This is a genomic window from Pedobacter cryophilus (assembly GCF_005116455.1).
Taxonomy (GTDB): Bacteria; Bacteroidota; Bacteroidia; order Sphingobacteriales; family Sphingobacteriaceae; genus Pseudopedobacter; species Pseudopedobacter cryophilum.
Map to the genome: position 1 here is coordinate 519,045 of NZ_SWBP01000002.1, position 230,686 is coordinate 749,730.

The 230,686-nt window shown below is 33.8% G+C and carries 183 protein-coding genes, 1 tRNA gene, 1 other RNA gene and 1 pseudogene (2 of these 186 only partly in view); 105 read left to right on the plus strand and 81 right to left on the minus strand.

Features of this window, described 5'->3' with window-relative positions:
* Together FA046_RS07525 and FA046_RS07530 are read right to left on the minus strand one after the other, a co-directional pair.
* Window positions 1-105: the 5' portion of a type II toxin-antitoxin system RelE/ParE family toxin gene (locus tag FA046_RS07525; protein ID WP_136825771.1), read on the minus strand. Its footprint begins 135 nt before the window's first position; only the first 105 of its 240 coding nucleotides appear in the window; it begins with the start codon at window positions 103-105; the stop codon falls past the left edge of the window.
* The gene (locus FA046_RS07530; RefSeq protein ID WP_136825772.1) at window positions 81-329 is read right to left on the minus strand and encodes a hypothetical protein; all 249 of its coding nucleotides are present in this window, start codon (window positions 327-329) and stop codon (window positions 81-83) included. Before FA046_RS07530 ends, FA046_RS07525 begins: the two co-directional genes overlap by 25 nt.
* Before the next feature lie 363 nt (window positions 330-692).
* On the opposite strand from FA046_RS07530, the gene FA046_RS07535 reads away from it, so the two are divergent.
* Window positions 693-2,597 carry an amidophosphoribosyltransferase gene (locus FA046_RS07535; protein ID WP_136825773.1) on the plus strand — a complete coding sequence of 635 codons (1,905 nt, stop codon included), beginning with the start codon at window positions 693-695 and terminating at the stop codon, window positions 2,595-2,597.
* 51 nt (window positions 2,598-2,648) lie between these two features.
* On the opposite strand, the gene FA046_RS07540 is transcribed toward FA046_RS07535, so the two are convergent.
* Window positions 2,649-3,278, minus strand: a complete 630-nt coding sequence (locus FA046_RS07540; RefSeq protein WP_136825774.1) for a LysE family translocator — start codon at window positions 3,276-3,278, stop codon at window positions 2,649-2,651.
* A gap of 171 nt (window positions 3,279-3,449) precedes the next feature.
* Between FA046_RS07540 and FA046_RS07545 the strand changes: the two genes are divergently transcribed.
* From FA046_RS07545 to FA046_RS07565, 5 genes are all read left to right on the plus strand, one after another.
* Entirely contained in the window at window positions 3,450-4,877 is a 1,428-nt protein-coding gene (locus FA046_RS07545; protein ID WP_136825775.1) for an MFS transporter, read from the plus strand.
* A gap of 57 nt (window positions 4,878-4,934) precedes the next feature.
* The gene (locus FA046_RS07550) at window positions 4,935-5,387 is read left to right on the plus strand and encodes a deoxycytidylate deaminase (protein ID WP_169303323.1); all 453 of its coding nucleotides are present in this window, start codon (window positions 4,935-4,937) and stop codon (window positions 5,385-5,387) included.
* 168 nt (window positions 5,388-5,555) lie between these two features.
* Entirely contained in the window at window positions 5,556-6,389 is an 834-nt protein-coding gene (locus FA046_RS07555; RefSeq protein ID WP_136825776.1) for a hypothetical protein, read from the plus strand.
* Window positions 6,390-6,421: 32 nt separating this feature from the next.
* Window positions 6,422-7,627 (plus strand): helix-turn-helix domain-containing protein, encoded by a 1,206-nt coding sequence (locus FA046_RS07560; RefSeq protein WP_136825777.1) that lies wholly within the window; start codon window positions 6,422-6,424, stop codon window positions 7,625-7,627.
* 272 nt (window positions 7,628-7,899) lie between these two features.
* A complete protein-coding gene (locus FA046_RS07565; RefSeq protein ID WP_136825778.1) occupies window positions 7,900-10,077 on the plus strand; it encodes a TonB-dependent receptor domain-containing protein in 2,178 nt (725 codons plus the stop codon).
* 39 nt (window positions 10,078-10,116) lie between these two features.
* Here the strand turns inward: FA046_RS07565 and FA046_RS07570 are convergent, their stop codons facing one another.
* From FA046_RS07570 to FA046_RS07580, 3 genes are read right to left on the minus strand one after another with little or no spacing between them, the layout of a single operon-like run.
* Window positions 10,117-10,311: a hypothetical protein gene (locus FA046_RS07570; protein ID WP_136825779.1), complete on the minus strand. Its 195-nt coding sequence runs from the start codon at window positions 10,309-10,311 to the stop codon at window positions 10,117-10,119.
* A gap of 40 nt (window positions 10,312-10,351) precedes the next feature.
* Complete coding sequence (locus tag FA046_RS07575) at window positions 10,352-11,800, minus strand: M20 family peptidase (protein ID WP_136825780.1); 1,449 nt, start codon at window positions 11,798-11,800, stop codon at window positions 10,352-10,354.
* Window positions 11,801-11,844: 44 nt separating this feature from the next.
* On the minus strand, window positions 11,845-12,474 hold the full coding sequence (locus FA046_RS07580) for a C40 family peptidase (protein WP_136825781.1): 630 nt from the start codon (window positions 12,472-12,474) through the stop codon (window positions 11,845-11,847).
* Window positions 12,475-12,600: 126 nt separating this feature from the next.
* Here FA046_RS07580 and guaA point away from each other — a divergent pair, with 126 nt between their 5' ends.
* The 3 genes from guaA to FA046_RS07595 are packed head-to-tail and all read left to right on the plus strand — an operon-like array spanning window position 12,601 to window position 16,523.
* Window positions 12,601-14,133 carry a glutamine-hydrolyzing GMP synthase gene (gene guaA / locus FA046_RS07585; protein WP_136825782.1) on the plus strand — a complete coding sequence of 511 codons (1,533 nt, stop codon included), beginning with the start codon at window positions 12,601-12,603 and terminating at the stop codon, window positions 14,131-14,133.
* A complete protein-coding gene (locus FA046_RS07590) occupies window positions 14,090-15,358 on the plus strand; it encodes an ABC transporter substrate-binding protein (protein ID WP_136825783.1) in 1,269 nt (422 codons plus the stop codon). Before guaA ends, FA046_RS07590 begins: the two co-directional genes overlap by 44 nt.
* A gap of 1 nt (window position 15,359) precedes the next feature.
* Window positions 15,360-16,523, plus strand: a complete 1,164-nt coding sequence (locus FA046_RS07595; RefSeq protein ID WP_136825784.1) for an RsmB/NOP family class I SAM-dependent RNA methyltransferase — start codon at window positions 15,360-15,362, stop codon at window positions 16,521-16,523.
* A gap of 40 nt (window positions 16,524-16,563) precedes the next feature.
* Here FA046_RS07595 and FA046_RS17235 read toward each other — a convergent pair whose 3' ends face one another.
* The 6 genes from FA046_RS17235 to FA046_RS07620 all read right to left on the minus strand — a co-directional run bounded on the left by FA046_RS17235 (window position 16,564) and on the right by FA046_RS07620 (window position 21,653).
* On the minus strand, window positions 16,564-16,710 hold the full coding sequence (locus FA046_RS17235; protein ID WP_169303324.1) for a hypothetical protein: 147 nt from the start codon (window positions 16,708-16,710) through the stop codon (window positions 16,564-16,566).
* 50 nt (window positions 16,711-16,760) lie between these two features.
* Complete coding sequence (locus FA046_RS07600) at window positions 16,761-17,213, minus strand: zeta toxin family protein (protein WP_225870896.1); 453 nt, start codon at window positions 17,211-17,213, stop codon at window positions 16,761-16,763.
* Between the two features lie 119 nt (window positions 17,214-17,332).
* Window positions 17,333-17,908, minus strand: coding sequence for a MarC family protein (locus FA046_RS07605; protein ID WP_136825785.1), 576 nt, complete (start codon window positions 17,906-17,908; stop codon window positions 17,333-17,335).
* A 109-nt stretch (window positions 17,909-18,017) separates the two neighbouring features.
* A complete protein-coding gene (locus FA046_RS07610) occupies window positions 18,018-19,478 on the minus strand; it encodes an amino acid permease (protein WP_136825786.1) in 1,461 nt (486 codons plus the stop codon).
* A 246-nt stretch (window positions 19,479-19,724) separates the two neighbouring features.
* On the minus strand, window positions 19,725-20,411 hold the full coding sequence (locus FA046_RS07615; protein WP_136825787.1) for a pseudouridine synthase: 687 nt from the start codon (window positions 20,409-20,411) through the stop codon (window positions 19,725-19,727).
* Between the two features lie 60 nt (window positions 20,412-20,471).
* Window positions 20,472-21,653, minus strand: a complete 1,182-nt coding sequence (locus FA046_RS07620; RefSeq protein WP_136826078.1) for an asparagine synthetase B — start codon at window positions 21,651-21,653, stop codon at window positions 20,472-20,474.
* Between the two features lie 160 nt (window positions 21,654-21,813).
* Here FA046_RS07620 and FA046_RS07625 point away from each other — a divergent pair, with 160 nt between their 5' ends.
* Both FA046_RS07625 and FA046_RS07630 read left to right on the plus strand, forming a co-directional pair.
* Entirely contained in the window at window positions 21,814-22,275 is a 462-nt protein-coding gene (locus FA046_RS07625; RefSeq protein ID WP_136825788.1) for a peptidylprolyl isomerase, read from the plus strand.
* Window positions 22,276-22,332: 57 nt separating this feature from the next.
* Window positions 22,333-22,881, plus strand: a complete 549-nt coding sequence (locus FA046_RS07630; RefSeq protein ID WP_136825789.1) for a DUF5606 family protein — start codon at window positions 22,333-22,335, stop codon at window positions 22,879-22,881.
* 221 nt (window positions 22,882-23,102) lie between these two features.
* Here the strand turns inward: FA046_RS07630 and rlmH are convergent, their stop codons facing one another.
* Window positions 23,103-23,576, minus strand: coding sequence for a 23S rRNA (pseudouridine(1915)-N(3))-methyltransferase RlmH (rlmH, locus tag FA046_RS07635; protein WP_136825790.1), 474 nt, complete (start codon window positions 23,574-23,576; stop codon window positions 23,103-23,105).
* Window positions 23,577-23,684: 108 nt separating this feature from the next.
* Window positions 23,685-24,071, minus strand: coding sequence for a response regulator (locus FA046_RS07640; RefSeq protein ID WP_136825791.1), 387 nt, complete (start codon window positions 24,069-24,071; stop codon window positions 23,685-23,687).
* A 156-nt stretch (window positions 24,072-24,227) separates the two neighbouring features.
* On the opposite strand from FA046_RS07640, the gene FA046_RS07645 reads away from it, so the two are divergent.
* Together FA046_RS07645 and FA046_RS07650 are read left to right on the plus strand one after the other, a co-directional pair.
* Window positions 24,228-24,827, plus strand: coding sequence for an OmpA family protein (locus FA046_RS07645; RefSeq protein WP_136825792.1), 600 nt, complete (start codon window positions 24,228-24,230; stop codon window positions 24,825-24,827).
* 107 nt (window positions 24,828-24,934) lie between these two features.
* Complete coding sequence (locus FA046_RS07650) at window positions 24,935-25,852, plus strand: hypothetical protein (protein WP_136825793.1); 918 nt, start codon at window positions 24,935-24,937, stop codon at window positions 25,850-25,852.
* 119 nt (window positions 25,853-25,971) lie between these two features.
* Here FA046_RS07650 and FA046_RS07655 read toward each other — a convergent pair whose 3' ends face one another.
* The 3 genes from FA046_RS07655 to FA046_RS07665 form a co-directional block, all read right to left on the minus strand.
* Window positions 25,972-27,267 carry a TIGR00341 family protein gene (locus tag FA046_RS07655; protein ID WP_136825794.1) on the minus strand — a complete coding sequence of 432 codons (1,296 nt, stop codon included), beginning with the start codon at window positions 27,265-27,267 and terminating at the stop codon, window positions 25,972-25,974.
* A gap of 184 nt (window positions 27,268-27,451) precedes the next feature.
* Entirely contained in the window at window positions 27,452-29,719 is a 2,268-nt protein-coding gene (locus FA046_RS07660; RefSeq protein WP_136825795.1) for an aconitate hydratase, read from the minus strand.
* A 200-nt stretch (window positions 29,720-29,919) separates the two neighbouring features.
* Window positions 29,920-30,579 carry a polysaccharide deacetylase family protein gene (locus FA046_RS07665; RefSeq protein WP_136825796.1) on the minus strand — a complete coding sequence of 220 codons (660 nt, stop codon included), beginning with the start codon at window positions 30,577-30,579 and terminating at the stop codon, window positions 29,920-29,922.
* 64 nt (window positions 30,580-30,643) lie between these two features.
* On the opposite strand from FA046_RS07665, the gene FA046_RS07670 reads away from it, so the two are divergent.
* The 6 genes from FA046_RS07670 (at window position 30,644) to FA046_RS07695 (ending at window position 35,968) form a co-directional block, all read left to right on the plus strand.
* Complete coding sequence (locus FA046_RS07670; RefSeq protein WP_136826079.1) at window positions 30,644-31,996, plus strand: TolC family protein; 1,353 nt, start codon at window positions 30,644-30,646, stop codon at window positions 31,994-31,996.
* A 24-nt stretch (window positions 31,997-32,020) separates the two neighbouring features.
* A complete protein-coding gene (locus tag FA046_RS07675) occupies window positions 32,021-33,364 on the plus strand; it encodes an efflux RND transporter periplasmic adaptor subunit (protein ID WP_136825797.1) in 1,344 nt (447 codons plus the stop codon).
* Between the two features lie 113 nt (window positions 33,365-33,477).
* Window positions 33,478-34,485, plus strand: coding sequence for an NAD(P)H-dependent glycerol-3-phosphate dehydrogenase (locus FA046_RS07680; protein ID WP_136825798.1), 1,008 nt, complete (start codon window positions 33,478-33,480; stop codon window positions 34,483-34,485).
* A 5-nt stretch (window positions 34,486-34,490) separates the two neighbouring features.
* Window positions 34,491-34,835, plus strand: a complete 345-nt coding sequence (locus tag FA046_RS07685) for an alpha/beta fold hydrolase (protein WP_136825799.1) — start codon at window positions 34,491-34,493, stop codon at window positions 34,833-34,835.
* A gap of 69 nt (window positions 34,836-34,904) precedes the next feature.
* Window positions 34,905-35,315: a hypothetical protein gene (locus FA046_RS07690; RefSeq protein WP_136825800.1), complete on the plus strand. Its 411-nt coding sequence runs from the start codon at window positions 34,905-34,907 to the stop codon at window positions 35,313-35,315.
* An 8-nt stretch (window positions 35,316-35,323) separates the two neighbouring features.
* Window positions 35,324-35,968, plus strand: a complete 645-nt coding sequence (locus FA046_RS07695; RefSeq protein ID WP_136825801.1) for a 1-acyl-sn-glycerol-3-phosphate acyltransferase — start codon at window positions 35,324-35,326, stop codon at window positions 35,966-35,968.
* Between the two features lies 1 nt (window position 35,969).
* Here FA046_RS07695 and FA046_RS07700 read toward each other — a convergent pair whose 3' ends face one another.
* Window positions 35,970-36,824: an MORN repeat-containing protein gene (locus FA046_RS07700; RefSeq protein ID WP_136825802.1), complete on the minus strand. Its 855-nt coding sequence runs from the start codon at window positions 36,822-36,824 to the stop codon at window positions 35,970-35,972.
* A gap of 113 nt (window positions 36,825-36,937) precedes the next feature.
* Window positions 36,938-38,866, minus strand: a complete 1,929-nt coding sequence (locus FA046_RS07705) for a DEAD/DEAH box helicase (protein WP_136825803.1) — start codon at window positions 38,864-38,866, stop codon at window positions 36,938-36,940.
* Between the two features lie 277 nt (window positions 38,867-39,143).
* Here FA046_RS07705 and FA046_RS07710 point away from each other — a divergent pair, with 277 nt between their 5' ends.
* The 4 genes from FA046_RS07710 (at window position 39,144) to FA046_RS07725 (ending at window position 42,665) form a co-directional block, all read left to right on the plus strand.
* Entirely contained in the window at window positions 39,144-40,376 is a 1,233-nt protein-coding gene (locus FA046_RS07710) for a DEAD/DEAH box helicase (protein ID WP_136825804.1), read from the plus strand.
* A gap of 81 nt (window positions 40,377-40,457) precedes the next feature.
* An RNA gene (gene ffs / locus FA046_RS07715) (signal recognition particle sRNA small type) lies at window positions 40,458-40,556 on the plus strand.
* Window positions 40,557-40,808: 252 nt separating this feature from the next.
* A complete protein-coding gene (gene fsa / locus FA046_RS07720) occupies window positions 40,809-41,468 on the plus strand; it encodes a fructose-6-phosphate aldolase (protein ID WP_136825805.1) in 660 nt (219 codons plus the stop codon).
* Window positions 41,469-41,705: 237 nt separating this feature from the next.
* A complete protein-coding gene (locus FA046_RS07725) occupies window positions 41,706-42,665 on the plus strand; it encodes a YpdA family putative bacillithiol disulfide reductase (RefSeq protein WP_136825806.1) in 960 nt (319 codons plus the stop codon).
* A 24-nt stretch (window positions 42,666-42,689) separates the two neighbouring features.
* Here FA046_RS07725 and FA046_RS07730 read toward each other — a convergent pair whose 3' ends face one another.
* Genes FA046_RS07730 through FA046_RS07740 form a run of 3 tightly spaced genes read right to left on the minus strand, consistent with a single transcriptional unit; the run spans window position 42,690 to window position 44,143 of the window.
* Entirely contained in the window at window positions 42,690-43,028 is a 339-nt protein-coding gene (locus FA046_RS07730) for a HepT-like ribonuclease domain-containing protein (protein ID WP_136825807.1), read from the minus strand.
* On the minus strand, window positions 43,021-43,608 hold the full coding sequence (locus FA046_RS07735) for a nucleotidyltransferase domain-containing protein (protein ID WP_205943616.1): 588 nt from the start codon (window positions 43,606-43,608) through the stop codon (window positions 43,021-43,023). The genes FA046_RS07730 and FA046_RS07735 overlap by 8 nt, the downstream gene beginning before the upstream one ends.
* A 43-nt stretch (window positions 43,609-43,651) precedes the next feature.
* Window positions 43,652-44,143, minus strand: a complete 492-nt coding sequence (locus FA046_RS07740; protein ID WP_136825809.1) for a D-glycero-alpha-D-manno-heptose-1,7-bisphosphate 7-phosphatase — start codon at window positions 44,141-44,143, stop codon at window positions 43,652-43,654.
* A gap of 363 nt (window positions 44,144-44,506) precedes the next feature.
* On the opposite strand from FA046_RS07740, the gene gltB reads away from it, so the two are divergent.
* The gene (gene gltB / locus FA046_RS07745; protein ID WP_136825810.1) at window positions 44,507-49,027 is read left to right on the plus strand and encodes a glutamate synthase large subunit; all 4,521 of its coding nucleotides are present in this window, start codon (window positions 44,507-44,509) and stop codon (window positions 49,025-49,027) included.
* Between the two features lies 1 nt (window position 49,028).
* Window positions 49,029-50,507, plus strand: coding sequence for a glutamate synthase subunit beta (locus tag FA046_RS07750; RefSeq protein WP_136825811.1), 1,479 nt, complete (start codon window positions 49,029-49,031; stop codon window positions 50,505-50,507).
* Between the two features lie 75 nt (window positions 50,508-50,582).
* On the opposite strand, the gene FA046_RS07755 is transcribed toward FA046_RS07750, so the two are convergent.
* The 4 genes from FA046_RS07755 to FA046_RS07770 all read right to left on the minus strand — a co-directional run bounded on the left by FA046_RS07755 (window position 50,583) and on the right by FA046_RS07770 (window position 55,197).
* The gene (locus tag FA046_RS07755; protein ID WP_136825812.1) at window positions 50,583-51,293 is read right to left on the minus strand and encodes a hypothetical protein; all 711 of its coding nucleotides are present in this window, start codon (window positions 51,291-51,293) and stop codon (window positions 50,583-50,585) included.
* Window positions 51,294-51,515: 222 nt separating this feature from the next.
* Window positions 51,516-52,175, minus strand: a complete 660-nt coding sequence (locus FA046_RS07760; RefSeq protein WP_136825813.1) for a YdeI/OmpD-associated family protein — start codon at window positions 52,173-52,175, stop codon at window positions 51,516-51,518.
* A 133-nt stretch (window positions 52,176-52,308) separates the two neighbouring features.
* Window positions 52,309-54,348: an LruC domain-containing protein gene (locus tag FA046_RS07765; RefSeq protein WP_136825814.1), complete on the minus strand. Its 2,040-nt coding sequence runs from the start codon at window positions 54,346-54,348 to the stop codon at window positions 52,309-52,311.
* A 318-nt stretch (window positions 54,349-54,666) separates the two neighbouring features.
* On the minus strand, window positions 54,667-55,197 hold the full coding sequence (locus tag FA046_RS07770; protein WP_136825815.1) for an RNA methyltransferase: 531 nt from the start codon (window positions 55,195-55,197) through the stop codon (window positions 54,667-54,669).
* Window positions 55,198-55,269: 72 nt separating this feature from the next.
* Between FA046_RS07770 and FA046_RS07775 the strand changes: the two genes are divergently transcribed.
* From FA046_RS07775 to FA046_RS07805, 7 genes are all read left to right on the plus strand, one after another.
* Window positions 55,270-56,592, plus strand: a complete 1,323-nt coding sequence (locus FA046_RS07775) for a DEAD/DEAH box helicase (protein ID WP_136825816.1) — start codon at window positions 55,270-55,272, stop codon at window positions 56,590-56,592.
* Window positions 56,593-56,675: 83 nt separating this feature from the next.
* The gene (locus tag FA046_RS07780) at window positions 56,676-57,134 is read left to right on the plus strand and encodes a YHS domain-containing (seleno)protein (RefSeq protein WP_136825817.1); all 459 of its coding nucleotides are present in this window, start codon (window positions 56,676-56,678) and stop codon (window positions 57,132-57,134) included.
* 166 nt (window positions 57,135-57,300) lie between these two features.
* Window positions 57,301-62,196, plus strand: a complete 4,896-nt coding sequence (locus FA046_RS07785; protein WP_136825818.1) for a PKD domain-containing protein — start codon at window positions 57,301-57,303, stop codon at window positions 62,194-62,196.
* A 107-nt stretch (window positions 62,197-62,303) separates the two neighbouring features.
* Window positions 62,304-65,825, plus strand: coding sequence for a PKD domain-containing protein (locus FA046_RS17580; protein WP_136825819.1), 3,522 nt, complete (start codon window positions 62,304-62,306; stop codon window positions 65,823-65,825).
* Window positions 65,822-66,838 carry a PorP/SprF family type IX secretion system membrane protein gene (locus FA046_RS07795; RefSeq protein ID WP_136825820.1) on the plus strand — a complete coding sequence of 339 codons (1,017 nt, stop codon included), beginning with the start codon at window positions 65,822-65,824 and terminating at the stop codon, window positions 66,836-66,838. Before FA046_RS17580 ends, FA046_RS07795 begins: the two co-directional genes overlap by 4 nt.
* Before the next feature lie 169 nt (window positions 66,839-67,007).
* On the plus strand, window positions 67,008-70,517 hold the full coding sequence (locus FA046_RS07800) for a PKD domain-containing protein (RefSeq protein ID WP_136825821.1): 3,510 nt from the start codon (window positions 67,008-67,010) through the stop codon (window positions 70,515-70,517).
* The gene (locus FA046_RS07805; RefSeq protein WP_136825822.1) at window positions 70,517-71,482 is read left to right on the plus strand and encodes a PorP/SprF family type IX secretion system membrane protein; all 966 of its coding nucleotides are present in this window, start codon (window positions 70,517-70,519) and stop codon (window positions 71,480-71,482) included. Before FA046_RS07800 ends, FA046_RS07805 begins: the two co-directional genes overlap by 1 nt.
* Here the strand turns inward: FA046_RS07805 and rpoN are convergent.
* Entirely contained in the window at window positions 71,477-72,946 is a 1,470-nt protein-coding gene (rpoN, locus tag FA046_RS07810) for an RNA polymerase factor sigma-54 (protein ID WP_136825823.1), read from the minus strand. The genes FA046_RS07805 and rpoN overlap by 6 nt on opposite strands.
* Window positions 72,947-73,092: 146 nt before the next feature.
* Between rpoN and mscL the strand changes: the two genes are divergently transcribed.
* The 5 genes from mscL (at window position 73,093) to tsaB (ending at window position 75,313) form a co-directional block, all read left to right on the plus strand.
* Window positions 73,093-73,476 carry a large conductance mechanosensitive channel protein MscL gene (mscL, locus tag FA046_RS07815; protein WP_136825824.1) on the plus strand — a complete coding sequence of 128 codons (384 nt, stop codon included), beginning with the start codon at window positions 73,093-73,095 and terminating at the stop codon, window positions 73,474-73,476.
* Between the two features lie 271 nt (window positions 73,477-73,747).
* On the plus strand, window positions 73,748-73,906 hold the full coding sequence (gene rpmH, locus FA046_RS07820) for a 50S ribosomal protein L34 (protein WP_017258626.1): 159 nt from the start codon (window positions 73,748-73,750) through the stop codon (window positions 73,904-73,906).
* Window positions 73,907-73,976: 70 nt separating this feature from the next.
* On the plus strand, window positions 73,977-74,375 hold the full coding sequence (locus tag FA046_RS07825) for a ribonuclease P protein component (protein WP_136825825.1): 399 nt from the start codon (window positions 73,977-73,979) through the stop codon (window positions 74,373-74,375).
* Window positions 74,372-74,605: a membrane protein insertion efficiency factor YidD gene (gene yidD / locus FA046_RS07830; protein ID WP_136825826.1), complete on the plus strand. Its 234-nt coding sequence runs from the start codon at window positions 74,372-74,374 to the stop codon at window positions 74,603-74,605. Before FA046_RS07825 ends, yidD begins: the two co-directional genes overlap by 4 nt.
* 15 nt (window positions 74,606-74,620) lie before the next feature.
* Entirely contained in the window at window positions 74,621-75,313 is a 693-nt protein-coding gene (gene tsaB, locus FA046_RS07835; protein WP_136825827.1) for a tRNA (adenosine(37)-N6)-threonylcarbamoyltransferase complex dimerization subunit type 1 TsaB, read from the plus strand.
* Here the strand turns inward: tsaB and FA046_RS07840 are convergent.
* Both FA046_RS07840 and FA046_RS07845 read right to left on the minus strand, forming a co-directional pair.
* Window positions 75,310-76,773 carry a DUF5723 family protein gene (locus FA046_RS07840; protein WP_136825828.1) on the minus strand — a complete coding sequence of 488 codons (1,464 nt, stop codon included), beginning with the start codon at window positions 76,771-76,773 and terminating at the stop codon, window positions 75,310-75,312. The genes tsaB and FA046_RS07840 overlap by 4 nt on opposite strands.
* Window positions 76,774-76,824: 51 nt before the next feature.
* Window positions 76,825-78,441 (minus strand): hypothetical protein, encoded by a 1,617-nt coding sequence (locus FA046_RS07845; RefSeq protein ID WP_136825829.1) that lies wholly within the window; start codon window positions 78,439-78,441, stop codon window positions 76,825-76,827.
* A gap of 97 nt (window positions 78,442-78,538) precedes the next feature.
* On the opposite strand from FA046_RS07845, the gene FA046_RS07850 reads away from it, so the two are divergent.
* Window positions 78,539-78,925, plus strand: coding sequence for a DUF423 domain-containing protein (locus tag FA046_RS07850; protein ID WP_136825830.1), 387 nt, complete (start codon window positions 78,539-78,541; stop codon window positions 78,923-78,925).
* Complete coding sequence (priA, locus tag FA046_RS07855) at window positions 78,926-81,406, plus strand: replication restart helicase PriA (protein ID WP_136825831.1); 2,481 nt, start codon at window positions 78,926-78,928, stop codon at window positions 81,404-81,406.
* 2 nt (window positions 81,407-81,408) lie between these two features.
* Here the strand turns inward: priA and FA046_RS07860 are convergent, their stop codons facing one another.
* Window positions 81,409-82,086, minus strand: a complete 678-nt coding sequence (locus FA046_RS07860; RefSeq protein ID WP_136825832.1) for a hypothetical protein — start codon at window positions 82,084-82,086, stop codon at window positions 81,409-81,411.
* Between the two features lie 31 nt (window positions 82,087-82,117).
* A complete protein-coding gene (locus FA046_RS07865; protein ID WP_136825833.1) occupies window positions 82,118-83,488 on the minus strand; it encodes a sugar transferase in 1,371 nt (456 codons plus the stop codon).
* Between the two features lie 101 nt (window positions 83,489-83,589).
* Here FA046_RS07865 and FA046_RS07870 point away from each other — a divergent pair, with 101 nt between their 5' ends.
* Window positions 83,590-84,246, plus strand: coding sequence for a protein-L-isoaspartate(D-aspartate) O-methyltransferase (locus FA046_RS07870; protein ID WP_136825834.1), 657 nt, complete (start codon window positions 83,590-83,592; stop codon window positions 84,244-84,246).
* Window positions 84,247-84,287: 41 nt separating this feature from the next.
* Here FA046_RS07870 and smpB read toward each other — a convergent pair whose 3' ends face one another.
* Both smpB and FA046_RS07880 read right to left on the minus strand, forming a co-directional pair.
* Window positions 84,288-84,737 (minus strand): SsrA-binding protein SmpB, encoded by a 450-nt coding sequence (smpB, locus tag FA046_RS07875; RefSeq protein ID WP_205943617.1) that lies wholly within the window; start codon window positions 84,735-84,737, stop codon window positions 84,288-84,290.
* A gap of 60 nt (window positions 84,738-84,797) precedes the next feature.
* On the minus strand, window positions 84,798-85,457 hold the full coding sequence (locus FA046_RS07880; RefSeq protein WP_136825836.1) for a metal-dependent transcriptional regulator: 660 nt from the start codon (window positions 85,455-85,457) through the stop codon (window positions 84,798-84,800).
* An 88-nt stretch (window positions 85,458-85,545) separates the two neighbouring features.
* Here FA046_RS07880 and FA046_RS07885 point away from each other — a divergent pair, with 88 nt between their 5' ends.
* Complete coding sequence (locus tag FA046_RS07885; RefSeq protein ID WP_136825837.1) at window positions 85,546-87,843, plus strand: TonB-dependent receptor; 2,298 nt, start codon at window positions 85,546-85,548, stop codon at window positions 87,841-87,843.
* 5 nt (window positions 87,844-87,848) lie between these two features.
* Window positions 87,849-88,334 carry a thioredoxin family protein gene (locus tag FA046_RS07890; RefSeq protein ID WP_136825838.1) on the plus strand — a complete coding sequence of 162 codons (486 nt, stop codon included), beginning with the start codon at window positions 87,849-87,851 and terminating at the stop codon, window positions 88,332-88,334.
* 7 nt (window positions 88,335-88,341) lie between these two features.
* Here FA046_RS07890 and FA046_RS07895 read toward each other — a convergent pair whose 3' ends face one another.
* Together FA046_RS07895 and FA046_RS07900 are read right to left on the minus strand one after the other, a co-directional pair.
* Window positions 88,342-90,222 carry an Nramp family divalent metal transporter gene (locus FA046_RS07895; protein ID WP_136825839.1) on the minus strand — a complete coding sequence of 627 codons (1,881 nt, stop codon included), beginning with the start codon at window positions 90,220-90,222 and terminating at the stop codon, window positions 88,342-88,344.
* Window positions 90,219-90,875 (minus strand): metal-dependent transcriptional regulator, encoded by a 657-nt coding sequence (locus tag FA046_RS07900; RefSeq protein WP_136825840.1) that lies wholly within the window; start codon window positions 90,873-90,875, stop codon window positions 90,219-90,221. The genes FA046_RS07895 and FA046_RS07900 overlap by 4 nt, the downstream gene beginning before the upstream one ends.
* Before the next feature lie 151 nt (window positions 90,876-91,026).
* On the opposite strand from FA046_RS07900, the gene FA046_RS07905 reads away from it, so the two are divergent.
* Window positions 91,027-91,491, plus strand: a complete 465-nt coding sequence (locus FA046_RS07905; RefSeq protein ID WP_136825841.1) for an Lrp/AsnC family transcriptional regulator — start codon at window positions 91,027-91,029, stop codon at window positions 91,489-91,491.
* Between the two features lie 168 nt (window positions 91,492-91,659).
* On the opposite strand, the gene ung is transcribed toward FA046_RS07905, so the two are convergent.
* Window positions 91,660-92,334, minus strand: coding sequence for a uracil-DNA glycosylase (ung, locus tag FA046_RS07910; protein ID WP_136825842.1), 675 nt, complete (start codon window positions 92,332-92,334; stop codon window positions 91,660-91,662).
* A gap of 79 nt (window positions 92,335-92,413) precedes the next feature.
* On the opposite strand from ung, the gene FA046_RS07915 reads away from it, so the two are divergent.
* Window positions 92,414-92,974 carry a DUF2892 domain-containing protein gene (locus FA046_RS07915; RefSeq protein WP_136825843.1) on the plus strand — a complete coding sequence of 187 codons (561 nt, stop codon included), beginning with the start codon at window positions 92,414-92,416 and terminating at the stop codon, window positions 92,972-92,974.
* A gap of 55 nt (window positions 92,975-93,029) precedes the next feature.
* Here the strand turns inward: FA046_RS07915 and FA046_RS07920 are convergent, their stop codons facing one another.
* Window positions 93,030-93,239, minus strand: a complete 210-nt coding sequence (locus FA046_RS07920; RefSeq protein WP_136825844.1) for a hypothetical protein — start codon at window positions 93,237-93,239, stop codon at window positions 93,030-93,032.
* 238 nt (window positions 93,240-93,477) lie between these two features.
* Between FA046_RS07920 and FA046_RS07925 the strand changes: the two genes are divergently transcribed.
* Window positions 93,478-94,149 (plus strand): DUF3575 domain-containing protein, encoded by a 672-nt coding sequence (locus tag FA046_RS07925; RefSeq protein ID WP_136825845.1) that lies wholly within the window; start codon window positions 93,478-93,480, stop codon window positions 94,147-94,149.
* Between the two features lie 117 nt (window positions 94,150-94,266).
* Here the strand turns inward: FA046_RS07925 and FA046_RS07930 are convergent, their stop codons facing one another.
* Together FA046_RS07930 and FA046_RS07935 are read right to left on the minus strand one after the other, a co-directional pair.
* Entirely contained in the window at window positions 94,267-94,920 is a 654-nt protein-coding gene (locus FA046_RS07930) for a nucleotidyl transferase AbiEii/AbiGii toxin family protein (RefSeq protein ID WP_136825846.1), read from the minus strand.
* A gap of 1 nt (window position 94,921) precedes the next feature.
* On the minus strand, window positions 94,922-95,410 hold the full coding sequence (locus FA046_RS07935) for a helix-turn-helix transcriptional regulator (protein WP_136825847.1): 489 nt from the start codon (window positions 95,408-95,410) through the stop codon (window positions 94,922-94,924).
* A 717-nt stretch (window positions 95,411-96,127) separates the two neighbouring features.
* Here FA046_RS07935 and FA046_RS07940 point away from each other — a divergent pair.
* Window positions 96,128-97,012 carry a hypothetical protein gene (locus FA046_RS07940; protein WP_136825848.1) on the plus strand — a complete coding sequence of 295 codons (885 nt, stop codon included), beginning with the start codon at window positions 96,128-96,130 and terminating at the stop codon, window positions 97,010-97,012.
* 858 nt (window positions 97,013-97,870) lie between these two features.
* Here FA046_RS07940 and lysS read toward each other — a convergent pair.
* From lysS to FA046_RS07980, 8 genes are all read right to left on the minus strand, one after another.
* Window positions 97,871-99,589: a lysine--tRNA ligase gene (gene lysS / locus FA046_RS07945; protein WP_136825849.1), complete on the minus strand. Its 1,719-nt coding sequence runs from the start codon at window positions 99,587-99,589 to the stop codon at window positions 97,871-97,873.
* A gap of 588 nt (window positions 99,590-100,177) precedes the next feature.
* Window positions 100,178-100,933: a hypothetical protein gene (locus FA046_RS07950; RefSeq protein ID WP_225870897.1), complete on the minus strand. Its 756-nt coding sequence runs from the start codon at window positions 100,931-100,933 to the stop codon at window positions 100,178-100,180.
* 80 nt (window positions 100,934-101,013) lie between these two features.
* Entirely contained in the window at window positions 101,014-101,667 is a 654-nt protein-coding gene (locus FA046_RS07955; RefSeq protein WP_136825850.1) for a YceH family protein, read from the minus strand.
* 52 nt (window positions 101,668-101,719) lie between these two features.
* Window positions 101,720-102,859, minus strand: coding sequence for an MFS transporter (locus tag FA046_RS07960; RefSeq protein WP_136825851.1), 1,140 nt, complete (start codon window positions 102,857-102,859; stop codon window positions 101,720-101,722).
* Window positions 102,860-102,919: 60 nt separating this feature from the next.
* Window positions 102,920-104,833 (minus strand): AMP-dependent synthetase/ligase, encoded by a 1,914-nt coding sequence (locus FA046_RS07965; RefSeq protein ID WP_136825852.1) that lies wholly within the window; start codon window positions 104,831-104,833, stop codon window positions 102,920-102,922.
* Between the two features lie 117 nt (window positions 104,834-104,950).
* On the minus strand, window positions 104,951-105,277 hold the full coding sequence (locus FA046_RS07970) for a HesB/IscA family protein (protein WP_136825853.1): 327 nt from the start codon (window positions 105,275-105,277) through the stop codon (window positions 104,951-104,953).
* A gap of 93 nt (window positions 105,278-105,370) precedes the next feature.
* A complete protein-coding gene (iscU, locus tag FA046_RS07975) occupies window positions 105,371-105,784 on the minus strand; it encodes a Fe-S cluster assembly scaffold IscU (RefSeq protein ID WP_136825854.1) in 414 nt (137 codons plus the stop codon).
* Window positions 105,785-105,876: 92 nt separating this feature from the next.
* Window positions 105,877-107,091 carry an IscS subfamily cysteine desulfurase gene (locus tag FA046_RS07980; protein ID WP_136825855.1) on the minus strand — a complete coding sequence of 405 codons (1,215 nt, stop codon included), beginning with the start codon at window positions 107,089-107,091 and terminating at the stop codon, window positions 105,877-105,879.
* A gap of 115 nt (window positions 107,092-107,206) precedes the next feature.
* Here FA046_RS07980 and mce point away from each other — a divergent pair, with 115 nt between their 5' ends.
* From mce to FA046_RS08020, 8 genes are all read left to right on the plus strand, one after another.
* Complete coding sequence (mce, locus tag FA046_RS07985) at window positions 107,207-107,611, plus strand: methylmalonyl-CoA epimerase (protein WP_136825856.1); 405 nt, start codon at window positions 107,207-107,209, stop codon at window positions 107,609-107,611.
* Window position 107,612: 1 nt separating this feature from the next.
* Window positions 107,613-108,305 carry a GAF domain-containing protein gene (locus FA046_RS07990; protein WP_136825857.1) on the plus strand — a complete coding sequence of 231 codons (693 nt, stop codon included), beginning with the start codon at window positions 107,613-107,615 and terminating at the stop codon, window positions 108,303-108,305.
* 81 nt (window positions 108,306-108,386) lie between these two features.
* Window positions 108,387-108,635 (plus strand): type B 50S ribosomal protein L31, encoded by a 249-nt coding sequence (locus tag FA046_RS07995; protein ID WP_136825858.1) that lies wholly within the window; start codon window positions 108,387-108,389, stop codon window positions 108,633-108,635.
* A gap of 69 nt (window positions 108,636-108,704) precedes the next feature.
* Window positions 108,705-109,880, plus strand: a complete 1,176-nt coding sequence (locus FA046_RS08000; protein WP_136825859.1) for a GlmU family protein — start codon at window positions 108,705-108,707, stop codon at window positions 109,878-109,880.
* Between the two features lie 8 nt (window positions 109,881-109,888).
* Window positions 109,889-110,656 (plus strand): triose-phosphate isomerase, encoded by a 768-nt coding sequence (gene tpiA, locus FA046_RS08005; RefSeq protein ID WP_136825860.1) that lies wholly within the window; start codon window positions 109,889-109,891, stop codon window positions 110,654-110,656.
* Window positions 110,657-110,800: 144 nt separating this feature from the next.
* Window positions 110,801-111,637, plus strand: a complete 837-nt coding sequence (gene prmA / locus FA046_RS08010; protein ID WP_136826081.1) for a 50S ribosomal protein L11 methyltransferase — start codon at window positions 110,801-110,803, stop codon at window positions 111,635-111,637.
* An 11-nt stretch (window positions 111,638-111,648) separates the two neighbouring features.
* Complete coding sequence (locus FA046_RS08015) at window positions 111,649-113,013, plus strand: UDP-N-acetylmuramate--L-alanine ligase (RefSeq protein ID WP_136825861.1); 1,365 nt, start codon at window positions 111,649-111,651, stop codon at window positions 113,011-113,013.
* A 74-nt stretch (window positions 113,014-113,087) separates the two neighbouring features.
* On the plus strand, window positions 113,088-113,429 hold the full coding sequence (locus FA046_RS08020; RefSeq protein WP_136825862.1) for a helix-turn-helix domain-containing protein: 342 nt from the start codon (window positions 113,088-113,090) through the stop codon (window positions 113,427-113,429).
* Between the two features lie 116 nt (window positions 113,430-113,545).
* Here the strand turns inward: FA046_RS08020 and FA046_RS08025 are convergent, their stop codons facing one another.
* From FA046_RS08025 to purB, 4 genes are all read right to left on the minus strand, one after another.
* The gene (locus FA046_RS08025) at window positions 113,546-114,535 is read right to left on the minus strand and encodes a T9SS type A sorting domain-containing protein (protein ID WP_136825863.1); all 990 of its coding nucleotides are present in this window, start codon (window positions 114,533-114,535) and stop codon (window positions 113,546-113,548) included.
* A 6-nt stretch (window positions 114,536-114,541) separates the two neighbouring features.
* A complete protein-coding gene (locus tag FA046_RS08030; protein WP_136825864.1) occupies window positions 114,542-115,693 on the minus strand; it encodes a tail fiber domain-containing protein in 1,152 nt (383 codons plus the stop codon).
* A 190-nt stretch (window positions 115,694-115,883) separates the two neighbouring features.
* The gene (locus FA046_RS08035; RefSeq protein ID WP_136825865.1) at window positions 115,884-116,435 is read right to left on the minus strand and encodes a NifU family protein; all 552 of its coding nucleotides are present in this window, start codon (window positions 116,433-116,435) and stop codon (window positions 115,884-115,886) included.
* Between the two features lie 83 nt (window positions 116,436-116,518).
* Entirely contained in the window at window positions 116,519-117,862 is a 1,344-nt protein-coding gene (gene purB, locus FA046_RS08040; RefSeq protein ID WP_136825866.1) for an adenylosuccinate lyase, read from the minus strand.
* 177 nt (window positions 117,863-118,039) lie between these two features.
* Between purB and FA046_RS08045 the strand changes: the two genes are divergently transcribed.
* From FA046_RS08045 to FA046_RS08060, 4 genes are all read left to right on the plus strand, one after another.
* Window positions 118,040-118,654 carry a TetR/AcrR family transcriptional regulator gene (locus tag FA046_RS08045; RefSeq protein ID WP_136825867.1) on the plus strand — a complete coding sequence of 205 codons (615 nt, stop codon included), beginning with the start codon at window positions 118,040-118,042 and terminating at the stop codon, window positions 118,652-118,654.
* Between the two features lie 8 nt (window positions 118,655-118,662).
* The gene (locus FA046_RS08050; RefSeq protein WP_136825868.1) at window positions 118,663-120,072 is read left to right on the plus strand and encodes a TolC family protein; all 1,410 of its coding nucleotides are present in this window, start codon (window positions 118,663-118,665) and stop codon (window positions 120,070-120,072) included.
* Between the two features lie 26 nt (window positions 120,073-120,098).
* Entirely contained in the window at window positions 120,099-121,187 is a 1,089-nt protein-coding gene (locus tag FA046_RS08055) for an efflux RND transporter periplasmic adaptor subunit (RefSeq protein WP_136825869.1), read from the plus strand.
* Between the two features lie 71 nt (window positions 121,188-121,258).
* Window positions 121,259-124,636 carry an efflux RND transporter permease subunit gene (locus FA046_RS08060; protein WP_136825870.1) on the plus strand — a complete coding sequence of 1,126 codons (3,378 nt, stop codon included), beginning with the start codon at window positions 121,259-121,261 and terminating at the stop codon, window positions 124,634-124,636.
* Between the two features lie 73 nt (window positions 124,637-124,709).
* Here FA046_RS08060 and FA046_RS08065 read toward each other — a convergent pair whose 3' ends face one another.
* The 6 genes from FA046_RS08065 to FA046_RS08090 form a co-directional block, all read right to left on the minus strand.
* The gene (locus FA046_RS08065; RefSeq protein WP_136825871.1) at window positions 124,710-126,053 is read right to left on the minus strand and encodes a thioredoxin domain-containing protein; all 1,344 of its coding nucleotides are present in this window, start codon (window positions 126,051-126,053) and stop codon (window positions 124,710-124,712) included.
* Window positions 126,054-126,222: 169 nt separating this feature from the next.
* Window positions 126,223-126,963 (minus strand): polyprenol monophosphomannose synthase, encoded by a 741-nt coding sequence (locus FA046_RS08070; protein ID WP_136825872.1) that lies wholly within the window; start codon window positions 126,961-126,963, stop codon window positions 126,223-126,225.
* A gap of 35 nt (window positions 126,964-126,998) precedes the next feature.
* Entirely contained in the window at window positions 126,999-128,360 is a 1,362-nt protein-coding gene (locus FA046_RS08075) for a peptide MFS transporter (RefSeq protein WP_136825873.1), read from the minus strand.
* Window positions 128,361-128,501: 141 nt separating this feature from the next.
* Window positions 128,502-129,410, minus strand: coding sequence for a hypothetical protein (locus FA046_RS08080; protein WP_136825874.1), 909 nt, complete (start codon window positions 129,408-129,410; stop codon window positions 128,502-128,504).
* Between the two features lie 8 nt (window positions 129,411-129,418).
* Entirely contained in the window at window positions 129,419-130,597 is a 1,179-nt protein-coding gene (locus tag FA046_RS08085; RefSeq protein WP_136825875.1) for an acetyl-CoA C-acyltransferase, read from the minus strand.
* A 132-nt stretch (window positions 130,598-130,729) separates the two neighbouring features.
* Window positions 130,730-131,581, minus strand: a complete 852-nt coding sequence (locus FA046_RS08090) for an SPFH domain-containing protein (RefSeq protein ID WP_136825876.1) — start codon at window positions 131,579-131,581, stop codon at window positions 130,730-130,732.
* A gap of 458 nt (window positions 131,582-132,039) precedes the next feature.
* Between FA046_RS08090 and FA046_RS08095 the strand changes: the two genes are divergently transcribed.
* The 4 genes from FA046_RS08095 to FA046_RS08110 all read left to right on the plus strand — a co-directional run bounded on the left by FA046_RS08095 (window position 132,040) and on the right by FA046_RS08110 (window position 138,415).
* A complete protein-coding gene (locus FA046_RS08095; protein ID WP_394347365.1) occupies window positions 132,040-134,115 on the plus strand; it encodes an HD family phosphohydrolase in 2,076 nt (691 codons plus the stop codon).
* Window positions 134,116-134,232: 117 nt separating this feature from the next.
* Window positions 134,233-134,319: transfer RNA gene (locus FA046_RS08100), tRNA-Ser, on the plus strand.
* 143 nt (window positions 134,320-134,462) lie between these two features.
* Window positions 134,463-135,698 (plus strand): hypothetical protein, encoded by a 1,236-nt coding sequence (locus FA046_RS08105; protein ID WP_136825877.1) that lies wholly within the window; start codon window positions 134,463-134,465, stop codon window positions 135,696-135,698.
* Window positions 135,699-135,985: 287 nt separating this feature from the next.
* Complete coding sequence (locus FA046_RS08110; RefSeq protein WP_205943618.1) at window positions 135,986-138,415, plus strand: glycoside hydrolase family 2 TIM barrel-domain containing protein; 2,430 nt, start codon at window positions 135,986-135,988, stop codon at window positions 138,413-138,415.
* A gap of 38 nt (window positions 138,416-138,453) precedes the next feature.
* On the opposite strand, the gene FA046_RS08115 is transcribed toward FA046_RS08110, so the two are convergent.
* On the minus strand, window positions 138,454-138,699 hold the full coding sequence (locus tag FA046_RS08115) for a hypothetical protein (RefSeq protein WP_136825878.1): 246 nt from the start codon (window positions 138,697-138,699) through the stop codon (window positions 138,454-138,456).
* 521 nt (window positions 138,700-139,220) lie between these two features.
* Here FA046_RS08115 and FA046_RS08120 point away from each other — a divergent pair.
* From FA046_RS08120 to FA046_RS08135, 4 genes are all read left to right on the plus strand, one after another.
* Entirely contained in the window at window positions 139,221-142,295 is a 3,075-nt protein-coding gene (locus FA046_RS08120) for a SusC/RagA family TonB-linked outer membrane protein (RefSeq protein ID WP_136825879.1), read from the plus strand.
* Window positions 142,296-142,309: 14 nt separating this feature from the next.
* Window positions 142,310-143,893 carry a RagB/SusD family nutrient uptake outer membrane protein gene (locus tag FA046_RS08125; RefSeq protein ID WP_136825880.1) on the plus strand — a complete coding sequence of 528 codons (1,584 nt, stop codon included), beginning with the start codon at window positions 142,310-142,312 and terminating at the stop codon, window positions 143,891-143,893.
* Between the two features lie 93 nt (window positions 143,894-143,986).
* A complete protein-coding gene (locus FA046_RS08130) occupies window positions 143,987-145,036 on the plus strand; it encodes an alpha-L-fucosidase (RefSeq protein WP_136825881.1) in 1,050 nt (349 codons plus the stop codon).
* 10 nt (window positions 145,037-145,046) lie between these two features.
* Window positions 145,047-146,498 carry a sulfatase gene (locus FA046_RS08135; RefSeq protein ID WP_136825882.1) on the plus strand — a complete coding sequence of 484 codons (1,452 nt, stop codon included), beginning with the start codon at window positions 145,047-145,049 and terminating at the stop codon, window positions 146,496-146,498.
* A 203-nt stretch (window positions 146,499-146,701) separates the two neighbouring features.
* Here FA046_RS08135 and FA046_RS08140 read toward each other — a convergent pair whose 3' ends face one another.
* The 6 genes from FA046_RS08140 to FA046_RS08165 all read right to left on the minus strand — a co-directional run bounded on the left by FA046_RS08140 (window position 146,702) and on the right by FA046_RS08165 (window position 155,806).
* Window positions 146,702-148,837 (minus strand): glycosyl hydrolase, encoded by a 2,136-nt coding sequence (locus FA046_RS08140; RefSeq protein ID WP_136825883.1) that lies wholly within the window; start codon window positions 148,835-148,837, stop codon window positions 146,702-146,704.
* Window positions 148,838-148,842: 5 nt separating this feature from the next.
* Window positions 148,843-149,727 (minus strand): glycoside hydrolase family 16 protein, encoded by an 885-nt coding sequence (locus FA046_RS08145; protein WP_136825884.1) that lies wholly within the window; start codon window positions 149,725-149,727, stop codon window positions 148,843-148,845.
* 97 nt (window positions 149,728-149,824) lie between these two features.
* Window positions 149,825-151,903, minus strand: a complete 2,079-nt coding sequence (locus FA046_RS08150; RefSeq protein WP_136825885.1) for a glycosyl hydrolase — start codon at window positions 151,901-151,903, stop codon at window positions 149,825-149,827.
* Window positions 151,904-151,997: 94 nt separating this feature from the next.
* Window positions 151,998-153,545 carry a hypothetical protein gene (locus FA046_RS08155; RefSeq protein WP_136825886.1) on the minus strand — a complete coding sequence of 516 codons (1,548 nt, stop codon included), beginning with the start codon at window positions 153,543-153,545 and terminating at the stop codon, window positions 151,998-152,000.
* 123 nt (window positions 153,546-153,668) lie between these two features.
* On the minus strand, window positions 153,669-154,214 hold the full coding sequence (locus tag FA046_RS08160) for a carbohydrate binding domain-containing protein (protein WP_136825887.1): 546 nt from the start codon (window positions 154,212-154,214) through the stop codon (window positions 153,669-153,671).
* Window positions 154,215-154,276: 62 nt separating this feature from the next.
* Window positions 154,277-155,806, minus strand: a complete 1,530-nt coding sequence (locus FA046_RS08165; protein WP_225870898.1) for a sulfatase family protein — start codon at window positions 155,804-155,806, stop codon at window positions 154,277-154,279.
* A gap of 1,449 nt (window positions 155,807-157,255) precedes the next feature.
* Between FA046_RS08165 and FA046_RS08170 the strand changes: the two genes are divergently transcribed.
* A complete protein-coding gene (locus FA046_RS08170) occupies window positions 157,256-158,890 on the plus strand; it encodes a right-handed parallel beta-helix repeat-containing protein (protein ID WP_136825888.1) in 1,635 nt (544 codons plus the stop codon).
* 14 nt (window positions 158,891-158,904) lie between these two features.
* Window positions 158,905-160,314, plus strand: a complete 1,410-nt coding sequence (locus tag FA046_RS08175; RefSeq protein WP_136825889.1) for a sulfatase-like hydrolase/transferase — start codon at window positions 158,905-158,907, stop codon at window positions 160,312-160,314.
* A 132-nt stretch (window positions 160,315-160,446) separates the two neighbouring features.
* Here the strand turns inward: FA046_RS08175 and FA046_RS08180 are convergent, their stop codons facing one another.
* On the minus strand, window positions 160,447-164,529 hold the full coding sequence (locus FA046_RS08180) for a hybrid sensor histidine kinase/response regulator transcription factor (protein WP_136825890.1): 4,083 nt from the start codon (window positions 164,527-164,529) through the stop codon (window positions 160,447-160,449).
* A 514-nt stretch (window positions 164,530-165,043) separates the two neighbouring features.
* On the opposite strand from FA046_RS08180, the gene FA046_RS08185 reads away from it, so the two are divergent.
* From FA046_RS08185 to FA046_RS17605, 7 genes and pseudogenes are all read left to right on the plus strand, one after another.
* Window positions 165,044-166,387 carry an alpha-L-fucosidase gene (locus FA046_RS08185; RefSeq protein ID WP_136825891.1) on the plus strand — a complete coding sequence of 448 codons (1,344 nt, stop codon included), beginning with the start codon at window positions 165,044-165,046 and terminating at the stop codon, window positions 166,385-166,387.
* Window positions 166,384-167,868 carry a sialate O-acetylesterase gene (locus tag FA046_RS08190; RefSeq protein ID WP_136825892.1) on the plus strand — a complete coding sequence of 495 codons (1,485 nt, stop codon included), beginning with the start codon at window positions 166,384-166,386 and terminating at the stop codon, window positions 167,866-167,868. Before FA046_RS08185 ends, FA046_RS08190 begins: the two co-directional genes overlap by 4 nt.
* 60 nt (window positions 167,869-167,928) lie before the next feature.
* A complete protein-coding gene (locus FA046_RS08195) occupies window positions 167,929-169,320 on the plus strand; it encodes a sulfatase (protein ID WP_169303327.1) in 1,392 nt (463 codons plus the stop codon).
* Window positions 169,321-169,378: 58 nt separating this feature from the next.
* Window positions 169,379-169,738: a hypothetical protein gene (locus FA046_RS08200; protein ID WP_136825894.1), complete on the plus strand. Its 360-nt coding sequence runs from the start codon at window positions 169,379-169,381 to the stop codon at window positions 169,736-169,738.
* 338 nt (window positions 169,739-170,076) lie between these two features.
* On the plus strand, window positions 170,077-170,292 hold the full coding sequence (locus FA046_RS08205) for a hypothetical protein (protein ID WP_136825895.1): 216 nt from the start codon (window positions 170,077-170,079) through the stop codon (window positions 170,290-170,292).
* Complete coding sequence (locus tag FA046_RS17530) at window positions 170,292-170,417, plus strand: hypothetical protein (protein WP_262709949.1); 126 nt, start codon at window positions 170,292-170,294, stop codon at window positions 170,415-170,417. Before FA046_RS08205 ends, FA046_RS17530 begins: the two co-directional genes overlap by 1 nt.
* A gap of 20 nt (window positions 170,418-170,437) precedes the next feature.
* A pseudogene (locus tag FA046_RS17605) lies at window positions 170,438-170,545 on the plus strand (type II toxin-antitoxin system RelE family toxin); the annotation flags it as partial.
* A 280-nt stretch (window positions 170,546-170,825) separates the two neighbouring features.
* Here the strand turns inward: FA046_RS17605 and FA046_RS08215 are convergent.
* Window positions 170,826-171,440: a hypothetical protein gene (locus FA046_RS08215; protein WP_136825896.1), complete on the minus strand. Its 615-nt coding sequence runs from the start codon at window positions 171,438-171,440 to the stop codon at window positions 170,826-170,828.
* Between the two features lie 243 nt (window positions 171,441-171,683).
* Window positions 171,684-174,824: a glycoside hydrolase family 2 TIM barrel-domain containing protein gene (locus FA046_RS08220; protein WP_136825897.1), complete on the minus strand. Its 3,141-nt coding sequence runs from the start codon at window positions 174,822-174,824 to the stop codon at window positions 171,684-171,686.
* Window positions 174,825-175,026: 202 nt separating this feature from the next.
* Here FA046_RS08220 and FA046_RS08225 point away from each other — a divergent pair, with 202 nt between their 5' ends.
* The 5 genes from FA046_RS08225 (at window position 175,027) to FA046_RS08240 (ending at window position 180,141) form a co-directional block, all read left to right on the plus strand.
* Window positions 175,027-177,483: a TonB-dependent receptor domain-containing protein gene (locus tag FA046_RS08225; protein WP_136825898.1), complete on the plus strand. Its 2,457-nt coding sequence runs from the start codon at window positions 175,027-175,029 to the stop codon at window positions 177,481-177,483.
* Between the two features lie 10 nt (window positions 177,484-177,493).
* On the plus strand, window positions 177,494-178,567 hold the full coding sequence (locus FA046_RS08230; protein WP_136825899.1) for a formylglycine-generating enzyme family protein: 1,074 nt from the start codon (window positions 177,494-177,496) through the stop codon (window positions 178,565-178,567).
* Between the two features lie 60 nt (window positions 178,568-178,627).
* Window positions 178,628-178,789 carry a hypothetical protein gene (locus FA046_RS17240; protein WP_169303328.1) on the plus strand — a complete coding sequence of 54 codons (162 nt, stop codon included), beginning with the start codon at window positions 178,628-178,630 and terminating at the stop codon, window positions 178,787-178,789.
* Window positions 178,790-178,970: 181 nt separating this feature from the next.
* Window positions 178,971-179,525 (plus strand): REP-associated tyrosine transposase, encoded by a 555-nt coding sequence (locus FA046_RS08235; RefSeq protein WP_136825900.1) that lies wholly within the window; start codon window positions 178,971-178,973, stop codon window positions 179,523-179,525.
* 43 nt (window positions 179,526-179,568) lie between these two features.
* Window positions 179,569-180,141 (plus strand): tetratricopeptide repeat protein, encoded by a 573-nt coding sequence (locus FA046_RS08240; protein ID WP_136825901.1) that lies wholly within the window; start codon window positions 179,569-179,571, stop codon window positions 180,139-180,141.
* A 1-nt stretch (window position 180,142) separates the two neighbouring features.
* Here the strand turns inward: FA046_RS08240 and FA046_RS08245 are convergent, their stop codons facing one another.
* Window positions 180,143-180,649, minus strand: a complete 507-nt coding sequence (locus tag FA046_RS08245) for a hypothetical protein (RefSeq protein ID WP_136825902.1) — start codon at window positions 180,647-180,649, stop codon at window positions 180,143-180,145.
* Between the two features lie 2 nt (window positions 180,650-180,651).
* A complete protein-coding gene (locus FA046_RS08250) occupies window positions 180,652-180,975 on the minus strand; it encodes a helix-turn-helix domain-containing protein (RefSeq protein ID WP_136825903.1) in 324 nt (107 codons plus the stop codon).
* A gap of 754 nt (window positions 180,976-181,729) precedes the next feature.
* Between FA046_RS08250 and FA046_RS08255 the strand changes: the two genes are divergently transcribed.
* From FA046_RS08255 to FA046_RS08345, 19 genes are all read left to right on the plus strand, one after another.
* The gene (locus tag FA046_RS08255) at window positions 181,730-182,398 is read left to right on the plus strand and encodes an IS1 family transposase (protein WP_136825904.1); all 669 of its coding nucleotides are present in this window, start codon (window positions 181,730-181,732) and stop codon (window positions 182,396-182,398) included.
* A gap of 101 nt (window positions 182,399-182,499) precedes the next feature.
* Window positions 182,500-183,759, plus strand: a complete 1,260-nt coding sequence (locus FA046_RS08260; RefSeq protein WP_136825905.1) for a glycoside hydrolase family 88 protein — start codon at window positions 182,500-182,502, stop codon at window positions 183,757-183,759.
* A 104-nt stretch (window positions 183,760-183,863) separates the two neighbouring features.
* The gene (locus FA046_RS08265) at window positions 183,864-184,565 is read left to right on the plus strand and encodes an endonuclease/exonuclease/phosphatase family protein (protein WP_169303329.1); all 702 of its coding nucleotides are present in this window, start codon (window positions 183,864-183,866) and stop codon (window positions 184,563-184,565) included.
* A gap of 131 nt (window positions 184,566-184,696) precedes the next feature.
* Complete coding sequence (locus tag FA046_RS08270; RefSeq protein ID WP_136825907.1) at window positions 184,697-185,278, plus strand: RNA polymerase sigma factor; 582 nt, start codon at window positions 184,697-184,699, stop codon at window positions 185,276-185,278.
* 78 nt (window positions 185,279-185,356) lie between these two features.
* A complete protein-coding gene (locus FA046_RS08275; RefSeq protein WP_136825908.1) occupies window positions 185,357-186,535 on the plus strand; it encodes a FecR family protein in 1,179 nt (392 codons plus the stop codon).
* 266 nt (window positions 186,536-186,801) lie between these two features.
* On the plus strand, window positions 186,802-190,212 hold the full coding sequence (locus FA046_RS08280; RefSeq protein WP_205943620.1) for a TonB-dependent receptor: 3,411 nt from the start codon (window positions 186,802-186,804) through the stop codon (window positions 190,210-190,212).
* Window positions 190,213-190,225: 13 nt separating this feature from the next.
* On the plus strand, window positions 190,226-191,692 hold the full coding sequence (locus tag FA046_RS08285) for a RagB/SusD family nutrient uptake outer membrane protein (protein ID WP_205943621.1): 1,467 nt from the start codon (window positions 190,226-190,228) through the stop codon (window positions 191,690-191,692).
* 160 nt (window positions 191,693-191,852) lie between these two features.
* Complete coding sequence (locus FA046_RS08290) at window positions 191,853-193,316, plus strand: BNR-4 repeat-containing protein (protein WP_136825910.1); 1,464 nt, start codon at window positions 191,853-191,855, stop codon at window positions 193,314-193,316.
* A 4-nt stretch (window positions 193,317-193,320) separates the two neighbouring features.
* Window positions 193,321-194,805: a PQQ-dependent sugar dehydrogenase gene (locus FA046_RS08295; protein WP_136825911.1), complete on the plus strand. Its 1,485-nt coding sequence runs from the start codon at window positions 193,321-193,323 to the stop codon at window positions 194,803-194,805.
* A 2-nt stretch (window positions 194,806-194,807) separates the two neighbouring features.
* Entirely contained in the window at window positions 194,808-196,025 is a 1,218-nt protein-coding gene (locus FA046_RS08300; RefSeq protein ID WP_136825912.1) for an Nramp family divalent metal transporter, read from the plus strand.
* A 36-nt stretch (window positions 196,026-196,061) separates the two neighbouring features.
* The gene (locus FA046_RS08305; protein ID WP_136825913.1) at window positions 196,062-197,078 is read left to right on the plus strand and encodes an NAD-dependent epimerase/dehydratase family protein; all 1,017 of its coding nucleotides are present in this window, start codon (window positions 196,062-196,064) and stop codon (window positions 197,076-197,078) included.
* The gene (locus FA046_RS08310; RefSeq protein ID WP_136825914.1) at window positions 197,078-198,145 is read left to right on the plus strand and encodes a dihydrodipicolinate synthase family protein; all 1,068 of its coding nucleotides are present in this window, start codon (window positions 197,078-197,080) and stop codon (window positions 198,143-198,145) included. Before FA046_RS08305 ends, FA046_RS08310 begins: the two co-directional genes overlap by 1 nt.
* Window positions 198,146-198,152: 7 nt before the next feature.
* Window positions 198,153-200,105, plus strand: a complete 1,953-nt coding sequence (locus tag FA046_RS08315; RefSeq protein WP_136825915.1) for a ligand-binding sensor domain-containing protein — start codon at window positions 198,153-198,155, stop codon at window positions 200,103-200,105.
* Window positions 200,106-200,117: 12 nt separating this feature from the next.
* Window positions 200,118-202,649, plus strand: a complete 2,532-nt coding sequence (locus FA046_RS08320; RefSeq protein WP_136825916.1) for a family 20 glycosylhydrolase — start codon at window positions 200,118-200,120, stop codon at window positions 202,647-202,649.
* Between the two features lie 8 nt (window positions 202,650-202,657).
* Window positions 202,658-203,659 carry a Gfo/Idh/MocA family protein gene (locus FA046_RS08325; RefSeq protein WP_136825917.1) on the plus strand — a complete coding sequence of 334 codons (1,002 nt, stop codon included), beginning with the start codon at window positions 202,658-202,660 and terminating at the stop codon, window positions 203,657-203,659.
* Between the two features lie 34 nt (window positions 203,660-203,693).
* On the plus strand, window positions 203,694-205,613 hold the full coding sequence (nagB, locus tag FA046_RS08330; RefSeq protein ID WP_136825918.1) for a glucosamine-6-phosphate deaminase: 1,920 nt from the start codon (window positions 203,694-203,696) through the stop codon (window positions 205,611-205,613).
* Between the two features lie 67 nt (window positions 205,614-205,680).
* Entirely contained in the window at window positions 205,681-206,961 is a 1,281-nt protein-coding gene (locus tag FA046_RS08335; protein ID WP_136825919.1) for a sugar MFS transporter, read from the plus strand.
* 42 nt (window positions 206,962-207,003) lie between these two features.
* Window positions 207,004-208,269, plus strand: coding sequence for an MFS transporter (locus FA046_RS08340; RefSeq protein ID WP_136825920.1), 1,266 nt, complete (start codon window positions 207,004-207,006; stop codon window positions 208,267-208,269).
* Between the two features lie 23 nt (window positions 208,270-208,292).
* Window positions 208,293-209,720: an L-serine ammonia-lyase gene (locus FA046_RS08345; protein ID WP_136825921.1), complete on the plus strand. Its 1,428-nt coding sequence runs from the start codon at window positions 208,293-208,295 to the stop codon at window positions 209,718-209,720.
* A gap of 82 nt (window positions 209,721-209,802) precedes the next feature.
* Here FA046_RS08345 and FA046_RS08350 read toward each other — a convergent pair whose 3' ends face one another.
* The 3 genes from FA046_RS08350 to FA046_RS08360 form a co-directional block, all read right to left on the minus strand.
* On the minus strand, window positions 209,803-211,125 hold the full coding sequence (locus FA046_RS08350) for a PepSY-associated TM helix domain-containing protein (RefSeq protein ID WP_136825922.1): 1,323 nt from the start codon (window positions 211,123-211,125) through the stop codon (window positions 209,803-209,805).
* 84 nt (window positions 211,126-211,209) lie between these two features.
* Window positions 211,210-212,562, minus strand: a complete 1,353-nt coding sequence (locus tag FA046_RS08355) for a hypothetical protein (protein ID WP_169303330.1) — start codon at window positions 212,560-212,562, stop codon at window positions 211,210-211,212.
* 17 nt (window positions 212,563-212,579) lie between these two features.
* Entirely contained in the window at window positions 212,580-214,973 is a 2,394-nt protein-coding gene (locus FA046_RS08360; RefSeq protein WP_136825924.1) for a TonB-dependent receptor, read from the minus strand.
* Between the two features lie 88 nt (window positions 214,974-215,061).
* On the opposite strand from FA046_RS08360, the gene FA046_RS08365 reads away from it, so the two are divergent.
* Window positions 215,062-216,057, plus strand: a complete 996-nt coding sequence (locus FA046_RS08365) for a helix-turn-helix domain-containing protein (RefSeq protein WP_136825925.1) — start codon at window positions 215,062-215,064, stop codon at window positions 216,055-216,057.
* Between the two features lie 115 nt (window positions 216,058-216,172).
* On the opposite strand, the gene FA046_RS08370 is transcribed toward FA046_RS08365, so the two are convergent.
* Window positions 216,173-217,969: a hypothetical protein gene (locus FA046_RS08370; protein ID WP_136825926.1), complete on the minus strand. Its 1,797-nt coding sequence runs from the start codon at window positions 217,967-217,969 to the stop codon at window positions 216,173-216,175.
* Between the two features lie 276 nt (window positions 217,970-218,245).
* Between FA046_RS08370 and FA046_RS08375 the strand changes: the two genes are divergently transcribed.
* A complete protein-coding gene (locus tag FA046_RS08375; protein WP_136825927.1) occupies window positions 218,246-218,653 on the plus strand; it encodes a hypothetical protein in 408 nt (135 codons plus the stop codon).
* A 503-nt stretch (window positions 218,654-219,156) separates the two neighbouring features.
* Here the strand turns inward: FA046_RS08375 and FA046_RS08380 are convergent.
* From FA046_RS08380 to FA046_RS08390, 3 genes are all read right to left on the minus strand, one after another.
* Window positions 219,157-219,777 (minus strand): YceI family protein, encoded by a 621-nt coding sequence (locus FA046_RS08380; protein ID WP_169303331.1) that lies wholly within the window; start codon window positions 219,775-219,777, stop codon window positions 219,157-219,159.
* A 67-nt stretch (window positions 219,778-219,844) separates the two neighbouring features.
* Window positions 219,845-221,161 (minus strand): hypothetical protein, encoded by a 1,317-nt coding sequence (locus tag FA046_RS08385; protein ID WP_136825929.1) that lies wholly within the window; start codon window positions 221,159-221,161, stop codon window positions 219,845-219,847.
* Between the two features lie 33 nt (window positions 221,162-221,194).
* Window positions 221,195-221,821, minus strand: a complete 627-nt coding sequence (locus FA046_RS08390) for a YceI family protein (RefSeq protein WP_136825930.1) — start codon at window positions 221,819-221,821, stop codon at window positions 221,195-221,197.
* 260 nt (window positions 221,822-222,081) lie between these two features.
* Here FA046_RS08390 and FA046_RS08395 point away from each other — a divergent pair, with 260 nt between their 5' ends.
* The 4 genes from FA046_RS08395 (at window position 222,082) to hemN (ending at window position 226,769) form a co-directional block, all read left to right on the plus strand.
* Window positions 222,082-223,266 carry a PAS domain-containing sensor histidine kinase gene (locus FA046_RS08395; RefSeq protein ID WP_136825931.1) on the plus strand — a complete coding sequence of 395 codons (1,185 nt, stop codon included), beginning with the start codon at window positions 222,082-222,084 and terminating at the stop codon, window positions 223,264-223,266.
* Window positions 223,267-223,268: 2 nt separating this feature from the next.
* Complete coding sequence (locus FA046_RS08400; RefSeq protein ID WP_136825932.1) at window positions 223,269-224,315, plus strand: response regulator; 1,047 nt, start codon at window positions 223,269-223,271, stop codon at window positions 224,313-224,315.
* 85 nt (window positions 224,316-224,400) lie between these two features.
* Entirely contained in the window at window positions 224,401-225,411 is a 1,011-nt protein-coding gene (locus FA046_RS08405) for an NAD(P)-dependent oxidoreductase (protein WP_136825933.1), read from the plus strand.
* The gene (gene hemN, locus FA046_RS08410; RefSeq protein WP_136825934.1) at window positions 225,408-226,769 is read left to right on the plus strand and encodes an oxygen-independent coproporphyrinogen III oxidase; all 1,362 of its coding nucleotides are present in this window, start codon (window positions 225,408-225,410) and stop codon (window positions 226,767-226,769) included. The genes FA046_RS08405 and hemN overlap by 4 nt, the downstream gene beginning before the upstream one ends.
* A gap of 375 nt (window positions 226,770-227,144) precedes the next feature.
* Here the strand turns inward: hemN and FA046_RS08415 are convergent, their stop codons facing one another.
* From FA046_RS08415 to FA046_RS17245, 5 genes are all read right to left on the minus strand, one after another.
* Complete coding sequence (locus FA046_RS08415) at window positions 227,145-227,831, minus strand: sulfite exporter TauE/SafE family protein (RefSeq protein WP_136825935.1); 687 nt, start codon at window positions 227,829-227,831, stop codon at window positions 227,145-227,147.
* On the minus strand, window positions 227,828-228,241 hold the full coding sequence (locus FA046_RS08420; protein WP_136825936.1) for a FixH family protein: 414 nt from the start codon (window positions 228,239-228,241) through the stop codon (window positions 227,828-227,830). The genes FA046_RS08415 and FA046_RS08420 overlap by 4 nt, the downstream gene beginning before the upstream one ends.
* A gap of 4 nt (window positions 228,242-228,245) precedes the next feature.
* Window positions 228,246-229,619, minus strand: a complete 1,374-nt coding sequence (gene ccoG / locus FA046_RS08425) for a cytochrome c oxidase accessory protein CcoG (protein WP_136825937.1) — start codon at window positions 229,617-229,619, stop codon at window positions 228,246-228,248.
* A 192-nt stretch (window positions 229,620-229,811) separates the two neighbouring features.
* On the minus strand, window positions 229,812-230,663 hold the full coding sequence (locus tag FA046_RS08430; RefSeq protein ID WP_136825938.1) for a cbb3-type cytochrome c oxidase N-terminal domain-containing protein: 852 nt from the start codon (window positions 230,661-230,663) through the stop codon (window positions 229,812-229,814).
* 9 nt (window positions 230,664-230,672) lie between these two features.
* Window positions 230,673-230,686: the final stretch of a hypothetical protein gene (locus FA046_RS17245; protein WP_169303332.1), read on the minus strand. 163 nt of this gene lie beyond the right edge of the window; 14 of the gene's 177 nt are visible here — the last part of the coding sequence; the start codon falls outside the window, past its right edge; its stop codon occupies window positions 230,673-230,675.

Consider the following 230,686-nt stretch of genomic DNA (forward strand, 5'->3'; position numbering starts at 1 on the left):
AGATGTGGATTTATTCCTATTTATCCAATAGGTGAGAATTTCATAAAATTGAATTTCTGCTGTTTTGGTCCATTCAACTATTAGCCTTTTTTCTGTTTTAGCCATTCAGTTGTGTTTTCCATAAATTGGTTGTGATTAGTGGTTCTTCCGTTTATAATATCTTCTTCACTCATCTTAATCATTAATTCTTGCTCTTTTGTAAATTCAATAACTTCCTTTTTCATTTCTCCCGATGAGATAAGATGATCTAAAGCAATCAAGAATTCAGTATTTCTGATAGATAGAATTTTATTAATCAATTGATTTCTAATTTGATCTACTTGTGCCATACTCAAATTTAAAAAAGTTTAAGGAGATTTTTAATAGTTAATTTCATAGTGTTTTTCAGCCTAGTTTTTCATTCCCTTAAATTTAAAAACATTTGAGGTAAAACCAAGTTTCTTGCAAGAACCTAAGTTAAATAAACCTGATTGGACGAAAAGCCCGGATTGGCTTTTAGCGGGATAGTGTGATGACAAGCCAAACGGACTTGTAGGGAAAGCAGGGCTGCTGCAACCTATAAAATACTGCTTTTGCTTTTCTAAAATAAAATCACAATAAATTTTGTGTAAAGAAATGTGACGCTAATGACGTTTTAGATTTCGCTTTCCCTGATAAAGTACTAATTTTGTGAGCTTCATTAAAACTCAATAATGAGCGACTCAATCAAACACGAATGCGGTATTGCATTCATCAGATTACTCAAGCCTTTATCTTTTTATCAGGAAAAATACGGTACGTCACTTTATGGCTTAAACAAGCTGTATTTGTTGATGGAAAAACAGCATAATCGTGGGCAGGATGGTGCCGGAATTGCGACTATAAAACTGGATATTAAGCCAGGCAACCGTTATATCAGCCGTTATCGTTCTATGGAGAAAAATGCCGTTCAGGATATTTTTTCTTACGTGATGAAGAAGTTTGCTGATGTAGAAAAGCAAGATCCAGCTTTGTTAAACGACCCTACTTGGCTAAAAGAAAATGTAAGTTTTACCGGCGAGGTTTTGTTGGGGCATTTACGTTACGGAACTCACGGAAAAAACAGCATAGAGGCTTGTCACCCATTTTTACGTCAGAATAATTGGATGACTCGTAACTTGGTGATTGCCGGAAATTTTAACATGACCAATGTTGATGAATTGTTGCAACAATTGTATGATTTAGGTCAGCATCCAAAAGAAAGAGCCGATACGGTTACGGTTTTAGAAAAAATTGGTCACTTTTTAGATGATGAGAACCAATTGCTTTTTGATAAATTTAAAAGAGAAGGTTATGATAATGCGGAGATTTCTCAGCTCATAGGCAATCATTTAAATGTAGGTAAGATTTTAAAAAAATCTGCTAAAAGCTGGGATGGTGGTTATACCATTGCGGGTATTTTGGGTCATGGAGATGCTTTTATATTAAGAGATCCAGCAGGAATTCGTCCGGCTTATTATTATCAGGATGATGAAATTGTGGTAGCAGCGTCAGAAAGACCGGCTTTGCAAACAGCATTCAATATTAAAATTGGGGATGTAAAAGAAATTCAACCTGGGCATGCTTTAATTATTAAAAAAGACGGTACTGTAACCGAGGAGATTTTTAGAGAGCCGGTAGAGAAAAAAGCTTGTTCATTTGAGCGTATTTATTTTTCTAGAGGTAGCGATGCTGATATTTATCGTGAGCGTAAAAAATTAGGTGATTTACTGACTTCAAAAATTTTAGATCGAGTAGATCATGATTTAGAGCATACCGTTTTTTCTTATATACCCAACACGGCCGAAGTTGCTTTTTACGGTTTAGTAGAAGGTTTGCACTCTTATAACAGAAAAAAGCAAAGAGATGCACTGGTGCATAGCCGAAATAATTTAACAGATGAGGAATTAGATAGGATTCTTAAAATTACGCCAAGGGTAGAAAAACTGGCCATTAAGGATGTGAAAATGAGGACTTTTATTACGCAAGATGCAGATAGAAGTGATATGGTTGCTCATGTTTATGATACTACTTACGGTTTGGTAAAGCGAGGTGTGGATACCATTGTGGCCTTAGATGATTCTATTGTGAGAGGAACTACCTTAAAGCAAAGTATTTTAAGGATTTTTGATAGATTGGGACCTGTAAAAATCATTATTGTATCATCAGCACCTCAAATCCGTTACCCAGATTGTTATGGTATTGATATGAGCCGTATGGGCGAATTTGTTGCCTTTGATGCTGCCATTCAGTTATTAAAAGAACGTGGTATGCAACAACTGATAGATGATGTTTATACAAAATGTTTAGCTCAGGCTGATGCACCAAAAGAAGAGGTGATTAATCATGTTAAAGAGTTATATGCTCCTTTTAGTCCCGAAGAAATATCGGCCAAAATTGCCGAGATTATCACCCCAAAAGAAATCTCAGCTAAAGTAGAAGTGATTTATCAATCTTTAGAAAATTTACATGAGGCTTGTCCAAATCATTTAGGTGATTGGTATTTCTCAGGAAATTATCCAACCCCAGGTGGAAATAAAGTGGTAAACAGGGCTTTTATGAACTGGAAAGAAGGGAAGAATAATAGAGCTTATTTATAGGCTGTAGTCCATGGTTTATGGTCGATGGTCCATGGACTATCGACCATAATATCAAATAAGCGTATCCGAAAAAATTAAATTATAGATCAGCTTTAGCGCAAAAACAATAATTAAAACTCCAGCAATTTTATTGAGGTTTTGAATGGTTTTCTCCTTGATTTTATAACGCATTCTGTGTGATAAATAGGCTTTTAAAGTATCCATGCCAAATAAGGTAATTAAAATAGCACCAAAAAAAGGTATCACTTCTCTCGACGTTAAATTGCCGTAAACAGAATATACACCGCTGGTTACACTTACCCAATACAACAAAAGAAAAGGATTGAAAATACACATGAAAAACCCTTTTAGAAAGTAGCCTGCATGTTTTGTTTTAGAAGGAATCTCGTCGTAATTAATTTTTACTTTCTTTAGCAGGTAATATAAACCAATACTCATTAGTACCACACTGCCCATAATGCCAATTGGAATACGATAAGTACTTTCGAAACTGAGCAGAGTGGTGCCAAATAAGGTAATCACTACATAAACTAAATCGCTAATTACAACACCAGAGGCTAATGCTACGCCAGCGTAAAAGCCTTTTTCTATACTTGTTTTAATTAATGCGAAAAAAACGGGTCCGGTTAAAAACGACAATACAATACCTAAGCCAATTCCGTAAACGATAAGTTCTAACATGAATGTTTTTAAATGGTTTATCCTTTAATGCGAATATGCAATTTTCAAAAGTAAAACCATAGTTTAATTTTAATTGAAAAAATTTAAATATATAACGATTCTAAAAAAAATGAATTATGTTAGGCCTTAATTATAAATTTATTTTCAAAATTTTAAAGGTTTAATCTTCATATGGAGCAAAATTTAAAAACTAAATGGGCGCAGTTTATTCCTTTAGTTACAGTATTCTTTTTTTGGGGCTTTGTTGCGGCCAGTAATGATATTTTAATTCCAGTATTTAAGAAAGCATTTGACTTAACCCAAAGCCAAAGCCAGTGGGTATCCTTAGCATTTTATATTGCTTACACGGTTGGGTCTTTAATTTACATGGGGATATCCATGTTATTGAAAAAAGATTTAATCAATATCATTGGATATAAAAATGGACTTGCTTTAGGCTTAGTTATTTCGGCTGTGGGTACTTTGTTATTTTACCCAGCAGCAAATTTAGGTTCGTTTCCTTTAATGTTAAGTGGTTTGTTTATTGTAGCCTTAGGGTTCTCTTTACAACAAACGGTAGCTAATCCCTTAGCCATTGCTTTGGGGCCTATTACAACAGGTTCTCAACGATTAACTTTGGCAGGCGGAATTAATAATTTTGGGACTACCATTGGGCCTTTAATTGTAAGTTTTGCAATTTTTGGTTCAAGTGCCAATGCAAATACTGATATCAGCATTGAAAGTGTTAAAATCCCTTATCTAATTTTGGGTGCAGCTTTTTTGCTTGTTGCCGTGTTTTTGAAATTTTCTTCTTTGCCAGATAGGCCACCTCTAATTGAGGCTTCTGATGATACTGGCTTAAAAGGTTCGGCTTTAAAATACCCTCAATTGGTAATGGGAATGATCGCCATTTTTGTATACGTAGGCGTTGAAGTATCTACTGCCAGTAATTTACCAGCTTACATGGAAAAAGATTTGGGTTTTGCAATAAAAGATATCGCACCTTATATTTCTTTGTATTGGGCAAGTTTAATGATTGGTAGATGGACTGGAGCGGTAGAAGCTTTTACAGATAATATTTCGACTCAAAAAGTACTCCGTTTTATTGCACCTTATCTTGCTTTTGGTATTTTTTTATTAGTGAATGCTATAGCAAAGCATGATTTAGCCCCGTTTTATGTTTACGGCTTAATTATTTTAGTTTTAATTCTTGCTGATTTCATGAGTAAAGGTAATCCTGCAAGAATGTTATTGATATTTTCTCTAATTGGGATAATTGCATTATTAACAGGAATGTTTACCAGCGGGATGATCAGCGTTTATGCATTTACAAGTGTAGGTTTGTTTTGCAGTACTTTATGGCCATGTATTTTTACATTGGCAGTAAGTGGCTTAGGTAAAAACACAAGTCAGGGAAGTAGCTTCTTAATTATGATGATTATGGGTGGTGGTATTGTAAGTTGGCTGCAAGGCTATGTTTCAGAATATACCGGTATTCAATACAGTTATGTAATTGGAATTCTTTGCTTTGCTTATTTGGCTTATTATGCTTGGAAGGTGAGTGGAATTTTAAGAAAACAAGGAATTAGCTTTGATAAGCAAGTTGCAAGTGGCCACTAATTGAATGAATAAAAATAAAGTTCTTTGTTAAAATAATAAGAACTGTAATGATTTAAAATGGTAAAGAAACCAAGTTTTAATGAGATTTATATGAATTTAGCTTCCGACTTGGCTAAGCGTTCGCATTGCGTAAAAAACCAGGTTGGGGCGGTTCTAACAAAAGATACCCGTATCATTTCCATTGGATACAATGGTCCGCCAGCCGAAACTCACAATTGTGATGAAGAATGGCCTTTAGAGGGTTGCCCTAGAGATTCTAGAAATAGTTGTTCTTTGGCTTTACATGCCGAAGAAAATGCCATTCTTTATGCTGTAAAAAATGGAACGCAAATTCAGGGAGCTACTCTTTACACCACTTTATCTCCTTGTATTGCTTGTGCAAGGCTAATCTTGTCTTCGGGTATTATTGGAGTTTATTTTAAAGATTCTTATGCCGCTTATAAAGGTTTAGCTACTGATGAAGGGGTAGATTTTCTAAATAAATTTGGAGTAGCATGTACTAAATTGTAAAATGATTTCAATAATTGTTATATTGACAATTGAAAGCCTCGTTTTTTTATAGAAATGGGGCTTTCTTGTTTAAAAGGAGTTTTTGTTATCAAATCTTTAAATCAATAATTTTATGCTAAAACAAGAATGGATATTTTTAAGTTTGATAATTAAAACTCAAAAAAAAATATGCGTTACCTATTCCTTTTTTTTATTCAGTTAATTGCAGGTGCTTTAACAGCTCAAAACTTAAAAGATAATCGCATAAATGAACTTTCTGGTTTGGTGGTGTCTTCTAAAAGTGATGATTTGTTATGGGTACACAATGACAGCGGCGATGAAAGCAGGATATTCTTGATCAATAAAAAAGGAGAGACTTTAAGTACATTTAATTTTAATAAAAAAGTAATAGATTGTGAAGATATTGCCATAAATACGAGTAAAACAGGCGTTCAATTATATGTTGGAGATATTGGCGATAATGCTGCAAAAAGACCATTCGTTAGCGTTTATAAGTTTCAAGAACCCAACCTTTCTTTAAGAGGAGAAAAAGAATTTCCTATTCAAAGAGTAGAGGAGTTAAGATTTAAATATCCTGATGGCGCCAGAGACGCCGAATGTTTAATGATTGATCCAATAGACCAAAAAATTTACATCGTTTCTAAAAGAGAAGATAGTGTTGGGCTTTATTCTGCACCTTTAAGCAGTAAAGCAGGAAGTATCATCACCCTAAAAAAAGAAACAACACTTTTCTTTAAAGCTCCAAAAGGAGCTAAATGGATAACAGCAGGAGATATTTCTTTAGATGGAAAGGTGGTGCTTATTAAATCTTACATACACATCTATTATTGGGACCGTCGCAAAGGCGAAACATTAACACAATGCCTTAAACGACCTTATGTAGGTTTGCCTTACAAGCCTGAGCAACAAGGTGAAGCTGTTGGTCTTACGCATAGTGGTACACAATATTATAGCATTGGCGAGGGGAAAAACACAGAGGTTAATTTTAAAACAATCAAATAATTGACTTGATAAAATAAATAAAAAAAAATCAAATGTTATTTGAGTTCAACCTTTACACCAGTTTTCTACTCATTTTCTTCTTCCACATTTTGGTTTACGCTTTTTTGTTTTTTAGAAGAAGCCAAAAACAAGATAATTATGCCGACTTAATAATGGGTTTCTTTCTAATAATTGGAGCCCTGTTAATTGTTCCATTTATGGTTGGTTTTGCAGGTTGGTATGATCATCAGCCTTATAGAGATATTCTCTTTTTTGTACCTTTTGTACATTCCTTAGCTATTGGGCCACTATTATATTTTTACACTAGAGCAATTTCTAATTATAATTTTAGAATTAAAGGGCAATTATTTTTGCATCTTTTACCCGCGTTAATTTATTTAGTAATAACATTAATCAATAGTTTGTTAGATGTTTTTGTGTATGAAAATTACAATTTAACCAATGAATATGAAGATCCTGATTTTGCACCCTGGTACACCATTCTCTCCAGTTTTAGCATTCTAATTTATCTTTTTTTATCCTTTAAGCATTACCGTCATTACAAAAAGTTCACTCAAATTACCACCTCTTTTGCAGATTTAGCCAGTTTAAAATGGCTTCGTAATTTTCTTTACGCTTTTTCAATCCTTACTATTTTACCTTTTATTAAAGAGATACTTTCTACCTTTTATTTTTTTGAAAAGCTGAGGTATTTTGGTCCTTGGTATTATTATTTAGCTTTTGCTATTGTGGTTTATTATATCGCAATTAATGCTTATCAGGCTGTTCTTTTACCTTTAAGGCGGATACAATTTAATCCACATTCTTTAGCTCCTTATCAATTATTAGAAAATAATAATGATGATGATGAGCAGGAAGATATTCTGGTTTTAGAGCCTCAAATCTTTCCGGTTAATGAAAAACTAATTCAGCTTAAAGCTAAACTCATTACCCTAATGGAAGAACAATATTTATTTGAACGTTCTGATTTAACCTTAACAGATGTTGCTATTAAATTAGATACCAATGCTGTTATTTTAAGTAAAGTGGTGAATCAACAATTTGGCCTCAATTTTAACGATTACGTAAACCAGTATCGCGTAAACGCAGTAATTAAAAGAATAGCTGATCCTAAATTTAAAAATCAAACTTTATTGGCTATAGCTTTTGATGCAGGTTTTAATTCTAAAGCTACTTTTAACAGAGCTTTTAAGAAATTCACAGGTAAAAACCCTAAAGATTATTTATCTGTAGCGTAAATTATTTTTAACATCTGTGATTATTTTCTTCTTATTAAGTCTGCTAAGATTTTATCTCCATTTTAATTCGTGTTAATTGGTGCATGATTGGTTTAACTTTACAATCTATTCTTTGTGCGCTCTGTGAATTTCTCTGTTTATTCCGTGGTTTAAACTGTTAAATAAGTCTCAAATTATAATCTGCTACCTTTTAATAAGCCTCAAATTATGATATGAGGCGATGCGCTTGCTTTTTACCGGCACATTTGGATTCAACAAAACGGTAAGTAAGCATGAAAAAAATAATACTCTTCATCATATTTTCATTAGCAATCAACATCGCGGTAGCACAACAAAAAGATTCTCTATTAATGATAAAAGACACCCTAGAATCTCAATTTTTAAATGAAGTAGTCGTAAAATCAATTACGCCTATTTTACAGGTTAAAACAGACCGAGTTTTGTTAAATGTTGATGCAATGGCAAATAGTGCGGGACTTAACGGATTAGATTTATTGAGACAAGCGCCAGGAGTAAGTGTTGATGGACAAGAGAACATTAAAATGAACGGTAAAAGCGGAGTTCAAATTTTATTGGATGGGAGATTACAAACACTAAGTTCACAGCAAATTACCTCCCTTTTAAAAGGGTTAGATGCTGCTAATATCAAAACTATAGAGATTATTGCGAATCCGTCTGCCAAGTATGATGCGGCAGGTAATGCGGGTATCATCAATATCATTTTTAAAAAATCTAACCAAAACGGTACAAATGGAAGCTATAGTTTAGGCTATCAACAAATGGATCATTATCGCCAAAACGCAGCTTTTAACATTAATACCAAAAGCAATAAATTAAATGCGTTTGCAAATGGAAATTATGCTAATAGTTTGCAATTCACCAAAGTAAATTCAGAGCGATTTATTGCCGATCAATCTTTTATCCAAAGCGGAGTTGAAAGACAAGGCTATCAAAATCCAAGTATTAGAATCGGACTTGACTATAAAATTAATACCAAGCATAGAGTTGGAGCGGTGTTTAATTATAACCGTTTATGGGATGATTTTCCTTCTGATGCGGCAACTGTAATTTTTGGTGCTAACCAAAATGATTTATTAACTACAGCCACCATTGCTAATTTAACCGAAAATAAATTTGCCTCTAACCTTAACTATCAATTTGCTGATACCAGCGGAAGAACATTAATTTTTGATGCCGATTGGTTAAATTTTAATTCTAATTTATATAACAGCGTGGTAAATTTATTAGCCAACAGCACTTCTAAAAGTTTATTTGATAACGATACCAAAACAGGAATTAATTTATTTGCCTTAAAGGCTGATGCTGGAATTAAAATCAACAAGAAAGCAAATTTTGAAGTAGGATTGAAATTCTCTGCCAGTAAAACAGCCAATATCTTAAATGCCAAACAAGAAATTGATAGTCAAAATCCAACGGTACAGTTTAATGATTTTGATTATCAAGAACGTATTTATGCTGCTTATCAAAACTTCAATACCTCATTTAAGGATAAGTGGAGTTTTCAGTTTGGTTTAAGAACCGAGTTTACCAAAATGAAAGGTTTATCGGTTGACCAAAATCAAAACCGTACCGCTTTGCCCGATACTTCCTATCTAAATATTTTCCCAACTGTTTATTTAAGATACCAAGCTAATGAGAATCATGCGTTTGGTTTTACATATAATAAAAGAGTGGATAGACCTTCTTTTCAAGATCAAAATCCTTATATCTACCGAGTAGATTATTTTGTGAGCAACCAAGGAAATCCGTTATTGTTACCTCAGTTTACACAATCTGTTGAGTTAAATTACACCTATAAAAATCAAACACAATTCAAATTAAGTTTCAGCCAAAGTAAAGATTTAATAGAATTTGTGAGTACTCAAACTGGTAACCAAATTGTAGGTGTACCAATTAATGCAGGGTTAAGAAGTTTTGTGAATATGAGTGTAAGCTCTCCTTTTACAGTGAATAAAATATGGACAGGATATGTAAATGCCGAACCTTATTATCAATTCTACAAAGCAGATTTAAGCCGTTACAATGGTTTAGCAAAGGTGAGCAATGGAGGTTTAGGTTTTAATAGCTACATCAGTAATAATTTTGAATTGGGTAAAAAATGGCAAGCCAGTCAAAGTACTTGGTTTAACTACGCAAGTCGTTCGTCTATCTATAAAACAAAAGCCATTTACAGTATCGATTTATCAGTAAAAAAGAAAATTATGAATGATAAAGCAACACTTACTTTCACTTTCAGAGATTTGTTAAATACGCAACGTTGGGCGCAATCATCACAAGTAGGAGAGGTAAACCAAAGCAGTGTGCGTAAGTGGGAAAGTCAAGGACTTTATGTTGGTTTTAGTTATAGATTTGGGAATCAAAAGCTAAAAACCAACCAACAAAACGAAAAAAATGTTGCGGAACAAAGCAGAATAAAATCAAGAAATTAATGAATACTTGAGAAGAGTTTGTTTTAAATTATACGTTCGCTAGAAAAACTCATCATCATCATCTTCGGGTAAAATAGGTTCGTCTTTAAGCTCATCCTCATTGCTGTTTTCAGAATTTTTAAATTCATCATCATTGATGGGTTCATCTTCAGGTTGATTGTTTATAATTTCTTCATCCGTATTGGTGATTTTTTCTTCATCAACAAGGTTCTTTTTATTTTTTGGATCATTCATAACCTAAATTTTTATAAGCCAAGCAAGAAGCTTACCATTATTATTTAGCCTCATAGTTTTTAATTAACTCATAATAAAAGCCTATTCCTTTTTTAAAGTCCTCAATTTTTATTCGCTCGTTTACGCCATGAAAACCTTCTGGATCTGGAAAAGGAATAAATCTAAAAACCTGTGAAGTCAATTCTCCAAAATACCTTCCATCGCTAGCGCCCAAGGCTAAATATGGTGCCACAATCATTCCTTTTTTAATGGTGCTAATTGTTTTTTGCAGATATTGAAAGGAATCATCATCTACATTGGCCACTTGTTTTGGCTCATTTCCTTCGCCTTTAGGTGTAATTTGAATACGGTCATCAGCAATTACTTTTTTCACATAAGCAATCACCTCTTTTTGTGTGGTGCCGGGTTGGGTTCTAAAGTTAACAGTCGCTTGCGCCTCACCCGGAATGATGTTTTCTTTTACTCCAGCATTAAATAGAGTAGTTGCCATTGAGGTTCTAATGGTTGCATTGCCAGCAGCAGTTTTACTGTAGGTATTGGCAATAATAGGATTAAACAGCCATCTGTTGGCCATGGCCATTTTAGTGACAAAAGGCATTTCTGGGCCAACATAGTCTAAAAAGTTTTGTACAGTTGTACCAAATTCTACCGGAAACGGATTTTCTTTCAATTTTACCACCGCTTTTGCCATTTCATCTATGGCGGTTTCCTTTTCGGGCATAGAAGAATGGCTTCCCGGAATATTGATTTTCAAGTTAAGCGTTTGATAGCCTTTCTCTGCAATTCCAACTACCGAAGCTGTTTTTGTTAATCCAGGGACTTTATATTCGGTAATAATTCCCCCTTCATCCAAAACAAAAGCGGGGCTAATCTTTCGGTCTTTAAATAGTTGCGCCATTTGTTTGGCTCCTTTTAATCCAGATGCTTCTTCATCATGTCCAAAAACTAAATAAATATCGGTTTCGGGTATAAAACCTTGTTTTAATAAAAGTTCTACGCTCTCTAAAATGGCAATTAAACTACCTTTATCATCAATAGCACCTCGGCCATAAATCATATTGTTTTTAATAGCACCAGAAAAAGGAGCAACATCCCATTTGTTTAAAGTAGCTTCTTCGGCAGGTACCACATCTTGGTGAGCCATTAAAATTATAGGTTTGGCTTTCGCCGATTTGCCTTTCCAATGCAAAATCAAACCTAATTTATTCACTCGCTCTAAGCTTAATTGAGCAAATGTTAGCGGATAAGTTTGAACCAGAAATTGTTGAAACCCAATAAAAGCACTGCTATCCATTAGCGCAGCATCATCATAAGAAATGGTTTTAAACCGAATGGCTTTTTGTAAATGAAGCACACAAGAATTATTCAAGTTTAAATTTTTTGCTTCAGAGGTAGCAATTTGCTTACTTCTAAAAGTAAAAGTTCTGAAAAGAACAATCCCAATAAGGAGTAAAAGAATAATACCTAAATATTTAAAAAACTTCTTCATTTTGATTTTTAATAAGGTTGTATGGGTAATTTAAATTGACAAAATTATTTAAACAAACTTCTTACAGCTATCAATCTTTTCTGATAATAAGAGTTTAACGGAGAAATGGTTACACCTTTAACTTTGCCAGAGGTAGCATAAATAAATTCTATCGGCATGCCTTTTTCTGTGGTGGTGATACCTATATATCCAATTACTTTTTTGGTACTGTCTGATCTGGAGAATAAAATTAAATCTCCGGCTGATGCTTCGGTTAAAGGAATGGGTCTTCCCACATTACTAAAACTAGCAGTAGAAGTAGGAACCACTACTCCAAAATGGTTAAAAACATAACTGATAAAACCTGCATTATCAAAACCTGTTTGTGGATCTTTTCCTCCATAAACATAAGGTGTTTTAAGTAGCGTTTTAGCAAAAGCAACTAAAGCCAAAGCATCAGTTTTTGGTGCAAAAACTGGGGTTTTTAAAGGAATTGAATCTGCTTTTTTAATAATAGTATCAATTACAACAGTATTTACAACGGTGTCTTCAATAATGATTGCAGTTTGTGCTGTATCTAAAATGGTTTGTTTAGCGGCAATCACATTAGATTTTTTTCGATTTTCATCGCAAGAAAGTAATAAAGAAAGGAATAATCCCGCAAAGGCAATTTTTTTGATTACGCTAAATATCATAGGTGTACTCGGTATTGATTTTAACTAATAAAAGCTTTAAATATAAATTTACAATTCATAATGCATTTCAATGCATCTAATTTCTAATTTTATGATGTAGGGCTTATTAAATTTTTATATTTGCCCATGCAAGAGAAAATCCTGATCCTCGATTTTGGCTCACAGTACACCCAACTTATTGCCAGAAGGGTGCGAGAACTAAATGTTTATTGTGAAATTCATCCATTCAATAAAATTCCTGAAATAGATAGTTTCACTAAAGGAGTAATTTTATCTGGTAGTCCGGCTTCTGTTCGTCAGGCCGATGCACCACAAGTAGATTTTAATCAGTTTCACGGTAAATTACCTTTATTAGGTGTTTGCTATGGGGCACAATATATTGCTCAACACTCTGGCGGTAACGTTGCTCCATCAGAAATTAGAGAATACGGAAGAGCAAACCTAGAATATATTCATGTCAGTAATCCATTAATGAATGAATTGCCTGTACGTTCACAAGTTTGGATGTCTCATGGTGATACCATTAAAGAAATTCCAGATCATTTTGAAATTATAGCCAGTACCGACACCGTAAAAGTGGCAGCCTATCAAATTAAAGGCACACAAACTTACGGCATTCAATTTCATCCAGAAGTTACCCATTCAACAGACGGAAAGCAGCTTTTACAAAACTTTTTAATTGATATTTGCGGTTGTTCACAAGATTGGACTCCTTTCGCTTTCGCTGATACCTCTATTCAGGAATTAAAAGACCAGTTAAAAGACGATAAAGTTGTTTTAGGCCTATCAGGTGGCGTAGATTCTTCTGTTGCTGCCCTACTTTTACACCAGGCGGTAGGTAAAAACCTGCATTGTATTTTTGTAGATAATGGTTTGTTAAGAAAAAACGAATTTGAATCTGTTTTACATTCTTACCAAGATTTAGGTTTAAATGTTAAAGGTGTAGATGCCAAGCAAAGATTTTACGATGCTTTACAGGGATTATCAGATCCAGAACTTAAAAGAAAAGCAATTGGCAGGGTTTTTATAGAAGTATTTGATGATGAAGCTCATCAGATTTCTGATGTAAAATGGCTGGCTCAAGGCACTATTTATCCAGATGTAATTGAATCAGTTTCGGTAAACGGAGGTCCTTCGGCAACTATTAAATCGCATCATAATGTGGGTGGTTTGCCCGATTTTATGAAGCTTAAAATTGTAGAACCGCTTAAATCTTTATTTAAAGATGAAGTGAGGCGAGTAGGGAAGGCTTTAGGTTTGCCTGATGATATTTTAGGCCGACATCCTTTTCCTGGTCCGGGTTTAGCTATTAGAATTTTAGGCGATATCACCCCAGAGAAGGTGGCTATTTTGCAAGAAGCAGATTATATCTACATCAAGAATTTAAAAGATGCTGGCTGGTATGATAAAGTTTGGCAAGCCGGAGCAATCTATTTGCCTATACAATCTGTAGGTGTAATGGGTGATGAGCGTACGTATGAAAATGTAGTAGCATTAAGGGCAGTAAGTTCTGTAGACGGCATGACTGCTGATTGGAGTCATTTACCTTATGATTTACTGGCTAAAATATCTAATGACATCATCAATAATATCAAAGGAATTAACAGAGTAGTGTATGATATCAGTTCTAAACCGCCAGCAACTATTGAGTGGGAATAATTTTTTTTATATAACATTGGTATTTTTGGTTTTAGGGGCATGTTCTTCTAAAACCAATCCTACCATTCAAAAACCTGCTCCAACTACGCCACAAGTTGCGGCTAAACCTAAAGTAGAAGATCCTAAAAAGCCAATTCCTGCAAAGCCTGTAGAGCAACCAGAAATAGTGATTTCGTTAATTTTGCCTTTTGAGCTAAATACCATAAACTATAAAACGGCTACTTTAAAGGAGATTAATAAAGCAGAAATAGCGATAGATTTTTATCAGGGATTTAAAATGGGATTAGATTCTGTTGCTAAAACCGGGAATACCAAGTTTAAGCTTCAAGTTTTTGATTCTAAAGACGATCCTACTCAATTAGTGAATTTGGCGGCAAAAGCCGAAATTAAAAATTCAGATTTAATTGTTGGTCCTGTTTATCCTAATGGGATTAAATCTTTTTCGGTTTATAGCAAAGCCATGAAAAAACCAATGGTTTCTCCTTTGGCAGCATCAGACCAAGATTTGTTTAATAATCCTTACCTCATTTCTATCAATAATTCGGTAGATCAACATGCTTACAAAGCAGTTTCATTTATGAAATCTCAATTGAAGCCCAAAAAAGTAATTTTAATTAGAAGCGGACAAGCAGATGAATATAAATATGCAGTTCCGTTTAAAAAAGGAATCGACAGTTTAGCAAAAGGATTACCTTTTTCTGAAATAGGGATTAAAGCTGTTGGATATGAAAATGTGTATAAATCGCTAAACCCAACAGGTTTAAACGTGATTATTGTACCCGGTACAGAGCGTATTTTTTTATTAACCTTATTTAAAGAACTAGAGAAATTGAGCAACAATTTCCAAATTGCTGTTATTGGTCACCCAGGTTGGGAAAAAGCCCAATATTTAGATTTTAACTTGCTAGAAAAGCTAAATACGTATACTACATCATCTTATAAAATTGATTATAAATCATCTAAAAGCTTAGATTTTATTAGAAATTACCGTTCAGCTTTTTCTTTAGAACCTAGTGAGTATGCATTTAAAGCATTTGATATGGGTTATTATTTTGGAAAGTTAATGAACGATAAGGGAAAAGGTTTTTTGACAGAAATTACCAAACAACCATTTGATGGTATTCATAATGATTTCAACTTTGTAAAGGATGCCAAATTTGGTTATTACAATGCCAGCTTAATGGTTTTAAAATATGAACAAGGGCAATTAAAAAAAGTTAATTAGTATGAAAGCCATTCATCAACTTGCTACTTTCCAAAATATTATAGCGCAATATCCTTCAGATCAGCCTTTAAGTCGTTTTTTAGCGGCTTTCTACCGCCAGAATAAGCAAATGGGCTCAAAAGATAGAAGGATAGCCAGCAGGTTGTTGTACAATTATTTTAGGTTGGGGAATATTCTTAAAGAAGAAAGCCCCCAACAAAGGTTAATTGTAGCAGAATTTTTAGTGAACAACCAACCCAATTCGTTTTTAAATCATTTTAAACCCGAGTGGGATGAGTTGGTTCATCTTCCCTTAACCGAAAAAATTAAAATAGTAGAAGAGCAATTTCCAGCTTTCCATTTAGCAGATGTTTTTCCGTTTAGTGATCATCTTACTTCTGTTTTAGATCCTCCAGCTTTTTATTTATCCTTCTTTATTCAGCCCGATCTTTACATAAGAATAAAAAGAGGACAAGAAAAAGGCATCATCAATTTGGTGACGGATGCTGGCATCAATTTTAAAATTATCAATCAACAAACCTTAGCATTCCCAAATGGCACCAAACTAGATCAGCTAATTGCAGACAAAGGAATTTATGAAGTGCAGGATATTTCTTCACAAAAAGTAGGGACTTATTTTAAACCCAATAAATGGGATAAATGGTGGGATTGTTGTGCCGCATCTGGCGGAAAATCTTTGCTTTTACATGATGAACAGCCTGATATTAAATTGTTGGTTACCGATAACAGAGAATCAATATTAGAAAATTTAAAAGAGCGTTTTGCCCTTGCGGGGATTAGAAATTACCAATTAAAAATTCTGGATCTTACTTTAAATCAAGACCAATATTTACACGATTACGTTTTTGACGGAATTATTTATGATGCGCCTTGCAGCGGAAGCGGAACTTGGGGACGTACACCAGAAATGATTGCTCAATTTGCAGATCATAAAATCAAATTCTTTACTGAACTGCAAAGAAAAATTGCCATTAACGTAGTCAAACATCTTAAACCCGGTAAACCGATAATCTATATTACCTGTTCCGTTTTTAAAGAAGAAAATGAAGAACAAGTAGCTTGGTTGGTAAAAACCTTCGATTTAGAAGTTGAAAGCCAAGAGTTAATCAAAGGTTACCAAGCTAAAGCTGATACCATGTTTGTAGCAAGGTTGCTAAAGAGATAAGTTGTAATTTATTTAAAAGAAAATTTGTTAAGAAATAATGTTAGGGTTTTATTCTAATAATCTTATCATCTTTTAGAATCACAAGTTCGCTATTCATTTTCTTTTTGAACTCTATTAATCTATCGTAAACTTTATCCATTCCTTTCAAGATTTTGGTTTGGTTGGGTGTCATTTTATGTGTTTTCATAATAATAGTTTTTAAGTTTATTGTACTTGGCTTCGCTAAAAACATCTATTTCAGTGTTTATAGTTTTTTTTAGCAATTAAATCATGTTTTCCTTCTGAGTTATCAAAAATCATAAGTTCGTCGGCAATTGGAAGATAGATTTCAAATAAATTTCTAATTCCGTTTATGTATCTACGTTTTATAACTTCAGTTTCAATATAATGTCCACCTTCTTTAACTCTTGTTTTAACTCGTTCAATAGCCAAATCTACATTTTGTAACCAAAAGAATAGGAGTGTAACATGATAATTTTTACTTTTAGCTTCTGCAATTTTTGATTTGTAGCTTTTTGTAGCAAGAGTAGTTTCAAAAGCGAAGTCATTATTGGATTCTAAAAGTTCATTTATTCTTTTAAGCATTATTCTTCCAGCCTCTAATGAAACTTTTTCTGGTTGAAATGGAGATAAACCTTTTGCTATTTCATCTGCATTAACAAATTCTTTACAATTTAAAATTTCAGGCAATATTGTGAAAGAAGCTGTTGTTTTTCCTGCTCCGTTACAGCTGCAACTATGTAAAGATTCTTTTTCACTGATAAAGTTAATTAATTCCTACTTTTTTAAGGTGTACTTTTGAATCTTCATTACAGCCCCGTATTATTTCTAAAAAGTTTAATTGCTATAGCTAATAAAATAATTCCAAAAGCTTTTCTAAGAATATGTAAACCTGTAGGGCCAAACATTTTTTCTATGCGTTGAGAGTTTTTTAATACCGCATATACAAAAATCATATTAATAAATATCCCCACTAAAATATTGACGGTTGCATATTCTGCTTTTAGAGATAGGAGAGTGGTCATGGTTCCGGCTCCGGCTATTAAAGGAAAAGCAAGAGGAACAATTGAAACTGCATCTGGCATTTCTTCCTTAAAAAAGTTAATTCCCAACACCATTTCCATGGCGATGATAAAGATTACAATAGAACCTGCAATGGCAAATGAAGAGATATCTAAACCTATGATATTTAATAAGCCTTCTCCAAGGAAAAGAAAAATAATCATAAGGATTAAGGATACCATAGTAGCTTTTTCTGACTGAATATGACCGCCAGCTTTTTTTCTTAATTCTATAATTACGGGTATGGCTCCTAAAATATCAATGATTGCAAAAAGAATCATGGTAACAGATAGGATTTCTTTAAAATTGAAAGGATTGTTCATAGCGGGCTATTTATGAATAAGCTGTAAAAGTAATTTATTCAAAGTATATAAAAAACAAAAACCCCTGATGATTCATCAGAGGTTTTGTTAAAGTTATTTAAAACCTGATTTATTTTTTTAATGAATCAGCATAGTTTTTTCTAACAACCGAATGTTTTTTACCATAAGCATAATAAATAACTACACCTAAAAGCATCCAAATACCTAAACGCATCCAAGTATCTAATGGTAAAAATACCATCATGGTAAAACATACCACTACACCTGCTATAGGTACAAATGGAACCCATGGCGTACGGAACGGACGAGGAGTATCTGGATTTGTTTTACGCATCCAAATAATACCAATACAAACCAATATAAAGGCAAATAAAGTACCAATACTCACCATTTCTCCTACAATTGCTACGGGTACAAATGCAGCAAATAAACTCACAAATACAGCAAATAATAAGTTTGATTTATGCGGAGTACCAAATTTTGGGTGAACTTCTGAAAACACTTTTGGTACTAAACCATCTTTAGACATGGTAAAGAACACTCTTGATTGTCCCATTAACATCACTAAAATAACTGAGGTATAACCTGCTAAAATGGCAACAATAATTGCTTGTTGTAACCAAACATAAGGTGTTTTAGCGATAGCTACGGCTACTGGTGCTGCACTACCTTTAAATTCGGTATAATTAGCAACCCCTGTCATTACGTGAGAAAATAACACATATAATATGGTGCAAATAATTAAAGACCCTATAATACCAATTGGCATTCCTCTTTTAGGATCTTTTGCTTCTTGTGCTGCGGTAGAAACTGCATCAAAACCAATAAAAGCAAAAAACACTACACCAGCTCCTCTTATAATACCAGACCAACCAAACTCGCCAAATTTTCCTGTATTTTCTGGAATATATGGGGTGTGGTTAGATGGGTTAATAAATTGCCAGCCCACAGCTATAAATACTAAAACTACGGCAACTTTTAAAATTACCAACATGTTATTAATAAAGGCTGATTCTTGCGTTCCTCTAATTAATAATAAGGATAAACAAACTACAATAACAACTGCAGGAAGGTTAAGATAACCACTTATCATTACACCATCTACTAAAACTGGTGCATCCCATGGAGACATGGTGAGTTGCGGGGGAATAGTGATGTCAAAATAATGCAGAAACTTGGTGAGGTATTGAGACCAGCTGATAGAAACTGTTGCCGCACCAAGTGCATATTCTAAGACTAAATCCCAACCAATAATCCATGCCATAAATTCGCCCATTGTTGCGTAAGAATAGGTATAGGCTGATCCTGCAATAGGAATCATACTTGCAAATTCTGCATAGCACAAACCAGCAAAAGCACAACCAACAGCACCAATGATAAAAGAAATGGTTACAGCTGGACCGGCATTATTAGCAGCGGCTAATCCAGTTAATGAAAATAAGCCAGCACCAATAATGGCTCCAATACCCAGAGCAACAAGATTAAAGCTAGACAACGTTCTTTTTAAACTTCCTTCCCCGGTCTCGGCTGCCTCAGCTAGAAGAATATCTAACGGTTTTTTAAAATTCATAAATCTTTGTTTAGTTAAGTTTTAAATCCAAATTTGTGTTAATAAAGTTCTAAATATATCAAAAATTGCTATATCGATGAGGCTTTTTAAAAAAGCCTTGTCTAAAGTCATTAAAAAAAAACTAACAAGTGCTTTACAGCATCACTTTTTAATGTAAAAAATTTGATAAACAGTATTTGAAAAATGAAAGAAACCTAATTGACAGCAACTTATTTTATAATGAGAAAAAAATTGCCACACTAAAATTTATTTAAGTAGAAGATTTAAGGTATTCAACATTCTTATAAACTCTAATTGAAAGGAGGCTTCAATCTTAATAGCTTTTTTGGAATAAGGATGTTTAAACTCAAGCGATAACGCATGTAGCATCATGGTATCCATTTCTAATTCATTCTTAAAATAGCGATTTTGTTTATTACAACCATGTGGTCTATCGCCTATAATAGGATGCATTACATGAGCCAAGTGCTTTCTAATTTGATGCATTCTACCCGTTTGGGGATTCGCCTTTATTAAGGAGTATCTTGATGTAGGATGTGTCCCGATTTGAAAATCAACCTCAGCTTTGTTTATGCACTTCACATAGGTTAAAGCTTCTTGAATTACGCCGTTATCTTTTTTTAAAGGGTAATCAATTTTTAACTCATCCGGAAAATAACCTCGCACAATAGCTAAATACTTTTTATCCATCTCATTATCTCTAAACATTCCTTGCAATATTTTATTAGTTTCTTGATCTAAAGAAAATAGCAAAACACCACCAGTTTTACGGTCTAAACGATGTGCAGGCCAAACATTTTGCCCTATTTGGTCTCTAAGTAATTGTAAAGCAAATTCTTCGGCATCACGGGCAATAGAAGATTGATGAACCAGTAAACCATGGGGTTTATTGATAGCCACAATATTTTCATCCTGATAAAGTATTTCCAGCATATTGCTGCAATGATAGGGAATTAATAGAATTATTAATTCGTCATTTTTGTATTTTGAAACCTAAGTCTTTTGCTTTTTCTTTTTTGCAGCCGGAAATAGAATATTATTTAATATTAAACGATACCCTGCAGAATTTGGGTAAAGATTTAAATCTGTTGGTGGGTCGCCAACTAAATGTTGATAATCTTCTGGATCATGGCCACCATAAAAAGTCCATTGCCCTTTACCAAATTGCCCATGAATGTATCTGGCTTCATTGTTAGATTTTAACTCGCCCATTACCAATACATCAGGCTTTAATAAAGATTTTTTGAATGCAGTAGTTTGGCCCATAAAACCTTTTACCACTTTATCATGATTTTGGGTGAGCATAGTAGGAACTACATCCCATTTTGCCGAAAAATCAAAAAGCGTGAAAAAATCTCGGGTTCTTTCTATGGCTCTGCCATTGGTTACATCAATATCAGAAAACTCGTAATTTAAAGGGTTAAGATCTAATTTAAAATTTTGGAAGGCAAAAGTGTTTCCAAAATTTAGCTTAGATTGGGCATTAGGATCAACCCCATCACCGTCAAACATGTTTTCGCAAATATCAATTCCTGCGGCTGCCAAGGCAATGTCATAACTATCAGTGCCAGAGCACATGGCAAAAAGAAAACCTCCGCCACCACAAAAATCTCTTATTTTTTGTGCCACACCCAGTTTCATTTGTGAAACTTTATTAAAGCCTAGTTTTTTTGCCGTGGCTTCTTGCAATCGCACATCATCCTGATACCAGCCATTTGCTCTATAGTTTGCCCAAAACCTTCCATACTGGCCTGTAAAATCCTCGTGGTGTAAATGCAGCCAATCATACAATGGTAGCTTACCTCCAATTACATCTTCATCATAAATAATATCATAAGGAATTTCGGCATAGGTGAGCACCATAGTTACTGCATCATCCCAAGGGAGTTTGTTTTTTGGCGAATAAACTGCAATTTTTGGAACTTTCTCTAACTTTACAATATCCATATTCACTTCTGGATTGCTAATCTCGGTGAGAATGGCTGTTACTTTGGCATCGGGGATAACCCCATAACTTACCCCACGTATTTTTAGTTCATTTTCTATTTCCTGATTATAGTTGATTAAAAAGCTGCCGCCGTAGTAATTTAGCAACCAATCTACTTCTAATCCTTTTTTTAAAGTCCAAAAAGCAATCCCATAAGCTTTTAAATGATTTTTTTGTTGCTCGTCCATTTTAATAAGAATAGACGCAGAAAAGCCTTTAAAAGCAATAAAAAGCAAAAGTGTGCAAAGTATTATTTTCTTCATTTCTCTAAAAATAAGGATAAACCTTTAAAACGTTTACATAGGCTGAAAATTTTGTTAATTTTGACGTTCGAAAAAAACACAATTTATGAGTAAAGCAATTATAAAAACTGAAAAAGGTGATATGACTGTTCAATTTTATGATCAGGATGCCCCAAAAACAGTAGAAAATTTTAAGAAATTGGTAAGTGAAGGATTTTACAATGGATTAACTTTCCATAGAGTACTTCCTGATTTTGTGATTCAAGGTGGATGTCCTTTTTCAAGAGACGAAGCTACAGCTTATAAAGCTGGTTCTGGTGGCCCTGGTTATCACATTGATTGTGAGCTAAATGGAGAAAACCAATACCATGATAGAGGGGTGTTATCTATGGCTCATGCAGGTAGAAATACAGGTGGTTCTCAGTTTTTTGTTTGCCACAGCAGAAACAATACAGCTCATTTAGATCGTAACCATACTTGTTTTGGAAAGGTAATTGAGAATGTTGATGTAGTTGACGCTATTAAACAAGGCGATAGAATATTGTCAATTGAACTTATTGAAGGCTAAAATGAGCCTTAAAGAATTTATTTTCTTTAATTCAAACAAAACATTAAAACAACAAATATGAATTTAGCAGGTTTAGTAGCCGTATCCGGTAAACCAGGATTGCACAAACTGATTGGCCAAAACAAATCTGGCTTTATCTTAGAGAGTTTAGATGAACAAAAATCTAAAACGATAGTAAATATTTCTACAGCAAAATTAGCTTCATTAGAAGATATTACGGTTTACGGTGAAGACGAAGATCTTAAGCTGAAAGATATTTTAGAAAAAATGAAATCGGTAGCTAAAGTTCCTGATGCTAAAGCTGATGGAAAAGAATTAAGAACATTCTTTTTTGAGGTTGCACCAAAACATGATGAGCAAAGAGTTTACTCTTCAGACATTAAAAAAATTGTGAGTTGGTTTCATATTTTAAAAGATATGCCTCTGTTTTCTGAAGCAGAAGTTGTAGTAGCTGAAGAAGGTGCTGCTGATGATAAAGCTGAAGGGAAAGAAAAAGCAAAATCTATAAAAGCTATTCAGCCTAAAGCTGCAAAGCCAAAAAATGAAAAAGCGCCAAATGCAAAAAGTGTTGGTGTAAAGAAAGCAGGATCTAAGAAAAATCCATAGTTTTTTAGAGCATAAACAAAAAAAAGCGATGATAAACTCATCGCTTTTTTTTTTGTTTTAATTTTAAAATTTTAGGAATTGAAATGATAAATCAACATAAAAATTAGGCTCAATACAATTGCAATTATCCAGAACATTCTTTGTTCATTTACTTGTCTGCCACTTTTAAATCTGTAATTCCTTTTTCCTCCAAAAAAATCCATAGTTTAAATATTTATATCTTATTCGTGATGATAGGGTTCCCCTTTTAAAATGGTGAATGCTCTGTAAATTTGCTCAACAAAAAACAACCTAATCATTTGATGAGAAAACGTCAATTTAGATAGTGATATTTTATAGTTAGCTCGTTGATAAATGCTTTGATCAAAACCATAAGGCCCTCCAATTAAAAAAACAAGATGAGAAACACTGGCAATCATTTTTTTATTCAAAAAATCTGCAAATTGTAGTGAACTTAATTCGGTACCGCGTTCATCTAAGATAACTACAAAATCTGTTGGCTGAATGTTTTTTAAAAATTGTTCTGATTCTTTGTTTTTTTGCTCTTCTTCACTCAAATTTTTTACTTTTTTAATATCAGGGATAATCTGAATTTCAAACTTGATATAATGCTTTAAGCGTTTTAAATATTTATCTAAGCCTTCTAAAACATAAGAATCATCAGTTTTTCCAATAGCTAAAAGCGTTATTTTCATTAAGGAGACAAATTAGCTGTAATGTAAATTTACAAAACAAAGGTTGTTTATAAATTGATTGTAATCAAGAAAATGAATTTGATTTGGAAAGTTTAGGTTTGTTATTAGCTAATTAAACAGCGGAAAAGATTTTTGTTGATCTTCTAACGCATTTTTAACAGCTTCTAAAATAATATTTGGGTATATAGGTTTGTTGATAAAATCATAAGCCCCCATTTTTATAAGTTCGGCAGCTAAATTAGGATCACCAAATCCACTTACAATAATAACGGAGGTTGCAGGGTATTCTATTTTTATTTTACGGAGAATTTCTCTGCCGTCAGTGTCTTCTAACCTGAAATCACTTAAAACTAAGTCAAATTTTTTCTTTTGCATTTGTTCAAATGCAGTAGCGCCACTCTCTGCAATAGTGGTTTCGTATCCGTTTTTTGTTAAAAATTTAGACATGATTAAGCAAATACCTATCTCGTCATCAATGATTAAAATTTTATTCATGTTTAAATTACCTAAATGGATAAATTATTATAGATAAATACAAGGTTAAATAATGTTTAAATGTAGATAAAATATTTTGATTGATTAAAATTGAATTGTTAACATTGAGCTCATCCAGTAATTAAGTTAATTTTTAAATTTTTAAAATCATTAAACATGAATAAGCTTAAATCCAATATTTTACTTATTGTCTCGGTTTTATCTTTTGTAACTATTTTTTATAGCTCCTGCAAATCAAAAAAACTGGCTTTGCCAAAAGAAGAGGTAGTTGCAGAAGTTGTGCCAGAAACGCCAAAATTAGTTGAACCCGAGAAAAAAGAAATAGATTCTGACGGAGACGGAATAGTAGATGCTTTAGATAATTGTCCGAATGAAAAAGGAAGTGCAGATAACAGCGGTTGCCCAATTGTTGTAGAAAAGCCTTTTAACTATAAAAATATACAGTTCGAATTTAATTCATCAGTGTTGAAAACTTCATCTTATGCAGTTTTAGATGAAATTGGCCGTCAAATAAAAAAGAATCCTTCTGCTGTTTTTCAACTGAATGGGCATTCTTCTATAGAAGGTACTGAAAAAAGAAATATGATGCTATCTGTAGATAGAGCAGTAGCCGTAAAAGCTTATTTGGTAAACAACGGAGTAAGAAATGTTAATTTATTGGTTAAGGGATTTGGAGAAACATTGCCAATGGTACCTAATACCACGGAAACCAATAAAGCATTAAATAGAAGAGTAGAGGTGAAGCCAATAAACTAATATTTTTTAAAGGATTGGAGAATTATTTTCGATAAACAAAAAAGCAAGCTTAATTTAAGTTTGCTTTTTTGTTTAATGCGGTTACCTTTAACGATATGTTAAAAAACATGCTAAAAAAACCGTTTCTTATCCTGTCAAATTTAATTGGGCATGAAATGGCTATCAGGACTAAAGAAATTGAAGAAAATAGATTAATTGCATTAGGCTCTTTGTTGTCTAATCAACAATGGGCTTTAAATTCTACAAATATCAACGACTATGAGTTTAAAATTTTTAGTCAGTTTGGCGATGATGGGATCATACAATATTTAATTAAGCATTTACAAATCACCAACAAAACATTTATTGAATTTGGAGTAGAAGATTTTTTAGAATCTAACACCCGATTTTTGATGATGAATAATAATTGGTCTGGCTTTGTAATGGATGGATCATCAAAGCACATGAATAATCTAAAAAAACAGCATTGGTATTGGAAATTTAACTTAAAACATAAAGCTGCTTTTATAGATAAAGAAAATATAAATTCGTTATTGGCGGATACAGGTTTTAATAATTTAGGTTTGCTGCACATAGATTTAGATGGAAACGACTTTTACATATTAAAAACACTTGATTTTTCAAAATTAAACCCTGCAATTTTGATTTTAGAATACAACAGTGTTTTTGGAAATGAAAGAGCAATTTCAGTTCCTTATGATAAAAGTTTTGTGCGTACCAGTGCTCACTACAGTAATTTGTTTTTTGGAGCTTCACTACCAGCCCTTCACTCTGCTGCAACCGAAAAAGGATATGCTTTAATTGGTTGTGCATTAAATGGTCATAATGCTTTTTACGTAAGAAGAGATTTGTTAAATGATAAAGTAAAGGAGCAATCAATAAAAGATGCTTATATAGAGAGCAATTTTAGAGAAAGTAGAGATAAAGATTACAACTTGTCTTATTTAAGCGATACTGATAGGTTGAATGCCATAAAAGGATTAACTGTTTTTAATGTATTAAATAAGCAATTAGAAAAATTGTAGTTAGCGATAACTTTTGGGTTTAAAAATAAACAATGTCAATTTATATTAATGGTACTCAAAGGCTTTTAGTTCAAAAAAAAGTATTCAGTATTTATGGGTAAGCCGGCTCACCTTTAAGTTTAATTTTGCTTCAAAATAATTAACTCTTCTTTTTTTAATTTCTGCTTAAGCCATAGCGTGAGTTTTGTTTTGGTGGTTTCTGATAAATCAGTTTTGCTTTTATAGAGCATTACTGCCACAACCCGCATACTATCTGTGCTTTCATCAAAAAGATGGTTAGAAAGTGATAAATTCTTAATTTCTGGAAATAGAATTTTCACTTCACCCAAAATAGATTTATTATCATAACGATACAGATCAATACTTTTATTAAGTTCAACAATCTTTAGATCCTTTTCATCGACCAGATTTTTACTGCCATTTATTTCTCTTAAAATGATATTTCTAATATCTGTAGTATCTTGAACAATTTTTAGCTGTGTGTTTAAAATTTTATAGCTTGTTAATTTTGAGGTTAGCTTCTTTATTTCTTTTTCATCAAATCTTTTATTCAAAAAAGCCAATTCTAAATTCTTAGGGTTGGTATTAAAGTTTAATTTTTTATAAATAATTGTATAACCCATGCTAGAAAACTCATTGGCTACAAACTCATTAACTTTTTGATTATATCTTTTCTCATTTAGAAGGTTATAGGCTAAATAGATACTTGGCAATATCATTAATATTATTAACGCTGTAATGCCATATCTCACCTGTTTTTGATGTTTGGAATGCACTTGTTCTGCGGCAGGATATTTTAAATATTTTACGATAAAAAATGTAGCAATACATATAAAAACACAGTTTATGGTGTATAAAAATAAGGCACCTAAAAAGAATTTAAAATTACCAATAGCCAAACCATAACCAGCAGTACAAAGCGGGGGCATTAAAGCTGTAGCAATAGCCACACCCGGAATGGGATTGCCTTTTTCAACTCTTGTAATTGCAATTACCCCTACTAAACCGCCAAAAAAAGCAATTAATACATCATAAATATTAGGAGAAGTACGGGCTAAAAGTTCTGATTGTGTTTCTTTAAAAGGACTTAAAAAAAAGTATATGGTAGCAACTAACAAGCTTACTATTGTAGCAATAAACAGGTTTTTTAAAGATTTTCGTAACAAAGCAAAATCAAAAATACCTAAACTAAAACCAGCTCCAATAATTGGTCCCATTAAAGGGGATATCAACATCGCACCAATAATTACTGCTGTAGAATTCACATTCAACCCTATGGAAGCAATGACAATAGCACAAGCCAAAATCCATAAATTAGAACCTCTAAAAGAAATATTTGCTTTTACATTATTTAAAACCTTTTCTTTGTCTTCTTCTCCGGTATTTAAGTCTATAAAACCCAATAATTTATTCATATCTTAATTTTCTTTATGCTTATTTAATCAATTCGAAAATCAATTTTAAAACTCTTTTTCTTTGGGGATAAGATAATAAATAGTTGATTAAAAAAAATCAATAAATGGGCTATAAAAAAAGATCCCTCCACTTAATCAGTCGAGGGATCTTTTTTATGCTTTGAGTATCGGCGTAAGCCTAAACTTAATTAGCCATGTTTTTACGGATAATATTTAAAGCTGCACCTTCTTGGAACCACTTAATTTGTTGTTCGTTATAGGTATGGTTCACTTCAAAAGAATCTGTAGAACCATCTTTATGGTTTAGTATAACTGTTAACGGTTTACCCGGAGTAAAGCTGTTTAAACCTAAAATGTCAAAAGTATCGTCTTCTTGAATTTTATCATAATCTGCTGGGTTTGCAAACGTTAAACCTAACATTCCCTGTTTTTTAAGATTAGTTTCGTGAATACGAGCAAAAGATTTTACAATAATAGCTCTAACCCCTAAGAAACGAGGTTCCATAGCTGCATGCTCTCTAGAAGAACCTTCGCCATAGTTTTCATCTCCAACCACAACAGAACCAATGCCAGCAGCTTTATAAGCTCTTTGTGTAGCAGGTACGGGTCCGTATTCTCCAGTTAATTGATTTTTAACGGTATCAGCAGTATCATTAGCAAAATTGATAGCGCCAATTAACATGTTATTTGAGATATTATCTAGGTGACCACGGAATTTTAACCAAGGTCCGGCCATGGAGATATGATCAGTAGTACATTTTCCTTTAGCTTTAATTAATAATTTTAAGCCTTTTAAATCTGTACCTTCCCAAGCTGCAAATGGCTCTAATAATTGTAAACGAGCTGATTTTGGATCAACAATTACATTTACTTTGCTTCCATCTTCTGCTGGAGCTTGGTAGCCCGCATCTTTTACATCAAACCCTTTTACTGGCATTTCCCAACCTGTTGGTTCGTCTAATTTTACTTGCTCTCCTTTTGAGTTGGTTATGGTATCTACCAAAGGATTAAAAGTTAAATCTCCGGCAATTGCCATTGCAGTTACAATTTCAGGAGAGGCTACAAATGAATGGGTATTTGGGTTTCCATCTGCTCTTTTAGCAAAGTTTCTGTTAAAAGAAGTGATGATAGAATTTTTCTCTTGTTTTTCTGCACCATGACGAGCCCATTGTCCAATACATGGTCCGCAGGCGTTAGCTAAAACTACACCGCCCATTTGTCCAAAAGTAGCTAAGAAACCGTCACGTTCTACAGTGTAACGTACCATTTCTGATCCTGGAGTAATGGTAAATTCTGATTGAGCAATTAAGTTTTTATCAACCGCTTGTTGTGCTAAAGAAGCGGCTCTAGAAATATCTTCATAAGAAGAGTTGGTGCAAGAACCAATTAAACCTACGTCTAATTTTGCAGGCCATCCGTTTTCTTTAACAGCAGCAGCAAATTTAGAGATTGGCCAAGCCAAATCTGGAGTGAATGGTCCGTTAATATGTGGTTCTAATTCAGATAAGTTTATCTCAATTACCTGATCAAAATATAATTCTGGGTTGGCATAAACTTCATCATCACCGGTAAGGTGTGCTTTAATTTCATTCGCCATATCAGCAATATCGCCTCTTTTTGTTCCTCTTAAATAGATTTCAGATTTTTCATCATAACCAAAAATTGAGGTAGTAGCACCAATTTCGGCACCCATATTACAAATGGTTCCTTTACCTGTTGCAGATAAAGAACGAGCGCCTTCACCAAAATATTCTACAATAGCGCCAGTTCCACCTTTTACAGTTAAAACGCCGGCTACTTTTAAAATTACGTCTTTAGCTGATGCCCAACCAGAAAGTTTTCCGGTTAATTTAACACCAATTAATTTAGGAAATTTTAATTCCCAAGCTAAGCCTGCCATTACATCACAAGCATCAGCACCACCAACACCTATAGCAATCATTCCTAAACCACCAGCATTTGGGGTGTGAGAATCTGTTCCAATCATCATTCCACCAGGGAAAGAATAATTTTCTAAAACTACTTGGTGAATAATTCCAGCACCTGGTTTCCAAAAACCAATACCATATTTATCAGAAACAGAAGCTAAAAAGTCGTAAACTTCTTTGTTAACATCTTTTGCCGTATTTAAATCTGCTTCGGCACCTACTTTAGCTTGTATTAAGTGATCACAATGTACTGTAGAAGGAACTGCAACTTGAGGTCTGCCGGCTTGCATAAATTGCAATAAAGCCATTTGGGCAGTTGCATCTTGCATAGCTACGCGGTCCGGTGCAAAATCTACGTAATCTACACCTCTTTGATAAGCTTGTGTAGCAGAGGTGTCCCAAAGATGGGCGTAAAGAATTTTTTCTGTTAAAGTAAGAGGTTTACCTACTGATTTACGGGCAGCATCAATGCGAGTGCCAAAATTTCCGTAAACTTTTTTGATCATATCTAAATCAAAGGCCATTATTGAGTTGATTTTATTTTGTGGACAAATTTATTTCGAGTTGCTAATTTATAAAAAAATGCTTTCACGAGACTCGTTTTTATGTAAACAAATTTCATTTAAATGATTTTTATTGAATTTTAAGAAGAACATAGCATTAGTTTGATTTAGATCATAATCCTTAAAATTATTTTTAAAATAGTTAAAAGTTTAAAAAAAGTTTAAAGCGTTTTAAATTCATAACCCTTCTGTTTCCAGTATTGCAGTGCTTTAGGCAAAGTATATTCTAAACGCTTCCATGCTTTTAAGCTATCGTGAAAAACAACAATAGATCCATTTTCTGTGTGTTTAAGTACGTTTTTTAAACATTTTTCAGGCGATAGTTGCACATCAAAATCTCCACTAAGCACATCCCACATTACAATTGAGAATTGAGATGAAGAGACGTCAGACTGCGGACTGCCGACCTCGGACTGCCGACTATTAACCAACTTCTGTATCTGCGAAAACTTTATTCTCCCATAAGGTGGTCTAAATAAATTGGTTTGAGTAAGTTGTTGACATTTGTTAAAATTTTCTAAATAAGTTTCATCATCGGTAATCCATCCTTTTAAATGATTAAAAGTGTGATTTCCAATGGTATGTCCATCCGCTTTAAGCTGAGCAAATATTTCTGGATATTTAGTGATATTTTCGCCAATGCAGAAAAAAGTAGCCTTTGCGTTAAAGTTTTTTAAAGTTTTTAAAACCCATGGTGTAACAATAGGTATAGGTCCGTCGTCAAAAGTGAGATAAATAACCTTATGGGATCTCGCTTTATTCCAGATGAGCGATGAAGGATAAAGTTTTTTTAAGAGAAAAGGAGTTTTTATCAGATACATATTTCTAAAACGAAAGTATAGATAAATTTAGAACACAAAGAAATTATAGATGATTAATCATACAATGAATAAGTTAAAATCAAGAAAATTATTAAGCATTACTTTGGTGGCTGTGCAAATATTTGTGTTTTCTATCTCTAGCGCTTTTGCGCAGGGAGGGGAGAGAATTACTTTACAGCAGGCAGTTGATAATGCCTTGGCTAACAATTTGCAGATTAAACAGGCTCAATTTCAAAGCTCTATTACAGAAGAAAATTTGAAGCAAAGTAAGTTTGAAATGTATCCAAATGTAACTTCATCAGGGTCGGCAAATAGACAGTACGGTTTGTTTTTCGATAATCAAACCGGAAGCTTAATTAATACTAGCGTAGATCAAGTAAATGGGAGATTGAATTCTAATGTCTTACTTTTTAATGGAGGCAGTTTAATTAATCAGATTAAACAAAATAAGTCTCTTTTAATGTCTGATAAAAGCAATATAGAAAAAGTAAAAAACGATTTATCTTTAAACGTAGTCACTACATTTTTATCAATTGTAAATAATAGAGATCTATTAAAAGCTAGTCAACAACAATTAGATTTATCTAAACAACAATTAGAAGTTGCTCAAAGGAATTTTGATGTAGGGAACAATACTCAGGCTGATTTATCACAAGCTAAAGCACAAGTTGCAACTAATGAATTGAACATCACAAATGCAGATAATGCTTATCAACTTTCTATGTTAAATCTTAAGCAACTAATGGAAATGGATTCTGAAAAGCAAATTGATGTAATATTGCCAGCTATTGAGGACGTTTCTTTGATTGAGAATAAATACTCCAGTTTTGATGTGTATAGCAAGGCAATAACAAACTATCCGGATATAAAAGCAGTTTCTTATAACACGGAGGCATTTAAGTATGGGGTTAAAGTAGCTAAAGGTAATTTGTATCCAACTTTAGGTTTTGGTGGAGGCTTAAGTAGTGGTTACTCTAGTGCAAATCCATTGAGTTTTTCAAGCCAATTTACAGATAATAACTTCGGACAGTTTTTAGGATTTAACTTATCAATACCTATTTTTAATAATTACAGGTCTAGATCACAATATAATATTGCTAAAATTAGATATGAAAATGCAAAGGCATCAGAACAGCTGACTAAAAATAATTTAAATAAAGTAATAAGTCAGGCAGTGTTGGATTTGAAATCTGCAATTAAGAGTTATTCAGCCACGCAAAGTGCTTTTAATTCTTCAAAAGAGGCTTTTAATGTGATTAAACAACGTTATGAAGTAGGCTTAGTTAGTGTGATCGAATTAAATACCTCTCAAACAAATTACAACAAGGCTGAATTTGATTTCATTCAAGCTAAATACAATGTTATTTTTAGAAGCAAGGTGATTGATTTTTACCTTGGAAACCCATTAACTCTTTAATCAAACCTTAATAATCAAAATAAAATGAATAAGACGCTTAGAAATGTACTCATTGGTGTTGGCGCTTTGGTGATATTGGCCATTGTAGCAAATAAAATGGGCTGGATAGGAAAAAGTAAAGCTGTACAAGTTGCTGTAACTAAGGCCGAAAATAAAAACATCATTGAAACTGTATCTGCTAGTGGTAAAATACAGCCCGAAATAGAAGTAAAATTGAGTCCAGAGGTTTCTGGAGAGATAGTAGAGCTAAATGTTAAAGAAGGTGATATAGTTAAAAAAGGACAATTACTTTGCCGCATCAAACCAGATATTTTAGCTTCTGGTTATGAAAGAACTGTGGCTTCTTATAATGCACAAAAAGCAACAGTAGCCAGTAGTCAACAACAATTGATACAATCTGAAGCTAACTTTAAAAATATAGAAGCTCGTTTTAAAAGAAATGAAAAGCTTTTTAAAGATAAGGTAATATCTGCAGCAGAGTTTGATGCTGCCAAAGCAGAGTATTTATCGGCGAAAGCCAGCTTAGAAAGTGCTCGCCAAAGTGTGGTAGGTGCTAAATTTGGTTTGCAACAATCAGGTGCAGTAGTAAAAGAAGCTGGTGATAACTTAGCCAGAACAAATATTTATGCTCCGGTTGATGGCGTGGTATCTAAATTATCTATTGAGAAAGGTGAAAGAGTAGTGGGAACGGCTCAAATGAGTGGAACAGAGATTATGACCATTGCTAATTTAAACAGCATGGAAGTAAATGTAGATGTGAATGAAAATGACATCAATCGTTTAACTTTAGGTGATACCGCAGTAATTGAGGTAGATGCTTTTTTAGATCAAAAGTTTAAAGGTATAGTGACTGAGATTGCTAGTTCTGCTAATGTAGTTGGAACCAGTGCAGATCAGGTGACTAATTTTGCAGTAAAAGTGAGGATTTTAACCGATTCAGATGTAGATAGTAAGGGCGCTAAACTGCCTCCACTTCGTCCGGGTTTGTCTGCAACGGTTGATATTCAAACCGAAAAAACTTATGGTTTGGTAGTGCCAATTCAGTCGGTAACCATCAGAGAAGAAGAAAAAGCAAAAGATGATAAAGTAGACGGACCTAAAAAAGACGAAGCTGATGATGCCAAAAAAGATAAGAACAAGCCTAAAGCTAAAGAATATGTTTTTGTAGTAGAAGCAGGTAAAGTAAAGCAAGTAGAAGTAAAAACAGGTATTCAGGATGATCTTAATATCACTATTTTATCAGGCATAAAAGCTGGTCAGCAAGTAGTTAGCGCTCCTTATGCGGCCATATCTAAAACCTTAAAAGATAAAATGGAAGTAGAAGTGGTAGAAAAATCAAAGCTTTTTACTACAGATAAGAAAGAATAAATCCCATATTATTCATAATTTGTCCCGGTCTGCACTACAGGTCGGGACTTTTTTATTTAAAAATGTTCAAATTTGAATCAGACACCTAAATTTGACACACATTAAATTTGTTTATGCAGTATAACCTAAATAAGATAGCAATTATTGGAGGCGGAAGTTGGGCAACGGCTATCGTGAAAATGTTATGTGATAACATAGAAGAGAAAGAAGTTTTTTGGTGGATGAGAAATAAAGCTGCTGCAGATCATATTTGTCAATACAGGCATAACCCAAATTACCTTTCATCAGTAGAAATTAAGGTAAAGCCCGAAAACGTTTTTACCGATGTTAAAAAAGCCATAGAAAATGCTGATATGGTTTTATTAAATGTACCCGCAGCATTTTTAAAAGAAGCCTTTGAATATATTACAGCAGATGATTTAAGAGGAAAAAAAATTATTTCGGCCATTAAGGGGATAGTTCCTGATGAAAATCTAATCATCGGCGAGTTTATGCATTATAAATATGAAATTCCTTTTTCTGATATCATTGTAATTAGTGGGCCATGCCATGCAGAGGAAGTTGCGCTAGAGAAATTAAGCTATTTAACTATCGCTTCACAAGACCAAGCACTTTCCTGCTATTTTGCTAAAATGATTTGTACCAGATACATTAAAACAAATATATCTGATGATATCTACGGGACAGAATACGCCGCAGTACTCAAAAATATTTATGCTGTAGCTAGTGGCATTTGTCATGGGGTTGGCTTTGGTGATAATTTCCAGGCAGTACTTATTTCTAATGCTATAAGAGAGATAAAAAGATTTGTAGATGCCATACATCCAATTTGCAGAGACATCAAAGAATCAGCTTATTTAGGAGATTTATTGGTAACCGCTTATTCACAATTTAGTAGAAACCGTACTTTTGGCAACATGATAGGGAAGGGCTATACCGTAAAATCGGCTCAGTTAGAAATGAATATGGTTGCCGAGGGTTACTATGCCGTAAATTGTATTCACCAAATTAATAAGCAGTACAAGGTAAATATGCCAATTGCCAGGGCAGTTTATGCTATTTTGTATGAAAAGCACTCTCCAAATATAGAAATGAAATTATTAGCCGATTTAATGTCTTAATTGTAATGCCTTTTTTTAGATCTGAAATAGCTAACTTTCATTACCATCAATATGGTAATGGGAATAAGATAATGTTGGCCTTTCATGGATTTGGAATGCGGGGCAACCAGTTTAAAGTTTTGGAAGAATCTTTAGGACAGCACTATAAGATTTACAGTTTTGATTTGTTTTTTCATGGAGAAACCGAATTATTTGATACCTCAAGAAAAGCGGTAAAGCAAAGTATTAATAAAGCTTTATTTGCAAAAGAAATCATAAAATTTTTGAGACATTTAGGTATAATGGATCAAAAATTTGAGCTGCTTTCTTATAGTATTGGTTCCAAATTGGCATTAAGTTTAATTAGTTAAATTCCTGAAAACATCAACGAAGCCTATTTTATTGCTCCAGATGGTATTGAACCTAATAAATTATTAGAAATGGGTTCTAAAAATAAAATAGTTAATCATTTATTTTGGAGATTAGTGTACAGTCCAAAAACGGTGAAGTTTCTTCTAAATAATCTTTACCGCTATAAGTATATTGATAAATCATTACATGCTATTTTAGAAAAAGAGTTTGTAAGTACGGATACGAGATTAACTTGTTATAATACCATCACTTATTTTGCTGCTTTAAGTTTAAATCCTCAAAATTTGGCCCAAAATATTAATCATAATCAAATAAAAACGCATTTTTACTTTGGCAAAAAAGACGGTTTATTTCCACCTGGTATTGGTGAAAGATTTATTTCTAAATTGGGAAATGCAAATCTTTATATCATTGATGATGGGCATGATTTGGTAAATTTAAACCTAAATGAATTAATGAAATCACATCTGCAAAATTAAATTACATCATGATTAAAGATCAACCTTATCGTTTTTTAAAATGGTTTTTTATTTTAGTTGAAAAATATATTTGCAGTCATTTTTCTAAAGTTTCTTTTATTGGCGAGGTTAATTCATCAAAAGATAAAGCCACATTAATTTTGATGAATCATTTTAGTTTTAACGACGGGGGAATTATTCATCGATTTTGCAGAAAAATATTGAAGAAACAGTTTAAAGTAATGGTGGTTGAAGAGCAAATGAAAGCCTTCTCATTATTAAAATATGGCGGATGTTTTTCAGTAAATAAAAAATCTCGTACACTGGTTAATTCTCTAAATTATGCTGCTTCTTTATTAAATGATGAACGTAACATGTTGGCTATTTTCCCTCAAGGAGAAGTGTTTTCTTCTCATTTAAATAGGGTTCATTTTGAGGGTGGCTTAACTAAAATATTGCGCAAAAAAGAGAAAGAAACTCAGATTATTTTTGTGGTTACCTTGCTTGATTATTTGGATAGTTTTAAGCCTCAGGCTAGAGTTTATTATGAAGAATATATTGGAATTGAAGATTTTAAAATGATAGAAGAGGCTTATAATTTGTTCTATAAATCTTGTAAAATAAAACAACAGCAATTACATCATCCACCCCAAGAAGTAATAGACGTAGCCTAATTTAGTTTATTCTCCTAGTAAGCTTATCATCCTTAAAAAAACCTTTTTCTTTTCTTCCATCAGGATAAACAATAAGCCCTTCCCCGTTTTTTAAACCTTTAGAGAAATTTCCTTCATAAACAATTCCGCTACTGCTCATCCATTTTCCTTTACCTGCTTTTTGCCCTTTAATGTAACTACCAATATATTTATTTCCATTTTTATAAATCATGATTCCTTGCCCATGGCATAAGCCTTCTACCCAATCGCCGGTGTAAATATCTCCGTTAGCATATTTGTAAATTCCTTTTCCCTGATATTTATCTTTAAACCATTGGCCACTATAAATCCCTAAAGAACTTTTAAAAATACCTTCTCCTTGGGCTTTCCCATCAATAAACTTTCCGGTGTAATTATTCCCGCTAGGGTAAAACATTATGCCATTGCCATTTAAGGTGTTAAATAAAAAATCACCTTCATACCTGCCTCCGTTTTTATAAAACAGTTTACCTTTTCCACTACATTTTCCATAGGCAAATTCTCCTTCGTAAATATTACCGTTTACAAATAAATATTTCCCTTTCCCATGGGCATTAAAATCAGCTATTCCTCCTACATATTTATCTCCGTTAACAAATATCATATTTCCTTGATAGGGTAGGCCTTTTTTCCAATCGCCTTCAATAATTCCCTTATCTTTCATGATCACTTTTCCACGGCCTTCAAATAATCCATCCTTAAATTTTCCTTCATATAAATCGCCTCCGCTGGTTAAGTATTTCCCAGTTCCATTTTCGCAATCTCCGCTTAAGCATGGGTTTTGCGAATAAACATTTACGGAGAGAAATAAGATCAAAAAGGTGAAAAGTTTTTGCATGGTTTAATAACTTAAAATTGATAAACTTATTTCAGGTCAATTATAAAAATGATGGGCATAAAAAAAGCCTGTTTTGAAATCTCAAAACAGGCTTTTCTATCAATAATTATAATTTAAGATCTTCTTCTTCTGTTTCCACTATCAGAAGATGATCCACCACCATCATCTTTGCGTTTTCCAGAAAAATCTCTGAAACCACCGCCACTGCTGCTTCCACCACCACTACTTCTTCTATCTCCACCGCCGCTGCTTCTTCTTTCTCCGCCACCGCCGTATCCACCGCCGCTACTTCTTCTATCACCACCGCCGCTTCTTCTTTCTCCACCACCGTAGCCACCGCCACTGCTTCTTCTTTCTCCACCACCGCTGCTTCTTCTTTCTCCGCCTTCAGATCCGCCAGTAGCATCTCCAGAAACTTCAATTCTTACATCTCTTCCGTGGAAATCAATTGGCTTAAATGCTTCGGTTACTTTTTCAACAAATTCTGTTTCCACTTCAAAGAAGGAGAAAACACCTTTCATATCAATTTTACCAACAGATCTGCCGCTAATACCTGTATTGTTACAAATATAACCTAATAAATCTCCTCTGGTAAAATCATCAACAGCACCTAAATTGATAAATAAACGGGTAAATCCAGCGCTAGTTCCTCTCGGACCTCTTTCGCCTCTTTCTCCACGTTCGCCTCTATCACTATCTCTGCCTCTGTCATCTGCGCTAGCATTTAAATCAGGAGCATTTTTGTAATCATCTAAAAAGCGGTTAAACTCTAAAGAAGCAAAACGTTTGATAATGTCTTCTTTGCTTAAATCAGCAAATTCATCCATTATTCTAGGAATATACTGGTCTATTTGCTTCTCATTCACCTCTACATTATGTACTTTATGTACCAATGCAAACAATTGCTTTTCTACCACATCAAAACCAGTTGGAATCTCGGCCTTGGTAAATTGCTTACCAATAGTTTTTTCAATCTGACGGATTTTGTGTGTTTCTTTTTGATTGATAATGGCAATTGAAATACCTGTTTTACCAGCTCTTCCGGTTCTACCACTACGGTGAGTATAGTTTTCTATCTCATCAGGTAAAGAATAGTTAATTACGTGAGTTACATCATTAACATCAATACCTCTAGCAGCTACATCTGTTGCAATTAACAATTGTAAGCTTCTTTCGCGGTAACGCTTCATTACCTTATCTCTTTGTTGTTGAGATAAATCTCCATGTAAAGAATCAGCATTATAACCGTCTTTTACCAAATGTTCGGCAATTTCTTGCGTTTCAATTTTGGTACGACAGAAAACAATTCCAAAAATCTCTGGATTATAATCTACAATACGTTTAAAGGCTGCATATTTATCACGAGCCTTAACAATATAGTACTCATGTTCAATATTTACATTACCAGTGTTTTTAGTACCCATGGTCAGTTCCTTAGGATCTGTCATGTACTTTTGAGCAATTGCTCTTACTTCACGTGGCATGGTTGCAGAAAACAACCAAGTTTTCTTTTCTTTTGGAGTAGTAGAAAGGATATCATCAATATCTTCTTGAAAACCCATGTTTAACATCTCATCAGCCTCGTCTAATACAACGTACTTCACTTGTGAGAAATCAATGGCTTTTCTGTTCAAAATATCTTTCATACGGCCTGGTGTGGCCACTACAATTTGAACACCTCTTTTAATGTCTCTTAACTGGTTTACAATATTGGCACCGCCATATACTGCTACTACGTTAACATTAGAAAGGTTTTTAGCATAATTTTTAACGTCGTTGCTAATCTGTAAACAAAGTTCACGAGTTGGGCAAAGAATTAAAGCTTGGGGGAAGTTTTTGTCAGAATCAATAAGTTCTAATAAAGGAAGACCAAATGCTGCGGTCTTTCCGGTTCCTGTCTGGGCTAATCCGACAAAATCGTTGCTGCCTGATAACAAAACGGGAATGGCACTTTCCTGAATTGGAGTTGGTTTTTCGAAACCTAACTCAATTATCGCATTAACAATATCACTGCGGATCCCCAATTCATTGAATGGGTTCATGATAATCTATAATATTTAGCAACATTGCTAAACTTGCCGCAAAGGTAATGTTTAAATACGTAATAAACAAACATTCCGACTTTTTGAAAGCTAAAATATTCTGATTAATAAGGAGTTAGCATATTGGATATTTTTTTTGATTTGACTTTTTGAAAATCAGATTAGGCAGATATGCATTCAAGACATTAATTAGCACTTACTTTGTAAATTGTTTCAAATGTGCATCATATAAAATTCAATCTTAAACCTTTTTTCTTATGCTTATCTTTGCCGCCGTATGAAATTTAATAAGTACCATATTGTTCCCGAATTAAAGAAGAGTTTAGAAGAATTAGGGTTTAAAAAACCAACTGATATTCAGTTTAAATCTATCCCGCAAATTTTATCGGGACAAGATATTTTAGCTATTGCACAAACCGGGACTGGTAAAACAGCAGCTTTTGCTATTCCTTTAATTAGTATGTTACAGCAAAATAAGCATAGAGAACCAGAACAAAATGTAAAAGCAATAGTAATGGTACCTACCAGAGAGTTGGCTTTGCAAATTGAAAATGTTTTTAAAGAATTAGGAAAATATACAGATATAGAAACCATTTCTTTAATTGGTGGAGTAGAAATTGAGCCGCAATTAAAGAAATTAGAACAAGGTGTTGATGTGCTGATTGCCACACCCGGAAGAATTACCGATTTAGTACATAAAGGCCATTTAAACCTTAAAAAGATAGATTTTTTAGTTTTGGATGAAGCCGATCACATGCTGAATAAAGGCTTTTATCAGGATATAAAACATTTGCTTCAATTTTTACCGAGAAGAAGACAGACTTTGTTTTTTTCGGCCACGATTGATGAAAACATTAAGGATTTGGCTTACGCTTTGGTGAGTAAGCCGGTAAGGATTCAAATTTCTCCTAAAGATCCGGTTTCTAAAAATGTAGATCATTCGGTTGCTTACGTGGCAATGGATGATAAGCGTTTCTTCTTAGAACGAGTTCTTAAAGAGCATCCCGACCAAAAAATATTAGTTTTTGTACGTACAAAAGTAAGAGCCGAACGTGTTTTTAAAGCAATGGAAAGGGTAGATATTAAAACCACAACATTGCATGGAGATAAAGAACAAGAAGATCGTTTTGCGGTTTTGGAAGATTTTAGAGAAGGCAAAATTAAGGTATTAATTGCAACAGATATTAGCGCCAGAGGTTTAGATGTGAAGGGCGTAGAGTATGTAATTAATTATGATTTACCAGATGTTGCCGAAAACTATGTTCACCGAATTGGTAGAACGGGTAGGGGAAATAACAGGGGTAATGCTATTTCCTTTTGCAGCGAAGAAGAAAAACCAATTTTGCAGGAAATTGAAACATACTTAACGCAGCCAATTAGAATAATGTCTATTCTTAAAACAGAATACGAGGAAACTTTAGCCATTTCTGAAGCACATGGTAACGATTGGAGATCTTTAATTAAGGAAGCTGAGGAAGCTCCAAAGCTTAAAAAGAAGAAAAGAAAATAATTTTTATTTTGATTATCAGCCTATTAAATAGGATTTAGCATTCTTATTTAAGAAATAGGTAAAAAATCATACCTTTGTGACGGGTTAGTCTTCTACGACCAGCTCCTTCTGAACTCCCCCAGGGTGGGAACGCAGCAAGGGTAAGAAGTTGTAGCGGTGCGATAGAAGTTGCTAACCCATTTTTTTCCTTTCAAACTCTCCATTTTTATAATATTCAATATTTAACATTTATTTATATCATTTAGGTGAAATTATTTGCTTAAATTTTTAAAAATAAACAGTGATATTAGGAGAATAACCAAATTTATAGCGCTAAATATTAAAGATTCTGATATATTTGAAGCATAGAGATTTAACAATTAATTAGGAAATCTTCTATTTAATTGTCAAATTTACACTTGATAATCAATCAACAAACCAAATTTAAATAACATGAAATTTTTTATCGATACAGCAAACTTAGCTCAAATTAAAGAAGCTCAGGATTTAGGCGTATTAGACGGCGTAACAACCAACCCAAGTTTGATGGCTAAAGAAGGCATCAGCGGAGACGAAAAAGTATTACAACATTACAGAGACATTTGCGCAATTGTAGATGATAACGTAAGTGCAGAAGTAATCTCAACAGATTTTGACGGAATGATTAAAGAAGGTTTAGCTTTAGCGGCCTTAGATGATAAAATTGTAGTGAAGATTCCGATGATTAAAGACGGAATTAAAGCATTAAAATATTTTAGCGATAGAGGAATTAGAACCAATTGTACCCTTATTTTCTCTGCCGGACAAGCATTATTGGCAGCAAAAGCTGGTGCAACTTACGTTTCTCCTTTCCTTGGTCGTTTAGATGATATAGGAGCAGATAGCTTTGGTTTAATAGAGGATATCCGTTTAATTTTTGATAATTACGGTTACGAAACTCAAATTTTAGCCGCATCTATAAGAAATTCCGTTCACATTGTAGAATGTGCCAAAATTGGTGCTGACGTAATGACTGGTCCACTTTCGTCAATTTTAGGGTTGTTAAAACACCCTTTAACAGATAGCGGATTGGCTCAGTTTTTAGCAGATCATGCTAAAGCAGCAGGTAAATAGGCTCAACAAAATCAAATCATATTTAAAAGCTTTCTCATTTTGGGGAAGCTTTTTTGTTTTTAGAAAAGCAATGCCTGTACTCCTAATTTTCGCTAGTCCGGCTATTTGTTACAAGTACGCTCGCTCTTATCCTGCGGTCTTTCCACTGCTATCCGGTTTATTTAACAAAAGTCATTTCTTCTTAAGTTGGTTTCCTCAAAAATTAAAAAACATTAAATTTAGATCATATAATTAGGGATGAAAAATTACGATATAATGATCATAGGGGCTGGTCCAATAGGTTTAGCTTGCGGTATAAAAGCAAAAGAAGCAGGCTTATCTTATTTAATTTTGGATAAAGGATGTTTGGTGAATTCTTTATACAATTATCCTCAAAACATGACTTTCTTTTCCACTTCAGAAAAACTGGAGATTGGAGGAGTTCCCTTTGTATCTAACAACCCAAAACCAACCCGAGCAGAAGCATTAGAATATTACAGAAGAATAGCTTTGAAATTTGAATTGAACATTCATTTATTTGAAGAAGTTATTAGTGTAAAACAAGATGAATGTTTCGAGATAAAAACTTCAAAAGGAAAATATCAATCAAAAAATGTAATTCTTTCTACGGGTTTTTATGATTTGCCAGCTTTAATGAATATCCCCGGAGAAGAGCTTCCAAAAGTTTCTCATTACTATAAAGATCCTCATTATTACGCTATGCAAAAAGTGGTGGTAATAGGCGCCAGTAATTCTTCTGTTGATGCTGCTTTAGAATGTTACCGCAAAGGAGCAGAGGTCACTATGATTATAAGAGGAGATCAAATTGGAGAAAGAGTAAAATATTGGGTGCGGCCTGATATTATAAACAGAATAAAAGAAGGAAGCATTAAAGCTTTTTTTAACTCAGAATTGAAAGAAATCCAACCAGATGTTGTGGTAATTGATACTCCAAAAGGGGAAATAGTATTAGAAAATGATTTTGTTTTAGCGCTTACAGGCTATCAACCTAATTTTGAATTCTTAAAGAAAATGGGAGTGGATTTAAGTGAGGATGAAAAGAAATATCCTCAGCACAATCCAGAAACCATGGAAACCAACCAAAAAGGAATGTATTTAGCAGGTGTGGTTTGTGGCGGTATGGATACACATTTGTGGTTTATAGAAAACTCAAGAGAACATGCAGATAAAATTATTGGGAATATTGCTAAGAATTAAATAGGCATCAATTAAAGAAGAAAACTAAAATTCATTTTCTAATATCAAATTAATTTGTTCTTTCAAGTTATTCAAATCCTTAGAAGCATAATAGATACGCTCCATTCTTACTCCATGATATTCATGGATGATAAAATTTCTAAACGAACGAGGAATATGCCAAGGATAATTATATTTTTCTAGTACCGAAATATCAAGATGTTTTACAGCTTCCCCAATAATTAAAAATTGATACTGAACTGCGCTTTGTAACTTAATATCAACTAAAAAATCAACCTCTGATGTTTTTTCAACAAAGCCTTCAATTAAATTAATAGCATTAGATATATGGATAATTCTCTCTTTAAGTGAAACCTTATCCATATATTTTTATAAAATCAGGCTCTGCTGTTTTTAAAGAAAAATCTTTTAGGTAACCTTTCTCCACTACATCAACTTTCCTTTTAATGGGTTTGCTCAGTAAATATTCTAAATCTAATAAATCAAACATCGAATATTTTTTATCGTCTTTAAGCTCAACCATTAAATCAATATCGCTTTTAAAGTTATCCTCACCTCGGGCAACAGAACCAAATAACCAAGCTTTATTTACTCGTCCATCAAGTGAGAGTGTTTTTTTTAGCGAATCAATAATGTTTATAGGAGTTGATTTTTTTGAATGATACATCACCTTTTCTTCTGCCAAGTGTAAAACCTGCAATGCAATATCCTCATCTTCCAATTCTAATACTAGTTTGTCAGATAACCACGCTATCAATAATTCATCTTTATCTGCTTCAAAATAAGTGGCTAATTTGAGTACTAGGTCTCTATTTGGTTTTCTTAAACCTCGTTCTATTTTACTTAAAATAGCTTGGTCAATATCTAAATAAGCCGAAACCACCCTAAGGGGGAGATTTTTTTGCTCTCTTAAATTCTTAATGATATCACCAAAGCTTTTCATTTTGATAAATTTTATTTTGACAAAAATAGTCAAAATTTTAAATCTATTTTATCAAATGTAAAATTTCACCCAAAGGTTGGTCAATTTCAATTTTAATACCGTTTACACCGGCAGCTTCAGCAGCTTCCACATCAGTAAATTTATCCCCAATAAAATAGCTTAAAGAAGCATCTAGATTATGATCTTCAATTCCACGTAATAACATTCCGGGTTTTGGCTTTCTGCAATCACATTCGCCAGTAAAATTTGGGTGATGTGGGCAATAATAAAAATCTAAAATTTTTATGCCATGCGATAAATAATCTGCTCTTAAATAATCATGCATTTTAGTTAAAGTCTCTTCAGTATACCAACCTTTGGCCAAACCGCCCTGATTAGTAGCTACTAAAATAATATAACCTCTATTTTGTAATTCATTTAGAGCGTCATAATTATGAGTTAAAATTTCAAAATCTTCAAACTTGCAAACATAATCGCCCAACTCTTTATTTATTACGCCATCTCTATCTAAAAAAATTGCTTTTTGCTTAGTCATTTCCATTAAATTTTTTGCGAAGATAAATAATTAATAATATGTAAATTTCAATCTAAGGACAGAAAATATACTGTATTCAAAAACGGTATATTTTCATAAATTTTTTCCTTATCTGGTAAAAACCTGATGGTTTAGTCTAAAAAGTAATCAAAAAGTATTGGGAATAATAAATAATAATATATTAAAAACCCCCGCTTTTATTGCGATATTTTAAATTTAATACTTTAAATTTTATGTTATTTTTAATCAATTGAAGATTTTAAGGGAGTGTTCTTGTGTATTTAATAAAAAAAATACAGATATGTTACATTAGAAATTAAATTCATATTTTGTTTTTCTAAACCAAAACTAAAATACAATTTAATGAATCAACCAGATCAACCTCAACAAGGATTATACGATGCCAAGTTTGAACATGATGCTTGTGGTACCGGCTTTATCACAAATATCAATGGGAAAAAGTCTCATCAAATCATTGTTGATGCTCTTACCATGCTCGAAAATATGGAGCATAGAGGCGCTTGTGGGTGCGACCCGGATAGTGGAGATGGAGCAGGAATTATGCTTCAAATACCACATGAATTTTTCTTAGATGAATGCATGTCTCATGCCATAGACCTTAAAGAACCAGGTAATTATGGTGTGGGTATGATGTTTTTACCAAAAGACTCCATCACCAGAGAAGCTGTCAGAAAAATTATTGAAACCTGTGCAACACAACTTAAATTCCCGGTTTTAGGCTACCGCGAAGTTCCGGTTAATTCTGATGTAGTTGGAGAAACAGCAAGAGCTGTAGAGCCTTTGGTAAAACAAATTTTTGTAGGAAAACCAAGTCATATAGTAGATAATGATGATTTTGAGCGTAAACTTTATGTGCTCAGAAGATTAATTACCAGAACCGTAAATGAAGATATAAAAGAAGGAGGAGGAGAATTTTATTTTACCTCACTTTCTTCAAGAGTAATTGTATATAAAGGTCAGTTAACAACCTATCAGGTTCGTCAATATTATTCTGACTTACAAGACAAGCGTTGTGTTTCTGCTTTTGGGATGATACACTCTCGTTTTTCTACCAACACTTTCCCATCTTGGAAATTAGCGCAGCCTTTTAGATATATTTCTCACAACGGAGAAATTAATACACTTACAGGAAATTTAAACTGGTTTTATGCTGGTGTAAGATCTTACGTTTCACCATTCTTCACCAAAGAAGAAATGGATATGATTTTACCTGTAATTGATGATAATCAGTCAGATTCTGCATGTTTAGATAATATTGTAGAAGTGTTAATGCATTCTGGTCGTTCATTACCTCATGTGATGATGATGTTGGTACCAGAGGCTTGGGATGGAAACGAAGCAATGGACCCAATAAAGAAAGCATTTTACGAATTTCATGCCACTTTAATGGAGCCTTGGGATGGTCCAGCAGCTTTAACTTTTACAAACGGAAAATTAATAGGATCTATCTTAGATAGAAATGGTCTTCGTCCGTTAAGATATGCCATCACCAATGAAGATACTGTAATTGTAGCTTCAGAAGCCGGTGTTTTGGCTTTAGATGAAAAAACTATCTTAAGAAAAGGTAGGCTTCAACCTGGTAAAATGTTCCTTATTGATATGGAACACGGTAAAATTATTACCGATGATGAAATTAAACATCAAATAGCAGATCGTCAGCCTTACGGCAGATGGTTAGAGAACTACAAAATCAGGATGGAAGAATTGCCTGAGCCACGAGTTTCTTTTACCAGCATGTCTAAAGAATCTGTTTATCGTTACCAAAAAGTTTTTGGCTATAGCCGAGAGGATATAGAAACCATTATTAAGCCTATGGCTTTAGATGGAAAAGAGCCAATAGGTTCTATGGGAACTGATGTTCCATTGGCAGTTTTGTCAGATCGTCCACAACATATTTCAAGTTATTTTAAGCAATTTTTTGCTCAGGTAACTAACCCACCAATAGATCCTATAAGGGAAAGATTGGTAATGAGTCTGGCTACTTTTATAGGAAACAATGGCAATATCTTAGATGAAGATAAAATGCATTGCCATTGTGTTACGCTTAAGCAACCTATTCTTGTAGATAACGAGTTAGAAAAATTAAGAAGTATTGATACCGGTTTATTCCACGCTAAAACTTTACAAACTTACTTTAAGGCTGATGGTCTTTCAGGATCTTTACAAAACGGAATTGATAGATTATGCCGTTATGCAGAAGATGCCGTTAATGATGGTTTTGAGGTATTAATATTATCAGACAGAGCATTAGATTCAGAACATGCTCCAATTCCTTCTTTATTAGCGGTTTCTGCAGTGCATCATTACTTAATCAAAAAAGGTTTAAGAGGTGCTGTAGGTTTAGTTGTTGAAGCCGGCGATGTTTGGGAAGTTCATCATTTTGCGTGTTTACTAGCATTTGGTGCAACGGCAATTAATCCTTATTTAGCTTTGGCTTCTATTCATGCACTTAAAGTGGATGATAAATTAGAAACCGATTTAGAAGAAAAAGTTTTAATAAAAAATTACGTAAAATCTGTTTGTGATGGCTTGTTAAAGATATTCTCTAAAATGGGAATCTCTACCTTACAATCATACCACGGTTCTCAAGTATTTGAAATTTTAGGAATTAATAAGCAAGTAGTTGATCAATATTTTGTTGGTGGAGTAAGTAGAATTGGTGGCTTAGGGTTAGACGAGTTAGCTCGTGAGGCATTGTCTAAACACATCAGCGGATTCAAAGGTGATGCAGAACATTTACTTTCTGAAGGTGGAATTTATCAGTGGAAACGAAGAGGAGAAGCTCACTTATTTAATCCTACAACCGTTCATTTATTGCAACATGCCACAAAAACTGGTGATTACGAAACCTATAAAAAGTATGCTTTTGCAGTAAATGATCAAAAAGATAAGATGTACACCTTACGTGGCTTATTAGATTTTGCAAAACATAGAGAATCTATTTCTATTGATGAAGTAGAACCTGCAGAAAACATCATGAAGCGTTTTGCAACCGGTGCCATGTCTTTTGGTTCTATTTCTCATGAGGCACACAGTACTTTAGCTATCGCGATGAATCGTATTGGTGGTAAAAGCAATACTGGTGAGGGCGGAGAAGATGAAATGAGATTTGAGACCATGCCTAATGGCGATTCTATGCGCTCAGCTATCAAACAAATTGCTTCAGCAAGATTTGGAGTAACCATTAATTATTTAACCAATGCTGATGAGCTTCAAATAAAAATGGCTCAGGGTGCTAAACCAGGCGAAGGTGGGCAGTTACCCGGTCATAAAGTTGATGATTGGATTGCAAAAACTCGTCACTCCACACCAGGAGTAGGATTAATTTCGCCTCCTCCACACCATGATATTTATTCTATTGAAGATTTAGCTCAGCTTATTTTCGATTTAAAGAATGCCAACAGAGCAGCAAGAATTAACGTAAAATTAGTTTCTAAAGCGGGTGTTGGTACTATTGCAGCCGGAGTAGCCAAGGCACATGCCGATGTGATTTTAATTGCAGGTTATGATGGTGGAACAGGAGCTTCTCCGTTAAGTTCTGTAAAACATGCAGGCTTACCATGGGAATTAGGTTTAGCCGAGGCACATCAAACTTTGGTGAAAAATAAATTGAGAAGTCGTGTGGTTTTACAAGCCGATGGACAATTAAAAACAGGAAGAGATTTAGCCATTGCAGCTTTATTAGGTGCAGAAGAATGGGGTGTTGCAACAGCAGCATTAGTAGCGGGTGGTTGTATTATGATGAGGAAATGTCATTTAAATACTTGCCCGGTTGGCGTAGCCACTCAGGATACTGAATTAAGAAAATTATTTACAGGAAAGCCAGAGCATGTAGTAAATCTGTTCCAATTTATGGCTCATGAGCTTCGCGAAATTATGGCGGAATTAGGTTTTAGAACCATTAATGATATGGTGGGTAGGGTGCAGTTCTTAAAAATGAAAGAAGGCATTACCCATTGGAAAGCTAAAAAGTTAGATTTCTCAGCAATGCTTCATCCAATGACTTATCAAAAAGGAATGACATTGTACAACAGCGAATCTCAGGATCATGGAATGGCTGATATTATAGATTGGAAATTATTAGAGGTTTCAAAAGGAGCTTTAGATAGCAAAATTCCGGTTTTTGGTTCTTTTGATATTAAGAATACAGACAGAACGGTAGGAACTCTTTTATCTAATGAAATAGCTAAAATTTACGGATCGGCTGGTTTGCCAGATAATACCATCAACTTTAAATTTAGTGGCTCTGCTGGTCAAAGCTTTGGTGCATTTGCCTCAAAAGGAATTTCTTTTGAACTAGAAGGAGAAGCTAATGATTACGTTGGAAAAGGTTTATCAGGGGCACAAATAGCTATTTATCCTTCCAAAGAGAGCACATTTGTACCAGAAGATAACATTATTGTAGGTAACGTAGTATTATACGGCGCTACTTCTGGAGAATTATTTATAAGAGGACAAGCAGGAGAGCGTTTTGCGGTTAGAAACTCTGGAGCTACAGCGGTAGTAGAAGGTGTTGGAGATCACGGTTGCGAATATATGACTGGTGGTAAAGCTTTAATTATCGGTAAAACCGGAAGAAACTTTGCAGCAGGGATGAGCGGTGGAATTGCTTTAATTTATGATTTAGATGGTGATTTTAAAGAGAACTGTAACCTTGAAATGGTTGATTTAGATCCGTTAAATCCAAAGGATGAAGAGTTAATCATTAAGTTGTTGAAAAAACATCATCAATTAACACAAAGTTCAGTAGCTAAATTCTTGATTGAACACTGGAAACAGGAATCGGCCAAGTTTATTAAGGTATTTCCTAAAGAGTTTAAGAGAGTTTTAGCAGAAAAAAAGCAATTAGAATCAATTTATTAAGATGGGAAAAGTAACGGGTTTTAAAGAATACGGAAGAGAACTTCCGGGAAAAGTACCTTCTACTGAGAGGGTGAAAAACTATAAAGAATTTGTAGGCATGTATACTGATGAAAAGCTCAATGAGCAATCTGCCAGATGCATGAATTGCGGAATACCATTTTGTCATAACGGCTGTCCGCTTGGGAATGTAATTCCTGAGTTTAATGATGCGGTTTATAAAAAGAATTGGGAAGAAGCGTATAAGATTTTAAGCTCTACAAATAATTTCCCTGAGTTTACAGGAAGAATTTGTCCGGCGCCATGTGAAGCAGCATGTGTTTTAGGTATTAATAAACCAGCTATCGCGATAGAAGAGATCGAAAAACACATTATAGAAATTGCTTTTGAAAAAGGATATGTAAAAGCTTATGAGCCTTTAATTCGTTCAGAAAAAAGTATTGCTATTGTAGGTTCTGGTCCGGCTGGATTGGCCGCAGCAGCTCAATTGAATAAAGTAGGACACTTAGTTACTGTTTTTGAAAGAGATGACCATCCAGGTGGATTGTTAAGATATGGTATTCCTGATTTTAAGCTTGCTAAAGAAGTGGTTGAAAGAAGAGTAAAGCTGATGAAAGAAAGTGGCGTAATTTTTAAATGCAATACAGAAGTAGGTAAAGATGTTTCTGCAAAAGATTTAGTTAAAGATTTTGATGCTGTATTATTAGCAGGAGGTTCTACCATTCCAAGAGATTTACCCATCCCCGGAAGGGAATTAAAAGGTGTTTATTATGCCATGCAATTTTTAAAGCAGCAAAATAAGCGGGTAAGCAGTATTGCTGTAACCGAAGAAGAAATTTTGGCAACAGGTAAAGATGTAGTGGTTATTGGTGGTGGAGATACAGGATCTGATTGTGTGGGTACGTCTAATAGACAAGGAGCAAAATCAATCACTCAGTTTGAGTTGATGTTTCAACCTCCAAAAGAAAGAACAGAACACATGCCTTGGCCAAACTATCCAATGGTATTAAAAACCACAAGTTCTCATGAAGAAGGTTGCCAAAGATTTTGGGGAATCAATACCAAAGAATTTATTGGAGATGGTGCTGGTAATTTAAAAGAACTAAGAATTGTTGATGTAGAGTGGGAAGTAGATTTCTTAGGAAGGCCAGTAAAGTTTAAAGAAGTAGAAGGAACAGAAAGAATAATTCCTTGCCAAAGAGTTTTCTTAGCCATGGGTTTTATGAATCCTCAATATGAAGGAATGATTGAGCAATTAGGCGTTGAGCTTGATAACCGTAAAAATGTAAACGCTGTAGAAGGAAAGTTTAAAACTACAGTTGATAAAGTTTTTGCCGCAGGAGACATGAGAAGAGGTCAATCATTAGTGGTTTGGGCTATATCAGAAGGTAGAGAAGCAGCCCGAAAAATTGATCAATATTTAATGGGACATTCTGTTTTAGAAAGTAAAGATGCCATCAATCTTTTTGAAGATGCTTTTTAAATTCTAGTTTATTAATACTTAAAACAAAAAAGGAGATGATATCATCTCCTTTTTTGTTTTATTAAAGATGTTTATCTAGTCCTCAAAATCGCAATCTCCAAAAGCATTAAGATTAGCTTTGAATTTATTGTAAAGGTTAACATTAGAAGTGCTAGAAATAATAATAGTATTATTAGTCTTTGTTGCCAAGCTTAAATCATTGGCTGCTACGTTTAGCAAAAGTTTATTCAATTGTAAATTTATTAATCCTAAATAATCTGAATTTGAATTAATAACAACATCTTCGGCTTCTACTTCAATTTCGTAATCTTCATTAAAATAAAATTCTACAGGGGTGGTAATTCCAGCCTCATTCTTATAAATGCCTTTTAATGTAAGAGGAATAGTGTTGTCAGTTGATTTTTTTAGAACTAATTTAAGTTCAACTTCATCATATGTGCCTTCAGGAATTTGTACGCTACCTAAAATTGGACTCAGATTAAATAAATCAACATTTGAGATTCCCTTTAATTCGTATTCAATTTCAACTGTTTTGTTTTCAGCCTCAAAGTCAACTTCGTTTACATTTAAAAATCCGGAAGTAAAATTTAAGCTATTGGAAGAACCTACCACAGCGACTAACCCACTACCAGAACTTGATGAAGCTACCGTTGCAGAATATCCAGTTGGTTTTACTTGATATTTTACTTCACCACCACCACCAACAGAATCATTTTTGTTGCATGCCGCTAAAATTGAACCCAATCCAAATAGAATTAAGCTGGTTTTTAAAAAGTTACTTTTCATAATTTCAAAAATTTAATTGTTTTAGTGTTGAATTTGAATGAAGAAGTTGACTTAGAAGTTTAAAGTCAATTAAAATAATATAATCGGATATTTCACATTTTTACAATTTTTATGCCACTAAATATTTGGTTCTTAAATAGCGTTTTTTGAAAATTTATGGGTACTTATTCTCAATAGCAAGATCATTAAACCTATTATAAAGTTGAAAATTAAAGCACTAATTTATTTTTGATCTAGATTTTTCTTTCCTAAAATCAATTTATCTTTAGCTTTTTTAACTCTTTCTTCTCTGGTTTTTAGTTGCTTAGCACTAAGTATATAAACCGCATATTCTTTTTTATTGGTGAAACTCAAAGACTCAAAAAAGGAAATAGCATGAGGCTCATTTTTTAATGCTTCTAAAAGATCTTCAGGGATTTTAACTGTCCTTTTTTCTTGATCAATATAATCTGCGAAAGCTGTTTTGTTAATTTCTGCTTTGCTAGCGTTAGATTTTCTGACTTGATCTTCTGGTTTAATTTGTAAGGCAGTCCAATTTTCATTTACCGAAATAGAAGCGACTGGTCTGAGGTTAAACTTTTTTAATTCATCCCAATGGTGCATCATTCCTAAATCTGTAGCTATTCCCGATGATTTTTTAGGATAAGAAATCCAAAGAATGGTTTCTGGTTTTAAAACGTTTTTGATTTTTTCCATTTCCAAAACCAGCTCAACTCCATTTTTTATGAAAATTTGTATTACATCGGCGGAAGCCAAAACAGAAGAAAAAACTTTGTTGAGAGAAGGTATTGGTTCTAAAGACTCTAAATAATTATTTGGAGCGTTTAAGATTAATAAGCTTTGATTAGGTTTAACCTTTAATTTTTTAAATAAAGCGTTCATCTGTTGTAGATTGGTTACAAAAAATGAAATTACAATATTAATTAAAGTATGAGCAGAGTCTTAATGAAGAGAACAAAAAAAACTCCAGATATTTCATTTTAATATCTGGAGTTTGATTTTTTTTATAAAATATTTAATTGCCGTAAATCATAGCGTCATTTCTGTATCCACTTGTTAAGTTAGAGTACCAATCGGTAAAATTTAAACCTCCAGAAATTGCCCAATCTCCAAAATGTAAATATGCATTTTCAATAGAAACGCCTTCTTTAGGGAATTTGAACTCTTGATTAAAGTGCATAGCCCACGGTCTGTTATTTGAATTTACATAATAAATAGATCCCGGCGTTAAGCTACGATCATCAAAGGTGCCAAACAATGAAGTATTAGCTAAATTAGTTGGTGTTTTACCAGGAAGGTGAATTTCATATCCTCTTCTTCCATTGCTAATTAAGAAGGGATCAAAGGGTGCTGTAGAGAAAAATGAAGAGTGGTTACTTGTTTCAGAGAATTTAATAGTCATATCTAGTATAGAACCAGAATTTGGCGCACCATCAATTAATAATTTATGATTATCAAAAGGAATAATAACGGCAGAACTATTTTGGTTTGCTTCGGTACCGTTTGCGTTAAATGATAGGTATCCTTCAGAATATTTACCACCACTAACACTTGTAATGTCTGATGGATTTACTCCTAATTTTACTCCAAAACCGTTTTTATATTGTGCAAAAGCTGTTTTTGCAGTAAACTTTGCAAGCATTTCTACTGAATTGTTATTCGCATTGCTTACTAAAGTATATCTGTAATTAAGTACAAGATCATTCATGTCATAATCTCCACTTAATGGCCAATTATCTTCAAAAGCTAATGTTCCCCATCCATACTTAGAGGGTGAATAGGTATTGTAAGCTCTTCTTGGATCTTTTGGATATTCGTCAAATTCATCAAAAACACCATCTCCATCTTCATCTACAGGAGGGTCTAGTGGTTTAACTCTAACTTTAGAAAGGGCCGATACAGGATTAGCGCTGGCATATAAAACTAAATCGTTAAAATCCTGATCACAGGCTGGGTTATCTCTTTGTAAATCTTCAAAACCAAGAACAAACACATTTTCGGTAGCATAATTTAAAAGTACCGAGTGCACCTTTAAATTTACGTCTGGTTCTGGATTATACTGTTTATCTGTATAAAATTTGGTAGAACTACTAATTACTGCTTTTGCTGGTCCACTTTCCCAAGCATCAGATAATAAAACAATAGAAATAGTGGTACCTGCATTAAATGAACCTAAACTCACTCTATCACCTGAAACCAATCCACCTCCAGATATTCCATCAGATGCATTAGGAAAAATGTATCTGATAGTTGATATATCATCTTTAGTGGTAGGAGGGTAACCAGTTGGATAAGTATAATAACCAACAGAATTTAGGTTCCCTGCACCTTCGGCAACAAATGTGATAAACACTTCTCCTGTTTCTACAACTTCTAAAGTATGTTGAGCGGTAGCAGCAAGATATTCTGGATGGTGAATACGAACATCCTGTGCATCAGGTAATGAGGCATTAATGTATGATAACAAACCAGCACTTACGTTTCCGGGTTGAGCCATTAGATAATCTGGTCTTCCGTTGCTGCTGTAAGTGCCCATGTACTCGTAATTTGTGCTTAAAGTTGATGGCGGTTGATTGTTTTTACCGAAAACTACCATTGGGCTATTTTGTGGAGGCTGACTTAAGATAATATTACCACTTAATCCTTTTGGTCCTCCTAAAGTAAGCTCTAAATCGTTTGACGAAATAGAAACTGGCACTTTATTCATTAAACCTATATAAGGAGTTTTAACCAGTAATTCTTTAATATAAGTAGATACGTTTAAACTGGTAATGATAAAACCGTTTTTATCTGAAATCATCTTTAGCAATTCCTGAGTATCGTCTAAAGTGTTTAACGTTACCGGAACACCTGATATAGGTTCTCCTAAATTGGTTAAAAGTCTGATTTTGATTTTAACTTCCCTTACGGTAGAAAATTTGAAGCCATCAGGAGCAATTTTGTTACTGCTGATGTTGCTTTCTACAACTTCATTTTTTTTGCAGGCAAATAAGAAAGTGATCAGAAATAACCCAATAATCCAGAGTTTAGGAGGTGTTAATTTTTGAGAGTCCATTTAATTTTGAGAGATATTAATTTTTGTACTTTGTGGTTCGCTATTTTTATACCAAAAATATGCATTTAACTGTAGTGAAAAGAAAGTTTATTAACTAAATAATTGAGATTATTGAGTTTATTACCTTAATGTATATTTAAAAGCGGTTTTTAGGAAAATTATTTTCTCAGTTATTTTTAAGATAATATTTCATTTGTAGGAGTTGTTAATTTGTTAAATATTGTGAGAAAAATTATTGTGGATTATTGAGGAAAAATAACTTCAAAAGTTGCCATTGGGACTATTTAAAACAAGAAAAATTAATATCCATTTTAAAATTTACGAGCTGGTTTTGCTATAAAAATCCCAAAGTACAATACCAGTACTAATTACAATATTAAAAGAGTGTTTGGTGCCAAATTGTGGAATTTCTAAACAAGTATCAATCTGTTTCATCACCTCTTCGCTTACCCCATTTACTTCGTTTCCAAAGAATAAAGCATATTTTTTATCAAGCGAAGGTTTAAAATCTAATAAACTCACACTATTTTCTGCTTGTTCAATGGCTACAATTTGAAAGTTGTTTTGCTTTAGTTGAGTAACAGCATCTTCTACGTTTTCAAAATACTCCCAATGGATAGATTGTGTAGCACCCAAAGCAGTTTTTTCTATTTCACGATGAGGAGGTTGAGCCGTTATTCCGCATAAATAAATAGCTTCAACCGCAAAACCATCAGCAGTTCTAAACGCCGAACCAACATTGTGTAAGCTTCTTACGTTATCTAATACCACTATTATAGGTAGTTTTTCTTGGGTTTTAAACTCTTCTATACTAGGTCTATTTAACTCCTCCAGTTTCAGCTTTCTCATTTGGTAAATATACAAGAGCTTTATTAATTTGAAATTGCCAGCATGCTAAAAAATTTAAAGATATTTGCAATAATGATAAACACAGAAGAAAAAGCGCAATTGCTAAAGCGTTTAAACATTGCCCAATTAAATGAAATGCAAATTGCTGCAGAAAAAGCAATACAATCTAATAAAGATGTAATGGTGCTTTCTGCAACTGGCTCAGGTAAAACGTTGGCATTTCTAATTCCGCTTTTATACCGCTTAAAAAAGGATGCCAAGCAAGCACAGGTTTTGGTAATAGTACCATCAAGAGAGCTTGCGCTGCAAATTGAGCAAGTTTTTAGAGCTTTTCAATCGGGTTTTAAAGTAAGTTGTATTTATGGCGGCCATTCTACCAAAACAGAAGAACAAAGTTTAAGTGTAACTCCAGAAGTAATTATTGGTACGCCAGGTAAAATTAGCTACCATATTAGAAAAGAAAACATCAATCCTCAAGAGTTAGAATATTTGGTTTTAGATGAGTTTGATAAATCACTAGAAATGGGTTTCCAAGTAGAAATGGAATTCATTATTGAGAATTTAACCAATGTAAAACAAAAAATATTAACCTCGGCTACCAAAATGGACGAGATTCCGCTGTTTGCAAGAGTAAATAATTTAGCCACAGTTAATTTTTTAAATGATGATGCTCACGCACCAGAACTAGCTTTAAGGGTTTTACATACGCCATCAAAAGATAAATTAAAGCTGTTGATGCAGGTGGTAGCAGAGCACCCAGATGGACCAACTTTAATTTTTTGTAACCACCGCGAAGCTGTTGACAGAGTGAGTGAAATACTTTGGGATAAGGGAATGTCTAACGGAATTTATCATGGCGGGATGGATCAACCGGAAAGAGAAAAGGCTTTAGTGAAATTTAGAAATGGAACACATGCAGTTTTGGTCACCACAGATTTAGCTTCCAGAGGTTTAGATATTCCTGATGTTCAACAAGTTATTCACTACCAAATTCCTTTCACAGAAGAATCTTTTACGCACCGTAACGGCAGAACAGCCCGAATGAAAGCTACCGGAAAAGCTTATTTACTGTTAGCAGATGATGAATATTGCCCAGGTTATATCAACCAAAAGGTAGAAGAAATAGCAAATATTCCTGATTTTAAATTATTTGACGCCAGTAAATGGGCTACACTTTACATTGCGGCAGGTAAAAAAGATAAAATTAATAAGATAGATATTGTGGGTTTGCTTCATAAGAAAGCAAATCTAGAGAAAGAAGATATAGGTTTAATAGAAGTTTTTGATCACATGTCTTACGTAGCGGTGCTAAGAAAAAAAATAAACCAAGCTTTAGGATTAATCAGACCCGAGAAAATTAAAGGAAAGAAATATAAAATTGGGATTGATGAATAACTTGCGTTTTTGTTTTGTAAGCATTTAGTTTTTACAGTAAGGAATTGATTTTTAGTAAGACTAAACTGTTGAAAATAATTATCATGAAAAAATCAATATTAATTTTAACCATCATTTTTAGCTTTCTAGGCCATTTATCAGCACAAGAAAAAGCGGTATTTCAAACTAAGGAAGGAGCCATAAAGGGTTATGATGCTGTTGCTTATTTTAAAGAGAATAAAGCAGTAAAGGGTAATGAAAAATATTCTTATCTCTGGAAAGATGCTCTTTGGTTGTTTAGTAACAAAGAAAATTTAAAGGCTTTTAAATCCCATCCTGAAAAATTTGAACCCCAATTTGGTGGTTATTGCGCTTATGGTTATGCTAAAGGTCATGCTGCTCCGGTAGATCCAAATGCATTTAAAATTGTGGATGGCAAGTTGTATCTAAACTACAATTCTGATGTTCAACAATTATGGAATAAAGATATTCAGGGTTTTATTAACGATGCATTAAAAAATTACAAAGCAGATTTAATAAAATCAGGAGAAAAAGGGAACTAATTTTACTTCGATAAAGTTCACAAAAAAAACCTTCTAATTTTTGAGGGTTTTTTTGTTTTAAAGCGGATTGTAAAAGGAATTTATTATAAATTAATTACATTTAAAAATTGACCAATATTAAACCTTTTTTAATCTTTACAGTCGAGTTAAAATATTGATTTTCTTAATGAGCAAACTAAAACGTATTGTTTTTTACATTCTTTTCTTGTTTTCACTATTCTCAGTAGAAAAAACGTTTGCACAAGGAACATCAAATAAAGGAACTGATTTTTGGGTTGGATATGGAACTCATATAGCAACAGGAAATATGGTTTTATATCTTACTTCTGATGTAAATACTACAGCAACGGTTTCAATAAATGCCTTAGGATCTACTCAAATAGTAAATATTACAGCAAATATTGTAAGTACAGTAACTATTCCATCAACAGCTCATTTAAGTGTAGAAGGTAAATCGGCATTAGGTATTCATATTACATCTTTAAAACCCATAATAGTTTATTCTCACATTTATGCAAGTTCTGTTTCAGGTGCAACTTTAGTTTTACCTACCAATACTTTGGGTAAAGATTACTTTTCTATCAATTATAAACAGGTATCTAACCAAAATAATTCTGCTTCTTGGTTTTTTGTGGTTGCAGTTGAGGATAATACACAGGTAGAAATTACCCCTTCGCAAGCTACTCAAGGCGGTTGGGTTGCAAATACAAAATATACAGTAAATTTAAATAAAGGGGAAATTTACCATGTCTTAGGTGCCTATACAAACGCAAACGGAACTTTAGGGGTTGATTTAACGGGTTCTAAAATTAAATCAGTTTCCACAACCGGAGTTTGTAAAAAAGTTGCTGTTTTTTCTGGAAGTAGTAAAATATCAATTAGTTGCTTAAATAATAACACAGCAGGTTCTGCTGATAACCTGTTTCAACAAGTTTATCCTACGGCAACTTGGGGTAAAAAATTTATAACTGTACCACAAAAAGAGAGAAATTTTGATGTGTATAGAATTCTTAAAAGCGACCCAACAGCAGTTGTTACCTTAAATGGTTTAGTAATCCCTAATGCTAGTTTTACAAATGGTTTATATTACGATTTTGAATCACAGGCTGTTAATAATATAAGTTCTGATAAAGCTATACAAGTAGTTCAATATGCAGTAACACAAGGTAGAGGAATTAATTGTACGCCTATTACTGGTGACGTGGGTGATCCTGAAATGATTTTTTTAAATCCTTTAGAACAAACATTGACTCAAATTACGATGTATTCTTCTCCAAATTTTAATATCCTTAAGCATTTTATAAATGTGGTGGTAAAGAATGAGGGAGTTGCGAGTTTTAAAGTTGATGGTGTGAGTAAATCTACAAGTTTTATCCCTGTTGTAGGAAATGCAGCATATTATTCTGCTCAAATTTCAGTTGCCGCGGGTACCCATAATTTATCTTGCGATGAAGGTTTTAATGCCATTGCTTATGGTTTTGGTGGGGCAGAATCTTACGGCTATGCCGCCGGCGCAAATCTTACTGCTTTTGGTGTAGAAACAATTGATGATGTAACAAAGCAGGTTTTACAATCTGCTTGTGCAGCTACGCCATTCTCTCTGTCATTAAAATTGCCTTATCAACCTGTTGAAATTTATTTAGATAAAGGAGATGGTACAGGGTCAATATCTATTCCTATTGAGTTGTTGTCACAAACTACAAAAGATGGAGAAACAACTTACGTTTACTCTTTAGCAAAAAGTTTAATTTTTACTTTGCCTAATACCTATCCTTTTAAAGTAAGAGTAATTAAGCCAACCATTGATGATTGTGGTACAGGAGATGAGTTTAATTTTGATTTAATTATTAACCCTAAGCCAGTCGCTAATTTTAATACGATAGCAAAGTCTTGTTTAAGAGAAGCTGTAAATTTCACCTCACAAGCAGACCCTAATGAACCTAATATTAGTAATTACTTATGGGATTTTAACGGAGAGGGAAGTGCTACCACAAAAGATGCATCATTTATTTTTTTAACATCTGGTTTAAAAAAGGTGAGGTTTTCTGTAAAGTCTGTTTCTGGATGTTGGTCTGATGTGGTTGAAAAAGAGGTTAATGTAGTTGAATTGCCAGTTCCTCAATTCTCAGCTCCTTTAGCAAATTGCGTAAATAAAGATATTAGTTTTACTGATCTATCTACAACCGCCGATGGAACTATTGTTAAATGGGATTGGAATTTTAACGATCCTTTGTCTACAACAAACACATCAAATCTTCAAAATCCAACTCATAATTACAAAACCTATGCTATTTATTCGGTTAGGCTTACCGTTACTACAAGTACTGGTTGTATTAATACTATTATTAAAGAAGTAATTGTTTATCCAGAACCGGTAGCAGATTTTGAAGCTTCAGAAGTTTGTGTACAAGCAGCACCAACAGCATTTACAAATAAATCAACTGTTTTAAATAACGGTAACCTTAGCTATTTATGGGATTTTAATGAACCATCATCAGGCATTAATAATACATCAACATTAAAAAATCCTACTCATTCTTACAGCGTTGCCGGTAATTATATTGTGAAGTTAACCGTTACAAGTGATGCAGGTTGCCAAATAGAAACAACTAAAACAGTAAGGGTAAATCCTAAACCTCTGGCAAATTTTACAGCTCCTGCGCAATCTTGTTTTAATGATGCCATTACTTTTACGGATGTTCCAGAAATAAACGGACCAATAGTAACCGATTATTTATGGGATTTTAACGGCGTAGGGACCTCAACATTAAAAAATCCTCAATTTACTTTTCCAACTACAGGTATTAAAACAATAAGATATTCTGTAAAGTCTGATAAAGGTTGCTGGTCTGATATTACTTCAAAAAATATTGAAGTGATGGCTTTGCCCATTTCTGATTTTTCTTTCAGTACCATAACTTGTGTTAACAGAGATATTTCTTTTACAGATCAATCAACTACTATAGGGCAAACCATTGTAAAATGGGAATGGGATTTTGGAGATCCAACGTCAACATCTAACCTATCAAACCTCCAAAACCCAAATCATATTTTTAGTGCTGTTAAAATTTATGATATAAAATTAACGGTGACTACCAATTTAGGTTGTACCAAAACTATCATCAAGCAAATAAATATTTATCCTTTGCCCGTTGTTAATTTTGATACTCCAGATATTTGCTTAGATGATGCATCGGCTCAATTCACCAACAAAACTACTGTTGCAGATGGTTCTGCTTTAACTTATATATGGGATTTTGGAGACCCAAGTTCGGGTATTCTTAATTCATCAACATTGGTAAACCCAAGCCATAAATATAGTAGTGCGGCAAATTATCAGGTTAAACTGATGGTAAAAAGTGCTAAAGGTTGCGAATCACAAATAATTAAAACGTTTACTGTAAACGGAAGTACGCCCAAAGCAGATTTTGTGGTTCAAAATGGTAGTAATTTATGCAATGATGTACCGGTGGTTTTTGAAGATCGCTCTCTAGTTGATTTTGGCGAAATCACAAAAATTGAATGGTATTATGATAGTGCTACGCCAACTGTTGTAGAAGTTGATAACAACCCAAACTTAAGATCGGCAACAGCCAAAAAATATACTCATCAATACCCAGTATTTTTTAGTCCGGCGCAAAAAATAGTAAATGTAAAGATGTTAGCTTATTCTGGAAATAGTGCAACATGTGTAAGTACGGTTATCAAATCCATCACTTTAAAAGCAGTTCCTATTGCTAGTTTTTTAATGCCTGATGGTTGTTTACCTAATGGCGAAGCACAGTTTTTCAGTCAATCTACATTTGATGGGTTTTCAACAGGTTTAACTTATGTTTGGGATTTTGGAGATACAAATACGGGATTAAATAATACATCAACACTTGTAAATCCAACACACTTATATAAAGCAGCAGGCGATTATTTAATTACACTTATTGTTACCGCTCCAAATGGTTGTGTAGCAACTTTAAGCAAAACATTTACAGTTAAAGGCGCCATTCCTCAGCCTTTATTTAATGTTTTAAATGAAAATGCACTTTGTAGTGATTATAGCGTAGTTTTTAATGAAGTGTCTACATTAAGTTTTGGGGAGCTAAACAAGGTAGAATGGTATTTTGATATCGATAATCAATTAAATAACCCAGCTTATCAATTGGTAGATAATTCTCCTACTTTAAGAGCTGATGTCGCAAAGTCTTATTCTTTTACGTATCCAACTTTTAATGCGCCATTAAATAAAATTGTGAATGTAAAAATGAAGGTGTTTTCTGGCATAGGATGTGTGAGTGAAATTATTAAATCTATATCGCTTAAAGCTGTTCCTAATGTGGTTTTTACTAGTTTACCGTCTGTTTGTGAAGAAGTAGTTCCTTATCAAATTATTCAAGCTGCTGAAAATACTGGATTTGCAGGAAGTGGCGTTTATTCTGGTAAAGGAGTAAATTCAACGGGTATTTTTTCTCCTTTTATTGCTGGTGTGGGTACGCATAGTATTACTTATACCTTTACAGGGAATAATGGGTGTTTAACCGAGAAAAAACAAGATATTATTGTTTATCCTACGCCTACAGCTGATGCAGGATTAGATCAAACTATTTTAATTGGCGGAGAAATAAAAATTAACGCCACAGCTTCAGGAAATACTTTAACTTATAAATGGTTGCCAGCAACAGGTTTAGATGGTGATGATATTTTAACACCAATTGCAAAGCCAATAGTAGATACAAAATACACCTTGTTGGTGACCAGTGCGGATGGATGTGTTTATGCTGACGAGGTCTTTATAAAAGTGTTACAATATCCAGAAATACCAAACACTTTTACACCCAATAATGATGGTGTAAATGATATTTGGGCAATAAAATATTTAGAAAGCTATCCTAGTTCGTCAATTAAAATATTTAACAGATACGGACAAGAAGTTTTTAAAGCAGATAATTATTTGAATCCTTGGGATGGTAGAGCAGCAGGAGTAGATTTACCACCAGGAATGTATTATTATATTATTACCGCAAACGCAGGTCAATTAAAATATTCTGGTTCGGTAATGTTAGTGAGGTAAAATAAAACTAAAAGGGCTTTTAAATGGTATATCATTAAAAATAACACTAGATTAAAAATTATAGTTAATCTATTGACTTTGAACAAAACAAACTACAAAATTAGTAAATGAAATGTATTGCTACTTTTCTGTTATTCTTTTTAATATCATTTATTAGGGTAAATGCGCAAAACATCTCTAATGAAGGTACTGAGTTTTGGCTGTGTTTCCCATCGCATGTGCCAGCTCAAGGGCAGGGGAATAGTATTGCATCGTTATCTGTTTTTGTAACTTCAAAAGATAATACAAGCGGGGTAGTTACTTGTGGTACTTTCTCGCAAAGTTTTACCGTATTGGCCAACACGGTAACAGAAGTGGTAGTTTCCAGGGCTGCTTCTTATATCAATGATGGTACAGGCATTTCTACAAATAAAGGAATTAAAGTAACAATAGATAATGGAAAACCTAAAGCGGTGGTTTATGCCCATGTGTTTGCAGGAGCCAGATCTGCGGCTACTTTAGTTTTGCCAGTATTGGCGTTAGGCCAAAAATATTACGGAATGTCTTTTGATCAGAATGATACCCGTAATATTGGTAATTCACAATTAAATATTGTTTGTGTAGAACCAAATACAGTTTTAAATATTACACCAAGAATTAGCGGAGTACCACAGCCAACTATTAGGGTTACTTTGGTAAATGTGGGTGATGTATATCAATACCAAAATGAAAACGATATTACTGGTACTTATGTTGAAGTAGACGCCAGCAGTTCGAGTTGTAAAAGATTTGCTGCTTTTTCTGGGAGCTCGGCAGTGGCAATATTAGCACCGGGTTGTACGCCTCCGGGAAGCGCTACAAATACAGGTCAAAATGCATCTTATGATCCTCTTTTTCAACAATTATATCCGTTAGAAAGCTGGGGAACTTCATTTCCCTTAATTCCTTTTTCAGAGCGTAATACTGGTTCTATTTTTAGAGTAATGGCTTCAGAGAACAATACCATTATAAACATAGCGGGTGTAACCAGAACTATAAACGCCGGAGAATTTTACCAAAGCCCACCCATTACCAGCGTATCTTTAATTACTGCTAATAAACCTGTAACCGTTGCTCAATTTGCGTTAACACAATATTGTGCCGATTCTCGTAATCGTACAAACGGAAGTATTCCTAGTGACCCAGATATGGTGATTGTGAATCCTTTAGAGTATAGCATCAAAAATGTAACCATGTATTCGTCAGATAAATTAGTGATCCGAGATCAATTTTTGAACGTGATGATTCCAAACGCTGGTGTTGCCTCTTTTAAAATAAATGGACAGGTTTCATCGAATATCTTTAGTGCCGTACCAGGCAATACTAATTATTCTTATGCACAAATTGATTTAAATAGAATTGGAGGCACTAATTTTAATCTCACCTCTGATGTAGGTTTTAATGCCATGGCTTATGGTTTTGGAGATTTTGAATCTTATGCTTATTCTGCAGGTACAAATTTAGCTTCTTCTGTATTTATTAATGCAGTAAGACCAGAAACTAATGAGATTATCACAAATGCTTGCCGAGATGAAGTTTTTGATTTTAGATTAGTGTTGCCCTACATCTCTAATAAGTTAGTTTGGACTTTAGATGTTGGAGAAACCCCTATTGTCCAAAACAATCTTACGCCAGTACAGATCACCATAAACGGTAAAGTGCTGTTTGAATATAGGCTTCCAGTAAATAAAATTTACAGCGTAACAGGTATAAAAAAAATAAAAGTTATTTCCACCATTCCTCCTGGTGCTAGTGGCTGTCCATCAGGAGATGAAACCCTTAATTTTGATTTTGAGGTTTATGATCCACCGCCAAATACAAGTTTTTTAGCTAAAAATAGTGCTTGTATTAATAATCCTGTCCAATATAATTTAAATGAAAGTAGTGGAGGAAGGCCTATTATAAGTTATTTCTGGGATTTTGGAGACGGAAGTACTTCTACAGAGAAAAATCCAATACATACATTTACCACTACAGGCATAAAATCAGTTTCTCTTTTTGTGAAAAATGATGTGGCTTGTGTTTCTAATGTGTTTACTTTACCTATAGAAATCTTAAATCAGCCTCAAGCAAATTTTTTGATCGAAGATTTGTCTTGTTCGCAACAGCCTATAAAATTTACTGATCAAAGTGATTTAGCCCAAAGTACAGCAATGAGCTATTTGTGGGATTTTGGTGATGGAACAACTTCTGCTGAACAAAATCCGGTTCATGCTTATAGTACTAGCGGAAATTACGTGGTTTCTTTAACAGTTAAAACGAGTGCAGATTGTGAAGTAACCATCACAAAAAGTAAAATTATTAATGGTGCCCCAACTATAGATTTTGATGATCCCGCATCATGCGTAACTGATTTAGTGACTTTTACGGTCAAAAATAAATCGGCAGATGTGGCGTCTTTTGATTGGGATTTTGGAGATGCGGTTAATGATGTATCACAAAGAAATAAAGAAAATCCTTCTCATAAGTATAACAATGCAGGTTTTTATAATGTGAAACTTACAGTAACCTCTGTTAATGGTTGTACAACAGAAGTAATCAAAAGCATTACTATTAGCGCAGCAAATCCTAAAGCGCAATTTGCAGTTTTAGATAACAATAATTTATGTAGTAATGTGCCTGTAAAGTTTAAAGATTTATCATCTATTTCTTTTGGAAACATCACTAAATTAGAATGGATTTTTAATTATTCCGCAACAGCTATAAATCAAAAACTAGTAGTTAATAACCCTGTTCCGCAAGATACCTACGAATTTAAATACCCGGCTTCAAAAGATAATCTTAATTATCAAGTAACGCTTAGAGCCTATTCCGGGAATTTATGTTTTCAAGATTTTGGTCCTGTTACGGTTACGGTAAAAGGTAGTCCTGATGTGAATTTTGCACCGTTACCTAACGTTTGTCTAAACATCAATAAGTTTAAATTTACAGAAGCTTCAGAATTAACAGGTATAGCAGGGAGTGGTTTTTATACAGGAACAGGAATAACAGACGATGGTTTTTTTGATCCTTTATTGTCGGGTGCAGGTACTTTTGAAATCAGCTACATTTTTAATGCAAATAATGGTTGCACAGATATCAAAAAGCAAAATATTACAGTTTATGAGTTGCCTGTAATTGTAACCGGGACAGAAGAATTGGTGATTCTTACAGGCGGGCAAATAACTTTAAATGCGGAAGCCACCGGAAACGGTTTAACTTATAAATGGCTGCCAGCTGATGGATTAAGTAGAGATGATATCCTAAATCCGATAGCATCACCCCAAGAAACTACTTTATATACTTTAACTGTCACATCTGCTGATGGTTGCATAGTTATTGCTAGGGTAAACGTTAATGTTGCTGATTTTCCAGATATACCTAATACATTTACACCAAATAATGATGCGGTTAACGATACCTGGAATATTAAATATTTAGATACCTATGTGAATGCAAAAGTGTCAATTTTTAATCGTTTTGGTAACGAGGTTTTTAGTTCTAACGGCTATCCAATACCATGGGACGGTAAATTAAAAGGAAAGGATGTGCCGGTTGGAGTGTATTATTATGTTATAGACCCAAGAAATGGAAATGATAAATTTTCAGGGTCAGTTACTGTTATTAGATGATTAAGTTTTATAAAATTCTCCTTTTTTTTATTTGTGTTTGTGCTAGTGTAAAAGCACAGCAAAAGCCTCAGTATACCCAATATATTCTAAATAATTATATCATAAATCCTGCAATTACAGGCATAGAAAATTATATTGATATAAAAGCAGCCACCCGGCAACAGTGGACTGGTTTGCAAAATGCACCTCAAACTTCTTATCTAACAGCACACATGCCATTAGGTAAAACAAATGATTGGCAAAGTTCTACATCTTTTGGTATGGTTGGAGAAAACCCTTTAGGGAGAAATTATAAATATGATTATGCTGCCGCAGAACCTCACCATGGAATTGGCGTAGTGGCAGTAGTAGATGAAACAGGCCCATTAAGTAATACCTCTTTTAATCTAACTTATGCTTATCACATTGGCTTAGCTCCAAAATTAAATTTATCAGTTGGTGTTGGCGCCGGGGTTTCTAAAATAAGCTTAAATACCAACGACATTACATTAGAGAATCCAAACGATGAAGCAATAACCAGAGGAGGCACCATTAATAAACTAAAGCCTGATATTAATGCTGGGGTTTGGTTATATTCTGTAGATTTTTTTGCCGGTGCTTCTGTTCAGCAATTATTACCACAAACTTTATCTTTCTCAGAGAATTCCACTTATAATACTGGCAAAACAGTGCCTCATTTTTTTGTAACCGGTGGTTATAGATTTTGGCTAAATGATGATATTACAGTAGTTCCATCAGTGATGTTAAAAGTGGTAAACCCAGCTCCTTTAGGGGTTGATGTTAACCTAAAAGTTTCTTTTAGAGACAAACTGTGGATTGGTGGAGCCTACAGGAAAGATGATTCTTTTTCTGGCTTAGTAGGTTTTAACGTGGGTTCTTTATTTAATTTGGGTTATTCTTATGACTTTACCACATCGGCATTGAATACCGTATCTAGAGGTTCTCATGAAATTGTTTTGGGTTTCTTATTAAACAACCGCTACAAAGTAACTTGCCCACAAAAACTTTGGTAATTAATTAAAACTCCTCTCAGGAGAATTTCATATAATAAAAACTGTAAATAAATTTCATAAAAGTTTTGCTTGGTGATTAATTTGTTTTTATGTTAGCTTATTAAGAAATTTATTTATAAGCCTTGATACATTCTGCCTTTAGCAACAATTTAACCTTGTGTAATTTTATATGAGGCTATTTCTTAAGATTACGCTAATCACTATTGGTCTCTTTTTTAGTTTTGATCATTTAAAAGCTCAAAGTATTTCTAATGAGGGAACAGAGTTTTGGGTTTGTTTTCCAGATCATGTTCCATCTGGAGGCTCTTTAGCATCTATGTCTATATTTATTACTTCTAAAAGTAATACAAGTGGTATTGTTTCTTGTGGCACCTTTTCTCAGCCTTATCAAGTCCAAGCTAATGCAGTAATAGAGGTTTTAGTACCGAGAACTATTTCTTTTTTAGGAAGTGGTTCTAAAATATCTAAAAATAAAGGGATTAAAGTAACTGTGGATGCAGGTAAACCTAAAGTGGTGGTTTATGCGCATGTTTTTGCCGGGTTTAGGTCTGCTGCTACGCTTGTTTTACCTTATCAGGCTTTAGGAAGTAAGCATTTTGCAATGTCTTATGATCAGAAACAACCTACCAATGCCGGCACTGGTTATTTTTCTCAGCTTAATGTTGTAGCTGCAGATGCTAATGTTAAGGTAAACATTAAGCCAATGGCTAAAGGAATACCGGGAACTCCTTTTTCTATTACTTTAGTTGATAAAGGCGATGTTTATCAATATCAAGATACGGTAGATATTACTGGTACCGTAATTGAAGTAGATTCTTTAACTTCTGGATGTAAAAAAATTGCAGCTTTTTCTGGGAGCACTGCGCTAGTTTTGGGTACAAATACCTGTAACGCTACTACAGGACAGATTTCTTTAGATCCATTATTACAACAACTCTATCCAATAGATAGTTGGGGAACCACTTTTCCATTAGTTCCGTTTTTTAATAGAAATACAGGAAGTATTTATAGAATTTTGGCATCAGAAGATAATACCACAGTATCAATTGATGGCGTATCTGTAAAATTGAATACCGGGCAATTTTATTCTTCTCAAGGAATAACTAATGTATCTATCATTAAATCTGATAAACCCATATCCGTCGCTCAGTTTGCATTATCACAATCCTGCAATGATAGTAGAAATATTACTAATCCAGGGAGTATAGTTGGAGATCCTGATATGGTGATTTTAAATCCCTTAGAATATAGTATTGATAAGATCACCCTTTATTCCTCAAACAAATTAGCAATTACAGAGCAATATTTAAACATCACTATACCTACCAAAAAGGTGAGTTCATTTAAAATTAACGGGATTAATTTTTCCGCCAGTTTTTTATCTGTTCCAAATTCAGCAGAATATTCTTACGCTCAAATCACTTTAAACACTATTGGAGGATCTAATTTTAGCTTATCAGCTGATACTGGTTTTAATGCAATAGCTTATGGCTTTGGTCCGGTAGAGTCATATGCTTATTCTGCAGGAACAAGTTTAGCATCAACTACTTTGGTTAATGCTATTAAAAGAGAAACCAACGAAATTATTAAGATTGCTTGTATTAATGAATCATACGATTTTAGAATAGTATTACCCTATGCGGCTACTAAACTTGTTTGGACATTAGATGCTAACAGTGCTCCAATTACCCAAAATAATCCTTCTTACACTATGATAAAAATAGGTAACAAGGATTTGTATGAATTTAAACTAATTGTTCAAAAGTCTTTTGCCAGTAGCGGGATTAAACCTATTCAAATACTCGCTTCATTACCTGTCAACTCGGGACTTTGCTCCACTTTAGATGAAGAAATCATAAATTTTGATTTTGAAGTAAGTGACCTGCCAGTTGCAGAATTTTCTTCTAATAATGAGGTTTGTGTTGGAGGAACGTTGCCTTTTACTTATGTAGAAAAAAATATTGGGGAACCTGTAAATAGTTGGCTTTGGGATTTTGGAGATGGTACAATTTCTACCCTAAAGAATCCGACTCATGTTTTCCCACTTTCTGGCGTTTACAAAGTGAAATTGACTATTAAAAGTAATATTGGTTGTGTTTCTGGGGTATTTGAAAAAAGTATCTCGGTGAAAAAATTGCCTGTAGCCTCTTTAGAAACTCAATCACCATTATGCGTAAATACAAATATTCAATTTGCTGATAAAAGCACATCTGCTGACGGAAACCTAACCTCTTGGTTATGGAGTTTTGGTGATGGCACAACCAGTACACAACAAAATCCCACTCATTTATTTACAAAAAGTGGTACTTATGTAGTAAGTATTACTTCTAGCACTCAGTTTGGTTGTTCAAACACTTTCTCTAAATCTGTTATCATTAATGATCCTGCCGAAATAGATTTTTTAGATCCCGGAGCTTGTATTAACGATGTTGTGAATTTTCAGCCTGTTATAAATAAAGGCAATGTAAGTTCTTGGTTATGGAATTTTGGAGACGGATCTAATGATGTTGTAGAAAAAGTTAAGCAACTTCCTAAACATAAATATTTAGCAACAGGCTCTTACAATGTAACTTTACAAACTACTTCTGCCGAAGGTTGTATTTCTTCAATTACAAAAACAATAACTATTAGTGGAGCCAACCCTCAAGTGAGTTTTGAGCTATTGGATAAAGATAATTTGTGTAGCAATAAAGCCGTCAATTTTAAAAACAACTCCACCATACTTTTTGGAAATATCACCAAAGTTGAAATTATTTATGAATACAGTGTTACCGGCAACAATGTAATTGAAACTGATATTACACCCACTAATGGCGAAATTTACGCACATAAATATCCAGCTTCTGCTATCAATAAAAATTATCAGGTAGTTTTTAGAGCCTACTCTGGTCAAGTTTGTTTTCAGCAATCTGCACCAACCACCATTACTGTTAATGGAAGTCCTAATGTGGTTTTTGGTGCCGTAAGCCCAGTTTGTTTAAATACGTCAAAATTCCTATTGTCATCAGCTAAAGAAACAACCGGTATTTTAGGCACAGCTACTTTGGTAGGTAAGGGAATAGTCGGAAACTTTTTTGATCCCGTAATAGCCGGTTTAGGATCTCATCTTATTACCTACACTTTTACGTCAAATAAAGGCTGTACAGAGCAGGTCTCTCAAACAATTTTAGTAAATCCCATACCAACTGTAGATGCAGGCGAAGATTTAGATATTTTATTGGCTGGAGAAAAACAAATAAAGGCAGCAGTAACAGGAAGTAATTTGAAATACAAGTGGACTCCATCATTAGGTTTAAGTGCTGATAGTATCTTAAATCCAATTGCAAGTCCAGCTGAAACAACAAAATACACTTTAACGGTTACCTCAAAAGATGGTTGTATAGTGGCAGATGAAGTAACAGTCACCGTACATATAGACCCATTTATTCCAAATGTTTTTAGTCCAAATAGTGATGGAATTAACGATACCTGGTCTATTAAATATTTAGAAACGTTTGTAAACGCAACCATTAGAATTTTTAATAGATACGGACAAGAGGTGTTTTACGCAAAACAGTACAATACACCTTGGGATGGGCGATTAAACAATGTAGATATGCCAGTTGGTGTTTACTATTTTATGATAGAACCCAACAATGGTAGAAATAGGTACACAGGCTCTGTAACTCTTCTACGATAATGAGAAAGGCCTTCCTATTCATCCTTATTAACTTATGTTGTTTTATGGGTTTTGCTCAGCAAAGACCACACTATACCCAGTATTTGCAAAATATGGAAATTATTAATCCAGCGTTTACAGGTATTTATAAGGCATTTACCATAAAGTCTGGTTTTAGAAATCAATGGGTTGGGATTCAGGATGCACCAAAAACAAGTTACTTTACCATTCATGCACCTGTTAATTTAGACAAAAGTATTTTGACAGCCGGCTCTGCAGATTACGGAATTGAAGATCCTGCTACTCGTTCAGATAAGGATGGTTACTATTCTTCTGATAATCATCACGGATTAGGTTTTACGGTTTTAAATGATAAAACTGGTCCAATTAATAGAAGCACTCTTAATCTTACTTACGCTTACCATATTATGATGGGAGATATAGCCAACTTATCATTTGGGGTGGGAGGCGGTGTTAGCCGGATAGGTTTAAATACAGATGTTTTGGTATTTGAAGATCCTAATGACCCATCTGTTGTTGGTGGGCAAAATATTACTTGGACACCAGATATTAATGCGGGTTTCTATTTTTATTCTTCTCAGTTTTATTTAGGAGGCTCTATTCAACAGGTGGTAAAAGAAAAGCTTTCTTTTAGTGAAAACTATGATAAAGGAGCCGAAGTGCCACATTATTTTTTAACCACAGGTTACAGGTTTTGGTTGGGTGAAGATATTTCTTTTACCCCATCAGTGATGCTAAAATTTGTTAAGCCAGCACCCAAAGCTTTTGATTTAAACTTGAAAATTAATTTCAGAAATAACTTTTGGGTAGGTGGTTCTTATAGAAAAAAGGATGCTTTTTCTGTGCTAGCTGGGTTTACAATTAGTAAAACATTAGATGCCGGCTATGCTTTTGATAACACCATTTCGCCATTAAAAACCATAAATACCGGCACACATGAGTTTGTCTTAGGAATAAAATTATAACTCTTTTCTTAACCTTGCTACCGGAATCCCCATTTGTTCTCTGTATTTAGCTACCGTTCTTCTGGCAATATTATATCCTTTTTCTTTAAGAATTTCGGTTAGTTTTTCATCGGCTAAAGGCCTAATTTTATCTTCTTTACCAATACATTCTTCTAAAATCTTTTTCACCTCTTTGTTAGAAACTTCCTCGCCACTTTCAGTCTGAATGGCTTCAGAGAAAAACGATTTTAATAAATAAGTTCCAAACTCTGTTTGCACATATTTAGAATTTGCAACCCTAGATACTGTAGATATGTCCATTCCAATTCTGTCGGCAATATCTTTCAAAATCATTGGTTTCAAATAGCGTTCATCACCATCAAATAAGAAATAATCATATTGATAATTCATAATCGCATTCATGGTTTTAAGCAAAGTTTGTTGTCTTTGCTTTATCGCATCTATAAACCATTTAGCCGAATCTAGCTTTTGCTTAACAAATTGAACGGCCTCTTTTAGCTTTTTGTCTTTGTCAGAAGTTTTTTCATAATGCTGAAACATTTCCTGATAAGATTTACTCACCCTTAGCTCCGGAGCATTTTTAGAGTTTAAAGTAAGAATTAAAATATCGTCATTTTTTGCGATATGAAAATCAGGAATAACCTGCATTTGCTTTACCGTAGATGCGCCAGAATCTCCAGGTTTTGGATTTAATTTTAAAATTTCGGCAACAATATCTTTCAATTCTTCAGAATTGATATTTAAAGATTTTTCTAATTTATCGTAATGTTTCTTGGTGAATTCATCTAAATGATGCTCTACTATTAGAATTGCTTTTTGAATGTTGATGTTATTTTGATCTTTTTTTCTTAGTTGAATCAATAAACATTCTTGCAAATCTCTGGCACCCATACCAGCGGGGTCAAAAGTTTGAATAACTTTTAACATTTCCTCCACTTCTTCTTCTTCGGCAAAAACATTTTGCGAGAAAGCAAGGTCGTCAATTAAAGAGGGTACATGCCTACGTAAATAGCCATCATCATCTAAACTCCCAATTAATTGTTGTGCAATTAAATACTCCTTATCACTTAAAGGAACTAAATCTAACTGCGCTTGCAGGTTTTCAAAAAAAGTACTGCTTACCGCTATAGGGAACTCTTTTTTATCTTCATCCTCTTCATTGCTATCATATTTACTCCCGTAATCATTTACATTATCGTCTTGTAAATATTCATCAACATTAAACTCATCAAAACTCTCTTCGCTATCTTCAGACTTATAATCATCAGGGTCTTTATCTGGATATTCTTCTACAGGATCATTCATATCTGCAAGACTAATATCTTCTAATGCCGGATTATCTTCTAACTCTTCTTTTATCCTGGTATCTAAAGAAACAGTAGGTACCTGCAACAATTTTATAAACTGTATTTGTTGTGGCGAGAGTTTTTGTAAAAGTTTTTGTTGAAGATTTTGTTTAAGCATAAACTAATTTTGAATCTCAAAGTTAAACAAAGTGATTTAATTACGTATCAATTTTTAATCTAAGTATACAATTTTAGTTTTAAGGTTTGAACATAACTTTTAATTAATTAATTTAGTTTAAATCAAACTTTAAAATATATTAAGATATGGGATTTGTTAAAGAATTTAAAGAATTTGCGCTAAAAGGAAACGTAATGGATTTAGCAATTGCAGTAATTATTGGTGCTGCCTTTGGTAAAATCATCAATTCATTTATTGAAGATATTATTACCCCTTTATTGCTTAAACCTGCGTTAGATGCGGCTAATCTTACTGATATTGGTCAATTAACGTTTTTAGAAACTGTAAAATACGGTAATTTTCTATCAGCAGTTATTAGTTTTTTAATTGTTGCTTTGGTTTTATTTATAATAATTAAAGCTATTAATGCCACTAAGAAGAAAAAAGAAGAACCAATTATTGCACCTGTAGGGCCATCTAAAGAAGAAGTTTTATTGGCAGAAATCAGAGATATTTTAAAAGCAAAATAGAGATTAATTGCACTATTTGTAACATTGGGTTCAATAAATAGATTATTTATTTGGGCGTTTTAACACGCTTTCCGCTGTATCTTTATCCCCGAAAAGGGGATAAAGGATGCCGCTTCAATCGTTAACGCAAAAAAAAGTAAGCCTAAACAATAATATACCACAAATATAAATTGCTTCAGTATTAAAATTTTGTGTTTTAACTTTGAATTTTAAAAAAACAAGCCTATATTTGCACTCCTTGTTTTAAAAGAGAGATTTATAATATAGCATCATGAAAAGAACATTCCAGCCTTCTCAAAGAAAAAGAAGAAATAAACACGGTTTCAGAGAAAGAATGTCTACCGCTAATGGTAGAAGAGTTTTAGCTTCTAGAAGAGCAAAAGGCAGAAAAAGATTAACAGTATCAGACGAACGTCGTCATAAAGCATAATTTTGTTTGTTCTAATTATCATTAATCGTGATAATTACCGATGTTTTAAATATGTTTAAGCCCTCGGTTAATGGCATCCAAAATAAATAGTTTCAAAAAAGAAGAACGGTTGTGTAGTAAAAAGTCTCTTACGGGGCTTTTTCAGAGCGGTTCTTCTTTTTTATTATACCCTTTTAGGGTAACTTGGTTGATTTCTCCAAACATCAATCAGCAATTTCCTGTACAAGTTGTAATTGCAGTTCCTAAAAAAAGATTTAAATCTGCTGTAGATAGAAATCTAATCAAAAGACGAATCAGAGAATCCTATCGTTTATCCAAAGAATTGCAACTCTATCCATCATTAAATTCTCAGAATATAAAAATATTGCTGGCATTAAGTTATGTTGGCAAAGAAATTCATGAGTTTGATTTTATTGATCAAAAGCTTTTAGCAATGGTTAAAATGCTTTTAAAGAATGTAGATAAATGATAAAATTTGTAAAAAGCATTTTAGGTTTTATTTTTCTGATCATCATTAAAATTTATCAATACATGATTTCGCCATTATTAGGGGCGTCATGCAGATATACGCCTACTTGTTCACAATATGGGGCAGAAGCTATTAAAAAGCATGGTCCATTTAAAGGTGGATGGCTTACTTTAAAAAGAATGGGTAGTTGTCATCCTTGGGGAAAGCATGGTTATGATCCAGTACCTTAATTAAATTATATTTTAATGGCTCTAATTTTACAAATTGAAACCGCTACCCAAACCTGTTCAGTTGCTTTAGCTGAAGATGGAAAACTTTTGCAACTGGTTGAGAAAACAGAAAGAAACATTCATGCAGCCGTAATTACTCTTTTTATTGAAGAGTTGATGTTAAAGGCGGGTAAAAAGTTTTCTGATTTGGATGCTGTAGCGGTAAGTATGGGGCCTGGTTCTTATACTGGTTTGCGAATAGGTGTTTCTACCGCCAAAGGTATTTGCTACGCTTTAGATATCCCTTTAATAGCTGTAAACACTTTAGAAGCCATGTCATCGGGGTTCTTAAATCATTGTTTTTCGGTAAATCAGCAAACGTTATTTTGCCCAATGATAGACGCCAAAAGAATGGAGGTTTACTGCGCTGTGTTTAATCATCAAAATTTAAGTGTTTCTGCAACCGAGGCAAAAATTATAGAAGATCAGGCTTTCGCTGATTTGTTTGATCAACACCTTATTTATTTTTTTGGAGATGGCGCTGCAAAATGTGCGGATATTTTGGGTGCAAATTTAAATGCGAGAGTTATGGATGATTTTGAAAATTCTGCAGCTCATTTAACTCAACTGGCTTATGATAAATATCTAGAAAATTCTTTTGAAGATGTTGCCTATTTTGAACCTTATTATTTAAAAGATTTTATAGTCGGTAAAAAGAAAGAAGCTTAATTGTTCCTTTTATTTGTTTTACTTCTTCTTTTTCCTATTTCTTTATTTTTCTTTTGAAGTTGTTTTCTTTCTTTAGGACTCAACCTTACTACAAAGCCAGTTTCTTGATCATTTAAGCCAGGTATTTCATCGGCGTTGCCCATACTTTGCATTTTCCTACCAAAATTTACATTTAGTCCCATATAAAAAGTGCCCTTTGTATTGTTTTTGCCAATATTTTCGTCCTTTTTTAAATATCCTTTAGCTAAATAATAAGATGGAAATAATGATTCGGAACCGATATAAAATTCGGAATTGGGAGATTTAATCAATAACTGCGATCCTAAATTTAATCCCGAATTGAAATCATAAATGGTGTTTAAACCAAAATTAAAGGCATTTTTTTGAAAATTGTTTAACAATCCAATTTGTCCGTCGCTTCTAAAAGTGCTTTTAGAAAACACAAAAACAGATTTGTAATTATTAAACGTTTTTGAGGCTGCTAAAACTATCTTGGTGTCTATTGTAGTATTAAATTTTTTATTGGTGAGGTTGTTATTAATGATACTTCCAAAAGCATTAGAGAATCTGTTAGCGGCATTTGCGCTATTGGCATTTGTGACGGTAATTTCATCATCAAATGTATAATTTGGGGTTGATTTATTCCAGTGGATAAAGCCTAAATCATTAATATTTAACGTTAAATACAATCCTTTTTTTGAGGTGTAAGAAACACCTCCGCTTATGGCGAGTCCAAGATTCTTTAAATTGGGTAATAATTTTTTATAAGTAAGACTATCGGTTCCAAAACTTGAAATGTAATTACCTTTAAAACTAGAAATAAAAGAATTTGAACTATTTATTTGTAGGCTAGAGTTACTGATATTCATTTTAGAATAAGTAGCGCCATTTAATAAGCTAAATTTACCACCAAAGCCCCATTTTTCGTCGTAATTTTCTCTATAGTTTACACTTAATTGCCAATAAGATTGATTATAAGCTTTATTATTAAATATGTTTAGATAAGAGGTTTTGTTAAAGTTTTTATAGCTATCAAATATGGCAAAGCTTTCATTAGAAATATTGGCTTTTCCATCTTGTTTAAATTGAAGAGCGAAACCTAATTCTCTATTATAGTTTACAGTTTTATAAATTCTATAAGTAAATAAATAGAAGCTGTTTTTTAAATAAAGTTGATTGCTGTTTCCTAAACCAATATCATTAAATGTAGAACCAGAAACCGTTCGGTTGAAAATAAGATTTTTAAATGCAGTTTCTGAGCCGCCTTTAAAGTTTAATAAAGCATTTAATGCAGGAAAAATAGTGATGGCATATTTTCTGCTGAGCTCTTTAGTAAAGCCAGTTTGCACAGGATTCTCAAAAGAATCATATTGAGTGCCGCTATGCGTAAGTGCAATATGCTGACTAAAAACACTAGTAGGGAAGAAGATGATTAAAGCTAAATACCAAATTTTCTTCATCCCTAAATTTATCAGTAAAAACTTAAAGAAAAGATTATTTTAAATTAAGTTTTATTGAACCAAAGAATCTACTAAAAGTGAGTCTACAGATGGTAAAAGATTCTGAGGTTCTGGTATTTTACTTAAGTATAAATTAGTAAAAAACTTGTCTTTATCTGCACTAAATTGAACAGATAAAGCATAAATATTTTTCCAATCAAAATCATCGCTCTTAAAATTTTCATGCGCTTTACCACTTAAAAAAGATTTTACAATAGCTTTAGCATTACTGTTGTGAATAAAATAAAAGATGTTCCCTTGATTAGATAAATATTGTTGAAAATCTATGTTTTTATCAGATCTGCTTAATAAATTTTGATTGGTGTAGTTTTTTTGAAAGTTACGCAGTGCTGTAGTATTGTTTGCTACAATTAAGTGGTTCTCAATAATGATGTAATAAGGGCGCTGAAAAGATTTAAAAGGATCACCTAAGTAAGAATATAGTAAATAAGAGTCATCAAAACGGCGTATGTTTTCTACAGCTTCTGAACTGATGGTTGATAACAGAAACGATAATCTATTGGTGTTTATAGTTTTTACAACACCTATTTTATCTCCAGAAGCTAACTGCATTACTCCAAATTCATTTCCCATTACCGGCATTAACTCTTTATCTATATTAATAGAATGAATTTGGGTAATGTTATCTAATTGTTTTTTTAGTTTTTCTGATTCTTTTCTGACCGCAAATAACTTGTTTAAACCTTGTTTAAATTTTTTGTAATCAGACACATAAAAGAAAGAATAAGAAGCAGCATCAAAAGGTAAAATGTTTTTAAGCGTGTTATTACCCGGTTCTTGATCTAAAAATAAGTTAAAATAATTATTAGCCTTTTCATTTACTTGAGTTACTCCACTAAACATAAATGCTCTACTTTGATAATTAATGTTGAGCGATGCAAAAGCATCCACATATTTTAAAGCAAATGTTTCTGAAGGATTTTTTCTGTCTGAAAAATTGTTTAGAAAATCGGGAATTTTAGAAAAATTGAGGTAAAGGTTGGCAATAGAGTTTTTATTTCTGGGGCTTTTAAAATCTATTTTAAAACTATTGCTTTCCTTACCAGATAATATGATTTCTTTAGCATTTTTCACCAATGTTTTCTCAAAACTACCAATCATTAAAGATTGATGAATAATGAAGTAAAAATTAGATTTATTATTAAACGATAGTTGATAAATAGGCTGATTTGCATCGGCATCACTTATTAATTTAAACTTAGTTTTTAAGCTGGCAATTATTTCATCAGTATCACCAGCTTCTTTAGAAAATGGAGCAATAATTAAAATATCAGCATTATTTCTTTGGTTTTGATGTAAGGAGAAAAATAAATTACTTTTTGCAAATGAAGGAGAAATGATGGCATCGTCTACAAAAACTTGTTTTAAAGCATTTAAATGTTCTAAATTATTTCGGCCTAAAAGATCGCCAAACAGGCTAAAATCTTTAAATATATCATAAAAAGAGTCTTCGTTTTTATATTCGAAAACCATAGCAGCATCTTTTGGGATAACTTTAAAAACGTTTTCATTAGAATATGCTGTGGCAGACAAGTTTTTAAAATAAAGCCAGGTTACGGCCGCTATTCCTAAAACAAGTATGCTTATGATGATGATAATTTTCTTCATTTTAAATAATCCTTAAGCACAAAAATAGATTTTTGTAACGAAGCCCGAAAATTGAATGCATCTTTATTAAATTAGCAGAACCTTCACAACAATTTAAATGAACAAAAGAATAATTATTACAGCCGCTATTTTTGGAACTTTAGCGGTAATGCTTGGTGCTTTTGGAGCGCATAGTTTAAAGAAAATGATTTCTGTAGAGCAATTAGATACTTGGCACACAGCCGTTCAATATCATTTTTACCACACTTTTGCACTTTTGTTTTTATCTACTTTTGGAAGGTTCAAAAATAAAATCGTTAATTTTTCTGCTTACTGTTTTACCATCGGAATTTTTCTTTTTAGTGGTTCATTATATTTTTTAGCCTTAAAAAATGTTTTAGGCTTTACCGCATTAAGTATTTTGGGTCCAATTACGCCTATTGGAGGGTTATTTTTTATTTTGGGTTGGTTAAGTTTGTTATTAGCCGCAGTTAGAGATAAATAAATGAAAGATTTTGAAGCCGCCGATCCAAACCACCAAACACTTTTTGTGGAGGTAATTTTGCCATTGGCAATTCCTAGAACTTACACTTACCGAGTGCCGGCAACATTAAATGATTTTGCCGAAAAAGGAAGAAGAGCAGTGGTGCAATTTGGTAAAAGCAAAATTTATACAGCCATTATTCATTCTGTTTCTAAGCAAGCGCCAGAAAAATATGAGGCAAAATATTTATTAGATATTATTGATCCTCAGCCAATAGTGCATTTGGTACAATTAGAATTTTGGCAATGGATAGCCGATTACTATTTATGTACACTAGGAGAGGTGATGGCCGCCGCTTTGCCTTCTGCGTTGAAGTTGGCTAGTGAAACTCGAATTGTTTTAAACCTAGAACACACCTTTGATAGGAATTTATTAAACGATAAAGAATTTCTGATTTTGGATGCTTTAGAACTACGACATGAATTAAGCATCAGCGAAATCACTAAAATATTAGCTCAAAAGTCCATTTTTCCCTTACTTAAAAGCCTTTTAGATAAGAAAATCATTTTCATTTCTGAGGAGATTAGCGAGAAATATCAGCCTAAAAAACTATCAATTATTACCCTGAATGATTTTTATGAGGATAGAGAAAATTTAAAGCAACTATTTTCTGTTTTAGAAAGAGCACCCAAACAGTTAGATGCTTTATTGGCTTACATGAAGCTAAAGAAAGAGTTTGGAGAAGTAAAAAAAGCCGCAATTATAGAAGAGGGCGGTGTAAATTCAGCAGCTATTAAAGCATTAATTGATAAAGATATTTTTATTCAAGTAGATAAAGTTGTCAGTCGGTTTTCTTCATTTGATAATTCTGTAGCATCTGATTTTATTTTAAGCGAAGATCAAAACCTAGCTTTTCAGCAGATTAAAGAATCTTTTATTGAAAAATCAACGGTACTGTTACACGGCATTACTTCATCGGGTAAAACCCAAATTTATATTCGCCTTATTGAAGAATATTTAGCCAAAGGAAATCAGGTTTTATATTTATTGCCAGAAATAGCCCTTACCGGGCAAATGATAGATCGCTTAAAAATCTATTTCGGCAATCAAATTATTGTTTATCACAGTAGGTTTAACGATAATGAACGAGCAGAAATTTGGCAAAAAGTTTTAACCAACGAGGTGAAAATTGTGTTAGGAGCGAGGTCATCAGTTTTCCTTCCTTTTTGTGATTTAGGTTTAATTATAGTTGATGAAGAGCATGAAGCCAGCTTTAAGCAATACGATCCTGCTCCGCGATATAATGCCAGAGATATTGCCATTATTTTAGGAAATATGGTAAAAGCTAAAGTGTTGTTGGGATCTGCTACGCCGGCTTTGGAAACTTATTTTAATGCTTTATCTAATAAATATGGTTTAGTAAAACTTTTAACAAGATATGGCGGTGTAAAATTGCCCGAGATTGAAGTGGTAAGTATTACAGAAGAAAAGGCTAGAAAACTCAATAAAGAAAATTTTAGTAGCGTTTTGCTCAATCAAATAGATCAAACTCTGGCTCAAAAAGAACAAGTTATTCTTTTTCAAAACAGACGAGGTTATGTGCCGGTATTAATTTGTAAAACTTGTGGTAACACGCCAAAGTGTATTAACTGTGATGTAAGTTTAACGTATCATAAAGCATCCGGAAAATTACATTGCCACTATTGCGGATATAAGGAAGAAAATATCACAGAGTGCCCTGCATGTGGCTCTAGGCATATAGAGTATAAAGGTTTAGGGACAGAGAAGGTAGAAGACGATTTAAAAGTGCTGTTGCCTGATGTGAAAATTGCCCGAATGGATTATGATACTACAAGAAATAAAAATGCGCATCAAATTATTTTAAATGATTTTGAAGATCGAAAAATTGATATTCTGGTGGGCACTCAAATGGTTGCTAAGGGTTTAGATTTTGATAATATCACGCTAATTGGAATTATAAATGCCGATAGCATGATTCAATTCCCTGATTTTAGAGCGTATGAAAGAAGTTTTCAGATGCTGTCTCAAGTAGCAGGAAGGGCAGGCAGAAGAAACAAACAGGGAAAAGTAATTATCCAAACTTATGATGTAAAGCACCGGGTAATTAAACAAATTGTGGCGAATGATTACGAGGGAATGTACCGGGAGGAGATGATTGAACGAAAGCAATTTAGGTATCCTCCTTTTTATAAAATCATTCAAATAGATATTAAACACAAAGATTTAGGCAAGCTTTTAATGATTGCAGAGCAATTTGCCAAAGAATTAAAACTCCATTTAGGCGATTTGGTTTTGGGGCCTCAATCTCCTTTAATAGGGCGGGTAAGGAATTATTATATCCAATGCATTATCATTAAAATAGATTGGAAAAATCAATCGGTAGTTAAAATAAAAAATCTGCTTAAAGAGAAAGTGATACTCTTTGAAGCAGATAAATTAAATAAAGGTGCTTTTGTTGTTGTTGATGTAGATCCGTATTAAAACTAGTTCTCTCCAAAATTAAATTGCAAACTCAACAAACCCAAAGGCTTAGTTATATATTGCCATCTTTTAAAATTATTAACAGATTGTACGGTGTTGCTAGTATTAGATTTTACTTCCTTATCATAAGAATATAAAAAATCTAATCCTGCTTCGGCACTTATTGTGATTACTTTCAGTGCGGTATATTTTAATCCAAAAAATGGGTAAATTAATGCTCCATTTTTTTCTAAATCGGCATTGTATAATGGTGCAGAAGTGCTTTTATCTTTTGATTGGCCAATAAAAGTGGTAGATCTGTAGCCCAAATCTATTCCGTAAAAAGGTTGTAATGCACTATAAGTCATACTTCTTTCAAAACCTAATTTTACATTAAGATCTGTGTATTTTCCGGTTACGGTTTCGCAAGTGCTACATTCATTGGTGAAAGAGTAATCATCATTTTTATAATTACTAATTTGAAAACGGTAGCTAATTTGGTTATCATTTACTTTTAAAACCAGCCCATTAAATTTTGGGTAATAAAAGTTACTACTGCTTTTTACCTCGTTTAACATTCTAGGTAATTCTTCTACAGACAATAACTTAAAACCAAAAGAATAATTAGAGTCGCTTTGAGATTGAGCATTTGCAAATAACACAGCAAACTGCAAGGATAAAATAGTAAGTATTCTTTTCATTTAATTTTTTTTTCGGGTCAAAAGTAGCCATTTATTTTCCTCTTCCTTGAAGAATAATCACAAATGTATAAATCATAATTTTAAAGTCTAAAGCTAAAGAACGGTTCTCTACATAAATAATATCAAAGGTTAATCTTTTAATCATTTGGTCTATATTTTCTGCATAACCAAATTTCACCTGACCCCAAGAAGTAATACCGGGTAAAACTTTTTGTAAGTAATGATAATGCGGAGCTTTTTTAATAATTTGATCAATGTAGAACTGTCTTTCGGGGCGTGGCCCAACAATTGCCATTTCTCCTTTTAATACATTAAAAAATTGAGGCAATTCATCTAGTCGTAATTTTCTAAGTAATAAACCAAATTTCGTAATCCTTTTATCGTCTTTTTTAGAAAGCTGAGGACCTGTTTTTTCAGAATCCAAGTACATGGTTCTAAACTTATAAATATGAAAAGGTTTGCCTCTTTTGCCTATTCTTTCTTGCGAGTAAATAATTGGACCTTTTGAGCTCAGCTTAATCACAGCAGAAATGATTAAAAAAACAGGGCTTAAAATGATTAAGACAAAAACACTTACCAAGTAGTCAATCAAAACTTTCAATATACGTTGCCAAATAGGCATTTTATCGCTGTGTAAAGTAATAAGTGGAATAGAAAATAAGTAGTTGATTTTAACAAATCCCGATACAATATCATACATATCCGGCACCATGTTAATAATCACTTCTGTTTGCTCTAACTCATCTAAAATTGCCTTCAATTTATGATGCTCAGAGGTTTCAATCGCTAAAATGACTTCCTCAATAGCGTTTTCTTTAATAATTTGAAGCAGATGATCAATATCTCCTAAATTTTTTAATGGAGGTTGAAAGTGTTTATTTTCTTTTTCCTCCAGAGCGATATATCCTTCAAACTTAAACCCTAAAGATTTTTTTAGGGAACTAATTTCTTCGTAAATCTGAATTGCTTTGGTGTTATTTCCTATCAATAATGTTTTAAAACCAATTCTGCGTTCCTGCAATAACCTTTTAATTCCGGTTAGATAAAAGAGTCTAAAAAAGTAAAGAATAAGGAAATGGTAAAACCCAATGTAAATTGTGCTAATAAAAGGCTCATCATTTAAATTGCTATTCTTAAATGAGTAGGTGTAAATAAAGTAAACTAAAATAATGATAATAGACTGATTGATAGTTCTAATAAGTTCTTTAAAACGAGATTTTCTGATAATTTGATTGTAAGAGCCAGTAAATCCGTAAAGAAAAGAAAGTAGGAGTCCTAATTTTATAATCGTTATCAAATTTAAAGCCTCATTAAAGTAATTTAAATAAGATAAAGTGTTTAAAAACAACAATCCCGCAAGAAAATTATAAAGAATATAAAAGATGGTTCGTTTTTTAATCATAAACAGGCAAAACCCTTAGGCACAGCAAATAGAAAAATAATAAGGCATAAAGCTAATAAAATAGCTAATAATTCCTTTTGAGATTCTATTTTTGCTAGCACATGGCGTATAAGTTTATTGATAATTATAGAGAAAAGGGTGCAAGAAAAAAATTAGTCATAGAGTTAGCTGATAAAGGTATTTCTGATAAAAATGTGCTTGCAGCTATTGGGAAAGTTAAACGTCATTATTTTTTTGATGAAACCTTTTGGGCGCAAGCTTATTCAGATAAGGCTTTCCCTATTGGCGAAGGTCAAACTATTTCTAACCCCTATACCGTTGCCTACCAAAGTGAGTTGTTGCATATCCAACCGGGAGATAAAGTTTTAGAGATAGGGACAGGTTGTGGTTACCAAACTTGTGTGCTTTTAGAACTTGGGGCCAAAGTTTATACCATAGAAAGACAAGAAAAACTTTACCACAGAACCATTCAAGTTTTACCACATATTGGTTATAAAGCTGATTTTTTCTTAGGAGATGGTTCTAAAGGAATTGCAGAACATGCTCCGTATGATAAAATAATTGTAACTGCAGGCGCACCTTTGGTTCCTCAAATATTATTAAAGCAATTAAAAATTGGAGGCATTTTAGTCATCCCGGTAGGGAATGAAAAAGAGCAAAAAATGGTAACAGTGATTAGAGTAGGAGAGAATGATTTTGATAAAATTGTTTTAGATACTTTTAGGTTTGTGCCGCTTTTAGGAGATCAAGCTTGGTAGCCCCTAAAGGGGAATGTGTGCCCCTTTAGGGGTTAGGGGTGTTATCTTTTCATTGCCATATCCATTTCTCTTTTTACATCACGTTCTTTTAAAGATTCTCGCTTATCAAAAGCTTTTTTACCTTGTGCTAATGCGATATCCATTTTTGCAAAACCTCTATCACTAATAAAAATCTTTAATGGAATAATGGTTAAACCTTTATCTTCTCCTTTTACCACTAACTTTTTTAATTCTTTTTTGGTAAGCAGGAGTTTTCGGTCTCGTTTAGCTTCATGATTATAGAAAGAACCATGTGAATATTCAGAAATATGGAGGTTTCTTACATACAATTCTTCATTAATAAAAGTACAAAAAGAGTCGCTAATGTTTGCTTTGCCCTCTCTTATAGATTTTATTTCTGTTCCAAGTAATTTAATTCCGGCAGTAAAAGTCTCCAGAATGTGGTATTCAAAACTTGCTTTTTTATTTCTAATATTAATATCCGATCCCATAAACACACAATTTCTCTGTAAATATCTGAAAGATAATTTTAATTATCTTCAAACCTACCATTAGTTTACCAATAAGCTCTTCGCAAATTTTAATGAAATATTGGTTTTAAATTCTTCATTTACCTCAATAACAAAGGAATCATCAAATGATATTTTTTCAATAACCTTAATTTTAGTGCCAATGTTAATATTCAACTTTTCAAGGTACTTCAAAAAAACGCTCGAAGTATCTTTAACTGCGGTAACTTTGTACAATGTACCAACGTCAGCAGCGGCTAATAAGGTGTTTTTAATTACAGGTATTTCTCCATTTGCCTTAGGTATAGGGTCTCCATGTGGATCAAATTCCGGAAAATTTAAAAATTCTTCCAGCTTATCAACCAGCTTTTCAGATTTAATATGCTCTAGTTGTTCGGCCACTTCATGTACTTCATCCCATGAAAAATCTAATTTTTTACTTAAAAAAGTCTCCCATAAACGGTGTTTTCTTAAAATAGCAAGAGCATTTTTTTTCCCTTCAGCGCTAAGCGTAATTTTACCGTATTTTTCATAATCTACTAAGCCTTTTTCTTTTAGTTTCTTTAGCATATCAGTGGCTGTAGCAGGTTTAACGCCTAAATTAGCCGCCATTTCATTGGTTCCAGCTTCATCTTTCCCCTCATTTTGAGTGCTAATTTTTAGCAGCGCCTTTAGATAATTTTCTTCGGTATGAGATAACATGTTGCAAATATAGAATAAATAAAAAAATACATTTGTTAGACTAGTCTAACTTTATTAGTTTTGTATATAATTAATAGCGTAGTTAGGCATGAAGAATTTTATATACATAGTCACATTTATTTTTATCAGCCTTTCTGCATCTGCGCAAACTGCAAAACTGTCGGGAATGGTAATTGCCGAAGGAAAATCTATAGAAAATGTGAGTATTAATTTAATAGAAACTAATTATGTGACTTTTACAGATAGTTTGGGTTATTACACAATAGATATCCCATACGGAACTTATAAATTGCAAGCGTTAGCTATTGGATTTAAAGCGGTAGTAAAAAACATCATTTTGAAAGATAATGAACCATTAGTGGTGAATTTTGATCTCACTAATTTTCAAAATGCTTTAAATGAAGTGGTCGTAACAGGGACTTTAAAAGAAGTTAATCGTTTAGAAAGTCCTGTCCCGGTGGAGGTTTACACCCCTGCATTTTTTCGAAAAAACCCGACTCCAAACATTTATGAAGCTTTACAAAATGTGAATGGCGTTAGGCCGCAGCTCAACTGTAATATTTGTAACACCGGCGATATCCATATTAATGGCTTAGAAGGGCCATACACTATGGTTTTAATTGATGGAATGCCAATTGTGAGTAGCTTATCAACGGTATATGGCCTATCAGGAATTCCAAATTCTTTGGTAGAACGTATTGAGGTGGTTAAAGGGCCAGCTTCTTCTTTATATGGGAGTGAGGCTGTTGGAGGATTAATAAATATCATCACAAAAAAACCACAAAATGCCGCTTTATTTTCTGCAGATATATTTGCAACAGGTTATGGCGAGTATAATACCGATATAGGTTTTAAGCTAAATGCAGGTAAAAAAGCTACTTTTTTAACAGGGATCAACTATTTTAAATTCGGAAACATTGTTGACAATAACAATGATAATTTTACGGATGTTACCTTACAGGATAGAATTTCCGTTTTCCAAAAATGGAATTTTGACAGAAAAGAAAATCGATTATTTAGTATTGCCGGCAGGTATAATTATGAAGATCGCTGGGGCGGAGAAAAACAGTGGACAAAGCAATATAGAGGCGGTGATGAAGTTTATGGCGAAAGTATTTATACCAGTCGATGGGAATTAATAGGAAATTATCAGCTTCCGGTAAAAGAGAAATTTTTCCTTTCCTTTTCTTTTAACAACCATCAACAAGATAGTAGGTATGGAACAACATCTTATATTGCTGATCAAAAAGTGGGTTTTTCACAGCTCACCTGGGATAAAAAAACAGCAAATCACGATTTACTTTTTGGAGCCGCCATCAGGTATACCTATTATGATGATAACACCCCTGCAACAGCATCAAACGGGAATGGAAGTTTATTAAATCAACCTCAAAAAACTTGGTTGCCGGGCATCTTTATTCAGGATGAAATTAAATTAGCCGAAAAACATACCTTTTTGGCTGGTTTTAGGTATGATTATAATTCCATACATGGCAGCATATACACACCAAGAGTAGCTTACAAATGGAGTTTAAACGATAAAAATATCATCAGGCTAAACGCTGGAACAGGTTTTAGAGTGGTTAATTTGTTTACCGAAGACCATGCAGCACTTACCGGAGCAAGAAATGTGGTGATTTCAAATGAGCTCAAACCCGAAAAAACGTATAACGTAAATCTTAACTACCTAAAAAAAATCTATGCCGAAGATGGAACTTTATTTAGTTTGGATTTATCGGCATTCTACACCTATTTCAACAACCGTATTATTGGTGATTTTGATACCAATCCTAACGAAATTATTTACGATAACCTTGATGGATATGCTGTAAGCCAAGGATTAACAGCAAATCTGGATATTTCATTTAATAGTGGTTTAAAAATAATTGGTGGCGCTACTTATCAAGATGTAGCTACTTTTACTAATGGTTTAAAGGCACAACAAATATTAACCGAAAAATTATCGGGCAATTGGGCTATCTCCTATAAAATAAGAAAAATGAATTTGGGGATAGATTATACAGGAAACATCTACAGTCCTATGCGCTTGCCTTTGGTGAGTGATACAGATCCTAGAAGTGCGTTTTCACCAGTTTGGAGCATTCAAAATATACAATTGACGTTTAGTGGGGCTAAAAATTTAGAGATTTACGCCGGTGTTAAAAACCTGTTGAATTTTACGCCTAATAAGAGCACCTCTTTTATTATCGCCAGAGCCAATGATCCCTTTGATAAAAATGTTCAATATGATGCGAATGGTCAGGTGGTGGCTACTGTCGATAATCCTTACAAACTCACCTTTGATCCTAATTATGTTTATGCCCCAAACCAAAATATCCGCGGATTTTTAGGGGTGAGATTAAATATACAAGGGCATAAAAACTAAATTATATGAAGCAGATTTTTAACTACAAATATGCCTTTTTACTAGGTTTAGGGATTTTGCAATCAGTAATCTGCGAGGCTCAAATAAAGACTATTAAGTTTGAACAAAATGATAGTTTACAAAGCATAAAAAACAAACCATTAGTGATATTTATACATACAGATTGGTGCCAATATTGCCAATCAATGGAAAATACCACCTTTAAGAATAAAGAAATTATAAAACTATTGAATGAAAAGTTTTACTTTATTAGTTTGAATGCCGAAGAGGAAAAAAATATTTGGTTTAATCAGCGTAATTTTAACTATCAACCTACGGGTTATAAAACCGGGATAAATGAGCTGGCAAAAGAATTGGCAACTCATAACGGACAGCTTTCTTATCCGGCTATATGTTTTCTAAATTCTAAAAATGAAATCATCTATCAGCATCATGGCTTTCTTTCTGCACCTCAATTTTTAAAGCTGCTTCATGCAATTTCAGGTTCTTAGTTTAGCGTTAATTAATAATCAATACCGGGATTTTAATTTTATGTCTAACAGCATCAACGGTAGTGCCAAATAATAGATCTTTAAAGCCTTTATGACCATGGGCGCCCATTACTAAAAAATCAATATGGGTTTCTTCTACTATTTTGGCTATAGCCGATGCTGTATTTCCGAAACCAATTTTATAATCAGCTTTATAGCCTAAATCTTCAAGATCTAACTGATATTTAATTAAATTCTTCTCATCTAAAAGGGTTTCTTGGTCCATCACATTTTTACCATGATACCTGGCCGCCGCAGTTTCCACCACATGAATAAAAGTATATTTCGCAGTCTTACCGCCTTGCATCATTGCATTTCTAATGATTTTTTGATCGTTGCCAGAGAAATCTATGGTGATACCCACATGCTTAAAATTAGCTAAATGTCCTTCTTTAAAATCTATAGCTTCGCCATGTGGCAGTTGTTTTTTAGTTTCATCTCCAGCGCTAAAAAATGGTTTAAAGAAAACATATAAAAGAAGACTAAAACAGGCCAGCGCTAGCGGAATTACCACACCGTAAATCACAATTTTATATTCACCAGAGGTTTGTGTCCAGGTAAAAATTTCATCTATCACCAAATGTAAATTAAGATAAACAATGATGGCAGCACTTAACCATGCTAAAATTTTCACCCATAATTTAATGGTAAATTCTTTCATAGTTTTTTTATCCGAATTAAAATGGATCAAGGGAATAATGGCAAAACCTAATTGTAAACTTAGTACCACTTGGCTGAGCACCAACAAACTACCCAATGCTTCGTCACCAAAGTATAGAATGGTAAAAAAAGCAGGTACAATGGCTAGTAATCTGGTAATTAATCTTCTTAACCAAGGCTGTATTCTTAAGTTTAAATGACCTTCCATTACAATTTGCCCTGCTAAAGTACCAGTAATGGTAGAGCTTTGGCCTGACGCAATTAATGCGATTGCAAACAAGGTTGGCGCCGATTTTCCAAAAATATTTTCTAGCAAAATATAAGCATCTTGTATTTCGGCAACCTCATGGTATCCATATACATAAAAGGCAGCTGCGGCTAATATTAAAATAGCAGAATTTACAAAAAAAGCTAAGTTTAAAGCAATGGCAGTATCTATAAAATTGAATTTGATGGCTTCTGTAATTCCTTTAATTGAGCGGTCAAATTTTCTGGTTTGCACCAACGAGGAGTGTAAATACAGGTTGTGAGGCATAACTGTTGCTCCAATAATTCCAATAGCAATATAAAGTGCATTTCCATTTAATGACGATGGCATAAAACCTTTCATTACATCGCTATAAACCGGAGTGACGATAAGCATCTCTACAAAAAAAGCAAGTCCAATAATAAATACCATAGAAACAATAAAGGTTTCCATGCTACGCATTCCTCTTTTTAAGAGAAATAAGAGCAAAAAAGTATCAAAAACGGTAATGCTAATTCCCCAAATTAAAGGCAAACCAAATAATAAGTTTAAACCGATGGCCATTCCTACAATTTCTGCCAAATCACAGGCTACAATGGCTACCTGAGCCAGTCCAAATAATGGAATATTAGCCCATTTTGGATAAGCGTTTTTAGAAGCCTGAGCTAAATCTAAACCTCTAACAATTCCTAATCTTGCACTTAATGATTGTAATAATAAAGCGATAAGGTTTGACATTAATAAAACCCAAATGAGCTTATAGCCAAACTGAGAACCACCGGCAATATCAGTAGCCCAATTTCCGGGGTCCATATAACCAACACTTACTAAATAAGCGGGACCTAAAAAAGCAAAAATTCTTTTCCAACCTGTTCGTTTATTGGTTTGAACAGAAGAATGTACCTCACTTAAAGAGTTTGGACTTGAATTTTCATTTTTCATAACGATATCAATATGTTTTTTGCTACTTCTCTGCTAATGGTTTGTTCTATTTGGTTAATTCCAACAACAACTGCTCCATCAAATGTAATTTTATCTATAATGTGAATCTCGCAGCCTAAAGTGAGCCCGGTTTTTTCTAGATATTGAAGAAAATCTTTAGAATGCTCTCTAACGCCACTAATTTTTCCGTGTTCGCCAATGTTCATTTTGGCAACAGTTATTAATTCCTGAGATTTTAAAATGCCGTTTTTATCAGGTATGGGGTCTCCGTGTGGATCTTTTTCTGGGAAATTCAAAAACTCATCTAACCTGTTAATCAAAATTTCTGAGTTAATGTGTTCTAATTCTTCGGCTAAATCATGCACTTCATCCCATTTAAAACTTAATTTATCAACTAAAAAAACTTCCCATAACCTATGTTTTCTAATAATGGTGATGGCTTTTTGTTTGCCAATTTCTGTTAAGGTTACGCCTTGATATTTGGCGTAATTAATTAATTCTTTATCCGCTAGCTTTTTAAGCATATCTGTAACCGATGCCGCTTTTGTATGCAATGATTCTGAAATGGCATTGGTACTTACGGTTCCATTTTCATCTGTATTTAAATGATAAATGGTTTTTAAATAATTCTCTTCTGTAAAAGATGTGGTCATGCTAAAAATTAATTAATACAAATCTAATATAATTTTTAGGCTTGTCTAAAAATAGGGAGTAAAAAAAATATTCAAAAATAAATGAAGCTTTTTGTAAAATATAATTTGGTATTAGAGGATTAAATATAAATTTGTACTATAAATCTGAAAAATGGAACTAGATAAAATAGACTTTAATATTCTTAAAATTTTACAAGAAAACGGTAGAATTACCAATTTACAGCTTTCTCAACATATTGGATTATCACCTGCACCAACATTAGAGCGAGTGAGGAAATTAGAAAATTCGGGCTATATTAAAAGTTACCATGCATTAGTAGATGAAGAAAAATTAGGCTTAGGGATTAAAACATTTATTCAGGTTTCTTTAGACTTTCATCAGCAAGATACCATTCAAACCTTTTTGAAAGAAATTAAGGAAATTAAAGAGATTACAGAATGTCACCATGTTACTGGGCAGTGTGATTTTTTGCTAAAAGCGTATGTAAAAGACATTAAAACTTACGAGCAGTTGATTATGCAAAAAATAAGCAGAATAACGGTGGTTAAAACTTTTCATACCATGATGATTATGAGCACCAGTAAAAAAGAACCTATTATTCCGTTGGAGTATTAATTTTATTTGAGTTTATTGCATTGAAAGAATTTTAATAAGCTGGATAGCAGTGTAAAGCCCACAACCCAATTTTTCATTGGGTGAGGACTTGCAACGAATAGCCAGGCTAGCTTAACCTATAGAAAACAGGAATTGCCCTTTCGAAAAAAAGATAATTTTTTAAAAATCTTAAATCTGCCAATTGATTTCTTCTTTTTCCAAGCTTTTTAAAATTTCGTTGGTTTTACTGAATGGTTTTGAACCAAAAAAACCTGTATAAGCAGAAAACGGCGATGGATGTGGTGATTTGATGATATGATGTTTGCTCGCATCAATAAGTCCTTCTTTTAACTGTGCAAACTTGCCCCAAAGAATAAAAATGATGTTTTCTTTTCTGTCGGATATGGTTTTAATCACTTCGTTAGTGAAATGTTCCCAACCTCTATCTTGATGTGAACCTGGCTGACCTGCATTTACTGTTAATGATGCATTTAATAATAAAACGCCTTGCTTTGCCCAAGTGCTTAAATCGCCATGACTGGGAGTAATAAAGCCGTTAATATCGGTAACTAATTCTTTAAAAATATTTTGTAAAGATGGTGGGTTTTTAACTCCTTTTTGAACCGAAAATGATAAGCCATGTGCCTGATTTTGGCCATGATAAGGATCTTGACCTATGATTACTACTTTAACTTGATTAAAAGGCGTGAGGGTAAAGGCGTTAAATATATCGTCACTTTTTGGATAAACTTGGTTTCCTTTTTTTTTCTCGTCTATCAAAAATTGCTTCAATTCTTTCATGTAATCTTTCTCAAACTCGTCTTTTAAAACTGCTAACCAAGAAGATTCTAATTTAACCGACATATTTTTTTTATTTTATTGATTAAAAGCACAAATAAGTGGATATTTGCAGCCACTAAAATAATACAATAATTACGCTGATATGCCAAATTTTATAAGAATCATCATTGCCGCTTTATTTTTAGGTGCCGCTGTAACCTTAATGGTTTTCTCTTTTTGGGGATGGGGTATTCTACTTATTTTCTTAGCTATTTTGGTGTTTGTTACTTTTATTTTTAACGAGAAAATGTTGCTGGCTCAATGGTATTTAAGAAAAGAGAACATGGAAAAAGCCGAAAGCACTTTAATGGGAATTAAAGATTATGAGAAGGAATTATACAAAGGGCAATGGGGTTATTACAACCTTTTAATTGGATTAATTGAGTCGAGAAAAGCACCTATGAAATCTGAAAAATACTTTAAAAAAGCTTTAGCGCTGGGTTTAACTATGGATCATAATATTGCTTTAGCTAATTTAAGTTTGGCAGGAGTAGAGATGGGTAAAAGAAATAAAATTCAAGCGCAACGTTTATTAAAGGAAGCCGAAAAGGCAGACAAAAACAAACTATTGGCCGAGCAAATTAAGATGATGAAAGGCCAAATGTCTATGTTAGATAAAACGCAACAGGTACGTGGCGGAAAAGGAAGTTACAGACAATACTAAAGCTTAACAGCTTCAAGATAATAAAAGGGAAAGTTTTGAAAAAGACTTTCCCTTTTTATTTTTCGCTTAAATGGTCAACATCTAAATCGTCATTATAACTTCTTCTGGCAATCATATCTTCTTCATCGTCAAAAATGCGTTTAAAAAAGGTTTGCTCACTTTGAATTCTTTTGAGCAAAGAATGGATAAACGATAAATCAAATTCGCTTTTGTCTAATTTGATCAGGTACTCTTGTTCTGTGATTTCTAATACCGAATTTCTCATGGTTGCTTATTTAATAATTATTGGATGTAGAAAATTTTATATTCATTAACCGTACCAATAGCTGTGGATTATAAAATTAAAAAAGGCCGGTCAACTTTATGTTAACCAGCCTTTAAGCTTTTATTAAGTTAAGGTCTTATTCTGGTTTATTTTTTTTTAATTGAAGATTAACATTTTTTAACATAAAAAATTTAAAATTAACTAATCTTGATTTATATCTTTAATAAAATACCTAATTATGAAAAACACTTACCTGAAATTTTTATTTTTTTGTGCATTTTTTATTTTTTCTAACCCAGTTAAAGCTCAAAATTACAACGTAAGTATTTTACCAGTTAGGTTAACTTATAATTTTGATAAACATGAATTTAGTGATGTTAGACCCCGTATAGAATTGTCACTATTATACAAATACGCCGAGATTGAACGCAAAATAAGTTCTAAATATTCTGTAAATCTTGGTATTGCCTTTTCGAAATTTAGATATGATTTTGGTCCATACGGTGAATTTAAAAGTAGGTCTATACTTATTGATCCTAGTATTAGATATTATATCAATAAAAAGGAAAGTATGAGTGGATTCTATTTAGGTTCTGGGTTTAATTTTATTAATTATTCATCATCAACGAAAGACTATATAAATGATAATACGAAAGCAATTGCAAATAATTATGACAGTAACGTACTAAATGCTAGTTTTTTTGGGGGCTATAAATTGGTTGTTATTCATAATCGGTTTTCAATCGATTTAAAACTTAATCAACAACTAAATTTACTCTGGCAAAGGAATACAAGAGTTTATTATGATGATGGCACTCAAACTAATGAGAGGAATACCTCTTTTTTCAAAACTCCAGAATTTTCCAATTTAGATTTAAAACTAGGGTATAGATTTGGTTTTAGAAAGTAAACTATCTTTTGGTTTAAGCTTTCTGCTAAAATCACATCACTAGTTTAAGTGTGCTGATAAGATTACTTAAATGTCTGTTGAAAACCGAAAACTCTTTCTGATAATGCCAGTGAAATTTTAATTGGCCTTAGATTTTTCAATTGCATCTTCAAAATCTTCCTTAATAAATACCCATTCTTTACCTCTTAAACATATTGGAGTTAAATCGTCATCGGCATCTGCAAAATTCAAAAAGTTCTCCATTATTAATTTCTCATCATGAGTCCATTCAAATCTTTGACGATGAAGATCAACCATTTTATTAATGTCATATTCATTTAATACTTCGTGTAAATCCCAAAAATCTTTCTTTCTTCCAACTCTCTGAATAATATCTACTTTCATGGCTATAATTTCTTCTAGGCTTGCCATTCTTATGCCATCTTCCTCCACAATATTTTGAAAAAACGGATCCATAGAATAGTAAACATCTAGTTTAACTACTTCTTCAGGAGATTTTCCGACAAGGTAGGACTTACCCATTCCCGGATTCCCACCGAAATCTCCAGTTACATATTCGAAATTATTTTTAATGAATTTATCAATTTCATCAAATTTGATGGAGCCATAGTAAGCATCAGTAAAAAGGTCAATATCAACAGAAATTCTATGACCAAGATGCAAACTCATTGCAGTACCTCCAACAAGCCTAAATTCTTTTAATTCTTCTGCTTGCGTTATAGTCAACAATGTTTCTTTTAGCAGTTTTTCAACAGTATTCCAGTAGAGCATTTTAATCTATTTTATTGTGCTGGAGGACTTTTATAGAGGCTAAAGAGCCTATAGCTTCTCTTATTTTCTTTTCACCATAAAATCTGATGAGCTCATTTTTTTCTATTTCATTTCCTCTTTCAAATACTCTTTTTATGATTGCTTTAGCTTGCCTACTCCAATTTATTGTCTCAATATTGGTATCCCAAAAAAGCGCTTTTCTCAATAAAGAAAGGTTTGGTAGCTGATCTGTTTTTAATTTTTCTTTTTCAATCTCATAATAAGCCTGCAAAACAAGCATCGTTCCCTCTTCAAGCTCCAAAGCCTCATCTATTTTTAGAGACAAAGCTGGTGTAATACCACGTCTGCCTTTAGTAATTTCATTTAAAGTTTGGGGATATTCTTTTAATGAGAGTGCAAAAGCCGCTTTTTTAAGCCTTCTTTTCTTTAATTCCCTTTCTAAAATAATTCCTGGATGTATGCCTTTATATTTTTCTATAGAGATTTGCATATTCAAATATAAACAAATTTGTTTATATTTTTGATGATTCTAAGATTTACAAAGTCAACTGATAGGTTACTTTAAATATTCTATGTGTTGTTGTCCTAGGAATTGTATTTGAACCAATTCAGTATCAATTTTTTAAATTATTAAAAAGCCTAAGTCTCCTGTGGCTTTTGCTAAAGCTCGGAAGTCTTTGGTTAGATGGGTTAACCAGTCTTTAAAGTTTTATTAAGTTGTAGGTTTTAAACTAGCTTGCAAACCAGCCCAGCCCATCACTTCATCTTTAACAATTTATAAGTGCAGTTTTTATTAATTCTTATAAATCCTTAATTTTCTTGAGTAAGAATTTAATGTTTTTTAAAGAAATAATGTTAATAAGTATTAATTTTTTGGCAAATTGATATTAATATATAGAAAATTAAATTAACATAGTTAATTATTGTAACATAAAATGATAATTAATTTTTAATAAAGAAATATTATAACTAATAATTTCTTTTAAAGGGTCTTATTTTCTTTGATGTGTTTGTTTTTGAAAAGTCAGTAACTTGTAAGAAAATAATTTTATTTATTGGGGGGGGGGGTAATTAAATTTATCACAGATTTGTTACCTCTGATCAGAACATCTAAATCTAGTGAAAAATATTGTTATGGCACTTGTAAAAGCATAACACGGGTTTGCGAAAAACGTAAAGAGTAGCGAAAAATTAAAAATTATCTAAAATGAAATTTGAACAAATTAAAAATCCAACAAAAAAGCTAGCAAAAGGGTTTGCAGGAATTTTTGTAATTAAATTGGTAATCCTTGCAATTATTTTAGTAGTTCAGTCTTGTCAAAAAGAAAGTTTACCTCAATCAAAAAATCAATTAATAGCAAAGCAGAATTTTCTTAATTCTATTAATGGTAGTTTAAAATCATTTGATAAATTAACCATTACAAGTAAGTCATCTTCTAGTGGAATTAAAGTAAATTCCGATGATTATTTTTATCAAAATGATTATGCTACAGTTTCTTTATATTCTGAGTCTGGTTATTCATCTAATAACTCTGAAATATTTTTTGGGAGCTTATTTGATATTCCTAATACTGATGTTGGGGTTATTTATAACGATGCTACCCAAAGTGGTAATATAACACCAGACCAAACATTAATAATTAGTTATGATATGCCTATTCAGGCCGCGGAACAATTAATGCAGCCAACTTTGATTGAAGCTAAAAACTATTTATATGCACAGGGTTATACTGAATCTGATATACAGGAAGTTTTAGCTGCCGATGAGGAAGGACCAGTTATGGAAGAATCAGCTTTAATACCTGCTGTCATGATTTTAGTTGCAGAACAAGAAAACTTATCAGGGTCTACAAATTTTAATATGATTACTATGTTTGGTTCAGAAGCAAGAGCCTCACAAATTGGTGATTGTGCTGGTGACGCTCTAGGTGTTTCTGCAGTTGCAATAGCTCTACAAAGTGGTTTAAATACTAGTACAGGAAAAGCGTTACTGAGTAAAGCTATTAGAAAAGTTGCCTCTAGATCTCTTGGTTGGATAGGTGCAGCAATTTTTGCTTATGAGTTTGGCGATTGCATGGGATGGTGGAATTAAAATAAATCTTATGTGGAATACTATAAAAATAATGTTGTGTGTTATTACGATTTGTTTTAACTCATATCTTTGGATTAAATATTACAAAAGCACAGAAAGAGTTAGCCGAGACAAAGAGGGCTGGAGTTCTTACTTTTTTGTTGTTACCATTCTAATATTAATGGTTCTATTCAACCTATTATAATAAATAAGGTGAGTTTTAGATTAAATTTTAAAACTCACCTTTTATTTGTAATTAATTTTAAATAAAACAAAAAAATGGATTTTTCAACACCTATGTTAGCTGTTTAATTTTTTAGTTATCAGTTCAATTATTACTTTTTTAATTGCCTCGGCAGTAATTTTATCTAAAAAGGGGGTTTCCTCATTAAAAAGATTTTTATTATTAGTATTAACTTGGTTTTTACCAATTATTGGAGGTTTATCTGCAATTTTATTCTTAGTGTTGCCAACTATAAAGCAATAAAAATTTAATTTTAAATATCTCAACGCTATTTTGCATAAAACAAAATTATAAAATATCTTCACCCACTATAAATCATATAGTGCCGTAAATCTTTATGTATTCCTATAACAGTTGCTACTAAAGATTCAGTAGTTGTGATATTTAGTGATTTAAAAAAAATAACTTATTAGAGCACATTAACAAAAGGAACAAATCCATTTGCTATAACTTAAACGATCCTATAAACCTTTTGAATTTTACTAATTGGGAAAAAACAATAATTGAAGACTCTAAAAAGCGATATGAAACTGAATACAATTTTGTGATTACTAGAGAAGATTATTTAAGAGCAAAGTAAAAAATCAAAAACCACGAAGCACTTAAACTTCGTGGTTTTTGTGATATTTCAATTCCTAGTTAAACCAGCCCATCACTTCATCTTTAGTAGGCATAGCAATTTCTAATTTTAACTTTTTACGCATCCCGCCTAAATCATTAAATACTTTATTTGGGTTGCCTGCTTTTAACTCATCTGGAGTATTAAAACCCATTTTATTCAATACCGGAACCCATTCTGCCGGTATCCCTAAAGCAACAAAATCATCAGTAGTCACCACTTTAGCTTTCTTTTCGGCTCTCATTTGAGGGAAAAACAATACCTCCTGAATGCTTTGTTGGTTGGTCATCATCATCACCAATCTATCAATACCAATACCTAAGCCTGATGTTGGCGGCATTCCGTATTCTAATGCTCTAATAAAGTCATCATCCATTGCCATGGCTTCATCATCACCACGGGCAGCTAATTTTAATTGATCTTCAAAACGTTCTTTTTGGTCAATGGCATCATTTAACTCAGTATAAGCATTGGCAATTTCTTTTCCGTTAACAAATAACTCAAAACGCTCTACCAAGCCTTCTTTGCTACGGTGTTTTTTAGCTAGCGGAGTCATTTCAATAGGGTAATCTGTAATATAAGTGGGCTGTATTAAATGCGCTTCTACTTTTGCTCCAAAAATTTCATCCACCAATTTCCCTTTTCCCATAGATGCATCAGTAGCAATACCCATTTCTTTACAAACGGCACTCAACGCTACTTCATCCATTTCAGAAACGTCAATTCCCGTATATTTCAAAATAGAATCATACATAGAAAGTTTCTCGTAAGGGCCTGCAAAATCTATGGTATGTTCGCCAACCGTTACCGTAGATTTACCATGTACAGCAATAGTCACTTTTTCTAAACATTCTTCTACCATCGCCATCATCCAGATGTAATCTTTATAGGCCACGTAAATTTCCATAGAAGTAAACTCAGGGTTATGGGTTCTATCCATTCCCTCGTTTCTAAACATTTTTCCAAACTCGTAAACACCATCAAAACCGGCAACAATCAATCTTTTTAGATACAATTCATTCGCAATACGCAAAAATAAAGGCATATCTAAGGTATTGTGATGCGTATTAAACGGACGAGCAGCAGCGCCACCATGTACGGCTTGCAAAATTGGCGTTTCCACTTCCATCCATCCGCAATCATCAAAGTAATTGCGCATGGTGCTAATCACTTTAGATCTAATTTTGAAAATTTCTTTAAACTCCGGGTTCACCGTTAAATCCACATAACGCATTCTATAACGCATTTCTGGGTCGGTAAAACCATCATAAGTATTTCCATCATCATCTCGCTTTACAATTGGTAGCGGTTTTAATGATTTAGAAAGTACTATGAATTCGCTAACATGAATAGAGATTTCGCCAGTTTGAGTGGTAAAAACATAACCCTTTACGCCAATAAAATCACCAATATCCAATAGTTTTTTAAAAACAATATTGTACATGGTTTTATCCTCATCAGGGCAAATATCATCTCTGCGAATGTAAGCTTGGATTCGACCAGTAGAGTCTTGTAACTCCACAAAAGAAGCATTTCCCATAATTCTACGGGTCATAATTCTTCCGGCTAAACTAATGGTTTTATAGGCGGTTTTATCCTTATCGTAATTGGCTAAAATATCTACCGCATTGGCATTAATATCAAACGCTTCGGCAGGGTAAGGATTAATTCCTAATTTTCTTAACTCATTTAAAGACTCGCGTCTTTGTATTTCCTGTTCTGAAAGTGCACTCATTAAATTTTCGAAATTTGGGCAAAAATAAGCTTTTAAATCTTTATGTTAAAGAATTAAAGCCAAGCATTGTTTTCGTTTTTAATTTAACTACTTAAATAAATCAGATTTTTTTTGAATTAAATATTTTTTGGGCGTTTCCACCTGCCGGAGGACAGGCGGGCAGGCTTTGCGTTCATACTGCTCAAGGCCTTATTCACAGGCGGGTATCCACTTCAATCCTTAACGCAAAACCTAGCAAATGCATAATTTTAATGTTTTTATTGCATTAAACGATTGTCCCAAAGGGATGGCTTTGGCAAAGCGGCATCCTTTTTTTGCTCCTTACTTAAATAAATCAGATTTTTTTTAATTGTAGGCATAATCCTCGGATTATACTTTTTAATAAATGAATTATCAGTAGAAATTTTTTGCGGATAACCCGAGGGTTATCCCTACAATATGTGGATGTTATTTTTCTTGTTCCAGCAGGGTCTCGCTTCAGCTAATCCTGCGATAATTATCTAGAAATTTGGACATTGTCTAAAACGTGAGTAGTTGTGGAGCTGAAGGACAATAAACAAATAATACAGCGATTGATAAATTGTAAAACTATTTAAAAGTGTTTCCACCCACATTCACTACCACACCAACGGTAAAAACAGAATTTCCGGCTTTTAAAAAATCACGATTTTTTAACCCAAAATTACTTCCGCTAGTGTATTGTAACTGTACTGCGTTGTTCAGTTTTAAACGGGTAAAAAACACAGGTTCTAAAAATGTATTGTCTTCTAAAGGTTGTGCAACATTATTTCTAACAAAATCTATCATGTTTACATGGCTTACTCTTAAAATGGTTCCATAATTTAATGGATAGCTTTTGCCAAACAGTTTTAATGATTTCTTTTCTTTAGAACTATAATTTACCTGAATAAAGGATTTCCTAAACCTCACATTTTGAACATCATCTGTGATGGTTCCATCGTTTTCAAAAGTTCTAAAAACACGGTCGGTATTGCCTTTTCCTAAACCGGCATAAATTTCTAAAATTCGGCTTTTGTCTGCTCCAAAAGTGGTGAAATAACCAGCGCCACCTTCTACCAAATCTTGTCTGAAATCTTTCTTGTTCTTTGTTTGGTTCATAAAAGAACCATTAAATAATACGCCCATGTGGTTTGATACGGCAAAAGCGGTATTCAAATTTACGTTTCCTCTTAAAGAAACATGACCAGATGCATGAACTTCTCCTTTAGCGCTTAACATGGGGCTATTGGGCACATTGGGCATATAAACGGAAGAACAAGAAGAGAATAGAAGCGTAAAAACAGTAGAGAAAATGAGAATTCTTTTGAAAATAAAAATTTGCATAGCCATTTTAACGCTAAAAAGAGCTGGTAATTTTATCTCCTTTTTAAAAATTATAAATTTAAAATACAGCAATGGTTAATTTATCCCATTAATTCTTGGTACAATTTATCAAAGGCAGCTTTTAACTCGCTATAATCTTGCTCTAATTTTGCTACTCTACTTTCTAATTCGTTTACAGATTTTCGGGCAGGTTCTTCTCTAATTTCATCTTCTTCAATTAAGGGTTCTCCGGCTAATAAATGTGCAAATCTTACTTCTTTTTGTCCTGATCGTTTTGGTAATTGTACAACGTAAGCAGGTGCTGATGTTGCCAATTTTTCAAGCGTTTGCAATACATCATCTAAAGATTCAAATTCATATAATCTACCAGAATTGGTGTTTAATTCACCTGGGGTTTGTGGGCCTCTTAATAATAACAAACAAATTAAAGCAACCTCTGAGGGGATTAAAGGAAAGACAATAGCAAAGTTATGTTTGTATTTTACTGCTCGGCTGCCACCTCCTGTTGCGGTAGATATTAAACCCTTCTTTTTTAAACTATCTAAAGTTAAAACCACCGTTTCTTCATCATATTCTACCACCGGTTTTCTTGATGATTTTTGATTACATGCCAAGGTTAATGCATTCAATGTCATGGGGTAATAATCAGGAGTGGTTTTGCTTTTCTCCATTAAAGAGCCCAAAACTCTTATCTCTTGTGCATTTAGAAGCGGTAAATTTTTAGCTGAATCCATGGGTTAAATATAATAATATCTCATTTCCATTATATATTTTAGGAGAATGATTTTATTTGTTTGATTGAATTTTAAACAGAATCTGTGAAATTGGAATGAGCATAAATCCCGAAAAGGCAAATAAAATAAAGGAAACCCTTAAGTTAAAGGCGTGTGAAAGATAGCCAATTAGCGGTGGGCCAACCAGCATTCCAAATATAGTGTAAGTGGCCACAATAGAAATAGCCATTCCAGGTGAATATTTGGTTGATTTTCCGGCTAAACCTAAAGTCATTGGGAAAATTGAGGCAGTACCCATCCCCACCATAGCAAAGCCAATTAAACCGGTATAAATATTAGGGAAAATGATGGCTAAAAGAATGCCTGTAATAATTAAACAAGCACTTAAAATATAGTTAGCGGCCATTCCAATTTTGTGAACAATAAAATCTGAAATAAACCTGAATGCGGCCATAAATACCACAAAAATTAAATATCCGTAAGTAAAAATTGGCGTTTTTAATACTTCTTTAAAATATATTCCGCTCCAATCAAACATGCCTCCTTCGCAAATTGCGGCAAAAAATGTTAAAAGACCGAGACAAACAATATAAGGATCGGGTTTACCTAAAATAAATTTATTTCCAGAAGCAGATCTGTCATCGGTTAAAAGATGCTCATAAGAAAAGTAGGCCATAATTAAGCCAAGAATGCCAACTATTAATAAATGGGTACCTATAGATATGTTAAAAGCAAGTAGCAAAGAAGTTAATCCGGCACCGGCTATGCCGCCCACACTCCATAAACCATGGAAACTTCCAATAATGGGTTTCTCATATAACTTTTGGAGATTTACAGATTGCGTATTAACTCCAATATTTAAAATCCTCATAGAGAAAGCAAACATAAATAGAGAAAAACCTAGTAAGATGATATTATTAGCATAACCAATTCCAATTAATGCTATTGCTTGAAAAATACAAGCCACAAGAATTGGAACTTTGGTGTTAAAACGAGAGATTAATACAGATGAAAATGGCAGCCCCAACAATGAGCTGATAGGAAGAATGAACAATAAGGTTCCTAATTGCGCATCATTAAGGTCTAATGATGTTTTAATTGTTGGTATTCTTGAAGCCCATGAAGCAAATAAAAAACCTGAAAGAAAGAAGAAAACTTTTAAAAAAATACGTTTTTTACCTAAAGAGCTCATGTTGAATATAAAGCTCAAATATCCCCTTTTTTGTAGGTATTTAGCAGATTAATTTTAAAATTAATCTGCTTCAGTTCCAACTAAATACATTTCTTCAATTGCTTCGGCGTATTTTTTCTCAATTACTTTTCTTTTTGGTTTCATAGTAGGAGTGATGTCTCCTTCTTCAATTGTAAATGGATTTCTTTTCACCTTAAAGTGTTTAATGCGTTCAAACTTTGCCAATTCATTGGAGTATTTCTTCACGTCTTCGGCAATCCAGTTAATGATTTGATCATCGTCAATAAAAGTATCGGGTAAATCAAAAAAAGCATCTTTTAAATGAAAAGTTTCTTGAAGTGTTTCTCTTCCTGGGGTGATAATAGCGGTGATATATTCTTTCTTATCACCAATTAAGAACACACTCTCAATTTTAGGACTTTTTAGATAGGTGTTTTCTACAGGGGTAGGATAAACGTTTTTGCCAAAAGCATTCACCAACATATTTTTAATACGATCTGTGATTTGCAAATTCCCTTTGAAAAATCGACCTATATCGCCGGTATGAAACCATCCATCAGCATCAATAACTTCTGCTGTTTCGGCAGGTTTGTTCCAATAGCCTTTCATTACGCAATGCCCTCTCACACAAATTTCACCTTCTTCGCATTCAAAATCTTCGTTAAAAGTATCGTGAGTTTGAATAGAAATGAATTTTTTAGTATCAACATCCTGAATGCCCACCTCTATTCCTGGTATCACACGCCCAACAGTTCCATAAACCTGACGATGATATTCTGTAACAGACATTACCGGCGAAGTTTCGGTTAAACCAAAACCTTCTAAAATTTTTATCCCAAGATTTCCAAAAAACTCACCCACATTTTTAGGTAATGCTGCCCCACCAGAAATCATAAATTTTAATCTTCCACCAGTTTTCTCTTTTATTTTGCTGAACACTAATTTTTCGGCAATGGCGTGTTTCATGGATAGAAAAACATTGGGTGTTTTTCCTGCTTCTTGTACTTCTCTATATTTTTGGCCTATTTCTAAAGCCCAAAGGAATATTTTTGCTTTTACACCGCCTGCGGCAGTCCCGCTTTTGATGGCTTTATCATGAATTTTCTCTAACAATCTGGGTACGCAAGACATCACGGTAGGTCTAACTTCGCCCATGTTTTTTGCTAGTAATTCTAAGCTTTGTGCAAAAGCTATTTTACAACCTTTTGCACAGCAAACATGGTAAGTTGCAGTCCGTTCAAAAACGTGACTTAAAGGTAAAAAAGATAGAAAAGTTTCATTTTTATCAATCACAGGTATTTGCTGTAAGCAAACTTTAACATTCTCTACAAAATTAGAATGGGTAAGCATTACTCCTTTTGGGATTCCGGTAGTGCCTGAGGTGTAAATCAATGCCGAAATATCACTTGGTAACACCTCTGCTCTTCTTTGGTTGATAAGGTTTTTGTAACGCTCTAAGTTTTGTTTACCTTCTGTGATCACTTGAGAAAGACTAATCACTCCTGCATTAAGTATTGTTTTTTCGGTGATTTTTTCATAATCAGAAAATACCGGAATAATTCTAATCAACTCGGGGCAATTATTAGCTATTTTAATGATCTTTTTTAATAAAAAATGAGTGCCAACCAAAATGGTTTTAGCTCCAGAATCATTTAATATATATTCAATTTCATGTTCAGAAAGCGTAGGGTAAATGGAGGTATTGATGGCTCCAATTTGTTGTAAAGCTTGGTCATAGTAAACATATTCTGGACAGTTTTCTATAATAAAACCACATCTATCACCTTTATTAATTCCTATTTCTAAGAAATAAGCAGAAATGGCATCGGCATTAGCCAAAGTTTCTTTATAAGAAATCTCTTCCCAATTATTCCCGACTTTTCTGAGTAAGAAAGTGTTTTCTTCGCTGTGAATGTTTTTCACAACGTTTCTCAATAAATTAGGTACAGTAGTTAATGCTGTGATCGAATTCATTTTAATAAATTAGGTTATAAATTGGTTTGGTTTAAAAAACAATATTAGGCTATTTCACCTTAAATACAAAAAGGGTACCTAATTAAAGATACCCTTTTAAAATATGATTAAATGAACTTAAACAGAGAAACTTTCTCCGCATCCACAAGTACGAGAAGCATTAGGATTAACAAAGTTAAATCCTTTGCCATTTAAGCCATCAGAAAAATCTAATTCGGTTCCTGCTAAGTAAAGGAAAGATTTCATGTCTAAAACAATTTTCAAACCTTTATCTTCAAAATCTTGATCTCCTTTTTGGGTTTCATTATCGAAATCCATATTGTAAGACAAGCCAGAGCAGCCACCACCTTTTACAGAAACACGCAGGAAATAAGAAGCATCTAACCCCGCATCTTTCATCAACTCTTCTATCTTGTATTTTGCTTTATCTGTTATTGTTACCATTATTTCTAGAATCAAGTAAATAGTATCAAGTATCAAGACTTATGAAATCGTACTTTACAGTCTCGATTCTTGATACTTAAATCTTGCTACTTTTTAGTGATGTGATTTCTCTAACTCAATTGCTGGCATACCGTTTTTAACACGATAGTCATTAATTGCAGATTTTATTGCGTCTTCTGCTAAAACAGAACAATGTATTTTAACTGGAGGTAAAGCCAATTCTTCCACAATATCCATGTTATCAATAGTTAAAGCATCATCAATAGATTTTCCTTTTAACCATTCTGTTGCTAAAGAAGAAGAAGCAATAGCAGAACCACAACCAAATGTTTTGAATTTGGCATCGGTAATAATGTTATTCTCGTCAACTTCTATTTGTAAACGCATTACATCACCACACTCTGGTGCGCCAACTAATCCTGTTCCAACACTTTTCTTTGATTTGTCTAGTGTTCCAACGTTTCTTGGATTGCTGTAATGATCAATTACTTTATCTGAATATGCCATGTCTTTTATCCTCCTGCCTCCCTAAAGGGAGATTAATTTATATTTTAATTTATTTATTTTTATTTGATATTCTCCCCTTTAAGGGTTGGGTGCTAATGTGCCGCCCACTCAATAGAATCAAGATCTATACCTTCTTTAAACATTTCCCAAAGTGGAGATAAATCTCTTAAATGGTTAACAGCTTTTTTAGTACTCTCTATGGTGAAATCAATTTCTTCTTCGGTTGTAAATCTTCCTAATCCAAAACGGATAGAAGAATGTGCTAAATCATCAGACAAACCTAAACTCTTTAATACATAAGATGGCTCTAAAGATGCTGATGTACATGCCGAACCAGATGATACCGCCATGTCTTTCATCGCCATCATTAATCCTTCTCCTTCAACATATTTAAAAGAGATATTTGCTGTATGAGGCAATCTATGTGCTGGGTTTCCATTCACATAAGATTCTTCTAATTCCGTTAAGCTTTTTTCTAATTTATCTCTTAAAGCAGAAAGTCTGATAGCTTCTTCTTCCATTTCGTTGAAGCAAAGTTCGCAGGCTTTACCTAAACCAACAATACCAGGAACGTTTAAAGTACCAGAACGCATTCCACGTTCATGTCCACCGCCATCCATTTGTGAAGTCACCTTAACTCTTGGGTTTTTTCTTCTTACATATAATGCGCCAACACCTTTTGGACCGTACATTTTATGTCCAGATAGTGCTAAAAGATCAATTCCATCTTCAATAACATTCACCTTTATTTTACCAACCGCTTGTACCGCATCTGTAAAAAATAAAGCGCCATGTTTATGAGCTATCGCAGATATTTCTTTCACTGGTTGAATTACTCCAATTTCATTATTAGCATACATGATAGCAACCAGAATGGTTTGATCTGTCATTGCAGCTTCTAATTTGTTTAAATCAACTAATCCATCAGATTCAACATCTAAGTAGGTAATGTTTGCACCTAATTTTTCTAAATGCTTGCAAGCATCTAATACTGCTTTATGTTCTGTAGTTAAGGTAATGATGTGATTACCTTTTTCTTTATACATTTCATAAACGCCTTTAATTGCTAAATTATCAGATTCTGTTGCACCAGAAGTAAAAATAATTTCCTTCTCTGTAGCGCCAATTAATTTGGCAACTTGCTCACGAGCATAATCTACGCCCTCTTCTGCAGCCCATCCAAAAGGATGATTTCTACTTGCTGCATTTCCAAATTTTTCTGTGAAATAAGGTAACATCGCTTCAAGAACCCTGGGATCCATTGGTGTTGTAGCGTTATTATCTAAGTATATAGGAGTTTTTAACATCTTATTTAGAATTGTTATAATTACAGACACAAATGTAATAAAAAAGTTTTGGAGCAGTCATAGTTTATCTTTATACAGCTATAGGTAAATTGGTCATTAAAATGCAATTTTGAACATGTTGAATAAGTTAGAACACGTAGGAATAGCGGTAAAAGATTTAGCGGTTGCCTCGCAGCTTTATCAATCTTTACTAGGAGTAGAAAGCTATAAACAAGAGGAGGTAGCTAGTGAAAACGTGATGACCGAGTTTTTTAAAGTCGGCGATACAAAAATAGAATTGTTGGCTGCTAGCAATGAAAAAAGCACAATTTTAAAGTTTATTGAAAAAAAAGGAGAAGGAATTCATCATTTAGCATTTGAAGTTGATGATATTTATGTAGAAATGGAACGCTTAAAAAAAGAAGGTTTTATTTTGTTAAATGATGAGCCAAAAAAAGGAGCTGATAATAAGCTCATTTGTTTTGTTCATCCAAGATCTTCAAACGGAGTTTTAATAGAACTTTGTCAAGAAATTACATAAAATGGATAAAAACGACAAAGAAGTAGAGCGATTAAAAGCGGTACACAAGTATCTTTTGTTTGATTTAAAAAAGGAAATACAATTAATAGCAAAGCTAGCTTCTTTTATTACCGGTACTCCAATTGCCTTAATTACTTTGTTAGACAGGGAAGAGCAAATTGTTTTAGCCAGTGAGGGAATTAAGCTGGATAAACTACCCAGAGATACTTCTTTTTGTAATCACGCTATAGAATCTGATGAGGTAATGGTGGTAGAAGATGCTAGTAAAGATGAAAGATTTCAAAATTTCCCATCAGTTACCGGCGAATTAAATATAAGATTTTACGCCAGTGCAAATCTTTCTTCTGATGATGGTTTTAAAATAGGAACCTTATGCATTTATGATGTTAAACCAAAGAAAATCACAGATTTTGAGAAAGAAAATTTGCAAATTTTAGCCATTCAAGTGAATCACATTTTAGAACTCGATAAACAATTTAGGTTATCGGTAGAGAAAAATAAGCTTTTAGCAAAAGTAGCTTTAATTCACTCTCATAAACTTAGTGGGCCATTATCTTCTATTTTAGAAATCACTAATTTAATTAAATTCGATAATTATAAATTTAATCCTCAATATTTATCGATACTAGAAAAATCAGCAAATCAACTAAATGATGAAATAAAAAAAATCACAGAGATAATAATTGATAATTAAAAGCTTAAACTCTTTTGTATATAATAATTTTTATTTAGTTTTGCAATTCTAAAATATTGGCGAAGAAAGGCACATAATAACATGAAAAAAGATTTGCACCCATCAAATTATAGATTAGTAGTTTTTAAAGACATGTCAAATGAATATGCTTTTATGACTAAATCTTGTATCAATACCAACGAAACTGTAAAGTGGGAAGATGGTAATGAATACCCATTAGTGAAATTAGAAATTTCTCACACTTCACACCCATTTTATACTGGTAAAATGAAGTTAGTAGATACAGCAGGACGTATTGACAAGTTCAAAACGCGTTACGCTAAAAAATAATTTTAATATTATTTACATTATTTGAAAGTCCCGACTTGTTAGTCGGGACTTTTTTTGTTTTTTTGTAGTATGACAATCATTTTTTTTGATGATCAATCAAGGGAAACGCTTTTTCCTTTAACCTTTACTCGTCCAGTTGCCGATTTACGAATTGGTATTTTAAAAATTTCTGAAAAGTGGTTACATCATTTTAAATCAGAATCATCTTACCTCACTGCAAAATACTTACAAGCTAAGTTTCCTTTTAATTTATCAACCCATAATATTTTTATTAATGGATCTATTTGTCCTGATCAAAATGTTTTAGCCGCAGTAGAAAAATTAAAAGAAGGAGAAGCATTGGTAAAGGGAGCAATTTGTGTAGCTGTTAAATCAAACGAAGTAAATTTTGATTTTAAAGAGCTTCATAAATTTGAAAAGGTAAATTTTGATACTGATTTACTAAAAATAAGTTTCCCCGAAGATATTTTTAAGCATAATGATAGTCAAATCAGATCGGATTTTGATTTACTTACCAATGGGAGAACTTCACAACCATTAAGTAGCACTAATACCATCATTGGGGATGATATTTTTGCTGAAGAAGGAGCTGAAGCTGAATGTTGCTCTTTCAACACCAAAAACGGTCCTATTTATTTAGGTAAAAACTCTCAGGTTTGGGAAGGTACACATGTAAGAGGTGCCTTAGCTTTGTGTAATGATAGCCAAATAAAAATGGGCGCAAAAATTTATGGAGCAACTACTATAGGACCTAATTCTAGAGTGGGTGGCGAGATAAATAACGCTGTAATTTGGGGTAACTCTTCTAAAGGGCATGATGGCTATTTAGGAAATGCAGTTTTAGGAGAATGGTGTAATATTGGCGCCGATTCTAATAACTCCAACCTCAAAAATAATTATGCCGAAGTGAGGTTGTGGGATTATAATACCGAAAGATTTAGAAAAACAGGCTTACAGTTTTGTGGCTTAATTATGGCCGATCATGCAAAATGCGGAATAAATACGATGTTTAATACGGGTACAGTAGTAGGAGTGGGGGCTAATGTTTTTGGTGCAGGTTTCCCCAGAAATTTTATTGCAGACTTTGCCTGGGGTGGAGCCCATGGTTTTGAAACTTACGCTCTAAACAAAATGTTTGAAACCGTAGAAAAAGTTTTTGAAAGAAGAAATAGGGTTTTTGACCAAACAGAGCAAGATATTTTAACACATCTATTTAATTATACAGAACAATACAGAAGATTTTAAAATAAGTTATGAGAAAGAAAATTGTAGCAGGAAACTGGAAAATGAATAAAAATTATACCGAAGGATTATCTTTATTCTCTGAGGTAATTAATATGGCAAAGGATGAATTGCATGGAGAGCAACAAGTGATAGTTTGTGCGCCATATATTCATCTACACAGTTTATCAGCTTTGGCTAAAGGATATGTACAAGTAAGTGTTGGCGCTCAAAATGCTCATCAAGAAGAAGCAGGAGCTTACACAGGAGAAATTTCTACAAGTATGTTAAAATCTGTAGGAGTAGAATATGTGATTTTAGGCCATTCAGAAAGAAGACAATATTTTGCTGAAGACAATGCGCTTTTAGCTAAAAAAACAGATATCGCTTTAAAAAATGATTTAAAACCAATTTTTTGCATCGGCGAAACCCTAACAGAAAGAGAAAGTGGAGAGCATTTTAATGTCATTAAATCTCAATTATCAGAAGGAACATTCCATTTATCAGCAGATGATTTTGCCAAACTAGTTATTGCTTATGAGCCAGTTTGGGCCATTGGTACAGGAGTTACGGCTTCTTCAGATCAAGCACAAGAAATACATGCATACATTAGAAAAGAAATTGCCTTAAAGTACGGGCAGGCTGTTGCCGATGAAACCTCTATTTTATATGGTGGAAGTTGTAATCCTAAAAATGCATCAGAATTGTTTGCTCAGGCAGATATTGACGGTGGTTTAATAGGCGGAGCATCTTTAAAGTCGAGAGATTTTATAGATATCGCAAAAGCGTTTAATAAATAGTTAGTTAGTTAGTTAGTTAGTTAGTTAGTTAGTTAGTGCAAGATGCTTCGACTCCGCTCAGCATGACAAAAAACCTGAGCTAAGTAGGATGTCACCCTGAGCGGAGTCGAAGGGTAAAAAATCAATAAGTATTAAAAAATCATGATGAATTATAAAGAGCTGGTATTTACTTTAATTTCTGATGAAGACTATCAGCAAGATTTATTGATAAATGAATTGGGAGAAATTGGGTTTGATACTTTTGAAGAAACCGACTTTGGGTTTAAAGCATACATTATTGGTTCAAAATACAATAAAGAAGAAATTGATTCGAGATTAAAACCTTTTCATGAATTGTTTACCTTTTCTTATGAAGTGAACATCATTCCGCATAAAAACTGGAACGAGGTTTGGGAAAGCAATTTTGAACCTATTCAAATTAGTGATCAGGTTTATGTGAGAGCAACTTTTCATCAGCCGCAGCCTAATTTTAAATATGAAATTGTGATTGATCCTAAAATGGCTTTTGGAACCGGGCATCACCAAACAACAGCCATGATTTTGGAATATCTATTAGAAACAGATGTAAAAGATAAAACCATTTTAGATATGGGCTGCGGGACCGGTATTTTAGCCATTTTAGCTAGCAAGCTTGGCGCTAAAACACTTACAGCAATAGATTATGATCAGCTTTGCTTTGATAGCACTTTAGAAAACACAGCCCTCAATAATATTAAAAATGTAGAAGTACTGTGTGGTTCAAAAGAAGCTATTCCTAATCAGCAATATGATATTATTTTAGCCAACATTAACAGGAATATTTTATTAGACCAAATGGAGCGCTACGCCGAAGTATTAAAACCAAACGGGATGATATTTTTTAGTGGATTTTATGAATCTCCAGATTTAGAGGTAATTACTGAAGAAGCTAGAAAATATGATTTAAAATACATTCAGCATAAGAAAAAAGACCTTTGGGTTGCTGCAAAATTTATTAAATAAACATACATAATTTGAGAGTTCACTTTATTGCTGTAGGTGGTGCCGCTATGCACAACCTGGCTATTGCATTGCATTTAAAAGGATTTAATGTTACCGGATCGGATGATGTGATTTACGAACCTTCTAAAACACGTTTAGGTAAGCATCAGTTATTACCAAAAGAAGAAGGCTGGCATCCAGAAAATATCACCACAGCTATTGATGCCATTATTTTAGGGATGCATGCAAGAATAGACAATCCCGAATTATTAAAAGCTCAAGAACTAGGAATACCTGTATATTCTTATCCCGAATATATTTACCAACAATCTAAAGATAAGAAGCGAATTGTAATTGGAGGTAGCCATGGTAAAACAACCATCACTTCCATGATTTTGCATGTGCTTAACTTTTATCAAAAAGATTTTGATTATTTGGTAGGCGCACAAATAGAAGGTTTTGAAAATATGGTGAAGCTTTCTGATGCACCATTAATTGTTATTGAGGGCGATGAATATTTAGCATCACCAATTGATCTTCGTCCAAAATTTCATCTTTATAAAGCACATGTTGGCATTATTAGCGGTGTAGCTTGGGATCACATCAATGTGTTTCCAACTTTTGATAACTATAAATTACAGTTCAGTTTGTTTATAGATACCATACAAGAAGGCGGTAAACTTATTTATTGCGAAGAAGATGAAGTTTTAAAAGAATTGGTAGCACAACATTTGTTTAAAAATAAGCTGAGTGTATTGCCATATCAAACACCAGATTATTCCATTATTAATGGGCAAACTTTTCTAGAAACAAGCACTCAAAATGTGCCTCTAAGTATTTTTGGTAGGCATAATTTAATGAATTTGAAAGCTGCACAGTTGGCTTGTGAAGAAGCTGGAATTTTGGAGGAAGAATTTTACCAAGCTATTGCTGATTTTAAAGGCGCCGCCAGGCGATTAGAAAAATTAGGTGAAACGGCAAATACAGTAGTTTATAAAGATTTTGCACATTCGCCATCAAAATTGAAAGCAACTATTGAAGCAGTTAAAGAACAGTTCCCCGACAGAAAATTAATTGCCTGTATGGAATTGCATACTTTTAGTAGCTTAAACGAAGATTTTTTAAACGAATACGCAAATACAATGAATGGCGCAGATTTTGCTATAGTGTTTATAGATGAAAAAACTTTTCTTCAAAAAAAAATGAAACCTTTTTCTCAGGAAAAAGTATTAACAGCATTTAATAATAAGAATTTAAAGTTTTTTAATCACCCCGAAAAAATAAAAAGTTATTTGCAAACGTTTCAATTTAGTAACACAAATCTTTTAATGATGAGTTCTGGTAATTTTGGAGGTATTGATTTAGTTACTTTAACAAAATTATTAATTAGTAATTGATAATTTCTCTAACTTTGTCATTAGTTAACTTTAGGTTAAGTGTTATTGGTTTGAAAATTTAGAATAGGTCGAAAATGAAGTTATTAGGAAAAAAAATTAGACTACTGAGACATCAAAAAGGATGGAGTCAGGAAGATGTTGCTAAGCAACTAGACATCTCAATCCCTGCTTTTTCTAAAATAGAAACAGGTATTACAGATATCAATTTGTCGAGATTAGAGCAGATATCTGCTTTATTTGAAATGACAGTTGTTCAATTACTCACTTACAATGATCCGGAGCAGGAAATTAAATATGCTTCAGATTTGGAAATAGTTACTAAAAAACTACAAGAGAGAGAAGTAGAAGTGATTGACCTGCAGAAAAAAGTGATTGAGCTTTACGAAGAAATCAGAAACGTAAAAACTTTCGTTTAAAAATAAAAAAAGCCCTTTAAAAGGGCTTTTTTTATTTTAAATTAGAATATATTCAATATTTCGAAAACTGCTTTCTTCAGTTTTGTGAACCTTAATTTTAATTTTTAAGCTTAAAATCAATTACTTATAATTAATTTTTTACTAATTATAGGTCCATTTAAAATCTGGATATTAATATTATAACTACCGGTAGGCAGTAAATTTATATTATATTTATCTTGCGATTTCCATATTGTTACTAAAGACCCCGAATTATTAAAAAGTTTAACATTTTCAATTTTTAACTTGCTAATTCCAGAGATTGAAAATGATTCTTTGGTAGGATTAGGAAAGATTAATAAATCCTCTATCACTTTAGTTGGTGAAGCTGATGCAATATTTGAAAAAGAAAAATGGCCATCAACATCTATCTGTTTAACACGATAATACACTGTCCCTAAAAAATCGGGTTCATCATAATAGATATACTGTTGCTTATTTGATTGATTTTTAGCTGGGATGTTAATTTTTGCATTTATCCAAGTAATTCCATCGATGCTTCTTTGTAGGTCAAAGTTCTTAACGTTAATTTCTTGCTCTGTTTGCCATTCAACTTTTACAGAAGTCTGAATCCTTGTAGCTTCTATCATTCTCCATTTTAAAGGTAAAGTACTCTCGTTTGCAAGAATTATTTCAGATAAATTCTGATTCATAATATTGCTGGAGGTGACAATATTACCAACTGTATTATTACTACTAGTTCCGGCTATCTCCCAAGAAGTGCCATTGTAAGCAAAAAGTTTTAACATGGATTCATTTAAGCCGTTAAGCTCAGCCTCATCATATTTGAATTTAATCTCACCGCTGAACAAAAAAGGCGTAGTAGTTAAATTATAAACCCTTCGTACATAGTTATCTGCAAAGCTATTACTTACGGTAGCACTTTTAAGTACATTAATGCCACTTAATGTTAAAGCGGTGGTTGGTTTAAATGTTAGGTTACCTGCAATTAATGAAGTTCCAGCAGCTATTCTTAATCTTGCGTTGGAAGCTATTTTTATTTGTTGAGCAGCTACTACGCTAATCATTAGTATTTTCACTATAAAAAGTGCAAATAGATTTTTCATAGTGAGCTATTTTTTTGTTGATGAAGGAATAAAATTGTAGCGTTTGTAAACTATGCCTCCGATAATTAGAGAAAGCAACACTAATACTAAGGGCCATGATATACTGGCTGTGTCTAAAAATGTGTGTTTTTCTAATATGTCTAATCTTTTTCTAAGTTCTAGGTTTTCTGTTATTAATTTATCGATATCATCTGATTGTTTTTTGGTACGCATTTCTAAAGCTTTTGTTGCTGCCATTAAGATTCCATCAGCATCTATGGTACCAATTGATTTTGTATCGGTTCCTAAATTAAAAGCTGCATGAAAATCCTGTGCAGTTGGTCCAATGTGACGTATGCTTTCATCCTCAAATTTATAACTCCACTCTTTAATATCTAAAGCTCTTAATTTTTGTAAAATTTCCTCATTAGATATTTTTTTAAATAGATGTTTCTTATTTACATCTGATGTATTTGTCCATACGCCACCAGTTGAAAGATATGCACCTGTGGATGTTGAAATCACTGCGTTTGATTGTCCCCAATTACTCACAGAGGCTCCTGATTGTATGGTTACACCAGTTGAAAGGTTAGAAGATGAAAATATGCGAAATCCTCCTGATACACGCCAATTTGCAGTATGATTAGCACTCGCTCTTATTGTATCAACTGTTGAGCGATCTGCAAAAACAAAAGATCCTTGTCTAGCATTAGTATGGGCATGGTAACCCATGGCTACTGATGCAGCTCCAGTGGCTGTGTTATCTTCTCCAACTGCAAAACTAGATTGTTGCGCTGCAACACATCTAAGCCCAAAAGCTGTAGCATGAGCTGCTGATGCTCTACAACCTTCACCTGCGGCAAATGAATAGTCGCCTATATTTGCGCTGTCCCATTGAGTTCCTGAAACTCCACCAACTCTAAAAGCAGCTTTCTGTGGATACCACATCAAACGTGTTCCTGCTCCATTTGCAACTATACCTGTTCCAAAAGCGTCACCGTCGTAAGTGCCGCCTAGTAGAAATCCACCATTAGTATGAACGCTCATTCGACTATTTAAGAGGTTATCTCTTACTGCTAAAAGAGTGTCGGGTGTTTGTGCGTTAGCGATGTTAGATACTAACAAAATCAAGCAAAGAATCTTGTTAAAAATTAAAATAGATAGTAAATTTTTTTTCATGACAATAAGTTTAGTTTATATAATTATAAGAATTTTTCAAATTTATAAAACTATATTAATCGCTCGGTACTAATTTTTAATTATTTACTTAATATTCTGAAAATATTATAAAATAAAATCACACCAAACTTAACCAATAAAAAAGCCCTTTTGAACATCAAAAGGGCTTTTATAAAATACAGGAATTTATTTACAAAGCTTCAGATACCACTTCTTTTACTTCGGGCACCATTCTTTGTAATAAGCTTTGAATACCAGATTTTAAGGTGATGGTTGATGATGGGCAGCCACTGCAAGAACCTCTTAGTTCTACCGTTACTATGCCTTCTTCAAAAGATTTATAACTTATGGCGCCACCATCTTGTTCAACAGCTGGTCTTACGTAATCATTTAGAATTTGTTGGATTTTTATTTCCGTTTCTGTTCCTTCAAAAACTAATTCTTCATCGCTTTTGTTTTCTTGAACAGCATACTCAGACTCTACCGCTCCTTTAACAAATTCTTTTAAGATAGGCTCAATATCTGCCCAAACGGCATCTTCTGTTTTGGTTACTGTTACAAAATTACTGGCGAAAAAAACACCGTTTACAAAGTTGAATTTGTAAAGCTCAGTAGCAAATTTAGAAGGCTCGGCACTTGCCTTGGTTGGAAAATCAACACTCCCGTTAATTAATAACTTATTTACAATGAATTTCATTGTAGCTGGGTTGGGTGTAGATTCTGTATATATTGAAATATTCATGATCTTTAAATTAGATTTCAAAAGTAGTCATCACAATAAGGAATGAAAGCATGTTTAAATAGTTTTTACCTCTTTATGACTTATTAAATCCCTGTGTAACTAGAAGGAGTGATGGCTAATAATTCTTGTTTTACTTCTTCGCTAATATTTAAACCTGCAATAAATTGCGCAATTACCTGGGCATTTATTTGTTGGTTGGTACGTGTTAAGTCTTTTAGTGCCTCGTAAGGATTAGGATAATTTTCTCTTCGTAAAATAGTTTGAAGTGCTTCGGCAACTACCGCCCAATTGTTGTCTAAATCTTTTTGAATTTCATCTTGATTTAATAAAAGCTTGTTCAATCCTTTTAAAGTAGATTGTAAAGCAATCATGGTGTGGGCAATAGGCACTCCAATGTTTCTGAGCACTGTAGAATCTGTTAAATCTCTTTGCAGCCTGCTTACGGGTAATTTAGCAGATAAATGCTCAAAAATGGCGTTGGCAATTCCAATATTTCCTTCCGAATTTTCAAAATCTATTGGGTTTACTTTATGAGGCATTGCAGATGAACCTATTTCTCCTTCTTTAATCTTCTGCTTAAAATAATTCATGGAAATGTAGGTCCAAAAATCTCTGTTTAAGTCTAAAATAATGGTGTTGATTCTTTTTAAACCATCAAACTGAGCGGCTAAATAATCATAATGTTCTATTTGTGTGGTGTGTTGAGATCTTTTTAATTTTAGGGTGTTTTCTACAAAAGTATTCCCAAAATTTTTCCAGTTAATCATAGGGTAAGCCACATGGTGTGCATTAAAGTTACCGGTTGCGCCACCAAATTTTGCCGCATAAGGAATGTCTTTTAATAATGCCAATTGGTTTTCTAAACGCTCTACAAAAACCATTAATTCTTTACCTAAACGGGTTGGCGAAGCTGGCTGACCATGCGTATGAGCTAACATAGGGACATGTTTCCAATCATTCACTAGGGTTTTTAAAGTGTTAATTAACTCCTGAAGTTTAGGATAGTAAACCAATAGCATTCCTGATTTAAAGGAATAAGGAATAGAAGTATTGTTAATATCCTGAGAGGTTAAGCCAAAATGAATAAACTCTTTGTATGCTGATAAACCTAAATCGTCAAATTTTTTCTTGATAAAATATTCTACCGCTTTAACATCATGATTGGTGGTTTTCTCAATCTCTTTTACTTCTAAAATATCAGTCTCTTTAAGTTCTTTTACCATGTTTCTTAAAGTTTCAAAATTGTCTTTATTGAAATTTTTAAGGCCAGGTAGGGGTATTTCACACAATGCGATAAAATATTCAACCTCTACAAAAATTCGGTAGGTAATTAAGGCAGCTTCAGAGAAGTATGAACTTAAGTTTTTGGTTTGCGAGTGATAACGCCCATCAATAGGAGAAACAGCGTAAATAGAAGAATTATTCATAGCATTTAAATTTTGTGCAAAAATACAAAAATGAGTGGCTTTATAATGAGGTTAGCCAATTTAAGAAATTTTACTTGTCCACACTTTATTTTATTAAGGGTAAAGAAATAATAATTTTACTGGAAACTTTGGATAATAAAAAAGTTTCCATAGTTTTGCCGCGGATTAAAAATTAAAATGGAAAACGTAGAAGAATATATTTTATCAGAAGCGAAAAAGCTTTTTATGAAATTTGGGATGAGGAGTGTAACCATGGACGACATTGCTAAGCATTTAGGAATGTCAAAAAAAACAATTTACGCTAATTTTAAGGATAAGAATGAGTTGGTGAATCAATTGTTTTCTAAAATATTACAACATGATAAATGTAACATGGAGCAGTGTTCCTATAAATCTGAAAATGCAATAGAAGAAGTTTTTTTAATGATGAATTTTTTCAAAGAAATGCTTGCCGGAATAAACCCCATTGTATTTTATGATTTAGAAAAGTACCATAATGAAGCTTATAAAGCCATGATGAATTTTCATCAAACTCATGTTTACAATTCTATTAAAACTGGATTAGAAAGGGGAATTAAAGAGAAAGTGTTTAGAGAAAATATCAATACAGATATTTTAGCTACCGCCAGAGTAGGGCAAATTAATTGGGTTTTTGAATCGGATTTAATAAGAAGCGGAAAATATAGCATTTATGATGTGATGAATGAATTGACCATGCATTACCTTTTTGGGATTTGCACCCTCAGCGGTCATATATTAATTAACAATTATCAAATTAAAAAGAACAATTAAATTATATAATGAAAACTAAGACCATGCTAATTACAGCAATGTTAAGTTTAACAATAGGAAGCGTGATGGCTCAACAAGAGACAGCCAAAAACAACTATTTTAACCTTAATGATTGTATAAACTATGCTTACGAGCATCAAACAAATATTTTAAATGCTGATTTAGATCGCAAAATTGCCGATGCTAAGGTGAAACAAACCATTGGAATTGGATTGCCGCAGGTAAATGCAAGTGCTGATTTTCAGGATTACTTAAAAAGACCCATCGTTTTATTTCCTGATTTTGTTGGTCCGGCAATTTATAATATCATCCAAGATGAAGACATTAGAGATGCTAACGGAAATACCATTGTACAACCTAATGGTGTAGGAGGGTTACAACCTGTTAATTTTCAACAAAAATACAACTCTAATGTAGGCTTATCTGTAAGTCAACTTCTTTTTGATGGTAGTTATATTGTGGGTTTACAAGCTTCTAAAACTTATAAGGAGTTGTCTCAAAGACTTTATACCAGATCAAGAATTGAAACCAACGTAGCGGTAACTAAAGCCTTTTACATGGTTTTGGTAAATAATGAACAAGTAGAATTGCTTAACACAAATATAGAGCAGCTTAAAAAGCAACTCGACCAAACCAAAGCATTGTACGATAATGGTTTTGCCGAAAAAATTGATGCCGATAGATTGACTGTTTTGTACAATAATTTGAATACCGAAAAGCAAAATATCCTACGTTCTTTAGAGCTAGGAGTTGGTTTATTAAAGTTTCAGATGGGAATGCCTGTTGAAGAACAGTTAGCCTTAAACGGTAAGATTAGCGAAATCAAATTTGACAAAATTGAAATTTTAAATGATACTGCGGCATACAACAACAGAATAGAATATTCTTTAGCACAAACGCAGTTGAAATTAAATGCCTTAGATCTAAAAAGGTATAAATCTCAATATTTACCAAGTTTAGCTGCATTTGGTAATGGTTCTTACCAATTTCAAAGCAATTCTTTTGGAGAGTTGTATAACAAAAGTTATCCAACAGTATTGATAGGTTTAAAATTAAATGTTCCAATTTTTAGTGGTGGACAAAGAATGCACCAAGTTAGGCAAGCCGAGTATACGGTCCAAAAATCTACCAATGATTTAAAAAACGCTAAAAATTCTATCAATCTTGATATTAGAAATAGCATTACCAACTATACAAATAGCATCACTTCGTTAGAAAATCAACAAAGAAATTTGGATTTGGCTAATGAGATATTAAGAGTTTCTAAAATTAAGTACGAACAAGGTGTGGGTTCTTCCATTGAAGTTACGCAGGCTCAAACTTCATTAAAAGAGGCCGAGAATAATTATATCAATGCTTTATATCAAGCATTAACCAGTAAAGTAGATACAGAAAAAGCAACAGGAGTTATTAAATAAAAGCAAACCGTAAATAAAGAAAAATCATGAAAAAAATAATTATAGCATCTGTTGTTTTGTTTTTGGCAGCATGTGGGAATGACCCAAAAGATAAAAAAGCAGAACTAGCGAAGCTAAAAAAAGAGCAAACAGATTTATCTGCTAAAATAACTAAGCTAGAGGAAGAGATTGGTACTAAGCAAGAAGAAATTGTAAAACAAGTAGCTGTTTTAGAAGTGCAAACTTCTACTTTCAAAAATTTTATTCAAATACAAGGTAAGGTAGATGCTGAAGAAAACCTTCAGGTAAGTCCGCAAGTACCCGGAGTATTAACTCAAGTTTTTGTTAACATAGGTCAAAATGTTTCAAAAGGACAAGTTTTAGCACAAATAGATGATGCTGTATTGAGACAAAATATAGCACAAGTTCAAACTCAGTTAGACTTAGCAAATATCCTTTTTAACAGGCAAAAAAATCTTTGGGATCAAAAAATAGGTACCGAAGTTCAGTATTTGAATGCTAAAACTCAAAAAGAAAGTTTAGAGAGACAAATTAGTGTGATTAGGCAACAAGCATCTATGTACAAAATTAAATCGCCAATTTCTGGTACTATAGATCAAATGGATTATAAAATTGGGCAAGCCGTTCAACCAGGTGCTCCTGGAATAAGAGTGGTAAATGCTAATAATTTAAAAGCTAAAGCTTTGGTTTCTGAAACTTATGCAGGTAGAATTAATCAAGGAGACGAAGTTTTAGTAATTATTCCGGATGCAACGGATTCTGTGAAAACTAAAATCTCTTTTGCTGCTAAAATCATCGATCCAATGTCTAGAAGTTTTAGTGTGGAAGTTAAGTTACCAAGCAAGAAAACTTACCGCCCTAATATGCTCACCATTTTAAAAATTGTTGATTACGTGAAGGAGAATGCAATTGTTATCCCTATTAAAGCTATTCAGAAATCAGAGAGTGGAGATTATTTGATGTTAGATGAGAATGGAAGAGCTAAAAAAGTGGCCATCACCATAGGTAATATTTACAATGGGAATGCAGAAATTTTGACCGGAATTAAAAAAGGAGACAAGGTAATTATGACTGGATTAAATGGCCTTAATGAAGGTGATGCAGTTAAATTGTAATCTTTTCTTTTAATAATTCAACAAATAAAACAGGATTTAGTATTTCAAAATCCATTAAAAAAATACACTAAATGAAAGATTTAGACAAAGAATTTAAACCATCTAGTTGGGCAATAGAAAATAGAACAGCTATTTATGTGCTCACGGTGTTATTACTCTTGGCCGGTTATTTTGCTTATAACAGTTTGCCTAAAGAGAATTTTCCGGAGATTTCTATCCCGAAAATATTTGTAAGAACCATATACCCAGGAACTTCTCCTGCAAATATGGAGAACTTGGTTACCAAGCAATTAGAAAAACAACTCAAATCAGCCCAGGGCTTAAAAAAGGTAACTTCTAATTCTTATCAGGATTTCTCTTTTATTACTGCCGAATTTAATGCCAATGTGGATATTAAAGATGCTAAACAAAGAATTAAGGATGCGGTAGATAAGGCAAAAACCGATTTGCCTAGTGATTTACCTGATGATCCTGAGGTGTTAGATATTAATTTATCTGACTTGCCTATCATGTACCTGAATATTTCAGGTGATTTTGATTTAAAAACCTTAAAGAAATACGCTGACGATTTGCAAGACAGAGTAGAATCATTACCAGAAATATCAGGAGTAGATATTGTTGGCGCTTTAGATCCTGAGGTTCAAATCAATGTAGATGTAAATAAAATGTCGGCAGCACAGCTTTCATTTTATGATATTCAGCAAGCTATCGGTACAGAAAACATCTCCGCATCTGGCGGAACGGTGCCAATTGATGGCGTTAGAAGAACTTTAAATATAAAAAAGGAATATGGCTCGGCCGAGGAGATTTCTAATACCATTATTAAAAGTCCAACAGGCTCATCTATATATTTAAGAGATATAGCAAATGTTGTTGATGGCTTTAAAGAGCAAGAATCTTATGCAAGGTTGAACGGAAAAAATGTGATCACATTAAATGTGAAGAAACGTTCTGGTCAAAATCTAATTGAAGCATCTGATAAAATCAGAGAAATTATTGCTGAAATGAAAGTGAAGCAGTTTCCAAAAGGATTGGAAATTGTAACTACTGGAGATCAGTCTGATAAAACAAGAGTAACCCTTCATGATTTAATCAACACCATTGTTATTGGGTTTATTTTAGTGACTTTAATCCTCATGTTTTTTATGGGAATTACCAACGCACTTTTTGTGGCGCTTTCTGTTCCATTATCTATGTGCGTGGCATTTTTAATTATGCCTACCATTGGGTTCACCATGAATATGATTGTGTTATTCTCCTTCTTACTCGCACTAGGTATTGTGGTTGATGATGCTATTGTGGTGATAGAAAACACGCATCGTATTTTTGATAATGGTAAAGTATCTATCAAACATGCTGCAAAAATGGCGGCAGGAGAGGTGTTTTTACCCGTATTTTCTGGTACGATGACCACATTGGCACCTTTTATTCCTTTGGCATTTTGGCCTGGCGTAATTGGTGAATTTATGTTCTTTTTACCCATCACTCTTATAATTACCTTATTGGCTTCTTTGGTGGTGGCTTATATTATCAATCCGGTGTTTGCCGTAGATTTTATGGAGTCTCATGCTGCTGATGAAGTTTATCAACCCACTTTTGATAAAAAAGTAAAAAAGACCTTAATGTATTTTGGTATAGCTGCTGTTTTGGGTTATTTGGTTGGTTTTGCAGTTGGAAATTTTGTGGTAATTATTGCACTTTTCTATTTATTGCAACACTTTGTTTTGGAGAAAGCCATCAGAAAATTCCAAAATCATACTTGGCCTAAGGCTCAAGAGAAATACACTAAATTCTTAATATGGACTTTACACAGACCGTATGCTATTTTAGGAAGTACTTTAGGATTATTAATTTTCTCTATTGTACTTACCGGGTTAATTCCACCAAGATTTGTGTTTTTTCCATCATCAGATCCAAACTTTGTATATGTGTACACTTCTTTACCTGTAGGTACAGATCAAGCTTATACCAATGAAGTCACCAAAAAAATAGAGCAAAAAGTTACCGCCGTTGTAGATAGTTTAGGAAAGCAAAATGTTTCTTCTATTATTTCTAACGTAACGGTAGGAGTTACAGATCCTCAAGATGAAGATCAAGGAAACTATCCAAATAAAAGTAAGGTAACTGTTTCTTTTGTGGAGTTTGGAGAGCGTACAGGTAAATCCTCTACTGATTACTTAACAGCTATTAGAAACTCGGTAAAAGGTATTGCAGGAACAGAAATATCAGTAACTCAAGAACAAGCTGGTCCGCCTACGGCAAAACCTGTGAGTATAGAAATTACTGGTGATGATTTAGATTCTTTAGTGAAAACATCTATAGTTCTGAAAAATTATTTGGTTGCTAAAAGAGTTGGAGGTTTAGAAGAATTGAAATCTGATTTCCAAAATAATAAACCCGAAATTATTTTTGATATCGATAGAGAAAGAGCCAATAGAGAAGGGGTGGCTACCAGAACCGCTGCTTTTAATTTAAGAACTGCTCTTTACGGAACCGAAGTTTCTAAGTTTAGAGATTTAGATGAAGATTATGAAATTAATGTAAGAGCACAAGAAGATCAAAGAAATAATTTAGAAGCATTACGTAATCTAAAAATGACTTTTAGAGATATGGGAATGGGAGGGCAAATAAGACAAGTTCCTTTATCGTCTTTTGCTAATATAGATTATGTAAATACTTACGGAGGTATTAAGCGTAAGCAGCAAAAAAGGATCATCATTTTATCTTCTAATGTGTTAAAAGATTTTAATGAGAATGAAGTTGTAAAAAACATTCAAACTGAGATTAATGATTTTAAAGCTCCAGATGGGGTATTGGTTAAAATGGCAGGGGCGCAAGAAGAACAAGCTGAGACCGCAAATTTCTTAGGTTTAGCTTTAGGAGTTGCCTTTTTCTTGATCTTAATTATTTTGGTTATTCAGTTTAACTCTATAGGAAAGCCACTTATTATTTTGAGTGAAATTGTATTCAGTATTATTGGGGTGTTGCTAGGAATTACCATATTTCAGATGGAAATGTCTATTGTAATGATGGGAATTGGAATTGTAGCATTAGCCGGTATTGTGGTAAGAAACGGAATATTATTGGTAGAGTTTGCCGATTTAATGATGGAGCAAGGTATGGAAGCTTATGAAGCTGTTTTAGAAGCTGGTAGAACCCGTATGACACCAGTTTTATTAACAGCCACCGCAACCATGTTAGGTTTAATACCTTTAGCTGTTGGTTTAAACTTAGATTTTGCAGCCTTATTAACTACCGGAAATCCTCATATTTATTTTGGTGGAGATAACGTAGCTTTTTGGGGTCCATTATCTTGGACAATGATTTTTGGGCTAAGTTTCGCTACCTTTTTAACATTGATTTTAGTACCCTCTATGTACCTAATAAGGGTAAAAATAAAGAATCGGTTATCTAAAAAGAACAAAACAACAGACCCTGTAACTACTTAACAGAAAAGGAGGCGAAAGCCTCCTTTTTTTTGTTTATAGCGTTTTAACAAACTAATTTTTAATAGCATTTCAGTTATAAAGTTCGTTGTTTAATTTTATCGAGTTCGTTTTGTAAAGCTGTAGTATTTATGTTTTTTTCTTTGGCCAGCTCTATGGCTTTAATTTGGTTTACTTCTGCTTCGGCATAAAAGTCTAAACGATACAGCAAATGCGCCAAGGTATCATAAAAGCCATAATTGGGTTCTAATTCAATAGATCTTTTGCTCCAACTTATTGCTTTGTTAATATAATTAGTGTTTTTAGTACCAGTTAAGAAAACAAAAAATGCAGCATTATTTAGCTCTACAGGTATTTGATTTGTTTGGTAAGATACCCTAAAACTTGTGGTAAAACTGGAGTCGGGGTTAATTCTTTTGGCTTGTTCAAAAGCCGCTTTTCTTGCTTCTTCTGTGTTTTTAGTATTTAATTTAGCGATAGAATCTTTACTGATATTCATATAGTGTTGATCATAAAAGTAAGATGCTTGTCTAAGATAGTTAGCCGTATCTTTTACTGCCCAATAATAATCAATCATTTTAAGGGAAGAATTCTTTTGTGCCAATCTGTAATCTGTAGCCCAAGAGGTTCTGGTGAAATTAGAAGCGGCAGTAGCCCACTGGATATTTTTCTTTGCAATAGCATAAGCCATGGTATTATTAATAATGGCATTATTAAATGTTTGTCTAACTGCTAATGGTTCAGTTTTAAAAATACTGTCAATTATTTTAGCATTTATATAGGCTAATCTATAGGCTTTTCCATAAGCTAATGGTCCGCCTTTTAAAATAAATAAAACTTGTTGATAATCGTTAAGATCAGCAACTCTTAAAAACTCCACATATTGGTCTAGTAACAAGGCATTATCTGTAATGCCAAAATTCATCCTTTTAGAAATGTAATTTTTCAGAAAATCGCCATCAAACCCCTTAGCTTTATATTCTTTATCGTAATCTACTAATGATTTTTCTTTAGATCTAGAAAGTGCTAGATCTGCCATAGTTATATATTTTTGGGCTTGCATAAAGTTTCCAAAATCTTTTAATAACAAGCCGCCTTTACTATCTAAGAAAATAAATGCAGGAAAACTGTTGACTTTATACCTACTAATAATTTTCATGGCAGCTGTATCTGCCCTGTCAATCTTAAAATTTATAAACTCTTTATTGAATTTATTAACTACTTCAGGGATAGAAATTTCTTTAGGAAACGTGATGTTTTGGGTTTGAGGCTGAATTGTGATTTGTATCAGTAAGGGTTTATTTAACTTTTCAGACTTGGCTTTTGCCGCATCTAATGTTTTTTCGTAGTTTATTTTTTGAGCCTTAACATTGCTCAAACCAAAAACTATAATGGTAATTGTGATTAGGAAGTTTTTCATATTATGGATTAATTTATTTCATTGCTAGATAGCAGCAAAGAATTTTAATTATCCAACAAAATAGAAATTATTTAATCAAGAATAAAATAATTTTTAGCCTATTCGAAATTTAAAGATTAAGGAGAAAATATTTTGGCTTAGGCCGATTTTTAATTAGAAAGAGTTGATTTTACAATTGTTTTACCTGCTCGTAATTTCTAAACCAGCTTCTGATTTTTAATTCTATTACGCCTAAAAAAGCTTCTCTAAAAATTTTAGTACTCATTTTAGAAGTGCCTTCTGTTCTGTCTGTAAATATGATGGGAACTTCCATAACATTAAAACCGTGTTTAATGGCAGTAAATTTCATTTCTATTTGGAAAGCATAGCCTACAAACTTTATTTTTTCAAAATTGATGGTTTCCAAAACTATTCTTCGGTAACATTTAAAGCCAGCCGTAGCATCCTGAATGTCAATACCTGTAATAAAACGCACATAAACCGAAGCAAAATAAGACATCAGCACTCGGCCCATAGGCCAGTTTACCACATTTACACCTTTTATATATCTAGATCCTATAGCTACATCGGCACCGTTTACGCAGGCTTGTCTTAGTTTAATTAAGTCATCCGGGTTATGAGAAAAATCGGCATCCATTTCAAAAATATAGTCGTATTTTTTTTGGATAGCCCAATTAAACCCATGAATATAAGCCGTACCTAAACCTAATTTCCCCTTACGTTCTTCTATAAATAACCTATCCTGATATTCATCCTGAAGGCTTTTTACAATTTGAGCAGTACCATCAGGAGAGCCATCATCAACTATTAAGATGTGGAAGGGGTGAGGAAGTGAGAAAACCTTTCTAATGATTTTCTCAATATTTTCTTTCTCGTTATATGTTGGAATAATGACTAAACTATCAGGCACTCTTTAAATTTTAATATTTGAAATTATGATATTGATTAGCTTTTGTTATCTTTCAAAGTCATGGTTTCTGCAGAAAAATCTTCGGCACCATGAGCTAATCTTTTCAGTGGCTTCAAAAATAACAAAATAAGTAAACCAAACAGGGTGCAAAATATAGCTATACCTGTAAAAATTTCTAACTCACCAGCAGATTGAGACCATTCGCCAACCCAACCAGCAACATAATTACCCATACCTGTTGCAGCAAAATAAGCACCCATCATTAATGAAGCATATTTTAGTGGAGCTAACTTAGTAACATAAGAAAGGGCTACTGGTGAAGCGCAAAGCTCTCCTACAGTATGAAACAAATAGGCTAAAACTAACCAATACATTGCTGAAGAACCATCAGCTTGGTATTGCATAGAAGCGGCACTCATAAATAAAAATCCCCATCCCATAATAATGATACCTAAAGCCATTTTTAAGATAGATGAAGCTTCTTTTCCTTTCTTTTTTCTTTTATACCAAAAAGCAGCAATTACAGTACCTAATGTGATAATAAAAAAGGAGTTTACAGATTGAAACCAAGGAGCCGGAACTTCAAAATTTAAGAAATCAATCATTCTGTTGGTTTTTTCATCGGCATATAAATTCATTAAACCACCAGCTTGTTCAAAAGCACCCCAAAACACAATAATCATTAAGAAAGACAAGAACATCACAATCATTCTGTCTTTTTCTATTTTGGTTAAAGGCTTATTCATCGCCAGTCTTTCGGCTTCTGGAAGTGCTTTGGTTGCTTCTCCAATTCCTACTAAGTATTTTTGTCCGAATAGAAAAACGATCTGACCAATAGCCATTCCTATACCTGCTAAGCCAAAGCCGTAATGCCAGCCATAAGTTACACCAACCGAACCTACAATTACACCCGCTAATAAAGCACCAACGTTAATGCCTATATAAAAAATGGTAAATCCTTTATCCCTTCTATCATCACCGGCTGGGTACAAACCACCTACCATGGTAGATATATTTGGTTTTAAACAGCCAACACCAGCAATTATTAATCCTATTCCAACATAAAAAGCCCATTCTGCTTGTACCGCTAAAATTCCATGTCCGGCTACTAACAGCCAGCCACCTAACATTACCGCTTTCTTTTGTCCTAACCATTTATCAGCTAAAATACCACCCGGTATAGATGAAATGTAAACCAAAGCGGTATAAATTCCATATAAACTTAATGCTTCTACTTTTGTCCAACCAAAACCCGGATTAACACCACTTGCTGATGCCACAAGAAATAACACCAAAAGTGCTCGCATACCGTAATAACTAAATCTTTCCCATAATTCAGTGAAAAATAAGATGTAGAGTCCGGCTGGATGTCCAAAAAGTTCTTTTTGATTTTTCATATAATTTCTAAATGGTGTTTATAAAGCTTAATTAAAATAGGGGTGAAAAGTCAAGTATAAATAAATTTTTTTACAGATTAAGAATTGAAGAAATATATTCTAATGGAACGGTCATGATTTTTGTAAAAATCAAAGAAAATATTAATTCTTAATTACCGGACTTGTGTTTTGGCTGTCTTTGGCAGGATCAATAAAAAAATCATCACTTTCTTCGGGTAAGTTTTTGAGTTTTAAGTTTTCTTGATAAATCCATTTCCCAAATTTAAACTTATAGCCGTCATAAGAAAGATCAGGAGCATAAAGTTCTGTTAATTGTTTTGATTGCTCATTTGAAGCTACTAAATGGTCAAAAACAATTAATTTATCATCCTTAGCATACTTTAACAACATAGAAGCTTCTTTTGTATAATTGAAGATAATGCGTTTAGAAAAGGAGTTAGATTTTGGTGCATTTTCTAAAACGGAAATCCCAAATTCGGGTTTACCATCTTTAAAACGAAGCGTTTCAATAATTTTAGAACTGGATTGCATATTTTTTCCTTTCCAGCCAAATAAAATATAGTAAGGATCTTTGATTCCTAAAACAGGTAAAATATGGTAATAAGCTGCTCCATACCATTGGTTGGTAGTTAGGGTAGTATCTGAAATTGAGCTGGCAGTTTTTAAACTTTGCGTATTATCTAACAGCGGGTAAAGTTCTAATTTAGTTGGGTTATTCATTTGTATGGCTCCAAAATAGCGATAAGAACCATCATCATTTTGTGTAAACCATGAAAATATTCTAAACTTATTATCTTCAGATTTTTTTATCGAAACAAAATCTAGAATAGACTGAAAAGGATAGTTAAAAGAGCTTTTCTCTTTTAAAGAATTGACTAAGATTTTAATGAAAGCGTAATTTGCCTGAGTCCGGTTTTCTTGAATAGTATCACTACTCAGTGTTAAACCTAAATTTTTTAGAGAGTCTTCAAAAATCATCATTTTGCTTTGTGCTAAACAAAATGATGATTTAATGAATAATAAGAAAAGCAATAAAGCTAGTTTCTTCATGAAATATGTTAACGTAAATTTTCTATAACAATTGCACTGGCACCGCCGCCACCGTTACAAATGCCTGCAACGCCTAATTTACCATTATTTTGATTTAAAGCATGAATAAGTGTTACCACAATTCTAGCACCTGAAGAACCCAGCGGATGACCTAATGATACTGCACCGCCATTTACATTTACCTTTTTTGCATCTAAATTTAATTCTTTGTTGTTGGCTAATGATACTACAGAAAAAGCCTCGTTAATTTCAAATAAATCAATATCGGTTGTTTTTAAACCCACTTTATTTAAAGCAATAGGAATGGCTTTAGCAGGAGCAGTGGTAAACCATTCTGGCGCTTGTTGAGCATCGGCGTAAGCCAAAACTTTAGCCAATGGTTTTATGCCTAATTCTTCTGCTTTTTCTTTACTCATCAAAACCAAAGCACAAGCACCATCATTTAAGCTAGATGCATTTGCTGCGGTAACCGTTCCGTCTTTTTTAAATACAGGTCTTAAACCCGCTATTTTATCAAACTTTACGTTTGCAGGTTCCTCATCTTGATCTATTAAAGTAGAGTTTCCTTTTTTGTCTTTAATTTCTAAAGCAGTAATTTCTGATTTGAATTTTCCATCAGCAATTGCTTTTTGAGATCTGTGGTATGATTCTATTGCGTAAGCATCTTGCTCTTCTCTAGAAATATGGCAATCAGTAGCGCAAAGTTCTGCTGCAGCGCCCATGTGGTAATCATTATAAACATCCCAAAGTCCGTCTTTTATTAAACCATCTGTTAGTTGCCCGTTACCTAATTTATAGCCATTTCTGACTTTATCTAAATAGTAAGGAACGTTACTCATGCTTTCCATTCCGCCGGCAACTACAATATCTTGGTCTCCTAAAGCAATGCTTTGTGCGGCCAACATAATGGCTTTCATACCAGATGCACAAACTTTATTAATGGTGGTATTGGGTACATCAGGTAAGCCAGCAAATTTTGCAGCTTGTGTAGCTGGCGCCTGCCCTAAGTTTGCAGATAGCACATTGCCCATGTAAACTTCTTGAACTTGCTGTGGCTTGATACCAGCTTTTTCTACCGCGGCTTTTATTGCAAAACCGCCTAGTTGTGTTGCTGTAAATGATGATAAACTACCTCCAAAACTACCAATAGGTGTTCTAATGGCAGAAACGATATAAACTTCTCTCATAAAATTTTTTTGAATAAATAATTGGTGCTGCAAAATTAGTTATTAAACACAACGTAAAAAAATAGGCTCTAGTTTAATTAGAGCCTATAACGATAATTTTACTTGTAGGAAAGCCAGCAATGGCTGTTTTAATTATAATGAACCTGTATTTACCACAGGAGTTACATTTCTTTCGCTGCAAAGCACCACTAATAAATTACAAACCATAGCGGCTTTTTTATCTTCATCTAATTTAACAATGTTTTCTTCGCTCAATCTTTTTAAAGCCAAGTTTACCATACCAACAGCACCTTCTACAATGAGTTTTCTGGCTGATATAATGGCTGATGCTTGTTGCCTTTGTAACATAGCGCTGGCAATTTCTGGCGCATACGCTAAATGAGAAATTCGGGCTTCAATAATTTCTATTCCTGCTCTTTCTAGTCGGTTGTTTAATTCTTCTTCTAGAATTTTGTTCACTTGGTCTGCTCCGTCTCTTAAAGTTATGCCTGTATGATCATCTTCCATGGTATCATAAGGGAAAGTATTGGCTAAATGCCTTACTGCGGCTTCGCTTTGGATGTTTACATATTGCATATAATCTTCTACGGCAAAAGCGGCTTTGGCTGTATCTTTTACTTGCCAAACAATTACGGCAGCAATTTCTATAGGGTTACCCAATAAATCATTTACTTTTAATTGTTGGCCGTTTAGGTTTCTTGCTTTTAATGAGATTTTTCTTTTTGTGGTTAAGGGATTAACCCAAAAAAAGCCGTCTTTTTTTACCGAACCAACATATTTACCAAATAGTACAAGCACTCGGGCATCATTTGGATTAATAATGATGAGGCCAGGCAACAATAAAATAAAATTAATGATGGAAAGGATTACACCAGCTGCAATTTGGTGAATAAAAAAAAGATAGACACTAACAGCTAATAAAACCAAGAATGTTACGAATGTTAAATAGCCTGACGGAGGATTAATTTCTTTTTCTGTGTGCATGTTTTTATGATTTTGATTGATCTTACTAAGATATTAAATATTATGATTGTACTGGTTTATCATTTTTTATTACCTTATCAATTTAGTTTAAGAACCTGATTTTGATTGATTTTTAATTGATTAGGTTTTACTTTTTTTATGAGCGTTAACGATGGAACGGCATCCTTTATCCCCCTTTTTGGGGATAAAGATAAAGCGGAAAGCGTGTTACCTTGCCTGCGGCAGGCAGGAAACGCCCAAATTATTATGAATAGAACTCAGATTAATTAAAAGATTTTTTAGTTTTTTAAGTGTGAATAGATTGATACAATAGGCTTATTTTCGGCAGGTAGAATATAGAAAATCTTTGCCCTATTCAATTTTCATCAAGATTAAAAGGTCTTAATCTATATTTCAGTTCTATTAATAATAGAACTGAGGTTTTATAAAAAACATATATTTGAATAAATAAGAATAAAGTGGCTAAAATAAGAAGAGACTCGGGCAAATTGATTTATAGAAAATATACCTCTATAATTAAGTATATTTTAATGGGTTTGAGTATCCTTATTATTACTGTAATTCTCCCAAAACAACCTCGCTTTAAGTATGAATTTGAAAAAGGTCATGTTTGGCTGCATGAAGATTTAGTTTCGCCTTATAATTTCTCTATCAGAAAAAATCCAGAGGAAATTAAAAGTGATAAAGAAAGCATACTAAAGTTTGTTTTACCTGTTTATGAAATTGATAACAAGGTTGTTGAGAATCAGATTAGCCAATATCAAGCAGATTTTGAAGTAAAATGGAAAAATGCCGGACTAAAAGATGGAAAAGAAAAGGAGCTGAATTTTAATTTAGGGACTAAAATTCTGAGAGATATATACGATAGAGGCGTAATTGGTTTAAATAAAAAATATCAAAGAGACGGAGATCAATATGTTATTTCTTTGCTTAAAAATGGGGTAGAAGAGCAATTAAGTACTTCAAGTTTATATACTCAGGTTTCTGCAACGGCAGCAGTTGCTGAGCTTATAGCTAAAGAAAAAGAGGCGGAAACCACTATTCTCTTATCGGTTATTAAAGACAGGATAACGCCTAATATTATTTATAATGAGCGATTTACCGAGAAACTAGAAAAGCAAGCGGTAGAAAATGTTTCTTCTACCAGAGGAATGGTGCAAAAAGGGGAATTGATTATAGCAAAAGGAAATTCTATAAATGAAGAATCTTTTCAAAAACTAGAATCTTTACGCATCAGCTATGAAGATGATGATAATATAAGCGGCGATAGGGATTTTGTATTAGGAGGCCAATTTTTATTAGTAGGAATGGTGATTTCTCTTTTAATGGTTTTTCTTTTTCTTTTTAGGAAAGACATTTTTGCAGATAACAGGAAAATTTCCTTGATTTTAATTGTAGTTACAGGGATGCTGGTTTTCCTTTCTTGGTCTATTAGAATTAAACTTCCAAGTCTTTACTATATTCCTTATTGTATTGTTCCTATCATCGTTAGGATTTTATTTGATACCCGTTTGGCAATGAATATCCATTTATTGGTGGTATTAATAGCCAGTTTCTTTTTGCCAAATAGTTTTGAGTTTGCTTTTTTGCAAATCACAGCAGGAATGGTAGCCATTTACAGTATTAAAAATTTAGTAAGAAGAGAGCAATTTTTGATTTCGGCTTTATTAATCTTATTAAATTATTTTGTGGCCTATTTAGGGATCTCACTCATCAGAGAAGGCTCTTTTGCATCAATAGAATGGATTAAGTTTATGCCATTTATATTTAGTGTGCTATTTTCTTTATTAGCTTATCCATTAATTTACCTGTTCGAAAAATTATTTGGTATCACATCAGATATCACTTTAATAGAATTAACCAATACCAATTCTACTTTACTAAGAGAACTCGCATTTAAAGCACCCGGAACTTTTCAGCATTCTTTACAAGTGGCTAATTTGGCAGAGTCGGCTATATTTAAAATAGGAGGGAATGCTTTATTGGTGAGGGCAGGTGCTTTATATCATGATATTGGTAAAATGGATAATCCTCAGTTTTTTATCGAAAACCAAAATAAGGGTTTAAATCCTCATGATAAATTACCTTATGAAGATAGCGCACAAATTATTATCAGACATGTGATAAACGGGATAGAAATGGCCCGAAGAAATAATTTGCCCGAGGTAATTATTGATTTTATAAGAACACACCATGGAAATACAAGGGTAGATTATTTTTATCAGTCGTTTTTAAAAAATTTTCCTGAAAAAATTGTTGATGAGAATACTTTCCGTTATCCGGGACCTATTCCTTTCACAAAAGAGACTGCGGTATTGATGTTGGCCGACTCGGTAGAGGCAGCATCACGTAGTTTGAAAGAGCCTGATGCTGAAAGTATTAATAAACTGGTGGAACGTATTATTGATTATAAATTAGAGCAAAATCAGTTGAATGATAGTAACATTACGCTCAAAGAAATTGAGACAATTAAACTGATTTTTAAGACCATGTTGATGGGTATTTATCACGTTAGAATAGATTACTTGAAGTAGAAGTGAAAATTCTTTTTGTAGATATGCAGGGATTACTATATTTGCACTCCCGTAAGGAAAAGAAAACATAAGTTTAAACGCTAATAATCTTAAAATTTAGCTTTAAATAACACAAAAGGAGAGATGCCTGAGTGGCCGAAAGGAACAGTTTGCTAAACTGTCGTACTGGCAACGGTACCGAGGGTTCGAATCCCTCTCTCTCCGCTGAAAACAACACCAAAATGATTCAAAAGCCTGTAAATCAAATGATTACAGGCTTTTTTAATTTTAGGAGTTTTTAAATGTTTGACCAATTTTGTAATCTTAGCAGGTAAAAGCGTTTCTTAATTTTATATATCTTTGTTTTGATGGGTAGGAAAGTTAACCTAATAAGTGTGATTAAAAGTTGCGAAATTCGATTCGGTCGCGGAGAGGCTGCAAGTTGGATACATAGTGATTTTATTGCCCTTAACCAAGATATACTACAAAGCACAAAAGTAAACATCAGCATCAACACCTTAAAAAGGATTTTTGGTAAACTTTCTGTCGAGGAGAAATATATCCCTCAAGAGGCAACCATTGAAGCGCTGCAAAAATATAGCGAAAATACCTTTCCTAAAAATAGCCAAATACTTGTTGAAGTTCAATCAGACGTTAAAAATGAATCATCTATAATCAAAAAGAGGTCTTTAATTTATTTTATTACCTTAATATTGATTGGTGTTATTGGCTTTATTGCTTGGTATATTCTTAACACTACTTCCTTTCTTACAGCAAGTATTAAATTAAAGAAATTGGAAGGCGTCTTACCATCTACAGCTGTGTTTGAACTTAAAATACCACAAACCAATGATAGTCTATTTGTGAATTTTGGAGATAAATCTCCTTTAGTCTATATTAATAAGGGACAAAAGCTCATCACGCATAATTATTTACTATCAGGAGTTTTTAGAATTGCTTTACTGGTGCAGAAATCTGTAATTGCAGAAACAAATATTAGCATAAGTTCTAATAAATGGATTGCAATTAGTTATCACGACCAGTTGCGTAACCACTTTTACCAAATTCCAGTGGTTAAAACTCCATCAGATAGTATCTTTAATTTTACTAACAGTCAATTAAACAAGGTTGGCTTAGATACTGCTCAACGTATTTTTACCAGACTTTATAATTACACTGCTGTAAATTACTCTAAAGATGATTTCACTTTCGAAACCACTTTTAAAAACCCATCTCGCAGAAACGGTATTTCTTGTAATAGCACACAGTTTCAAATATCGGGAATGAATAGCATGATACGTTTTAAATTTTCGAGTGAAGGATGTAGCTCAAGGGTGATTAATGTATTAAGTGAAAAAAAGTTTGATGGCGATAAGAATGATCTTTCTCAATTTGTTGTTGAACAGGAAAATTGGAATACAGTAAAATTAATTAACAAAAACAAGCAAGTCTGGTTGTTTGTGAATGGTAAATTACTGTACAAGGGAAGCTATCAAAAGCCATTAGGTGAAATAAAAGGATTGTTTATTGAGTTTGAAGGAAATGGCTTTGTAAAAACCTGCAACCTTACCGCCAAAAATGGTCGTAATCTTTATCAATTTTAGTCTCCATATCTTATTTTAATTAGCTGATTACCAAACAGATATTTCGTCCATATTTTGGATGGGCTTTGGGTAGCTAAATTAATCAGATAAAAAAATCTTCTCTCTATTTTCGGTAAATTAATGTCTTAATATAATTGGATTATTAAAGATTATTTGTTTACTAAGTTCTGATTTTTAGTATTTAAAAGGTGTCACTTGTTATTAATTGACTGTCATCCTAATATTAATTTTTGCAACCTCAATTGAATAAAAAAATCAACAATTATTTAACAGAAGATATTTTAAAAATGAAAAAACCTAATATTTCAATGATGAGAATTTTACTAATTATTACCGCCATTTTTTGCTCAACACTTGTTTTTGCGCAAAACAGCAAGGAGGATGTCAGAGTAAACCAACTTTTTAATTTTGAATGGAAATTTAAAGCTGGTGATGTTGCAAACGCTCAAAATAGTTCTTTTAATGATAGTGACTGGCGCAAGTTAGATTTACCACACGATTTTCAGTTTGAACAACCTTGGGATAAAACAGCTAGCAGAGGTCGTGGTTTTAAAGCAATGGGTGTAGGTTGGTATCGTAAAACATTTAAGGCAGAAGCTAACTGGAGGGGGAAAAAGATATTACTTGATTTTGAAGGCATTATGCTGCATGGTGAAGTATGGCTTAACGGAAAGAAAATTGGAGGGACAAATTATGGCTATCTTGGTTTTGAATCTGATATAGCAGATATGATCAAATATGATGCTGTAAATGTGGTTGCCGTTCGCTCTTCTACTGGCGAAATAGCTAATTCTCGTTGGTACACAGGTGGTGGGCTTTTTCGTGATGTACATTTAGTGGTAAAAGACAGTATTTCTATTGCCCGTCACGGTATTTTTATAACTACGCCTAGCATTTCAAATCAAAATGCAGAAGTAAGAGTACAAGTTGAAGTTGAGGGTATTAAAAACAAACAATATGAACTGGAGATTATTGCTAAGATATTTTCGCCAGATGGGAAACAAGTAGCTGAAACCAAAGCGTTAGCGCCTAAAAAGTCTCAGCTTGTAGCCGTAGAAGTTCCATTGCCTAAAGCAAATATTACTAATCCGCAGCTTTGGAGCTGCGAAACGCCTAATCTTTATACTGCCGAAGTAGAATTAGTGTTAAACGGTAAAGTGATTGATAAACTCATTAAAAGATTCGGAATTCGTACTGTTGAGTTCTCCAAAGAATTTGGACTCAAATTAAATGGTAAGAAGGTCTTTTTGAAAGGCGTTGCCAATCATCATGATTTGGGTGCGGTAGGTGCAGCTGCTCATAAAACTTCCATTGCCAGAATGATGGACCAATTGAAAGCATTTGGTTTTAATCATATTAGAACTTCACACAATCCTTATTCAGAGTCGTTTTTTGACCTTGCCGACGAAAAAGGAATTTTGGTTGTAGATGAATTGTATGACAAATGGGGCAGCTCAGTTGCTTGGGCAGGAAGTGCGCCATGGAATGATATATGGTATAACAATGTAAAGGAATGGATTAAACGTGATAGAAATCATCCATCGGTAATCATGTGGAGCTTTGGAAATGAGTTACAGTTTCAGGAAGAACGTTGGAATTTTCCAACAAGTGATTGGGGCGTAACAACTTACCGTATTATGGATGTGGTTGCAAAACGTTATGATCCTACCCGTAAAACAACCGTGGGTATGTATCCAGCCAGGGCAGGTGGTATCATTAGGGCCAACCCAGATTTCCGTATCAAAGAGAATATTGTTCCGCCCGAATTGGCAACAGTAACCGATGTTGCTAGTTTTAATTATACCTGGGAGGATTATCAGGAATATTTAAAGCATGCACCCAATATGATTATTTATCAAAGTGAGGCGGTAACTAACGAATTGGCAGCACCGTATTTTGGAATGGACAGAGATAAAATGGTTGGACTGGCTTATTGGGGAGGTATTGAATATTGGGGCGAATCTCAAGGTTGGCCAAGGAAGGGATGGAACTATTCTTTTTTCAATCATTCTATGGAACCTTTTCCACAAGCATGGTTAACAAAAAGCATTTTCACAGACGAACCATTGGTTCACATTGGCGTGGTGGATAGTGAAGGAGAAATGAAGATGTGGAATGATCAGATAGTGGGACAAAAGGTTATTTCATCACATTGGAACCGTATGGAAGGTGAAAAATATAGTCTTTATACTTATACCAATGCAGAAGAGGTTGAATTGCTGGTGAATGGAAAATCTATAGGAGTACAAAAAAATAGTATGGATACAAAAAAACGCAATACTATTTATTGGCAAAATATCCCTTATGCAGCCGGTAAAATTACGGCTATTGCCAGAAAAGGAGGTAAAGAAGTTGCTCGTCACGAATTAGAGACCGCCGGAAAAGCAGTCGCATTAAAAATGGAGACAGAAAATGAAAATTGGAAAGCTGATGGCATGGATCTTCAATATGTAAGAGTGTATGCTGTTGACAGTAAAGGACGTATAGTACCAACTGCCACCGGAGAAGTAACTTTTGACGTAAATGGCGTAGCAAGTATAATTGCGGTGGATAATGGCAATCATTCTAGCGATGATTTATTTGATGGAAATAAAAAAGTACTTCATAAAGGCTTTGCAATGGCTATTTTACGTTCAACACAAATAGCTGGTACTGTAAAGTTAAAAGTTACAGCAACAGGATTAAAAGGGATAGAAAAGACTTTAACAGTAAAATAATTTGAAGATGATGATTAAAGAGGCAGAGTTTATTGATGCTAAATAGGAATGGAAGTAGAGCTACGGAAACGCAAAGCCAATGCTTTTCCAATGGCTTTTAATAATTCATAGTTAATGTCATTTTGCTCTGCGTCTGAAATTAACCATTGATGACCTTGACGATAGAATTCAAAAGTTTGTCCTGCTAAGAAAATCTCTAATACAGTTTGATGGGAAGGTTTTTCAGTAAGAACCTTAAAAATATAATCTTGATCTTGATGTGTGATTCGTAAAAGCGTTGACATATGGTGACGAATATATTAAGGATATTGATATTTGGAATTTTTATTTATGAACAATTAACTGTTTATAACCGTTCATCAAACCAAACTTAACCAAACAACAAGGTCATTCAACTACTCATTAAAATCGAGTAAAACCAGATGAATGAATCTTTCCTCCTTAAACTATTATTCCCCTTTAAAATTGTTGTGCTCAAAAAATATACTCGTTGTATAAGAAGGGAAAGCAGATGAATAATAAAAGCATTAATATTTATACGATTTAGAAGAGATTAAAAAAAGATTGCAGCTTACCCAAAGAGCTATTAAAAAAAAATCCCATTATATTGTTTTAACTTTTACGAAAAATTAAAATAAACAACCTCAGAATAGTAGGAGCATTTAAAACGTATTCTTAAAGGGGGATTTTCCATTCAAAATCAGGGATAAAACGTTTCATTTCGCCATCAGGAGATAAATATTTGAAAGACTATTTCTAGGTTTACTTAACCAATAAACCAATTAATAAACTAATTAACTTAAGTATGAAATTTTCTACATTTTTACTGTTGCTTTTAGTTGCGTGTAAATTATCAGTTGCGCAGCAAAGCGTAATAACTGGTAAAGTAATTTCTGATGACGATAAACTACCGCTGCCAGGAGTGGGTGTTAAAGTTTACAAATCAGATTTGAGCACAACAACCAATCTCGATGGTACCTTCAAAATCTCCGCAAAACCCACTGACATTTTGATATTTTCTTTTCTAGGTTTTGAAACCAAGAATATCACCGTTGGAAATCAAAAAACAATAAACGTAAGCTTAATTGTTTCAAATACTCTTTTAGAAGAAGTAGCTATAGTAGGTTATGGGTCGCAAAAAAAGGTGAATCTTACGGGTTCTGTACAAACGTTAAGGCTAGATAGTGCGGTAAATACCCCTGTCACCAATACAGCTCAATTAATGTATGGTAAATTTTCTGGAGTTCAACTTACTCAAGGAAATGGTTTAGCAGGGCAGGATGGTTCTGATATCACCATTAGAGGCTTAGGTACATTTGGAAATGCATCACCATTAGTAGTGATAGACGGGATGCAATTTGATGGATTAAATGAATTTAACCGATTAGCTCCCTCAGATATTGAAACAATTACTGTTTTAAAAGATGCTTCTGCCGGTGCAATTTACGGAGCTAGGGGGGCAAACGGAGTAATTGTAATTACTACTAAACAAGGTAATGGCGACTCGTTTAAAATAGAATACAACAATTACGTAGGTACTCAAACACCAACAGTAGTACCTAGATTTTTAGATGCGCTTAATTATGCCAATTTAACAAACGAAAAATATAAAAACCTAGCTGATGGTAGGGCTTTTAATCCCAGATATACTGATCCTCAAATTCAATTAATTTTAACAGAAACATCTCCGTTTACTTTTGCAAATACCAATTGGGCAGAAGCATCATTACAGAAAGCGGTTACTCAAAATCATTTTGTTGCTTTATCTGGCGGAAAAGGTGAAACTAGATATAGAATTTCTTTAAGTTATTTAACACAAGATGCCATAGTAAAAGGTAATTATAATGTTGATAGATACAATTTTAGGGCAAACTTAAACTCCCAGCCTAAAAAGTGGTTAGCAATAGGAAATAATTTGACGTCTAATTACCAAAAAATTGATGCTCCAACAGGAGGATTAGGGTCTGTAAATGATATCATCAGCTCTTTTTCTAGAAATGCCCCAACAATACCTCTATATAATGCAACAGGCGGAGCCGGTTTTTCGGATGGAGCCATAGGAAATGCTAATGCTTCTTATCCTGTAGAATTTAATTTTGTAAGAACTGGTGTAACTGGAGAATATCGTTCAAATGATTTCCAATTTAGTAATAGATCCTTTTTTAGAGCCAATATTTTAAAGACCTTAAGTTTTGAATCTGCCATTACTTTAAGTGCCGATTTTATAAACAGATCAGATTTTAGACCGGTAAACGTTGATCAAGATGATTTAGTGGTTACAACAGCGGTGAATAGATTAGAAAATAACAGTATTTTTAATTACCGTATTTTAAATGAAAACTTGTTAAGATATAATACAAAATACAAGAAAAACAATTTCAATTTCTTGCTAGGTTACTCCACTGTTTATGCTAAAAACGACGGATTTAGTGCATCTCAATCAAAATTCCCTTCAAATGCCATTCAAGAGTTTGAAGGTGGTGCTTCTTTACCCCCAACAGTAGAGGGTAATGGTGCAAGTGAAAATGCCATTCAATCTGTATTTGGGCGTATGAATTATAATTTTAACGAGAAATATCTTTTTGAGGTAAATGTAAGAAGAGATGGTTCTTCTAAATTTAATCCATCAAATAGATATGGTGTTTTCCCTTCCGTTTCTGCCGGATGGAGAATTTCTCAAGAAAAATTCATGAGTAAAATATTAGAAGGTAACTTTTTAACCAATCTTAAATTAAGAGGGAGTTGGGGAAGAACTGGTAATAATGGAATTGGAAATTATATCTTTTCTCAGACCTATAATGCTGGTTTAGATTATGTTTTAGGGAATTCCATTGTTAGTGGTGTGGCTTTAACATCCTTAGCTAATCCAACTATTAAATGGGAAACCACAGAGCAGTATGATATAGGTTTAGACGCTTCTTTCTTCAAAAATAAATTATCCTTAGAAGCTGATTATTTTAACAGAAATAGTTACGATATTTTATATACTAATTTCCCCATCCCATTAACATTAGGCGTAAATAGTTTAGCTGCGCAAAATTCGGCAAGTATGGTTAATAAAGGTTTGGAGCTTAACTTAAACTACACCCATAAAAGTAAAAGATCTGTAAGTTATAACGTAGGTTTAAATGTTACCAAAAACGCTAAAAACAGGGTAACTGATTTAGGTAATGGTGTTCAAACTATCAATAATACTAATATTATTAGAGCAGGAGATCCATTTAATTCCTACTATGGACTTCGAATGATAGGTATTTTTCAAGATGCTGCTGAAGTAGCTGCTTCACCAGTACAATATGGTAACTCAAGAACTGCTGCAGGTGATATTAAATATGCAGATGTAAGTGGTCCTAATGGTGTTCCTGATGGTGTAATAGATGATAATGACCGTACAGTAATAGGCAATCCATACCCAATTTGGTTGTATGGTTTAAATTCTAGCTTGAATTATAAAGGGTTTAGTTTATCAGTTGCTGTACAAGGTGTTGCTAATGTAGATAGACTTTTAAAATTGGGTGGTGCAGAGCCTTTGGTAAGTGATAGAGATAATGCCTTAGATTACTGGAGAGGTAGATGGACGCCAGAAAGCCCAAGTACTACTTTACCTCGTTTGGGTGGTGTTAATAATGATAACACCTCTACCTTCTACATTCAAGATGCTTCTTATTTAAGATTAAGAAATGTAGAGCTTGGGTATGATTTACCTAAAAAATTAACCACCAAAATGAAAATTAGTGGTTTAAGGTTCTTTGTATCAGGGCAAAACTTATTAACCTTTACTGAAATGGAAAACTATGATCCAGAGCGAGCGGCCAATTCAAATGCCAGATTGGTGCCTCTATACAAGTCATTTACCGGAGGTTTAAACTTTACTTTATAATTGATAAAATTGTTATGAAAAAGATATATATATTAATATTGAGTGTAATTTTCTTTACAGGATGTAAAAAAGATTTCTTAGATAGATCTTCACTTACCCAATTAGCAGAAGATAATTTTTGGCTAAATGCTGCTGATGCCCAATTAGGTGTTAATGGAATTTATGATGTGCTGCAAGATAGAGTATTGTACAGTGGAAACCTGAATGGGCCAGCAGGCTTACCTAATTATGATGGCTTTACTGATAATGTTTACAACGGTTATAAATTTGAAGGACCAGGTTTTTATGTAGAAGGTAATATTTCGGTAGCAGTACAAAATTTTTTTAGAGATTTTTGGGCTTCAAATTATAGAGGTGTGGTAAGAAGTAATCAAGCTATTTTTAATATCGGAAAAATGGATGCGAGCAAAATTTCTGAAGCTACTAGACTAAACTTACTGGCCCAAGCACATTTTTTAAGAGCATTATTTTATTTTAATGTTGCTGTTTATTATGTAAATGCACCACTAATTACAACGCCTCAAAAACTAGAAGAAGCTTTTGTGCCAAAAAATACCCAGCAAGAAATTCTTAATCAAGTCATATTAGATTTAGAGTATGCAACAGCTAATTTACCCGCCACTGTTCCTGCAGAACAGTTTGGTTATGCAACCAAAGGTGCTGCATTTGGTTTATTGGCTCGTGTACAATTATTTAATAAAAAATATCCAGAAGCTGCTGCTGCTGCTAAATCTGTGATGGATTTAAACAGATATGATTTAAGTACACCCTACACCACCATATTTACCGAAGCTGGCGAGAATACCAAAGAGATTGTGTTTTCTGTAAGGTTTCAAGAAGCTGCTGGTTTTAATACTGGAGAAACATTTGCAAGTACTTTTTTGGGGCAACCAAAGGTTAACTGCCAGCCAATGCCAAATCTAATTAGAGAATATTATTCTACCACAGGTCAACCTGTTAACATACCAAATACTGCTCCTTCAGCAACTCAAAAATTAAATAGAGACCCTCGTTTAACGGCTTCTGTTTGGTTTTATGGTGATGTTTTTGCTGTAATGCCAAATGGGCAAAATGCGACATTTACGGCAAATAGCGCCTCTGGCCTTACAGGTTATGGTCAAAGAAAATATGTTCACACTAAAACTTCTCCTTTGGGTACTAATGCTGCAGGTGCACAATCTCAAGATTTTTATATCCTAAGATATGCCGATATTTTATTAATGAGAGCAGAGGCTTTAATAGAATCTGATCCTACAAACCCAGAAATATATTCACTTATTAACCAAGTAAGAGCGAGAGTAAGTATGCCAACTGTACAAGCTGTAGAAGGTGCTAACTTAAATCAAACTCAATTAACAAATGTTTTAAGACATGAAAGAAGAGTTGAAATGGCTTTTGAGGGCTTACGCTTTTTTGACTTAAAACGTTGGGGAAAAGTGCAAGAAGCTTATGCAAGAATGATTGCAGATAGAGATTTAGTGCCTAAATTAAGTGCATATAATCCAACATACAATGGGTTAAGGTCAGAAACCTTTCCTATTCCTACAGATGAACTAAATAGAAATAAAAATATTGGAGGTCAAAATGCCCCTTGGTAATAATAAATTCAATTAATTAACCAGTAAATCCGAAGCTTTTTAAGTTTCGGATTTATTGTTTTATCCCAAATAGCTATTTTATAAAATCTTTAAATGAAAAAAATACTCCATACTCTTTTCTTGTCATTAGTGTTTATACAAATCGTATCTGCACAAGAAATATCGCTTGTCAAAGAATCTAAACCAGAGTTTGAAAACCGCATGCAATGGTTTACTGATGCTAAATATGGCATGTTTATCCATTTTGGTTTATACAGCCAGCTAGGTGGCGTTTGGAAAGGAGAAAATATTCCTAAATATGCCGAGTGGATTCAAGCTAATGCCGATATTTCTCCTCAAGAATATGCTCTATTAGCACATTCTTTTAACCCCACAAATTTTAACGCTGATGCGATTGTAAAAACAGCAAAAAAAGCTGGGATGAAATACATTGTGATTACCACAAAACACCACGAAGGCTTTTGCCTTTGGGATAGTAAATACACTAGTTTTGATGTTGGCAGCACTCCTTTTAAAAGAGACATTTTAAAAGAATTGAGTGAAGCTTGTAAGAAAAACGGAATCAGATTCGGGACTTATTATAGCATTTTCGATTGGCATCATCCTTCTCAAGAAAGAAATGTAAATGGTAAAGATGCCGAAACACCTTGGGCTAATAACAAGATGAAAGAGGGTAAAAAAGCCGAATACGTAACTTATATGAAGAATCAGATTAAAGAATTGGTTGACCGCTACGATACTGATTTAATTTGGTTTGATGGTGATTGGGCAAATTGGTGGACTAATAATGATGGTATTGATTTGTATAACTACATCAGAGGATTAAAACCAAGTATCATTATTAATAACAGGGTTGCTAAAAGGAAATTATTTTTAAAAGATTATGGTACACCAGAGCAAACTCATTTTGACAAAGCAGTAGATTACAAATGGGAAGCGTGTTATACTTTAAATGATAATTGGGGTTTTAAAGCCGCTGATACCAATTGGAAGCAACCCGAAGAAGTTTATAATAAACTAAAAAGTATAAACAATACAGGAGGAAATCTTTTGCTAAATATTGGACCAGATGGAACCGGAAAAGTGCCTAAAGAAAGTGTGAGGATATTGTTGAAAGTTGGTGAAATGTTAAAGAATGATTAATTAAAATAATATGAAAAAAGCAATTCTAATTTTTGCATTTTTTAGTTTTTGCGGGCTCCAAATTATAGCTCAAGAAAATTTCAAAAAGCCCAATGTCATTTTCTTTTTAGTAGATGATTTAGGCTGGGCAGATACAGAACCTTATGGGAGTAAGTTTTACGAAACTCCAAATATTAAAAAATTGGCCCAAGAAGGGATGCTTTTTACACAAGCTTATGCGGCTAACCCAGTTTGTTCGCCTACCAGAGCAAGTATTATGAGTGGAAAATATCCCACCAGTTTACAAGCCACAAATTGGTTTGGCGCACCCCAACCTGATGAGGAATTAAAAAACGATAAAACAAAATCAACAAACCCATTATTATCTGCGGCATATCAAGAAAATTTACCTTTAGCAGAAACCACTTTAGCCGAGGCTTTAAAAAAGGGTGGTTATCAAACTTTTTTTGCTGGTAAATGGCATTTGGGCGAAACCGAAGAGTTTTGGCCAGAGCATCAAGGATTTAATATCAACAAAGGCGGATATTTTAGCGGTAGCCCCAAAAGCTATTTTTCACCTTATAAAAATCCTCGTTTAAGCGATGGGCCAGTAGGGGAGCATTTACCAGATAGGTTAGCCAATGAGACCAATCAATTTATGGAGGCTAATGTAAATGAACCTTTTTTTGCGATGTTATCTTTCTACTCTGTTCATAACCCTTTAGCAGGGAGAAAAGATTTGTTAGAGAAATATGAGGCAAAGCGAAAGGCTTTAAATTTAAAAGATGAGTTTGGTGTAGAAGGAAAATTTAAAGTAAGGTTAAATCAAAGCCATGCTACTTATGCTGCCGTGGTTGAAGGGATGGATTTAGCGGTGGGTAAAGTTCTTCAAAAACTAAAAGAGCTTAAAATAGATGATAATACCATCATTATTTTCTTTTCTGATAATGGCGGATTAGCCATAAATGAGGGCACACCGACATCAAATTTACCTTTAAGAGCAGGAAAAGGCTGGTTGTATGAAGGTGGAATAAGAGAACCTTTGTTAGTAAAATGGCCTAAAGTGATTAAAGCCGGAAGCATCAACCAAACGCCTGTAATTAGCAACGATTTTTACGCTACACTTTTATCGGCTGCAAAGCTCCCTTTCATTTCTAAACAACATACAGGAAGCGCCAATATTTTACCGCTTTTACAAGGCAAATCATTAAAAGAAAGAGCTTTGTTTTGGCATTATCCGCATTATAGTAACCAAGGCGGCAGCCCAGGTTCGGCCATTAGAAAAGGAGATTGGAAGTTGATTAGATGGTATGAAAGCGGAAAAGATGAGCTATTTAATTTAAAAAACGACATTGGTGAGCAAAAAAATCTGATAGAGCAAGAACCTAAAATTGCCAAAAGCTTAGCAAAGCAATTAGATAAATGGCTTAAAAATGAGCAAGCTTTATTTCCTGAGAAAAATCCTGCTTATGTGGCTAAGTAAAAAAGATTATTCTTACGTGAAATGAAAAATTCGCTATTCGAGATGTTAGCTTTAGCGCATCTCGAACTAACAAATAAAAAAGGATTTTAATCCGCTTAAACTAATCATAGGTGATCTTAAATGCCTAAGTGGATTACAAATTCACCTTATTAATAAGTTCAAAATGCAATCTATTGATATTTAACAGCGATATACAAAATATATTATGGAGTGCTAATTTCCTTTTTTTTTACCAAAAATTTCGCTGCAATATTTCTCTCTCCACCACTAATGGTAAGGATATAAATTTGATTGGACTCTAACTTACTAGCAGTATCTAGATTAACTAAATTCTTTCCGTTTTGTAGATTGACTTTATCTGTAAAGATTTTTTTTCCACTTAAATCAAAAACACTAGCAGTAACCGTCTCTTCATTACTCCAATCTAAACCAATTTGAGTTGCTTTAGAATCACTATATATTTTTAAATGATCGGCTAAATCTTCCAGTTTAAAATGCACTACAATAGGAGAAAAATTTTCTGATTTACCATCAAAATCTGTTTGAGAAAGTTGATAATAATTTACTCCGTTTGCAGGGAATCTATCCAAATAATTATAGCTGATTATTTTAGAAGAATTTCCCGAGCCATTAATTGTGGCAATCGGGCTAAAATCCTTTCCGTTTGAACTCCTATATAATATAAACTTTTCATTATTTACTTCACTACTGGTTTGCCAGTTAATTTTCACCCCATCGTTAACCGCATTTCCGGCAAAGGTTAATATGTTAATGGGTAAGGTACTTACCTCAACTAAAGAAACATCATCTAAATAAGCTATATCTGCTGTTTTAGTAAACCTTAATCTTATAGATGTTTGAGCTGCAGGTACAGTGTAAGTAGCAAAAAGTATAGTATTAGTTGATGATGTAGTTGTTAAAGGTGTAAACGTAGTAGCTGCGGAATTACTGCCATTTAAAATTTCGGCACTAAAAACTCCACCTCTTGTTGGTCCTGTGCTTCCACTTGGCCCTACAGCAGATTGTATTCTTGCTGTAAATTGCAATTGATAAGTTTTACCTGGTACTACAGTAATCGCATTTGATCTAATATTAGAGTTGCCATTTACATTAGTAAATCTTACAGTTGAATTAGTAATATTATTCGTAGTTTCCTTAGCAAAGTCTGCAGTACTTAATGTCCAACCATTAGTGTAAGAAGTAGCATCTTCAAAATCTCCGTTAAAAACCAAATTATCTGTAGAAGATACAATATTGGTTGATCTTGTATCTACAACGTTAGCAGTTAAACTAGCGGTAGATACATGGTCTTTATAAGTTTGCCCCACAGTAGTAAGAGTGCCATTTACCGCTGCAGGAAAATTAGTTTCAAAAAAATAGGCATATCGCTCTATTCTATTATCGCTTTCTAAATAAGGCAATGCTAATCTCATAAAAGCATCTTGTACAGCAGATGGCCTGTTTACATTGGCATTAAACTCAGTTATCCAAATTGGTTTTTTATAGAGAGCATATACTGCATTAATATAATTTTTAAACCTAGTTAATACTTGTTCAGGATCTGGGTTGGCATTTGTTGAAGATGACCAATTACCCCAATCATACCAATGTATGGCTACAAAATCTATTCTGGCATCATCAGCTGATGCAATTGTTGTAAAATCAGACAACCAATTGTTCCAATTTTCTTCTTTTGTTGCTGGTGAGCCCATCCTGTAACCTGTTCTTAATAAATTTTTATACACAGGTAATGCAACATTTACATCTGGAATATTCGCCTGTGAAGTACCATCAGGTTCATTAAAAGCTAATAAGGTATTAACATCTGTTCTGGTTGGGTAAGTATTTAAATTCAAAAAGTTATTAGCCAAATTTATATTCCAAGCCATAGGTACAAACTCTGTATTGGTTGTACTCACGTCTAAAGCTCCCCAATCATAAAACCAAGCCGGGTTTACATTTGCTATCACACTATTATCTTTAGCTCCCATTCCTTTCTTAGTGATATTACTTATGGGCATTACCCTTATAAAAGATACCCTATTTTGCAAAACAGCTACTAAATCAACCATTACGTTACTGGTAACAGCTATATAATTAAAGCTTTTTCCGGTTCCGTCTTCATTTTCAGCCAATGTGGCCATGTATCCCATATTTAGCTTTATAGATCTTATTTTGTTGTTAAGATCTCCGGGTATATTAGCACCTATATACAAACCACTTGCAGCACAAATTTGACTTGAACCTCCTTGACTGATGTTTTGATAAATTGTTAATTGAGCTTTTGCAAAATTGCAGATGATTAGAAATACAATTGCAACTGTTAGTTTTTTTATCATTTAGCTTATTTATTCTTTTGATAAACCCTCACATAATCTACCTGATAGGTAATAGGAAACTTTGAATCTTTAGGATTACCACCGTTTATACCGCCAATAGCTAAGTTTAGTAAAAAATAATGCTCTTGTTGAAAAGGATTTGTCCCATCAGGATTGAGGGTTTTAGCTGTTGATATTTCATTGATCAATTCATCATCGATATAAATTTTTATGGCTTCTTCATCCCAATCCATTCGCCATACATGAAATTTATCTAACCACTTAGGGTCTTTCTCTAAAAAATAAGTGAGTGCTTTTACTTTACTGTTCCATTTAGGTTTTAGGTTGCCACCGAGCCAAGCTGCATTGGCTAAAATACTTTGCTTCATATCTTTGATATAAAACTCCATAATATCAATCTCTCCATTTGCTGGCCATTGCCCAACGTTTCCTAAAGTCCAAATAGCTGGCCATGATCCTTTAGTAGAATCTATTTTAGCCCTGGTTTCAAACCTTCCGTATTTCCAAGATTTTATGCCTTTTGTATTGATACTTGCAGAAGTGTAATTGACAAATTTTCTATTCAATCTCCAGTCTTTACTACTGGCGTCAAAATTTGGATTATCAAATTTTTCTCTGTTTGCCATAATGGTTAAAACACCATCTTTACATTTTGCATTTTCTTCTTGATACCATTGTAACTCATTGTTTCGTTTAAAACCGTTTTCAGAAATCCAAAAGGCAGGGTTTGGTTTTCCTTTTTCGTTAAACTCATCATTCCAAACTAATTGATAACCTTTTATAGTTGTTGGAGCTGTAAAGTCTGGTTGTGTAGCTTTAACTTTTTGCCCATAAGAAAAATTGGCAGCTAATATTAAAATAGTGGTGCAATAAAGGTTAATTTTTAGCATTAATATGGGTTTTTAAGCAGTTTAACAAATACGTTTTGTTTTTTTATTTAGAATAGGGTAGGTGTTTTACCTTAGCCTGTTTCAAATTATTTTATTTTTATCTAGAAACTTTTAGGGTTTTTTGTTCGCCACCTGCTGTAAAGCTGATGATACCAATTTGCCCTTGTGATTTATCTACTGGAATGTTAAAAGTATTTAAGCCGCTTTTTACAGAAATATTTTGTTTGTATAAAATTCTTCCATCAATACCTAAATAAGAAATTACACCTTCTTTAGCTGTTGCTGATGAAATACTTACAGAAACTGATGATGCTGAAGTGCTTAATAAACTAAAATTATCTTCGGCTAAGCCAAATTTCACCGCTATAGGATTAAAAGTTTCAAACTTTCCATCTAAATCATACTGCTTCAATTGGTAATAATTTGTTCCCGTAATAGGGTTAAAATCAGCGAAAGAATAAAATTTTGGAGAATTAGAATTGCCAGTTCCTTTAATTTGAGCTAATACTTTAAATTCTTTTTTATCATCGGCTTTTAAAAGCTCAAAATATTGATTGTTTACTTCTTGTGCGGTTTGCCAGTTTAGTTTTACGCCATATTCTTTTACCTCGGCACTAAAATTTGTTAAGGTAATAGGAAGGGTTGTTGGTGGGAGTTTGATAATTTGAATTCTATCTAAGATTGGTGTTTCGGTAAATTCAATGCTGTTGTTTCCTATCGTTAATGGGATGGTAATATCTTGAAATCTGGCTGAAGCACCTTCAAAACAAAATTGTGAACCCGTTGAAGCCAATGAAACCACATTTGCAGTACCACCATTTATTTTATAAGTGATATTTTTAGCCGTATTAATTGAGTAATAATAAATCCTAAGCTTATAGTTGGTTGCATAAGGTGAAAAGATATTTTCAAAAGTTACTTTTTGTGTACTACCTGTTCTACCGGGTACAATTTTACCACCTGATGAAAAAGTACAATTTGAGGTAGTTGTAATTCCTGCCAAAGTAGCGTTTTCTGCTTCTAAAGAAAGTGTATCTGGTGCACCATCAAAATTGTTTTTAATTGCTAAAGAAGAAGCATTAAAATTACTATATGCGGTACCTACGGCAGTTAAATTTCCACTTATTGGATCAACTGGAGGTAAAGTAGGCGGAAAGAAATATGCATAACGCTCAATAAAAGGTTGTGCTTCTAACCATGGCAAAGCTAAATTAATGAAACCTACATGCGTTGCTGATGTAGTATTACGATTGGCATTAAATTCGGTAATCCAAATTGGTTTTTTATAGGTGTTATAAATGTTATTTACATAAGCTTTAAAGCGAGAGAATACATTCTGAGGATCTGGGCTTACATTTCCTGGAATTGTGCCTGACCACCCTCCCCAATCATACCAATGGATGGCCACATAATCTACTCTTATATTACTAGATTCGGCTAAATTCATAAAATTACCTAACCATCTACCAGTTTGTGCATTTTGCTCTTCAGTAGCTGGAGAGCCTAATCTATAACCTGTTGCCTCCAAATTTTTATGTAAAGGCACTGCATCTGCTACAGTTATGTTAGATTGAGCACTATTATCAGGCTCATTAAAGGAGAGTAAATGATTAATATCTGTTTTTGCAATATAATTGGTAACATTGGTTTGATTGGCGGCACCTGCGCCCCAAGCCATTAAAGCATATTCTCTAGTAGAAGTAGAAACATCATTTGGCCCCCAATCATATAGCCATGAAACATTTAATTGATCTACTACCGTATTATCATTTGGGGTCGCATCTGGAGATTTATAACCAGCACCTTTTTTTAAGGTATTTTGTAAAGGAAGTACCCTAATAAAAGAAACTTTATTATCTAAACTCGAATTTAAATCAATGTTTAAATCATTAGTAACCGCCATAAAAGGATAAGAATTTCCGCTGCCATCTGCATTTTCTGCTAGCGTAGCCATAAAACCTTTAGTCAATTTTATAGAGGTAATTTGATTATCTAAACTAGATGGAATAGAAGTTCCAGAATAGATTGTTCTAACAACACAAGTGGCAGATGTGCCAGTTTGTTGCGAACCTTGATAAATAGTTAATTGGGCACTTGACCTCTTAATATTTAAAAGTAGGGCAGTAATGATGATTAGAGAGCGAAATAGATATTTAAACGAAAGCCTTAAAGCCATAAATTAATTTGCTAATGGTTATATTTCTGATTGTATTAAAGAGAAAAGGGATAAGCGTTTAGCTTATCCCATTTTCATTAAATTTAATTTCAGTTTATCTAGAAATTTTTAAGCTTTTTTGTTCCCCACCAGATGAAAAACTAATCACACCAATAATTCCTGTTGATTTATCAACCGGAATGTTAAATGTATTTAAACCGCTTTCTACAGCAACTTGTTGTTTGTACAATACTCTTCCATCTACTCCTAAATAAGAAATTACTCCTTTTTTAGCTACAGATGATGAAATACTTACCGATACGGATGATTCTGAAGTGCTTAATATGCTGAAACTATCTTCTGCTAAACCAAACCTCACAGCAACTGGACCGAAAGAAGTTGATTTACCATCTACATCATATTGCTTAAGTTGGTAATAATTATTGCCATTAGCTGGGTTATTATCATCAAAGGAATAAGATTTAGAAGATGAAGAATTACCTGCACCATTTACTCTACCTACAGAAACAAAGTTTCTGTCTTCACCAGCTCTTAAAATCTCAAAATATTGGTTACTAATTTCACTTGCTGTAACCCAATTTAATCTTACACCGTTACCATTAGCTGCACCAGTGAAACTAGTTAAACTAATGGGTAATGTTGTTGGGTCTAAATTAATTGCGGTTGTACCTCCTGATGGATTAACAGTGCTAGCAGCTCCAAAAACACCATCTGGACTTGTTCTATCAGCTCCTGCAGTAGTACCATCAATATTGGTATATCTAATTACTCTAACACCGTTTGGTAAGGTATTAGGAATTACCGCACCCCAACCATTTGTATTTGCATCTACCAAATTGTACCATGTAGACCAAGCTAAACCTGTAGTGACATAATTAGAGGTGCCAGTTGTAGCAGTAGAAATATTTATGGCATCATCTTCGGTAAATGTAGTGTAAAGAGGCCTTCCGGTCGCACCATCATTATCATACAAGCTTACAAATTTTTCAGCTCCTACGTTTGAATCACCAACAAGAGCAGTTACACCTGCAGCATCTGTGGTATAATTTAATAATTTAATTTTATTAGTGGTTCTGAAAGAAAGAGCAGGTAAAAAAGGGAATACAGCTGGTGGACCAGGAGAAGTTGCAGAAGCAACCTGTACATAAAAGTAACCTTCTGATGTTCCTGTACCGTGATGAGTAGCACTCCCAGTAGGTATCGCCATAAACCATCCTGTGTAATTACCACTTGCATCTGTTGTAAACTGACCGTAGTAGTTGGTATTATTAGTTCCACCTGTTAAAAAGGCATTGGTTCCTACAATAGCACCATTTAACCCTTGACGGGTTGCATAGCCAATTAAAGCTGTTGAACTAACTGTATAAAAATGACCTGGAGCAAAAGTATCTGCAGTAGGATTTGCCGTGTTTTGTGGTGTTGTCGCTGAAGTTGATATTCCAGTAGAATATCTGTAGGTTGTACTGGCTGACAAGCCTGTTAAAGTTAACCTACAAGCATAGTGTAACCTAGCGTTTGAGGCAGCACCATAGTAAGCATATTGAGGTAATATTAACTCGTTACCAACAGGTATTAAAGTTTGTGCAATACTGCTTAAGCATAGCAAACAGCTTGTTAGAATTGAGAAGTAAAGTTTTTTCATGTTATTTATAATTTGGTTAATGTAAAAGTATGGATAACACTATTTTCAATTGGGGTTATTAAAGTCAAAATAGGGAGGTAAAACGCTCATGTTTAAACGATCTAGCTCCTTTTCTTACATGTGCTATTTTTTTAGTTCTACCAACACCACATCATCTGCGTAAGCAACATCTTTATTTTTACCAAAAACCAATTTGATAGCAGTAACGCCGGCTGCAGGGATCTTAAATTCTCCTGATACGGTTTTATTAGTTGCAGATGTGATTGATAAAACTGGAAATTTAGATGGGGAAGTTTTAGTACCATTCCAAATTAAAACGCTAAGCTTTAAAGCAGCATCTTCTGAGGTCTCCAAGGTACCAGAGGTGCCTGCGGTTTTATGAATTCTACCTGTAAATTTTAATCGGTAAGTTTTGCCAGGTTCTACAGTTATTGCATCAGAAGTAATGTAAGCAGCTGAGGTATTGGCCGTAAATCTTACAGAAGAGAGACCATTAATTTTAGTTGCAGATGTTTCCTTGGCAATATTTGAATAGGTGGGTGAATGGGTCCAGTTAGCAAAATTTTGTGGTGTTGCACCTACCGTTTCAAAATCTCCGTTAATCACCAAATTTTGCGCATTTAATAACATTGGGGCAATAATAATTGCAATAAAAAATAGCTTTTTCATTTTTATATTGGTTTAAATTTTTAATGTTTTTTATTAAATAATTACAACTATGCGATTGATAATTAATTTATTCTGGTGCCTTTGTTCTTGATGTTTTCTAATAAAGCTTGCATTTTTTTAACCTTTTTTGGGTATTGAGCCGCAATATTATTTTTCTCTTCTACATCATTCTTTAAATTAAAAAGCTGTACGTTTTTGCTTAAGCCAGATTCTACCTTTTTATCATTTAACCAAGTAGGTGTTGCCATGCTTACAGGGTGAATGTATTTCCAATCGCCTGATCTTAAGGCTAAAGTAAAAGCCTCTTCTAACATTACTTTTCTTCCACCTTTTTTGCGCTCTCCTAATAAAACTGGTAAAGCGTTAAAACTATCTTTTGCTTCGTTATCGTTCAATTTTACTCCTACCAACTCACTTAAAGAGTGAAACAAATCTACCTGAGAGAACAAAGCATTGCTAACTCCAGGCTTTATCTTAGATGGCCAATAAGTAATTGTGGGCACTCTGGTGCCACCTTCAAACGCACTGTATTTTCCGCCTTTAAAAGGTCCTGCTGGTTTGTGATCGCCCAGCATTTCTACTGATTTATCTGCATAACCATCATCTAAAACAGGTCCGTTATCACTACTAAAAATAATAAGTGTGTTTTCTGCAATACCTAAGCTGTCTAAAGTTTTCATTAGCTCTCCGGTACACCAATCCATTTGCGCAATAGCGTCTCCTCTTGGTCCCATGCTGCTTTTTCCTTCAAACATAGGGTTGGGTACTCTGGGTACGTGTATATCCTGAAAAGCGAAATACAAGAAAAACGGATTTTCTTTATTGGCAATCATGTAGTTTTTAGCCTTTTTGGTTAAAACAAAAGGAAAATCCTCGTCTTTCCACAAAGCAGTTTCTCCACCACTCATAAAACCTATTCTACTTACGCCATTAACAATGGTATTACTGTGTTGTAAATCGGCTTTCATTTTTAAAAGCTCCGGATTTTCAGTTCCTGTTGGTCTGTTGCCAACTTTACTTTGGTAACTTACTTTTATGGGGTCGTTAGGGTTTAAATTAACCACTCGTTGATTTTCGGTGTAAACCGTAGGAACTCTATCTCCGGTAGCGGGTATCAAGAAACTGTAGTCAAACCCAATCTCTTTTGGTCCCATGTTGATGTAGCCATTCCAATCTATATTTCCATTTCCTAGGCCTAAATGCCATTTACCAATTACACCAGTTTGGTAACCTGCTCTTTTTAACATATTGGCTACGGTAGGTATTTTTGGGGTAATTAATGCGGGGGCATCGCCAGGTAAAATAGACGCGTTATTTCTAAATGCGTAATTTCCTGTTAGCAAAGAAAAACGAGAGGGTGTACAGGTAGAAGCCGGACAGTGAGCATCTGTAAATAGCAATCCTTTGGATGCCATTTTATCTAAATTAGGAGTTTTTACTCCTTTAGCCCCGGTAACACCAAGATCTCCGTAACCTAAATCATCTACATAAATAATAACAATATTGGGTTTTTTGGTTTGAGCATGAGTTGCGTTTGGAAAGCATGAAAAAAATATCCAAACTAGGGAAAAACATAAAAAAGGTTTCATCATAATAACGATTGATAAACAGTTATAAAATAATTTAATACTTAGGTTTTGGTTTTTTAGGTTGAGCAGTTCTCACCTAATTATCATCTCAAAAGTAGATACTTGGATGATAAGTAATGGGTATGTATGTTTCAAAAGGCTGGCTCAAACAAGTCAATAATGGGTATTTGGGTTGTTTGGTGTTGTTGATGAAGTAATAAGGAAGTTTGAAGAGGTTAATTATTCCATGCTATGAGTAGAATAAATATATGCTTCCAGTTCTCTGTGACCTCTGTGTGCTTTGTGGTTAAAAATTTCACGCAAAGGTCGCAAAGAGTAAAATAGAATTAATATATGCTTCCTGTTCTCTGAAACCTCTGTGTGCTTTGTGGTTAAAAATTTCACGCAAAGGTCGCAAAGTTTAAACGCAAAGGTCGCAAAGAGTAAATATGTGCATCTAGTTCTCTGAGATCTCTGTGTGCTTTGTGGTAAAAAAAAATTCACGCAAAGGCAGCAAAGAGAAAAATAGAATAGGTGTCTGCTTCCAGTTCTCTGAGACCTCTGTGTGCTTTGTGGTTAAAAATTTCACGCAAAGGTCGCAAAGAGAAAAATAGAATAGGTGTATACTTCCAGTTCTCTGAGACCTCTGTGTGCTTTGTGGTTAAAAATTTCACGCAAAGGTCGCAAAGTTTTCACGCAAAGGTCCCAAAGAGAAAAATAGAATAGGTGTCTGCTTCCGGTTCTCTGTGAACTTCTGTGTGTTTTGTGGTTAAAAATTTCACGCAAAGGTCGCAAAGTTTAATCGCAAAGGCCGCAAAGAGAAAAATAGAATAGGTGTCTGCTTCCAGTTCTCTGAGACCTCTGTGTGCTTTGTGGTAAAAAAAATTTCACGCAAAGGTCGCAAAGTTTAAACGCAAAGGTCGCAAAGAGAAAAATAGAATAGGTGTCTGCTTCCGGTTCTCTGTGAACTTCTGTGTGTTTTGTGGTTAAAAATTTCACGCAAAGGTCGCAAAGTTTTCACGCAAAGGTCGCAAAGAGAAAAATAGAATAGGTGTCTGCTTCCAGTTCTCTGAGACCTCTGTGTGCTTTGTGGTTAAAAATTCACGCAAAGGTCGCAAAGTTTTCACGCAAAGGTCGCAAAGAGAAAAATAGATTAGGTGTATGCTTCTAGTTCTCTGAGACCTATGTGTGCTTTATGGTTAAAAATTTCACGCAAAGGTTGCAAAGTTTTCACGCAAAGGCCGCAAAGAGAAAAATAGAATAGGTGTCTGCTTCCAGTTCTCTGAGATCTCTGTGTGCTTTGTGGTTAAAAATTTCACGTAATAGATTTTGTCTTTTGAACCAATTATCCCCTCACATTGAATCAGAAACTGATGAGCAATTAATTCATTTGATTTACTTTTGAAGGTAAGCTAGTCAACCACAAATTGATTTTTAGTAGCACAAACCAATTATACTTTATAGAATAATTACATGAGAAAATTATTGATTGTATTGGCATTAATTTGCTGTTCTGTTTCTTTTGCAGAGGCGAAAAACTATTATTTTAATGCTAAAGACGGAAGTGATAGTAATAATGGCTCTGTAGCTTCAAGCCCTTTTAAAAGCTTTAAAAAGTTAAGTGAATTAAGTTTGAAAGCAGGAGATTCTGTTTTATTAGCTGGTGGTGTAACGTTTAATGAGTCGTTAATTTTAAAAGGTCTTAAGGGAACTTTACAAAATTCTATCGTAATTACCTCTTATTCAATGGGTAAAAACAATGAGCAAGCAAAAATAGATGCTAAGGGATTTGCAAATGGTGTTTTGATACAAAATTGCAGTTTTGTAGAGGTTAAAAATTTATCTATTACAGCAAATGGTGGTAAAACCGAACCTGTAAACGGTAAATTACCTGATATGAGATGCGGTGTTTTAGTAACGGCAAATTATGCTGGCAAATTCACAGATATTAACCTTATTAATTTAAAAATAAAAGATATTTATTATGAGGAAGTCGGTTTTATTAGAGGAAAAGATGAAGTTAAAACCGCAAACGGAACTCAAAAATATGGTTGGGGAATTCGTTTTATAAATGATACTGAAAACGCATTATTTGAAAACATTAAGGTTGAAGGGTGTGAAATTTCTAACGTAAGCCATACCGGTTTAAAACTGACCGGAAGAAAAGAAAGCATTCAAAATATTAAGCTTTTAAATAACAAAGTTATTGAAGTTGGGGGGCCGGGTATTCAAATGTCGGGTGTAAAAACCGGATTGGTGAGTGGAAACTACGTTAATGGCTCGGGCAATAAAAACGACAGTAGAAAATGGGGTAGGGGAAGCGGTTTATGGACTTGGGGCACTTCTGATGTTGTGATAGAAAAAAACTCGTTCCTGAATGCTAACGGACCTGGAGATTCTGCAGGTTGCCATATAGATTACAATTGTAATAACGTGATTATACAATATAATTTAAGTGCTAATAATGCGGGCGGCTTCTGCGAAATTTTAGGAAACAATTACAATTGCGCTTACAGATACAACATTAGCGTAAATGATGGCTACCGAGTTAAAGGAAAAAATGGCGCTTTCCAAGAAGGTAAAATATTTTGGTTAAGCGGATATGTTGGCGATAAGGTAAAACCTAAAGGACCTTTTAACAGCTACATTTATAACAACACCATTTACACTAAAAGTGAGATGACTGCTCAGGTAGCCGTAGCCACAAGTGCTGCTGGGGTTTTAGTGGCAAACAATATTTTTCATATAGAAGGCGACAGTAAATTTGTTGCCGGCGACCAGCTAAAAGCAGAAAGCCTTAACCAAGTAGAAATAGAAAATTGCTTTTTTGAAAACAATCTTTTCCTTAAAAAGTCGAGCTGGCCTAAAGATGTAATTATACAAGATGATAAACCTATTTATGGCGATGCTAAGTTTACAAACAAAGGTGGCTTTAAATTAGAAGATTACATTCCTACCAACACATCCTTAATAAAAGATAAAGGCATAACAATTAATAAAATCAATAATGATAATATAGGTTTGGTGATAGGCTTGAAAGTAGAATATGACATTTTAGGAAATAAAATTAAAGGCAAACCAGATATGGGTGCCATAGAAATTAAGTAAATAATACAATAAATATGATAAAATCAATTTACATCCTGCTATTTGTTGCAGCAGCAAGCGTAGGATGTCTTCAAGCACAATCAAAAGGAAATCAACCTAATGTGGTGGTTATTTTAGCTGATGATTTAGGCTATGCAGATGTAGGCTTTAATGGATCTAAGGATATTCCTACTCCTAATATTGATAAAATTGCTAAAAACGGAGTGATTTTTAAAAATGGCTATGTGAGTTTTGCCGTTTGCGGACCAAGTAGAGCAGGGTTAATTACTGGTAGATACCAAGATAGATTTGGCTTTTCAAGAAATCCATTATATGCGCCACAAGATGCTAGCATGGGTTTGCCTTTAACAGAAGAAACCATGGCCGATATCCTAAAACGAAATGGATATTATAGTATCGCAATTGGTAAATGGCATTTAGGTGCTCATCCCGATTTGCACCCTCAAAAAAGAGGATTTAATGAGTTTTTCGGCTTTTTAGAAGGTGGACATCATTATATGCCAGAAATGTGGACTTTACAAGACGACACCAAAGCTAAGTCACAAAACGATGGCTATAAAACTAAAATATTGAGAAACACCACCCCTATTGATGAGCAGGAATACCTTACTGATGCTTTATCAAGAGAGGCGGTTAGCTTTATAGATAAAAATGCTCAAAAACCATTTTTCATTTATTTGGCATATAACGCTCCACATACGCCTTTACAAGCTACTAGTAAGTATTTAGACCGTTTTAACAATATTCAAGACCCAAAGCGTAAAACCTATGCAGCTATGGTAAGCGCAATGGATGATGGCATTGGTACTGTTTTACAAAAACTAAAAGAAAAAGGGTTAGAAGAAAATACTATGGTTGTTTTCTTATCTGATAATGGCGGCCCTACAAATGACAATGGGTCTAACAATAGGCCTTTACGTGGCCAGAAATCAAATTTTTGGGATGGAGGCATTAAAGTTCCTTTCGCTATACAATGGCCTGCAAAAATTAAGTCTGGAAGCGTTTACGAAAAACCTATTATTTCTTTTGATATTTTAGCCACTGTAGTCGGAGAAATTAATGCACCAATTAACCCTAAAAAACCTTTAGACGGTGTTAATCTGATTCCTTTCTTATCAGGCAAAAACAACAAGGCTCCTCATGATTATTTATTTTGGAGAGGTTTTGATAGAAATATTATGGCCGTAAGAACAGAGTCTGACAAAATAGTGGTGATTCCGGATGCAAGCCAAGAGTTATTTAAAAGCATGAAAGATGTTTCTGAAAAGAATAACTTAATTGAGCAAGACAGAAAAACTTTTGATTTACTAATGGAAAGATGGAAAATTTGGAACAAAGAATTAATTGACCCTATATTTTTAGGTCTTTCACATGATAAAAAATACAATGAGTTAAACCCTAAACGCTTTGTGTTTGAGAAATAAATAAAGCTTCAAAAAAATAGGGATGTTTCTAAAAAGCATCCCTATTTTTTTTACTCATATTAAGGCTGGGTATCTCTCCAAAATATATTAAAAACCTGAGTTTGGCTTTATTAATACCTATTAAAGAAAATTTTAACTGTCAGCCAATTGCTTATCTTTTTCTATTTTTAAATACTCTGAAGGGGTCATGTTAAATTGTTTTGAGAAACATTTTCTAAAATGCTTGGCATCATTAAATCCCACTTCATAAGCTATTTGCTTAATGGTAAATTCTCCTGATTGAATCAGTTGTGCACTTCGTTCTATACGTATAAATCTTATAAATTCAGAGCCAGACATATCTGTAATAGCTTTCAATTTTCTATAAAATGTAGAACGACTCATATTCAATTCATCTGCCAAATCATCGGTTTGAAATTCGGAATTGGTAAGGTTTTCTTCTATTTTGGTGATAATCTTTTTAATAAACTCTCCTTCAAAAGGCGTAATTTGAATTGCACTCGGACCCAAATTTACCTTTTGCGTAAATAACTCTTTTAATTTTTTTCTTGATTCTAGTATGTTTTTAATGTGAGATTGAAGAACTTGAGGGTTAAATGGTTTTGATAAATACACATCGGCACCTTCATTAATACCTTTTATTTGTGCAGACGAATCAGATTGTGCAGTTAATAAAATTACAGGAATATGCGATGTTCTTTGGTCTGCCTTTAATTTATGGCAAAATTCATAGCCATCCATTTTCGGCATCATCACATCACTAATCACAATATCAGGGATGGTTTCAAAAGCTTTTACAAGGCCTTCATCACCATTAAAGGCACATATAGTTTGATAATTGGGTTTTAATATAGAAACTAAATAATCATTCACTTCCAAATTATCTTCTACTACCAGTACAATCAGTTTTTCGGTATCAGATAAATCGCTGTTTTCTATAGCTAATTCTTCTTCTGGCTCAATAAAAAGTTCGTCGGGTTTGGTAATGGCTTCAGTTGCGTTATTTATAATATAATTTGATTTTAGCGGTAACAGAATACAAAATTGGCTTCCTTTATTTTGTTCGCTTTCTACGGTGATGGTCCCTTTATGTAGTAAAACTAAATCTTTTGTAAAAGCAAGACCAATACCTGTACCAGCAAATTTACCAGCCTCGGCTTTAGCAACTTGATAATATCTGTCAAAAATTTTATCCATTTCGCTTTCGCTGATGCCTTTTCCAGTATCACTTACAATAAGCTTACAATAAGGTAATTCTTGATGTAAAACTGTTTCTACATTTAATTTAACAGTGCCACCTTTTGGTGAAAATTTAAAAGCGTTAGAAAGCAAATTATACAAAACAATAGTCATCTTTTCTTCATCAAAATCAATAGTAATTTGTTTGTCGGATGCACTAAAATGAAATTTGATATCTCTTCTTTTGGCTTCATTACTAAATGATGAAAAAATCTCTCTGCTAAAAGAAACAATGTTAGATTTAGTTTCATTTAGCGTTAATTGATCAGATTCTGCTTTTTGGAAATCAAGCAGTTGCGTCACTAAATTCAGCAATCGCTTTGCTTGGTCTTGTACATTTGTTACTGTTTTTTTTACGCCATTATTCAACTCCTGATTTCTGGATAAATCATCAAGAGGGCCAATCATAAGCGTTAATGGAGTACGAAATTCGTGAGAAATATTTGTAAACAGTTTAGATTTAATGTCTGTAATTTCTCTTTCTCGCTTTAGGCTGATATTAGCCATTTCTAACTTGTTTTTTAGCATTACCCTGCCTAAACCAATAGATCTGGATAGCCATAAAAGAAATAAGAAAATAGAAATGTAAATTAAATAGGCCCACCATGTTTTCCAAGGTGGTGGCAAAACTGTAATCTCTAATTGTGCCCCTTTACTGTTCCAAATATTATCACTGTTAGAAGCTTTTACTTCTAAAGTGTAATCTCCAGGAGGCAAATTGGTATAAGTTACACTTCTTCGGCGACCGGCATTTACCCAGTTATCTTCAAAGCCCTTTAAGCGGTAAGAATATTGATTTTTATCTGATGCATGATAATCAAGAGCCGCAAATGCAAGCGAAAGAAAATCTTGTTTATAATTAAGCGTAATATTTTTAGTGGCAAATAAGGCTTGAGTTAAAGGTGCGCTTCCTTTTACTTCTTCTCCCACACTTACTGAGTTGTTGTTGATGAGTATATTGGTGAAATAAACAGGTGGTAAAACCTTATTTATTTTAATACTATCAGGGTGGAAATAGGTAATTCCTTTAATCCCTCCAAAATAAAGCACACCTGATGGATCTGCGTAAGCTGCGTTTTCTGCAAAAGCATTAGACAATAAGCCGTCTCTTATATCATAATTCTTAAATTCTTCATTAATTGTATTAAGACAGGTAATTCCTTTATTAGTACTGATCCAAATTCTAGATTTTTTATCTGGTAAAATGGCATGTATATAATCGTTTGGAAAATTATCATTAGCAAAATAATTCTTAAAGGTGATTTTGCCGCTTTTTTCTATTATTTTATTTAAACCATTTGGTGTGCCTACCCAAATATCTCCTTTTTGATCTTGAGCAATACTAATCACTATACTATTACTAATAGATAAGGAATCGTTAATTTGATGTTTAAAACTAATAAAGCTGTCGTTTTTTCTATTGTAGAGGTGTAGGCCGTTAAAGGTTCCTATCCATAATTTTCCGCTTTTATCGTTAAAAATGGAGGTAATGCGTTCGCTTTGTAATTTTCCAGGTAAGGAAGAAAGAGGGTAACGTTTAAAAAGTGGATCTCCGTTTTCTTTATATCCTATCACTCTGTTTAAGCCGTTTTCTTGAGTTCCTAACCAAATTACCCCGTTTTTATCTTTAATAATACTGGTGATTTTATTCCCACTTAAGCTGGTTTCATTGTTAGTTGAAACAAAATGATTGGCTTTATCGGTTGGTTTTAAGCCATCAATAATAAATAGCCCGTTAACAGAACCAATCCATAATTTATTCTGATTTTGATAAACGGTATTGACTCTAAAAATATCATTACTAACAGAAGGCAGGTTTACTTTTTCAAAACTTTTTCCATCAGCAGAATACTCTAAACCACCATCTTTTGTGCCCACCCATAAAGCTTTGTTGCTGTCTTTTAAAATAGAAACAATGTGGGTATTAATTAAGCTTTTAGGGTTGTTATTTTGATTAGTAATGTTGTTAAATTTTTTCTTTTGAGGATTTATTCTGTAAATACCTCCTTCTGTACCAAACCAAATTACTCCCGAACGATCTTCTTCGATACTTAAAATAATTTTGTTAATATAATTCAGGTTATCTGCTGATGAAAATGAATAGCGTGTGAATTTTTGGGTAATAGGATTAAATTTATTTAAGCCACCACCCCAAGTACCTACCCATAAATTACCAGATTTATCAAATAAAACCCTGTAGGTGTTATTGATACTTAGGCTATTGTTGTTTTTTGAATCGTAAACAAAACGTTTAAAAGATTTATCAGCGTAATTAAATGCTATTAATCCTTTACCCCAAGTACCAACATATAAGGTGTTTTTTAATTTATCAATACTTAATGAGGTAAGCGTAACGACTTTAAAATCAAATTTTGTTTCAAAAATGAGCTTATTTAGAGAATTATAATGCCTTAAACCATCGGTGGTAGCAGTCCATATTCCACCTAAATCATCAGCAGCAATATCATTTACAATACTTTTATCTATTTGCTTAAATCCCTTATTTTTGTGATTTAAATAATAAAATCCTTTAGAAGTGCCTATATATACATCGCCATTAAAAGTTTCATAAAGTGAAAATACGTCTAACACCCCAACTACATTGGGTATAACATAACTGGTAATACTATCTTTAAGAAAATTATATTTATTTAAACCACCAGTTTTGGTTCCTATCCAAAGGCATTCTTTACCGGCAAACATGGCCTCTACTGCTTGGCTAGATAGGTTATTGGTAGAACTTGGCTTATTTCTTAACAGCTTTAAATTGTAGCCATCATATTTATTAAGTCCGCCTCTGGTTCCAAACCATAAAAAGCCATATTTATCTTGTTTAATTGTAGTTATTTCATTGTTTACTAGTCCATTATCTATAGATAAATAAGAATTAATATTTTCTTGCGCCCAAACTTTAGGAGCAAAAAATAACATGAATAAGTGTAAATAAAAGTAATAATGTATGTGTTTTAACATCATCTTTTAGATGGGTAATTTCTATTTAATTATTAAGGACTATAAAGAGTTACAAGGCGTAACCTCAGTTTGGTTTATTATTGGTTTATTTTAAAATAAATATAGTTAGAAATTTAGCTAGCTAAAATATTTATTTGCACTTTTTTATATCATAATTAAGAAAAGGAATATCGCTATTAATGCAATATAGATAGCGTACTCATATCGGTTTAGTTTCATTGTTTTTGCTTGTATTTTTTATAATCAATATTCTAAAAATCAAAATGATTAATTAGGATTCTAAAAATTTATTTCTTCAAATTTAGCGATATACTCAACATACTTTTCCTCACAATAAATGTATCAATAACTTATTAGTTGAATATGTAAAGCTAGTTCAAAATGGGGGGACAAATCATTCATAATAATGCTCATTTAGTTAATATTGGTTTATATAGACCCTTATTTTGAAATATTTAGACCTGTTTGTTTTAAATCTTATGTAGAACTTCAACTTTTAGAAATTATAACCTAAATAATGAAACTACAATATCGGATGCTGTATTTGTTGGGTTTACTGTTGTGCCTTAACATAACAACTATAAGAGCTCAAACCAAAGTTTTAAGTGAAGAGGAGTTACTTTTAAAAGAAGTAGAAATGAAATGGTTTAGAGATGCCAAATTTGGCATGTTTATTCATTGGGGTTTGTACTCTATAATTGGTCAGGGTGAATGGGCAATGTTTAATAAAAGGATAGACGTAGATGAATACGCTAAATTATCAGAACAGTTTAGCGCTCAAAAGTACAATGCTGATGCTTGGGCTGCCGTTGCCGAAGAAGCCGGGATGAAATATATGGTGATGGTGGCTAAACATCATGATGGTTTTGCGCTTTGGGATAGTAAAGCTAGTACCAATGGTTTTAATAGTGTAAATAGTGCGGCAAAAAAAGATTTTGTTGCTGAGTATGTTACTGCCGCTAAAAAAAGAAACCTTAAAGTTGGTCTATATTATTCGCCTTTAGATTGGCGCTTTCCTGGGTTTTTCTTTCCTGATATGTACAAGAAAAGTGCCGAGGAAATGAAAACTCAAACCTACGGACAAGTAAAAGAACTGCTAAGTAATTACGGACAAATAGATTTGCTTTGGTATGATGGTGGCGAAGATACTTGGTTAGGCCACGGAGGAATAGAATTTGGCGGTTCATCACCTAGTTGGCATGTTAGACCAAAAGATAAGCCTTATAAAGGAGCATTTTCTTGGGAACCACTTAAAATGAATAGCATCGTTAGAGAATTGCAACCTAAAATAGTGATTAACCCAAGAAACGGTTGGAAAGGCGATTTTGACACTCGTGAACAAGTAGATGGTGGAATGCAAACCGATAGACCATGGGAACGCTGCTACACTATTTCTAAAGGTGGTTGGGGTTGGAAACCTAATGCTGTAGTTTGGCCTTTAGACTCTTTGGTAAAGAAATTGGCTAAAGTGGTTTGTATGGATGGGAACTTACTTTTAAATGTTGGACCAAATGCAGCCGGAGAAATAGAGCCTGAACAAATAAGTCGTTTAAAGGAAATGGGAGCGTGGTTAAAAATTAATGGCGAGAGCATTTATGGAACTCGTGGTGGCCCAATAGCTTATAACGAGAATTGGGGCGGTGCAACTATAAAAGGTAATATTATGTATCTCCATGTGATGAAATGGCCTAAAAATGGAAATCTAGAAATATCTTACAAAGGACAAAAAATAGCTAAGGCAAGTTATTTGGCTTCAAGTGATAAGGTTAAATTTTCACAAGACCCAGAAAAAATTATAATTAATACACCTACTCAAATTCCTAATGGTATTGATACTGTTATTAAACTTCAATTAAAATGATAAAAAATATTTTTTACTGTTTATGCTTCCTTACATCATTTAGTACAAGCGCAATTGCTCAAAACATAACAGCAGCCAGCATTTTTGGCGATAATATGGTTTTGCAACAAGGTATAAATGCACCTATTTGGGGGACTTCTAAACCTAACCAAGATCTTACCTTATCTTTTGCAGGTAACACTCTAAAAACAAAGTCTAGTAAAGATGGGAAATGGATGGTAAAACTCCCAAAACTTAAAGCTGGCGGTCCGTTAAAGATGGTGATCACATCTGCTCAAGATTCGCTTGTTTTTAAATATGTTTTGGTGGGCGAAGTTTGGTTGGCATCAGGGCAATCAAATATGCAAATGAAAATGGCCGAAATTAACAATGCTCAAAAAGAGATCAATGAAGCTAAATTTAATAAAATCAGGTTTTTTAATGTGGCACTTAACATTAGTCATCAACCAATAGAGCAAGTTAAAGGAAGTTGGAAACTTTGTAATCCAGAAAACGCCAAGCAATTCTCGGCAGCAGCTTACTTTTTTGCCCGAGATTTGCATTTAGACCAAAATGTACCCGTAGGTATTATTTCTGCATCATGGGGAGCAACTCCTTCAGAAGCATGGACATCAAGCGAAAGCTTAATCAACCATCCCGATTTTAAAGATTCGGTAAAACGATACCAAAAATTAGAAGCAAACTGGGAATTGCTTTACAGCGATTTTTTGAAAACTAACGAAGCCAGAAAATCAGATAATACCATTAAAGCACCAGTAATGCCTGTACAAAAGAACTATCCAACGGCATTATATAATGCCATGATAGCTCCAATTGTGCCTTACGGCATTAAAGGTGTGATTTGGTATCAAGGAGAAAATAACTCAACCAGAGCTGTACAATACCGAAGCTTGTTTCCGCTATTGATAAACGATTGGCGAAATAAATGGAATGATGAAAAAATGCCATTCATTTTTGTACAGTTAGCCAACTTTAGAGTTAGAAATGAAGAGCCGATACCTACGGATAGTTGGACTATGTTGCGTGAAGCACAAACTATGGCATTAAAGTTACCATATACAGGTATGGCTGTGGCTATTGATATTGGCGATGCTAAAGATATTCATCCAAAAAACAAGCAGGATGTAGGGAAAAGACTCTACTTAGCTGCTAGTCATGTTGCTTATAATAAATCTGTTGTTTACTCTGGCCCCATTTACGATGGAATGATTGTCAATAAGGACAAAGCAGAGGTAAGTTTTAAACATGTTGGAAAAGGTTTAACTAGTAATGATGGACCGTTAACTGCATTTGAAATTGCTGGCGCAGATAAAAAGTTTTATTGGGCTGATGCCGAAATTGTTGGAGACAAAATAGTTTTGAGTAGTAAAGAAGTGAGCAAACCTGTAGCGGTACGTTATGCTTGGTCAACTAACCCAGCGGCTAGTTTATTTAATAAAGAAGGCTTACCGGCATCTCCATTTAGAACAGATGACTGGTAAATAAATGGGTTCAAAATCAATGATCGAATTAAGAATTTATTCATTACAAAACATCAAATTGTGAACAAAAACTATCCATATTTAACTGTTGTAATTATTGGTTTATTAGCTATTTCATCATGTAAACCAAAGCTAAAAGTTGCTGATAATAAGGTTAAACCCAATATTATTGTGATTTTGATAGACGATGCCGGTTATGCTGATTTTGGTTTTATGGGTTCAAAAGACCTCAAAACTCCCGAGATTGATCAATTAGCTAACAGCGGAGTTATTTTTACTGATGCGCATACCAGTTCTACAGTTTGTTCGCCATCTAGAGCGGGCTTAATTACAGGAAGGTATCAGCAACGTTTTGGTTTTGAGTGTAACGGAACTGGCGATAGTTTAGGTTTAGATGAAACTGAAATAACCATGGCTGCGGCTTTAAAAAATAAAGGCTATAAAACCATAGGCATTGGCAAATGGCATTTAGGTGATAAAGAACAATATCTACCAAATAACCGTGGTTTTGATGAGTTTTATGGCTTTTTAAGTGGTTCTCGGAATTATTTCCCAAGTCCTCAGCAAGATAATCCAAAGAACATTAGTGCGCTAAGGCACAATAATAAAGCAATAAATTTTGAAGGTTATTTAACCGATGTTTTAGGAGATGCTGCGGTAAATTACATAGAGCAATATAAGAAAGAGCCATTTTTTATGTATCTCTCATTTAACGCTGTGCATACGCCTTTGCAAGCAAAGCAAAAAGATTTAGATAAATTTAAAGGTCACCCAAGACAAATGTTAGCCGCCATGACATGGTCTTTAGATGAGAACGTGGGTAAAGTGATGAAGAAACTAGGAGATGAAAATTTGCTGGAAAATACCATCGTTTTTTTCTTGAGTGATAATGGTGGTGCAAACAACAATCAATCTACTGTTTTCCCTTTAAAAGGATGGAAAGGAAATGAATTTGAAGGTGGGCATAGGGTTCCGTTTGCGGTAAGTTGGAAAGGACATTTTCCTGCTGGAGTCAAGTCTGATAAGTTAGTCTCCTCTTTAGATATTTATGCTACTGCTTTGGCTTTAGCCGATACTAAAAACCCTAACAACAAACCCATTGACGGAAAAAGCTTGGTTCCTTTTACGGATATCAACAAATTAGCTAATACACACGAAACGCTTTTTTGGCGTAAAGATGAAGCTGCTGCTGCCCGTATTGGTGATTATAAATTGATTAGATTAAAGAATGAAGAAAGCGTATTGTATAATCTAAAATCAGATATTGGCGAAACCAAGGATTTATCTAAAATTGAAGTTAAAAAGCACCAAGAATTGCAAAAAGCTTTAGCTGATTGGGAGAGTAAAATGGTGAACCCTTTATGGATAGAAGAACCCGATTGGACAAAAATTACTTACGATATTCATAAAGCTTTAATGAATAACCAAAAACCTAAAAAGGTGCAACCTTGATGGTTTGATTGATCTGATAATTTTAATAATTTAAGTAACCCCATAATAATTTAAATATATGAAAAAGTACATTTTATCAATTGCTTTGCTGTTAGCTGTGGCTACAGGCACATTTGCACAACAAGTAGCATCTGCAGAAGAAAGAGCCAAATGGCTTACCGAAAACTCTACAAAAGGTATTACACTTACCCCAGAGCAAAAATCTAAGATTTATGCTATTGGTTTAGAAAGAGCAAATGCAGTAGATGCTTTAAGAGTTGAAGCAGGAGAAGGTAAGAAACCAGATGCAGTGAAAATGAAAGCAATAATTCAAAAATTTGATGCTGGTGTATCATCAATTTTAAGCGATGAGCAAAAAGCAACTTTAAAAGCTAAAGCTGAAGAAGCAAAAGCTAAAAAAGCTGCCGCTGGTAAATAAGCAAAGCGACAATCATTTTTGTGAAAAACACAAAATCCCCTTATCTTGATTTAAGTGATCCTGAAAAAGGATCACTTAAATCTTGTTTTCAAAAGGCATTTAAGTGACCCTTTCGGACCACTTAAACGAGTAGGGATTTGATTCAGCTTATTTTGAAGGATTAATATTATTTGGAAATATAGGTTCCTAATTTATATTTTATTGGTTTAAATTTCCATTTTGACTAATTTTAACTTATAATATTGAATAAGGTATTCACATGGTAGGATGGATGCTCAAAAAAGCAAATTTCAAACGTTGTTTGAACAAAATATTCAAACAACAAAATAAACAAGATTATGATAGCAATTCACCCACATTATATTACTGACAATACTGGTAAAAAAATATCCGCCGTTCTATCAATGAAAGAGTTTGAAACAATTATTGAAGAACTAGAAGAGTTGGAAGATATTAAATTGTACGACGAAAGTAAAAACGACAAAGATCCTGCGATAACTAAAAGTATAGCTATGGCTATGATTGAAGCAGAACGTAAAAAACTAGGCAAATAATGTACGATCTGCAATACAAGAAAAAAGCGATTAAAGCCTTAGCAAAAATTAATGAGCCTTATTACAGCAATATTATTGAAGCTATTGACAGCCTTGCAGAAAACCCTCGACCTTATGGTTATTAAAATTAACAGGCAGAGACGGTTACCGCATACGTGTGGGCACATACCGCATTATTTATGATGTTTTTGATACACAACTTATTATAGAAATTGTTAATGTCGGCGGCAGAGGAGATATTTATGAGGGTTAAAAAGCATGATTAAATTGAGCATTCGTCTGCTATCATGTTTATATTTTCTGCTCATGTTTTTATCTCTTTTAGTATTAGTTAAGAGTAATAAAATTCAGCTACATCCATTAAAACAGCATTTTTAATTTAATGATAAAAAAGCCATTCTGCAAAACAGAATGGCTTTTTTAGGATGTCTTGTCTTGAAATGAGTTGACAAAATTTCTGCAATTCATTTCTTCAAACACAAGAATACTAAAACGCATTTCTTTTGCTCGAAAAACTTACATTGATAGAGATTCTATTTATTACAAGCATCATATTCTTGCGCAATTCTTAAGTAAACTGGTACCCTGAAAATATCATTGGATATTAGGCCTACTTTATAACCATTTTCTTTATCTGCTATCTTTTTGGCTAACTCAGGACAAGCTTTTACTATTTCTGCCATTTTTTTATTAAATGGTGTTAGCTTTAAATCTCCCGTATCGTAAGCTACTTCTTCTCCTGTTACACCAATAAAATGAGTAGTGGTTACGGTATAATCTCCACCAACTACTATGGTAGGTTGGGTCTCATTTTTATAAACCTTTATAAAACTGCTACTTTGTGGGTTAAGCAATTGAGCAAATGTGTTGGGGTTACCCAAAGTTTTAATCTTTATAGCATGATATTGCTTCTCACCAACTATAAAAGACTTGGTATCATCATAATCAAACTTTTTCTCTGTACCATCTACCAATTTAATGCTTACCCTGCGTGGGCTAGATAGGGCGTAATATACAGTACCCGTTAATGTTTCTCCAGCATTGGTCACCACATTACCTTCGCCTTTGTAGTTAATGAATCCGCTTTGCGCAAAAGCAGTTGATGATAATCCGATTAGAATAAATAGATGAAATAATTTTTTCCTCATGTTGTTTTTGTTTTTTAGTATTTGTTAATGTTGATTTCTTTAAAAGGATTGTAATGTCATAATTTAACCGTTTTTAGTGGTTGCCAATCTGGCACAAATCTTAGTTTTCTAAGTTTTAACCAAGGCATGTATGGGCTTTATTTTTCAATAATTCTCGAGATTTTAATCGGTAAGCTTTTTTAAGATTAAAAAATAATTCAAAATAGAAAGCCATTATGAATTTCTCAAAATGGTCTTTCTATTTTACTGATTATCAATTGCTTTTAGCGTATAACTATAAGTGTATTTGTTCTCTAACAATCTATACTGTTTGTGAGGTAAAGCTCCCCAACTATTATCACCACCAACTCCTCGTTGCTTTAAATCAATGTTTAATACAATAGCTTTTGCTAAAGGCACATCTTTTGGGTGTTGATTCTTTTTTGTCAAGCCAGGATCGAGGTTTTCTGTGAGGTAGGGGATAGCACTAAAACTTAGAGGTTGCATACCATTAATTTGGATGCCTGCTCCGTCTTTGTTTTTTAAAGTAATCCATCTGGCATCGGTTTTATAACCATTCTCTTGTGGGCGAATGTAATTTGCCGTAAACTGATTTTCTACCTTATCTTGGTATAAACCTAAAAAAGAAGCGGTATTTCTATCGCTGTAATTTTCCCAAGGGCCACGACCGTAAAATGTTAAATCATTATAAGCTAAAGGCAATTGCATACGCATACCAAACCGAGGTAATTCTGGTAATTTCTTACCATTCATATCAATACTTGATTCTATTTTAATAGCTCCATCATTTAAAATAGTATAGTTTATGGTGTAAACGGCGTCTACATCATTTAATTGATAAACCACTTTTATAGGTAAACCTTGGCTGTTTTTTTCGGATACTTCTACCTTTTTAACTGCTTTATTCAAATGTGCAGTTCGCCAAATGCTACTGATGTTGTACATTTTATTACCGAAATCATTATCAGTTGGTGCTCTCCAAAAATATGGCTCGGGATAAACTTCTAATACCAATTTTCCGTTGATTGCGTAATTGGTTAACATTCCGGTATTGGTATTAAATGAACCAGAAATTTCCCCTGAAGTAAACTTTAAAAGTGCTCCTGATTTTTCGGTTTTTAATTCGCCTGATGCTATATTGCTTTTTGCGAAATAGTTTACCGCATCATAACCAAATTGCTCTCTGGCCATTTCAAAATTTGCTGGAATTAAAGCTGTTGCAGTTTTTGTATGAGCATAAACGTTTAATAAATATTCGTTACCATCATTAAAATCAATAGCGGGTAAGTTTATGGTAATTTGTTTTTCTTGTTGTGCTTCAACTTCGGTAATAAAATTCCCTGATTTAAAAGCTGCTCCGTTTTTAATGATGGTCCATTTAAATTGAAAGGCTGTTAGGTTTTTAAAGCTAAACAGGTTTTGAACGGTTATTATACCTTTTTTCCAATCCTTATTTTTAAATAAAATATCTTGATAAACCTTTTTTACTTCGTATAAACCTGGGTGTGGAGTTCTATCTGCAGCTACTAATCCATTTGCACAAAAGTTTTCATCGTTTTGAAGGTTTAAACCACCTAAATCCCCGCCGTAAGCCCAAAAAGTTTTACCATTGGCATCAGTTGTTTTAATCCCTTGATCAACCCAATCCCAAATAAAACCACCTTGCATGTGCTTGCTGCTCATAATAATATCCCAATAACGTTGAAAATTTCCACTGCTATTTCCCATTGCATGGGCATATTCACACATAATATAAGGACGAGTTTTAGTTTGATCTGCAGCATAAGACTCCATGTAGGAAATGCTAGGATACATTGGACTCACAATATCAGTATTAGATTCTTCCATTGCTTGTTCAAATAGCACTGGTCTGCTGGCATCATTAGTTTTTAACCATTTGTAAGCATCAAAAAATACTTGTCCGTTTCCACACTCGTTACCCATACTCCAAATAATTATGGATGGATAATTTTTGTCTCTTTCAAACATTCTTTCAATCCTATCTTGAATAGAAGGAGCCCAAGATTTTAAATAAGCAGGATGATTAGTTTTATCAAAATTCCCTGGTAAAACTCCCATACCGTGTATTTCTACATTGGCTTCATCAATGATATAAAAACCATATTCATCGGCTAATTTATATAGCATTGGGTCGTTTGGGTAATGCGCTAATCTTATGGCATTGATGTTATTTTGTTTCATCAATTGCATATCCTTAATAATCATTTCTTTATTAGGTACATGGCCATTTACTTCATCATGCTCATGGCGGTTAACACCATGAACGAGCACTTTTTTACCATTTACTAAAAGTTGAGCATCTTTAATTTCTACTTTTCTGAAACCAACTTTACTACTAGTAGCTTCAATTAATTTACCCGCTTTATCTTTTAATGAAATTACTAAAGTGTAAAGGTTTGGCGTTTCGGCAGTCCATTTTAATGGAGATTTAATTTTAGCACTAAAAGCTGAAGTTTTTACAGCGTCAGTAATGTTTTTTGATTGTTCAATTACTAACTTATTATTAGTATCAAACAGTTGAATAGAGGCTTTGTAGCTATTATTCAGCTCCTTTTTAAGGTTAGAAAATTCTACATTAACTTGTAGCAAACCATCATTGTAGGTATTATCTAAATCTGCTTTAGCAAAAAAATCAGCTACACTAAAATCATTTTTAGCAAACAAATAAACATCTCTTTCTATACCTGTTAAACGCCAAAAATCTTGGTCTTCCAGGTAACTGCCATCATGCCATCTATAAACTTGGGCAGCTATCTCATTTTTTCCTTTTTTAAGATATTTGGTGATATTAAATTCTATAGCGGTTTTGCTGGCTTTACTTAAACCAACTTCTTCCCCGTTAATGTACAAATACATGGCACCAGTTACCGATCCAAAATGGATATAGGTTTCTTTACCATCCCAATTTTCTGGTACGGTAAAATCTTTTCGGTAAGTACCTACTGGGTTAAAAGCATGATCTATAAAAGGAGGGTTTTTTGGGAACGGATAAACAATATTGGTATAAATTGGAATTCCAAAACCATTCACTTCCCAATTTCCAGGTACTTTAATATCCTTCCATTTACTATCGTCAAAATTGGTTTGGTAAAAATTTGTTGGACGTTTTTCTGGTTGGTCAACATGGTTAAACTTCCAATCGCCGTTTAATAATTTGTAATTATTTGATGCAGAAAAATCATCCTTTTGCGCATCAGCAATAGTTTGGTAAGTGGTAAAAGTAGCATGAGGTTTTTCTAAATTAATGTTGATAATTTTTTCATCTTCCCATTCTTGATAAGTGAATTTTTTAGGTTGAGCTAATAAATTTTTAAATAGAAACGGCGTAACTACTATGAATAGCAGTAGAATTTTTTTGGTCATTATATTTAGGATATAAGGTGATAAGTACTTGTACAAACATAATAGTGAATGTTTTGTAAAAGGGAGAAAATAGGTTCAATGTGGAGGGGTTAATTAATCAATTACTTCGTTTTTGTAAAATTAAGTCATCATTTAAGCTATTTAAGATTAATTTCGTCACTCATCAAAATCAAAAAAATATTTGATTGGTTACGTCAAAAATATGATCAAAAAAATTAAAAAGGTTATTCTTTTATTTTTCGTTTTAAGTTTATCCACTTCACTTTTTGCACAAACATCATCTATAGAAGGGGTGGTTGTGGATAGTAAAAATCAACTTCCGGTAGATTTTGCAAACATTTCCATTTACACCGTTAAAGATTCGGTTTTACTTAACGGAACCATTGCCAACCAAGAAGGTAAATTTATTTTAAAGAATTTAAAGGCTGGTAATTACTATATAAAAGTTCAGTTTTTAGGGTATCAATCAAAATTAATTTCTGATTTAAACCTTGCTGCAAATCAGAAATTAAATTTAGGTAAAATCAATATCGCTTTAAATCAGCAGTTTTTAAATGAAGTAAAAGTTGTTGGTCAGCAGGTGCAAAGTGTAAATAAGATAGATAAGCAAGTTTATAAGGCAGATCAGTTTGTGGCTGCAAAAGGCGGTACAGCGGTTGATGTAATCAAAAATATGCCTTCGGTATCGGTAGACGGGCAAGGCGAGATTTCGGTAAGAGGTTCTAAAGGTTTTTTGGTATTAATTAACGGGAAGCCGGTTCAAACAGATGCGCAAACCATTTTAAGTCAGTTACCGGCAAATATGGTAGAGAATATAGAGCTGGTTACCGCACCATCGGCAAAATATGATCCGGATGGAAAAGGAGGAATCATCAATATCACTACCAAAAAAGGAGCTGATGACGGGGTGTTTTTTGGGGTAAATTTACAGGGAGGATTGCCTAGTGTAAGAACTTATGGGAATAAAGAAAGTCAGCAGCGTTTTGGTGGCGATGTTACTTTTAGTTACAAGAAAGCCAAATGGGAATTATCTGCCAGTGCCAATTATCTTAGAAATGATAATGCAGGTTACAGAGAAGGCGATGTTTTTACTATTATCAATAACATTAAAACCACTTTTCCATCAAACGGAGAACGCAGTTTTGACAAGTATAATTACGGTGGGAGGTTTAATATCGGGTTTAACCCTGATAAAAACAATGCTTTTTCTATAGGTTTTTTTGCTGGATATAAGTTTCAAGATAGGTTAGCAGATATTGATTACGATAACACCAAAACAAATTTAAGTAACGGACAAGTTATAGGTAGAAAGCAGTATTTTAATTCCAATTTACAAAATAAACAAGGTGATTTTGTGCTAGGAAACTTTGATTATGCACATACTTTTAGCAATAAATCTCAATTGAGTTTTAGTACGCTTTATGAGTTTGCCAACCTTAACGGATCAACAAAAAACAGAAATATTGAAGGGGCAACTATTTTCCAAAACACGTTAAACACCTATAAAAACCCATTAAATGGTTTTAGAACCAAGCTAGATTATGCCATTAACATTGGTAAAGGGAAATTAGAAAGTGGTTATCAATACCGTTTAGATAAACAAGATGGTGATTTTATTTATTCAGAAGCAAATACATCAGGCAATTTTGTAGTAATTCCGGCATTTTCTGGCGAAGTTAAAGCAACCAACCAAATACACTCTGTTTATAGCCAATATGCTGGTAAAAGTGGCAAATTAGAATACATAAGCGGATTAAGATATGAATATGCCAACAGAGATTTAACTATTTCTAGCGATCCTAATCCTCATGTTTTAACTTTTAATAACTTGTTTCCGTCTGCAAATATTCTTTACGGATTAAATAAAGGATGGAAATTTAAGGCAGGAGTAAGCAGAAGAGTACAAAGAACCAATAATTTTGAGTTAAACCCCATTCCAGAAAGAGAACATTCTGAAACCTTGGAGCAAGGTGATGCCGATTTATTGCCCGAATTTATTTACCTGGCCGAAACCGGATTTACAAAGTCGTTTAATAAAGGCTCATTTTTTTCGACACTTTATTTTCAGGATATAAAAAACCCTATACAAAGGGTAAATAGTGTATATGCCGATACCATTTTAAACAGGGTTTTTACCAATGCCGGCAGGGCAAAAAGAGTTGGTTTAGAGGTAGGCACCAATTTAGAACCTACTAAATGGTGGTCTTTTTATGCGGGTGCAAATTTGTATAATTATAATATTGAGGGTACTATTTTTAATAATTCTGTGGAGGTAAGAAATGAAGCTTGGGTTTATTCTATTAATTTAAATACAAATTTTATGCTTTCATCCAGCTTAAGTTTACAAGGTAATTTAAATTATTTATCAAACAGGCCAACGGCGCAAGGTGAAGATTCTAGATTTTTATCGCCCAATACCTCTATAAAGAAAACTTTTTTAAAAGGAAGATTATCTGCATTGCTGCAATGGCAAAACATGGATATGGGTTTTATCAACAGCAACAAACAACGGATAACCACCTTTGGATCTGATTTTTACACCACAACCAATTATATTTACGAAACCGATGTTTTTATGCTTAACCTTAGTTTTAATTTAAATAAACTGACTAAAAAAATAAAATTACCAGGTAGTGAATTTGGCGAGAAAGAATTTTAAAATTTTTAAAATGATTAAAAATAAAATAAGTGTTTTATTGATTGCTTTTGCAGCAATAGCCTGTAATCAGGATAAAAAAACAACATCCAGTTTAGATACTAATGAAGTAATCACTGATAAAACTGTAAACATTGCTTTTAGTGGTGATACCTCAACCACAGGAATGGTTTACATAAAAGCCGGTACATTTATGATGGGGGCAGATAATGCCCAGGCAGATAAAGACGAGTACCCTAAACATAAAGTAAGTTTAGATGGCTTTTGGATGGATGAACATGAAGTAACCAATGCCCAGTTTGCAAAATTTGTAGCAGCCACCAATTATATTACCACAGCCGAGCAAAAACCAGATTGGGAAGAACTAAAAAAACAATTGCCGCCCAATACGCCAAAACCAGATGAAAGTCAGTTAGTACCCTCGTCTTTGGTGTTTACGCCGCCCAATCAGCCGGTAAATTTAAATGATTATTCGCAATGGTGGAGCTGGGTAGAAGGTGCAAATTGGAAACATCCAAAAGGAAAAGGAAGTGATATTGAAGGAAAAGAGAATTACCCAGTAGTACATATCAGTTGGGATGATGCGATGGCTTATTGCAAATGGGCAGGGAAAAGATTACCAACCGAAGCCGAATGGGAATACGCAGCCAGAGGAGGCTTACAAGATAAAATCTATCCATGGGGAAATGAGCATATCAATATTGGAAAAGCTAAAGCCAATTCGTGGGAGGGAAGTTTCCCAGATAAAAACACCGGTTTTGATGGTTTTAAAGAACTGGCGCCAGTAAAATCATTTTCAAAAAATGGCTATCAATTATATGATATGGCAGGAAACGTATGGGAATGGTGTGCAGATTGGTATAGAAATGATTATTACCAGAGTGTGAATAAACCGGATGGCGTTAAAAACCCAAAAGGCCCATCGGATAGTTATGATCCAGACGAGCCTTATACGCCAAAAAAAGTTGCCCGAGGCGGTTCTTATATGTGTAATGATAGTTATTGCTCTGGTTACCGGGTAGCCCGAAGAATGAAAAGTTCTTATGATTCTGGAATGAGTAATATGGGTTTTAGGTGTGTAAGATAGTTTTTTGAGGCACATCAGTTAAACCATGCTTAAAACGAGGAGGAGGATATTAGTAATATAATGAATGTCGTTTTACAAGGAATTAACAACAGTGGTGATTCGGAGATTTATAAAATAGGGATGGATATTTATAATAAATATAAAATAAATACAGTAACCATTCCATCTGGATTAGATAATAATCAAAGTAAGAAGGTTTCAGTGCCAAAATTAAAGGAGTAAGATTAGATGAAGAATTTTGTTTTGTTTCTTATTATAATAATGTTTTTTGGATCATGCTCCAATAAGTCAAAGATTGATGGCCCCATCCTGGTTTAAGTGTTCCTTTTTCAGGATCACTTAAATCTTGCTATGAAAACCGAGGACTGTGTCCGGGAATTGAAGAAAATATTTACTTTTATCTATGGCAACACGCTACCGCTTTGGAGACAATGAAAACGCACACTTTGTAACATTTGCCGTTATTAACTGGATTGATGTTTTTAGCAGAGAAACTTATAAAGAAATTTTACTAGATAGCTTAAAGTTTTGTATCCAACAAAAGGGATTAAATCTTCATGCTTGGGTAATCATGACAAATCATGTTCACTTAATTATTTCATGTAAAGAAGGATTTAAGCAAGCTGATGTGTTAAGAGATTTAAAGAAATTTACCGCTAAAACAATCATAAAAACTATTGAAGAAAATCAGCAAGAAAGTAGAAAAGAATGGATGATATGGATGTTTAAACGAGCAGGCTTAAAAAATGTAAATAACAAAATATATCAGTTTTGGCAACAAGATAATCATCCAATAGAATTAACTACTTTAGAAATGATGCAACAAAAGATGGATTATATTCATGAAAACCCAATGAGAGCAGGGATAGTATTTGAACCTCAACAATATAAATATAGTAGTGCTTTATCTTATTTTGAAGATATAGAAGGTTTTTTGCCGTTGGAAAGAATGTGGTAATACTATTTCCGGACGCAGTCCTCGGTTTTCATAAAGCATTTAAGTGACCCTATCGGAACACTTAAACGAGGAGGGGCAGTCCTCGGTTTTCATAAAGCATTTAAGTGACCCTATCGGAACACTTAAACGAGGAGGGGACATAAAAAATAAAGAAACTTATAATAAAAGGGGTAGATCATTTTCTAAAATTGGAAAGTATAAACAGGCCATTGAAGATTATAATATGGCCTTAGCTATTGATTCTAATTATGCTATTGTCTACAACAATAAAGGTATTGTTTATGAACAAATAGGTAAATATAAAGATGCTATTGATTGTTATAATAAATCTATAAAAAAAGACAGTTTAGATCCTCGCTTCTATTTCAATAGGGGAGTATCATATTTATATTTAGACCAACCTATATCAGCTATAGATGATTTTGATTTAGCCATACAAAAGAATTCCAGAGAGCCTATCTTTTATTTAAATAGAGGAATGGCATATTTTATTTTAAACCGTCTTAAATTTGCTTGTGAAGATTGGGAGAAAGCATCGAAACTAGGAAGTAATGAAGCAAAAGTGTATTTAAAAGAAAAATGTCAGAATAATGACCTGAATTTGGTTGAAATGTGACTCAGTATGATTTTTTCTTGTTTTTTAGCTCCTTTATTAAAAGCTCAGGATTGAAGTGAGATATTCCTTTTCCTAATAAAATACTCTTATTATTATAATGGAAATATAAAAGTAATTCGTTTCTATCATAAATTCTAAAACCATTTATGCCCCAATAGGTGTTCGTTTTTTCAGATATTATTTTTAGATTTTGAATGTTTTTTAGTGAATAACTATGTGATATATACAAACCCATAAAATGCTTTCTTATTATTAATTGTTCTGTGTTTATAAATAGAGAAAGTTTTCCAGTTAACGACCATATACTTTTATATGTAAAAAAGATGGTCATTAATATTGCTATAGATTGTAGTATGATTTCTTCAAATCCTAAATCCGTTATTGGCCTTTTGTCTTTAAGGTAGTAAATGGAGGTAATTATAATCCATAATACTGAAAATAAAAGAGTAGGTATGTCTTTATGACTTTTAAAATGTATTGCTTTATCGTTTAAATTAATTGGATCCATATTTACAGCGCATTAAGTTTAGCCGCTTTGATGAGCCCATCCAAAGCATAGAAAATATGTTCTTTGTCGTTATCGGGAAGCTTTTCAATATCCTCCAGACGTTTAATGGTCTTTTTATCCAGTTCAAGATCAGACTTACCAACCAAGAAATCCAAAGAGACCTCCAAAGCATCCGCCATCCTTACCACCACTTCAATAGAAGGTTTCACCTCATCGCGTTCGTACCTGCCGATGATGTCACCGGAAGTTTCCACCAGCTTGCCAAGGTCAGCCTGAGAAAGTCCTTTTTTCTTGCGTAAAGTTGTGATCTGTTGCCCTAAAGTCATACCTAAAAGTAGTTAAAACGTCATCAAAAAGGGATGATGTGCAAAAATAGCTGATATAAATAGCATATCAAAGAAAGATAAGTCTGGTATATTTCTGATATATCTTTTATATTTGTGACAGATAAGTCAGAAAAAAATAAATCAAAATAAAATTCCACATGTCCAACTTCAACACCGAAAACCTGTCCTGGTTTAAGTCTTAGCGGGCAAAGGCAAAAAGAGATGGGTTGACTTAAATCTTAATAGCAGCACAAGCGTAGAAAAAACGAGAGAGCTTAGTCCTAATAAACTAGGCTTTTTTTATAACAAAAAATAACAGCAAAAAATATAAAGAAGTGCGAAGCTTCGCACTGTTTGGCGCATGTTATAGGCAAGCTAGCCTTCTTATTACTTAAGGAATTCGGCAACCGGAAGAGCAAGATCCAACAAGAGTTTGAGAGCGGTAAGCACAAAGCCTAAAATAAACAACCAGAAAAAAGCAGGATGGTTCTTTGCCCATTTGATGATGCGGTCAACTCGGGTTGTTTCGTCCTGATAGCCTCCTTTTTCAAAGAATATCTTTCCCTGCCCGGTAACGGTAATGTCTCAAATATGTTGGTGATTACCTAAGTAATTGATAATCAGTATTAATAATATTTTAAAATTAAAATAATCAGTAAAAAAGGGTGATATAACTATATTACCCTTTTTTATTGGGTGAAAATTAGAGACTTAAAATGTTAAATACCAGTGTAGGTGTATCAAAATTGTGGGTATGGTAAAATGTAAAACCTGCAACCAAAAAGCAATAGGATGGGGAAAAGTAAAAACCATAAAGAGGTTTTATTGTAAATGCTGTAAAACAACATTTTTAGAACATTATGAATATAAAGCTTACGAAATGGGCATCAATAAAATGATTGTTAATTTAACCAAAGAAGGGTGTGGGATAAGGAGTATTAGTAGGTTGCTAAATATTTCTACCCAAACTGTTATTTCAAGAATAAAAACCATAGCAAATGGTCTCAAAGCTCCAATTATTAGCCTTTACAAAACCTATGAAGTGGATGAATTAAAAACATTTGTAGGCAGCAAAACCAACGAACAATGGTTAATTTATAGTTTAGAAAGAGAAAGTAGGCGAGTGGTTAATTTTAAAATTGGTAAAAGAACAAAGAAAAATATTCAGGTCGTTACAGATAGTTTATTATTAGCAAAGCCGCTTAAGATATACACAGATGGTTTAGGGATATATAAAAGCATACTTCCACAAGAAATTCATAGGCATGCATTTCATCAAATTAATTATATAGAGCGTAAAAACTTAAGTTTAAGAACTCACCTTAAAAGATTGAGTAGAAAAAGTATTTCATTATTCCACTGGTCTAATAAGGCCAAAATACCTACAAAAAATAGTTCCCTTCAAATGATGTTTTTTAAGTAATTATCAAAAAAAAGATTTTATGATGGGAGTTTTAAGATTTATTCGGTCTTAATACCAATAGCTTGCTCATTTGTGAGTAAAAACCAATAATAAAGTCAAACATGAAAATATTTAAAAAGCAGAAGTTAAGAGCTGTAATTTTATGCTCATTAGTTATTTTGATAAGTATATCCTGGATAAAAAAAGAAGATGATTTTGTAAAAAAAAGCTTTCAAACAGCAGCGCCATTATATACCCAATTGTTAAAGGTAACTAATGGCAATTTTAAATATTATCCTCATTCTTTATTAGAGAATGGCAGCATTAAGTACTATAATATTGATGAATGGACTGGTGGTTTTTGGCCCGGTAGTTTATGGTATATGTATGAATACACCAAAGATCAAAAATGGAAAGATGCAGCATTGGCTTGGACAAATTCTTTAGAAACTAATCAATTCAATACCAACCATCATGATATTGGTTTTATGATGTATTGTAGTTATGGAAATGCATTAAGATTTGATCAAAATCCAAAATACCAAGAAATTTTAGTGCAATCGGCTAAATCATTAACTAAAAGATATTCTCCTATAGTAGGAAGCATTCAATCATGGAATGAAAGAAAATCTAAAGGAGATATTAATACTTGGGAATATCCAGTAATTATGGATAATATGATGAATTTAGAATTGCTGTTTTATGCATCTAAAGTAACCAAAGATCCAACCTATAAAGAAATAGGCATTAAACACGCAGAGCAAACCATGAAAAACCACTTAAGAGAAGATTACAGCTCTTACCATGTGGTAAATTATGATCCAAAAACTGGTAAAGTATTGCATAAACAAACACTTCAGGGCTTTTCAGATGAATCTACATGGGCCAGAGGGCAGGCTTGGGGCATTTATGGTTTTACTACCGTTTATAGAGAAACTAAAGACAAACGTTTTTTAAATACAGCTATTAAAATGGCCGATTTCTTTTTAGATCATCCTAATTTACCTGCTGATAAAATTCCTAATTGGGATTTTAATGTGGGAGAAGCTGGTTTTAAGCCTGATTGGGATTTTAACCCTTCCAAATTTAAGGAAACGCCCAGAGATGCATCGGCGGCGGCCATCACCAGTTCTGCATTATTAGAATTGAGCACTTTTGTAAAAGGAGCTAAAAGGAAAAAATATAATAATGCAGCTGTAGCGATTTTAAAATCTTTAAGTTCTGATGCCTATTTAAATACAGATAAAGCTAATCCGTATTTTTTACTAAAACACAGTACTGGTAATTTACCAAGCAACAGAGAAATTGATGTGCCTTTAATTTATGCAGATTATTATTTTTTAGAGGCATTAGTGAGGTATCAGCGTAAGCAAACCAAATAAATATGAAGATTTTTTTAGTAACGTTTATGCTTTTTTTCTTGTTATTTAGCTGTAAAGTGAACAAGAATATCACACCATTTAAGGCAATAAAAACTTTAAAAGTGATGTCTTATAATATACATCATGCCAACCCTCCGGCGTACCAAGAAAGTGGCGAAATAGATATTAATGCAATTATTGAGGTAATTAATAAAGAGCAGCCAGATGTGGTGGCTCTACAAGAGGTTGATGTAAATACAAAACGTAGCGGAAAAATTAATGAGGCGCAAATTATTGCTGATAAATTGGGCATGCAAGTGTTTTTTGCTAAAGCTATAGATTATGATGAAGGCGCATACGGACTGGCTATTTTATCTAAATATCCAATTACAGATCAAGCTATTTATAAATTGTCTTTAAAAGCTGATGCCAAAGCCGAGCCTCGTATTTTACAAACTGCAATAATCAATCTCCCTAACAACCAAAAAATAAGGTTTGCCAATACGCATTTAGATGTTTTAAATACCGGGAATAGAGAATTGCAGGCTAAAGAAATTACCACTATAGCCAAAGCAGAACAATTCCCATTTTTAATTGCCGGAGATTGGAATGCTAATGTTGGGAGTGCTACGCTTCATATTATGGATGAAGTTTTTAGTAGAACTTGTGAAACTTGCCCCATCACTTGTCCCGAAGATGGGGAGCAAGGCGCTATAGATTTTATTGCTTTTACGCACAATTCGCCTTTTAAAACCATAAATTATAAAGTGCATCAAAAGGTTAAAGTATCAGATCATTACCCAATTACAGCCAAACTTAGCTTGTAGTTTTGTTTAAGTATCAATTTACATGAGAGTAAAAAATAAGGGCGTTTAATACATGAAAAAAAATTAAAAAGATTTTACTAAACATAGCGTTGTATAATTCAAAATATTCGATAAATTTGATTTAGCCCTGTATGTTTAAATCAAAAGACGATAAAGAAGCAGATAAGTTGTTGTTGCAACAAATAAAAGACGATAGTACTTTGGCTTTTGATGCGCTTTATGATAAATATTGGGAGCAGGTTTACAATGCAGCCTATAAGCGATTAAAAGACGCAGATTATGCTAAAGATATCACTCAAGATATTTTTCTTCAACTTTGGTCTAAAAGAAAAGACCTTCAAATAGATCATTTTGCACCCTATCTTTTTACCGCCGTTAGAAACAATGTTTTTAAATGGATGGAAAAGGAGCAAAAATTTACTCCAGTACCAGAGTTACTCGCACATTTAGAACGCTCAAGAGATCAGGCTGATGCCGAGGTTTTAAGAAAAGAGTTTATGGTAAAATACGAAGCGCTTGTAAATAGCTTAACCCCGGCGCAACAAGAAATATTCAGGCTTCGTTTTCACGATGATCTTTCTACCAAAGAAATTGCCGAAAAATTGAATATCAGCCGTAAAACAGTACAAAATCAACTAGGTAAAAGTGTAACTCAATTAAGAGAATCTTTAGACTTATTGTACTTTGTAGTGCTTATTCACCTCTATAATTAAAAATATTTTATTTTCTTGTGGGACTTTTTATCTTTTGGCGGTCTATCTATTAAAGGCCTTAATTGAGCCATAATTATAATGGATAAAAAAGAGTTTTTAAAGCTTCTAAATAAATATAATCAAGGTAAAGCCAATGCAGAAGAAATTGCATTTCTAAAAGCTTATTACAATCTTTTTGAGCAAAGTGAAGAAGTACTGCTAAAGGTAAATCAATCAGATAAAAATATTTTAAAGCAAAGCATCTCATCAGAAATAAAGAAAAAAATGCTTTTGATGGAAGAGGAAGAAGAAACGCAACTAGTTCCTTTCTTTACCAAATGGAGATGGCTTGCTGCAGCATCAGTTTTTGTAGCTGTTTGCACCCTTGGTTTTTTACTTTTAAAGCCAGCGCCAAAACCTCAAATGGCTAAACTTAAATCAAAAGTTACCTTACAAGATATTGCGCCTGGCAGTAACCAAGCCGTATTAACCTTAGCTAACGGAGAATCTATTACTTTAAATGATAAAGAAAATGGGGTTTTAGCAAAGCAAGCAGGTGTAGTAATTAACAAAAGCAGAGATGGTTTATTGCAATATGTAATTACTGCTGATGCTGAACCAGCTATTAATACCATTAGTACGCCAAGAGGAGGGCAATATCAGTTGATTTTAGCTGATGGAACTAAGGTTTGGTTAAACGCTGCTTCCTCTATTACTTTTCCAACCAAGTTTAATGGCGACGAAAGAAAGGTTAAAATTGAAGGTGAAGCCTATTTTGAAGTGGTTAAAAATGCAAAAAAACCTTTTAGGGTAGTATCTAAAAATCAAGTGATTGAGGTGTTGGGTACCCATTTTAATGTGAATACTTATGATGATGAGTTTACAAATAAAACTACTTTATTAGAAGGAAGCGTGAGGGTGAGTAAGTTAGATGAAAACGGAAAAATACAATTGGTTTCTGCCAAAGTTTTAAAGCCAGGAGAGCAAGCTAGCTTAGCCGCAAATCAGAATAATATTTTAGTTTCTATAGCTGATGAAGAAGAAGCCATAGCTTGGAAAAATGGATATTTTAAGTTTAATAAAGCTGATATACAAACCATGATGAGACAAGTTTCTAGATGGTATAATGTTGATGTGGTATTTAAAGGAGAAATCAGTAAAGATTTATTTGTAGGTAAAATTAACAGAAGCGAACATGTATCTGGCGTATTAAGAATCTTAGAATTGAGTAAAATTAATGTGGAGATTAACGGAAGAACAATAATTATTTCAAACTAAATAAACTAAACTATATAAACCTAAACCCCAAAAAATATGAAGACTTAAGTACAACTGTTAAAGTCTAATCCATAAAAAAAACCGGAGTGCTACCAACACAACCGGTTTTCATTTCCATTTTGGAAATCGTTTGGATTAAAACCTAAAAAAAATCTGTGTAAGGAATCTAGATCAATTAACCCAAACTTTACAAAAGTATGCAATTAAATTTTTATGGTAAAATCCAGAATTTAACTGGATCTATCCCCTCAAAACTGTTTCTAAGAATGAAACTAACAGTTATTTTAATGATTATAGGCTGCTTGCAAATTAATGCAAAAAGCTTCTCTCAAAGCATCAATCTAACAGGGAAAAACATTACGCTAGAGAAAGCTTTAACCGAAATTGGCGAACAAAGCGGTTATTTCTTTTTCTATAAATACAATGAAATAAAGCAAGCTAAGCCTGTAACGCTAAACCTAAAAGGCGTAAGTTTAGAAAAGGCTTTGCAAGAAAGCTTCAAAAATCAACCTTTTACTTATGCTATTGATCATAAAACTATAGTAGTTACCCAAGCATTGGCTAAGTCGGCCATTGTTTTGCCGGTAAATGTTAAAGGAAAAGTAGTAGATGAAAAAGGCTTACCATTGCCTGGTGCATCTATTAAGGTTAAAAATGTAAATAAAGTTACCCAAACAGATATTAACGGGAACTTTAGCTTTAGCGATTTAGCAAACGATGCTGTTTTAGAAATTAGTTATACTGGTTTTGCACCACAAGAAGTGGCTGTTAATGGCAGAGAAAGCTTAACTATTACCTTAAAAGAAAGCAGTTTAAATTTAGAAACTGTAGTATTTGTTGGTTATGGTACTCAACAGAAAAAAGATGTTACTGGTGCGGTAAGTTCTATCGGCGCAAAGCAAATTAAAGATCAGTCTGTAGTAAGTTTAGATAATGCAATGGCTGCTCAAATGGCAGGTGTGCAGGTTACTCAAGCATCTGGTGCGCCAGGTGGTGGTTCTACCGTTAGAATTAGAGGAGCAGGTTCTTTAAGTGCCGGAAACGAGCCATTATATGTAGTAGATGGTTTTCCGGTTACTAATGATTTTAACCAAAGAAACAATCCCTTAAATACCATTAACCCAGCTGATATTGAGAATATTCAGGTTTTAAAAGATGCTTCTGCAACTGCAATTTATGGTTCTAGAGGGTCTAACGGGGTAGTTATTATCACCACAAAATCTGGCAAATCTGGTGTTTCTAAAATGGATTTCAGTGTAAACACAGGAATACAACAGGTTGAAAAAACTTTAGATGTTTTAAATGCTACAGAATTTGCTAATTACATCAATGAAGCCAGAAATAATGCTTGGATAAATTCGGGCGTAGGTCGTTTAGCTACTGATCCTAACTCTGCCCGTTTAAACAATGTGATGTATTTGTTGCCCGCAGTTTTAAGTGATCCTAGTGCTTTAGGCGAAGGAACTAATTGGCAAGATGAGATTTTTAGAACAGCCATGACTAGTAATTACCAATTGAATTTCTCAGGCGGTAATGATAAAACTAAATTCTTTGTTTCTGGTGGTTACTTAAGCCAAGAAGGAGTAATTTTAAAATCAGATTTAAAGCGTTATTCTTTCCGTTTAAACGTAGAATCTCAAGTAAATAAAAGAGTAAAGGTAGGCGCTAATCTTACGCCAACATATACTTTCTCTAACCAAACTTTAGCAGAAGGTAATTGGCAAGGTGGTGGAATTATCCAATCAGCAATAACTGCTGCGCCATATTTAAGTCCTTATGATGCTAACGGAAATTACACTAAAATTACTGGACAAGGTATTGGAACAAGTGAGGTAGATAACCCAGTAAAAATTGCTAATGAGTATTTTCATCAACAAGGAAATTTAAGATTATTAGGAACTGCCTTTGCAGAGTTTAATTTAGCTAAAGATTTAAACTTTAAAACTTTAGTAGGTGCTGATGTAAGAAACTTTGGGGAAGATATTTTTAATCCATCGGTAATTAACCCTAATAGTGTAAATGCAACCAAACTATCAACGGCTACCAATAATTTAGTAGAGAATAGAAACTGGTTATCAGAGTTTACTTTAAACTATGCTAAAAAAGTTAAAAAGCATTCATTTGAAGGTTTATTAGGTTATACCATCCAAAAGGAAAACATCAATGTTAGCGCTATTAATGCTACTAACTTTCCTAATGATGAGATTAAAACTATTAATGCGGCAGGCTTAATTACCAGCGCATTATCTAGAAAAGAAGAGTGGTCTTTATTATCATACTTAGCCCGTTTAAACTACAGCTTTAATGATAAGTATTTATTAACAGCCACTTTCAGAACCGATGGTTCATCTCGTTTTGGAGCGGATAACAGATGGGGAACTTTTCCTTCAGTTTCATTAGGATGGAGAGTTTCTGAAGAAGATTTCTTAAAAAGTGTAAACTGGTTATCTGAGTTAAGAGTAAGAACCAGTTATGGTTTAACCGGGAATAACTTTATCACCAATTATGGCGCTATTGGCTTAACCGGAGCAGATAATTATGTGTTTGGTGGTGCAGGTGGCGTTTTAAATAACGGAATAAGATTAACTAATATTCCAAATAGCAAATTAGGTTGGGAGCGTAACAAACAATTAGACTTAGGTTTAGAGTTAGGCTTATTAAAAAACCGTTTTGCAATGTCTTTTGATTATTATAACAAAAGAACTTCTGATTTATTGTTAAACGTACCAGTTCCAACTTTAACAGGTTATACTACCGCATTACAAAACATCGGAGAAATAAAAAATCAAGGTTTCGAATTTACTTTAACCAGCAGAAATATGGTTAAAGCTTTTAAATGGACTACTGATTTAAATTTTTCTACCAATAATGTAGAGGTTTTAGCTTTAGGTCCTGATGGATCACCAATACTAGCCAGACAATCAACTTTTGCAGCAGGTTCAACACATATTACAGAAATTGGCGCTGCACCAGGTTCATACTTTGGCTATAAAGTAATTGGAGTTTACCAAAACGCAGCTGATGTAGCAAACAGTGCTACTTTTAAAAATGCGGCAGGTGTGCCAACTGTAAAACCTGGTGAATTAAAATTTGCAGATATCAATGGCGATGGTGTTTTAACTGCTGCCGATAGAACAAATTTAGGTAGCCCATTCCCTGATTTTACTTACGGAATGACCAATACTTTCAATTACAAAAACCTTGATTTTGCTTTCACTTTACAAGGTGTACAAGGTTTTGAAGTATTAAACGCCGCAAGAAGATTTTACGGTAATTACGCAGGTTCTTACAACGTATTGTCTAGTACGGCAAACGGATGGAAATCAGAAACTGATCCAGGCGATGGTGTAAGCCCACAAATTGATAGAAACTTTAACGGTTATGCAGCAACTTCTGTAATCAATAACGTTACCTCTCAATTTGTTGAAGATGGCTCCTTCTTAAGAATTAGAAACATCACTTTAGGTTATAACTTGCCACAACCGGTGCTTAAAACTTTAAAAGTGGCTAACGCAAGATTAAGCTTTACCGTTCAAAACGCTTACACTTTCACAAAGTATGAAGGTTACAACCCAGAGGTGAGTGTAGAAGGAGCAAATCCTTTGGTTCCTGGTGTTGATTCTGGCGGTTATCCTTTAGCCCGCACATTTATGTTTGGTTTAAATTTTGGATTTTAATACAATGATGGTTATGAGAAATATTAAAACATTATTTGCAGCAGGTGTAATTGTATTACTATCTGCAAGCAGTTGCAATAAAGATTTTTTAGAACTTGCGCCTGTATCTCAACAAAACGGTAGTAATTTCTATAAAACTTCTGAAGATATAAAAAATGCACTTTCAGCAGCTTATGGTGGTTTGCAATACGGAGGATTATACTATTCTTCTATGCATATTATTGGAGATTTAAGATCTGATAATACAGAGATTACTAATCCAAATGCCGGTGCAGACCAACAGGCCGTTGATAACTTTACCAACTTACCTACAAACTCTATCAGCAGTACCACTTGGGCAGGGCATTATCAAGCTATTCAATCTGCCAACATCGTGATAGAAAAAATAGAAGCTGTTAGCATGGATGCAACTTTAAAAGCAAGATATACTGGCGAAGCAAAATTCTTAAGAGCTTTAATGTATTTTAACTTGGTCCGTATTTTTGGTGATGTTCCTTTGGTTACCAAAGTAATTAATAATCCGGAAGAAGGTTATGATTATGGAAGAGAAACAGTAGCCAATGTTTATGTGCAAATTACTGCTGATTTAACTGCGGCCGAGGCTTCTTTACCTTTTGAATATACTGGTGCTGATATTGGCAGAGCTACAAAAGGAGCGGCCATGTCTTTATTAGGTAAAGTGTACTTAACTCAAAAAAACTGGAGTTTAGCAGCTTCTAAGTTGAAAGAAGTGATAGACCAAACTGCAAGTAATAAGTATCTATTGTTACCCACTTATGCAGGTGTATTTGGGGTAGCTAATGAGAATAACAGAGAATCTATTTTTGAAGTTCAATTTAAAAGAGCAGCAACCGGAGAAGGTAGCCCATTTACCAATCAGTTTGCACCCATCGGTTCAGGTACAGCGGTAGTTTCTATTGGTAATCCATTGGGGCAAAATATTCCTACTGCAAACATGAATAGTGCTTATGAAGCAAATGATGCCAGAAAAGCAGTTTCTCTGCGTACAAGTTATGTTTTAGGTGCAAATACGGTAAACCATAATTATGTAGTTAAATACGCCGGAACACCTGCCGCTAATTTAGATAGCGATAACAATTGGATTGTTTTAAGATATGCCGATGTGTTATTAATGTATGCCGAAGCTTTAAATGAGCAAGGTTACGTAGCTGATGGGCCAGCGTTTATTTATTTAAATCAAATAAGAACCAGGGCAGGTTTACCCATCAAAACCAGCAACAACGCTAATGCAGCTTTACGAGTGGCAGACCAAGCTGCTTTTAAATTAGCTGTTGAACAAGAAAGACGAGTGGAATTAGCTTTTGAAGGTCACCGTTGGTTTGATTTGGTACGTACTGATAGAGCTTTAACTGTATTAGGTGCAAACGGAATGCAGGCGCATCATACTGTTTTCCCTATTCCACAAACACAAATAGATATCAATCCGGGTAAGATTACCCAGAATCCAGATTACAATTAATAAAAAAGGGACAAAGGTTGGTTAAGTAAAAAAGAGTAGGCTTTTCATGTGTAAAAGCATGAATGCCTACAATTTTTGTCCCTTTTATACAATTTTTAAATCGTGTTCTAAAAGAGGCGACTAGCTACGCTTTTGCTCCTATTTAACTGCAAACTAATTCATGAAAAAACTGATATTTCCTTTATTACTAAGCCTTTTAGGTATTCAAAACTTAAATGCACAGCAAGTTCAAACCCTTAATATAAAAGACACGGGGTATAGAGGCATTTGGTACAGTAATGAGCCTTCAAAAGATGAATATGTTTATAAATACAGCGGCGGTTTAGGTACCTATCCGGCAAACCATTATCCCTTTTCTATTTATGTAAAAGAACAAAACAAAACTTTTTTTTGCTACGGCGGTGCCGATTTGGAAGGAAAAACTTTGCTCCATGCCGTTTCTTATTTTGATCATAAAACAGGTAAAGTACCCAAGCCTACCATTGTTTTAGATAAGAAAACCAACAATGCGCATGATAACCCTGTAATGAACATTGATAAGGATGGATACATCTGGATATTTTCTACCGCACATGGCACAAACAGCCCATCATACATTCATAAAAGCTTAAAACCTTATGATATTGACGCTTTTGAAGAAGTAAAAGCCACCAAAATTGTTGATGGAAAAGAAGCTCCTTTAAATAATTTCTCTTACCTACAAAGTTGGTATCAGCCACAAAATGGTTTTATCAATTTATTTACCCATTATGATAGGCAGGTTATCCCAAACCAACCTTCAAAACCTAGAAGAACAATCAGCTACATGACCAGTAAAGATGGGGTGCATTATTCGGAGTGGAAAGATTTATCAACCATACAGGAAGGGCATTACCAAACTAGTGGACAGTATCAAAACAAATTGGCAAGTTCTTTCAACTTTCATCCTATAAAAGTTGGTGAAAACGGATTGAACTATCGCTCTAACTTATACTATATCCAAACACAAGATTTTGGAGAAACTTGGCAAACTGCAAACGGAAAAGATGTGCAGGTCCCACTTAAAGAAATTGATAATCCTGCTTTGGTGAAAGATTATTTTTCATCAGGATTAAATGTATATATCAATGATTTGGCTTTTGATGCCAAAGGAAACCCAGTGATATTATACTTAACAGGTAAAGGTTATGAAGCTGGCCCAGAGAAAGGCCCAAGAACATGGCATACCGCCAGATATACCGGTACAAATTGGGAGATTTTGCCCTTAACACAGTCGGATAATAATTACGACATGGGCTCACTATATATTGATGAAAAAGGGATTTGGCGAGTGGTTGGCCCAACTACAACTGGTCCGCAGGCTTACAATACAGGCGGCGAAATGGTGTTGTGGACAAGCAAAAATCAAGGGAAAACTTGGAAGAGTAAAGCCATGACCGCCAATAGCGAATTAAACCATTCTTATGCCCGTCGTCCAGTAAATGTTCATCATGATTTTTACGCCTTTTGGGCTGATGGACATGGCAGACAACGCTCTGTTTCTCATCTCTATTTTTCTGATAAAAAAGGAAATGTTTATCAGTTACCAGCGCAAATGGATGCTGATTTTGTAAAGCCTATCAAATTGAAAAAGCCTAAAAAATAAGTTGATGAAGAACCTTCTTTTAATTTTTTCTCTAGCTATTATCTTATTGTCTTGTAAACAGCAAGCTCAAAAATCTTTGGAGCTGTTAGATCATATCGCGTTAGCAAAAAGTACTTTAAAAGTGGAGGTTTTAGCTCAAGATTTAGATGTTCCTTGGGATTTGGCTTACGCCGATGATGGATTTTTATGGGTTGCAGAACAAGGAGGAACGGTTTCAAGAATTGAATTATCAACAGGAGAACGAAAACAAGTTTTAAAAATTGAGGAAGTATGGCGTCAACGCACCTCAGGTTTATTAGGGATGGCTGTTCATCCAAATTTTAAACGTAACCCTTATGTGTTTGTAAATTATACCGCAAAAAGAGATAGCTTAATGGTAAGCCGTTTGGTACGCTATACTTTTAAAAATGATAGCTTATATGATGCTCAATTATTGTTAGAAATTGATGGAAACACTGCTCACAATGGTTCTAGGATAGCTTTTTCAGCAAACGGAAAGTTACTTTGGGCAACTGGCGATGCGCATCATTTTGAAAATGCGCAAAATGATAAAAGTTTAAATGGTAAAATATTAAGGTTAAATACCGATGGTTCTATTCCACAAGATAACCCAAACCCTAAAAGCTATGTTTGGGCTAAAGGTTTTAGAAATATACAAGGTTTAGCCGTTTCTAATAAAGGCTTGGTTTACACATCAGAACATGGCGATGCCATTGAAGATGAAGTAAATTTAATTGATAAAGCGGCTAATTATGGCTGGCCATTTATAGAAGGCAAACATGATTTAGCAAACGAAAAAGCCTTTGCAATCGCAAATAATACAACAGAACCTATCCGCTCATGGACGCCAGTAATTGCGCCATCTGGTTTAACTTATTATGGTGGTAAGGTTATCCCCGAATGGCAAAATAGCTTGTTGCTTACCACTTTAAAAGCCAGAAGTTTACGGGTTTTGAAACTGAATGATGATGGTAAATCTATAGAGAGCGAAGAGATTTTCTTTGCTAATTATTATGGCCGTTTACGTGATGTTTGTGTAGATAACAATGGTGCCGTTTACATCAGCACCAGTAATAAAGACTGGAATCCTAGTCCGGGTTTTCCTTTAGCAGCCGATGATAAAATCTTAAGAATCAGTTTAACTCAAAAAGTAACTCAAAAAGTTTTAAGAGGTGTAAAAGCTGAAAATGCGCTCCCTAAAAACGGACAACAATTGTATCAGGTTTATTGCGGCTCTTGCCATAAAGAAGATGGAAAAGGGGTTTCTGGAGTTTTTCCTGCATTGGCTGGTTCGGCAAAAGTAAACGGAACGCCAAATTCATTAATTCAAATCTTGTTAAAAGGAATTAATCAAAATCCGAGTCAGCAAATGCCAGCTTTTAACTTCTTAAAAGACCAGGAAGCTGCTCAGATTTTAACCTATATGAGAAAAAGTTGGGGAAATAATAGTGCTGAAATTGACGCAAACCAAATCAAACTTAACCGATAAGCATGAGTTCAAAAACATCAAAAAATAAATTAATACAAGCTTTAATGGGTTTAGGCCCAGGTATAATTACGGCGGCTTTGGTTTTTGGTCCTAGTAAAATGACTATTACTTCCAAATTAGGTGCCGAGTATGGTTATGCCATGCTTTGGGTGGTGGTGGTAGCCATTTTCTTCATGCTCATTTTTACCAATATGGGCGCAAGAATTGGTTTAAGCAGCTCGACCAGTTTGCTCAGTCATATCAGAAATCAGTGGGGAAAAAGTGCTGGAATTGTGATTGGAATTGGTGTTTTTTTGGTTACCACATCTTTTCAAGCGGGTAACTCTATTGGCGTTGGTATTGCCATTGCCGAGGCTACAGGTACTAAGCCTTGGATTTGGGTTTTGGTATTTAATATTTTAGGCATGAGCTTACTCTTTTTTAGAAGCTTTTATAAAACCTTAGAAAAGCTAATGATTGCGTTGGTTGGCTTAATGCTTATCTCTTTTTTAACCACTCTTTTTTTGAGTAAACCATCTTTAAATGGTATAGCAAGTGGTTTTATTCCGTCTATTCCATTGGGTTCTACTGGATTACTTATTGCATTTATGGCTTCATGTTTTTCAATTGTTGGGGCTTTTTATCAATCGTATTTAGTACAAGAAAACAAAAAAGAGGGAGATGAAGCAAGCGGACAAAACAGAAGTTTTACAGGGATTTTAATTCTTGGTTTAATGAGTGCCGTAGTTATTATTTGCGCTGCCGCAGTTTTACATCCTCAAGGTATTAAGGTAAATAGTGCATCAGAAATGTCTAAAGCTTTAGAGCCTTTATTTGGTACTTATGCAGCACAATTATTTTTAGCAGGCTTATTTGGAGCATCTTTTTCATCATTAGTAGGTAACGCAACTGTGGGTGGCAGTTTATTGGGCGATGCGTTGGGATTTGGTAATAAACTGAGTGCAAAAGCAGTAAGAGGCTTTATTGCTTTGGTAATGATTTGTGGAGCAAGCATCTCCCTAATTTTCGGAAAACTGCCTTTAGAGCTCATCATTTTTGCGCAAAGTGTCACCATATTTTTAGTTCCATTTATCGGTTTAGCCATGTATGCAATAGCCAATGACGCAAAAATTATGGGTAAGCACATTAATAAGCGACTTTCTAAAGTAGTAGGCGCTTTAGGATTGCTTTTACTAACTGGCTTAGCCATTTGGAATTTCTACGAACTATTCATCAAATAAGACAACAACATCATATTTTAAAATTTTAGATTATAAATGAAAGATTTACAAACGTTAGAGCAGGAGTTAACCAAACCATCTTTGGCTTTAATAGAAGATATAAAAAAGATAGATGGCGATATTATTATGCTAGGAATTGGCGGTAAAATGGGCCCAAGCATGGGTAAATTAGCTGTTGATGCCATTAAAGCAGCCGGAATTTCTAAAAGAGTGATTGGGGTTTCTCGTTTTTCTGATGAAAAATCCAAACTTGCTTTAGAAGCATTAGGAATAGAAACTATTACTTGTGATTTGTTAAACGATGTTGAGTTACAAGCCTTACCAGATGCTAAAAACATCATTTACTTAGCCGGAAATAAGTTTGGCACTACTGGTAAAGAAGGTTTTACTTGGGCTATGAATGCTTATTTGCCAGGCCGAGTGGCTGAGAAATACAAAAACTCAAACATCGTAGCTTTTTCATCGGGCAATGTATTGCCTTTTGTACCCGTAACTTCTGGCGGAGTATCAGAAGAAACTACGCCAGAACCTATTGGCGAGTATGCGCAATCTTGCTTAGGCCGTGAGCGTGTTTTCGAATATTTCGCTCAAAAAAATCAAACGCCAACTTTAATTTATCGCTTAAATTATGCGGTTGATTTTAGATATGGAGTGGTAATGGAGCTAGCTAAATCTGTTTTAAACGGAAAAGAAATTGACTTAAGAACCGAGAATGTGAACGTAATATGGCAAAGCGATGCCAATGAAATTGCCATTCGCTCTTTATTGCATTGCCAAGCTCCAGCAAAAATATTAAACGTAACCGGTCCCGAGATTTTATCTATCAAATGGATTGCAAACCAGTTTGGCAGCATCTTCAATAAAGAACCAAAATTTATTTACGAAGCTACGGGTACAGCCTTGCTCAATAACGCTTCAGAATGTCACCGCATTTTCGGTTACCCAAAAGTAACTATCCGAGAAATTATTGAAATCACGGCCACTTGGCTACAACAAGGCGGCGACGAATTTGGGAAAGCCACACATTTTCAAGAAAGAGGAGGAAAGTTTTAATGAAAAAATTAAGCGCATCTTTAAAAGCACATTTAATGGCAGGTACTGTATTTCCTGCACATCCTTTGGCTTTAAAAGCCGATAGAACAATTGATGAAGCAAAGCAAAGGCAACTGAGCAGGTATTACATGGCTAGTGGTGCTGGAGGAATTGCGGTTGGCGTTCATTCTACTCAGTTTGAAATTCGTGATCCAAAAATCAACCTATTAGAAACCGTTTTAAAATTAGCTGCTGAAGAAGTTGAAAAAGCAGGATTAAATCGTCCGTTTATAAAAATAGCGGGTATTTGTGGTCCTACTGCACAGGCAAAAGCCGAGGCAGAATTGGCTTTAAAATATGGTTATGACATGGGTTTGTTAAGCATGGGCGGCCTACAAAACTGGACCGAAGAACAAATTTTAGATAGGGTACGTGAAGTTGCTGCCATTATTCCTGTTTTTGGTTTTTATCTACAACCATCAGTTGGTGGACGAATTTTTAGCTACGATTTTTGGTTGCAATTTGCCGAAATAGAAAACGTAGAAGCCATTAAATGCGCTTCATTTAACAGGTACCAAACTTTAGATGTGATGAGGGCCGTTGCGCATAGCAGCCGTAACAAGCAAATTGCCATGTACACCGGTAATGATGACAATATTATAGCCGATTTATTATCTACTTATCGATTCAACATTAACGGAAAAATAGTTAAAAAGCAATTTATTGGTGGACTCTTAGGGCACTGGGCCGTTTGGACAAATAAAGCAGTAGCGCTTTTAGCCGAGGTGAAAGACTATAAAGCAAATCCAGATCAGGCTGCTGCCGATGCTTTATTAACCAAAGGAATTGAGATTACAGATGTAAACGCAGCCATGTTTGATCCCGCCAATCATTTCCATGGATGTATCCCCGGTATTCACGAAATTTTAAGACGTCAAGGTTTACTCAGCGGCATTTGGTGTTTAAATCCTGATGAGCAATTATCTGCTGGACAGGCAGAAGAAATAACCAGGGTTTACGATGCTTATCCTCATTTAAATGATGATGATTTTGTAAGTCAATTTTTAAGTCAAGACCAAATTAATTAACATAAACATGAAAAGAATAGGCTTAATCATCTTCTTAATTCTTACTTCGCTTTTTAGTTTAAAAGCTCAAGAAACAATTGGAAAGTTTACCAATCTTGGTCCGCAATTAACAGCTTCTATGATACAGGGAAGCGTTTTTTTGACTGATAAAAGTGGAAACGAATTGGTTTATACAGTGGTAAGAGGAGAGCCTGCTCATCTTTTAGGTTTCGATATTAAAACAAAGAAATTAGTACTTGATAAAGAGTTACCTAAAGCTGACGGCGTTTGGGATATGGCGCAATCTACTGATGGTACATTATACATTCCCGGCGCAAACGGAAGTCTTTTTAAACATATTCCGGGTACACAAGAGGTGGAAGATTTAGGAATTGTTTTAGCAGGAGAAACCTATTTATGGAATTTAACAGCAGGTAATGATGGAGAGGTTTTTGGCGCTACTTACCCAGGTTGTAGGGTCTTTAGGTATCATCCAAATGATGGTTTTTCTGATGTAGGCAAAGGTCCGTTGGTAGCCACCGAAAATTATGTGCGAAGTTTAGCATTTCATAAAGCAACTGGCTTTTTGTACGCAGGAGTGGGTTCTCATGCTCATTTAATTAAATTGAATCCTAAAACAGGAGAAAAAACGGAAATCCTTCCTGAAAAATACCAAGACAGAGAGTTTGTTTATGGTTTAGAAATAGTTGAAGGTAAAAACGGCAACGATAGGTTATTAGCTTTATTAACTACCGGAAATATCACTTTGGTTTATAACCTAAAAACTCAAAAAGTTGAACAAGAAATAGAAGATATGGATATGAAATCTGTAATTTCTAAATCAAAAAAGCAGGAGGTTTATTATACTTCTAAAGGAAGCTTAAAACGTTTTAAAGCGGCAAAATCAGAGAAATTAAGTCAAGAATTAGCTGCAAATGTGGGTAGCGCCAATGCTTTTTATTGGGCTAAGGATAAAAATTTATACTTTTTAACATCAGCTACAAATCTGGTTCAATACAACTTAAAAACTAAGGAAACTAAAAGTACTTTACTACAAATTCCGGCTCAGCCAATTCCTATAAATGCCATAATGGTTGGGCCTGATGGTAAAATTTGGACAGGTGGTTACTTAGCAGGCGGACACGCAACTTATGATCCTAAAACTCAAAAAAACACCAAGCTTTTAGGTTTAGACCAAACCGAAGGGATGACTGTTTTAGGGAATAACATTTACTTCGGGATTTACCCAAAAGGAAGATTCTATAAATATGAAACCACGCAAAGTTGGGATCCAAAAAACAATAGTCCAAAGAAGATAGGAGAGATTGAAGGTCAAAGTAGATCATTTGCTGTGTTAAGTATCCCAAATAAAAAGAGATTATTTTTTGGGATGATTCCCGAGTACGGCAAATTGGGTGGCGCTTTCTTAAGCTATGATGAAACTAAAGATGAGCTGAAATCTTTTGGGACAATTATCCCTCAGCAAGCCATTGCAAGTTTGGTTTATCATCAAAAAACGGTAATAGCGGGTACAACCATTTCTGGCGGTTTGGGGGTTAAACCCGATACTAAAGAAGCTGTTTTATTTGGATGGGATGCTGATAAAAATGAAAAAACTTTTGAGTTGGTTCCGGTAAAAGGAGCGGCTGCAATTACTTCATTAATAGCCGGACCTGATGGTTTACTTTGGGGCATTGCCGATGGAGTTTTATTTGTTTTTGATGCCCAGCAACAAAAAGTAATTTCTACCCATAAATTGTATGATTATCCGCCTTTTGGAAGCCACATTTGGCGAAGTGCTTTCTTGGTTTTGCATCCAAACGGAAATATTTACGGAACCGATAACAATCAATTATTTCAAATAAATCCTAAAACCAGAGCAGTAAGCGTTTTAGCTAAAGATGCTGCCTTATTAGTGATGGATAAGCAGGGTGTTTTATACTTTAAAAGAGGTACGCAATTGTGGTCTTATCAACCTTAATAAATATTTAAGATGAAAAAAGCGATTATATTTCTAATAGTATTATTTTCTCAAATCACTAAGATTTATGCTCAAGATTTAGCGAGTAATCTAAGCATCAGTTGGGAATTAAAGGAGAATAATTATGAAGGTAAATCGCAGTTTTTAGCTTCGTTTATCATCAGTAATAGAGGTGAAAAATCAGTTGATTTACAACAAGCAAAACTTTATTTCTCTTACCCACGAACGGTTGTTTCTGTCGCTACAAATAATGCCAAATTCGAAAATTTAAGTGGTGAATTTTGCCGTATTTCTTTTGGCGATGCTTTTAAAGCATTAGCGCCCAAAGCTAGCATCACCATTACCTATTTAGCAAATGGGAAATCCATGAATTATACCGATGCACCATCGGGTTTGTACCTCGTTTTTAATCAAAATTTAAGCAAAACTTATCCAATTAAAAATTTCAAGGTAAATGCAATTCCTGCTCAAGAAAAAGCAAGTTTAAAGTTATCTCCCGAAAAGGTTTTTGATAAAAATAAAGCAATTGCTGATATTCCATTAACGCAATTGCAACCCATTTTACCTGCTCCAAATGTTTACCAAGCAAAAACAGGTTTCTTTAAATTAAATGGTTTGGTCAGTTTAAATTTTGATGCAGATTTTGAGCAAGAGGCAACCTTTTTTAATCAAGAAATTAACCAGCTTTTAGGTAAATCATTAGCCATAAACAATCAAAATGGCGAAGCACAAATTGTCTTCAAAAAGATAGTAGGTTTAGCAGAAGAAGCCTATCAAATCAAAGTAGAGGCACAGCAAATTATTTTATCGGCTACAAATCCAAAAGGGATATTTTACGCCGTTCAGTCGTTAAAAATGATGTTTCCGGTAAATAGCTGGGCAAAAAAGCAAAATGAAATTGTAATTCCTTGTGCTGATGTTGTTGATGCGCCAAGGTTTGCTTACCGCTCTTTTATGTTAGATGTTGCCAGAAATTTTCAAACCAAACAACAGGTTTTAAAAATTTTAGATTTACTGGCACTCTACAAAATTAACACGCTACATTTTCATTTAAATGATGATGAAGGTTGGCGACTAGAGATTCCGGGTTTACCCGAATTAACCGAGGTAAGTGCTAAAAGAGGTCATACTTTAAATGATAAAGAAAATCTTCATCCATCTTATGGTTCAGGCGGAGAAGTTGATCAATTCCCCGGAAGTGGTTTTTATAGCAAAGCAGACTTTATCGAGATTTTAAAATACGCTAAAGCTCGTCACATCCAAGTCATTCCAGAAATTGAAACCCCTGGACATGCCAGAGCAGCCATAAAAGCAATGGATGCAAGGTTTGAAAAATTTAAAATCGCCGGAAATTTAATAGAAGCGAATCGTTATTTATTAAGAGATACGTTAGATCAATCCATTTATAAATCGGTACAAGGTTACCGAGACAATGTGATGAATATTGCGTTGCCATCAACCTATAATTTTATAGAAAAGGTAATTGATGAGGTAGCAGAAATGTATAAAACTGCAGAGGCTCCCATCAAAACCATTCATTTAGGTGGTGACGAAGTACCAGCCGGTGTTTGGCAAAAATCTCCTGCTATCCAAAGCCTCATGCTCAAAGAAAACATCAAAAATTATGATGATTTATGGTATTACTATCTGGCGAAAGCCAATGAAATTGTAAAAAGTAAAGGTTTTTATCTATCAGGATGGGAAGAAGTGGCTATGCGTAAAACCAAACTAGATGGAAAAGCGATTTATATCGCCAATCCTGATTTTACCACCCAAAATTTTCATGCTTATGTATGGAATAACGTTTGGGGATGGGGACAAGAAGATTTAGCTTATCGTTTAGCAAATGCTGGTTATAAAGTTGTTTTAGCGCCAGTTACTAATTTTTATTTCGATTTAGCTTACCAAAAAGATGCTGATGAACCAGGTTTGTATTGGGGTTCTTTTGTGGATATAGATAAACCTTTTGATTACAATCCTTTAGATCATTACAAAACCGCTAAAGAAGATGTGCAGGGCAACCCTTTAGATACCAATATTTTTAAAGGAAAAGAGCGTTTAATAGATTTTGGAGCTAGCAATATTGTGGGTTTACAAAGTCAAATTTGGTCAGAAAAGATTAGAGGTCCGCAAGAATTGGAGTACATGTTGTTGCCAAAACTATTGGGTTTTGCGCAAAGGGCTTGGTCTAAAACGCCAGAATGGGTATTAACAGAAAATAAAGTAGAGGCTGATACAGCTTATCAAAAAGATTGGAGTTGGTTTGTAAATATCCTTGGAAAAAGAGAATTACCAAGGTTAAGTCATTATGCCGGAGGCTTTAATTATCGTATTCCTACGGCTGGTGCTCAAATTATTGACGGAAAAGTTGTCGCAAATATTCAGTTTCCAGGTTTAAAAATGATGTACACCACAAATGGCGTTGAGCCAAATTTAAAAAGTGAAATTTATACTGCACCAATTGCAGCAAAAGGGATAATCAAATTCAAAGTTTTTAATGCAGAAGGCAGAGCTGGTAGAACGGTAGAAATCATTAATCCTTAAAGTTAAAGATGAACCTAAACCGAAGAAAATTTATAAAAACAGCAAGCATTGCCAGCTTGGGGATTTATTTATCTCCGCTTTTGGCAAACGCAAAACCTGCTTTAGGGAAGCGAATTGGGATTATAGGTTTAGATACCAGCCACAGCTTAGCTTTTACCAAACTTTTATTCGAGTCGGCGGCAAACGAGTTTGATGCTTACAAAGTAGTAGCGGCTTACCCTTACGGAAGTAAAGATTTAGAATTAAGTAAACAACGAATTCCGATTCAAACTGAAGAAATTCAAAAATATAATGTTGAAATAGTAGATAGTATAGCCGCTCTTTTGCAAAAAGTAGATGTGGTTTTGTTAGAGACAAACGATGGCAGATTACATTTAGAACAAGCTTTAGAAGTAATAAAAGCCAAAAAAACTTTATTTATTGATAAACCTATGGCAGCCTCTTTGGCCGATGCTGTTAAAATCTTTAAAGCAGCCGAAGCTTATCAAGTCCCTGTTTTTTCATCATCATCATTAAGATATGTGGAGGCTGTTCGAGCTGTAAAAGCAGGTAAATTCGGAAAAGTGATAGGAGCAGAAACATACAGTCCTGCAACTATTGAAAAAACTCACCCCGATTTATTTTGGTACGGCATACACGGTGTAGAAACTTTGTTTGCGGTAATGGGCGCAAATTGTCAAACTGTTACACGCTTTTATTCTGCTGATACAGATGAAGTAGTGGGTACTTGGGATGATGGGCGAATTGGCACTTTTAGAGGTTTAAGAAAAGGTAAAACTGATTTCGGTGGGACTGCTTTTTGTGAGAAAAGTATTGTAAACTTAGGTCCATACTTAGGCTATCAACCTTTACTTAAAGAAATTATTCAGTTTTTTAAGACAGGAGTTTCTCCGGTTTCGGCTGATGAAACTTTGGCCATTTTAGCCTTTATGGAAGCTGCGGATGAAAGCAAGAGAAAAAACGGTAAAGCCGTTAAAATTGCATCCATCATGAAAAAATCAGGATTATAAATTCAAATATTCAATCAAAAAATCAATCATAAAAATGGCTCGTTTAAATTTATTGGAAGAAACAAGGTTTGAAAAGCTGCCTGTTACCGTTTATCCCAATCAACACATTGCATCAGCTAAAGTAGCTCGCATTATTGCCAACCTTATTTTAGAAAAGCAAAAAGCAGGTTTGCCAGCGGTTTTAGGTTTAGCAACAGGAGCAACACCTGTGGGTGTTTACAAAGAACTTATCCGTTTGCATAAAGAAGAAGCTTTGAGCTTTAAAAATGTTATTACATTCAATTTGGATGAGTATTATCCTATGAAGCCAACCTCGGTACAAAGCTATGTGGCTTTTATGAACGAGAATTTGTTTAATCATATCGATATTGATAAAAATAATATCCATATCCCTGATGGCACTTTAGCTTTAGAAGATATTGCGGCTTTTTGTATGGCTTATGAAACCAAAATTTCTGATTTAGGTGGTTTAGATCTGCAACTTTTAGGGATTGGTAGAACCGGACACATCGGTTTTAACGAACCAGGTTCGGCACCAAACTCAGGTACCCGCTTGGTTACTTTAGATGATTTGACCAGAAGTGATGCTTCCAGAGATTTTGGCGGTAAAGGTAATGTCCCAGTTAAAGCCATTACGATGGGAATTGGAACAATTTTTAAAGCTCGTCAAATCATATTAATGGCTTGGAGCCAGAAAAAAGCATCTATCATCAAAAAAGCGGTAGAAGGAGAAATTTCTGCCGAGGTTCCGTCTACTTATTTGCAATTATCAGATCATGTGGAGTTTGTTTTAGATGAAGATGCAGCTTCTTTTTTAACCAGATTTGATACCCCTTGGTTAGTTAAAGATTGTGTTTGGGATGACAAATTGATTAAAAAAGCGGTGATTTGGTTGGCTAATGAGCTTAAGAAACCAATTTTAAAATTAACCGAAGAAGATTATAACAACAACGGCATGGCTCAATTAGCTGTGGAGCGTGGGCCAGTTTATAACATTAATATTGCCATTTTTAATAAGCTACAAGCTACCATTACTGGTTGGCCCGGAGGTAAACCAAACGAAGACGATAGCCAAAGGCCAGAAAGAGCGGTTCCTGCAAAGAAAAGGTCTTTAATTTTTTCTCCACATCCAGATGATGATGTGATTTCTATGGGCGGCACTTTTATCAGATTGGTTGATCAAGGGCATGAAGTGCATGTGGCGTATCAAACATCAGGAAATACTGCCGTTTGGGATGATGATGTGCTACGTTATGTAGAGTTTTCTATCGATTTTAATAAAAGTTTAGGTAAGGATACCAGCGATTTAGAACGTGTTTATAAGCAAATGACACAGTTTTTGGAAACCAAGCAACCAAACGAAATTGATACCTTAGAAATTAGAAATGTGAAGGGTTACATCCGTAAATCCGAAGCTATTGCAGGTGCAAGGTATGCTGGTTTAAAAGACGAACGCATTCATTTTATGGCATTACCATTTTATGAAAGCGGTAAAACCACTAAAAACTCGGTGAGTGATTTAGACATTAACCAAACCATAGCACTTTTACAAGAAATTAAGCCGCATCAAATTTTTGCAGCTGGTGATTTTGCAGATCCTCATGGAACACACATTGTTTGTTTTAAAATCATTTTAGAAGCTTTAAAACGATTAAAAGAAACCGAAAGTTGGGTACAGGATTGTTGGCTATGGATGTACAGAGGCGCTTGGCATGAGTTTGAATCACATGAAATAGAAATGGCTGTTCCGCTTTCGCCGAATGAGGTAGAGCGAAAACGACAAGCTATTTTTAAGCATCAATCTCAAAAAGACAAACCAGTTTTCCCTGGTGATGATAACCGAGAATTTTGGGTAAGAGCAGCAGAGCGAAACAGAGAAACGGCTAAAAAATACGACCAGCTAGGTTTAGCAGATTATGAAGCCATGGAAGCTTTTGTCAGGTATAAATTCTAATACAGTATCGCTCAATTAAAATCTTGGTGAACAATCATCAAAAAAATTTAAACATTAATCCCTCATCATGACTAATTTTTCATTATCCAACCAAAATTTAGCTTCAAAAAGTGCCAAACCCATTATGATTATTGGTGCTTTATTCTTTGTTTTTGGCTTTGTTACTTGGTTAAACTCGGTTTTAATCCCATACCTAAAAATCGCTTGCGAGCTTAATAACTTCGAGTCTTATTTAGTCGCTTTTTCATTCTACATTTCTTATTTGGTAATGGCCATTCCATCATCATGGATATTGAAAGTTACAGGTTTTAAAAAAGGAATGGCTTTAGGTTTGGTGATTATGGCGGTGGGCGCATTGTTGTTTATTCCGGCTGCACTAAGCAGAACTTACGAACTTTTTTTATTGGGTTTATTTATCCAAGGAACAGGATTAGCAGTTTTACAAACAGCATCAAACCCATACATTACCATTTTAGGTCCGGCAGAAAGTGCTGCAAAAAGAATAAGTATTATGGGTATTTGCAATAAAGTGGCGGGTGCAATTGCGCCCATTGCTTTGGGCGCAGTTACTTTAAAAGATGCGGATGCTTTAACCGAAAGATTGAAGCTAATGGACAATTTTCAAAAAGCAGAAGCTTTGGATCAGTTGGCTTCTAGAGTAATTACCCCATACATCTTAATCATTTTGGTGTTGATGATTTTAGCAGTTCTTATTTATTTATCGGCTTTGCCAGAAGTGGATACTGATAAAGAAGATGAAACCGTAGCGGCATCTAACAGTAATAAAACCAGTGTTTTTCAGTTTCCTCATTTGCTTTTAGGTGTAGTTACCATGTTTTTATATGTAGGAGCAGAGGTTATTGCAGGCGATACCATTATCAGTTATGGCGCATCGCAAGGAATTGCACTCTCTACTGCAAAATTTTTCACCTCATTTACATTAGTCGCCATGATTACTGGTTACATCATCGGTATTGTGGCTATCCCAAAATATTTCTCGCAAGATAATGCGCTTAAATTCTCGGCAGTTTTGGGCGTAATTTTAGTGTTGATAGCGGTATTTACCACAGGTTATACATCAGTTGCTTGTATTGCTTTGTTAGGTTTAGCAAATTCTTTAATGTGGCCTTCTATTTTTCCGTTAGCTATTGCTGGCTTGGGTAGGTTTACTAAAATTGGTTCGTCTTTATTAATTATGGGCATTGCCGGAGGGGCAGTTTTACCACTTTTTTACGGATACTTAGCCGATTTTTATTCCCCATCAAAAGCTTACTGGTTATTATTACCTTGCTATTTATTTATAGGTTATTATGCCATTTACGGCAGTAAAATAAGAACAAATAAGTAATCAATTATTTTAGATTTTGATTAAACAGTTTAACACATATTCATGCAAACAGAATTAGAAAATCCATCAAACCATAGTTTAGATCATGCAAAAAAGACCAAGCTTTTGAACGCCGCAGTTATTGTAGCTTCCTTAGGTTATTTTGTGGATGTGTATGATTTATTATTGTTCAGCATTGTGCGAGTGCCGAGCCTACAATCTTTAGGTTTTATTGGGCAAGAACTTACCGATAATGGCATATTTCTATTAAATATCCAAATGATAGGCTTATTAGTTGGAGGTGTTTTTTGGGGTGTTTTAGGCGATAAAAAAGGAAGATTATCCGTTTTATTTGGGTCAATTTTTATTTATTCTGTTGCTAATATTGCCAACGGATTTGCTAATTCTATAGAAAGTTATGCCATTTGGCGATTTATTGCAGGCTTTGGTTTAGCTGGCGAATTGGGTGCAGGTATTACTTTGGTTGCCGAGTTAATGCCTAAAGAAAAAAGAGGCTACGCCACTACCATTGTTGCTTCTGTAGGAGTGAGTGGGGCAGTAGCAGCCTATTTTATTGCTCAATATTTTGATTGGCGAACTTCTTATTTTATTGGAGGTGGTTTAGGAATTGGACTTTTATTTTTAAGAGTTGGCGTTTCCGAATCAGGGATGTTTGCTAAAGCGAAGGTGGCAGAAGTAGCCAAAGGCAATTTTTTCTCCTTATTTACTAGTAAAAAGAAGTTTTATAAATATTTACAGTGTATAGTTATTGGTATTCCTTTATGGTTTGTGGTAGGTATTTTAATTACGCTTTCGCCCGAGTTTGGTAAAGTTTTAGGGGTAAAAGGCGAAGTTAGCGCTGGTGCTGCAGTAGCTTTTTGTTACGGAGGCTTAGTTTTGGGCGATGTTGCCAGTGGCTTTTTAAGTCAGCTTTTAAAAAGCAGAATAAAAGTAGTTTACACTTATTTATTCCTTTCTTTGATCGCCATTAGTACTTATTTTTTAGCTGCGGATATTAGTTTGTCTTTATTCTATGTCATCTGTTTATTTTTAGGTTTTTCGGTAGGTTATTGGGTAATTTTTATGACTATTGCAACAGAACAATTTGGCACTAACATTAGGGCAACGGTAACAACAACAGTACCCAATTTTGTTAGGGGCGCAGTAGTTCCGCTTTCTTTATTGTTTCAATATTTTAAAACTTTATTTGATGGCTCATTTATATCGGCAGGTATTGCGGTGGCTGTAATTAGTTTAAGTTTGGCATTTTGGGCGCTAAGTAAAATGGAAGATACTTTTTACAAAGACCTTAACTACACAGAAGAATAATTTTTTATTGATTTAAATCCGCTATGAAAAAGCAGCAGCTTTCTGTTTTCGATATTTTAAAAATTGGCGTTGGTCCGTCAAGCTCACATACCTTGGGGCCATGGCGGGCAGCTCAAAGTTTTATAGCACACTTAAAAATAGTACATGATTTATCGTCCCTAGCCGATTTAAAAGTCTTTTTATACGGTTCTTTAGCTAAAACAGGGCATGGCCATGGTACAGATATTGCCTTATTATTAGGTTTATCAGGGCAAGATCCTGTAGAAATGCCCATTAAAGAAATTCCATTGATTATTGATGAGATTAAAGGGCAGCAAATTTTAAATGTAGACGGAAAGTTTAAGTTGTCTTTTAATCCTGCAAAAGCAATTGTTTTTAATAAGCAAGAAGCTTTACCTTACCATCCAAACGGGTTAACTTTTTGTGCTGTTTTACATAATGGCTCCATCTTTCAAGAAACGTATTTCTCTGTTGGAGGAGGTTTTATCCAAATAGAAGGAGAACAAAAATCTGCTAGTAAATCAATTAAATTAACCTATAAAATTGATACCGCCGAACAGCTTTTGGCAGCCTGTAATAAAAAAGAAAAAAGCATTAGCGACATTATTTTAGAAAATGAAAAATGTTGGAATGATAGCGAAATTGTAAAGCAAAAGATGCTTAATATTTGGCGAGTGATGAGGGATTGTATAGAAAGTGGTTGCCAAACAGATGGTATTTTACCCGGCGGATTAAATGTAAAAAGAAGAGCTGCTGAACTGAATAAAAAGTTGTTAGCAGATAAGAAATATCAAAATCAAGACGAGTGGCTTACCGCCATCCGTGAAAACGGAAACGGTTTTAACTACACCTTAAATTGGGTAAGTTGTTTTGCTTTAGCTGTAAATGAAGAGAATGCTGCTTTTGGTCGAGTGGTTACCGCACCTACAAATGGTTCGGCAGGGGTAATTCCGGCAGTCTTAATGTATTATATTTTATTTTGCGCTGGGCAAAATGAAGATAAAATCATTCGGTTTTTAATGAATGCAGCGCAAATAGGCATCATTTTTAAAAACGGAGCCACGCTTTCTGCCGCAATGGGTGGTTGCCAGGCAGAAATTGGTGTGAGTGCGGCTATGGCAGCATCGGGTTTAACCGAAGTTTTAGGAGGCTCACCAGCGCAATGTTTAATGGCGGCAGAAATTGCAATGGAACATCATTTAGGTTTAACTTGTGATCCCATTGGTGGTTTAGTGCAAATTCCTTGCATAGAAAGAAATACCATGGGTGCAATAAAAGCCATCACAGCGGCTCAATTAGCACTTAACAGCGAACCAAAACAAGCAAAGGTTTCTTTAGATGCAGTAGTAAAAACCATGTGGGAAACAGCTTTAGATATGAATGCGAAATACAAAGAAACATCAGAAGGTGGCTTAGCTGTTAATATCCCAATTAGTTTGAGCGATTGTTAGCATCCATTTTTAAGTTCCTTTTTAAAAAGAAAGTCCTCCATCAAATTAATTAATGGAGGACTAAAATCAAAATTTTAAGCTTTTATTTCTTCATTTTATTAATCCAAATTAACGTACCAGTAACGGGTAAACTGGTTGCAATTAAGCAGGATATAAAATAAATAATTTTAGAAAACATGCCGTAAACATCACCTAAGTGTAACGCTTTTACAGAGCCTGAAAGTCGTTCATTAAATGGTTTATCTTTAAAAACTTCCTTTTTTAATACGCTGGCGCTATACTGGTCTAGTGTCAATTTATCGGCTGCAGCCGGCGCAAAAAAGCCAATTTTATTTTTAGTGATATTTACCGTAGCAACAGAATCTGCGGGGAGTGTAACCGTATAATCTCCACTATAAGCTAATTCTTTATCAGCAGCAGCTAGGTAATCATTAATATTTAGTTGAGCAAAATTTCCCTTTAAACTGAAGTTAGAAATAGGCTCTTCTGGTTTTGGTGCATCAACCGCTTGATAAGTTCCTAAGCTTTTTCTCAAACCATCTCTATACCACGAGAAGGAGAAAAACGGACCGGTTAAACCCATTACTAATAAAATGATACAAGTGTAGAAACCCAAGCTGTTGTGTAAATCGTGGTTAATACGTTTCCAATTAGAGCTCCATTTAACTTTTAAGCCGTTTTTCCAGCTTTTTACTTTTCTGGGAATCCAAATGATGATTCCTGTAATCACCCCAAAAGTAAATAGGATAGTGGCAATCCCGGTGATGTAGCTACCTAGTTTTCTGTTTTCTAATTCGCCAAAAATAGGTTCTTCAATTTTATCTAATAATAACCATCTGTGTAAACTAAATAGGGTTTTCATAAACTCGGTAGAAAATGTTTTGGCGCTTTGTAAATCGCCTAAAACCTCTCCGGTATAAGGGTTTACCATATAAGCTGTTCCTCGGTTACCACCTTGTGGACCTTCTTTTTCGCCTTTTTTCTCTTTTCCTTTTTCTGGGCCACCTTCACCTCTTTTTTCTCTTCCCTCTGGTTTTTTTTCACCTCGTTTTTCATCAGAACGTTTTTCTACGCCTTTTTCAGGGGCAGCTTCTTCGGGCTTTTTAATGGTGATGGTGTAAGTTCTATCAGCTTGTGATGGTATTTTTACCGAAACTACTTTACCGCCAACCTCGGCAGCAACTTTTTTCATCAAAGTTTCTATGGGTAACTTTTTAGCGCCATCGGCAACCTCCACTTTATACAAATGTGGCGTAGCCATTTCTTTTACTTCCGTATTAAAAACGTAGATGGTGCCGCTTAGGCAAACCATAAAAATGATAATGCCGCTGATAAGGCCAAGCCATAAGTGAACATCGTTAAAAAACTTTCGGGCTTTTGGCCAAGCACTTTTTTCTTTTGTCATTTTGTATAAAGGTTGTAAAATTAACAAACAGGTGATGTTATCCAACACCTGTTTGTTTGTTTGTTCTAAATATTAAATATAATGTTAGTAAGTACCAATGTATTGCCCACCAACTTCGTTAGCTAATTTTGCACCTACTGTCATTTGTCCGGTGATGCGGTTAAATATATAAATATTTCCATCTCCACCAATTGGGGCAACTGCAATAAAAACCTCATCGCCTTCTACGGTAATATTCTGTATTTGACCGAAATCTAAAGTCGCTTCATTTGGGATAGTGTATTTAGTTGCAGTTTTATCGTTTAAGTTGATCTTAGCAATATAACCACCTTGTCCGCCAACATTATAAATCACAAAACCAATCCCATTTCCAACATATTTCCAAGTTTCAATGTAAGAATTAGTTACTCCTAATGCCGCATCAAGGCTAAATACATAGCTGTTATCGTAATTGTTTGTAGTAGAACTTATTCTAAGAATTTTTGAACCTCCTGTACCCGCTAACTCACCAGAAGTTGCTTGGTAAACATTTCCATCTGTACCAATATATTGCATGGTGCTACGGTAGCCATTGGTATTACCTCTGGTTTGGTTAGAAGTAATTATTTGTGAGTTTAAAAGGCTTGGATAATCTAATACTAAAGTTTTTGCCCAGCTTTTAATGCTATTATCAGTAGCAAATACTGGTAAACCATCGGCACTAATGGTGAAAGATGTAGTATTATGCTTGCTGATGGCAGCACCAATAAAAACTTTGTTCCCAGCCTTATTAATTACCGGAACATCTATACGGCTTACATAATATCCCGCTGCTATTTCTTGTGGAGAAAGCGCTAAATCAAAAGAAGTTGTTTTGGTAATTCTTGGGTCGTTCAAATCTAAAGTAATGGCATCTGTTTTTGCTGTTCTTTGTTTGAAAACAAAATTTGGGTTTGTTCCCTCAAATTCAACAGCGTTTGCGGCTGCTCTAACTGCCACTCCAACACCTTCTGCTGCTTTTAGCCAACGTGGCGAAGTACTTACATAAGTTGCTGTTTCAACCTCTGGTCCTTCAGCTCTAAAATCTTTACCTCCGTAAACTCTGTATTTGTTAAAAATACCGCCATCATCGCCAGTATATTGAATGTTGTATAGGTAATTTCCATCAGCGGAAGCTTGAAGACGAGCTGTACGAGAAGATTTTACTGCTAAACCATTTTTAAATGCATCAATAGTTACGTTAGGGTTTTTAGCATCTGCAACAGAAACACTGTAAATCATAGTTCCTGCATTTCCATCACCTACGGTGATATTACTTGGGTCGTCTATAGCTGCGGATAAAGTGATCCAACGGGTATCATTTTCTGATGGATTGGTTTCATTATCGTCTTTTTTGCAACTGCTTAAAACTACAGCGGTTGATATTGCGCTAAATAAAGCGATTTTTAATACATTCATTTTCATCTTCTTACTAATTAAAATTTGTTGATTATATAATTTAACTTAAGGTAAATAGCTCTTCCGGGTTTTTGAACACCAAAATTGTCGTAGATCTCTGCGTTCAAAATATTCTTTATATCTAGGCTTGCAATAATTTTACGATTTGGAAAAGAATAACTGGTGCCTATATTCTGAGCGTATTGAGTGGGTGTGATAAAGTTTTCTGACTCTGGCCAAACTGTTTTAAATGAGCCAACATATCCGAAAGTGTAAAAAAGATTTAACTCAGATTTTTTCTGTAAAACATTATCTATGCGGTAATGCACATTGGCATTCATGGTAAAAAAAGGTTCGTTTGGTAATTGCGTATTGTAATATTTAGAGCCTTTTTGCTTTAACAGCGAATTAAATTTTGAGAAATTAAACATCATGGTGAGCTTTTTATTGTAGATATAAGAAAGCTCTCCTTCTACACCAATTGATTGTGCCGAACTGATGTTGATAAATTGGGTTTCTTCTATTTCTTGATTATTCAGCAACTCATTAGCCTGTGGCATAATTCTATTTTTAATGTTACGGCCAAATACATTGCTGTAAAAAGATATTTTGTGCTTGTCAAAATCAAAAGTGCCTAAACGGAAACCTATATTGTAGTTATCGCTCATTTCTGGTTTTAAAGAACGATTAGAAATCACGTTCCTCTCTGGGCTGCCAAATATCTCATCATCATCCGGCATTCTTACTGCTTTTTCTGCCGAAGTAATGAGGTTAACTTTAGGAGATATTTTGTAAGACACAGCCAAACCATAACCGTTCTCTATCCTGTTATCTTTTAAAACTTCTTGTGTAAGTACACCAGCGTTTACTTTATAGCTGGTAGACCCAACAGATTGTTGGTAAATTTTAGTGAATAAATTGGTGGTTAGTTTATTCTCAAATGTTTCGGCTTCGTAATTAAATGATATTACGTTTTTAGAAAAATCAGCAAAACTTCTTATGCCATTAGCTGTAATCGGGTTCAACAAATTCTTATCCTGTCTATCAACCCCATAAAAAACTTCGTTTATTGAAACTTTATGTCCAGTAGCAATATCGTAGCTTAGATTAGACCTAATATTTGTAATTTTTCTAGTAATATCATCAATCATAGGAGCACCTTGTTGCGCACCTTCTAATGTGCGGATAGGATTTCCGTTAAGGTCTGTTCTGATATTTCCATCCCAATTATAAGCCCAAGGCACCGTATCTTGTACCAAAGTACTTCTTAAACTATGCGCTGCGTTTAGGTTAAAATCAAGTCCTTTAATTAGTAGATCCCTTTTTTTATAGTTGAGCCCTAAAACATGAGCTTGAGTTTTAGAAGTACGCCCCATGTAAGGTGTACCCATAGTTTGCCCGTGTTGTATTTCCTTATATGCATCAGAAAAATTGTAGCCCAATAAAAATACATCTGCCCATTTTACATTGCTGTAGCCAGCCTCTGCTCTAATACCCGTAGTTTCATAGGCATCAAAAAAGCGCTTGGTTCTAAAGTTTCTGGTCACTCTGCCATCCGGAGCTATAAATTTTGAAAACCTGCCCCATTGTTCGTAATTATTATCGGTTGAAGTATAAAAACCAGAAAGCCTAGTGGTAAAGCCATTTTTAGCATTGCGATAATTTGCGCTTAAATCTGTTTGTAAGGTGTTAAAAGAACCATAAGAAACAGAGGTGCTGATGTTGTTAGCGGCTGTACCTTCTTTTAAAACGATGTTGATAGCGCCGCCTAATAAATCGCCAGATAAATGAGCTGGCAAAACGCCTTTGTAAACCTCAATACGCTCTATTAAAGCTGGTGGAATGTTATTTAAATTGAAGGAAGAACCATAAGTAGAAATCTCTAAACCATCAATAAAAATTCCAACTGCTCGGCCTGTCATTCCGTTTAAATTGTACTCTACTTGAGAACCTAAACCTCCACTCTGTCTCACTCTTACACCAACCGTTCTGTCTAGTAACTCGTTAGTTTGAATGTTTCTGCTGGCTGCTTCTTTAGTATTCACTACATTAACTGCAAAGCCCGAGGTTTCAATTTTCCTTTTCTCTGTCATGCCTACCACATGTACCTCTTTTAAGGATCTATTACCTATTTCGCTTACAGTAATATCAATATTGTTTTCAAAAGCATCAACATTGATCTCTATAGTTTTAAGTTCTATTTCTAGAGAATTTATCTCTAAAATGTACTTTCCGTAAGGTATTTTTGTAAATTGATAGAATCCTTTTTCATTGGTCATTCCATACTTATTTAAACTTTTAATAAATACTGTGGCACCTATTACTGGTTCTTTAGACGAGGTAATAATTTTACCAAATATTTTTCCCGTTTGTTCTTGTGCAAAAAGACAACCAGTAGATATAAGGATGATAAAAAGTAAACGATATTTCATTTTTTTTGTAAAAGCAGTAATTATTCTTTAGAATAAGTCTAAATAAACTTAACTTGCGAGCAAAGGTATATTTTACAGATTTTTATAAATGACAGCATACGGAGAATTAGTAACGCAAAAGGAAAATTTTTCGCCGGTTTACCTTTTAATTCCTGCTCAACAGCAAGAAAACAGCGTTATTGCTGTCGCTCAAGACAATATTTCTGATGCCACACAACAAGTTTGGGAGCAATTGAACGAAGCTGAGTTTGCTTTAGTTTTTCAAGATTTTTTTGTGAAGCGTACAACACATCAAAATTTATTAAATACAGAAAAGACTTTTAGGGCAGTAAATCGCATTGCTATTATGCAATTTTGTTTGGAGGGAAACTGCGAATGTCAACTAGATTTTCTTAAACAAAAAGTGAAAATTTTAGACGGAGAGCATAATATTTTTTGCCTTCCGACTGATGAAGTCTTTCATTTTTCTAACTCTGCAAATTTTAATTCTATTACCATTTACCTTGATCACCTGTTTTTGTTAAAATACATTCCGGTAAATCATTTTTTGATAGAGAAAATGGAATCGGCGCAAAGCAATAGCTTGTACGATAGAAATTTAGCTATTAAGCCTAAAATGCAAAGTGTGCTTAACGATATTATTAATTGTGAGTTTGATGGGCATTTAAGAAAACTATACCTACAAGCTAAAATTATAGAACTTTTTAGCTTACAGCTCTCGCAATATGAAAAGAGTGAAGATGATGATAAAGTACATTTAAAAGAATCTGACAGAGAAAAAATGTTATTGGTGAAAAATTTAATCAGTAATAATTTTGAAGAAAGCTATTCATTAAGTCATTTAGCCCGATTAGTAGGTACCAATGAGCAATATTTGAAAAAGCATTTTAAAATAATGTTTGGACAAACAGTTTTTGGATACATTTTATCTTGCAAAATGGAAAAAGCGAAGCAAATGCTTTTAACCGGAGAGTATAAAATTGTTGAAATAGCGGCTTTTGTAGGTTATAAACACGCTACCCATTTTACTACTGCTTTCAAGAAGTTTTTTGGTTATCCTCCTCAAAAAATAAAGGGAGAGTAGATTATCGCTTTAGGTAAAGCACCAAATACCTTTTAACAGAGGATTAAGCTGGTATAAAAAAAAGCCGCTTTTGGGCGGCATTTCTTCTACATCTATTTCAATATTTAAGGTAAAACTATATAGTTTTAAACGATAAATTAATTCCTTGTAATTTTAATTCCAACTCAGCTAATTCTTTTAAAAACTGCTCAGATAAATCTTTTTTCATACTCAGCATGGTTGGTAATAAATTTCGGTAATAGCTAATTCCGTTTTGTAATTGATCTTTAAAGCTGTTGTAATATTTCTCTTTCTTGGCGCTCATATCCAAAATATTAATGCTGATATCCTTTTTTAAATAATCTAAATACAATTTTAGCTCATTGATAAAAACATGCGAACGATTAACACCTTCTAAAAGGTTGAGTTTACCATAAATATGTTTTACCATCTCATCTAAAGAATAAGTGCCAGAAAAATAAGCCAAATTTGGGCCTGGGCAAATGGTTACCGCTTTACTTTCTTTGGCTTTTAGCATATTGTTTTTTAAATAGAAAGAACTTACCAAGCCTTCGCAAAGGCAAACTTTTTCTGTGATTTGGTCAAACTTTTCTTGGTACTCTTTTTCTGCTAAGCCTTTTTGCTTTAACTCTTTAATTTTTAGGTTTTGATATTCTCTAGAAGCCAGGCAAATAGGTTTTGCGGTAAATTCTGTATTAGAAACCAAGAATTTTTTAGTGCAGGGGCTACCAGGGCGGTTTTTTGCAATTCTTTCTAAACGCTGTTTTTCGCCAGTACTTTTTCTAAAATTATTAAATGGAATTCCTAGTGGAGAGGAAGCGCTTATGTAGAAATCATCTGAGGTGGCAGTAGTTAAATCATGTAAAGTATTTTCATCAACAGCGGTAGCTTCGGGCACTAATAAAAATGGGCTTCCCCAGCCTGTGGCATCTAAGTGGTAATTTTGTAATAAGAATTGGTTTTCTTCGGCAGTTCCAATGCCGCCTTGTACGCTAATTTTTGTTAGTGGTGGGCTGCTAATACTTAAACCTTTATTTTGGATTGCATTTTGGTACATCACAAAAAGCTCAGCAATCATATCCAATTTTTTGGTTTTAAATTCCTCTAAAATTGGTCCCAACAAATAACCTTCGGTAGCAAAAGCATGGCCGCCACAGTTTAAGCCAGATTCTATTCTGAATTCTGAAACCCAAACTCCTTTTTTTGCTAAAAACTTAGCTTGTATGAGTGCTGATCTAAAATCAGAAACTTTTAAAATTACTTTCTTTTTAATTTCATGATTTTCATCAGGAAGGAAATCTTTAAAAATCTCTAAATAGCTATACAACCGAGGATTCATCCCGGCAGAAAGGATAACGGAGGTATGTAAATTGCTCATTGCAAAGCCTCTTAAAGCGGCAAGTGCATCGGTATAAATATCATCTAAATTTTCGCCTTCACTATTACAGTTCATTTTATCAACTTTAGACATAATATTTACATCTATAGCACCTTTTTGTAAGCTATTGCGTAATTCTTGTTGCAAGTTATTTTTTAAGTTAACATCATCAACGGTTAACATTTTATCATAAAGTAATCTAAGGTCGGCGTTTTGGGGTAATAGCTCAAAATAGCGGGTAATTTCAGAACCAGGTTCAAAAGCTGTTAGTTTTAATGCCTCAAATTGCTGGTTTACCAAAGTATCCATCATATTTAAATAAACTGTAATTCTTTTTGCCCTACTATCATGTTCATTTGCCGAGATAGGAATAAAAATTTCGTTATTTTTTTCGGTGTAAAATTGTCTGATTCTTTCTACTGCCACATCATCTACAATAGAAGAAACCGATGAAATACCGTAGCGAGCCACCTTTAAAGGAGTGTCTATAGAATAAGCAAGACCAAGTACTGGGATGTGAAATGTATGATTCATAATATTTTTTTCCTTCTCGAAGTAAGCGGAATTTAGGGGAATAAAATATGACAGAGATCATTATTTAAAATAGTAGAAATCAGAAAACGTTAAAAAATTTGCTTTTTTGTAGTCGATAAAAATACGTGTCTATGGTCATTTTTATAAATGATGGCAGACACATCAAATCGTATAAATTTTATTCAATTTAGCGGGAATATTAATTTGTGGGGATGCTTTTTAACAGATACATCTCCATTTAATTAATTAAAATCAAACCATTAAATATTTTAATACATGAAGAAAATGTTGTTTTCTGGAGTAATAGCTGGTATGTTATTATTCTTTATCAGTTACGGAGGATTATTTTTAGCGATCAAATTTTTTCCAAATCTTTTTGCAGACTATAATAACCCTCTCTTTAATTCAGACGGCGACAGAGATTTTCTTTTTTACACCCACGCTTTTGTTATTAGTATGGCTTTATCATGGTTTTGGGAACGTTTTAAAGGATTGTTTAAAGGTGTTTTTATTATTAGAGGATTAGAATTTGGCTTTGTTTACGCAATGGTAGCCTTGGTGCCTGTAATGTGGATCACTTTTAGCGCCCTAGATGTTACCGTTTTAATGGTATTAACCTGGCTTATTTATGGTTTTGTACAAGCCGTTATTGCAGGAATTATTTTTGCAATTATGAATCCTTAATTAAAAAAAGATTTGACAACTCTCTTGCCAGTCTTATGAGAGAGTTGACAAATCTGAAAACAAGCCATTTCAAATCGTATTTCAATCTAAAAATTTCCTATTTAGGTAAGAATGTGGGAAAGATTTGACAACTCTCTTGCCAGTCTTATGAGAGAGTTGACAAATCTGAAAACAAGCCATTTTAAATCGTATTTCAATCTAAAAATTTCCTATTTAGGTAAGAATGTGGGAAAGATTTGACAACTCTCTTGCTAGCCTTATGAGAGAGTTGTCAAATCTGAAAACAAGCTATTTCAACCAAGATTTCTATTTTAAATCTGATAACCAAGCATTCTAAGCAGGTTTCAAATCAAAATATGAGTAAGATTCTTCACAAAAAGTTTATCATGTAAGATTTTGTTTCATCTTTAATCTAAAAGGTTTTTAATCCTTACAGGCTATTTTAAGAATAATAGGAGAGGGTTTGGTAGAATCATCAGAAATTTTAACAGCTTAAGGAAAAGCTAATAATTAAGGTTTTTCAGTTGAAGATGAAATTCAATATTCAGCAAATTGTTTGTTTGTATCATACCTCCTAATTTTCTTGGCGGTACAAGGTTAAAATCTGTAAAATTCACATTTCTATTTCCTATTAAGTGAATTATTTGTTGAGCATCTTTGTAAATTTTATAATCTACTTGTATGAGCTTAGTTTTATTGGCCAATTCTATTTCTACCCAACCTTTAATTAATTCATGATGCGTTAATAATACTGGCAATCTACTTAGGTTAATAAAACGGATGTACAACTTAGGGAATTCTTTTGCTTTTAATGTTTTACGTAAATCGGCAGTCATCATAGGGTGGTGGCAGTCAAAATTTTGAACATTTAAGCCTATTTCTCCATTTAAAGAAATAGAAGTATCGCTAGGTTTTATTTTTACTACGGTAATGGTATCAGGGGTAGCGTAGTTTGAGATTACGCAACTAAAAGTATTTACGTTGGTGCTTCCTTTTACCTGTAAAGATCCATTTTTAGAAATCACCCATCTGGTTACCTTTGGGGCATCTAAAAAAGAGAGGGAAAATAATCCTGATAAAGAAATCATCAAAATCATCACTAAAAAAATCTTTTTACAGGGCATTATCTGTGGCGTTTATACAGTAAAAAGTCGGGTTGCTATTATAGCAACCCGACTTTTAAATTAATCACTAAAATCCTACTACGGCTTGTATTACGTAGCCATTAAATTTACCACCACTTCTGTAATCAGCGTTAGCAAAGTCTTTGTATTTTTGGTTTACAATTTCTGCTTTTAATAAAACATTTCTAGTTACAAACCAACCTCCAGCAAAGGTTACTCTATCAATAGTGACATCATTTGTTACACCAGCTAAGGCAGAAGTAACGGTGTTGTATTTAGCACCTAAGAATAAGTTTTCTTCTTTACCAAAACGGTAAACACCATCTATTGCAAATTGAGATGCTTTTCTTTCGTTAGTTTCTGTTTTGCTTCTACCTTCGGCAGCTTCGTAAGTACCAAATAATTCAAAACCAGATACTTTAATGAAAGCATTTAATTGAATAGTACTTATTTTTTTAGTAAAACCTGGGTTAAAACGTCCTGAAAATGCATTTGCAGCATAAGTTCCGCCAGCTTTTTCCATAGCCATAAAGTAGTTAGAGCCGGTACGGTCGCCACCAAATAAAGTGTTTGAGCCAGAGCTTTTGTTAGTGTAGTAAGAAGCAGCAAGACGAAATCTTACAAGATCATTAATTTGTTTGTCATAAGCGCCTTTCAAATAAATTGAAGGAGATTTATGAGTATTAGCATCTTGAGCAGTGGCTACCAAACTATCAATATTCCCTTTAATCATTCCATTAGAAGCACCAATCATTCCTGTAAAACCATTTTTGCGGATATAAATTTCACCACCAATTTCTGTTGTAAATTCATCCATAATGTTGTTTTCTACAAAAGGATTGTAAAGTGTATGGCCACCGTCTGAACGTCTTAAATGAGCATCGCCATAGTTAATTTCCATGTGTCCAACTTTAATGGTAGTAATTTTCATTAAATCTTCCCAAAATGCGCCTTTAAATGGAAGTTTATCAAATTGGATATAACCACCTTTTACCCAAGTTTCATTATGGTGACGAGAAGATAGGTAACTGGTTAAGTTTAAGCGAATACCATCTGCCAATTGCACATCCATAAAAAGATTTGCATTTGCAGTATTAAAACCCGGAGAGATAGCATAAAGCTTGTTGGCCGGTAATGTTGAAGTATTAGAATGTTCTAAATTTTGAAAAGACTGAGTAAATCCTGCTCCAAAACGAACTGCAAGTCCGTTAAAAGTGGCATCTGTATCTTTTGGCGCCTCAAACACGTTAATGCCTGATTTGTCATAAGGACGCAAATTTGCTATTTTGGTTTTTGTAGTGTCTTGAGCTTGAATAAGCATTGGGCACAACATTGTGCTTAATATTATAGCACTTTTAAAAAAGGTAGTAATTTGAGTTTTCATGATCTTGTGATTTAATTTATGTATTGTTAAGGTTTAATCTTTGAATTTTAAATTGAAATTGATACTTACATCATCAGCTACTTTTAAAGCACCTAACATAAAGCTTGGAGGTTTTACCCCGTAATCGCTCATTTTTAATTTTTCTGTACCGGTACAGCTAATGGTTTTATCTGCATTTTGTACTGCATTAGCTAGCAACATTACATCTTTAGTTACACCGGCAATTTGTAACTTACCGTAAGCTTTTATTTGATAGTTATTGCCTTGTGTAGGGGCAACAGTAGCCGAAGTCATTTTAAAAGAAATGGTGGTGTACTTTTCAGCATTTAAAGCTTTATGAGCCCTAGTGTTTAAAAGTTCTTCGTCACTTTTAAGATCTTTCACTTGCATGGTAAAAGAAAATCCGCTTAAATCATTAAGTTTTCCATCTTTAAAAGTAAAAGCTGCCTGAGAAGATAATTTCTCATTACTCATATTCCATTTGTGAATGTTTGAATTTCCTAAAACCTTAACAGTTGAGGTTTGTGGGATAGACTGGTAACTGGTTTTTTGTGCATTTGCACTTAAAGAAGTTAAGCTTGCTGCAAAAAAAGAGGCAGCTACTAATATTTTTTTAGAATGATTTAAAACTGTTGTTGGATAATATTTTGAGGTTTTCATTTCTTTTTGAATTAATTAAATACTGTTTTATTTATACATCAAAAGTATAGTCTGGTGTAGAGTTAGAAAATGATAGCGCACCACATAAAAAGTGACTTGAAGCAGTATTTTTAGTTTAGATAGAGCGAACTGAATTTTACGTACCTGTTTTAGAGTTTAAAGGCAATAAATGATGATTTTAGGAGCATTAAGTTTAAGTCTTATGAATTAAAATCACTTTGCTGTCTTTAAGTAAAATTAATTGAGATAAATTAGCAGCAATGGAAAGACAAGCACTGTTAAAGGCTATTGTAGAAAATGCGATAGACGGAATTATCACCATTGATTCTAGCGGATTAATTGAATCTATTAATCCATCAGGATGCGAATTATTTGGCTATACTCCTGATGAACTTTTAGGTAGAAACATTTCGTTTTTAATGCCAGAGCCAGATCATTCCAAACATGATGCTTATTTAAAAAGATACCAGGCAACCAGAGAGCCACATATTATAGGTACCGGAAGAGAAGTAAAAGGGAAAAAGAAAAACGGTTCTGTTTTTCCTTTTAGGCTGGCGGTTAGTGAAGTGCAATATGACGGGCGTATTATTTATACAGGCTTTATTCATGATCTTACCCGAGAAAAAGACGCCGAAGAACAACTTAAACAATACACCAATAAATTAGAACAATTGGTGCAGGATAGAACGCAGGAATTAGAATCTCTCATTCTTCTTATTCAAGAAGCTAAAGAAGAAGTAAGTATTTCTTTAGAAAAAGAAAAAGAGTTAAACCAAATGAAAAGTAGGTTTGTTTCTATGGCTTCGCATGAATTTAGAACTCCACTAAGTTCTATTCAACTTTCGGCTTCGTTAATTAGTAAATATGCCGAAGATTATCAGCATCCAGGGATAAGTAAGCATGTCAATAAAATAAAAAACTCTATTGGCAACCTCACCACCATACTTAATGATTTTTTATCATTAGAAAGATTAGAGGCCGGTGTAATTACTTCACAATTTGCAATTTTTGATTTAGTAAAGTTTTCTGAAGAAATAACAGAAGAAATGCAAATGGTGGCCAAGCAAAATCAAAACATCATTTATCAGCATACTGGTACTACCAGCGTGGTTAATAATGATGCGGGTTTGCTAAAAAACTGTATCATTAATTTAATTTCTAATGCTATAAAATACTCGGGAGAAAATACCTTTATAGAGTTTAGTACAGAAATTAACGAGAATAATTTTTTAATCACTATTAAAGATAATGGAATTGGGATTCCTTTAAGCGAGCAAAAACAGCTTTTCGAACCGTTTTTTAGAGCTCATAATACAGGCAGTATTCCCGGCACAGGTTTAGGCCTTAATATTGTAAACCGATATATGAAACTAATGGCTGGTGAAATTGAATTTGAAAGTGCAGAAAATAATGGAACAAAATTTACTTTAATCTTTAACCTATAAATATGAATAGCAAAATACTAATTATAGAAGATAACGAAGATATTAGAGAAAGTACTGCCGAAATTTTAGGCTTAGCAGGATATGATGTGATTACTGCCGAGAACGGGAAAATAGGAGTAGAGTTGGCGCAGCAGCAATTACCCAATTTAATTATTTGTGATATCATGATGTCTGAGTTAGACGGTTATGGCGTACTTTATCTTTTAAGTAAAAATCCCGAAACAGCAATTATTCCTTTTATATTTTTAACTGCCAAAGCAGAGCGAATAGACATGCGAAAAGGAATGGAAATGGGTGCCGATGATTATTTAACAAAGCCTTTTGATGATATTGAGCTATTAAATTCTATAGAAAGCCGATTAAATAAAAAAAATAAGCAAAAAGATTTTTACTCTAAAGGCTTAAAACACCTTGACGAGTTGGTTAATAAAACAGACGGATCTGAAGCGCTTAGAAACTTAGTGGCCCTTAAAAAAGTAAGGAATGTAAAAAAAGGTCAAATTATATATTATGATGGTGATGCTGCCCAAGGTTTATACCTGGTATTAAGCGGTAAAATTAAAGTGGCTAAGTTAAGTGAAGACGGACGAGAATTTTTAACAGGCATTTATCATGAAGATGAATATTTTGGTATTCATGATGCATTAGTAAGTAAAATGCATACCGAAAGTGCCGCAGCAATGGAAGATAGCAGCATTTGTTTATTACACAAAGATCAGGTTGATGATATTTTGAACAAACATGCAGTTTTAGCTATGCAATTTATTCACCTGCTTTCTACCAATTTAAAAGAAAAAGAAGAGCAGCTGGTACAGTTGGCCTATCATTCTGTACGTAAACGATTGGCCGAAACTTTAATTCGAATTAAAGAAATTAACAATCATCATGTTTTTAAAATCTCCCGAGATGATTTGGCCGCAATGGCTGGCATGGCAACAGAAACCGTAAGCCGTACTTTAAGTGATTTTAAAGAAGAAAACCTGATAGAAAAGAAGGGGAGTGAAATACACATTATTAATGCTGAAAAATTGACGAATATGAAAAACTGACATGTATCACTTTTCTGACTGATAAACCTCACTTGAATTTTAAGCTTTCCACAATAGTTTTGTTGAGATTAAAGCTTAAGAAAACATGAAAGTAGTGGAGTACAGCACCCGGCCTTTTGAAAAGGAATCGTTAGCAAAAGCTAATCATAAAAAGCATGATATCACTTTGATATCTAATTCATTATCAGAAGAAACAACTTTTTATGCCCAAGGTAAAGATGCCGTTATTGTTTCTGTTAGAGATACTGTATCGGCACCTGTAATTAATAAATTAGCCAGCTACGGCGTAAAATACATCACCACCAGATCTTACTCTACCGCTCATATTGATACCGTTGCAGCCAAAGCAGCTCATATTAAAATTGCACATCTTCCAGAAAACTATCTTTATGGCATTGTAGAACATGCTTTATCTTTAGTAATAGCCTTAAATACCAAATTTATTTTATCTCCAGATTCTTTAAAAATATCGGATAACTCGCCCGAAAAAAATATTTTTGAATCTGTAGTGGGCATCATTGGAATGGGCGATTTTGGACAGGTAACAGCCAATGTCTTTGAATCCTTCGGTTATAAAGTCATCTATCATGATATTCAAAATAGTTCCTCAATAAGTTTAGATCAACTTTATGCTACCGCAGATATTATTTCCCTACATATTCCTCTTAATGAGCAAACTAAACACATCATCAATAGTGATAGTTTAGCCAAAATGAAAGATGGCGTAATGCTAATTAATACTTCTAAAGGTGATTTGGTACAACTTACTGATGTATTGGCGGCGCTTAATAAAGGGAAATTAGGCTTTTTAGGAATGGATGTTTACGATAGAGAATTTCCTAAAGCTCAGGATAAATACGATGCCGAAACTTTAAAGAATCCGGTTTTACAAGAATTAATGGTCCATCCACATGCTCTCATTATTCCTTACCAAGAGTTTTTAACGTCAGAAATATTACAGGAAATTGCCGAAGAAACCATTCATAATTTAGATCAATGGCAGGTAAATAAGTGCTTAGGCAAGGCTTGCAGTTGCGCTAAAGATTGCAAGGTAGAAAATGTAGCTCCTGTAAATAGTCAAGAAAAAAAGTTGTGAATTATATCGAAATCATCAAAAAATATACAGTTCCAGTTCCCAGATACACCAGTTATCCTACCGTTCCGTATTGGGAGAGTAAAGATTTTAGTGTAGCCAAATGGACAATTGCAGTAAGTAGTGCTTTTGAAGAAAGTAACCAAAATAGCGGTATAAGCTTATACATCCATTTACCTTATTGTGAGAGCCTTTGTACTTATTGCGGCTGCAATACTCGAATTACTAAAAATCACGAGGTAGAGAAGCCTTATATTAAAGCAGTAGCCAAAGAATGGCAGCTTTATAAAAAACTGTTTAAAAGCACTCCAAAAATAAAAGAACTGCATTTAGGAGGAGGAACACCCACGTTTTTTAGTCCGGCACATTTAAAAGCTTTAATTGAAGATATTTTAGAAGGGTGTGAATTACACCCTGATGCCGAGTTTAGTTTTGAAGCGCACCCAGGCAACACCTCCAAAGAGCATCTAGTTACTTTATACCAATTAGGTTTTAAACGTTTGAGTTTAGGTATTCAAGATTTTGATATTAAAGTACAGCAAATTATTAACCGCATACAAAGCGAAGAAGAGGTACTAACGGTAACCAACCAAGCCCGAGCTTTAGGTTACCATTCTATAAATTACGATCTCATTTATGGTTTGCCTTTACAAACGGTTGAAGGTTTAGTGGCTACAATGAATAAAGTAATTGCTTTGCAGCCAGATAGAATAGCTTTTTATAATTACGCCCATGTGCCTTGGGTAAAACCAGGTCAGCGGATGTTTACCGAGCAAGATTTACCAAATGCAGAAGCTAAGCAGTTGTTATATGAAGTGGGTAGAAACTTATTAATTGCCCACGGATACAAAGAAATTGGGATGGATCATTTTGCATTAATAGCTGATAGTTTATATAAAGCGCAAATTGAAGGCAATTTACATCGTAATTTTATGGGCTATACCCATCAATACACCCAATTAATGATTGGTTTAGGCGTTTCTTCCATAAGCGATACTTGGTTTGCTTTTGCACAAAATGTTAAAAAGGTAGAAGAATACTTGGCATTAATTGATAAAGGAGAATTACCTGTTTTTAGAGGTCATTTTTTAAATGAGGATGATTTAATCATCAGAAAGCATATTCTTAACATCATGTGTAAAGGAGAAACAAGTTGGGATAAACTGGATTTACTGAATGATGATTTTAAAGAAGGATTACAGCGTTTAGAGGAATTAGAAAAAGATAAATTAATTATTCGTGGAGATTATTCCTTAAAAGTAACTGCCGCCGGAGAACGTTTTCTAAGAAATATTTGCGCTGCATTTGATGCCAGATTATGGGCTAAAGAACCAGAAAAACAGGTTTTTAGTATGGGGTAATCAGTTGTTAGTTAGTTAGTTAGTTAGTTAGTTAGTTAGTTAGTTAGTTAGTTAGTTAGTTAGTTAGTTAGTTAGTTAGTTAGTTAGTTAGTTAGTTAGTTAGTTAGTTAGTTTTATTTGGGCATTTTAACACGCTTTCCGCTAAATCTTTTGGCAGAAAAGCCAAAAGGATATCGCTTCAATCGTTAATGCTTTAAAAGTCAGAAGCTTTTTAAGCTGCCACCAATAACTGCGGTATTCGGTCATCGGACAGCCGACTCCTAGCCAACAATACAAGTAACCACCCAAACTACGGTCATCGGTCATCGGACTTAAAAATTCCTAGCCAACAATACAAGTAGCCACCAATAACTGCGGACTAAAAACTGCCGACTTCTAATGACAAATCACCCCAGCATCAGCTATAGCTGGACTTAAAAAAGGAATTCCTAAATTTAATCCTCTAAAAATAAACCAAACGCCTAAAAAGATGGTGAGAATAGGTAATATTCTGTTGATTTGATAGCGTACCGATGGTTTTGCGAAATTGAAACCTACCATTGCCGCCAACATTAAAGGCATGGTGCCTAAACCAAAAAAGAACATAAATAAAGAAGATTGCAACGCACTACTGGTATTTACTGCAGTAGCTAAGCCTAAATACACAAAGCCGCAAGGTAAAAAACCGTTTAAAAGCCCTACATAAAAATGACCAGCTTTATTGGCAATGGCTTTTGATAGCAATTTGTTAACGCCATTCACTAAAAATTTGGGGCTGTATATTTCTAGTTTAAATAGGGGTAAAAGCCTTGGTAAAGTGGCTATAATAATTAATATTCCGCTTAAAATGCTAATGCCTTGTTGCAAGCCGGCAATCCATAATTGTTTGCCTATCAAACCAATTAATAATCCTAAAAAGGCATAAGAAATTGCCCTGCCCAAATTGTAAGTTAGTTTTTGGATAATCATTTGCAACTTACTTTGGCTTTTATCTTCTAAGGCAAAGGCCAAAGGCCCACACATGCCCACGCAGTGCAAACTACCTAAAAGACCTAATATGAAAGCAAGTTGCAGGTGGTTCATTGTAAAAATATACTTTTTTCGTAGAGGTAAATTTTTTGGTTATTATTCCATTTTAAAATCATTTTCCATTCCCCGTTTAGCAATTCTTTTCTGTTTATATTAACCTCATTACCAGTAAAATTAATTACTTTATCTTCTTTTTTACTCGAAGGTCTTTTAAAGTTAATTTGCCCAGTTTCGGCAGCTTTAAAAGTAATGCTCAGCACTTCATCATTATAAGAAATGGTGGGCTCGACTTTGTCTGTTATTACTTGTTGCTTTTGCTGATAATCTATATCATAAGCCAAACCTTTTTCGTAATAATCTTTATCAAAACTATCTTCGGCACTTCTAAACATAAGCACCACTAAAATGGTAATAAAGCTCATAAACAATACTAAACCTATTACTAAACCTTTTCCCCAATTCATAAAGTTAATTTACGGGTCCTAAAAAATTTGTTTTCATTTGGTTAATCACTTTCCCGTTTTGTTTCACCAAAAGGGTAATGTTTGTTTTACTTTGTTTAATAGATTTTGCTGGTAGTAAAACGAAGAAAGTCACTTTTACAGTACTCTCTTTTTCTATTTTATTTACAGGTTGTATCCAATTAATTTTAGCCTCTTTGTTATCAGGCACAATATCAATTTTAATTGGATAAGCGGTTTTGTTAATCAGTTCGGCAGTGTATAAATTGCTTACATAACCTCCAGGTTGTTCTTGGTAAAGCATACCGCCAGCTCTTAATAAGGTAATATCAACATCTTTTCTTTGAATTAAGAAATAGGTGAGAATGGCCACCATTAACACAATGATAAGGCTATAAGCTTTCATTCTTACTGTAAATGAAGGCTTAATTTGATGCTTAATCATCTCGTCAGAGTAAAAGCCAATCAAATTTCTAGGTTTATGGATTTTATCCATCACTTGGTCACAAGCATCAATGCAGGCGGTGCAATTCACGCATTCTAGTTGTGTTCCTTTCCTTATATCAATCCCGGTAGGGCAAACAGCCACACATAAATTACAATCTACACAATCGCCTAAATTTTGCTCATTAGCTTTTTTAATTTTTCCTCGGGGCTCGCCACGTAAATAATTATAGGCCACTACTAAAGAGTGTTTATCTAACATTACGCCCTGCAAACGGCCGTATGGGCAGGCAACAATACAAACCAGCTCTCTCATTTGGCTAAAAACCAGGTAAAAAGCTAGCGTGAAAAAGAAAATCCCAATGAAACCTACAATATGTAAAGTAATGGGCTCGGTAATGATTTTAAAAACCTCATCACTTCCAATAATGTAGGCTAAAAAGGTATTAGAAATAAACAAAGAAATAATAACGTATAAGCTATGTTTAAAGGTCTTTTTAATAATTTTATCTTGAGTCCAGGGGCTTTCATCCAGTTTTTTACGGGCTAAAGGTTCGCCTTCTATCCAAACTTCAATTTTTCTGAAAACCATTTCTAAAAAAATAGTTTGCGGACAAATCCATCCACAAAAAATACGTCCAAAAGCAATAGTAAAAAGCACAATACTTATTAAAACTGTAAGCATGGCCAGCACAAATATGAAAAAATCTTGAGGCCAAAATACCTGTCCAAATAAAATGAACTTACGTTCAATAATATTAAACAGCATAAATTGGTGACCGTTTATTTTAATATGCGGAGCAGCAAAAAGGAATATTAAAAGGAAATAACTTACATAGCTGCGATATTTATAAAATGCACCCTTACGCAAAAGCGGGTACAGCCATCTTCTTTTTCCGCTGGCTTCTACAGTACTATGATAGGTGATATCTTCCAAAATATAATAATTAAATGAATGATTTTATCTAAAGTATAATTTAAAATAAAAAATATAAATATCTGATTATTATATATTTAAATTAAAATTTACTGCTCTAATAATTTGAATAAAACCAAGTTATTAGAGCAGAATTTGAAGATGTTAATTATCCTTTAAATTTAATAAGCAATAGGTCTCATCATAAGATGATTAAGATTCTTTATCTCCTTGCGGAGCCTTTGGACTTGGTGGGTTTGTACCTTTTAAAGATTTAATGTAGTTGGCCACATCAGCAATTTGCTTTGGCGAAAGTTGCTTTTCCCAGCTAATCATCCCTTTCTCGGGCACACCATATTTTACCACTTTAAATAAATCGCCTATTTTAGAACCATGTAGCCAATATTCATCTGTAAGGTTTGGACCTACAATTCCTTGACCCTTATCGCCGTGGCAGGCCACACAATTTTGAAGATATATGGCTCCCCCCAATTTTAATTCTTCAGGATCTGTAGATAGTTTTACGCTGTTTTCATCAACTCTATTCGCAGATTTTGCTAAGAACGCTTTCTTATCTACTTCGGCCTGTTTCATTTCTACTACATATTCTTCGTCTTGTAGTTTTCCTAATTTAAAAACGTGGTAGTTTAATAAATAAGTAAAGGCAAATATCACCGAAATATAAAATAACCACATAAACCAAGCAGGAGTAGGGTTATCTAATTCTCTAATCCCATCATACTCATGGTCTATCAACATGTCTTTCTCTTCATGCAATGGTCTTAAAGAAAGTAGTTTCTCCATTAAAGTAACTTTTGGTTTTGAAGGCTCTAAAACATACTCATGTTCGATTAAAGTAACAGTTTCTGTTTCTTTAGGTAATAATAAGGAAGCCAGTACTTTAAAAGTATTTAGTAAAGTGAAGCAAACAATTGCAATTAAAATTAACATCACTAAAATTGCAATAAGTGCAACGTTATTCATGAGTTCTCCATTGCCGGCATAACTTACCTGAGTGCTACCAGCCAATAATATTGCGATGATTAATGTTTTACGTGTTTTCATGCTGGTTAATTAATTATGGTCTT

Bases quoted from the DNA above. Each gene is read 5' to 3' on its own strand.
- FA046_RS07530 (WP_136825772.1), bottom strand. From the start codon at position 329: ATGGCACAAGTAGATCAAATTAGAAATCAATTGATTAATAAAATTCTA.
- FA046_RS07535 (WP_136825773.1), top strand. From the start codon at position 693: ATGAGCGACTCAATCAAACACGAATGCGGTATTGCATTCATCAGATTA.
- FA046_RS07540 (WP_136825774.1), bottom strand. From the start codon at position 3,278: ATGTTAGAACTTATCGTTTACGGAATTGGCTTAGGTATTGTATTGTCG.
- FA046_RS07545 (WP_136825775.1), top strand. From the start codon at position 3,450: ATGGAGCAAAATTTAAAAACTAAATGGGCGCAGTTTATTCCTTTAGTT.
- FA046_RS07550 (WP_169303323.1), top strand. From the start codon at position 4,935: ATGGTAAAGAAACCAAGTTTTAATGAGATTTATATGAATTTAGCTTCC.
- FA046_RS07555 (WP_136825776.1), top strand. From the start codon at position 5,556: ATGCGTTACCTATTCCTTTTTTTTATTCAGTTAATTGCAGGTGCTTTA.
- FA046_RS07560 (WP_136825777.1), top strand. From the start codon at position 6,422: ATGTTATTTGAGTTCAACCTTTACACCAGTTTTCTACTCATTTTCTTC.
- FA046_RS07565 (WP_136825778.1), top strand. From the start codon at position 7,900: ATGAAAAAAATAATACTCTTCATCATATTTTCATTAGCAATCAACATC.
- FA046_RS07570 (WP_136825779.1), bottom strand. From the start codon at position 10,311: ATGAATGATCCAAAAAATAAAAAGAACCTTGTTGATGAAGAAAAAATC.
- FA046_RS07575 (WP_136825780.1), bottom strand. From the start codon at position 11,800: ATGAAGAAGTTTTTTAAATATTTAGGTATTATTCTTTTACTCCTTATT.
- FA046_RS07580 (WP_136825781.1), bottom strand. From the start codon at position 12,474: ATGATATTTAGCGTAATCAAAAAAATTGCCTTTGCGGGATTATTCCTT.
- guaA (WP_136825782.1), top strand. From the start codon at position 12,601: ATGCAAGAGAAAATCCTGATCCTCGATTTTGGCTCACAGTACACCCAA.
- FA046_RS07590 (WP_136825783.1), top strand. From the start codon at position 14,090: ATGATATCAGTTCTAAACCGCCAGCAACTATTGAGTGGGAATAATTTT.
- FA046_RS07595 (WP_136825784.1), top strand. From the start codon at position 15,360: ATGAAAGCCATTCATCAACTTGCTACTTTCCAAAATATTATAGCGCAA.
- FA046_RS17235 (WP_169303324.1), bottom strand. From the start codon at position 16,710: ATGAAAACACATAAAATGACACCCAACCAAACCAAAATCTTGAAAGGA.
- FA046_RS07605 (WP_136825785.1), bottom strand. From the start codon at position 17,908: ATGAACAATCCTTTCAATTTTAAAGAAATCCTATCTGTTACCATGATT.
- FA046_RS07610 (WP_136825786.1), bottom strand. From the start codon at position 19,478: ATGAATTTTAAAAAACCGTTAGATATTCTTCTAGCTGAGGCAGCCGAG.
- FA046_RS07615 (WP_136825787.1), bottom strand. From the start codon at position 20,411: ATGCTGGAAATACTTTATCAGGATGAAAATATTGTGGCTATCAATAAA.
- FA046_RS07620 (WP_136826078.1), bottom strand. From the start codon at position 21,653: ATGGACGAGCAACAAAAAAATCATTTAAAAGCTTATGGGATTGCTTTT.
- FA046_RS07625 (WP_136825788.1), top strand. From the start codon at position 21,814: ATGAGTAAAGCAATTATAAAAACTGAAAAAGGTGATATGACTGTTCAA.
- FA046_RS07630 (WP_136825789.1), top strand. From the start codon at position 22,333: ATGAATTTAGCAGGTTTAGTAGCCGTATCCGGTAAACCAGGATTGCAC.
- rlmH (WP_136825790.1), bottom strand. From the start codon at position 23,576: ATGAAAATAACGCTTTTAGCTATTGGAAAAACTGATGATTCTTATGTT.
- FA046_RS07640 (WP_136825791.1), bottom strand. From the start codon at position 24,071: ATGAATAAAATTTTAATCATTGATGACGAGATAGGTATTTGCTTAATC.
- FA046_RS07645 (WP_136825792.1), top strand. From the start codon at position 24,228: ATGAATAAGCTTAAATCCAATATTTTACTTATTGTCTCGGTTTTATCT.
- FA046_RS07650 (WP_136825793.1), top strand. From the start codon at position 24,935: ATGCTAAAAAAACCGTTTCTTATCCTGTCAAATTTAATTGGGCATGAA.
- FA046_RS07655 (WP_136825794.1), bottom strand. From the start codon at position 27,267: ATGAATAAATTATTGGGTTTTATAGACTTAAATACCGGAGAAGAAGAC.
- FA046_RS07660 (WP_136825795.1), bottom strand. From the start codon at position 29,719: ATGGCCTTTGATTTAGATATGATCAAAAAAGTTTACGGAAATTTTGGC.
- FA046_RS07665 (WP_136825796.1), bottom strand. From the start codon at position 30,579: ATGTATCTGATAAAAACTCCTTTTCTCTTAAAAAAACTTTATCCTTCA.
- FA046_RS07670 (WP_136826079.1), top strand. From the start codon at position 30,644: ATGAATAAGTTAAAATCAAGAAAATTATTAAGCATTACTTTGGTGGCT.
- FA046_RS07675 (WP_136825797.1), top strand. From the start codon at position 32,021: ATGAATAAGACGCTTAGAAATGTACTCATTGGTGTTGGCGCTTTGGTG.
- FA046_RS07680 (WP_136825798.1), top strand. From the start codon at position 33,478: ATGCAGTATAACCTAAATAAGATAGCAATTATTGGAGGCGGAAGTTGG.
- FA046_RS07685 (WP_136825799.1), top strand. From the start codon at position 34,491: ATGCCTTTTTTTAGATCTGAAATAGCTAACTTTCATTACCATCAATAT.
- FA046_RS07690 (WP_136825800.1), top strand. From the start codon at position 34,905: ATGGGTTCTAAAAATAAAATAGTTAATCATTTATTTTGGAGATTAGTG.
- FA046_RS07695 (WP_136825801.1), top strand. From the start codon at position 35,324: ATGATTAAAGATCAACCTTATCGTTTTTTAAAATGGTTTTTTATTTTA.
- FA046_RS07700 (WP_136825802.1), bottom strand. From the start codon at position 36,824: ATGCAAAAACTTTTCACCTTTTTGATCTTATTTCTCTCCGTAAATGTT.
- FA046_RS07705 (WP_136825803.1), bottom strand. From the start codon at position 38,866: ATGAACCCATTCAATGAATTGGGGATCCGCAGTGATATTGTTAATGCG.
- FA046_RS07710 (WP_136825804.1), top strand. From the start codon at position 39,144: ATGAAATTTAATAAGTACCATATTGTTCCCGAATTAAAGAAGAGTTTA.
- fsa (WP_136825805.1), top strand. From the start codon at position 40,809: ATGAAATTTTTTATCGATACAGCAAACTTAGCTCAAATTAAAGAAGCT.
- FA046_RS07725 (WP_136825806.1), top strand. From the start codon at position 41,706: ATGAAAAATTACGATATAATGATCATAGGGGCTGGTCCAATAGGTTTA.
- FA046_RS07730 (WP_136825807.1), bottom strand. From the start codon at position 43,028: ATGGATAAGGTTTCACTTAAAGAGAGAATTATCCATATATCTAATGCT.
- FA046_RS07735 (WP_205943616.1), bottom strand. From the start codon at position 43,608: ATGAAAAGCTTTGGTGATATCATTAAGAATTTAAGAGAGCAAAAAAAT.
- FA046_RS07740 (WP_136825809.1), bottom strand. From the start codon at position 44,143: ATGACTAAGCAAAAAGCAATTTTTTTAGATAGAGATGGCGTAATAAAT.
- gltB (WP_136825810.1), top strand. From the start codon at position 44,507: ATGAATCAACCAGATCAACCTCAACAAGGATTATACGATGCCAAGTTT.
- FA046_RS07750 (WP_136825811.1), top strand. From the start codon at position 49,029: ATGGGAAAAGTAACGGGTTTTAAAGAATACGGAAGAGAACTTCCGGGA.
- FA046_RS07755 (WP_136825812.1), bottom strand. From the start codon at position 51,293: ATGAAAAGTAACTTTTTAAAAACCAGCTTAATTCTATTTGGATTGGGT.
- FA046_RS07760 (WP_136825813.1), bottom strand. From the start codon at position 52,175: ATGAACGCTTTATTTAAAAAATTAAAGGTTAAACCTAATCAAAGCTTA.
- FA046_RS07765 (WP_136825814.1), bottom strand. From the start codon at position 54,348: ATGGACTCTCAAAAATTAACACCTCCTAAACTCTGGATTATTGGGTTA.
- FA046_RS07770 (WP_136825815.1), bottom strand. From the start codon at position 55,197: ATGAGAAAGCTGAAACTGGAGGAGTTAAATAGACCTAGTATAGAAGAG.
- FA046_RS07775 (WP_136825816.1), top strand. From the start codon at position 55,270: ATGATAAACACAGAAGAAAAAGCGCAATTGCTAAAGCGTTTAAACATT.
- FA046_RS07780 (WP_136825817.1), top strand. From the start codon at position 56,676: ATGAAAAAATCAATATTAATTTTAACCATCATTTTTAGCTTTCTAGGC.
- FA046_RS07785 (WP_136825818.1), top strand. From the start codon at position 57,301: ATGAGCAAACTAAAACGTATTGTTTTTTACATTCTTTTCTTGTTTTCA.
- FA046_RS17580 (WP_136825819.1), top strand. From the start codon at position 62,304: ATGAAATGTATTGCTACTTTTCTGTTATTCTTTTTAATATCATTTATT.
- FA046_RS07795 (WP_136825820.1), top strand. From the start codon at position 65,822: ATGATTAAGTTTTATAAAATTCTCCTTTTTTTTATTTGTGTTTGTGCT.
- FA046_RS07800 (WP_136825821.1), top strand. From the start codon at position 67,008: ATGAGGCTATTTCTTAAGATTACGCTAATCACTATTGGTCTCTTTTTT.
- FA046_RS07805 (WP_136825822.1), top strand. From the start codon at position 70,517: ATGAGAAAGGCCTTCCTATTCATCCTTATTAACTTATGTTGTTTTATG.
- rpoN (WP_136825823.1), bottom strand. From the start codon at position 72,946: ATGCTTAAACAAAATCTTCAACAAAAACTTTTACAAAAACTCTCGCCA.
- mscL (WP_136825824.1), top strand. From the start codon at position 73,093: ATGGGATTTGTTAAAGAATTTAAAGAATTTGCGCTAAAAGGAAACGTA.
- rpmH (WP_017258626.1), top strand. From the start codon at position 73,748: ATGAAAAGAACATTCCAGCCTTCTCAAAGAAAAAGAAGAAATAAACAC.
- FA046_RS07825 (WP_136825825.1), top strand. From the start codon at position 73,977: ATGGCATCCAAAATAAATAGTTTCAAAAAAGAAGAACGGTTGTGTAGT.
- yidD (WP_136825826.1), top strand. From the start codon at position 74,372: ATGATAAAATTTGTAAAAAGCATTTTAGGTTTTATTTTTCTGATCATC.
- tsaB (WP_136825827.1), top strand. From the start codon at position 74,621: ATGGCTCTAATTTTACAAATTGAAACCGCTACCCAAACCTGTTCAGTT.
- FA046_RS07840 (WP_136825828.1), bottom strand. From the start codon at position 76,773: ATGAAGAAAATTTGGTATTTAGCTTTAATCATCTTCTTCCCTACTAGT.
- FA046_RS07845 (WP_136825829.1), bottom strand. From the start codon at position 78,441: ATGAAGAAAATTATCATCATCATAAGCATACTTGTTTTAGGAATAGCG.
- FA046_RS07850 (WP_136825830.1), top strand. From the start codon at position 78,539: ATGAACAAAAGAATAATTATTACAGCCGCTATTTTTGGAACTTTAGCG.
- priA (WP_136825831.1), top strand. From the start codon at position 78,926: ATGAAAGATTTTGAAGCCGCCGATCCAAACCACCAAACACTTTTTGTG.
- FA046_RS07860 (WP_136825832.1), bottom strand. From the start codon at position 82,086: ATGAAAAGAATACTTACTATTTTATCCTTGCAGTTTGCTGTGTTATTT.
- FA046_RS07865 (WP_136825833.1), bottom strand. From the start codon at position 83,488: ATGATTAAAAAACGAACCATCTTTTATATTCTTTATAATTTTCTTGCG.
- FA046_RS07870 (WP_136825834.1), top strand. From the start codon at position 83,590: ATGGCGTATAAGTTTATTGATAATTATAGAGAAAAGGGTGCAAGAAAA.
- smpB (WP_205943617.1), bottom strand. From the start codon at position 84,737: ATGGGATCGGATATTAATATTAGAAATAAAAAAGCAAGTTTTGAATAC.
- FA046_RS07880 (WP_136825836.1), bottom strand. From the start codon at position 85,457: ATGTTATCTCATACCGAAGAAAATTATCTAAAGGCGCTGCTAAAAATT.
- FA046_RS07885 (WP_136825837.1), top strand. From the start codon at position 85,546: ATGAAGAATTTTATATACATAGTCACATTTATTTTTATCAGCCTTTCT.
- FA046_RS07890 (WP_136825838.1), top strand. From the start codon at position 87,849: ATGAAGCAGATTTTTAACTACAAATATGCCTTTTTACTAGGTTTAGGG.
- FA046_RS07895 (WP_136825839.1), bottom strand. From the start codon at position 90,222: ATGAAAAATGAAAATTCAAGTCCAAACTCTTTAAGTGAGGTACATTCT.
- FA046_RS07900 (WP_136825840.1), bottom strand. From the start codon at position 90,875: ATGACCACATCTTTTACAGAAGAGAATTATTTAAAAACCATTTATCAT.
- FA046_RS07905 (WP_136825841.1), top strand. From the start codon at position 91,027: ATGGAACTAGATAAAATAGACTTTAATATTCTTAAAATTTTACAAGAA.
- ung (WP_136825842.1), bottom strand. From the start codon at position 92,334: ATGTCGGTTAAATTAGAATCTTCTTGGTTAGCAGTTTTAAAAGACGAG.
- FA046_RS07915 (WP_136825843.1), top strand. From the start codon at position 92,414: ATGCCAAATTTTATAAGAATCATCATTGCCGCTTTATTTTTAGGTGCC.
- FA046_RS07920 (WP_136825844.1), bottom strand. From the start codon at position 93,239: ATGAGAAATTCGGTATTAGAAATCACAGAACAAGAGTACCTGATCAAA.
- FA046_RS07925 (WP_136825845.1), top strand. From the start codon at position 93,478: ATGAAAAACACTTACCTGAAATTTTTATTTTTTTGTGCATTTTTTATT.
- FA046_RS07930 (WP_136825846.1), bottom strand. From the start codon at position 94,920: ATGCTCTACTGGAATACTGTTGAAAAACTGCTAAAAGAAACATTGTTG.
- FA046_RS07935 (WP_136825847.1), bottom strand. From the start codon at position 95,410: ATGCAAATCTCTATAGAAAAATATAAAGGCATACATCCAGGAATTATT.
- FA046_RS07940 (WP_136825848.1), top strand. From the start codon at position 96,128: ATGAAATTTGAACAAATTAAAAATCCAACAAAAAAGCTAGCAAAAGGG.
- lysS (WP_136825849.1), bottom strand. From the start codon at position 99,589: ATGAGTGCACTTTCAGAACAGGAAATACAAAGACGCGAGTCTTTAAAT.
- FA046_RS07950 (WP_225870897.1), bottom strand. From the start codon at position 100,933: ATGCAAATTTTTATTTTCAAAAGAATTCTCATTTTCTCTACTGTTTTT.
- FA046_RS07955 (WP_136825850.1), bottom strand. From the start codon at position 101,667: ATGGATTCAGCTAAAAATTTACCGCTTCTAAATGCACAAGAGATAAGA.
- FA046_RS07960 (WP_136825851.1), bottom strand. From the start codon at position 102,859: ATGAGCTCTTTAGGTAAAAAACGTATTTTTTTAAAAGTTTTCTTCTTT.
- FA046_RS07965 (WP_136825852.1), bottom strand. From the start codon at position 104,833: ATGAATTCGATCACAGCATTAACTACTGTACCTAATTTATTGAGAAAC.
- FA046_RS07970 (WP_136825853.1), bottom strand. From the start codon at position 105,277: ATGGTAACAATAACAGATAAAGCAAAATACAAGATAGAAGAGTTGATG.
- iscU (WP_136825854.1), bottom strand. From the start codon at position 105,784: ATGGCATATTCAGATAAAGTAATTGATCATTACAGCAATCCAAGAAAC.
- FA046_RS07980 (WP_136825855.1), bottom strand. From the start codon at position 107,091: ATGTTAAAAACTCCTATATACTTAGATAATAACGCTACAACACCAATG.
- mce (WP_136825856.1), top strand. From the start codon at position 107,207: ATGTTGAATAAGTTAGAACACGTAGGAATAGCGGTAAAAGATTTAGCG.
- FA046_RS07990 (WP_136825857.1), top strand. From the start codon at position 107,613: ATGGATAAAAACGACAAAGAAGTAGAGCGATTAAAAGCGGTACACAAG.
- FA046_RS07995 (WP_136825858.1), top strand. From the start codon at position 108,387: ATGAAAAAAGATTTGCACCCATCAAATTATAGATTAGTAGTTTTTAAA.
- FA046_RS08000 (WP_136825859.1), top strand. From the start codon at position 108,705: ATGACAATCATTTTTTTTGATGATCAATCAAGGGAAACGCTTTTTCCT.
- tpiA (WP_136825860.1), top strand. From the start codon at position 109,889: ATGAGAAAGAAAATTGTAGCAGGAAACTGGAAAATGAATAAAAATTAT.
- prmA (WP_136826081.1), top strand. From the start codon at position 110,801: ATGAATTATAAAGAGCTGGTATTTACTTTAATTTCTGATGAAGACTAT.
- FA046_RS08020 (WP_136825862.1), top strand. From the start codon at position 113,088: ATGAAGTTATTAGGAAAAAAAATTAGACTACTGAGACATCAAAAAGGA.
- FA046_RS08025 (WP_136825863.1), bottom strand. From the start codon at position 114,535: ATGAAAAATCTATTTGCACTTTTTATAGTGAAAATACTAATGATTAGC.
- FA046_RS08030 (WP_136825864.1), bottom strand. From the start codon at position 115,693: ATGAAAAAAAATTTACTATCTATTTTAATTTTTAACAAGATTCTTTGC.
- FA046_RS08035 (WP_136825865.1), bottom strand. From the start codon at position 116,435: ATGAATATTTCAATATATACAGAATCTACACCCAACCCAGCTACAATG.
- purB (WP_136825866.1), bottom strand. From the start codon at position 117,862: ATGAATAATTCTTCTATTTACGCTGTTTCTCCTATTGATGGGCGTTAT.
- FA046_RS08045 (WP_136825867.1), top strand. From the start codon at position 118,040: ATGGAAAACGTAGAAGAATATATTTTATCAGAAGCGAAAAAGCTTTTT.
- FA046_RS08050 (WP_136825868.1), top strand. From the start codon at position 118,663: ATGAAAACTAAGACCATGCTAATTACAGCAATGTTAAGTTTAACAATA.
- FA046_RS08055 (WP_136825869.1), top strand. From the start codon at position 120,099: ATGAAAAAAATAATTATAGCATCTGTTGTTTTGTTTTTGGCAGCATGT.
- FA046_RS08060 (WP_136825870.1), top strand. From the start codon at position 121,259: ATGAAAGATTTAGACAAAGAATTTAAACCATCTAGTTGGGCAATAGAA.
- FA046_RS08065 (WP_136825871.1), bottom strand. From the start codon at position 126,053: ATGAAAAACTTCCTAATCACAATTACCATTATAGTTTTTGGTTTGAGC.
- FA046_RS08075 (WP_136825873.1), bottom strand. From the start codon at position 128,360: ATGAAAAATCAAAAAGAACTTTTTGGACATCCAGCCGGACTCTACATC.
- FA046_RS08080 (WP_136825874.1), bottom strand. From the start codon at position 129,410: ATGAAGAAACTAGCTTTATTGCTTTTCTTATTATTCATTAAATCATCA.
- FA046_RS08085 (WP_136825875.1), bottom strand. From the start codon at position 130,597: ATGAGAGAAGTTTATATCGTTTCTGCCATTAGAACACCTATTGGTAGT.
- FA046_RS08090 (WP_136825876.1), bottom strand. From the start codon at position 131,581: ATGCACACAGAAAAAGAAATTAATCCTCCGTCAGGCTATTTAACATTC.
- FA046_RS08105 (WP_136825877.1), top strand. From the start codon at position 134,463: ATGGGTAGGAAAGTTAACCTAATAAGTGTGATTAAAAGTTGCGAAATT.
- FA046_RS08110 (WP_205943618.1), top strand. From the start codon at position 135,986: ATGAAAAAACCTAATATTTCAATGATGAGAATTTTACTAATTATTACC.
- FA046_RS08115 (WP_136825878.1), bottom strand. From the start codon at position 138,699: ATGTCAACGCTTTTACGAATCACACATCAAGATCAAGATTATATTTTT.
- FA046_RS08120 (WP_136825879.1), top strand. From the start codon at position 139,221: ATGAAATTTTCTACATTTTTACTGTTGCTTTTAGTTGCGTGTAAATTA.
- FA046_RS08125 (WP_136825880.1), top strand. From the start codon at position 142,310: ATGAAAAAGATATATATATTAATATTGAGTGTAATTTTCTTTACAGGA.
- FA046_RS08130 (WP_136825881.1), top strand. From the start codon at position 143,987: ATGAAAAAAATACTCCATACTCTTTTCTTGTCATTAGTGTTTATACAA.
- FA046_RS08135 (WP_136825882.1), top strand. From the start codon at position 145,047: ATGAAAAAAGCAATTCTAATTTTTGCATTTTTTAGTTTTTGCGGGCTC.
- FA046_RS08140 (WP_136825883.1), bottom strand. From the start codon at position 148,837: ATGATAAAAAAACTAACAGTTGCAATTGTATTTCTAATCATCTGCAAT.
- FA046_RS08145 (WP_136825884.1), bottom strand. From the start codon at position 149,727: ATGCTAAAAATTAACCTTTATTGCACCACTATTTTAATATTAGCTGCC.
- FA046_RS08150 (WP_136825885.1), bottom strand. From the start codon at position 151,903: ATGGCTTTAAGGCTTTCGTTTAAATATCTATTTCGCTCTCTAATCATC.
- FA046_RS08155 (WP_136825886.1), bottom strand. From the start codon at position 153,545: ATGAAAAAACTTTACTTCTCAATTCTAACAAGCTGTTTGCTATGCTTA.
- FA046_RS08160 (WP_136825887.1), bottom strand. From the start codon at position 154,214: ATGAAAAAGCTATTTTTTATTGCAATTATTATTGCCCCAATGTTATTA.
- FA046_RS08165 (WP_225870898.1), bottom strand. From the start codon at position 155,806: ATGATGAAACCTTTTTTATGTTTTTCCCTAGTTTGGATATTTTTTTCA.
- FA046_RS08170 (WP_136825888.1), top strand. From the start codon at position 157,256: ATGAGAAAATTATTGATTGTATTGGCATTAATTTGCTGTTCTGTTTCT.
- FA046_RS08175 (WP_136825889.1), top strand. From the start codon at position 158,905: ATGATAAAATCAATTTACATCCTGCTATTTGTTGCAGCAGCAAGCGTA.
- FA046_RS08180 (WP_136825890.1), bottom strand. From the start codon at position 164,529: ATGATGTTAAAACACATACATTATTACTTTTATTTACACTTATTCATG.
- FA046_RS08185 (WP_136825891.1), top strand. From the start codon at position 165,044: ATGAAACTACAATATCGGATGCTGTATTTGTTGGGTTTACTGTTGTGC.
- FA046_RS08190 (WP_136825892.1), top strand. From the start codon at position 166,384: ATGATAAAAAATATTTTTTACTGTTTATGCTTCCTTACATCATTTAGT.
- FA046_RS08200 (WP_136825894.1), top strand. From the start codon at position 169,379: ATGAAAAAGTACATTTTATCAATTGCTTTGCTGTTAGCTGTGGCTACA.
- FA046_RS08205 (WP_136825895.1), top strand. From the start codon at position 170,077: ATGATAGCAATTCACCCACATTATATTACTGACAATACTGGTAAAAAA.
- FA046_RS17530 (WP_262709949.1), top strand. From the start codon at position 170,292: ATGTACGATCTGCAATACAAGAAAAAAGCGATTAAAGCCTTAGCAAAA.
- FA046_RS08215 (WP_136825896.1), bottom strand. From the start codon at position 171,440: ATGAGGAAAAAATTATTTCATCTATTTATTCTAATCGGATTATCATCA.
- FA046_RS08220 (WP_136825897.1), bottom strand. From the start codon at position 174,824: ATGACCAAAAAAATTCTACTGCTATTCATAGTAGTTACGCCGTTTCTA.
- FA046_RS08225 (WP_136825898.1), top strand. From the start codon at position 175,027: ATGATCAAAAAAATTAAAAAGGTTATTCTTTTATTTTTCGTTTTAAGT.
- FA046_RS08230 (WP_136825899.1), top strand. From the start codon at position 177,494: ATGATTAAAAATAAAATAAGTGTTTTATTGATTGCTTTTGCAGCAATA.
- FA046_RS17240 (WP_169303328.1), top strand. From the start codon at position 178,628: ATGAATGTCGTTTTACAAGGAATTAACAACAGTGGTGATTCGGAGATT.
- FA046_RS08235 (WP_136825900.1), top strand. From the start codon at position 178,971: ATGGCAACACGCTACCGCTTTGGAGACAATGAAAACGCACACTTTGTA.
- FA046_RS08245 (WP_136825902.1), bottom strand. From the start codon at position 180,649: ATGGATCCAATTAATTTAAACGATAAAGCAATACATTTTAAAAGTCAT.
- FA046_RS08250 (WP_136825903.1), bottom strand. From the start codon at position 180,975: ATGACTTTAGGGCAACAGATCACAACTTTACGCAAGAAAAAAGGACTT.
- FA046_RS08255 (WP_136825904.1), top strand. From the start codon at position 181,730: ATGGTAAAATGTAAAACCTGCAACCAAAAAGCAATAGGATGGGGAAAA.
- FA046_RS08260 (WP_136825905.1), top strand. From the start codon at position 182,500: ATGAAAATATTTAAAAAGCAGAAGTTAAGAGCTGTAATTTTATGCTCA.
- FA046_RS08265 (WP_169303329.1), top strand. From the start codon at position 183,864: ATGTCTTATAATATACATCATGCCAACCCTCCGGCGTACCAAGAAAGT.
- FA046_RS08270 (WP_136825907.1), top strand. From the start codon at position 184,697: ATGTTTAAATCAAAAGACGATAAAGAAGCAGATAAGTTGTTGTTGCAA.
- FA046_RS08275 (WP_136825908.1), top strand. From the start codon at position 185,357: ATGGATAAAAAAGAGTTTTTAAAGCTTCTAAATAAATATAATCAAGGT.
- FA046_RS08280 (WP_205943620.1), top strand. From the start codon at position 186,802: ATGAAACTAACAGTTATTTTAATGATTATAGGCTGCTTGCAAATTAAT.
- FA046_RS08285 (WP_205943621.1), top strand. From the start codon at position 190,226: ATGAGAAATATTAAAACATTATTTGCAGCAGGTGTAATTGTATTACTA.
- FA046_RS08290 (WP_136825910.1), top strand. From the start codon at position 191,853: ATGAAAAAACTGATATTTCCTTTATTACTAAGCCTTTTAGGTATTCAA.
- FA046_RS08295 (WP_136825911.1), top strand. From the start codon at position 193,321: ATGAAGAACCTTCTTTTAATTTTTTCTCTAGCTATTATCTTATTGTCT.
- FA046_RS08300 (WP_136825912.1), top strand. From the start codon at position 194,808: ATGAGTTCAAAAACATCAAAAAATAAATTAATACAAGCTTTAATGGGT.
- FA046_RS08305 (WP_136825913.1), top strand. From the start codon at position 196,062: ATGAAAGATTTACAAACGTTAGAGCAGGAGTTAACCAAACCATCTTTG.
- FA046_RS08310 (WP_136825914.1), top strand. From the start codon at position 197,078: ATGAAAAAATTAAGCGCATCTTTAAAAGCACATTTAATGGCAGGTACT.
- FA046_RS08315 (WP_136825915.1), top strand. From the start codon at position 198,153: ATGAAAAGAATAGGCTTAATCATCTTCTTAATTCTTACTTCGCTTTTT.
- FA046_RS08320 (WP_136825916.1), top strand. From the start codon at position 200,118: ATGAAAAAAGCGATTATATTTCTAATAGTATTATTTTCTCAAATCACT.
- FA046_RS08325 (WP_136825917.1), top strand. From the start codon at position 202,658: ATGAACCTAAACCGAAGAAAATTTATAAAAACAGCAAGCATTGCCAGC.
- nagB (WP_136825918.1), top strand. From the start codon at position 203,694: ATGGCTCGTTTAAATTTATTGGAAGAAACAAGGTTTGAAAAGCTGCCT.
- FA046_RS08335 (WP_136825919.1), top strand. From the start codon at position 205,681: ATGACTAATTTTTCATTATCCAACCAAAATTTAGCTTCAAAAAGTGCC.
- FA046_RS08340 (WP_136825920.1), top strand. From the start codon at position 207,004: ATGCAAACAGAATTAGAAAATCCATCAAACCATAGTTTAGATCATGCA.
- FA046_RS08345 (WP_136825921.1), top strand. From the start codon at position 208,293: ATGAAAAAGCAGCAGCTTTCTGTTTTCGATATTTTAAAAATTGGCGTT.
- FA046_RS08350 (WP_136825922.1), bottom strand. From the start codon at position 211,125: ATGACAAAAGAAAAAAGTGCTTGGCCAAAAGCCCGAAAGTTTTTTAAC.
- FA046_RS08355 (WP_169303330.1), bottom strand. From the start codon at position 212,562: ATGAATGTATTAAAAATCGCTTTATTTAGCGCAATATCAACCGCTGTA.
- FA046_RS08360 (WP_136825924.1), bottom strand. From the start codon at position 214,973: ATGAAATATCGTTTACTTTTTATCATCCTTATATCTACTGGTTGTCTT.
- FA046_RS08365 (WP_136825925.1), top strand. From the start codon at position 215,062: ATGACAGCATACGGAGAATTAGTAACGCAAAAGGAAAATTTTTCGCCG.
- FA046_RS08370 (WP_136825926.1), bottom strand. From the start codon at position 217,969: ATGAATCATACATTTCACATCCCAGTACTTGGTCTTGCTTATTCTATA.
- FA046_RS08375 (WP_136825927.1), top strand. From the start codon at position 218,246: ATGAAGAAAATGTTGTTTTCTGGAGTAATAGCTGGTATGTTATTATTC.
- FA046_RS08380 (WP_169303331.1), bottom strand. From the start codon at position 219,777: ATGCCCTGTAAAAAGATTTTTTTAGTGATGATTTTGATGATTTCTTTA.
- FA046_RS08385 (WP_136825929.1), bottom strand. From the start codon at position 221,161: ATGAAAACTCAAATTACTACCTTTTTTAAAAGTGCTATAATATTAAGC.
- FA046_RS08390 (WP_136825930.1), bottom strand. From the start codon at position 221,821: ATGAAAACCTCAAAATATTATCCAACAACAGTTTTAAATCATTCTAAA.
- FA046_RS08395 (WP_136825931.1), top strand. From the start codon at position 222,082: ATGGAAAGACAAGCACTGTTAAAGGCTATTGTAGAAAATGCGATAGAC.
- FA046_RS08400 (WP_136825932.1), top strand. From the start codon at position 223,269: ATGAATAGCAAAATACTAATTATAGAAGATAACGAAGATATTAGAGAA.
- FA046_RS08405 (WP_136825933.1), top strand. From the start codon at position 224,401: ATGAAAGTAGTGGAGTACAGCACCCGGCCTTTTGAAAAGGAATCGTTA.
- FA046_RS08415 (WP_136825935.1), bottom strand. From the start codon at position 227,831: ATGAACCACCTGCAACTTGCTTTCATATTAGGTCTTTTAGGTAGTTTG.
- FA046_RS08420 (WP_136825936.1), bottom strand. From the start codon at position 228,241: ATGAATTGGGGAAAAGGTTTAGTAATAGGTTTAGTATTGTTTATGAGC.
- FA046_RS08430 (WP_136825938.1), bottom strand. From the start codon at position 230,663: ATGAAAACACGTAAAACATTAATCATCGCAATATTATTGGCTGGTAGC.